This is a genomic window from Trueperella pyogenes, from assembly GCF_001070855.1.
GTDB classification, from domain to species: Bacteria; Actinomycetota; Actinomycetes; order Actinomycetales; family Actinomycetaceae; genus Pauljensenia; species Pauljensenia pyogenes_A.
Map to the genome: position 1 here is coordinate 173,014 of NZ_JVLH01000009.1, position 230,686 is coordinate 403,699.

A 230,686-nucleotide genomic window follows, 5' to 3' on the forward strand; every position below is an offset into this window, starting at 1 on the left:
CGAGAAGCCATACTTCTTCAGCACTGCCTGTCCCTTTTCGGAAAGAACAGCGTCAATGAACTTCTGCGCGGCTTCCTTGTTCTTCGCAGAAATGGTCGCAGCGATGGGGTACGAGTTTACAACCTCATTCGCACGGGGAATTTCAACGATCTCGACCTTATCTCCGGCAGCCTTGGCATCGGTTGTGTAGACCAGACCCGCATCTGCTTCGCCGCTCTCAACCTTGGCGCGTACGTCCGTTACCTTCTGTTCTTCAGAAACAGGGTTCAGGGTGATGCCTAGCTTTTCGGCCAATTGCCTGGTTGCATTGCCACAAGGGACGCCCTGCGCGCAGACAACGAGCTTCTTGCCATCAAGAGAAGAATCAAGACCGGTGATCTTGGCAGGATTTCCCTTGGGGACAATCAGTGTCAGGACATTAGATGCAAAGGGTTTCGGTGTATCGACAAGCTTCGCATCGGTTGCCTTAGTCATATTCTTCTGGTCCGCAGAGGCGAAGACATCGGCGGGTGCGCCTTCCTTCATCTGGTCAACCAGGGTGGATGAACCCTGGAAGTTGAAGGTCACCTTGATATTCGGATCACTTTCCTTGAGGACCGTATCAGCAATCTCGGGGAATGCTTTATTGAGCGAAGCAGCCGCGAAAACGTTGAGTTCGACCGGTGCTGCAGCTTCTGTCGAAGCAGATGCCGCGGCCGTTGCAGTTTTCTCTGCAGATGCGCCGTTTCCGCCTGAGCAAGCGGCAAGCGCAAGAAGGCTAGCCGCGGCTAGCGCGACGATTTCCTTGGAGTACTTCACAGGTTTCCTCCATTTGGCACCTGAAGAGAAACGTTTGTTGCCTTGATTTGAGCCATGGCGATAGAACCCACTTCGATTCCCAACTCGCGGACGCTTTCGGTCGAAACCAAAGAAACGACACGGTAGGGACCACACTGCAAATCGACTTGGCTCATCACCGGATCGGAGTGAACAGCAATAACCAATCCCTGGAGGTGGTTACGAACAGACTGAGTGCCCTGCCCAAGAGCAAGCTGATGAACATCAGGTTGGCTATTAATCAAAGCCGCGACCGATGCTCCATCGATACGAAGCGGTCCTGAGTTCTCAGCGCTTTCTGCACGAGTCACAAGTCCATCATCAAGCCAGCGACGAACGGTGTCATCACTGACGCCAAGGAGAGTCGCCAGAGTCGAAACTTTGTAATAAGGCATGAATTAATTTTAACGGATTTTGCCGTTTTTTGTAATTAATCGACAAAAATATGCAAATTTCTCCGCAGACGCGGCAAGTCATCGAATAGATTATTCGCCCGAGGCCTTTCGTACCGGGATATCCTCAAAGAAAACCTGGCAACCACAACTATTGCCGAAGGGCACCAGAGTCATACTCATGCCACCATCACTGAGCTCTTCAACAATCTGCCGAATCGCGGCACCGTGCATCCGACACACAATGCCTTGGATCTTATCGTTGCCAATATTGAGGTAGGGGCAGGATTGGATGGACAGACCGCCATCTTCTGCATTTAACGCACGGAAACCGCGCGTTGAAAGGAAAACTCGAAGAAGCGAAAGCAGGGCTTCCTCGTCATCACGGGCGGCATCAAGCGCACCGGAAGAGCGGATGAGATCAACGTACTGTTGCCCCCAATTCCGCCCCATGATGTCAGCGAGCTGTTCGCCGCCGTCCGAAGTTTGAGCCATTGCCGAGGCCGCGGCAAGAAGAAGTTCCGAAGACTGACGTTGAAGACGCGCTGCATCCCCGATGACCGCGATCTCGTAGTACATCGCGGGGCGGCCTCGCCCTTCGGGATTGCGAGTTCGACGCACAACTAAGCCCTGTTCGACCAAAGGAACAAGAGTCTCACGAACCGAGTTCTTATGGATTCCCAAACGATCTGCGATTTCAACAACGGTTGCTTCGCGACCAATATCGGTAAGGGTGTGCAGAACCTTACGCTGCGCCGGGGATGCGGTCGCCAACTGGGTAATCATGTATTCGATGCCGTTCAATCTCTACCCCTTTTCCATAAACAGTCATAAAGTTTGTCAGAATAAGCTTTGTAAGTGTATAAATTACATTTCTACAGAACTAAACTATTCCCCTGTTTAAAATAAATTGATTCATATTTTATAAAATCAATATGTATATATAGTTCCGAAAACAGAAGATATTGCATTGTTTTTACTTTAATTGAAAGCTATTCTTGTCAAACCAGGTTTTACGAAAAGTCTTATTTGTGCCACATTTGTACCAAATTGAACTTTAGTCTATTTGTATATGAAATCTAATTTAGTTAATTTAGATTTAAATTCGGTATATATATTGTTGAATATAGTTCGCCCGAACAAATAGAATGCTTGCAATCGGCAGAAATAACCGGCAACTATTTTATGAAGCTGCTGGTTTTGTTTATTTAATTTTTATAAAGAAGTAATAAAAGTTAAACCGCCTAATATCACTCCCGCTGCATTGGGAATGATGAGGATCCAGTCTTTTTTAGGTTCTTTTGTCCAACCATAGATTACCCAAATTAAACAAGAAAATGCTGCGAATAGTGGTTGGAATGGTTGAGCTTTTTCTCCTTGTAAGTTAGCGATAATTTGTGGAATATATGCAATAAAGACAATGATCCCAATAAAAGCTCCAATAGATCCGACAAAGCGATTAATTTTTTGTTTAGACATGTAATACCTCCTGGGGTTTTTATATCAGAAAGGAGAATCGACCGGTTTTCACCTCGCCGTTAGTCACAGCTACTCCTTGTCTTCAGGGACTTGGTTGACATTCTAGTGCACGGGCAACCACTAGCTGCCATACGTTTCAAATGCTGGGGCCTGTATGCGCGGGTCAGCACATACAGGCCCCAGATCACATCAGCACAGATCAAGCACCCTGATAGGGAGCATCATCTTCTGGGAAACTCTGAGCCTTGGGGCCTGCAGCACCACCTCGAACCGGCGTCCATCCTCGTGCGGGACGAGAAGTAGAAGTCGCTGATCGACGTGAGCGGTACACAACATAAGGACGCGTCGGATAGGCAATCGGAGCCGAAACGACGTGCACCAGACGGGTGAAAGGCCATGCGGCAAAAAGGATGAAGGCAGCAATAATGTGCAGCTTGAACTGGAGCGGGACATCCGTCATCAGAGAGACATCAGGCTGGAGCGTGAAAATCGAACGGAACCACACTGCGATCGTCTCACGGTAGTTGTATCCACCCGGCTTACCCAAGATCTGCGTCGTCAAAGTCGCCGCAGCTCCCAAGAGGATGGCGCAGGTCAAGAGAAGGTACATGAAGACGTCATTGCGGCTAGTTGCCAGACGCACCGACTTCTTGACAATACGTCGATACAAGAGTCCGAACAGACCAACCAGCGTCATCAGGCCGGCAATACCACCACCGATGATGGCCACCATGTGGTAGGCATGCTCGCTTACACCCATTGCCTCGGTCCAGGACTGAGGAATGACCAGACCCATGACGTGGCCGGCAGCAACACCCAGAATACCGAAGTGGAATAGGGGCGACGAGAGGCGCAGGATGCGGCCTTCATTAAGCTGAGATGAACGCGAGGTCCACCCGTACTGATCGGTGCGATAACGCCAAATCAACCCGCCGATAAGGAGGGTGAAAGAAATGTAGGGAAGCACTCCCCAGAGGAAAAGGTTCATGGCAATCCTTAGAGTTCGTTCTCACCCGCGGGCGAAACAAGGGAAGAAGGGGTTTGAATGGTGGGCCACGGCAGCTCGCTTCGATCAGCCATGCCGACCATCTCGGTCGGGGGACCCTGACGGACCAAAGTCTGCATGCGAGCGAATGTAGCGTCATCCACCTCGGGTAAAGCCATTCGCAAGGCAGCGACCACATGTGCCCAAGGAGAGGACAGGGAGAGCAATGCAGCATGAAGGATCTCAATTCCCTCGCGGTGCGAGGACAGCATAGCCTCAACCAGCTCGTGCTCTTCACCTTCGGTTCGCGCCGCCAACTCCAAAATATTGGGAAGGTAGTCAGGCAACTGATCGTTTTCTAACTGCCAGCCAACGGCGGCGTAGAGGTCGCGAACAATGGTCAGAGCGATACCGCGCTGGCGGGTATCACCCGTAGCGTAGTAGGTCAGCTCCAAGCAGCAGCGACGCTTCTGGTCAAAGGTCTCAACGTAGGCCTCTTCGACCTCACGACGCGACTTGCCTCGTGCCCACTCAAGGAACTGCGAAAACTCCGCAGCGGCCTCGGCACTGACTTGCCCCAAAGAGGAGTCAATCTGGGCGAGGATCTCATCCCATTCCTGTCCCGGGTAATCCAAAAGGGCAGCAGCGATCATGAAGGTTGCGGCGCGTGACTCCCGGCTCTGGTTCACAACTGGAACCGCGGGAGCCGGGTTACGCGTCGGAATGAAAGTCGCGGTCTTTTGACTCATTCGGGTCGCCGACCAATCGAGACAGGAACCTTACCGCCCTTGTGTGAACCGCAGCCGGACTCTGCACCTTCGCCCACAGGGCACAGGTACGGGGTCGGGGTACGCATTTCCTCGGGGTGCGAGGTCGGGATCACGTAGCGATCCTCGTACTTTGCGATCGAGAGCAGACGGTACATGGCCAGAACTTCTTCTTCGGTCATGCCCACGGACTCGGGGATCGAGGGATCCACGGGCTGACCCATGTTGACGTCACGCATGTAGGAACGCATGGCGGCAAGGCGGCGGAGCGACAGCTCAACCGGGCGGGTATCTCCAGCGCTGAACAGTCCTGCCAGGTATTCCAGCGGAATACGCATGGTGGACAGTGCGGTCAGCAGGATCTTGTGGTTTTCACCATCGGCACCCGACTTGGTCACCGCATCCACAACCGGGGAGAGCGGCGGGATGTACCACACCATGGGGAGGGTACGGAATTCGGGGTGCAGAGGAAGAGCCAGCTTGTAGTCGATAATCAGCTTGTAGGCGGGGGAATTCTGCGCGGCCTCGATGAAGGAACGCGGGATGCCAGAGGTCTGGGCTGCAGCGATGACCTCGGGATCGTTGGGATCCAGGATCAGATCGCGCTGAGCGTAGTAGAGCTCCTGCTCATCCTTCACGGAAGCAGCCTCAGTCACGCGATCAGCGTCGTAGAGGACAACACCCAGGTAGCGCAGACGGCCAACGCAGGTTTCCGAGCAGATCGTCGGCTCGCCAACCTCGATACGCGGGTAGCACAGCGTGCACTTCTCGGCCTTACCGGTTGAGTGGTTGAAGTAGACCTTCTTGTAGGGGCATCCGGAGACGCACATACGCCAACCGCGGCAGGCATCCTGATCAACCAGAACAATGCCATCTTCTTCACGCTTGTACATCGCGCCAGAGGGGCAGGCCGACACACAGGTGGGGTTCAAGCAGTGGTTGCAGATACGCGGCAGGTAGAACATGAAGGCTTCTTCAATGCTCGTTTGAACCAGAGACTGCATCTTGGACAGCGTCGGGTCCTCGTGCATGGTCTCAAGCGAACCACCCAAGTTATCGTCCCAGTTCGGGCCCCACTCGATGGTATCGATGGTCTTACCGGTCATCTGCGAGCGCGCACGGGCCGTCGGCATTGCCTTAGCGCCTGCGGGTGTCTGGAGCAGACGATCGTAGTCGTATGTCCAGGGCTCGTAGTAGTCATCAATTTCCGGCATATCGGGGTTTGCGAAGATCGTCGCGAGCTTCTTCAAACGCCCACCGCTGCGAGGAACGAGCTTGCCTGACTTGGTCAGGCGCCATCCGCCCTTCCAACGTTCCTGATCTTCCCAAGTGCGGGGATAGCCAACACCCGGGCGGGTCTCAACGTTGTTGAACCACATGTACTCGGTACCTTCGCGGTTCGTCCACGCTTGCTTACACGTCACCGAACAGGTGTGGCAGCCAATGCACTTGTCAAGGTTCATCACCATGACAACTTGACTCATGACCTTCATCGTTTCATTCCCTCTCTTCACGTCTGGGGGCGAACCCTCAGAACTCCACATCCTGGCTACGGCGACGAATCATGGTGACTTCATCGCGTTGGTTACCCGTCGGACCGACGTAGTTATAGGCGTAGGTGAACTGGCCATAACCACCGATCAGGTGCGAGGGCTTCAAGAAGATGCGCGTCAGGGAGTTGTGCGAACCACCACGACGCCCGGTCGATTCATTCAAAGGAGTGTTCGCAACACGCTCTTGAGCGTGGTGCATGTACACGGTTCCTTCAGGAATACGGTGCGAGACAACCGCGCGAGCCGAAACCACACCATTACGGTTGTGGGCTTCAATCCATTCGTTATCGCGCACGCCAATCTTCTCGGCGTCCTGCGGGCTCATCCACACGGTCTGGCCGCCTCGGCCAAGGGTGAGCATGTACAGGTTGTCGAAGTACTGCGAGTGAATTGCCCACTTGTTGTGGGGGGTCAGGTAACGGACGGCGACCTCGGCTTGGCCTCGGCCATCACGACTCATGGTGCCGGGGGCAGCCTCACCTAAGAGGTGGTGCAGGTCCAGCGGGGGACGGAAGGTCGGGAGCGACTCGCCCATCGCCTGCATCCAGTCGTGATCCAGGTAGTAGTGCATACGACCGGTAAGCGTGTGCCACGGCTTGTGGTACTCGATGTTTTGGCTAAACGCCGTGTAGCGACGACCACCGTGTTCCGAACCGGACCACTCGGGGCTGGTCACAACCGAAACCGGAGCAGCCTGAACGTCCTTGAAGGTGACGTGCTTTTCTTCGTCACCTTCAGCCATTTCAGCCATATTTCCGGTGCCAACACGCTCTTGCAGAGTCTTAAAACCACGGGTGGCCAAGGAGCCATTGGTGGTACCCGAGAAGCGAAGGATGAACTCGCATGCTCGCTTGTCGGTGTCCATTCGCGGACGCGGTCCCATAAAGGTATCCAGCGTTCCTTCCATCGCGACGAACTCGTCGATTTCCTTCTGAGCGTTGAAAGCGACGCCCTTCGTTGCCATTCCAGCCTTCTCGATGAGCGGGCCGACGGTGTTGTACTTGTCGGAAATCGTGCGGTAATCGCGAAGAACAGGGATGAGCTTGGGCATGTTCACACCGGGAACCCAGCCAATTTCTTCACGAGGCGCAACGCGACCGTGGGGGGTCAGCAGTTCGTCAGGCGTATCGTGAGTGAGCGGAGCTGCAATGACGTCCTGCATGGGCTCAGGCAGGTGAACCTCGGCCATCTTCGACACGTAGGCAGAGAGATCCTGGAAGAGTTCATAGTCGGTACGCGCATCCCACGGCGGGTTGATCGCAGCATTGAAGGTGTGCACGTAGGGGTGCATATCCGTGCTGGAGAGATCGTACTTCTCGTACCAGGTGGCCGCGGGAAGAATGACATCCGAGTGCAGGGTGGTCGTGGTGTTGCGGAAGTCCGCGGTGACCATGAGGTCGAGCTTGCCATCGGCAGGGGCGTCACGCCACACCATCGACTTGGGACGATCTCCAGCTTCCAGTTCGGCAGCCTGAACATCATCATCTGCGCCCAGCATGTGGCGCATGAAGAACTCAGCACCCTTAGCGGAGGAACCCAGCAGGTTCGTACGCCAGTTGAAGAGGATACGCGGGAAGTTCACCGGGTTATCGGGATCTTCGCACGCGAACTTCAAGGAGCCTTCGGTCAGCTGGCCCGAGATGTACTCGCCAACACTCACGCCCGCTTCTTCAGCTGCACGTCCCAGTTCTAGGGAAGAACGGTCGAAAGAGGGGAAGGTGGGCATCCAGCCGCGCTGGGAAGCCTCGACCAAGGTGTCGGCAACCGACTGGTCACCGAAAGTCTGGCCACCCAGAGGCGAAGCCAGACGCTGAGCGCCCAGACCGTCGTAACGCCACTGGTCGGTGGTGAGGTACCAGAAACCGGTCGCGATCATCTGGCGTGCGGGACGCTGCCAGTCAAGGGCGAAGGAGAACTGGGTCCAGCCGGTCAAAGGACGAACCTTTTCCTGGCCGACGTAGTGTGCCCATCCGCCGCCGTTAACACCCTGAGTTCCACAGAAGGTGGTCAGAGCCAGCATCGTGCGGTAGATCTGGTCAGCGTGGTAGTAGTGGTTGACACCCGCACCGAAGATGATCTGTGAGCGACCGTTTGAATCGATCGCGTTCTGCGCAAATTCGCGGCCAATACGGATTGCCGCGTTAGCGGAAACGCCGGTGAGTTCTTCCTGCCATGCGGGAGTTCCAGGGGTCGAGGCGTCGGTGTAGTCGGTCGGCCACACACCGGGAAGACCCTGGCGAGGAACACCATACTGAGCAAGCATGAGGTCATACACGGTGGTGACAAGCTTGCCACCGACGCGACGAACCGGGACGCCTCGGGTCACAACGCCAGCTCCAACCGCCGCGGTCGGAGCCTGGTCTGCGACCAAGTCGAATCGCGGAAGGTTGACCTCAACGGCCTCGCAACCTTCGTCGTAGAGGGACAGACGTGCGTCGACACCCTCCATGGTGAGGTTCCACTTGCCCTTGCCTTCATCGGTGTAGCGATCAGCCAAGGTACCGCGCGGGTCACGCACAGCGCCAGACTTATCCATGACAAGGAAGCGGAATTCGGGGTTCGGACGGTTACGGGTTTCCTCATCCACGGCCTCGGGAACGTCGGCGACGGAGAGGAACTTGCCGGGAACCAGGCCCTCGGGGGTCTCGTCCAATTCCAGAAGGAAGGGCGAGTCCGTGTAGCGGAGCATGTAGTCCTGGAAGCGCTCGGTCGGGTGCTCGACGTGGAATTCCTTGAGGATCACGTGGCCCATGGCCATTGCAAGAGCGCCGTCGGTACCGGGGTTCACGCGAAGCCACTCATCGGCAAACTTCGTGTTGTCCGAGTAGTCGGGGGCAACCGAAACGACCTTCTGGCCGTGGTAGCGAGCCTCGGTCATGAAGTGGGCATCGGGGGTACGGGTCAGCGGCAGGTTTGAACCCCACACGATGAGGTACTGCGAGTTGTACCAGTCGCCAGCCTCGGGAACGTCGGTCTGATCGCCGAAAACCTGAGGCGAGGCAACGGGAAGGTCTGCGTACCAGTCGTAGAAGGAGAGGTTCACGCCACCAATGAGCTGAAGGTAGCGGGCACCCGCGCCGAAGGAAACCATCGACATTGCGGGAAGCACCGAGAAGCCGGCGATGCGGTCCGGGCCCCAGTCGGCAATGGTCGCAACATTCGCTGCCGCAACAATTTCCATTGCTTCTTCCCAGGTCGTACGGACCAAGCCGCCCTTACCACGGGCACGCTTGTATGCGCGGGAAATTTCGGGGTCGGAAGTGACTGCGCGCCATGCTTCAACGGGATCACCCAGGCGAGCCTTGGCCTCGCGATAGGGCTCAAGCAGCGCTGAACGGACGTAGGGGTGGCGAATACGCGTCGGCGAGTACTCGTACCAAGAGAAGGCCGCACCACGCGGGCATCCACGAGGCTCGTAGTCGGGCATATCCGGGCCGGTCGAAGGGTAATCAACCTGCTGCGATTCCCAGGTGATGATTCCGTCCTTAACGTACACCTTCCAGGAGCAGGAACCCGTGCAGTTCACGCCGTGAGTAGAACGAACGACGCGATCGTGGCTAAAGCGCTGACGGTAAAAGGCATCGGCCTCGCGGCCGCCGACCAGGAACATCTGGCGGGCATCAGCACTGACCTGGCCGCGGCGAAGTCGGCCGCCCAGGGTCAGAAGTTTGTGGTCAATCATTGTGGTGCTTCCTCATCGGCAAGGCCTCGAGATTGTCCGAGGCTGTGTCACGGTTGGTATCCGAGCGGGACATTCCGCTCGATGCGGGTGCTAGCCGCGCGATGCGGCCAGCTCGTGAAGTTATGAAGTTCAGGGGTGGCGAACTCGGGGAGAGAAACGGGGTCCGCCACTCCCGAAGGATCGGTGAGCGATCAGCCCGGGAAGGGTGCGCCCTTGCGTGCGTACTGGCGCCAGCACAGTGCCGAGGCCAGGAGGCAGAAGATTGCGCATCCCAGGAAGAAGGTCCATGCACCCTTCGCGCCGACTGCCGAAAGGGCAACGCCGACCAAGAAGGGGCCAAGAGAAGCTATCGCGGAGGTGAAGCCAATGGCACCACCTGCTTGACGCGCGGGCATGATCATGGGCATCTGCTTGAAGGTACCTGCGTTACCGAAGCCGGAGAACAGGAACATGAGCAGCATGAGCGCTATGAAGATGTAGAAATCAGTCCAGCCCTTGGGGTTGTAGAGAACCCACGCAATACCGCCGAGGGTGATGGCCATACCAACGCCCGAGATGAAGGTCCAGATTGCACCACCCATGCGGTCGCAGAAGGGACCCCACGACATACGGATAAGCGAACCGATGAGCGGGCCGAGGAAGGCGAAGGTCGCGCCCAGGACGGGCAGGCCGATCGAGGAGGCACGACCGAACTGGTTGTTAATGAGCAGGCCGAAGACTGCAGAGAATCCGGAGAACAGACCGAAGGTCATGACGTAGAGAATGGTCATGTACCAGGTGTTCGGGTTCGAGAAGATATCCAGCTGCTGCTTGATGTTGGCCTTGACCGGAACATCACGCAGGTAGATGAAGGCAAGGATCGCGGCGATGACGCACCACGGGACGAAGAAGATTGCGGCGTTGTACACCCAGATCTGCTCGCCGGCGTGCTCGCCGACCTGAGTCTGGGGAGCCAGCCACGTCATACCGAAAAGACCAAATCCCATGAGAATCGGGCCGACCAGCTGGATGACGGACATACCGAGGTTACCGATGCCGCCCTGCAGGCCGAGGGCCGTGCCGGAGAGGCGCTTGGGGAAGAAGTAGCCGGTGGAGGGCATGTAGCCGGAGAACGCGCCGCTGCCGATGCCACACATGAAGGCCAGGGTCAGCAGGACCCAGTAGGGGGTGGTGTTGTCCTGGACAGCGTAGAACCAGCCCAACATGGGGATCAGGAAGAGCAGTGAGGTGATGCCCACCATCTTGCGTGTTCCGATCAGCGGAGGCAGGAACATGTAGACCAGACGCAGAAGGCCTGCAGCCAAACCGGGCAATGCGGTCAACCAGTAGAGCTGAGAAGCACTGAGGTTAAATCCAAGAAGCGTCAGCTTGGGTGCGATGGCACTTGGCAGGAACCACACACAGAAGCCCAGAATGAGCGAGTATGTGGTGATGGTCAGCGTCCTCCACGCAAGCTTCGAATCCCACTTTTCGGGGTTATTCGGCTCCCAATCCTGAAGGACATATTTACTGGCTTGTTTTTCCGCGGGCGCGGCTGATGATGCAGCATGTGAGGTAGTCATTGACACTCTCCCTTTCCTACCTAAACGCATACTTGTCGCTAATATATAAGGGACAACTCGTTCTAATTGAGAATTGCGCGAAATTTCGCGAAAACGCTTGCAAGAACGTCGATTCCTGTCAACTGAAAAAACGCCATTTAAGGTCCTATTTCGGGAGGTTTGTTTTGCGTAATACCTCTGACGCTCAGCCGGTACGTCCCGACCCCCATGCGAAAATTCAGCAGAAGGGTTTGCAAAAAATGGAAGGGACTGTCGCAGGTGCGGTAATTACCGCTTCGGATCGCTGCTTCCGCGGAGAAACTGAAGATAAATCAGGACCGCTAGCTGCTGCTCTTTTGGCTGATTGGGGCGTTATTGTCGAACAGGTTCGTGTTGTCCCCGATGGCATTGCTTCTGTACGAAATGCGATCCTTGATGCAATGGCTAAGGGCGCGCGCGTGATCGTGACCACCGGTGGAACCGGCGTTACGGATCGTGACCTTACTCCCGAAGCAACCGCTCCCCTTCTGGACGCACGTATGGACGCGATCGCCATGCAGATTGCGCAGGTCGGCCTGGCCAATACACCTCTTGCCTCCCTGTCTCGCGGTCTTGTCGGTGTCAGTCGCCAGGGTGAGACCCCATGCTTCATCGTGAACGCACCGGGTTCACGCGGAGGCGTGAAGGACACGATTAGCGTAATTGGCCCACTTGTCCCTCACATTCTTGAACAGCTTGACTTGGTTACTGACTGATTTGATGTACGAACCTCTTCTTCTGGACACCTTCGGTCGAACGGCCACAGATTTGCGGATCTCGGTCACCGATCGATGCAATCTTCGCTGCGTGTATTGCCTGCCCGAAAAGGTGACGGACTGGCTGAAGCGCAGCGACCTTTTGCGTCCTGAAGAGTTCCGCCGCTTGGCTAAAATCGCCGCAACCCTTGGCGTCACCCAGGCGCGCATCACCGGCGGCGAACCCTTATTGCGCCCCGATCTTCCCCAGATTGTCGAGGCCGTTCGCGAGGGCTTCGAAGACGCGGGGGTTGAGCCGGACTTGGCCTTGACAACGAATGGTATTGGCCTTGATCGCGTCATCGATTCCCTGGTAGACGCCGGTCTTCAACGCCTCAATGTATCCATCGACAGTTTGGATCCGGTCCGTTTTGCTGAGCTTTCGCGCCGCAAACGCTCAAGCGATGTCCTTCGCGGCCTCGATGCGGTCGATGCATCCGCACTTCCCGGAACCGTCAAACTCAACACTGTCGTCGTCGATCAGCAGTCCCTGGCGGAAATCCCCGCCTTAGTGACCTTCGCCTTAGAGCGCGGCTATCAGTGGCGCGCCATCGAATTCATGCCAATCGGCCCGTTGGCTGCCTCGTTCTCTTCCCGCCCAACTGCGCATGACATCCAGCGTGTTCTTCGCGAATCCTTCGAGCTCACCGATGTCATTACCGCTGCCTCAGAACCAGCGCGCCGTTGGTCAGTTGCTCCCAGCGACACCCATCCGGGAGGCATCATCGGCGTGATCGCCTCAATGACGTCTCCCTTCTGCGCCTCGTGCACCCGAACTCGCCTGAGTGCAGATGGAAAGATCTATTCCTGTCTGTTCAGTGTGGACAGTGTTGACCTACACACTCCCATGCGCGCGGGTGCAAGCGATGAAGAATTAGCCGAGCTGTGGAAGGATGCCATGTGGGCTAAACCCGCTGGCCACCAGCTTCTTGCTCCGGTCCCCCAGTCCTATTCCATGTCAAAAATTGGAGGTTGAAAGTCCCCATGAGGATCACGATCCGTTATTTCGCTGCCGCGAGCGCTGCAGTAGGCACAGAAAGCGCAGTGATCGAGGTTGCGGACGACTCAAATGAGACAGTCGTCGACCTTGTTCGTCGCTCAACTGACCGCGATATCGACGATCTTCTGGCGGCCTCGTCCTTCCTGGTGAACGAAGAACTTGTTGACGCTCAAGCAACTCTTGCCCAAGCCCTGGGCGCTTCATCCCTGAGCGACGAGGCCGTGACCTCTGTGGCCGATCGCAGTGGGATTCGCCTTGACGTCCTTCCGCCTTTTGCAGGTGGCTGAGACCCACAATCTGGTCACGGAGTATTGCTCCACTCATTGTGACCATCACTGAAATACTGATCTTTCCAGATCGGTACACTGGCTTTAATGTCGTCGACAATTTGACCGCACAGCGCGAAGGCTTCCTTTCGATGGGCACTATCGACGACAACAAGAAGTGCGACGTCCCCAATTTCTAGGTGTCCCACACGATGACGGACGTAAATGCCATCTACCTCAGGATTTCCAAGTACCTCTAGTGATTTCTCAACACTTGCGCGAAGGAACTTGGCGGCCGCAGGGTGAGCGGAGTATTCCAAGTAGTGAACGCCTTCACCACCGTCATGATCGCGAACAACACCCTCAAAGACGACGCGCGCACCGGAATGAGCTGGAATAAGGGGTACTTCCCCCGAGCACATCTCCGTTGGAACAGAGACAATATCGGTATCAATAATCACGGGACTCCCCTTATTTAAATGGTCGTGGAGGGACACAGACATGGTAGCGCAGCGAGACATTATGACCGCTCGTATCCCCGGAATCGGTGAGAGCGGCATCGAAAAGATCCGCGCTGCTAAGGTCCTTGTTGTCGGCGCCGGCGGCCTGGGATCACCCGTCTTGGCCTATCTGGCGGCAGCGGGGATTGGGACAATCGGTATCTCTGACCCAGACAATCTGGAGGAGTCTAACCTCCAGCGACAAGTCATTCACGGCGTCGCACGCTTGGGCATGAATAAGGCCGAATCTGCCAAGATGACCGTCCTTGCTCTCAACCCCGATATCCAGGTCAACATCGAACCAAAGATTATTGATAGTCAGAGCGATGAGACCGTTGCGGCCTACGACTTCATTGTCGACGCAACAGACAATTTCACCGCAAAATACGCGATTTCAGATACGTGCGCACGCGTTGGGCGCCCGCACATGTGGGGCACTTTGGTATCAATGTCCTTCCAGGCCTCGCTTTTCACCGATGGCCTGACTCTTCGCGATATCTATCCTGAACCCCCCACCGTCGAAACAATGAGTTCAAAAACCGTCGGCGTTCTGGGAGCCGTCTGCGGGCAGGGGGGATCGGTCCTCGCCACAGAATGTCTGAAGTGGGTCACCGGAGTTGGTGAGCCCTTAATCGGGCGCCTGCTCATTGTTGACACCGCCGCAGGTCGCTGGAACGTCGTCCCGTTCCGGCCTCGAACCACCCCCGCAAAAGTTCCCTCAGTGACTCCCGCCGAAGCCACCCCCGAACCGATCGAATAAGCCATAAACTGAGCCATGGCCCCATGTGGACCGCGCGAAGGAGACTACGATGCAACTTCTTGAAGACTATTTGAACTCCATCTTGGGACGCGTTCACCCCCTCTCCCCCGTTGAGCTTCCCATTGATCAGGCACTTGATCACGTCCTGGTCGATGATCTTGTCGCGCGCTTTGCAGTCCCACCTTTCTCAAATTCGGGAATGGATGGCTACGCACTTCACCTCGATCACGATCTCGAGGCCTCCCCTGAGAACCCCGTCACCATCGCGGTCGCTGGCGACATCGCGGCAGGAGATAACGAGTCCCACGTTCTTGAACCCGGAACCTCATGGCGAATCATGACGGGCGCTCGAATTCCCGAGGGCGCAAACACCATCGTTCCCGTGGAGCATACCTCCGAAGAACCCGGTCCCCATCCCCTCCCCGAAAGCATCAGCATCTACGCCCCTGCAAAGGTCGGCGCTCACGTGCGCCGTCAGGGCGAGGACTGCACGCCCGGAGACGTCATTTTGCATGCCGGTGACGTTCTCACGCCCGCAGCCATCGCCTCGGCAGTATCGGTTGGTTATGCAAGCGTGAAGGTCTACCCCACCCCCCGCATCGCCATCGTCTCAACGGGTGACGAGCTGCGTGCACCGGGCGAAGACCTCAAGGGCGCTCAGATTCCCGATTCAAACTCCGTGATGATCGCTGCGCTGGCTCGCCGTGCAGGTGCCCAAGTCACGGGAATTTTCCGCTCCAATGACGACCCAGCTCACTTTGCTGAAGTTTTGCGCCAGGCAGGTGAGGTCGCTGACCTCATCATCACCTCGGGAGGCGTCAGTGCCGGGGCCTACGACGTCGTTAAGGAAGTTGGCTTGGGCAAGGGAGTGGACTTCGTTCGCGTCGCAATGCAGCCCGGGAAGCCACAGGGCTTTGGCGTCCTTCAAGCAAGTGACGGTCGCGATGTCTACTTGGCGACTCTGCCGGGCAACCCGGTATCGGTCTTCGTCTCTTTCCATATGTTTGTTCGCCCAGTTCTGGCCGAATTCACCGGTCTCAACGGGCGCGAACTACTGCGTCCCATCGTCGTCACCACACCCAACGGCTGGATTTCCCCCGAAGGCAAGCGCCAGTTTGTACCGGTCATTCTTTCTGAACCCGATGGCCCAGAACAGACTCCGATTGTGGTTCCGACACACAGGTTGGGTTCGCGTTCTCACCTCGTTGCCTCTTTGCACTCGGTGAACGCGCTGGCAATCGTCCCCGAAGATGTCACTTCGGTTGAACCCTGGTCGATCCTGACTGCGGTTCGAGTCTGATCACTTTCCCATTCTCTTCCCGTCAAACGAGCGCCGAAAGGCTAGACATGAGCGAAACCAGTCCATTCACTCACCTCACCGAGCGCGGTGAAGCACACATGGTTGATATCACGGCGAAAACACCGACCGTGCGTCAGGCGCGAGCACGCGGCTTCGTCGAGTGCTCACCAAAAATCATGGCGGCCCTCCGCGATGACTCGGTCCCCAAGGGCGACGCTCTTGCAGTCGCACGAATTGCGGGAATTCAGGCCTCGAAGCGCACTCCCGAGTTGCTCCCCCTGGCACACCCGATCGCCGTTCATTACTGCGCGGTCGATTTGTCATTGGCCGAAGACGGGGTGGAGATCCGTTCGACCGTTCGAACCGCAGATCGAACGGGTATCGAAATGGAAGCTCTGACCGCCGTAACCGTCGCCGCACTGACCATCATCGACATGGTGAAGGGCATCGACAAATTGCTTGCGATTCGTGAGTGCTATGTCGAAGAGAAAAGCGGCGGTCGGAGCGGAACATGGACTCGCCCCAGCGCCTAGCACTCAGTGGATTAGTGATCCTCGGCGGGGGGACCGGACAGCGGCTGGGAGGGGCATCAAAGCCCGACCTCGTGGTCCGAGGCCGACGTGCGCTTGAGTGGGCACTCGCCTCTGAGCCCGGGATTCCTCACGTATGCGTGGTGCCTGAGACCGTCACAGTTCCACGCGACGTTATCCGCGTCATGGAGGAGCCGCCACGCTCTGGCCCCGCCGCCGGCTTTATTGCAGGCGTTCAGGCACTTCTTAAAGTTCTCCCCGAGGACACCCCGTCTCGCTGGATTGGCCTTGTTCCCGTTGACGCACCCTTGGCCACCCTGACTTTTCCCCTCCTTCTCGAGGCCGTGGAAGAGTCGATTTCTCAGGGACGTCGCGTAGATGGTGTGCTCGCATGCGCAGCGGGACACCGACAGAACTTGATCGGCGTATTTTCGTTGGATGCAGTCCGCAAGTTCACGGTTTCCCAGTGGGTAAATCGTTCGATGCGCGCCCTATTGGAAGACCTCGACACGATTGATGTCGAGGTCCCAGAATCGTGGGTCGCAGATATCGATACACCCGTTGATTTGCAGCGCGCGCAGACATACGCAATGGACGGGGAGCTTTGCATAGAAGGAGAAAGCTCACGTGAGTGAATCGATTGAAATTCCCGGTTCGGGGAGTTTAGAGACGCTTCCAGCTCTGGAGCACCTCAACCTTGTGGCTGAGCCAGTCGCGCGTGCGCTCACGGCGCTCGAAGCGGCCAACCCCGCGGTGGCCTCGTTAGCGCAAGTAAGTGAAATTGACCCGGAACTGGCTGATACGGAAGTTCTCACCCAGGCTTTCGGGATGGATCTTGCACTGTCTTCGAATTGTATTTTGGTTGCGGGCAAGCGCGCGGGTGAAGAAAGAATCGCAGCGTGTGTTGTGCGCGCAACGACCAACGCTGATGTGAATCACGTGGTGAAGAAACTTCTCGACGTACGAAAAGCCTCGTTTTGGCCGCAAGAACGCGCAGTCGAGGCCTCGGGGATGGAATACGGAGGGATCACTCCGCTTGGCATCCCCGAGGCCTGGCGACTGTTGATCGATTCGCGTTGCGTGCAGGGATGGTCCTGCATCGGCTCGGGACTGCGCCGCTCAAAGCTCTTTGTTCCCGGAGAGCTCCTTGCTGCGCTTCCCGGCGTCGAAATCGTGGAGGGCCTTGGGTTTTAGTCGATTTCAGGGAACCAAATCTGAATCTCACGAAGGGCAGACTCTGCGCAATCCGACCCGTGGATGATGTTCTCCATGTTCGGGGTGTCCCATGCGCGACCCAAGTCGCCGCGAATCGTACCGGCAGGCGCAGTTGTCGGATCCGTTGATCCCATCATGGTGCGCATGCCTTCGATGACGCGCTGGCCTTCAACAATGATGGCAACCAGCGGACCCGCACTCATGAAATCAAGAAGCCCTTCAAAGAAAGGCTTGCCCGCATGGTCACGGTAGTGCTCCGCAAGAAGTTCACGCGAGGCAACCATAAGCTTCAGGCCCTTGATGATGTAGCCCTTTGCTTCGATGCGACGAAGGATTTCACCGGTCAGACCACGGGCATAACCGTCTGGCTTCACCAAAATAAGGGTGTGTTCCAACGAGGGATCCAACAGGTGCTGACGTGTAATCAGAACGGAATTGGCGCTCACAAAATCTCCTTTGCTTGAGTGAGGATGCTTCAGCATAACCGGCGATGGGTCGAAAGTCATAGCCCTACATGACAAACGAAAAAGGACTGACCGCCGTGGTCAGTCCTTTTTCGTTATCCCATCAACACAGAGCAGTCTTCCCAGAAAGTCTTCCGGAGAGATACGAGCAACTCTCGTCACTCGTTGTCTGATGCAGATAGTTTATGAAGTCTTACTGCAAGAAAAACGCGCGTTTACTGGGACTTTTCTGAACGAATTTTACGAAGTGTCAACTTCGCTACCAGAGCATCTACATCCACTTATAAATTCGCGCCATTTTGCTGAGAAAAACGATCTTCTACAAATGCTGGGCCTTCATAACCATGACGACCAAGAGTTTGGAAAATATCATCCATAATCTGCGATGGTTCCAGCAATCCCGCGGAAAACTCAGGGTGCTTAATTTCGATCGCCGCGAATCCGGCAGGGTCGGAAACTGGCTGAGTATCGTACTTTTCTCCCAGAAGACGGTTGACTTCTTCCAGATCGGATGGGGAACCAAAAATCCAGGTCGTTGCGGCAGGCCCCTCGCTGGAACGCCCAAGGTAGAGGCGCATCAGCACAACCTTCTTGCCAGCACGCGGGAAACTCTCACCGACACGCGTGAAAAGATGAAGATCCAAGTCCCCCATTGAGCCATCGACAAGGCAATATGCGTAGGCACCAATGCCCCGGACACTCAAGGCATCAGCAAGAATCCCCAAGAATTCATCCGGGAAAGCATCCTCTTGGAAGTAGATTCCTTCACCGCGTTCGGGGGCATGCTCGCCCATGATTTTGATGGGCAGTCCCGCCTCTTGAAGCGCCTGCGCGACTAAAGAAATGTTGTATTCGGGGAAGGGATGAAGAATTGCGGCGTTCTTTCCCAGTCTTTCAACGAAAACGTAGGTCGAGAATCCCAACTCTTTTGTAATCTGCGTGCTCATTCTTCCTCCTCTAGCTTCCCTTCAAAAGGCATATCCGCCCAGACATACAAGAAAAATCGCCGAGGCCGGGAAAGACCCAAAGGCACGCCCGGCCTCGGCAATTCTCAATCAGTTCAGGCACAACCCCTGAGAGCGCAAAACCTCAAGGACCGGCGCGGTGTCGAAGGTATTTGGCAGGCCCATCTGCTCGCTAATCTGCTGAGTAAAGGCATTGGTCGCACCCAGGCCAGCCTTACGCAGTTCGTAGTATGCGCGCACGTCTTCGTCGTACTCGGCAAGCTCCTCGAGGTAGGAACCTTCGACCACCGGGTAGGTGTTCTCGGAAACAGCAAGGTTTTTGGGCAGACGAGGCCGGTACGGGGGATCTTGAAGCGGGCGGCCAACCAAGAGGCCCAGAATTGGGAAGGTCATGCGCGGAAGCTTCAAGAGCTCGATTGTGCGCTGGGGTCCTCTCAGAAGAGAACCGAGGTAGACCGTGCCCAAGCCCATCGATTCAGCGGCAACTTCCATGTTGTGTGCAGCAAGGACCGCGTCTTCCATTGCAGCAAGGAAGAGGTTGGTCCGCTGCAAGGGAGCGATATCCAGCCCGGCTTCTTCACGGATACGCGCATTGCGGTACAGGTCAACAACGAACATGAAAAGGTCGCCTTTGGAGGTGCCCACGTAGGGCTGCTGTGCAACCTCGGCCAGCTGGTCGCGCAAGGCTACATCCGTCACGTGAATGATCGAGAACTGCTGACGGAAGGGGGATGTGGGGGCGCGACGCGCAACGTCAATCAGTGCATCGCGGTCCTGCACGCTCAGCGGAGAGTCCTCAAACTTCCGGATTGTGCGGTGCGCACGCAGCACATCAATCGTTGGATTGGTCACTCCAACTTCGGGGACCTTGCGGTAGTCTTCGGCCTGCATTTTTGCTCCTTTGGTGACAACGGTCGCTCTTATTGTCCGTTTTTCGGCTATTTTTCGCCAGTGCATCCTACTTTTGCGTCAACCAAGAATCGCCCTCACCCTGGGACTTTGGCAGCATTGCTTCATCACAATTTGGTCGCAGTTTCGGTGCAGACTTCCGAAATGTGGAGTCTGAGATGGACGCTTTTTCAAGGATGGCTAGACTGAGACTCATGCGTAAATCTCTCATTGCAACAATGTGCATTGCTGTCATGGCAGCAACCGGCCTCGCTGCTTGCTCCAGCGGCCCCCAGTCAGCAACCAACGAAAAGATCATCACTAAGGATCCCGCAACGGTGACTCAGACGGGCGTCACTCTTCCCGAGAAGCGTGACCTTGAGTTCAAGCTCAACGGTGATGCGTCTAAGGCCAAGGTTGAGGTCGCTGACACCGAGGTCGCCGAGCAGGTCAAGGGCTCAAAGAACCTCCGCGTCCACCCCAAGAAGCCCGGTGAAACCACTCTGAAGGTCACCGATGCCAGCGGCACCGAATACACGATCCCGCTTGAGGTCGTTGAAGGCAGCAACTGAGTCTCACTTCGATTCACACTTTCTCCCGGGGAATAGGGCATACCTATTCCCCGGGATTTTTGTCATTTCCATCGATCTCGCAACAATCTGTACGGAGATGCGGAGAACGTCTATTGACCTTTAGAGTGTGAGTCACCTAACATGGGCGCCTGTCAGCAATGTGCAAAGGAGCAACAGGTGACCAGTATTTCTCCTCCGGTATACGAGCAGATCGCTCAGGCGATCCGGCGTCAGATTCTGGATGGCGATCTTCCACCCGGTTCCAGACTTCCGTCCGAAAGTATTCTCTGCGAGCGCTTCTCCGTCACGCGCGGCACCGTACGCCGCGCTTTGCAGGTCCTCACCCACGAAGGTCACTTACGCTCATATCAAGGCAAGGGGACTTTTGTTACTGCGCAGGATGACAAGAGAATTCTGTGGGGTTTCGGTTCACTGACAGACCGCCTTCAGGGAAGCAGTGACCAGGCACGTGCTCGTGTCATTGAGCACGGCGTAGTCACCCGGCAAAATCGCCCATTCCTACGACTCAAGCGACTTCGCTTGATCGAAAGCAACACGGGGATATTCCCCGTTAGCCTTGATCTGTCGTTCATTCCAATCGATCTGCTGCCTGGTATCCAAGATGTCGATTTCACAGATCTGTCCATCTATCACGTTCTACGTGACATCTATAAGAGCTCTCCAAAGTTCTCTGTTGTCTCACTGCGTGCCCAAAGCATCGACCAAGAAACCCGCACGATCCTTGGCGAACCAGCGGGTACCCGTTGTCTTCTTCACCTCACGGGCTCTACCTACGACCACAACGGGGCATGCATTGAGGAAAGCGAAGTCACCTACTCAACTCGGGTGCAAGCAACCTTGACCATCGACCAGGTCAGGGGCCACGCAGAACCGCTTACTCTCAATGAATCAGCATCCACCAGAGGTAAGTTCTAGCCTCTCCACTCATACAAAAATCCCGGGGCCACACCTGACCCCGGGACTTTTATGTAGACCTCAGAAATTCACCGTGCGCACCACGACCTAGGCGGGGATACCCTCCTTGGCCAGGAGCATCTCACTCATCTCCACGGCCTGCTGGTGATGGGGGGATCATCATCTGGGCAAACATGATGTCCGCGTCGTTGTAATCGGCGGAGATCTCCCCGTCCGCCTCAGTCGTCACCATCGTGGTCTCGGTCGTCTCAGCGGTAGTCGTCGCAGTGCTGGTGGCCGAGGTGGTGGATCAGTGGACGGTGGTGGATGCCGGAGTAGGCGTGGTGTGTTCCTCCTTCGGACTGGTGGGAGCCAGGTGGGCCGGGTCCAGATCAATCCGGCGCAGCAGCTGAGCGTTAAGCGCCACCACAATCGTCGACAGCGACATCAACACCGCAGCAGCAGCCGGGGGAAGCAGAAAGCCGCTAGAGGCGAGCACGCCGGCGGCCAGGGGCACGGACAAGATGTTGTAACCGGACGCCCAGATGAGGTTCTGGATCATCTTGCGGTAGCTGGCCTGCGAGAGCTCAATCATCGACAATATTGCCCGGGGATCGTCACTGGCCAGGACCACTCCGGCGGATTCCATCGCCACATCCGTGCCGGCCCCGATGGCGATGCCGACCTCGGCGCGGGCCAGGGCCGGGGCGTCGTTGACACCGTCGCCGACCATGGCCACGCTCAGGCCACGCTCCTGTAACTGGGTGACCTTGGTGTCCTTGTCCTGGGGCAGGACCTCGGCGAAGACCTCATCAATCCCCAGGTCCTGGCCAACCGCATGGGCCACCTGCTGCGCGTCACCGGTGATCATCGCGACCTTCACCCCGCGGTCCTGCAGGGCTTTCACAGCGGCGCGGGATTCGGGGCGGATCTTGTCCTCGACGGCCACCGCACCGATAATCTGACCGTCGCGGACAATATGGAGCACACCGGCCCCACGCCCGGTCCAGGCGCTGGTGGTGTCGGTGAGCTCGGCCGGGGTGGTGAGGTTGAACTCGCGCAGCATGTTCGGCCCGCCCACGAGGATCTCAGCGCCATCGACAGTGGCCCGGACCCCCCGGCCGGAGGCGGCGCTGAAACCAGTTGCACGGATTTGCCGACGAGAGGCCTCGGGATGGGCGGCCGCGGCCGCCACGATGGCGCGGGCCACGGGGTGCTCGCTGTCGGCCTCCGCGGCGGCGGCCAGGGCCAGCAGCTCGCCCTCGGTGACGCCGACAGTTGCCGCGACACCGGTGACCGCGTGCGCGCCCTCGGTCAGGGTGCCGGTTTTATCGAAGAGCACCACGTCGATGGTGCGCATCCGCTCGAGCGCCATCCGGTCCTTGATGAGCACCCCGGATTTCGCGGCCCGCTCGGTGGAGATCGCAATGACCAGCGGAATCGCCAGGCCCAAGGCGTGCGGGCAGGCGATGACCAGCACCGTGACCGTGCGCACCACGGCATCGTTCGGGCTGCCGATGATGGTCCACACCACCGCGGTGATCAGAGCAGAGATCAGCGCGAACCAGAACAACAGCGCCGCCGCCCGATCTGCCAGGGCCTGAGCCCGGGAGGAGGACTCCTGTGCGTCAGCAACCATGCGTTGGATTCCGGCCAGGGCGGTGTCCCCGCCGGTAGCCTCCACCCGGACGCGGACGGTGTTGTCGGTGGCCACGGTACCAGCGACCACCTTGTCACCGGTGTCGCGGAAGACGGGACGGGATTCGCCGGTGATCATCCCCTCATCGAATTCGGCGGCTCCCTCGATGATGGTTCCGTCGGCCGGCACCCGGGCACCGGCCCTCACCAGCACGACGTCGCCGACGACCAGCTCGGAGATGTCCACGGTGCGGGTGGTCCCATCGATGACTTTCTCGGCCTCATCCGGCAGCAGGGCAGCCAGCGCGTCAAGCGCGGAGGACGCACCCCCGAGAGCGCGCATCTCCAGCCAGTGGCCCAGCAGCATGATGGTCACCAGCAGGGCCAGCTCCCACCAGAAGTCCAGGTCAAAACCGCCCAGCCCCAGAGTGGTGACCCAGGAGGCGACAAACGCCACGGTGATGGCCATGGCAATCAGGAGCATCATCCCGGGTTGGCGGGATTTCACTTCCTTCCATCCGCCCTTGAGGAAAGGCGTTCCGCCGTAGACGAAGATGATCGTGTCCAGTACCGGGGGAACCCAGGTGGATCCGGGGAATGCCGGGAGGGGGTAGCCGAGCAGGTGGGCGACCATGGGGCTGAAAATAACGACGGGAATGGACAGAATCAGTGACCACCAGAAGCGTTCCCGAAACATTGCGGTGCTGTGCCCGGCGTGTTCGCCGTGACCATGAACCTGGTGGTCTTCGTCCAGGACGGAGTGCGGGTGACCGTGGTGCATTGCCCGGCCGTGGGTGTCGGCGTCTGCGTGGTGTTCGTGGCTGGCATGATCCGGGTGGTGGGTGTGGTCTGTTTCCGGAGCGGTGTGATCACCATGGTGATCGCCGGAATGGTGGGGAGTGTTCATGACGTTCCTTTCGCTCAACCCGGTCGGGGTCGAGATGATGGGTAAATCGATCAGGATAAGACGGTGTAGCCGGTCGCCTCGATAGCCCGGCGAACCATCTCCGGAGGTACGACACCGGTGACCGTGACGGTGGAAACACCACCAGCAGCGAGATCAACCTGGACGTCGTCGACCTGGGGGAGGGCCTGAAGGGCCTGGGTCACGCTTTTCGCGCAGTGCCCGCAGGTCAGGCCGGTGACCTGGTAGCTAGAGGAGGACCCTCCTGCTGACGAGTCGCTGGCGGCAGGGATGGAGGCGGTGTCGGCATGTGAGGCAGGTCCGCAACAGCTGCAACCGTGGGAGGCCATCGGCAAGAGGCGGGGCGGGGAGGTGATCATGGGAAAGCTCCTACGGGTCGGTGGGATGCGGCGATGTTGCTCTCCAGCATATACCCCCCGGGGGTATATGCTCAAGGGGTGGAGGGCACGGCCCTCACGCGGGGCAGGGCGTGGTCGCCGAGCAGCCTCCTCACTGTCGGGAGGGGACAGCGGGAGGCGGAGGGCAAACACCGCTCCGCGACCGGGTCCGGGGGAGGTGGCGGTGAGAGTGCCGCCGTGGGCCTCGATCAATGCCTTGGAGATGGTCAGACCGATACCGGCCCCGCCGTTGTCCCGACTGCGGGCGGCACTCCCGGTAGAAGCGTTCGAAGATGTGTCCGAGCTGGCCAGGTGGGATGCCCTCGCCGATAAGACGGTCTTGAAAATGATGCGTGAGATGGGGCTGCGCTGCGGCATACTCCGCAAGAGGGCCTACCACAGGTATAACTCCTACAAGGGCACGGTGGGGCAAAGCTTCAAGAACATCATCGGTCGCAACTTCAAGGCCGATGGCCCCTGGCAGAAATTGGGTACCGATGTCACCGAGTTCAAGCTCTCCTTCGGTAAGGCCTACCTCGCCACCTACATCACACACTGGAACACAACAAGAGCCACGTAAAGCTCAAGGGCCTGACCCGGCAGAATACCGGGATCAGGCCCTACGGGAAGCCGCATAACGGCTACCATTAAACGCGTCCAAGTTTCGGGGCGCAGTTCACACCTGACCCCGGGACTTTTATGCAGACCTCAGAAATTCACCTTACGCACCACGGCCTCGGACTCGGTCAAAACCCGACCAGCGCGGAAGTTCGCAAGCACGGGGGCACCGAAGCTCAGTGCGTGGAACCAATCCTCGGCGTCCAGCACAATGAAGTTCGCCGTGTTTCCAACCTCGATGCCGTAATCGGAGAGATTAAGCGTGCGCGCTGCATTGTGAGTGATGAAGTTGTAGGACCCGGTGATCTCACTGCGCGCCATCATCTGGGTGACGTACAGACCGTTGAGTACGACATCTCGCAAGTTTCCGGTGCCCATGGGATTCCACGGATCCTCAATATCATCCTGACCGAAGGAGACGTTGATTCCTGCCTCGGTTAGTTCCTTCACTCGGGTGACGCCTCGGCGCTTCGGGTAGGTATCGACGCGCCCCTGCAGGTGCGTATTGACCAGCGGATTCGACACGAAGTTGATGCCGCTCATCTTGAGCAGGCGCACCAGACGCAGGAAGTAGGCGTTGTTATACGAGTGCATCGCGGTCGTGTGCGAGGCGGTGACTCGCGGGCCAATCCCAGCCTCGAGCGCGCGCGTGGCCAGGGTTTCCAGCCCGCGCGAGGCCTCGTCGTCGATTTCGTCGCAGTGCACGTCCATGAGCAGTCCGTATTCCTGGGCGAGCTCGACTGCAAAGTTCAGTGAAGACACGGAGTACTCGCGGGTGAACTCAAAGTGCGGGATAGCACCGATTGCATCCACGCCCATTTCGGCCGCGCGACGCATGAGGTCGCGACCGTTGGGGAAGGACTCGATGCCTTCCTGCGGGAAGGCGACCAACTGCAGGGTCATGGAGTCCTTGAGTTCCTCACGCAGGTCAATGAGGGCACGCAAGGCTGTCAGGTCCGGGTCAGTAACGTCGACGTGCGAGCGCACGTATTGAATACCAAACTGCGCCTGCTGGCGAAGTGCCCGGCCGGCGCGATCCTTGACGTCCTCGTAGGTCAGGGTCTGCTTGCGCTCACTCCACACCTCAATGCCCTCAAAGAGGGTGCCGCTTTCGTTGTAGCGCGGTTGCCCCGAGGTGAGCGCAGTGTCCAGGTGCACGTGCGACTCGATATAGGGAGGCAGAACCAGCTTGCCCGTGTAGTCGCGAACCTCTTCTCCTTCACGAGGCGCCAGACCCGCGCCGATTTCGGCGAACTTTCCGTCCGTAATGCGGATGTCGACTCCGGCGGGGCCATCTTCAATGCGGACGCCCTTGATGAGAAGATTGGCGCCCTTTTCTCCCATTGCCGAGGCCTGGTTGTGAGGCGTGTTGTTTCCCTGAGTTTGCGCGCTCATCGACGGATTCCCTTCTCGATTGCGCTTCCGACGAAGTAGACAAGGATCGCGACGACCATGGCGTTGATCGAGACGATTCCGAAGCCGGGGGTCAGCCAGCCGGTCAGTGCACCTGCGATCAGTGCGACGATCGGTGCCCATTTGACCTCGGGGTCATCTGATCCCAGATCCATGTAGCTGCGGCGACGTGCGAAGTAATCGGCAACCAGAACTGCACCGATGGGGGGCAGGGTGGCATTGAGCAAGCTGAGCCAGCCGACAAAGTTGTCGTAGAGCCACAGGGCTCCAAGGGTTCCGATGATGCCTGCGACCAAAACCAGAGGCTTCTTGTTGATTCCGGTGATGTTCGCGTAGCCCAGGCCGGTGGTGTACAGGGCGTTGTTGTTTGTTGTCCAGATGTTTGCGCCCAAGACGATCAGCGCAGGAATCAGCAGGCCCTGAGCGATCATTACGTAGAAGATGTCGTCCTTACCGGTGAAGGCTCCACCAACCGCTCCGAAGGTGAACATCAGGGTGTTACCGATGAAGAATGCGATCACAGTGGTGATTACTGCCGAGGTTGCGGACTTTGCGAAGCGAGTGAAGTTGGGGGTTGCGCTACCGCCGGAGACGAAGCTTCCGATCACGAGGCCGATGGCTGCAACGGTGGTCATGCCTTGGTTTTGGCCGAAGACTGCGGCAATACCGCCGCCTGCGTTCACCGCACTGATCATGGAGTAGCTTCCGAGGATTGCGATCAGAGGTACTGAGACGAAGGAGACGATCTCAATGGCCTTGATTCCGAAGTAGGCCGAGGCGGTCATCAGGCCGCCCGCGATGATGACGACGGGCCACGCGTTGATGTGCAGGGTCTCAGCGGTGGGGATTGCGAACATCGCGACGCCCACGCCAAACCACCCCATCTGAGTGAAGGAGATCAGCGCTGAGGGCAGGAAGGAACCGATGCGGCCGAAGGTGCGGCGGGACATGAGGTCGAAGCTCAGACCGGTCTTTGCACCGATGTAGCCCAGCGCACCCGTGTACACCGCAAGGATTGCGCCACCGACGATGACTGCCCACACGTATTGGGTGTAGTTCAGGCCGTTTCCGAGCTTGGCACCGACGCTCATCGAGGCCGAGAAGAAAGTGAAGCCGAGCATAACAAAACCGACGGCCCAAAATGACCGTCGGTTCTTTGATGGAACTGCTTCAAATGAGAAGTCATCATCGTGTCGAATGACTTCTTCTTTGTGTCGTTCAGGTGCGATTGTGCTCATCGGTTATCCTTCCAGGTTCTGAGGTTTCGTAGCGCGTCGTTCGTTATCTGTCTTGTTTGGTCCGTCACCTCTGTCACCTAGGCACACCCGGTTTTCATGCATTTGCAGACTGGGTAATGGCGTGATGAACAGGATTGGATCTAGGCCAAATTGTCAATAGGTTACCGCGCACAGCGCATCCCACGCAAAGTCCAGCACTGTGACTCTGCACGCATTGGTTCCAAACCCTAAGATAACCTTCGGTTAACCTAAAAACTACCTGATAATAGGGCTGTGGCCCCATCTCTCCCTCCTAGAAGATGGGGCCACAACCTGATCGTGAAACTATGAGCGACTAGCGCCCAAAGCTCCATTTTTCAGTCTGCCCTGGGTGACAATCCCAGATATGAAGGACAGTCCCATTCTCCGAAGAGTCCTCGCGAACTGCCAGACATTTCCCAGTCTGAACATTCTGGAATTGTCCATCGGGCAGGTGCTTCCATTGCTGGGTCGGTGCCGGGACACAATCCCACAGGTGAACCGGAGTTCCGTTCGCATTGCGCTGCTGATAGACGTCCAGACACTTTCCTTCAATGCTGAGTTTGCCCTGATCAAAGGTGACCCTCTGCGCCTCAATAGGCTCTGACTGTCCATCTGCGCCGCTTGTACGGGTGCAATCCCACAACTGAACGCGGCGACCATTCAGGCTTGCGGCATCCCACAAATCCATGCACTTTCCATTGCCATTGACCAGCGAACCCTGCTGGGGTCCCGCCACGGGCACGTCACTTGCATCCTTTGCCTGATCAATGTTCGGCAGTGAAGTATTCGCATCGCGATTCTCAGCGTGCGGCTTCGGATCCTCCTTTTGGGTATAGAAGAAATCCCAAACCGACAAAACATCTGCCGTGAAGTTCACCGTTAATTGGCCTTGATCATTGGCCTTGACGGTAAATGGAATTTCACGTGCGCGACCACCATCAATTTCAGGGCTGACGGCATAGAGGTGCGCGGGAACCTCACCCTCACCAATCGTGTAGGAAACCGGCAAATTCACCAAAGTTTCGGGCACTGCCGTAGGATCACGCCACTTGTCATCGGTGTCCTTCTCGAGGTTAATCAGGTGAAGGATCTGGGTATCCCCATTGGTCATCGCATTAGCCCAGATGCTTCGCGGGCTTCCGTTCGAGCTGACATTGTGCCCCTGAATTGAAACCCCTCGACTGACGCGGTGCAAATCGGGACCATAGAGGACGTTCTCATAGGCGGTGACCACGTTGTAATAGTTGCGCAGCCACTCTTGAAGGTCGTAGCTCATGAACTTAATACGGTCAGGGAAGAAGGGGCCATTGAGCATATTGTTGTCTTGCCCAAGCTCCAGATGGTGTGCACCATTAGCCGCAAAGATCGCATCGGCCAGCTGAACCGAAGGCGTATCGAAGGAAGACACGGTCAGCGAGTCAATGTTGATATCACCGTGGTCACCTTGATCAAGCTGGTAGGTAATGGTGTGGGTTCCCTTGTCCAACCATGCACTTCGCGCCTCACCGGTACTCCAGCGGCTCCAGATATCTTCGTTGGGCAAGTTGGTCTCACTGGATCCCATGTACATGACGCCAATCTTCTGACCGTCAACATAGACGCTGCGCACAGCCATATCACCGGTCGCATTCGCCCAGCGCAAGACCAGACCATAGTTTCGACTTTCAGTCACATTGACGCGGAAACTGATGGCATTACCGCGCCACTGGGGCTGCTCGACGAAACCACGCCCCTGGTATCCGCCGTGATACGAGGCCGTCGGCAGTCCCGCGTGAGCTGCGTCTTCCGCCTCGTATCGGTCGCCCGTCACGGAATCGGAGTTCATGTAAGCAGCAACAACCGCGCTCTTCCCATTGGATTCCTTGCGTTGGCGCTCAAGGTAGTCTGCCAGGTTTCCATTCGAGGCCTGGCCTCCCCACAGTTCTGTGTAGAGGTAGTCGGCTTTGGACTGAGCAAGCTGCGTCGATCCAAAGCTATCGACGGCATTCAAGCCAACGGGCTGACGGGTCTGCTCAGATGTTTCGTTCACCAAGCTTGCGAACCCGGCCTCAAGATCAACGGAATTTCCGTTGACATCCCACGCCCCCTGAGGATTACCCAGCTGGTCGATATGCGTCCCCTCAAAGCCCAAGGCGATCTGCCTCTTGTACTGATCGATCATGTGCTGACGCCACTGAACATTCTGCGGGTTCATCATGTGCAGGGTCGTGTCCTGCTGGCCGGGAATCATGACACTTGTCCACGGAACGCGGGTATTACCCTCTCCACGAATCGAGATAGCCCAATCGCTACTGACACCGTGATCCTGATATCCCTCAAGGGCTGCGTAGCTCATCGAGTACGGAAGCGAGGCAACGCCAGCTTTATCCCCGGAGGTAATGAACTGCTTGATGACATCTGAGGAGAAGTTCCACTTTTTCCAGTCGCTCCACTGATCAGCAACCTGGTTATTCTCATAGCGCACGGGGTCTTCGTGGCGCCACATCCAGTCGTAGTACTGCAGTGAATTGATGTGATAGTCCTGAGCCAGCTGGTTGATGACCTCGTCGGTCTTTCCACTCAGATCGGCCGAGTAGTTACCCAGGTAGCCGAAGCGCGGGTAGCGGGTCCAGGTGCTGGAAACATCGATGGCTGTGTTCGCTTGAGAATCTTGTGTATCAACTTCGACGAGGTACCCCGTGAAGTCTGTCTGTGGCGGAGTGAACGTCCAGGTTGTCTTTCCATCTGCCGAGGCCTGGGTACTGAAGTGGTCAACTTCCTTCCCCAAGTGCTTGAGAGAGAAGTTCACTTCCCCATCTCCCTGGGTCTGCGCGGTAACTGTCACGGATTGACCCGGTGCATAACGCGCTCGATCAACGCTCACTTTCGTCACTCGAGGGGCAGCTTCTGCCTGATACTCGGCGCCAAGAACGGTGGCCGTCCCTGCAAGTACACCGGCGGTCAGAAGTGCACCGATTCTCTTTGCGGTTCCAGTCCGCATTCTCATGTTCCTCACTCTGTAGTTCTATGGAATTTCAGCGAAAACAGCTCCTTCGAGCTTCGGCGTCACGGTATAGAAATCACCTGAAGGCATTCAGTGCCGAAACTGTGTAAAGAATCAGGAGGATAGGCTCTTAAAACGGTTCATTTTCGTATCGAGAAATCGTTGAGAGCACACCAAAAATGCGCAGAGAATATGATCTGACCTGCACTAATAAATATCAGTGCAGGTCAGAGCGTTAAATAGGCGAATACGTATTCATCAATACTCAGGAAAACCGCGATTTCCCAAGGAATTCAAAGGTGAATGGTCTCACCAGTTGACACGATGTTTATCGAAGAAAGACTCGCACCCTCCACGGAGCAAGGGGCGCATCCATCTCTTCCCAAACATTTGCATTGGTCAGAACTGGGACAAACTCCGGCGCGGCCTCGGAAATGTCTGAAGGAAGTGCAGGCCGGGCATCATGCGAGGAAAGATTTGAAATAACTATCAGCTCGCGTTCACCTAGAAGTCGGCGATATGCGAAGATTTCACGGCTTCTCGCATCGATGCGCTCAAAACTTCCGTTGGCAACTACAGCCAAGCGGTGACGCAATTCGATCAGCGCCTTGAAGTAGGCAAAGACCGAGGTCGAATCACCCACCTGCTCGGAGGCATTAATCACCGGGTAATTCGGATTGAGCGCAATCCACGGCGTACCCGTAGTGAAACCAGCATGCGTAGAACCATCCCACTGGACGGGGGTTCGCGCATTATCACGCCCCATGGCACGCAGACCGGAAAGAACAGCCTGAGGATCTTCCCCGCCTTCCACGGCCAGGCGATAGTAATTCGTCGATTCAATGTCTTCGAAGTCCTCAATTCCTTCGAAAACAGTATTCGACATGCCAAGTTCTTCACCCTGATACACGTAGGGAGTCCCGCGAAGCAGGTGAAGCGCGGTTGCCAGCGCGGTTGCACTGTCATACCAGTACTTTTCATCTCCGAAACGGCTCACAGTCCTGGGCTGGTCATGGTTGCACAGGTACAGGCTGTTCCAACCCTTCTCGGCAAGGCCTTCTTGCCAGCGCGTCAGGCAATCGGCAAGATCTCCCTCTTCCAAGGTGCGGCGGCCAAACTTCCCTTCGGGAAGCCCCAAAATCACGTGCTCAAATTGGAAGATCATATTGACTTCACGCCGCGCGGGGTCGGAATACAGGTGCGCGTTTTCTAAAAGGACGCCGGGAGTCTCCCCGACGGTAAAAAGAGCGCCGCGACCATCGAAAACCTCGCGATGCATTTCTTGAAGGAATTCATGCAGGCGCGGGCCTTCCATATAGAAGGCGCTTCCATCGGCCAGAGCTCGACCGGGCGCAGGAGTTCCATCAGGCAATCCCGGAACCTTTGAGATCAGGTTAATAACATCCATACGGAAGCCGTCGACGCCGCGGTCAAGCCACCAGCGCATCATTTCGTAGACGGCCTGACGAACTTCTGGGTTCTCCCAGTTCAGGTCAGGTTGCTGCTCCGCAAATAGATGCAGGTAGTACTGCCCAGTTGCCGGGTCATACTTCCACACCGGACCGGAAAAGAAAGACTCCCAATTCGTTGGTTCCGCTCCGGGAGTTCCGCCTTCAAAACCTGGCCGCGGATCTCGCCAGTAGTACCAATCACGCTTGGGATTATCCAGTGATGAACGTGATTCAACGAACCACGGGTGTTCATCCGAGGTGTGGTTAACGACCAAGTCCATAACCAGCTTCATACCCAAGGCATGAACATCGGCAATGAGCTGGTCGAAATCCTTCATGGTTCCGAAAACCGGATCAATATCCTGGTAGTCACTGATGTCGTAACCGTTATCAGCCTGTGGCGATCGATAGATCGGCGAAAGCCACAGGACATCAACACCCAGCTCTTTCAGATATCCCAGTCGAGAGCGGATCCCCTGAAGGTCCCCAAAACCATCACCATTGGAGTCTTGGAATGAGCGCGGATAGATCTGATAGACAACCGCACTCTTCCACCACTCATCAGCTGAAAGCTCGCTTAGGGCATTGGTTTTGGGAAGTGAAGCCTCAGAGAATAACACGAAGAACCTGCCAAACTTGTAGCGGCGGAAGATCCACCTTTGCCTGCGCTCCCTCACAGTGAACACGAAGTTCTTCTAGGTGTCCACTACCATCTGGGTCCGCCACAAATACGCGGGGAGTACGCCCCGCGCAGCAGCGCAATGTCAGTCGTCCACCTTCGACAAGAATCCCTGAACGCTTAGGTCCATCCCACAGGGTGTCCTTTTGCCCGACAAGGTTGATGAGGTGAACAACCAATCCGTGGCGGGTCGTCGTTACTCGCCTCCACACTGCCCCTTCCGCAGGATCTTCCGTCACGCACAGGTTGTCGTAGGCAACCTCGACGTCCTCATTCAATGGGCCAGCAAATGAATCAGTTACTTCCGCAATGCATGGATCCATCAGGATCTCATCGTGCTCAACGAGGAAGTCGTACCAGCGCTTGAGCATCTCCAAGGTGCTGTCAGCGGCCTGGTGGTTATTGACGTAGTAGGGGTCGACGAGGACGTTTCCTCCTTCTCCCGCCAAAAGCTGGGTTGCTCCGTGAGAGAAGAGCGTCGCCATGGTGAGTTTGTTTGCCTGCTCTGATTCCTCTGCCGAGGCCTTGGAGTAGACGCTTTGGTACGCCGCAAGAACCACGGGCTTTCCTTGCGCAACGCTTCTGGCTCGAGAGGCAACACCCGCGAGCGCACCCAGCGTTGTGATGGGAGCCCAGGGTTCGATGTACACAGCATCTTGGGGAGTACCAGCAGTGGCCCAAGTTGGGAAGTCATTGACATTGTTGAAAACAAGGACAGTGTCTGAGAGACCATCGCGCGCAGCGTTGATCATGCGCGTAAAGCTCTGCGACAAGTCGATAAGTTCTCCGTCGGCGCGAGTTGCATACTTTGGGTATCCGTATTGATCTAGGTGGAATCCCTGGAACCCCACCTGCTCAACGCACTTTTGAAGGTCACTGATGAAGTGCGCAAGCCACGCCCTAGCGGCCGGGTCGACAATCTGAAGGAAACCACCCAGCTCATAGGGGGTCCCATCGCATTGCATGAGTGCAGCGTCTTTCCACTGGTCCCAGTCTTCATTTCCGACGCCATAGACAGCGGCGTATCCGAATGAGCGAGATCCAGCCTGCGCCAGCGCACGGATGAGGCGACGAACTGTTTCCAGTGAAATCGGTTGGTCAAGAGGATCAAGATAGTTCTCTCCCCCACCTACAAGATCCGCGTGGCGGTAGGCCCAGTCGTAGAACTGAATGCCGTTGAGGTGCAGCTTGCGCGCCAAACGGGCTACGACCTCGACATCCTTATCAGGGGCATAGCTGGCAACGAAACCGTAGCGAAGACGCTGACGAGTATCGCCAAGAACCTGAAGAGCGGTGGAGGCAAGGACCTCGTCCCCATCACACAGCAGAACGCCGTATCCACCCTCTTCCAAAGTGCCAAAGGACACTGATTCACCCAGCGGGGGCTCGGCCTCGGCAATAACGACTCCCATGTAGGTCAGACGCAAGGTGGCGGCGGGAGGAAGGGGTGAATCGGCGACAATGTCGATGCGTACATCGTCTTTGACCTCAAAGGCCGCGGACACTGGAAGAAGTTCGAACATGGGATTTAATCCTTTCATTGCACCAGCCCTCACCTTCGTTAGACTTCTCTGCTTCGTCGCTGTGTGTCTTTTCGTGAGGCGGTCATCATTGGCCACTGGAGGTTATTTCACCAAATAAAAATACTTGCGTCAAGTGTGTGATCTATAGTCTAATTACTCTGCTATTTATTTAATTTGGTAAAGAAAGGCGGTCATGATGGGGTGGCAGCCTCAGGATGAACTTGCGCAGAGCGTGGCACTCGAAGTCCTCCTTCACGGACCACTCGGCCGCTCCGAATTAGCCCGTCGTCTTTCACTGGCACCCGCGACGCTCACCCGCATCAGCACCGATCTGATCGCCTCGGGACTCCTGACCGAAGTACGCAGCACCCGCACCGGAACATCCGGCCGCCCTTCGATCCCCCTAGCCGTCGTTCCCGATAGCCATCATTTCCTGGGAATCAAAGTTGCCGACGACTGCCTCACCGCTGCGGTCATTAACCTGAAGGCACAGGTCTTAAGGTACGATCAGCTTCCTCTTCCCACGCACTCCCCCAAGGACGTTGTTGAGGGTATTGCCTCCTTGGCAAGCCAGGCCGAAAAGACTTTCCGCATCGACGCGATTGGCGTGGGCATCGGCGGTGTAGTCACAGATCAGGGCATCATCAGATCCGCGCCCTTCTTGGAATGGGAAGATGTCGATCTTGTCGGTCTTTTGCGCGAACACATCAAAATCCCTGTTTTCGTCGCAAATGACCTAACGGCCTACACACAGGCGCAGCACTGGTTTGATCTGGGTGCACAGCACCGGAATTTCGCGGTCCTGACCTTGGGCGTCGGCACCGGCTATGGCTGCGTGGCAAATGGACGGCCGCTGGAAAACCAGGATTCAGGGATCGGTTTGGTCGGGCACTGGCCCCTAGACCCGCTGGGCCCGCTATGTTCGCAAGGGCATCGCGGCTGCGCAGAATCAATGCTGACAACCCCCGCTATCACCCGCTCTATTTCAGAAGCTCTGGGCCGTGAGGTCAGCTGGAGCGAGGTGATCTCGTTGGCCGAGGCCGAAGACCCCGCGGTTTCCGCTGTCTTGCGAGCATCGGGATTGGCACTTGGGCGTCTCATTGGCGCAATCGCCAACCTCACGGCTCCGGAAGTCATCATTATCGGCGGCGAAGGCGTTGCCTTGGCATCGCTGAGCAATCGATGGATGCGCCAGGGCTTAGCGGAAACCCGCGACCCACGAGCCTCACTGGTCAAAATCGAGTTGGCCTCGCCAGCGAATGAAACCTGGTGCCGGGGAGCAGCGGTTATCGGGCTCCAGGGCTACGTGTCCAAGCGCCGCTCCTAAGAGCAACTCGGCCCAGCCTCGGCAACGCCCTCTTCCTGCCTTTCAGGCACAAACTTGGGGGCATCGGCCCACACACCGACGCCCCCAAGCAACTCACCACCCAACTTTTAGGGTCAGGGTTTCACCCCTTCGTCGCGCCGCCGGCAAGGCCGGCAACGATGTACTTCTGAAGGGCGACGAACAGGATCAAGACGGGGATCGCAATAACCGTTGCGACGGCCATCAGGTCATTCCAGTTCGTTGCGTACTGGCCAATGAGTCGGTTCAACGCAACCGTCAAAGGCTGCAGATCCGCCTTCGTGAGCAAGGTCAAGGCAAAGGTAAATTCACCCCATGTCATCAAGAAGGAGAAGGAACCGATCATAATGACACCGGGACGAATCGTCGGGATGACGACTCGGACAATGGTTCCAATGATGCCTAGTCCATCAAGTCGCGCGGCCTCTTCAACTTCCTTGGGGAACTGCTTGAAGAAGGGGCGCAGCATGATGATCGCAAAGGGTAGTGTTCCCGTCACATCCGCCAAGATGATCGAGGGAAGGGTGTTGACCATTCCAGCGTGACGGAAAAGCACGAACATCGGAATCGAGATTGCGATCGCGGGAAGCAGCTGGACAACACTGAGCAAGATCAACATGCCCGTTGTGATTGTGCTTCTCATTCGTGCAATTGCGTAGGCGGCAGGAATTGCAAAGAGCAGTGTCAGCACCAAACATCCGGCTGCGATGATTGCTGAATTTCCCAGCGCCTTCCAGATCCCGAAGTTGTCACTGAAAGCGACCCTAAACGAGGCCAGGGTTGGGTTTTGCGGAATCAGGTGCGGGGGCTGCGCAAAGGTTTCCATCTGCGTCTTGAAGGCCGTACACACCATCCAGTAGACGGGGAACAGGTAGAAAATTGCCATGACCCACGCGAATGCGGATTTCCCAATCCGGACACGCCCCTCGCGCTTTTCGCGCTTCGTCTTCGCTAAGCCCTTTATTCCCGAGGCGGCGGAAAGCGCCCCGCCTTTAGGTGAACTTTCGTCCGCCACGGTCTGGACTTTTTCTTGAACTTCAGCGGTCTTTTCAGACATCACTGGTCCTCCTTATCCAGCGAACGAACGTAGAACCACGACAGAGCCAGCGGTAAAACCATGGTCAGCATTGAAGCCGCAGCACCGTTACCAAAGTCGAAAACCTTGAAGGTTTGCAGGTAGGTGAAGATCGGCAGGGTTGTGGTCGCCTCGACAGGACCGCCCTTGGTCATGGTGTAGATCAGGTCGAAGACCTTGTAGGTATTGATGACGCCAAGCAAGAGCAGTGAAATCACCACGGGGCGCATGAGTGGTTCAGTGATGGAGAAGAAGGTACGAATTGGGCCAGCGCCGTCGACCTCTGCGGCCTCGTACAGGCCGTCATCGATGGTGTGAAGTCCTGAAAGGATCAGCAGCATATTGAAGGGCATACCAACCCACAGGTTCGCAACGACGATTGCAATCATTGCGGTTGTTGGACCGGTCAGCCACAACACCGGGTGATCAGTAATATGCAGGCTCATCAAGAAGTAGTTGATCACGCCGAAGTCAGAGTCGAACATCCAACGGAAGATCGTGCCCGTGACAACAGCGGGAAGGATCCACGCGACCAATAGGAGCGCGCGAATGATGCCATTACCCGGGAAAGGTTTGCGGAAGAACAAGGCCAGCGCATAACCAACAAGGAATTGCAGGGCAAGTGAGGCAACTGTCCAGATGATGGAGAGCTTCACGCCATTCCAGAAGCCTGGGCTCTTGACCATCGCTTCATAGTTCGCCAGGCCTGTGGGGTGATAGTCACCCGAAATGAGGTTTGCGCCGTTCGCGTCAGAGATGGACAGCCAGATGTTATAGATCAGTGGGACAACAAGAAAAATCGTTATGTAAATCAGTGCGGGTAACGCCAGAAGCAGTCCTAGACGCCGTGTTCGCGCCAAAGAACGTGATCCGTCGTCGTGGCCCGCTGTTTTCGTTCGCGCCATCGAAATTCACTCACAGATCCGAGGTTTGTGTGGGAATACTGTTGTGGCCTGGCGGACTCAGTGGCCTGCCAGCACCAAAACAGGGATGTTTCCCCACGCGAGCGGGAGATTCGCTGCGGCTTCAAGCCGTTGCTCATCGTTGCGTTCCCACTCGCGCGGGGAACTTTATGTGTGTGTTGGTTGCCTAGGCGCGATCGCCCCAAGCAAACCGGTTTCTTGCGCTACTCACTTCTTGGGCAGCAAGGGGTTGATTGAGTCCGCGGCCTTCTTTGCTGCGGCCTCGGGGGTCGATGCGCCCGTCAGAGCTTCCTGCATGGACAGCTGGATGGCCTCAGAAATCTTCGGGTAATCCTTGCCGTATGCACGTGCGTGTGCGTCAGCAAGCTGGCTTTCGAAGACCTTGAGCTTTGCATCGTTCGAGAGCTTGAGCTTGCCCTGCAGGTCGGGGCGAGAGGACAGCTGGCCGGAGCCATCGCAGTAGATCTTGGCGCCTTCTGCGCTGGTCAGAAACTTTGCGAGCTTGACTGCTGCATCAGACTGCTTGGCACCGTTCATAACGACAACGTTTTCGCCACCCATCGAGGTTGCTGCACGCTTGTCCTTGGGCAGAGGCGCAACATCCCAGTCAAACTGGGCGTCCTTGGTCAGGGTTGACAGCTCCCAGGGGCCATTGATCATCATGGCGGACTTGCCGGTGATGAACTGGGTACGTGCGTCTTCCTGGGTGTAGTTCGAAACGGCCTCGGACATGGAACCGTCGTCGATCAGGCCACGCAGGTAGGCCAGAGCGGTTGCGCCAGAGGTGGCGTAATCGTTCAGGTCACCGCCGGTCTGCCACACGAAGGGCAGAATCTGGAAGGTAGCGGACTCGGACTTCACGGCCGAGATCGCGAGGCCCTTCACGTCACCCTTGGTGGTCTTCTTTGCGACGTCCTTGAGGGATGCCCAGTCGGTCGGAACCTCAACGCCCGCGTCCTTAAGCATCTGCTTGTTGTAGTACAGAGCCAGGTTGTTGGAGTTCAGCGGAATGCCGTAGGTCTTGCCCTCGTAGACGACCGAGGACCAGGGGCCATCGAAGAAGTCAGACTTATTGATTCCGTCGTTGCTCAGATCCTTGAGCATTCCCAGGGATGCGAAGTTCTGGTTGTCGACAACGTCGACGACTGCGACATCGGGAACCTGACCGCCGACCGAGCCCTGAAGGATGGACTTGGACAGGTCTGCAAACGCAAAGGTGGTGCGCTTGACCTTGATGTCGGGGTTGGCCTTCTCGAACTCAGCGATCGATGCATTGATCGAGTCATTGGCGGTTTCACCGCTCAGGTAGTCCCACATCTCAACGGTTACTTGACCGCCGGATGCGCTGCCGGAGTCGGCCGAATCCGTCTTCGTCCCGGAGCATGCTGCCAATCCCAGTGCCATTACGCCGGCACCGAAGAAGGCAATCCCGCGCATTGCGCGCTTAGATGCGTATGCCATTCTTTCTCTCCTTTGAGTGTCGATAGTTGTCCGTCAACCAACTATCTAGATCCGTGTTTTCACGGATGAATAATGGGATGCACTCCAGTGGTGCATCTATGGTGAGTTCACTTCCGCCTTCGAAAGTCTCACCAAGCATGTACGAGGCCGTGGCCTCTTGATCCTCATCACCGCGGCTTGGGGCGATGAGAAGTTGGCGCCACCGCGCACCCTGGGGAAGGTAGACGCGGGCAGTGCGGGAGCCGGCCTCGGTAATCGGGGAAACCAAGAGGTCGGGACCCAAGAAGAACTCCCCGTCCCAGCTCCAACAGCGCTCGTCCTCGGGGAATTCCAGGAAGAGGGCGCGCATGGCGGGGATTCCGCGTTCGCTGGCCTCGTCCATCACGCGAGTGAGGTAAGGGCGAAGGGTTTCGCGTAGGAGGATGTAGCGGGAGCAGATATCCGCGACTTCCTCGCCATAGGACCAGATTTCGTTGGGGCCGCCGGGGTTTTCCGAGGCCACATCTTCGCGGGGTTCGCGGTGTCCGTGAACGCGCATGAGTGGGCAGAAGGTTCCGAATTCGAACCAGCGTGCGAAGAGTTCCTGATATGCGGGATCGCTGGCATCGCCTCCGTGGAAGCCTCCGATATCACTGGTCCACCAGGGGATTCCTGCGATTCCAATGGATTGTCCGGCTCGGACCTGCGTGTAGAGGGCCTCCCAGGTGGGGCCGATATCTCCACTCCACACGGCGGCGCCGTACTTTGCCTGGCCTGCCCAGGCGCTGCGGCACAGGGTCAGGAATTCATCTTCGCCCTCTTCACGCATACCTTCCCAGATCATGCGGGCATTCTCGCGTGGGTAAAGGTTCGAGACATTCAGGCCCTTTCCCGCATAAAAACGCAGGTTCGAGGGGTGACCGGGATTGAGCTCGGGCTCGCAGGCATCCAGCCAGAACACGCGCACGCCCAGATCGAAGTAGTTGTTCTTGAGCTTGTTCCACACGTAGTCGCGCGCCGTCGGATTCGTCGGGTCGTAGAAGGCGACGGGAAGCGGGCGATCCATTCCCTTATCACGGAAGGTTTGGTGGTATTCAACTCCTGCTTCGGTGCCGACCAATAAACCTTTTGCGCGGATTTCCGCATCTGTTTCGGCAAGGGGCGAGACCGTGGGCCACACGGAAACCATGAGCTTGGTGCCCATTTCGTCCAGTTCGGCCATCATCGCTTCGGGGTCGGGGTATTCGCTTGGGTCAAAGCGCCACTCCCCCATTGCCGGCCAGTGGATGAAGTCGGTAACGATGACAGAGAGGGGAAGGCCTCGGCGGTGGTATTCGCGGGCGACTTCCATAAGTTCGTTTTGGCTGGTGTAGCGCAGTTTGGATTGCCACAAGCCCAGTGCCCACTGAGGAATTCGGGGTGCGTGGCCCACCGCGTCGGCGTAGGACTGGAGGATTTCCTTAGGAGTGTCTCCTACGCACACCCAGTAGTCGATCCATTCGCTTGCCTGCGCGACCCAGCGGGTGGCTTCTTTGGCGAATTCCACACGGCCAACACTGGGGTTGTTCCACAGGAATCCATAGCCTTTGTCTGAGAGGACGAAGGGGATGGAGACTTCGCCGTTTCGCTGGACCAGATCGGAGACGACGCCCTTGTGATCAAGGAAGTCGTAGGAGTGCTGGCCCATTCCGTAGAAACGCTCAGCGGGGTCCGAGGCAAAGCATTGGTGCACTTCGTTTCCGCCGAAGCCCGGGTAGATTCCGTGGGCTCCCGGCCACCAGAAGTGTTCGGGGGCTTCGCGCAGGATGGATTCGCCATCCTTGTGGAAATCCAGAAGGAATCGGGCAATTCCGGTTCCACCGTCAAGGTTTGCAACCACGCTGATTCGTCCGTTGGAAAAGACTTCTTCGGGGCGATCGTAGCCGGGGATTTCGGTGACAGAGCATGGTTCATTCCCGGTAGTCCTTGCCGAAGCCTGGGTTTCAGCAAACGGGTCCGTGGGTGCTCCAGAGGTCGCGCCGAGGCCACTAAGGGGTGCGGCCTCGAGCGCGCCCAGTCCCTGGGGGAAGTTCGCATTGGGGCCTATGCGCACGCGAAGTGCATTGCGACCCCAGGCCTCAATGCGGATGAACTCGTGCGCATAGGAGAGTTCGACTGCGCCCGGGTACTCCTTCTTCGTATACACCTATGACTCCTTAGCGAAGAGTACGAATACGTATTCGCTCCATGCTTCTATGCAGGAGTTTTTCTGGTAATATCCATTACGCATACGTATTCGTTATGTAAAAATTTTTTGCGAGCATCGCTGCTCGCGTGTGATGTGAAACTCAAGATAAGTAGTAAAAGCGTTCCTGTCAAGAGAGCAGGAGGAACTGATGGCACGTCAGCCAACCAGTAGAGATGTCGCAAAACTGGCGGGAGTCTCACAAACCACGGTCTCCTACGTCATGAGCGGCAGACGGACAGTGTCTCCGGAGACGGAAAAACGTGTCCAAATTGCAATGAAAGAACTGGGCTACCAGCCTCATGCGGGCGCTCGTTCACTGCGCTCACGCAAGTCGCGCGTGCTTGGAGTTGTCATCCCCTACCACGAGGGTGCGGATGGGGCGGACCAGCACTACATGCTGATCTCACTGGCACAGCTCTTGCGTGAACATGATTTTGATCTGCTTTTGATCACCGCGAACGAGGGAGCGGCTGGGCTGCGTCGCGTCATGACAACCGCGCTGTGCGATGGTCTGTTCATCATGGAAGTTCGCTTCAATGATCCCCGCTTGGAGGTCGTGGCCGAGGGAAAGATTCCAACGGTTTTCGTTGGTACTCCCGGGCCCGGGCCCTTTAAGTCGCCGATCCAGTCCATTGACGTGGACTATTACGAGGCCGGCACCCAGGCCGTGCACCGTATTCGCGACGCGGGGGCACGCAATGTTGCTTTCGTGCACTCGGCCAGCACAGATGTGCAGTCCTTGAACTTCGTCGCACAGTTTAAGCAAGCGGTTGTGGATACTGCTGGTGAGCTTGGGATTCCTCTGCTCTCACGAACCTGCGGAACTGGGATTCAGGCAATTCGCCACTTGGTCGGCCAAATTGCCGGCGAGGGACGAGTTGATTCCTACATTCTGGGGCCGACGATTTCCGCTGATGACTGGTGCAATGCGCTAATGGATCTGGGAATTAGACCAGGACGCGATGTCTCACTGGTTGCCAGCGGATGGCATGCAGAGCGAGCCCACTGTCTTTTCAATGTCGACCATTTTGATACCCGGCCGGATGAGCTTTTGAGGCGAGCGGTTGAGATGCTAGTTGCCCAAATCGATGGGGAGCCTCGAAAGGAAGCGGACGTAGATACTGAGGGACATGAGTCGACGACATCGTCAGATTTCGAGGCCAAGATCCACCGCCCCGTGCACGGATTGACCCTGCTTGATCCAATCTTCGTGCCCGGAAATACGGTTATTGGGGCCGATCGGTCGTAGCCTAAAGCCGTGTATGGCCTTCAGTTTTTCTTTTGTAGACCCCAAATAGCCCACGGGGCCCTGAGCCAGAACAGCTCAAGACCCCGTGAGATCGGTATGAGAGCTCAACAGCCCTTACTTACGCCCACCGCGCGCAGCGTAGTTCTCTGCGTGACGCGCAAGTGCGGCACGAACCAGGCCCGCGAATAGCGGGTGAGCCTTCGTCGGACGCGACTTGAACTCGGGGTGCGCCTGAGTTGCCACGTAGTAGGGGTGCAAGGAACGATCCAGCTCAACAAACTCGACCAGGTTTCCATCGGGTGATGTACCCGAGATGTGCAGACCAACCGATTCCAGCTGATCGCGGTAATCATTGTTCACCTCGAAACGGTGACGGTGGCGCTCCGAAACCTTGGTCTTCCCATAGGCCTCGGCAACAATAGAACCTTCCTGAAGGACCGCGGGGTATGCGCCCAATCGCATGGTTCCGCCCAGATCGCCATCTCCCTCAACAATGTCGACCTGCGAATCCATGGTGTGAACAACCGGATCCGGGGTCTCGGGATCCATTTCCGTCGAGGAAGCTCCAGCCAAGCCAAGCAGGTCACGCGCGGCCTCGATCACCATGCACTGCAAGCCCAAGCACAATCCCAAGGTCGGGATCTTGTGCTCGCGTGCCCAACGCAGCGCACCCAACTTGCCTTCAATGCCTCGGATACCAAAACCGCCGGGGACGATGATCGCATCAACGCCACCCAGAGCCTTTTGCGCACCCTCGGGGGTTTCACAGGTGTCGGAGGCAACCCAACGCAGGTCAACGCGAGCGTTATTTGCAAAGCCACCGTGCTTCACGGCCTCGGAAACAGAAAGGTAAGCGTCGTGCAGGTCAATGTACTTACCAACCAACGCAACCTCAACGCGGTACTTCGGTGATTCAACGCGCTCAAGCAGCTCGTTCCACTCGCTCCAGTCCACGTCGCGGAAAGTCAGGCCAAGACGCTGAACAAGGAAGGCATCCAAGCCCTCGCGATGCAGCGTCGGGGGAACCTCATAGATCGAGGCCGCATCCTTACATTCGATGACAGCATCCCGGTCGACGTCGCACATGAGTGCAACCTTGCCCTTAATTCCCTCGGGCAGCGGACGGTCCGTACGCAGCACCAGCGCATCGGGCTGAATACCGATAGAGCGCAGCGCGGCCACAGAGTGCTGGGTCGGCTTGGTCTTGAGCTCACCGGCAGCGGGAAGGAAGGGGATCAGTGCGACGTGCACAAAGGCAACATTGTCGCGGCCCAGGTCGGCGCGCACCTGACGCGCAGCCTCCAAGAAGGGCTGTGATTCGATATCGCCAACCGTGCCACCGATTTCGGTGATGATGACATCAGGGGCATTGCCCTCGGCATCGGGGATGGCCTGCGCGCGCATGACGCGCTTGATTTCATCGGTGATGTGAGGGATGACCTGGACGGTATCGCCCAGGTATTCGCCGCGGCGTTCCTTTGCAATAACCGTGGAGTACACCTGGCCGGTCGTCGCGTTCGCCGCGCCGGAGAGGTTCACGTCCAAGAAGCGCTCGTAGTGGCCGATATCAAGGTCGGTTTCCGCGCCGTCTTCAGTGACGAAAACCTCACCGTGCTGGAAGGGGTTCATCGTCCCGGGATCGACGTTGATATAGGGGTCAAGCTTTTGCATGGCGACACTCAAACCGCGCGAACGCAGCAGACGCCCCAGCGAAGAGGCCGTCAAACCCTTACCTAAAGAAGAAACCACACCTCCGGTGACGAAGATGTGGCGAGTAACGTTTTCCTGCGTCTCTTGACGACGTCCATAGCTGTTTACCATGGAATCTCAGTTTACAACCACCCGTTTTCTGTTGCTACCTTGAGTGCCTCAGCTCTCGTTCGCGCGTGGGTCTTATCCATCGCCGAGCTCACGTAGTTGCGCACCGTCCCCGCCGACAACATGAGCTCCGAGGCCACATCCTCCACGGTCCCCCCGCTTTCAAAAGCGCGCAGAACTTCAACTTCGCGCGCGCTGAGCGGGCTTTGACCTTTGGTGAGCGCATCGACTGCGAGCGCAGGATCGACCGTGCGCAGTCCTTGGGAAGTTCGTCGGATTGCTTCTAGGAGCTGCTCGGCCGGTGCGTCTTTGACAATGAATCCAACGGCTCCCGCGTCCAATGCGCGCTGGACGTACCCGGGACGCCCGAAGGTCGTCACCATGAGAACTCGTGCATTCGCCCCGCGCTCTTTCAAGGCCGCGGCTGCACTAATTCCATCCATCACGGGCATTTCAACGTCCATAATGACGACCAGTGTCGAGGCGGCTTTCGAAGCCTGGTCACCACGGGAATTCTCGGCGGTATATGCCTCGACTGCGGCGATGGCCTCGCGACCATCAGCGGCCTGAGCGACGACGCGCATATCGTCTTCCAAGTCAATAAGCGCGCTCAAGGCACCACGAATCAAGGCCTGATCATCGGCCACAATCACGTGAATCATTGGCATTCCTTTTGCGCGCCAGTACTTGACCAGCCAATTCTATCTTCCGCTTAGGAGGATTCCCCGCGGAAGGTCAGGCGCAGTATCCACGTATTCCCCTGGCTCCCCCAGGTCATCTCCCCTTCCGAGGCCGCCCGCTCACGCAGTCCTTCCAATCCGGCTCCTCCCCCTGCCGAGGCCTCCGAATAGCTGCGTGAATACCCGTCGTTTTCCACCAGGACCTCATCAGGTGTCAGGCGGACACTGATTGTGGAGGGACGAGCGTGAGTAATCGCGTTGGCAGTCCCCTCTCGGATGACATGTGCAGCCAAAGTTGCCCTGGGACCGGGTGGGATTTCGCCCTGAATGTCAGCGATAAATTCGATTCCCGCTTGCTCGCATAGTTCACGGGCCGACTCGACCTCTTCCTCGGCGGACAGGCTTCGCGAAGCAGCGATGATTCCACGCAGATCTTCTTTTGCCTGGCGGGATAACTCCAGGGTCTGCGCAATCTGCTCACTGGCCTCGGCAATCTTTCCCACGGAAAGCAAGCGCTGGGCGAGCTCATTCTTCATGGTGATGACCGTCAGCGAGTGCCCCAAAATATCGTGAAGATCCCCGGCAAAACGCAGGCGCTCGCGCTCGCGAACCAGGCTGATTGCTTGGCGTTGACGTTGTTGCTCTGAGTGGCGATTATCGAAACTGCGGCGCACGGCCAGGGTTAATCCCAAAACCATCAGCAGCGCGATGATCGCATAGCTCAAGGCCACTGCGTCGATACTGCCAATGGGCAGCAAGATGGCAATGACTTCCCAGCCGACAAGTGCCACTAGGCCGGGAACCACATATCTCTTGGGAGCTTGAAGGTTCCAGCCTGCAATCGAGTAGGTGATGAAAAGGGCCGAGGTTACTCGCGATGCGCCGGCGACAACCAGGACGAGTCCCAGTGCAATCACCAGGGCCAGCAAGATCCCGTGCGAGATCCACATTTTCTTGGTGATGCGCGCTCCCCATTCAGGGGTTGGATTGACGATGTAAATTGCGATATCAGCAGCGGCAACACCAAAGACCAGGGTGAGGATCAGCGCGATCATCCTGGGAGATTCAACGGAAGGAATCATCCCCAAGGGAAAGGCCAAGAAAACCAGGTAGGGCAGCGCCCACAGCACCGCGGACAAGCGCGGGTGACGCTGTGACCACGAGGCATCTGTCCCCTGAGTTTTGGTGCTCATTCCGGTCCTTCCCCAGTCATTGGCAATGAAAGTAGTGCGAGAGCGCGCCCGACTGCGCCGGACTTCTTAGCGATCAGTGTCCCTGCGCTGTGCCCAGATCGCAAGCAGTGCCATGGGAACAAACCACGCGACCGTGGAAATCACCCATTTCCATTCGAAATTATCGAAACCGTAGAGGGGCAGCTGAGAGAGGTTGAAGAGTCCATAGAAGGGGCTATAGGGAGCGAGCGTCTTAAATATCGACCCCATGGAGCTAATCGGAATGAACATTCCCGCAAGGAAAGCACCCAAGACAACGACACCATTAATCACCGCGAAGGCAGTATCTGAGCGCATGAGGAAGGCCAGCGCCAGACCAAGGGCCGCGGAAATCACCGACGCAGCCAAGGTGATGAGCCCACTTTCAACCCAGGCCTCGGGTCTCATTCGTGCTCCGGTCGCGTATCCGAAGGTATAGGTAATGACAATAACCAGGGCGCTCATAGAGATCGCCGCGATCAAACGGGAAAAGATGAAGGCGCCCGAACCCACGGGGGACAGTGCAAAGAGCCTGGAGATTCCAGAGGTTCGCTCAAGTGCGACAACGGTTGCAGCCGATGCGGCAGCGATCATTACGCCGTACAGGGTCATTGACACCAAAACCGTTGCGCCAATATTTGCATTGATCGCCCACTCTTTCGAGTACTCCTGCCCTGCTCCAAACATCATGTACATGAAGATCGGAAGGATCAGCGCGAAGGCGAACATAGCGGGATTGAGAACCAGCTTCAGGAATGACTTCCAGGTGAGAAGCCCAAATCCCTGCCAGGAGCTCAGTGCCCGGCGGCTGATCCAGGGGTTTGTTGCTGCGTGAGTGTGAGTCGTCATTGTGAATCCTTAGAGAAGAGGTGCGAGGTGGCCAAAGTGAAAGACAGGACTTCGTGCCCTGCGTTCTACTGCGTGAGCTCGGCGAAAACATCCTCGAGGCTGGAGAAAACAACCTCGAATTCGCATGCTTGGGGAATAGCGACGATGTGTCGAGCGGCCTCGTCAGAGAAGGTCGTGTGGAACTCCACGCGTAGCCAATGATCGGCAGCCAAGTCCTCTTCGCCTAAGGAAGCGGGGGAGGAATCGGGGGAATCGACCTCGGCAATATCGGAAAGCTCCCACACTGTCCCAAGCTCAGCCGCACGCGCGGCCAGTCCTGCACGCACTCCCTCAAGAGAGGAAGCAGGGATAGAGAAGGCCAGGCGCGTCGACGAGTGCGCTCGGCGGATTTCTTCGGTGGGGGCGTCGGCGCTCACGCGGCCCGCATTGACGATGACCGTACGCTGAGCGTAGTCCTGCGCCTCGGCCAGGTAGTGAGTGGCGAAAAGGATCGTCTTACCTTTCGAGGCCTGGGTACTCATGAGATCCCAGAACTCCTTGCGCATGGTGACGTCCATTCCGGCGGTCGGTTCGTCGAGAATGATGAGTTCTGGGTCAGGAATGAGCGCCATTGCTAGGCGAACGCGTTGCTGCTCACCACCGGATAGCTTGCGGATTTTGCGGCCAAGAAGGTGTCGAAGGTGGGTTTCTTCGACAAGGGGGTCAATGGACTCGGTGCGCTTGTAGACGCGCGAGAAGAGTTTGAGGATTTCTGCGACGCTGTAGTCACCAGGAAGCGAACCCGATTGAAGAACGACACCGATCAGGCCGCGGCGGATTGCTTCTTTGGCGCTCATGCCAAAAACTTCAACGCTTCCGCTATCTGCCTGTTGAAGGCCAAGAATGATGTCAATTGTTGTGCTTTTTCCTGCGCCATTTCGGCCAAGGAAAGCAACGATTTCACCGGAATCAACGCGCAGGTTCATGCCCTTGAGCGCGTGCACATTCCCGTAGGTCTTCACCAGGTCTTTCGCGAGGATCACTGGGGTCGTGGTTTGAGTGTCCGTGTTCATGCTTTAAGTCAAGCCTGTGAGGGACATCGACAACAGTGTCGTTTTTACGAAGTTTCACATGACAATTGTCATGAGGCAGCCGATGCGGGTGAAATTTAGTATGGAAGGGTGAGTTCAAGCGAGTCATCTCTTATCACTTTGCCCATCCGCCGTCATTCCCACTTCTACCCGCAGGTTCGTCGCCTCCTTGCCGAGGCCTTTCCACCCGCCGAACTCATTCCTGAATGGGTGATGAATGCGCTTGCACTACGCCGTTCTATTGATTTCACGGCGTATTTTGATCCGGAAGAGCCCTCGGGCTTTTGCGGAGTGACTTTTACTATTCACTCAGATGATTTGCTTTTTGTCGTGTTTTTAGCAACGAATCCCGCGCTTCGCTCACGGGGATATGGAACACGAATTCTTGACCAGTTGAAGGAGCGTTTCCCCGGTTTTGCCATTGCTTTGGAAATCGAGCCAATGACTACCGATGCTTCTAATTTCCATCAGCGCGAAAGGCGACTGGCCTTCTATCAGCGCAATGGCTTCGTCGAAACCGGATTGTATACGGACTATGAAGGAGATCAGTACGAGGTTTTGCGCTATCTTCCCTCTCGTCTTCCGGGCGAAGCGCATCAGGGTATGCAGTATGCAGATCTAGGAGTTTTACGCAGTAGCCTTGAGGAGCTTCTTGCGTCACTGGCCATACCGGTCTACATTCCCACCATCCACGTCGGTATTAGGGGATAGCCGAGGCCGCGGTCGCTGCTACGCGAGAGGGTCTGGTAGGTCGCGGTGGTCGTTGGGAATCAACACCGTCGGGTCAGGCACAGAACCATCAGAAGAACGAATCCCACTTTCATAACTAAACTCCGTATTCTTCTCGCGAAGAATAACCGTCACAAGCCCACCATTCTTCTTATCTTCCCACGCAAGGTAATGACCGACCCCAGGTACCGAACTGGCATAGTCATACACCAACTCATAGCCCAGCGGATTCAAATGAGAATTTCCCATCTCAATAACCTGCCCCGCATCACGCGGACCACACTGAACACGCTGACTCTCAAACCAATACCGCTTAACAACATCCTTCGCATCCGCATCTATCTCACTAGGCGAAAGAGCTACGTAATACGGTGAATCACCAACAACTTCGTCTCTGAAACTCAAAATCCCCGGCTCAACCTCACGCTCAAACACCTCAACCGACTGACGATCACGCAACAACTCACTGCCAACAGTCTCTGGAAATTCAGGTGCATCCCGATCCAAATACCGAATACTGGGAAAACTAGAACTCACGTATCCAGCAATATCCCGAGAATCATTAGGAATCAACACCCGCGGATCAGGCACAGAACCATCAGAAGGACGATCTTGGGTGTCATATTGAAAAGTTATTGACTGATCTCTAATTAAGAGTTCAACATGTCCTCCATTCTTTTTGTCACGCCAAACCAGACGCTCCTGATCATGCACAATCGATACATACCCAAGGGGTTCGAGATACCGGCCGAGAATTTCTTCAACGCGGTCTGGGGATTGGGCACCCCCACGTACTCTCTGACTGGACAGCTCCCATCCATCGTAGAGACGACTAATTTCGCTCTTCTCAGTCTCAGGACGAAGAGACTGAGAACCACTAAAAATTTCATTTCGTGCGGCAAGAATGCGCGGCTCAACATCACGCTGAAAGGCCTCAATCGACACGCGCTTCTCCAAAGGAAGATCCCCACCCTCACGCGGGGGATCATCGATGTAAGGGAGCGAGATAATTCCAATAAACACCCATATCGCGAATAGGAATCCCACCACTGCACCTACAAAACGCAGCACGTACCGCAAATAGCGCTTTACGCGCCCTCGCTGCACTCCACGCGTGGACTGCGAATCAGACACCACCACACCTCCTCGCCGTCGTTGAGGTCAACCTCAGCCTAACGAAGAAAGCTGATTCAGCAAGTAATTACTCGACACTATTTCGATATTTGAGAAAACAACCCATCGTAGGCAATTCGCGGGCACTGGCCTCGTACCGAAATCATCCCGCACGGCTCAAAGCCATAAGCCTCCAGCGCTCGACGCATCGGTCCGTTATCAAGGTGCGTATCGCAGCGCAAATACGGGACTTGTCCCGCGCAAAAGTCCATGACCACGCGAGTGACCCCACGGCCTCGGACGCTGGCAAGGCGATGGATCACGCCATACTCATCATCGAAGTGCCACGCACCATCAATCTGGGAATACTCCTCTTCCGGCCCGCGAGCGAAACTAAACACTGCCAAAGGCCCCTGTTCATCACAAACAAGGAAGCACTCGCCTCGTTCAATGTCGTTGAGCGCATCACTGCGGTTGGGGTAATCGCTGGGCCACTGCGTCGGGTTACCGTTCGCCCGCATGAATTCCCGAGCATGATCAAAAGCAGACTCGATGAAATCCAGATCCTCGGAAGTGGCAGGGCGTATGAACATGCCATCAGGGTAGCCCACACAAAAATCGCACACACCACCGGGCACTTCCCTACCCAAACCGATACCCTGCATCTATGGCCAGCGAACATCCCACACGACACGAGCACTTCGGTAAGTACCTTGCACTAGGTATTGGTACCCATGTCTTATGGGGTTTCTTCCCGCTCTATTTCCACCTGCTTGATCCCGCAGGTTCTCTAGAGATCATCGTCCACCGCGCACTGTGGGCCTTCATTGCGTGCTTTATCGCCTTGGCCTTGACCCGCTCACTGCCGCGAGTGTGGCGCATTGTCCACGACCCCTCGATCACATGGCCTCTAGTCGCAGCGGGATTCCTTGTCGTTATCAACTGGACGACCTATATTTACGCGATCCTCATCGGACACACGACTGATGCCGCACTTGGCTATTACATCAACCCCCTACTGACCGTTGCTCTGGGCATGATCGTCTTGCGCGAAAAGATCTCACGTCTTCAGGGAGTCGCATTAGTTTTGGGTGTGATCGCTGTCGCGGTCATTATTGTCGGCCTTGGGCGCTTGCCGTGGATCTCGCTGGCCTTACCCGCATCATTTGGCCTGTATTCCCTTGTGAAGAAGCAGGTCGCGCTCAAGGTCCGTCCCCTTGATGGAATGACGATCGAAACTGCCGTGGTCATCCCAATTCTTCTGGGTTACTACATCTACCTTGCCGCGCACGAGGCAACTTCTTTCCATGCGCTTGCTCGCTTGGGAGACGGAGCCATGTCGTGGCAGCTTCACCTGGCTCTTCTGATTGGTTCGGGAATCCTCACCGTCATCCCGCTGCTCACTTTCGCCAAAGCCTCCCAGGGCCTGCCTCTTGGCCTTTTAGGCTTCTTGCAGTACATCTCGCCCAGCATTCAGCTGATCATCGGCGTCTGCATTTTCCACGAGCACATGGAGCCCACGCGCTGGATTGCAACCGGCATCGTCTGGGTTGCACTGGCTTTACTCAGCGTGGACGGTCTGCTTAAAGTACGCCGCTCCAAACAATAGCGATCACACCCGCACAGAGCGCTATAAAGGCCCCAATTGCCCACACAAGAGCGGACCCGCCCCTTCCCTGTCCGGGTTCGCGCACGCGCTTGCCATTCGCAAAGGCCTCGAGGTCTTGAAGTGGCCCGCTTTGGCGCGGTTGTGCCCAGCTCCAGTCCACCGCTTCCCCCACTACCGAGGCCGGTGCCTGATCCTGCGCCGAGGCGTACTGTCCTGGGACCGGTGCCTCACTCTGCGGCGAGACCTGAGTCTGCGGCGCAGGGCTGCTTTGGGGGATTGGGAAGTAGTCAGCTTGAGGCTGAGAGGGAAATGCTCCACTTGGTGCGGCAACTCCCGAACCGTAGACGAACTGGGGCTCGCGCTGAGCATTCGTATCGATAATCCACTGGCGCAGCTGCGGGTACATGCTGGGGTTTTCCAAGAGCACGGCATGCAGGTCAGGGCGTGCGGCGGCAAGTTGGGCGATCAGTTCGGCAGGTAAAGAGGGATCAGCCGCTTGTGCAGGCGTGAAAGCGTTTAAGTCGTACATATCCCTCCTGACTCTTCAAACTACACAGGTTCTTCGCGCGAAGTAAAGTTCGCAAAGCGTGCCATGTGCCCCTGGAAAAGCACACGAATAGTTCCCGTTTCACCGTTACGATGCTTGGCCAAAATAATATCGGCTTCACCCGGACGATCTTCAGAATTGTAGTATTCGGGACGATGCAAGAGCATGATGATATCCGCGTCCTGTTCCAGCGAACCGGATTCACGCAGGTCACTCATCATCGGCTTCTTGTCGGTTCGCGCTTCGGGACCACGGTTCAGCTGGGCGACTGCAACAACCGGAATATCCAGGTCCTTCGCAAGAAGCTTGAGGTTTCGCGACAGAACTGAAACTTCCTGCTGTCGAGATTCAACCTGCTTACCCGTTGTCATCAACTGCAGGTAGTCGACAACAACAAGGCCCAGATTGTGCTGCTGCTTGAGGCGGTGACACTTTGAACGAATTTCCGTCATGGTGACATTCGCCGAGTCATCAACAAAAATCGGAGCCTCGGAAATCTTGCCGGTTGTTTCAGAGACCTTGCGCCAGTCACGCTCGGTCATTTCGCCCTTCATCATCTTGCTCATAAAAACTGAAGACTCGGCGGAAAGCATGCGCATCGCAATATCGTTTTGCGACATTTCCAGCGAGAAGATAACCGAGGTAATTCCGTGTTTGATCGAGGCCGAACGGCAAAAGTCCAGAGCCAAAGTCGACTTACCCATTGCGGGACGGGCTGCGACGATGATCATCTGCCCACCTCGCAGGCCACCGGTCATTCGATCAAGGTCAACGAACCCCGTGGGCACACCGGCAAGCTTGCCCTGATTGAGTTCAATCTGCTCCAGTTCGCCCAAAATATTCTCTGACATCTCTGCCATCGACACGTAGTCAGTTTGCGACTGGCGTTCGGCGACTGCGAAGATCTCAGCCTGTGCCTGGTCAACGATCTCATCGACGTCACCACCGGCATCCGCGTAACCCAGCTGGACAACTCGCGTTCCTGCGGTTACCAGTCGACGCAAGATTGCGCGCTCCTTGACAATTCGCGCGTAGTAGCCGGCGTTTGCCGCGGTGGGAACTGCGGCAATAATCGAATGGATATACGAGGCCCCGCCAACCCTGGACAGGTCGCCCTGCCTTTGCAGTTCACCGACCACCGTCACGGCATCTGCGGGTTCTCCGCGCCCCATCAGATCAATGATCGTGTTGTGGATGATTTCGTGAGCGGGTTTGTAGTAATCCGACCCTCGAATTTCCTCGGTGACATCGGCAATAGCTTCCTTGGAGAGCATCATGGACCCCAAGACGGACATCTCAGCGTCGATGTCCTGAGGTGGGGTGCGATCAAAATCTTCCGATGCCATTAAGGGCTCTCCTAGGCGAATTTGTGCATGTGGACGGGATTAGCCTGCCGCGTCGATTCGAGCTACCGACGCAAAGCGCGTACACGCGAGAGTACTGCCAAGTGAGGAAGCGTGCCACCCTCAAGTTCAACACGAATGTGGATGACGTGTGGATATCTTGTGGATTTGGCCGCGTGTCATCCACATGTCCTGTGGAAAGGTGTGGATAACAGGTATTTCCCAAGCCCTCTCTCAGGCTATCCTCAGTTTTGAGATTCCCTAGAATCACGCCATTTTCCGAGTAAGATCTTTCCACAGATGTGTACACAGACTGTGGATAAAAAGTGGAGCGAGAATCAGTGGATAACGATGACCAGCGCAAACATAAGCCTCAAGCGGAGATTGAAGGTTTACGCGCGTCACATTTATCTATCCACGATGAATCGACATCAACTGAAAATGAGCACTCTGAACAGGGCCTATCCACAGATGAATCCACGTCAGTGGATAAACACACACCTACTGAAGCATCCGATCCCATTCCCAGCATCCTTTCAGAAAAGACAGGTGACAGCACCCCTGTGGTGACGAAAAAACCAAGCCTCACCAGACAAATCTTGGCGCTCGCCATCCCAACCCTTGGGGCAACGATCGCCCAACCGCTCTTCCTCACCATTGACTCCGCGATGGTCGGACACTTGGGTGCAGAGAAAATCGCCGGCATGTCCCTGGCCATGATCATCATCAACACCGTCTACGGAATGTCGATCTTCCTGGCCTACTCGACCACCGCCGAAACTGCCCAAGCAATGGGAGCCGGAAACGAACGCAGGGCACGCGAACTGGGAGTACACGCCATGTGGCTCGCAGCCATCATCGGTGTTTCCTTGGCTCTTCTCTTGGCACTCTGCGGAATTCCGCTGCTTCACGCATTGGGCGCAGCACCCGAAATCATGCCCTACGCCCAATCCTTCCTCTACGCATCCCTACCCGGACTTGCGGCCTCGCTGATCACCATGGCGGCCACGGGTGTCCTGCGCGGAATGAAGGACACCACAACTCCGCTCATCGCGGCTGGAGCGGGCGCAGCGCTGAACATTGGCCTCAACGCCTTCCTCATCTACGGGATCAACCTGGGGATTGTCGGTAGCGGCATTGGAACCTCGATCGTCTCAACAATCATGGCGATCAGCCTGGTCATAATCCTTGCCCGTCCGGCGCACACCCTGGGAGTCTCCCTGCGGCCCTCACTCACGGGAATCCGCCAATCCGCGCGCGTCGGAGGCCCCCTCTTGGCGCGTTCGGTCGCAATTCGCCTGGCCTTCCTCACCTCGATCTGGAGCGCGACGGCAATCAGCGTCAACGGCCTGGCCGCCTACCAAGTTGTCATGTCCGCCTGGCAAATCCCACTTTTCCTTCTCGATTCCCTTGCGATCGCCTCGCAAACCCTGGTCGGTTTCGCTATCGGTTCGGGCGATCGCTCACAGCTGCGCACTCTGCTTCGCACCCTCTCGTGGTGGGGAATTTTTGCGGGGATCATCATCGGCGCCCTGACCGCGGCCCTGTCCCCCTGGATCCCTTCCTTCTTCGTTTCCGAGGCCGTGGTGCGAAATATGGCAATCCCCGCGGTGATCGTCAACGCAGTCTTCTTCCCCGCTCAATCTCACGCCTTCCTGCTCGATGGGGTCCTAATTGGAGCCGGACGCGGAGCATCCCTGGCAAAGGCCGCATTCCTCAACCTGGCGATCCTGCTTCCGGCACTGTGGCTGTTCTCGGTTGCGCGCCCCGCCCTTACAGAAACTCAGGCAGTTGCAGTCCTCATCGGTTTGGTCACCGGTTTGTACATGCTCACGCGCGCGTTGACCAATTCGTGGATCACCTGGTTCTCGCCCAAACACGCGCTGATTCCTCGCCACGAGGCCGGTGCCCAAAGCGCCGAATAAATCACGCTTTGAACTAGGTGACAGGTAGTGACAGAAAACTGAAAAAACGCTAGACTTTGACGCTGGACTGTTTCTACCCACCCGGGCAAGAAATGAGTCCCATGGACACCCATGTGTCCATGTGCAAAAGCCGGTGAAACTCCGGTAATTGCAACGCATGACCCTCCTGTCACGGAAATACCGTGACCGCGAAGACCACAGGAGGTGGGTATCAACGTGCGTGAATACGAACTGATGGTGATCCTCGATCCTTCGATCGACGAGCGCACCGTCGCCCCGCAGATGGAGAAGTACCTCGAGCAGGTCACCGCTAACGGCGGCTCCGTCGAAAAGGTCGACATCTGGGGCAAGCGTCGTCTTGCCTACGACATTCTCAAGCGTTCCGAGGGCATCTACGTCGTCATCAACATGACGACCACCCCCGAAATTGCGCTGGAAATCAACCGCTTGATGACTCTGAACGAGTCCATCCTGCGCACGAAGCTCCTGCGTCCGGACGCCCACTGACCTTTGCTCACCTGAGCAATCACCTCATACAGCCCACCAAGGAGATCCAATGGCTGGAGAAACCGTCATTACGATCATTGGCAATTTGACCAATGATCCGGAACTGCGTTGGACGCAGAGCGGAGCACCCGTCGCCGACTTCACGGTGGCATCTACCCCGCGTTCCTTCGACCGTCAAAGCGGCGAATGGAAGGACGGGGAAACCCTGTTCATGCGCTGCTCTGTTTGGCGCGAAATGGCTGAAAATGTCGGCGAATCCCTGCGTAAGGGAATGCGCGTCATTGTCACCGGTCGCCTCGTGCAGCGCTCTTTCGAAACCCGCGAGGGCGAACGTCGTACCGTCGTCGAACTTCAAGTCGACGAGGTCGGCCCCTCACTGCGCCGCGCAAAGGCACAGGTCACCCGCACGGGCGGCCCGACCTCGCAAGGCGGAGCACCCCAGGGAGGATACTCCCAGGGTGGCGGCTACGGACAGCAGCAGGGCTACGGAAACCAAGGTGGTTACTCACAGGGCCAGGCCAGCTATGGCGCACCCGCCGGCGGCTCTCAAGACGATCCGTGGCGCACATCCGATTCCGGTGCTGCGACCTCTTTCGCTGAAGATCCGCCCTTCTAAATAGCGCTTCGTCAGCAACATGCTGACACACGCTGAACACATGCTTGGGAGCGTTCACTCGCTCAGATCATCAAGGAGAACATCATGGCGAAGCCTCAACTTCGCAATAAGCCCATTAAGAAGAAGGCCAACCCGCTGAAGTCGGCCAAGATCGAATCGATCGACTACAAGGACACCGCTCTGCTGCGTAAGTTCATCTCGGACCGTGGCAAGATCCGCGCTCGCCGCGTCACCGGTGTCTCCGTCCAGGAGCAGCGTCGCATTGCTCGCGCCATCAAGAATGCGCGAGAGATGGCTTTGCTGCCCTACACCTCTACCGGCCGCTGATTCGAAGGGAAGGACTGAAAAATGGCAACTACCAAGCTCATCCTCACCCACGATGTGGAACGTCTCGGTTCCGCAGGCGATGTCGTCGAGGTCAAGTCTGGATACGCCCGTAACTACCTGGTTCCCCGTGGCTTCGCCACCAAGTGGACCAAGGGTGCACAGGCACAGATCGATCAGATGGCAGCAGCTCGCCGCCGTCGTGAGATCGCTTCCGTCGACGATGCACGCCTCGTGCGCGACGCCCTGCAGGCCGCGGTTGTGACCGTGAACAGCAAGGTCGGTGCACACGGACGCCTCTTCGGTTCCGTCTCTGCCGCTCAGATCGCTGACGCAGTGAAGGAACAGCTGAACCAGACCATCGATCGTCGTCGCGTGATCATCACCGACCCGATCAAGACCACCGGTGACCACACCGTGACGGTCAACCTCCACGCCGATGTTCGCGCAAACCTTAAGGTTCGCGTTCTGGCCGTGAAGTGACAGTCTGACAAGGCTTATACAAAAGCCGGGGCGTCCCGAAAGGGATTGCCCCGGCTTTTGTTATACCCGAATAGGCTTTACTCCGGACCGCCACCGCCACCGGGGCGTCCGCCACCACCATTTGATGAGCCCCCGCCGTTAGAGCCGCCACCGTTGCCGCCATTGCCGCCGTTGTTTTGGGCAGAAGGAGTAACGGTTGGCTGAACCTCAGCTCCAGGGGTTTCTTGGGTCGCCTCGGGAGTTGGCGTTGGTGTTTCCTCAGTTGGAGTGGGGGTGGTCGTCGCGACCGGTGCGGGATTCACCGGAGTCGCGGTTTGACGCTTATACCAGTCGAAGTGGAGCTTCGTATCGTTTGCGCTGACTGCCTTCATGTAGCGCACCCACACGGTTACCGGCCAGTCACCGCCGTGGAATTGGCCCAAACCGCCAATATTTGTCAGCGACACGGGGCTACCATTCTCATCGAGCTGGTACATGCTAACGGCAGTGACCAAGCTCGGGGTAAACCCAACAAACTGCGCGGTCTTCTGTTCTTCCGAGGTACCCGTCTTTCCGCCGCTATCCTGTTTGAGAACTGCGGCGGCCTCGGCTGTACCACCCGAAGCGGTCACCGCCTGCAGTGCCGGAAGGACCGTTGACATGGTCTTCGTGTCGAAAACCTGCTTAGGATTCACGGTGGTCTGGAAAACCTTCGAACCATCAGAGTTTTGAACCTCGCGGACGATGTGCGGGTTGGTTCGCTGACCGCCAGAAGCGATGGTCGAATACGCGTGAGCCAGATCGATATTGTGAGGCGCCGCGAAGCCCAGAACATTCAGCAGGGAGTCATCCAAGCCATTGGTGTCTTCGGGGATACCCAGCTCAATGGCAACCTGCTTGGTCGTTGCGGATCCAACTTCCTGGTTGAGCCCAACGAAAACCGTGTTAATCGAATTCTTCGTTGCATTGACCAGGTTCTGTCGACCCCAGGACACACCCCAGTCATTACTCACCGGACGTGCCAATCCACTGAAGGTCTTCGGCGAGGAACCGTCGTAGGTGTCGTAGATCGACCCGCCCTGTTCGGCATGAGCAATCAAAGCGAAGGGCTTAAAGGTCGAACCAGCAGCCATGATGTCCTGCGTCGCACCATTTTGCTGGCGCTTGAGGTAGTCCTTGCCGCCGTATTCGGCAACGATTTCACCGGTAGCGGGATCCAATGATGTCAAAGCCACGTGCATGGAGTCTTCATTCCAGCCACGCACCGTGTACATGTACTCGGCAGCATCAACCGCCTGATCCTGCTTCTCCTTATCAATTGTGGAAATGATTCGGTATCCACCGGTTGCCAGCTGATCGGCTGTGAAACCGCCCTCTTGGGCAAGTTCCGTACGGATCTGCTCCATGAGATAACCGGTCGGACCTTCCATTGTCGGCCCGCCCAAAGTATCGGGGTCAATGGTCTTGGGGAATTCAGCCGCATTCGCATCGGCCTGGGAAATCCACCCGTCTTCGACCATCAGATTGATGACACGAGTCCACCGCGAGCGCGCTTTCTCTTCATCAACCGCCGGGTCCCACGCGGAAGGAGCGGGAATGATGCCGGCAATCATTGCGGCCTCGGAAAGGGTCAGGTCCTTTGCTTCATGACCGAAGTAAGCCTGAGATGCGGCCTCAATTCCGTAGGCTCCACGCCCGAAGTAAATGGTGTTGAGGTAGTTGCCGATGATCTGGTCTTTGGACTGTTCGCGGTTGATCTTGAGGGCAAGAATTGCTTCCTTGGCCTTACCCACATAGCCGGTCGTTTCCCCAACGTAGTAGCGCTCAACATATTGCTGAGTCAGGGTCGACGCACCCTGGCGCGCTCCGCCCCTAATATTGTTGACCAGTGCGCGTCCAATACCTTTAAGATCAACGCCGGAGTTCGTGTAGAAAGTCCGGTCTTCCGAGGCAACAACGGCATGCGCAACATAGTCCGGAAGAGTCGATGCATCGATGATCTTCCTATTGACCTGCGACATCCGGCCCATTTCGGTGGTGCCATCGGCGTAGTAGACAGTCGTGGTCTGCGCGAGCGCAACCTGATCAGCCTGGGGAACCGTCAACGCGGCATAGGCAACCAAGAAGGTCCCCAGCCCCGCGATGATCAGCCCAAGGAAAGTAAAGAGGATTCCGCGGCCGATACGTGCACCTAGGCTCCGCTTCTTCTTCCCCTTATTTGCCTTACCGCCCTTAGCTGGGCCCTTCTTTGCACGCGCGCGGCTTGCTGCTGCCGAGGCCTCGCGATCGCTTTGTGGGCGAGTGGGACGCTTACGCGCACTACTTGCCGACGAAGAGCTAGCGCCTTGGGTGCCTGTGCGTCGACCCTCGCTGCTGCTTCCTGTGCGCGCCGAGGCCCCGCCTGAGACCCGTGCAGCTGCGGAAGTCCGCTTGGGTGCAGAGGACGCCGAGGATGCGGAAGTCTTGGGAATCGTTCCCTCTCCATCGCGACGGGCCTGCTCTGCGAGCCGACGTCGAGTGGCCTCGGCCCGCGAGGGAAGAGGTCGACGTCCGCGGTCGTCGTTTGCGTTAGAAGGTGCCACGAAAAACCAGCCTTTCAGCATAGGTGATCGTGACTAGCCTACGCAGAAAGCATGCATATTGCCTAAAGCAAGCTCCGGATCGGCTTAGTTTTCGCTGGCAGAACGACGCTTGCGCGCCTTCTTTTCGGCGGCCTTTGCTTCCCAGCGTTCCTGCTGCGCTTGATACTCCGCGGCGATCTCTCGAACTTCATCCGATGCCCACCACGCAAGGAGTGCTTCGCGCGCCGCTTCTTCGCCCAAAGGCCCCTGTTCCATTCGAAGATCCAGAAGATAATCGCGGGCCATCTTCACGGCCTTCGAAGGACGCAGACCAAGAATTTCCATGATCTGATCACCATCGAGATCGGGGCGAATAGCGTCGAGTTCTTCTTGGGCGCGAAGAGCAGCAATACGCTCTTCCAGGTCGTCATAGGCAGCAGACAGGTAGGCAGCCTTGCGCTTATTACGCGTTGTGCAATCAGCGCGCGTCAGGCGATGCAGGCGCTCAAGAAGCTCTCCCGCATCGGCAACGTAGCGGCGGACGGCCGAATCCGTCCATTTCGCTTCCCCATAGCCATGGAAACGTAGGTGGAGGGCAACCAGTTCTGAAACGGCATCGATCGTTGCCTTATCAAAACGCAGGGCCTTCATCCGCTTACGAGTGAGCTTCGCTCCCACTAATTCATGGTGGTGGAATGACACCGTGCCATTGGATTCAAAGCGACGCGTGGCCGGCTTGCCCACATCGTGCATGAGTGCCGCGAAACGCAAAATGAAATCAGGACCGGGAACAGGGCCATCGGCATCCGTTTCCAAATCGATCGCTTGATCCAAAACGGTCAGCGTATGTTCGTAAACATCCTTGTGACGATGATGCTCATCAACGGTCGATACCAGAGCAGACAGTTCCGGCAGGACGATATCTGCAACCCCGGTATGGACCATCAATTCCAAACCGCGCCTGGGCCACGGCGAAATAACGAGTCGTTCAAGTTCAGCGCGGATACGTTCAGCTGAAACGATCTCAAGACGTCCGGCCATTGACTCCATGGCGTTCATGACGTCTTCATCAACATCAATACCCAGCTGGGCACTGAAGCGCGCCGCACGCATGATTCGCAGCGGATCGTCATCAAAGGACTGCAGAGCACTAACGGGGGTACGCAGACGGCCCGAAGCCAAATCGCCAAGGCCATCGTGGGGATCAACCAGAGCCATCTGAGGCAATCGCATGGCCATCGCATTGACGGTGAAATCACGCCGCGTTAGATCGCCTTCCAAGGTGTCGCCATACTCGACCTCAGGCTTGCGCGAACCGACCTCATACGAATCCGTGCGGTAGGTCGTGACTTCAACGACCAGCTTTCCGTGGCGACCACCAATGGTCCCGAACTCGCGGCCAATATCCCAGGTTGCATTCCCCCACTGCGCCAATAGCTTTTCAGTTTTCTCTGGACGCGCAGAAGTTGTGCAATCAAAATCGTGGGGAGTGAGTCCCAAGAAGGCATCGCGAACCGGTCCACCGACCAGGCTGATTTCCTCTCCAGCTTCGGCAAAAATTTCACCGAGCTCGAGGATTTCCTTGGGAAGGTGGGAAAAAGCCTGCTGTGCCTGAGCCATTAATAGACCCAGATCGCCCTCGCCTAGACCGCTGGGAAGGGGGGCGTGAGAGCGGGATTGACCCATCGTTCGCGAAAGTTGTGTACTCATCCCCTCCAGCATGCCATGATTTCCGCATCTTTGATGCATCCGCACCACGGCCTCGTCTTCGGTTGACATGCGCCGAAGGTCGCACCAATTGACCTTCTGACACACGAAAATTGCGGTAATTCCCACTTGACCGATGGTGCGACCTGACCAAGTGCCCCAATCCCGCCTAAAGTGGAGGTATGACTGTGCCTTCTGAAGCCTTACGACCCGGAGTGCCCCGGCCTCCGCGTCGCAATCCTTCTTTGCGCACGGTCCAGCCGACACCCCATTTCCTTCCCGTTTCTTCCGAAACCTCCGCGGGCGGCATCGTTGTCGATGTTCGTGATGGTCAGCCCTATGCGGCAATCATTGCTCGCCGTAATCGGTCGGGGAAGATCGAATGGTGCCTCCCTAAGGGACATCTTGAAGGCCGTGAATCTCCCGAGGAAGCCGCTCTGCGCGAAGTCGCCGAAGAGACCGGAATCCACGGGCGAATTATTCGTCACCTGGCCTCAATCGACTATTGGTTCTCAGGTGCAGATCGACGAATTCACAAGGTCGTTCACCACTACTTAATGGGCTATATTTCAGGCTCCATCACCGTCGAGGGCGACCCCGATCACGAGGCCGAAGACGCCGCGTGGGTTCCCTTACGCGACCTCACCCATGAGCTGGCCTATCCCAATGAAAGGCGCATTGTCGGTATCGCTTTGGACTTGCTCTACCGGGATGCATCATGATCAAGCCGCCAGCAGCTCGATACGCACTGACTCTTCTGCCTCTGAGCGCACTGCTCCTGGGGACCACCCCCGCGAGCGCTCAAGCGCTGCCCACGCACGCTCAGGGAACTCAGGGGGCACAGGCCTCGGCTTCTCTGCACTCCACCTCTCCTTCTGCACTCGCGCCCCAATCAACAACGCGACCGCAGATCTTGGGGGATGCGGGTCAGGCCTCGGGAATTGACGTACGAATCAATAGGCTGGAACCACGGGTCATTACCTCGCAGCACAACCTGCAGGTATCGGGGGTTGTTCGAAACCTGTCAGATAAGCCCGTCACGAACCCATCCCTGGATGCTTACGTCCAGACCTATTCACCCGTGACCGCACCGGAACTTTCCTCATACCTTTCAGGCCAGAGCTGGCAGGGTCGACGCGTTCACGCGGGAACCCTCGAGGCAACGATCGCTCCTCACACCGAGCAGACCTTCCACATCACGATTCCCTTTGAATCCCTTCCCTTCGGATCAGATTTTGAGTGGGGACCGCGTGGAATCACCATCGTCGTTGAAGGCGATGAAACTCGCGGCTCTGATCGCTCAATCCTCGTGTGGGATTCGGGTTATTCCCTTGAACCCACTCGCGCAAATGTCCTGCTCCCGTGGACCGAATCAACGCCGCAAACTCCTACCGACTCCTATTCGATCCTGTCCGCAGCATCGATGACCGGTGTTACCTTCGCGACCGATTCAGATACTTTGGTCCGTGAGCTCATGGTCCCCGAAGACCAAAGTTCAACTCGCGCTTTCCCCTCCGTATCCGCCTCGGCCGCTTCTCCTTCGACTTCCTCTTCTTCCGAGGCCACCGCCTCCGCTTCGCCCAGTGCGTCTTCCTCGCCCACTGCGCGTTCCGAGGCCGAGATCACGGCAGATCGCAGTACTCGTGCGGCCTTTCTCCAAACTTTCTTCGAGCGCACGAAAGAATTGGTTGCTCTGCCCAGCCACGATGCTGACCTCTCCTTGGCAACCACGCTCAACAATGACACGGTCATGGACTACCTGACCTCATCGCGCGCTTCGGTTCCAACCTCCGTCAGCAAGGTCAAGGCTCTCCTGCCTTCCTCGCGTTCAAATGCGTCTACTTCTCCCTCGAGCTCTGCCTCTTCGTCTTCAAACGCCACTCCCTCAAGCGAAAGTTCGCAATCACCCAGCGCCACCCCCTCGCCGGACTCAAGCTCGACCTCGTCAGATAACGACAACTCCGGGCCAACACTGATCTCAAATGTCTCCTGGCCTGCCTCGCAAAGCTGGGGTACCCAAGCGCTCAACAGCACATACGCCTCGACTGTGATTGCCCCTCCCGGGCAACTAGCACCAAGCTCAGAGCAGAACTTCACTTCGATGGCCAAGGTCAAGCTTTCGTCCGACGGCCAGACCCACACGGGTGACTCCGCTCAGTCTGGGGACACGGTCACTGCTCTTGCCTCAATCGACAACCTGAGTGAGCTTTTGTCGTGGGATGCGCAAAGCGTTGATGATGAGCTGGATACTCAGCAATTCCTGACAGCTTTGACCGCGATGATCACCCGCGAGCGCCCAAACTTCTCGCGCACCCTATTTGTTCCACTTCAGCGCGGGTCCTCGCTGGATGAGAATCGCATTGAGCGTGTTCGTGCGATCCTTGATAACCGCTGGGTTAAGGGCACCAGTTTCAGTGAACTGGCGGATTCCGAGGCCACCGACATTGAACGTAACCCCGTCGAGGACGCGCATTTTTCTGACTCACTGCGCTCGCAAACGGCAGGACTGAGCGCAGCATATTCAAACGCACTTCCCTTGGCCAATGCCACAGAGAATGTCGATGCCGCACGTCTTCAGTTGAATTCGACCGTAGCCGGCGCGCTCCAAGCGGATGCGGGTGACCAGCAAAGCCAGACGATCACTGCGAATACGCAGGCACTTGATGCATTCAGGTCCTCCGTTTCGGTTGAATCCTCGAATGCCGTCAATCTGATTAACAAGAGCGCGAATTTCCCCGTGCGCGTGCGTAACTCACTTCCATGGCCAGTCAATGTCGAAGTGACTTTGCTTCCCAGTGACCCCCGCCTGCGCGTAACCAGCACGGGAACAGCCACGATCCCCGCGAATTCCTCCTCGAATGTAGATGTGCCAGTCACGGCAATTGGTTCGGGTGATATTCGCGTGACCTATAAGGTGTCAACGCCAAGCGGAGCTGTTCTTGATGATTCCCAGAAAGTCCTGGTGCGAATGCGCGCGGGATGGGAAGACGCAGCCACTGCGGTCATGACCGTCATTGTAGGAATCGCTTTCCTTGGCGGCATCATTCGGACCATTCGACGTCGTTTGAAGTCCTCGCAAAGCGAAGAGTCTTCACATCTTCCCGGAATGGGCGGCGTCGAAAAGGGCACAGTGAACGTTCCACTTTCCAGCGGAGGTTTTGTTCATGCAGGACGTCCCCCGCGCCACCCGGATCATCCGGAAAGCTCGGATTCACCCAAACCAGATGTAGAGGATCAGAATGAGTGAAAGCCAGGCCCGCAACGGCTCACTTCTTCGAGCCAGCGTACTGATGGCCTCGGGAACAATGGTTTCCCGAGTCCTTGGCTTCATTAAAGCCGCTATGCTCTTGGCGGCCCTGGGTTCTGCCGGTGGCGCGGTCTCCGCGGCTTTCCAAACGGCTAATACTCTTCCCAACACAATCTTCAACCTGCTGGCATCGGGCGTTTTCGATGCGGTCCTGGTTCCCCAGATCGTGCGCGCACTCAAACGCGACGAGGGTCAGGTCTACATCAACCGACTGATTACTCTGGCCGGAACGATTCTGTTCCTGGTCGCCTTCATTTCAACGCTCTTGGCACCGGTGCTCATCGTCATCATGGCACCGGGATACAGCCAAGACATTCGCTCACTTGCCGTTGCTTTCGCATTCTTGTGTCTCCCGCAGATTTTCTTCTACGGCCTGTACAACCTCTTGGGCGAGCTGCTCAATGCCCGCGGTGTCTTCGGTCCCTACATGTGGGCGCCAGTGCTCAACAACATCATTGCCATCGCGGGTCTGGTAGCTTTCCTCATTCTGTGGGGTGCCCACGAAGATTTCGCAATTTCTGACTTCACATCCCCCCAGTTCTGGCTGCTGTCGATCACAACCACTTTGGGTGTGGTCTGCCAGGCTCTGGTGCTCTTCATTCCCATGCGTCGCGCGGGAGTCTCCTTTAAGCCTGACTTCCACTTCCGCGGAACGTCTTTTGGTTCTGCCTCAAAGGTTGCGGGTTGGACCTTTGCAACCTTGGGTGTGTCTCAGGTTGGTGTTCTTTCGACGAACGCGATCGCTTCAATTGCGGATAACTACCTGAACCAGAACCCCATGCCCATCGCGGGCCTGGCGGGATATTCGGCAGCCTTCTTAATCTTCATGTTGCCGCAGTCGGTCATCACTGTTTCTCTTGCAACCGCGATCTTTACGCGATTGAACTACGCGGTTGCCGACGACAATGACCAAGAAGTCGCCGAGCACTACCACACGGGCATTCGCCTGATTACCTCACTGACGGTTCTTGCCGCTGCGATCTTCATGGCGGGCGCTGCTCCCATGATGCAGTTGGTTGTCACGAACACCGCCCGTCCCGAACTCATTTCTTCCTACGCGCTGATCCTGGTCTCCCTCATGCCCGGTGTGGCTTCCACGGGCATTGTTCTAATGAGCCAGCGCGTCTTCTTCGCCTACGAGGACGCCAAGCCCGTCTTCCTCATGGGCATTGTTCCGACGATCTTGCAGATCATTGTCGGTTGGTCGATCTACTTCGCAACCGGCGTGCGCTGGTGGGTGATCGGCGCGGCTCTTGGCGAAACGGTCTGCCGAATCGTTCAGGGTTTGATTGCGATGCGCTGGGTCGGACAGCGCAACAGCTACGTAAATTCCTCAGAAATCACGCGCTCCTACCTCACCTATGTCGGGTGTGCGATCATCGCAGGCGGTATCGGTTTTGGGGTTCTTTGGCTCATGGGTATCTACACGACCCTGTCCTCGAAGATCCTGCGCTGGCTGCTTTCGGGCGTGAAGTTTGGTGTGGTGGCCATCATCGTCACCATCGTGTACATGGTCGCAATGCGTGTGATCAATCCCCAAGAATCTTCAACCAGTATTCGCCCCCTGCTCAAGCGTTTACACCTTCCGATCGCGGTATGTGACCTGCTTTCGGCCGCGCAGCCTACACCTGAACCACAAAGCGTTCATAATGGTGTGGCACCGTCCCCTCAGGAGGAAACCATGGCTACCGAGGATCAGCACACTCCCCGTGAAGGAACGCCACATTGGGTTCCCCTTTCTGTTGACCTTTCGGTGCCGACCTTCGATGATGTTGTTCATCCCGACGGCGAGGGCCACCCTGCGGCATCGTCTCATTCACCCCAGCAGGACACACCTGCGAATGTCCCAACCCTTCCTCACAGCAATCGCGGTTCCCAAGGGAGCGTCCAGATGAGCCAAGCAAAGCCCGAACACCCCATCGTCCCAACCTTGCCCGCAACCGCGCGCATGTACGACGTCGACGCAACCGCGCCCGCAGGTATTCCCTTGGGCGCCGCAGCTGCCGAGGCCTCGGCTGAGACAGCCGCCGCTAAGGCTCAGCATCAGGAATCAACTTCTCGTATCCCCGCACCGCTTCCCCACGGTTTCGCCGAGGGCGCGGTTGTCGGAGGGGCTGCAGCATCCGTCGCGGGCTCTGGCGCGGCTGCCACCCCGACTCGCTCCTCCGGTCACGGTCATTCCGAGGCCGGCGGAGGCAGTAACGGAGGCTCCGGCGGTGGCCGTGGAAACTCCGGCGACGCTCACGGCCACGATGAACACTCACGCTCTTCGGCCTCGGGAAATGGGGGCGAAAAGGGAATTGACCCCACGCGACCCACGATTATCTTTGCCGCAGTTCTGACTGTGATCGCTACGATCTGGGCGGGTGCAACCGCCCTCAGCCCGGTCAAGCACAGCGATATCAGCAGCTCGGTCACTAAGCCAAGCTCATCGGCGTCGGCATCCGCCTCAGCATCGGGGCAGCCCACCCAGGAAGCCACTCAGGCAGCGACGGAGAAGCCCGTCATTTCCAGCGTTTCCGTGTTGTCCTGGCAAAACGATAAGGGTGACCACGAAGAAATGGCTGTCAATATGATTGACGGCGACGCAAAGACGAATTGGCACTCGCGCTACTTCGATTACAACCAGTTCCTGGACCAGACCGCGGTCACCATCTTGGTGAAGCTCGAGAAGAAGGCAACGGTCTCTGAGATCACCTTGGATATGGATCCGTCGACAACTGGTGGCGAAGGCGTTGTACGTGCTGTAAATCCCAATACGCCTCGAGAGGGAACAGAAATCGCTACGACGACGTTCTCTCCCAAGACGGACATCAAGCTGGCACATCCCGTGGAAACTGAAGCGATCAGCATCACCTTCCGTAAGATGCCAACATCGCAAGATGGCCGCGCCTGGGCGTGGGTCAGCGAATTGTCAGTGAAGTAACCGTTACCTGCTCAAAAGGAGACATCATGTCTGAAACTATCCACGACGTCGTCATCGTCGGCTCCGGTCCTGCGGGATACACTGCGGCTATTTACACTGCGCGCGCTGGATTCAAGCCTGTTGTCGTTGCCGGTGCCCTGGCTGCCGGTGGCGCGCTGATGAACACGACTGAAGTTGAGAATTTCCCCGGTTTCCCCGAGGGTGTCCTTGGCCCGGAGCTGATGGACAATATGCGTCAGCAGGCCGAAAAGTTCGGTGCTGATATTCGCTACGAGGATGCCTACACGCTGGAGCTCGAAGGCGACATCAAGAAGATCACCCTTGAGGATGAGACCCTCCTGGCTCGCAGCGTCATCTTGGCGACCGGTTCGGAATACCGTCATATGAATGTTCCCGGAGAAGAAGAGTTCTCTGGTCGAGGCGTTTCTTTCTGCGCGACCTGCGATGGTTTCTTCTTCCGCGATAAGCACGTCATCGTTGTCGGTGGCGGTGACTCCGCAATGGAAGAGGCAACGTTCTTGACGAAGTTTGCTTCAAAGGTCACTGTCGTTCACCGCCGCGATCAGCTGCGTGCGTCTAAGGCCATGGCCGATCGCGCACTGGCCAATGAGAAGATCGAATTCGCATGGAACTGCGTTGTCGAAGAGGTTCTGGGCGATTCGGCTGTCACCGGTGTTCGCTTGCGTTCCACCGTTGATGATTCGACTCGCGTTCTTGATGCCGATGGCGTTTTCGTTGCCATCGGTCACCTTCCCCGCACCGCCGTACTTTCCGGTCAGGTTGCTTTGGACGAGGCCGGTTACATCCTGGTCAATGACCCGGGTACCGCAACGAACCTCCCGGGTGTCTTCGCCTGTGGCGACGCTGTTGATCACACCTATCGCCAGGCAATTACTGCTGCTGGCTCCGGATGCCGCGCTGCTCTGGATGCGCAGCACTGGCTCGAATCTCAAGAGTAAACAATGAAGGCCTTCGGTTTCCTGAGCTTTGGACATTATGCACGGGACGGAAGGCGCGGACTGAGCGGGCGCGATGCCCTTCATCAGGCAATCGAGTTATCTGTTGCTGCTGATGATCTGGGAGTGAATGGAGCCTAGTTCAGGGTTCATCACTTTGCGCCTCAGGGGGCTTCGCCTATGCCGCTTCTTTCTGCGGTTGCAGCACGGACGACACATATCGAAGTGGGTACCAGCGTCATCGATATGCGCTAGCACATGTCTGAGTTATGACGTCCGATGCCACCCCTATCGTTTGTGGGCACGCGCTGCGCGCAGCCCGTTGGCGATAACGACGACCTCGGCGACCTCGTGGACGAGGACGACCGCGGCCAGGCCGAGCACGCCGGTGATGGCCAGCGGCGGCAGCACGGCGATGATCGCCAGGGACAGCACGATGTTCTGGTTCATGATCACCCGGCCGCGGCGGGCATGCCGCAGCGCCTGCGGGATCAGGCCAAGGTCGCGCCCGGTGAAGGCGACGTCGGCAGACTCGATCGCGGCGTCGGAGCCGGTCGCGCCCATCGCGATGCCCACAGTCGCACCGGCCAGGGCGGGGGCGTCATTGATACCGTCGCCGATCATCGCAGTCGGTGAGGCCTCGGAGAGCTGGGCAACGATGCGGGCTTTGTCCTCGGGCCGCAGCTCGGCGTGCACGTCGCCGATCCCGGCGATCTGCCCGAGCGCGTGGGCGGTGCGGGAGTTGTCGCCGGTGAGCATGCTCACCTCGACGCCCTGGTCACGCAGGGTCCGCACGACCTCGGGGACCTCGGGGCGCAGCTCGTCGCGGACGCCGATCGCCCCGGCCAGGCGGCCGTCGACGGCCACGAGCACGCAGGTCTGGCCCTCGGCCTCCAAGTCCTTGACCCGGGCCTTGAGCGGTCCGGCGTCGATCCAGCGGGGGCTGCCCACCGTCACCCGTCGGCCGTCGACGGTGCCGCCGATGCCGTGCCCGGCCTCCTCCGTCACGTCCTGCGCGGCGAGGGCCCCCTGGCCCGCGGCGGCGATGGCGGCGGCGAGAGGGTGCGTCGAGTGCTGCTCGACGGACGCCGCCCAGGCGAGCACCTGCGCGTCGTCGAACCCGTCGGCGGCGACGACGGCGGTGACCTCGGGCCGGTTGCGGGTCAGGGTGCCGGTCTTGTCCACGGCGAGGTGGCGGATGCCGCCGAGGCGCTCGAACGCGGCACCGCTCTTGATGACGACGCCGAACTTCGTCGCCGCCCCGATCGCGGACACCACGGTGACCGGCACCGCGATCGCCATCGCGCACGGGCTGGCGGCGACGAGGACGACCAGGGCGCGGGTGATCCAGGTCTCGGGGTCACCAAGCAGCGATCCGAGCACGCCGACCAGGACGGCGAGGATCATCACGCCGGGCACCAGCGGGCGGGCGATCTTGTCGGCGATGCGCGCACGCTCGCCCTTCTCGGCCTGGGCCTGCTCTACCAGCTCCACGATCGTGGTCAGCGAGTTGTCGGTGCCCGGGGCGGTCGCCTCGACCTCCAGCACTCCGGCGGTATTGATCGCCCCCGCCGAGACCGCGTCATCGGGTGCGACCTCGACCGGGATCGACTCGCCGGTGATAGCGGAGGTGTCCAGGCTGGAGCGTCCGACGCGGACGATCCCGTCGGTGACGACCCGCTCGCCCGGACGGACCAGCAGCACGTCGCCGACGGCAATCTCCTTGGCCGGGACCTCCACCGAGGCACCGTCGCGCAGCACGGTCGCGGTCTCCGGCACGAGCTTGAGCAGCGCGCGCAGGCCGCCGCGGGCGCGGTCCATCGCCTTGTCCTCCAGGGCCTCGGCGATCGAGTACAGGAACGCCAGCGCGGCGGCCTCCTCCACGTAGCCGAGGATGACCGCGCCGACGGCACTGATCGTCATCAGCAGCGCGATCCCGAGCTTCCGCTTGGCGAACAGGTTCCGCAGCGCGCCGGGCACGAACGTGTACGCGCCCAGCAGCAGGCCCGCCGAGAACGCGACCAGCGCCGCGACGTGCAGCCCCGACCACTCCAGCACCAGGCCGGTGCCGAACGCGACCCCGGAGAGGATCGGCACCACCAGGCCCGGGTCGCGCCACCACGGGCGCTCGGTCTCCTCTGCCTCTTCAGCGGCGTTGGTGGTCGGCTCGTCGCAGCCGCATGCGGCGCTCACGAGGCGTCCTCGGAGTTGCTCGGACCGCAGCAGCCGGGCACCGAGCAGTGCGGATCGATGCACGGGGCGCTCTCGTCCACCGCCAGCGTCACGTCCATCAGCGCCGTCAGCGCCGCGGCCAGGTGCGGGTCGGCGATCTCGTAGCGGGTCTGCCGCCCCTCGGGCTCAGCGACCACGATGCCGCAGTCGCGCAGACAGGTCAGATGGTTGGACACGTTCGAGCGGGTCAGCCCCAGCTCGCGCGAGAGCACGGCAGGGTGGCTTGGACCGTCAAGCAGGGACATCAGGATCCGGGAGCGCGTCGGGTCGGCCATGGCCCGGCCGAGCCGGTTCATGACGTCGAGGCGCGAAGCAATAGTCAGCATGCACTGAACTATACAGTGATGGCTGACCAATAGTCCAGTTGGGATTCCAGGAAAATCTGTCGATCATCAGCAACTTCGCCAAATATGTGGCACCTGAGCTCGGTTGGGTTCCTGCTGATCAGGGTCTTCCAACGGGCTACCCAATTGATTAAGTCCGCGACACTTAGCTATCGCGGAGTCCCAGATAAGACATCTGCCTGCGAAAGCTGAGGTCTCCGGACGGCTGACTTGCCGGTGCTTTTGTAGGGGCAAAAGCACCGGCACGTCATTCCACCAGCGCCATTGCAAGTGGAAGCTCAGCCCGGTCGAAACCCTGACCTCCCAACCAGTGCCTTTATTTTAATCCCGACTAAACGATAAAACCTGGGAAAATGTGCATTGTACGATGCACATTTTCCCAGGTCAGAGGCTGTTTAAAGCTGATTAAGATGCAACCTTAAAGTGCTCTTTTTGTACCGTATTAATTCAGTTATTCCCCTCGTGAAGATCACTCAATAGTTTACGACGCAAGGGTCCTGTGGCCTCGGAAGCCAACATAATCAGCCCGATGCCCAGCACAGTCATACCCACCAAAATCAGCATCGGGGCGAGTCCAGCACTCAGAGCCATGATCGGAGACATAAAGACAATGCCCAAACTCATTGCTCCGCCGATCATGAGCAGTGCCGGAAGCAGAATTTCAATCCTGCGCGCACGATCCATAAAGTTTCGGGGTGAGCCCATGAATTCCAAGGCTTTCATCTGCTCAACGGAATCAATGACGCGAATGCCTTGATTGATCGCAGTCGAAATTGCACCCAAAGCCATAGTGATACCAAAGGTCAGAAGCATTCCCGTGCGAATATCCGACACGAGGATCTTCTCGACGTCCTGCATGTCCCCCGTACTGCCCACGATCGAGCTGAAGATTGGCATGAGCACACCGACAATGAAGGCGACCAGGGCAACCGCACCGAAAGACCTCCAAACGCTCTTTGGATCATCAGCGATACGACGACCCGCAAGAAGCATCTGAGGAGTGCGCGCAAGACTTGCCATGGCATTGCCCAGAAGGGATACCGAAAAAGCTCCCACGACATTAACCAGCGCAAAAATCACGCCAAGGAATCCCAAGAACAACCCGAAGGCAATCGCCGACCCCAGCTGCATCATAAACTGAGCAACAATCACCCAGCCTACGATCAGCACAAGCATCAAGGCCAGCCACAGTGGTGAAAGCTTCGCTCCCTCAGTTCGACGCGTAACACCCAAGGGCGTAATTGCCACTTTACGCATCGCAAGCATCGACGAAGCGGCGGCCAGCACAATCATCAGTACGGCCTCGGCAAGAAGGGCAAGGGGACCGACCCACATCTCGTGAACTCCTATGCGCTCACCCTGGAAAGAAATCAGCTGCCACACCGGCAAAAGTGCGCCGTATAGAGCGGTACCACACACAACACCAATGGCTGCATAGACCGCGGTCTCGATCAGACACGCAAGATGCGTTTTTGCAGGCCCTAATCCCATGAGGCGGAGAACCGCTAAATCCCGTGCGCGTCGACTCATTCCCAGACGCGCAGCGGCCGCGCCCATGCTCAGAGTCGGGACGATCATCAAAAGTCCCGCAAAGCACGCCAGCAAAACATAAAAGCCACCCATTCCCTCGAAACCAGCTGGCAGGTCATAGGTACGCGAGAAGAACATCAGAACCCCACCCGTGACGGAAAGAAGAATTGCGTGGGGAAGGGCGAAAGCCAAAACTGTCAGAATTGAGGTCGCGCGATCACGAGAACCCAGGACTGCGCGTGCCGCAGTGAGTATTGTGCTCATCGAGATACCTGCTGATCGATCAGGCCGTCTCGCATGTGGATTTCATGCGGAAGCCGCGCGGCCACCGAAGGATCATGGGTCACCAGAATCAAGCTCGCCCTGGTGCTTTGGCAGGCATAGGTCAGCACACCCATGACCTCCGCGCCGGTGCTTTGATCCAAAGCGCCCGTCGGTTCATCGGCAAAGACAACTTTTGGATTGGTAATCAGCGCGCGCCCAATCGCTACGCGCTGTGCCTGACCACCGGAGAGTTGGCCGGGCCGGTATGGACCTGCACCCTCCAGGCCCAGATTCACCAGGATCTGCTGTGCGCGGGCAATGGCCTCTTTACGCGCAACTCCCGCCAGCATCAGGGGCATTGCAATATTTTCCTGGCAGGGAAGTTCTGGAAGCAGCTGCCCATCTTGGAACACGAAACCAAAGTGCTTGAGGCGGAGTTCTGAAATTGCTCCCTCACTCAGTTGTGTGATTTCAGTGCCATCCAGGGTGATACTTCCCGTCGTCGGTCGCAGCACTCCCGCTAAGCAGTGCAAAAGCGTGGTCTTTCCGCAGCCCGAGGGTCCCATAATTGCCAGTTGGCTGCCCTGGGGGATCGATAGGCTGACTCCCGCGAGCGCCTGTACTGTATTTCCGCCGCGTTGATAGAGTTTCGTAAGCCCGTTGACAACCATTCCCGAGGCCGTGGATGCATAAGGAGCTTGTGGCGCGCCTGCGCCCTGCTGCAGTGGTGAAGTCATGGTTTAAGTCTGCGCTTTGCTGCTCTTTTGTACCATGAGGTAAGGCCCTGATTGGCCCCTGGTTTTCCCTAGGGGATGTACCCTTGTAAACAATCAATGACACACCATCACCGCGCCGCTGCCAAGGAGGGCCAGTGCTCACTCTGAGCCAACATATCGACCAGATCCTCGGGATCTTGCTTGCCCTATTCCTTTCCTCTCTGATCGGTTTGGAGCGTCAGGCCCGCGGAAAGAGCGCTGGTCTTCGTACTGATGCGATTGTCGGTATGACCTCAGCCCTTCTCATGGTCGTGTCGAAGTACGGTTTTAATGACGTGCTTGCGGCTGATCTTGTGCGCGTTGATCCCTCTCGCGTCGCCGCGCAGATCGTTTCCGGAATTGGCTTCCTTGGCGCGGGTATTATTCTGACCCGCTCGGGAGCAGTCCGAGGCCTGACCACAGCCGCTACCGTATGGGAGACAGCCGGGATTGGTATGGCATGTGGCGCAGGTTTGTGGATCGCGGGAACCGCTGTCACATTAATGCACTTCATTGTTGTTTTCGCACTCACACCCCTTTCACGCCACATCGGTCCTCATGCTCCCCGTCGTCCCAACACTATTGTTTTGGAGTTGGTTTTCGATCCCGGTCAAGGGGTCATGCGTCGCGTATTGAGCGTGATGACAGATTCAAAGTGGCGCGTTTCCGAAGTTCGATCTGACACCGAGGGTAAGCGCGGACATGCATTCATTGAGACGACGACCGCCGACCGTGTCGCGCTGCCCGCACTGATCGCCACAATCTCTGATCTTCCCGGCATCTATTCCGTTGAGGAAGCGGACCCTCACGGCGCGGACTAAGTGTCCACGGCCTCGGCGCTTATGTCACGACAGTCGTTTTAGTGGCACACTTAGATACGTGTGTCCTTCGACATACTTATATAGAAAGGTTCGCTAATGTCTCAGGATCCTCAGTCACAGGGAAATCGACTCGACCCGTGGTTTGATGCCTACGCAGATCGAGCTCATAACCTGCGAGCTTCTGAGATTCGCGCACTGTTTTCTGTTGTCTCTCGTCCCGAGGTTGTTTCCCTTGCCGGCGGTATGCCGAATTTGAAGGACCTTCCCCTTGAGAGCCTTGCAGAGACTGCGAAGAGCTTGATCTTAACCTCTGGTGCTCAGGCCCTGCAGTACGGTTCCGGTCAAGGCTGGGAACCTCTACGCGAGCAACTTGTGAGCGTGATGACCTATGACGGAATCATTGGCGCCGACCCCGACGACGTCGTGATCACTACCGGCTCACAGCAAGCCCTTGACCTCATGGCAGAGCTTTTCATCAACGCGGGCGATGTTGTTTTGGCTGAGTCTCCTTCGTATGTGGGCGCTCTGGGATGTTTCCGTGCTCGCCAGGCCGATGTTGTTCACGTTGATTTGGATGAAGATGGCCTGATTCCCGAGGCCTTGGAAGAGACGATCCGTCGCCTAAAGTCTGCCGGTCGCGCGATCAAATTCCTCTACACAATTCCGAATTTCCAAAACCCTGCTGGCGTGACCTTGACTCTTGAAAGGCGTCAACGCATTGCAGAGATTTGTATGCGTGAGCATGTGCTGATCTTGGAAGACAATCCCTACGGTTTGCTCGGCTTCCATTCAGATCCTCTGCCGGCTATTCATTCTTTCTCCCCCGAGGGTGTTGTCTACCTGGGCTCGGTTTCTAAGATGTTTGCTCCCGGTATGCGTATTGGATGGGCGCTCGCCCCCCACGCTATCCGCGCAAAGCTGATCTTGGCCTCGGAAGCAGCTATTTTGTCGCCCGGCATGTTCGGACAGATGTTCCTGTCCAGCTATCTGAACAATTACGACTGGTATGGCCAGGTAAAGGTCTACCGGGCAATGTATGCCGAGCGCTGCAAAGCGATGTTAGATGCTCTTGATGAGTACATGCCTGAGTGTTCGTGGACCAAGCCTGTCGGTGGCTTTTACACCTGGGTAACGCTGCCTGAGGGCTTGAATGCTCGCAGCATGCTTCCCCGCGCTGTGAAGGCGCAAGTTGCCTACGTTTCAGGTACTGCTTTCTACTACGACGGTCGCGGAACTGATCACATGCGTCTATCTTTCTGCTATCCGGAACCGGATCGCATTCGTGAGGGTGTCCGCCGCCTTGCTGGGGTCGTCAATGCCGAAAAACAATTGGTCGACATGTTCGGTGTTGCCCCTGAAGAAGATGCTGAATTTTTAACTAACCGTCATGACGGTTCTGTTCACACCGAAGACTGACAAGGAGAAACCCTCATGTCCGCTCAATCTTTGAAGGTGCTTATTGTCGCCGGAGGTCTGACCCACGAACGCGATGTTTCCGTGCGTTCGGGGCGACGTGTTGCAAATTCGCTGGTCAATCAGGGTTTTGCGGCCAAGGTTGTCGATTTTGATCAAAACCTTCCCTCGGCAATTTCGGATTTTCAGCCCGATGTTATTTGGCCGCTTGTGCATGGCTCCATCGGTGAAGATGGATCCTTGCAAACCCTTCTTGAAGGAATCGGAATTCCTTACGTGGGTTCAACTCCCGCCCAAGCGATGCTCGCATCGAATAAGCCCACTGCCAAGGCTTTGGTTGGCTCCGCAGGGCTTGATACCCCCGGGTGGATCGCTCTTCCCCAGCTTCTGTTCCGCCAGCTTGGCGCACAGAATGTTCTGAAGATGATTGAGGCCGGACTGAGCTTTCCTTTGGTTGTTAAGCCTTCCTCGGGTGGATCAGCCCTGGGGATGTCAAAGGCCTACGACGCCAGCGATCTTCGCTCAGCGATGGTTGATGCCTTCTCTTATGAGGAGCACGTCATGCTCGAGCGCTACGTTGCCGGACGTGATATCGCGGTTTCGGTCATCGATTTAGAAGATGGCCCTCTTGCGCTTCCTCCCGTCGAGGTAGCTACCGATGATGGGCACTACGACTACGAAGCTCGCTACACAACCGATGAGAGTGAATACTTCGTCCCCGCTCGGCTGAGCGACGACGAGATGACCGATGTCCAGTCTGCGGCAATTCAGATTCACGAGCTCTTGGGCCTGCGTGATCTTTCACGTATCGACTTCATCGCTGATGAAGACGGAAACTTCTGGTTTATCGATGCGAATGTTTCGCCCGGTATGACTGATACCTCGCTATTCCCTCAGGCCGCCGAAGCGACGGGCTCTTTCGACGAGATCTGTGCATCGATTGTCCAGTATGTCGCACAGCGTGCATAGCTGCCTCCACCAGAACATTTTCGCTCTATAGTTTCGGGCTACAAGTTTGGGGCTGCACCACCATGGTGTAGCCCCAAACTTTATTCTCATGCTTTTAAAGAATGCCCAGTTTCTTCAAGTCTTCTCTTACAGCATCGACGTTTTCCCAGGTCAGAGCATGTATATCAAGATACTCCGCAGCCTTGACGTACTCTGATCGATCGTCAATGTAGAGAAGTTTGTCTGGCTCTCGTTGGGCCGAAGCAAGCGCTTCTCGATAGATCCCTCGATTCGGTTTTGTGATACCGACATGCGAGGAGAAGATCATCGGACCGTTGATATACCTTTGAGCCCAAACGCTTTCCATCACTACCGATGCGTGCGTCGCGGGCATATTCGTAAGCAACCCTAAGTGATACCCCACACTTCTCAGGTCACTGAGAAGATGTGCCGCCGCTTCGTCGATAGCGTGCATACGCGAAGCATCCGCGGTCACCAGCTTATGGATTTGATCTTCTGATGGTTGGGGTAGGCCGCAATCTCCTGCAACTGAATCCCAGAACTCTAGATCCGACATTCCTTCGTCATATGTGTCGCGATGTGCCCACACGGCTTTATCGACCAGCGACACGCATTCTGCAGAGTCATCAAGGCCAATAATCGATGCAAATTCTCGCGGGTCCGGACGTTGGCTAACTAAGACTCCTCCGACATCGAAGAAAATTAGTTCAGTATTGAGCTCGTCAGCCATGTATGTCAACCTCCGCCTCTATTCTCTCGCATGACTGTCGATTCAAACAAATTGACCAGTGTGAATCTCACGTTCAATACTGTTGTAATTCCTCCGAACTAACTTCGAGTACTCGCGCGGCTTGTAACTGCTTTTGACCTTCGCCTCCCTTATTTCAACAGGGCTTCCATGCACCTGCTGTACCTATAACTACTCACGCTGATCTTCAGATCTTTATGCAAAGCATGATTCAGGGAAGCTATCACTCATGCTGATATCAAACACTGTGGGCGATGTTTCACGTGAAACATCGCCCACTAGCTGGTGATTGCATTGCTCAGTTATCTAAAAGCGATCACATCCAGCACAACTGAATTCAAGTTATGCTCTATTGCCTGTTCGCATGCGGAATGAGAAGATCAGCAAGACGTTGCAGATCATCCGAACCTGCAAACTCGATGATGATCTTCCCCTTTCTCTTTCCCTCAGAAACAGTTACGCGTGTATCCCAGGCATCCGCAAGCACCTGGCTCATATGCTCGCCAAGCGGCGATGAAACCTTGACTCGCTTCAGTGAAGGCTTCGAAGGGCGCTGTACAGATCCAAGACGAACTAGTTCTTCAGTGGTTCGAACAGATAAACCTTCAGCAATGATCCGATTAGCAAGGATCTCCATATCTTCTGGCGTAGATAGGCCAAGTAGTGCTCGCGCATGTCCTGCTGACAAGACCTGCGCTGAGACCTTCTTCTGCACCGAGGCGGGGAGCTTTAGCAGCCGGAGAGTATTTGCAATTTGCGGGCGCGAACGCGCAATTTTCTTTGATAGCTCTTCCTGTGTGGCCCCGAAATCAGCCATGAGCTGCTGATATGCAAAAGCCTCTTCCAAAGGATTCAGCTGCGCTCGATGCAGGTTTTCAAGCAGTGCATCGCGGAGCAAGTCTTCATCTTCAGTGTGTCGAACGATGGCAGGGATCGAATCAAGCCCAGCAAGTTCGCTTGCGCGCAACCGTCGTTCACCCATAATGAGCTCATACCGAGCCTCTGGCTTTTCCTCGAGGAAGCTCTTGAGCATCTCAGAAGGCTCCTCATTAAGGGGAATGCGCCGAACCACAATCGGCTGCAAGACACCGACTTCTCGAATCGAAGCCGCGAGTTCGTTCAGGTCGTCTTCGTCGAAAATTTGGCGAGGCTGACGCGTATTGGGAACAATTTGTTCAAGCGGAATCTCCGCAAATGTAGCACCAGGCACCTGCATCAAATCCGATGTTTCACGTGAAACATCATCAGTCAAAGGTGTTGCAGTGCTTATATTGTGCGCATGCGCTCTATCTTGCTTCGAACGCGAGGAAGACACACTTTGAGTCGAACCGGTAGTCTGCCCGGCCCCAGATGCAGACGCAACCTTCTCATCTGCTGAAGCGGTGCTACCTGCGGCTTTCGCACGTGCCTTACGCTGAGTTGATGACTTGGCCTTCTCCGATACCGACTGAGACGTTCGAGATTTCGGCTCAAGCAATTCACGGGCGGAACCTCCACGCACTGTCCCGGACGATTTACGCTCACCAGGGAAAAGAACATCGAGGGGTCGCTTGGCCACATCTTCGGGCTTTTCAGTTTGGGCTGGGGGGATGAGCGCACCTAAACCACGCCCTAAACCTGTACGTCGTTGGGGCTTATGAGTTGATTCTGATTGCACGGCCATGCACACTTACCAATCTCGCAAATACTGAATGTTAACTACATTGTTTCACGTGAAACAGCAAAATGTGTATCGAGCAAGCAAAAATGCGTTTTCACAGACGCGTTCTCCTGAGAAAAAGAATCAGGGCTCAACCGCCTATCAAAACGATCGAAACCCTGAAAAAGTGATTTAAATGAGCAAAAAGAGATATTACTTCGCCAAGCGATGACTCAACTCGTAGGCAGCCCTGCGATAGGCAAGTGAGCCGGCGCCATTCGGATCGTAGGTGATAACGCTCTGCCCATAGCTTGGCGCTTCGGAGACACGAACCGAACGAGGAATGACAGTCTGCAACGTTTGCTCAGGGAAGTGTGAACGTACCTCATTCTCAACTTCCTCAGATAAGCGCGTACGCTTGTCGGCCATCGTGAGGAGCATAGTTGAAACATGTAGTTTTGGATTGAGGTCTGCGCTGATGCGATCAATGGTCGACCACAGCTGACTCAAACCTTCAAGCGCGTAGTACTCAGTCTGAATCGGAATCAAAACCTCATCAGCTGCAACCATCACGTTCAAGGTCACCAGACCAAGCGAGGGCGGACAATCAATAAGGATCAGATCGATTTGCTGATACGCCTGAACGAAGTACTCAACGGCATCAGCAAGACGGAACTCCCTACGCTCAAGATCAACAAGCTCAATTTCCGCGCCTGAAAGATCGATAGTAGCCGGGCACACCCACAGGTTATCCATCTCGGGGCAGGCTTGAAGAACTTCACCGATCGTCAATTGACCGGTGATGACCTCATACGTCGAAGGCGTCCCAGGACCATGAGCAACGCCAAGAGCACTCGATGCGTTACCTTGAGCGTCAGCGTCGATGACAACGACCTTCAGACCTGCCAACGCAAAAGAAGCTGCAAGATTGACAACCGAAGTAGTCTTACCAACGCCACCCTTTTGATTCGCTACCGCAATGACACGTGTCGACGCGGGTACGCCAAACTCAGCCGTTTCAAGGAACTCTCGATCCTGAAAATTCCGCGTAATTTGGTCCGAAAGTGGGGTATCGCCGGCCATAAAACACAAGCCTTTCTCACACGTCAATGACACAAGTGTAGGCAGTCATGCCCGCGAGAGAAAACCGAGGACACACCCGTGGAAAAGAAATGAGGAATTAGGAACGAAGTCTCTTCGCAACAACGACGTAAGTCGAATCGTCTTCCATTACCGAGGGAACCTCATGGATCTGAGCACTCAGATGATGACGCTTCAACTCGACAGCAGCAGCCTCGACTTCTTCGCTCGCACGGCGCCCCTTGAGAGCGACAAGAGAACCACCGGGAGCAATGAGCTTTGAAGTCATACGCACGAGCTTCGTCATATTCGCCAATGCACGTGCTGTCACCACATCGGCCTTGCCCTTACCGCGCAGTTCCTCGGCACGAGCCTGATGAATGCTGACATTGTCCAAACCAAGAGTATCCACAACATCAGCAAGCCATTCGCAACGTCGCGCCATGGGCTCAGCAAGATGAACATCAAGATCTGGGCGGCAAATCGCAATAACGATCCCAGGGAAGCCTGCCCCGGAACCGACATCCAAAATCTGTCCCTTCTTGGGAAGAAAATCCAAGACGGCGGCAGAGTTCACCAGGTGCCTCGACCAGAGTCGGGGGAGCTCGCGCGGACCGATCAGCCCGCGGAGCTCACCTTCCTCAACAAGCATGTTCGCAAACTCGGCAATGTCTGGATACGCCAGACCAAAAAGCTCTCGAACCTCAGGTCCGGGAACCTCAAGTTCAAACTCATTTTCGGCCTCGCGAGGGGAATTACCGAGCGCGTCCACTCAGGCCTCCTCGGCCTCGTCGGCGGAGTCAGAATCGGCGTCAGCATCCTCAACAGGAAGGATCACAACGCGACGACGGGGCTCAACACCCTCGGACTCACTGCGAAGGCCCTCGGAAGCAACAACGTCGTGGCAGACCTTGCGCTCGAAGGGGTTCATGGGCTCAAGCTTCTGAGGCTCACCGGTCGCGCGAAGTCGCGCAATTGCCTCGTGAGTGAGGTCCTGAAGATCAGCCTTACGATCGGCACGGAAGCCCGCGATATCAAGCATCAGACGCGAACGCTCGCCGGTCTCGGTCTGAACAGCAAGGCGCGTGAGTTCCTGAAGGGCGTCAACAACTTCACCGTCTTCGCCAACAAGGTGATCCAGAGCAGAGGGATCTTCCGAAATGATCTCTACTGATGCGCGGCCATTCTCGACATCAATCTCAATGTCGCCGTCGAGGTCAGCGATATCCAGCAGTTCTTCCAAGTAATCGGCAGCGAGCTCGCCTTCTTCCTCAAGGCGCGAGAGCTCGTTTGTCGTTTCTTCGCTCATGTTTATCCTCCGTAGGGGTTTGATGCCTCAGGCATCGAATGGTCTATGGGCGCCTCAGCGCTTCTTCTTCTTTGCAGCGGCGCGGCGAGCCTTGCGGCGTTCCTGGCGCTTGCGCTCGAGCTCTGCGGCTACATCATCTGACGAGGCCTCGGAAGAAGCAGTCTGTCCGCCACGAGCGCGAACCTGACGCTGGGCCTCTTCACGCTTAGCGGCAGCCTCACGACGTTCTGCTGCGCGCTCAGTCGCAACCTTGACACCCTTCATCCAGACCTCATCAGGAAGGGTCGTCCACTCTTGCATGGACAGGTTGCGGTAAACAGAAACGATCTCTCCGGCACTCATGGCCTCCGGGAAATCAGAGGCGATCTTCTGACGCTTGGCGCGGCTGCGAACCTCGGTCAGCGTGGTCTCGTTAAGAACCTTGAGTTCATCAGATCCATCGGCCAGATCGCGACGCTTCTCGTCGTAGTCCGCGAAGAAGGGACGTGCCCACGACTGGTAGGCATCCTGACGCTTGGCCAAGAGTTCTTTGTAAGCAGCGGAGTTCGGATTCGGAATATTCTTAATCACCCACAGCATCTGCAGGTAGCCCCAAATGCCCGCGGTCGTCGTGTAGATCACGACACCCATCTGGAAGAACAGGCCCGAGAAGATGAACATGAAGGGCATGAAGTACATCATCATGCGCTGCGAACGAACCATGGGGTTGTTTGGATCCTGGTTCTGCGGCATGTTCTTCGTCATCGTCAGCCGGATGGTCAAGAACTGCGTTGCAACCATAACAATGATGAAAATGACGAAGACCAGAGTCGGCAGCGACATGAGCTGCGCGTCGCGAATGGTGTGCGACAGCGGGACACCGAAGACCTGGGAGGCATCAATTTCGCTGGCGACCGACTGAGTGATCGGACCCAGTGAATCAATGTGGCGCGAACCGACCGAGTAGGTGTTTTCAGCAAGTGCGTGGATTGCGTAGATCGCGCGGTACATCGCGAAAAGAACGGGCAGCTGAACAAGCATCGGCAAGCAGGACGCGAAGGGGTTCACTCCGTACTTCTTATTGAGTTCGGAGATTTCTTGCTGCATCCGCTGGCGCGAGGCGACGTCAGTCTTTCCCTTGTACTTCGCCTGAATCTTCTGCATTTGGGGCTGAACAATGGAGGTGCCCCTCATGCTCTTCAGCTGCTTGAGGTACAGCGGGATGATGAGCACGCGCACAAGAACGGTCAGCAGGATGATGGAGATAATCCATGCAAGTCCTGCACCTGAACTCATTCCAACAAGCAGAAGCAAGTCGTGAATTCGAATCCACAGCCATGCGACTGCGACAACGAAGGGATAGAGAATGGAATCCACAGGAGATCTCCTTATGATGCGCGGGGGACACCGCTCGTGTCCGCGTGGTGCTCGGCTCCTGCCGAGAAGTCTTGATTATTCATGCCCATCACGGGCCGTGCCCAAGGATCGTCGAATCCGGCCCAATCTGCCGGAGGGACCCAGGCCTCGCCAGTCCACTTGCCGCGAGCGGGAACTTCATCGACCCCGCCAAGGCTCCACGGATTACAACGAAGGATGCGCCACACGGCCAGGATTGTCCCTTTGACGAGGCCGTGGGTGTGCAATGCGCCCAAAGCGTAGCTTGAGCAGGTGGGGTAGTAGCGACAACGCGGGGCACACATGGGGGAGATGAAACGCTGGTAGAAACGCACCGGAAGAATGGCAATGTACGCAAAAGGAGAGCTCATGGGCGACCTCCCTCCCGATGATCCCATTTCTTCCATGCACGGCGAAGAACTTGGTCTAATTCTTCCCCAAGTTCGCACGAACTTGCACCCAAGGCGTCATGCTTAACGCGAACAACGACACGTGCTCCCTGAGGAAGTGCGCTCAAGCGTTCTTTCATGAGGTGACGCAATTGCCGTTTAACTCGGTTACGTCCAACCGCTCGTTTAATTTGGCTTTTAGGTACGACGAAACCGACGAGGCGTGAATCACTATCCTCGTCGGTTCGACAATGCACAATGAGCCTTTGCTGACCCGCGCGCGATCCGCTTCGGATTGCGAGGCGGAAGTCCGCTGGATTCACCATGCGGTTCGAGCGGGGCAACACCTCGCGAAAGCTCAGGCGGAGAGGCGGGCGCGGCCCTTGCGACGGCGTGCAGCCAAGATTGCGCGGCCAGCGCGGGTGCTCATACGCAGGCGGAAGCCGTGCGTCTTCGAACGACGACGGTTGTTCGGCTGATAAGTCCGCTTGGTGGTCACTGATATCTCCTCGAATTGGTCATGGACAGTGTGCGCCGCAATTAGGCACACATACGAACTGACAGCGTACGGGTTTTTGGCCGTTCCGTCAACGAAAGAGCGCCGTACCACACTGAGTCCACACCTGTGGAAGCAGGTGTGGATAAATTGGGGGTTAGTTATCCACATGCGAAGTTATCCACAGAGCTGTGGACAAAGGTCTTTTCTTTTTGGCACAAGGGTGAGGTGTTGTAACTACACAAATGTCATTTGGGGATTAAATATCCACAGGTCTATCCCCAGCTGTGGAAAACATGACATGCTTGTAAAGTTATCGGTGGATAATGATTCGCAACCGATATCATTTCTCGTGTCCTATCTCACGTCAGCTTTCGGAGGTTCCCGTGTCGATCGATGCCCTTACTCAGGCTTGGTCTGAGGCACTGTCGCAAAACTCAGATCTGCTGGGACCCGCAGCCATGTCTTACCTGCGTTCAGCAAAGCCGCTGGGCGATATTGACGGCACGATCCTCATCGCAGTTCCCAATGACTTCGCCAAGAAGTGGATTGAAAACAACGGTGCAAATGACCTCACGCAAGCACTTGCTGCAATTCTTGGTCGAAGTGTTCGACTGGCAGTGACCATCGACCCCACTTTGTATGCACAAGAAGAAGCGGTAGAGGAAAGTTCCTCCACGGCCTCGGAAATTGCGGAAAACAGCGCCTCTACTTCACAGGCTTCTGCACAGCTCAGCCAAACTTCCGGCAGCACGGGAAGCCCTCAACTAGCAATCGATACCGCCAGTACACATCTCAATCCCAAGCACACTTTTGACACCTTCGTCATTGGTCCTTCGAACCGCTTCGCACACGCTGCAGCTTTTGCGGTATCAGAAAGCCCGGGACGTGCATACAACCCCCTGTTCATTCACGGTGGTTCCGGACTGGGGAAGACCCACTTAATCCACGCAATCGGCCACTACACGCTGTCACTTTTCCCGCAGATGCGTGTGCGCTACGTGAACTCTGAGGAATTCACCAACGACTTCATCAACTCGGTGCGTGAAGAAAGCATTGAGGAATTCCAGAGGCGCTACCGCGAGGTCGACGTTCTGCTCATTGACGATATCCAATTCATTCAGGGCAAAGAGCGTACGGTGGAAGAGTTCTTCCACACCTTTAACTCTCTGTACAACGCGGGAAAGCAGATCGTTTTGACCTCAGACGTACCGCCTCGTGAACTCGATCTGGAAGATCGAATCCGTTCGCGCTTCGCGGCTGGCCTTTTGGTCGACGTCCTTCCTCCCGACTTGGAAACCCGTATCGCAATCTTGCAAAAGAAGGCCAGTGCGGAAAATATCGAAGTTGATCCCCGGGTTCTGGAATACATTGCCCAGCGAATTTCTTCGAATATCCGCGAACTGGAAGGCGCCCTGGTGCGAGTTGCAGCCTTCGAATCCCTGTCGAAAGAACCGGTCACCGTTTCGATGGCAGAGATGCTCTTGAAGGATTTTGCTTCCGACCCCCAGGACACCGAGGTCACACCAACGCTGATTATGAGTCAGACCGCGACGTATTTCGGCGTGACGATTGACCAATTGTCGTCCTCGGACCGTTCGCATGTCGTCGTCGAGGCGCGTCAGATTGCGATGTACCTGTGTCGTGAACTCACTGATCTTTCGCTTCCGAAGATTGGCGCTGCATTCGGCGGACGCGATCACACAACCGTGATGCACGCGAATAAGAAGATTGTGGGGTTGATGGCGGAAAAGAGGGAGACCTTCAACTACGTCACTGAATTGACCAACCGCATTAAGCAGGCCGCACGCCAGTCGGCGACTCTCAACTAAAAACTGGACGTTTCGGGGTGCAAACTTCCTTTCCACAGAAGCTGTGGAAACTGTGGTGAAACATCACCGATCGCTTGTGCATGGCGCAGAGCAATTTGTGGAGAAAAACAACAGAACAATTTTCGTCCACAAAAACGTGTAGTTCGTTCACACACAGATTCACATATTCATCCACGAAAGAAGTGCTGTCATTTCACGGTAAAAATGGGTTTTCCACACAATCCACATAGCCGATGATGATGACGAACTTTAGTTCAAGACAAATAACAAAAAATCGCCAACATCAGTTAGGCCTCGAGCTCAGACTCGTTAAGGTGTAATTCTCAGTTTCCTTGACGCCTACAGCCAGGTAAACTGACCACGGTATATCTACATTCAGTTCCAAGGAGAATCCATGAAGTTCACCGTCGCCCGCGACGTGCTTGCAGAAGCTGTTTCATGGACAGCGCGTGTACTTCCTACCCGTCCCGCAAGCCCCATCCTTGCTGGTATGCGAATCTCAGCTCAGGGTCAGGAACTGACTCTGTCCTCCTTTGACTACGAAGTTTCTGGAAACTCGCGTATTCCCGCTTCAGTAGATGAAGAAGGCGAAGTCCTGGTTTCGGGTCGACTTCTTGCAGATATTTCAAAGTCCCTGCCCAACAAGCCAGTCACCATCGAAGTTGATGGACAAAAAGTTTCTCTTTCCTGCGGTTCCTCGCACTTCACCTTGGCAGTCATGCCTATCGATGAATACCCGCTTCTTCCTGCACAGCCTCAGGTTGCGGGTTCTGTAGATTCGCAGGTTTTTCAGCAGGCCGTTGCTCAGGTATCGATCGCAGCTTCTCGCGATGAAACTCTTCCGCTTCTTACCGCCGTACGCGTCGAAATCGATGGCGATAACATCACGCTTTTGGCAACCGACCGCTACCGCTTGGCCATGCGCGAGCTCAAGTGGGATTCAGTTTCCGATATGTCCGAGGCCGCACTGGTCAAGGCACGCATTCTTCAGGACGTCGCAAAGTCCATGACTTCGGGTGCAAAGGTCGAAATCGGTCTGTCGCAGGAATCTCAGCCGGGCGCTTCTTCGCTGATTGGCTTCCAGGCCGGTGGACGCCGCACGACATCAACCCTGATGGATGGTGACTACCCGCCGGTTCGCCGTCTCTTCCCCGAAACGACCACCATACAAGCAATCGTCGAGCGTCACACTTTGCTCGAAGCAGTGAAGCGTGTTTCCTTGGTTGCCGAGCGCAAGACCAGTGTTCGCCTGTCCTTCTCTGATGGTCAGCTTGTTCTTGAGGCTGGCCAGGGTGATAACGCCCAGGCTTCTGAAGTTGTTCAGGCGCAACTTATGGGCGATGACATCGCGACCGCGTTTAACCCGCAGTACCTCAGTGAAGGTTTGTCGGTCATGGATACCGAGTATGTTCGCTTCGGTTTCACCCACCCGACGAAGCCCGCTGTCATCACCGGTCAAGAAAAGGCTGATGGTGGAGAGTCGACTGACTTCCGCTACCTGCTGATGCCAATCCGCTACGGAATCTGATCTGGAGTTTGTGTGCGAGTTTCGCACGTTGCGCTGGATGATTTTCGTTCATACCGTCATGCGGTAGTGGAGTTTGCGCCGGGAACGACAGTCCTTTTGGGCTCAAATGGTCAGGGAAAGACCAATCTTGTCGAGGCTGTTTCCTACCTTTCCGCATTCTCCTCCCACCGCGTGAGTGCCGAACAAGCCCTGGTGCGTTTACCGCTTTCCCCTGATGAAGCTCAGCCCGGTGGGGCAGTTGTTCGGGTCAGGCTGGTGACCGCAGGAGAGCGCGAAACAGTTATTGAGCTTGAAATTGTTCGTGGAAAAGCGAATAGGGCGAAGGTTAATCGCACCCAAGTTCGACCGCGCGAAGTTCTTGGCCTGCTTAAAAGCGTGGTGTTTTCGCCGGAAGATCTTCAAATTGTTCGCGGTGACCCGCAGGTTCGTCGCCAGTTCTTGGACGATCTCCTCATTCAGCAGCACCCGCTGATCGCGCAGGTAAAAAGCGATTTTGACAAGGTTGCACGTCAGCGTGCGGCCTTGATGAAGAGTGCTCAATCGCAGTTACGCCGGGGTTTTACTCCCGACTTTTCAACAGTAGAAGTTTGGGATGACACCTTCGCCCAGCTCTCTGCGCAGCTCAGTCTTGCGCGCGTGGGACTAGTTGAGGAACTTCGTGGTCCCGCGGCCCACGCCTATGAGGAAATCGGTGGATCGCCTCGGAAATTGGATATCGAATTCCTTGCTTCCCAGGGGAATTGCCCGGTCGGTGGGGACTTGGCCACGATTACGGGTGAACTCAAGGAAATTTTGGCCTCATCACGCATGAAGGAAGCCGAAAGGGGGGTGAATTTATTCGGTGCACACCGCGACGATTTAAAGCTCACCCTTGGTGGCATGCCCGTGAAAGGTTATGCAAGCCACGGTGAGACATGGTCGGTTGCTCTTTCACTACGTTTGGGCGCTTTCGAGCTTCTTTCTCGAGATGGGGATACCCCGATCCTTATTCTCGATGATGTATTTGCAGAGCTTGATTCGTCGCGCAGAGCGGGATTAACCCGTATGATTACCGAAGCGGAGCAAGTATTAATCACGGCAGCGGTCGCCGATGATGTTCCGCAAGAATTACATGCTCAGGTTCATGCAGTCCATTGGGATCCTGAGCTTGGAACGGTGGTCGGTGATGAGTGAATTTTCCGATTTCGAATACGCTTCTGCTGCACTACGACGTGTACAAGCCAGAGCGCAGGCCCAGGGCCACTACCGCGTTCCTCTGCGGTCACGACGCAGAAGCGTGAGTGGACAAAGTGAAGAATTTGCCGAGGAAATTTTGCTCGATGATGAGCAAGAAGCTTCGGAGGTCAACCTTGATCCTCAAGCTGATCCAGATGGTGAATTTAGCGCGCTGTCAACGGTCGTTTCTCGGGCTGGAAGTCGTTGGATCAAAATGCCTGGAATGGCTCCTATGCGGCGAAAATACCGCGAGCCGAAGAAGCTGGGCCTGACAATTGATTCTTTAATCGCCTCGCGCGGGTGGCAAGAACACACACGGGCGGGAGATCTGATGGCGCGATGGAGCGATATTGTCGGCGATGAAATCGCTGAGCACTGCTCCATTGAAACAATTGATGATCACCGCCTGATTGTTCAATGCGATTCCACTGCGTGGTTTAAGCAACTTCAGCTACTTCTGCCGCGCCTAGAACGTACGATTGCCGAGGCCGTGGGTGAGGGTGTCGTGCAGCAGGTGATCTTGCGTCCACCGGCCTCTCCTTCGTGGAAAAAGGGTCGTTTATCGGTGCCCGGACGAGGTCCTCGCGATACCTACGCCTAGTTTCTGAACGTGTGACTGGTCACAGCCTCAAAAACGGCTATATTTCGCGGATAATTCCTGTGAGTGATTCTTCCTCATAGAGGTGTCAATCAGGGCTTTCCCCCTGCCTTTTCGGTAGAATGGTAACGGTTGTTTTATTGCTACTGCGCCATTTTCGGGCAGTGCACACCCATGCGGGTGAAGAATGAGGGGAGCCATTAGGTGGCTGAATCGCAAGAACCAACAGTCGATGACGGATCCGACGGCTATGGCGCGTCAGATATTACCGTCCTCGAAGGTTTGGAGGCGGTGCGTAAGCGCCCCGGTATGTACATCGGGTCAACCGGTGAGCGCGGCCTACATCACCTGGTGTATGAGGTTGTAGATAACTCCGTTGACGAGGCCTTGGCTGGCTACGCGGACCACATTGAGGTCACGATCCTGGCCGATGGTGGCGTTCGCGTCGTCGATAACGGACGCGGTATTCCCGTTGACGAGCACCCGACCGAGCACAAGCCAACGGTTGAGGTCGTCATGACCATCCTGCACGCGGGCGGTAAGTTCGGCGGCGGCGGTTACGCAGTTTCCGGCGGTCTTCACGGTGTGGGTATTTCGGTTGTGAATGCCTTGTCCACGCGTGTCGACACGGAGATTCGCAGGCAGGGATACGTATGGCGGATGTCCTTTGCTAACGGCGGCCACCCCATTACCGAATTGGTTCGTGGTGAAGAAACCACTGAAACCGGAACGACGCAAACCTTCTACCCGGATCCCGAAATCTTTGAGACCACCGTCTTCGATTTCGAAACCCTGCGTCAGCGCTTCCAGCAGATGGCATTCCTCAACAAGGGACTGCGTATCACCCTGACCGATGAGCGCGAAACTGCCACGGATGAAGGCGACGAAATCGCCGGAGACGAGCAGGCCTCGGAAGAAAAGCACAAGGGATTCCGCCAGGTTTCCTACATGTACGAGCACGGTCTGCGTGACTACGTGGAATACCTGGATTCGGCAAAGAAGATCGAAACGATCAACGCTGACATCATTGACTTCGAAGCGGAAAACGACGAAGGCACCATGAGCGTGGAAATCGCCATGCAGTGGACCACCGCGTATTCCTCGTCGGTTCACACCTTCGCAAACACCATCAATACCACCGAAGGTGGCATGCACGAAGAAGGTTTCCGTACCGCGCTGACCTCCTTGGTGAACCGCTACGGCCGTGAAAAGGGCATCATCCGCGAGAAGGATGACAACCTGACCGGTGATGATGTTCGCGAAGGTCTGACGGCCGTTATTTCGATCAAGCTCACCGAGCCCCAGTTCGAAGGCCAGACCAAAACCAAGCTGGGCAACACCGAAGCGCGAACCTTCGTTCAGCAGCAGGTTTACTCCAAGCTCACCGACTGGTTCGATGCGCACCCGGCGGATGCCAAGGCCATTATCCAGAAGGGCCAGGCAGCTCAGGCAGCGCGCGTTGCCGCTCGAAAGGCGCGCGAAGCTACTCGCCGTAAGGGCGTGCTGGAGTCAGCCTCGATGCCCGGTAAGCTGCGCGACTGCTCTTCACGAGTTCCCGAAGAATGCGAAATCTTCATCGTCGAGGGTGACTCCGCAGGCGGCTCAGCCGTTGGCGGACGCGACCCCGAACACCAGGCAATTCTGCCGATCCGAGGCAAGATTTTGAACGTGGAAAAGGCTCGCCTGGACCGCGCACTGAGCTCGGATACGATTCGCTCCCTGATTACCGCATTCGGAACGGGAATCGGCGAAGACTTCGATCTGGCGAAACTGCGCTACGGCAAGATCGTCATCATGGCCGACGCCGACGTTGACGGTCAGCACATTGCAACCCTGTTGCTCACCCTGCTGTTCCGCTACATGCGTCCCCTGGTTGAACAGGGACACACCTTCATTGCTATGCCTCCGCTGTACCGCATCAAGTGGTCCAACGCAGAGCACGAATTTGCTTACTCAGACAAGGAACGCGACGAGATGCTTGCCGCGGGAGCCGCAGCAAATCGCAGGCTTCCCAAGGAAGGTGGCATCCAGCGCTACAAGGGTCTGGGTGAGATGAATGATCACGAGCTGTGGGAAACCACCATGGATCCCGAGCACCGCATCCTCAAGCAGGTCACTCTCGAAGATGCAGCAGATGCCGATGAAACCTTCACCATCTTGATGGGCGACGACGTCGAGAGGCGCCGCACGTTTATCCAGCGCAACGCCACCGACGTGCGCTTCCTCGACATCTAAAGCCCAGCGACGAGGCCACAACGCATGTGCGGCCTCGTCAGTAGAAAACGAAACGAAGGACCAAAGTGAGCGACGAACAAACAGTCGATGCCGGACACATCCGCGACGTCGAACGTATTCGCCAGGTCGACCTGCAGAAGGAAATGCAGCGCTCCTATCTCGACTACGCCATGAGCGTTATTGTCGGACGCGCGCTGCCCGATGTTCGTGACGGACTCAAGCCCGTCCACCGCCGCATCCTCTACGCGATGTACGACGGCGGTTACCGTCCCACCTCTTCATTCTCAAAGTCATCGCGCATCGTTGGTGACGTCATGGGTAACTACCACCCCCACGGCGACGCAGCGATCTACGATGCACTTGCGCGCCTGGTGCAGCCCTGGTCTTTGCGCTACCCCTTGGTCGCTGGTCAGGGTAACTTCGGTACCCCCGGTAACCTGGGCCCCGCAGCACCTCGTTACACCGAATGTAAGATGGCCCCTCTGGCCATGGAGATGGTCCGCGACATCGACGAAGAATGCGTTGATTTCCAGGACAACTACGATGGTCGCAACCAGGAACCGACCATTCTTCCCTCGCGTTTCCCCAACGTCTTGGTCAATGGTTCGGAAGGTATCGCCGTCGGTATGGCGACCCGTATTCCCCCGCACAACCTGCGTGAGGTTGCGCGCGGCGTGCAGTGGGCGCTTGAGCACCCCGAGGCCTCGCGAGAGGAACTTCTTGAGGCCCTCCTCAAGCTGATCCCCGGTCCCGACTTCCCAACGGGCGCAACCATTTTGGGACGTCGCGGAATTGAAGACGCATACCGTACCGGACGCGGTTCCATCACTCAGCGCGCGGTTGTCAACGTGGAGGAAATTCACGGACGCCAGTGCCTGGTGGTCACTGAGCTTCCCTATCAGGTCAACCCCGACAACTTGGCTGACAAGATTGCTCAGCTGGTTCGTGATGGTCAGATCCAAGGTATTGCGGATATTCGCGATGAAACTTCCGGCCGTACCGGTCAGCGACTGGTCATTGTCCTCAAGCGTGATGCAGTTGCCAAGGTTGTTCTGAACAACCTGTACAAGCGCACTTCGCTGCAGGAAAACTTCTCGGCGAACATGCTTGCGCTGGTCGACGGTGTTCCGCGAACCCTGTCGATTGACGGCTTTATCCGCCACTGGGTTGCCCACCAGATCGAAGTGATTGTGCGCCGCACGCAGTTCCGTCTGCGTAAGGCTCAAGAGCGTCTGCACATCTTGGACGGTTACCTCAAGGCCCTGGATGCATTGGACGAGGTCATTGCCCTGATCCGTCGTTCACCCACGGTCGATGAGGCACGTAGCGGCTTGATGGAGCTGCTGGATGTTGATGAGATCCAAGCCGACGCGATTCTGGCCCTGCAGCTGCGCCGACTGGCAGCTCTGGAACGTCAGAAGATCTTGAATGAGCACGCCGAACTGCGCGCCCGCGTTGAAGATCTGCAGGACATCTTGGCCAAGCCCGAGCGTCAACGTGCAATTATCTCCGAAGAACTTGGCGAAATCGTTGAGAAGTTCGGCGATGAGCGTCGCACCACCATCGTTCCCTTCGATGGGGAAATGTCGATGGAAGACCTCATCCCCGAAGAGGATGTTGTCGTCACCATCACCCGCGATGGTTTCGCAAAGCGCACTCGTACTGACAACTACCGCTCCCAGAAACGAGGCGGTAAGGGCGTTCGCGGCACCCAGTTGCGCGGCGATGACGTGGTTGAGCACTTCTTTGTCACGACCACGCACCACTGGCTGCTGTTCTTCACGAACCTCGGTCGCGTATACCGCGCGAAGGCCTACGAGATTCCCGAAGGCGGTCGCGATGCTAAGGGCCAGCACGTTGCAAATCTTCTGGCATTCCAGCCCGAAGAGCGCATTGCGCAGGTCCTGGCAATCCGCACCTACGAGGACGCACAGTACTTGGTGCTGGCAACGAAGTCCGGCCTCGTGAAGAAGACCCCGCTGGAGATGTACAACTCTCCGCGAAGCGGCGGCATTATTGCCGTTAACCTGCGTGAGGACGAAGAGGGCAAGCCGGATGAGCTGGTTTCGGCTCAGCTGGCTAATGCCGATGACGATCTGCTGCTGGTGTCTCGCGATGGTCAGGCCGTGCGCTTCGCCGCGACGGACGAGCAGTTGCGACCCATGGGTCGTTCGACCTCCGGCGTTCGCGGTATGAAGTTCCGCGGCGATGATGAGCTCTTGGCCATGGATGTTCCTCGCGAGGGAACGGACCTGCTGATCGTGACCGATTCCGGTTACGCCAAGCGCACTCCCATTGAGGAATACCCGACCAAGGGTCGTGGAACCATGGGTGTACGCGTGGGTCGTCTGGTTGAAGAGCGTGGCGGACTTGTTGGTGCGCTAGTTGTTGATCCTGAAGAAGACATCATGGTCATCACCGAGTCCGGCAAGCTGGTCCAGGTCAATGCCTCGGATGTGCGCCCGACTGCGCGTAACACCATGGGTGTCATCTTTGCTCGTCCCGATGGGGACGATCGCATCATTGCAGTGACTCGTAACCCCGAGCGCGACATTGATGAAGAAGAGTCTGAGGAGGCGCAAGCACAGGACAATTCTTCGCAAAGTAATGACGAAACCCCTGCTGAGGATGTAGCGTCAGAGCATGACGACTCACAGGAGGTCCAGGAATGAGTGATCACGCATCGAACGACCGCGATGACCTTCCCCGCCAGGTAGACCTCGCCATTGTGCGAGTGGACCCCTGGGGAGTCATGAAGGTTGCCTTCCTGCTCAGCGTGGCATTGGGTATCGCACTGGTTGTTGCAGTCATGATCCTGTGGCTCATGCTCAACGCCATGCATGTCTTCGCCTCGGCGGAAAGCTCCCTGCAGTCCATTGGCGCATCGCAGATGGTCTCGCTTCTGGATTACGTCAGGCTTCCGAAGGTCATGGCCTACACGACTCTCATTGCGGTCATGAACGTTGTTCTGCTGACTGCACTGTCGGCCTTGGGAACCTTCCTGTACAACTTGGTCGCCTCGCTGGTCGGTGGCATCAAGGTGACACTGATGGATGAGTGAGCTTTAAGTTCCACTGTGTGGGGGTTGGTGCGCGGCACCGACCCCCACACGTGTATTCAGGCCATTCTTCTGGTGGTTCAACACGGTGATCACTAATGAGTGGGCGACGTCACCAGAAAACAATTTTGCGTGAGTCACCATGCGCATGTACTATTTAACGCGTGCCTTTCGGCATGGCAATGGGCCTATAGCTCAGTAGGTTAGAGCGCAGTCCTGATAAGACTGAGGTCGGTGGTTCGAGCCCACCTAGGCCCACCATCCGCAGGAACAATTGAGCGGAGGCTCCCATGAAGAAGTTTGTGAAAACTCTTTCACTAGTGGCATGTGCTGCTGTCGTGGGGCTTGTGATCCGGCAGGTCTGCCAGGATCTTTCCGACAATGAGGAACTGTGGACATCCGTTACGGATGACATCTCGCAGGCGTAAGCTTGGGGGAACCCCTTTGGGGCTATGGCGCAATTGGTAGCGCACCTGCTTTGCAAGCAGGGGGTTACGGGTTCGAGTCCCGTTAGCTCCACAACCAAAGGTCCAGCTTCGGCTGGGCCTTTTTCTTGTGTACGGTGTCTAGTCTGGTATTCGGAAACCGCGCATGTAGTACCGCGTTTAACACCGCACGTGGATACGGCGCATAGCGCATAGCAGCGCATAGCTCGCAGCGAGATCACACGCACGTCAGACGGTTTTAGCGCGTCCATTCCTGGTTTAGCTCACTCACCTACCACCTTAAAACGGCAATAGGCCCGGAATGGGTGAGCTAAACCAGGAATGTGGGGAGAAAGAGGCGGGAAAGTGAGAAGGCGGTGTTTACCCGGCGGTGTTTAGCCCGCGATCAACAGCGCGCCCTGATCGATGCGCACAGCAACCTTCGCACTGCGGCCAATAGCATCCCCATCGACCTCAACAACGGCAGGTTGATCCAGTTCAAGCTCGCATTCGCGTACCTGCCTGATTGAGAGATCGGCAGGGGAGACAGGCGTATTAACCTGCGGAAGTCCAAGGCTTTGACTAAAGACCTTCAAGGACAGATCGGCCCAACCGACCAAGCCAACCTGCGTATCCACAGCGACGACATCAAGCAATCCGTCATGCAAGGAGGCCTCGGGAGCCAAGGTGATCACCGGTAAATCTCCGCAGTTTGCAAAGAGTACGCAACGGGCGGTGAACTCCGAAGAATCATCGCCACCGTGAGCGGCCTGTCCACGAAGACGGGCACCCATGCGAGGAACATCCAGTGAATTAATTGCCGAAAGTACGTAGGCAGCCCAGCCGATATTCTTCTTGAGCTCAGGATCTGTCTTCGACATGGTCTCACCATCGAAGCCCATCCCAGCCAAGGTCACAAAGGGGAATTCATCCTCTAAGGCCAGCGCGGCCTCGTCAGAGGAGGAAGGATGCGAGGAGGTCACGCCTGCCAGCAGCTTTCCTTCACAGGGAAGGTCAAAACGCTCCTCGGGATCAACCATGCGAAGCCAGGCGAGATCAACTCGGTGGGTTGACTCCCCAAGCGCAACCGCGAGTGCATCAAGGGGGGAATCCAGCGGAAGCCCAAGATTACGGGCCAAAACATTGCCAGTGCCCTCGGGAAGAATACCCATGCGCACTCCGGTGTGGGCCAAGCCCGCGGCAACAGCGCGAACTGTTCCGTCTCCGCCGGCGGCAATGACATGCGTTGCGCCAGCTCGCACAGCCTTGCGCGCCTGAGAAACACCTGGGTCGGCGATGCTTGTCTCAATGAAATGAATGTCACGCACGCCAAGCGCACGCGCATCCATTGTGAGGGAGTTGCGAAATTCCTGCGGATCATCATGTTTGGAAGGATTAAAAACCACCCAAGGGCGAATGTTTTCGGCAATGCTCGGAGGCAGTGAAATTGCCGAACGATGCGCACGACGTGACCGTGACTGAATGAAGTACTTTGCACCTGCTGTGACGCCTGCTCCGGCAATTCCTGCGAGGGCAATCAGGTACGGTGACGGTGCACGAAACTTTCGCATACTCAAAGTGTAAAGGGCACTGAGCTCACAGCACAGACATTTGTCGGCACTGACATGCTTCAGTGAACTAAGATGGCCCCATGATTGATGTGCGTTCACTGCGTGAAAACCCCGAGCCCGCACGCGCCTCACAGCGCGCTCGCGGAGCTGATCCCGCCCTTGTTGACCAGATTCTTGAAGCCGACGTTGCCCGTCGCGAGGCCCTCCAGAACTTTGAGGCCCTGCGCGCGACGCAAAAAGAGGTGTCCAAGTCCGTGGGTCGCGCATCCAAGGAAGAACGCCCCGCCATTCTTGCGCAGGCAAAGGAACTTGCTGAGGAAGTGAAGGCAGCCGAGGCCGCTGCAAACGCTGCCGATGCCGAGGCCGATCGCCTGGCCCGCCTGCTCCCGAACCTGGTCCTCGATGGAGTTCCCGTGGGCGGCGAGGATGACTATGTTGTCCTGCGCCACGCAGGCCCGGAGCGTCGTGACTTTGCCGCCGAAGGCTTTGAACCCCAGGACCACTTGGCACTGGGCGAAGGCCTTGATGCGATCGATACCAAGCGCGGAGCGAAGGTTTCTGGCGCACGCTTCTACTACCTCAAGGGAATTGGTGCCCGCCTCGAGCTGGCTCTGATGACCATGGCCATGGATCAGGCACTCGCCAACGGCTTCGTGCCCATGATGACCCCGACCCTGGTGACCCCGCAGGTCATGGGCGGTACCGGCTTCCTCAACGAGCACTCCGAAGAGATCTACTACCTGCCCGCCGATGACCTGTACCTGACAGGTACCTCCGAGGTTGCGCTCGCCGGCTACCACGCCGATGAGATCCTTGATCTGTCGGATGGCCCCAAGCGCTACATGGGTTGGTCGACCTGCTACCGTCGCGAAGCCGGTTCGGCCGGTAAGGATACTCGCGGCATCATCCGCGTCCACCAGTTCAACAAGGCTGAGATGTTCTCCTACTGCCGTCCCGAGGACGCAGAAGAAGAGCACGCACGCTTCCTGGCTTGGGAAGAAGAGATGCTGGCCAAGGTTGAGCTGCCCTACCGCGTGATTGATACGGCCGCCGGTGACCTCGGTACTTCTGCTGCTCGTAAGTTTGACTGCGAGGCCTGGCTGCCCACTCAGGAACGCTACATGGAGGTCACCTCGACCTCGAATTGCACGACCTTCCAGGCACGCCGACTGGGTATCCGTGAGCGTCGCGAAGATGGCATGACCGCTGTCGCAACCCTCAATGGCACCCTTGCTACGACCCGTTGGCTGGTTGCGATCCTTGAGAACCACCAGCGCTCTGATGGCTCAATCTACGTTCCCGAAGCAATGCGCCCCTACCTCGGTGGCCTCGAGGTTCTTGAGCCCGTCGCTGCAAAGTAACGAGGCTGCGTGACCAGCTACTTAACGGCACCGCTGAGCGGTGAAGCTCCCCGTCCTTTCGAGGAGCTGGTGGGGGAGGCGCTCAATGCGCTTCCTTCCACTTTCCCGCGTGATATCGCGCAGGTGATGGTCGCCCTGGACATCGATGGGACAATTTTGAGTCCCAGCGGTGCCAGCGCACAGGTCGTTGAATCGATTGCTGCATTGAATCGGGCCGGTGCGCAGGTCGTTATCGCGACAGGCCGCTCAATGGGTGCGGTCCTGCCCGTTCTCCCGCTGCTGGGCTTCCGCCGCGGGTGGATCGTCGCATCGAATGGTGCGATCCTTGCTCGCGTTCACGAGGCCGGGTATGAGATTGTGCATCGCCATGAGTTTTCGCCCGCCGAGGTCATTGACGAGGCATTGATGGCTCTTCCGCATGCGCGTTTCGGTGCTGAAGACCGTAACCTTCGCTTGATTTCAACAGGTTTTCCCGAAGGGGAGATCGTTGAAGACACCGAGTTGGTGAGCGTTGACGAACTTCGTTCGATGCGCACGCCCAAGCTTGTCATTCGTGAGCCCGCTTTGGACCGCGATGCTTTCGAAAGCATCTTGTGTGCCCTGCCCTTTGCAAAGACTCACGAGGTTTTCGTCGGCTGGACCTCCTGGGCTGATATCAGTTCACTCGGGGTGACGAAAGCCAGCGGACTTGATGAACTTCGACGGGATCTCTCGCTTCCCGTTGAAGGAAGTGTCGCTATTGGCGACGGCACGAACGACATTGCCATGATTCAGTGGGCAGCCTTTGGAGTTGCCATGGGTGGTGCCACAGACGAAGTTCGCATTCACAGTGATTTCGTTGCGGCAGCAGTCGAAAACGATGGTGCGGCCGCCGTCATGCAGGCAATTTTGCGCTGGTGCGCAGCCACGGCCTCGTGAAGGGGAAGAAAACCGCTACGATAGCCCCATGGGAAAAGCCTCACGTCGTAAAAAAGTAGCAGTCAGCGCAGATCGCCCGGCATACCGCCCCCCGATCCCCTTCGTGGAACGTCCTTTTGAAGGACTTCCCAACGAAGTCGAACTGGTCGCAATGCGCGAAATCATCCCCTGCGCAACGCTGAGCGGTCGCACCACTGAAGAACACGGCGGTGCAGACTTCGACATCGTTACCCTGCTGCCCGATGGCCATCCTGCAATGATTCGCCCCGATGGACGTATCCTTGTTGGCCTGCAGACTCGTTCGAACTCGGGCGATCTCTCACACGACGTTGCGGCAGCTCTTCTTGCTGCTCTTCAAGCACAGTCCGACGGTGTTGACGGCGTCATCGACATTGATGTGCGCGAACCCGCCCCTCGCCTTCAGGACATTGTTGATCCGAAGGCATTTGGCGATATGGAGATCGTTGCCGATTTCGGTTATTGGTTCGACCCGAATCAGGAACTCACCCCCGAAATGCGCGATGCTCTTGAGCAAAACCGCGCCGACGTTGTTCCTACCGCTGCAGTGCCCGGTACAGAAGGCATGTACTGGTGCGAAATGAACCGCAACTTTGTTCGTTACGTATCTGCCGCCCCTGAGCACAAGCTTTTTGATGCGCTTGCTCGCCTGCAGGCAGCTGGAAATGCCCGATTGGGAGAAGGCTCCCGTTTTGTCGGTGCATTCCGCGCATGCGGTCTGGCAATTCCGGTTTTCGAGCTCGCTGAAGGCGCTTCTGCAGAAGATGTTGCCGCAGATGCGAAGGCTCTTGCGGAAAACGTTGAGAAGGCGCTGAAGGAAACCACCCCGCTGAGTGCAGACGAACGTCGCGCGCGCCAGGGCCTCGTTTCCCGTCAGGTCACGATTCGCTAAGGAGAGGCGGCACTTGAGCGGGATAGACTAACAGAGTGACTCCCGTTCAATCCGTCGAACCCTCACCTTCCCAGAAGGTCGCTGCGATCATCTGTGCCCACAATGTGGGTCGGCAGATCGCCTCAACTGTTCGTGCATGCCGCGCAATCCCAGGCGTTGACCTGCTGATTGTCATTGATGACGGCTCGGATGACGAAACCGGGAAGTATGCGCGCGCCGCCGGTGCGGTTGTCGTTCGCCATTCCGTTCCCCGAGGCCGGGCCTCGGCACGCGAAACGGGAGTGAAAGTCGCAGCAATGCGCGATCCCGTGGACGCTCCCGGACGCCATATCCTCTTCCTCTCTGGAGACTTGGGGGAGAGTGCCGTTGATGCCGCATTCCTTGTCGAAGCGATCTCCAGTGGGCGCGCGGATCTGGCGTGTGGCGTGCCCGCGGACTTGAGCGTCTCCGATGGGAAGTCACGGAAGGGGACCTCCGCTCAGCGCCTAGCTCACAATACGATCCGTCGCCAGACCGGTTGGGATTGTCAGGCGCCGCTTTCCCCAGAAATGTGCCTGACTCGCGAGGCTTTGAATTGCATCATGCCTTTCGCAAATGGTTACGGCCTAGAGCTGGACCTGAAGGTACGACTGCTTTCTGAAGGAATGACAGCCATTGAACTGCCCTGCGCTTTCGAGCATACGGGCGATGATCACAGTCTGGTCGAGCTCAACCCCACGACAGGTTTCGCCGATGTGTCGTGGACGTCAGCAATGCTGGCCTTACGCAAAGTGCGCCTGCGCCGTCGCTTCCGAACCCCTGTCTCTCTTCAACGCTTGGGTGCCCCCTACCCTGATCCCGAGCACACTCCCGTATCCCAATCACCCGCAGGAGAAACCAGTTAATGTCTGAAAAAGGTACCCGTTTGCGTACATCCCGCGCGCTAGCGGCCTATCTTCCCGCTGCACTTTCCGTTGTCCTGGGCGCCTGTCTGTACATCACCTTCTCGGTGGGCCAGTGGCGTTCGCTGACCGTCCCCTCATGGGATCTGGCTATTTTCACCGAGGCAGCGAAGTCCTATTCCCACTTCTCCGCGCCGATCGTGCCCGTGAAGGGGCCGGGTTACAACCTTCTGGGTGATCACTTCCACCCCATCTTGATTCTTCTGGGGCTGGTCTATCGCTTCTTCCCCTCGGGACTAACCCTGCTGGTTGTTCAAGATCTGTTGATTGCGGTTTCTGCATGGCCGCTGGTTCGCCTTGCAAGCAAGCAGGCCGGGTGGCTTCTTGGGACATTCGTTGGGATTGGGTATGTCATCGCATGGGGTTTCCAGGGTGCTGTTGCCTCTCAGTTCCATGAGATTGCTTTTGCTGTTCCCCTTCTTGCGTGGGCCTCTGCCGCATTTGTTGAGGGTCGCTGGGTTGCCGTGATGGCATGGTCGGCGCCTTTGGTGTTGGTGAAGGAAGACCTTGGCCTCACCGTCATGATGATCGGCCTCGTGTTGGCCTGGCGAGGCCGAGAGAATGAAAAGTCCTTCACCTATCCCTTGTTTTTCGCGGTCTTTGGACTTCTTGCCTTCTTCGTGACTGTCAAGCTGCTTTTGCCCGCTTTCAACGCATCGGGCACATGGGCCTACAGCTTGGATGGAAGCAACAATCGCGGGGATGTCACTCTGATTGAGCGCGCGCTGTGGCCTGCCCAAAAGTATGGCGTGATTGCCATGGTGATTTTAGGGGCCGGCATCATTGGTATGGCATCCCCCTGGTTCTGGGTCATCATGCCAACAATTGCCTGGCGTTTTTTGGGATCCGTTGACTACTACTGGGATTGGAAGCACTGGCACTACAACGCGATTTTGATCCCCATCCTCTTGGGTGCCTTGCTGGATGTTCATCACCGGTGGTCTTCGCAGCAGGATTCTTCGATTTCCCGAGGCTGGGGCTGGGTAACCAGTACGCAGCGTCCCTTGGTGGCAACAATTGCATTGGCACTGCCCTGCGCCGCGGCTTTTGTGACCGCTCCACAGCTTCCGATGTGGCAGATGATGAATCCAGGTTTTGGAACGCTGAGTCCTCGAATGACCCAGGCTCAAGAGATCAATGAGCTCATCCCCGAGAATTCGAAGGTCGAAACTGATCTCACCCTGCTGGCCTACTTGGTTCCACGCCACGAGGTGTATTGGGTGGGATCCGCTAAGAATGTTGACGTCGACTATGTCGTTGTCGACCAACGAGGAGCCGCCTGGGGAGACAAGAAGAATGTCGATGCCGTGGCTTACGCGCAGGGTGCGCATCCGGGGCATAGCTTTGAATTGGTTTATAACCAGGGCGGTTTCCAGGTCGCTAAACGCATCAGCTAATGCGCTTTACTGGAATTGATTGAGCGTCATATCGGTCAAGACACACGGGTGCCCCCGCGAGAAATCGCGGGGGCACCACGTATGAGAGTGATACTTCAGTGCGCGCGGCGCAACCTCATGGAGTTGAGGACAACACATACCGAAGACATGGCCATCGCAGCCGAAGCGAGCATCGGGTTGAGAAGCCCGAAAACCGCGAGCGGAATCACGATGACGTTGTAGAAGAAGGCCCAGAATAGGTTCTCTTTGATGACCTTGAGGGTCGCACGCGAAATACGAATCGCAGCGGCAGCCATCGTCGGATCCGAGCTCACCAGCGTCATATCCGCAACAGCGATCGCACTATCCGCACCCGAACCCATGGCAATACCCAAGCCTTGAGTCGAGGCCTGTGCCAGAGCAGCCGCGTCATTAACGCCGTCACCCACCATGGCTACCTGGTGGCCTTCTTCTTGAAGGCGCATCACCGCATCGCGCTTATCTGCGGGAAGAACTCCTGCAATAACCGAGTCAATCCCGACCTGCGAAGCGACAAAACGTGCTGCAGATTCGTGATCACCAGTGAGCAAGGTCGGAGTGATACCCAAGGCCTTAAGCTGGGCAATCGCATCCTTCGATGACTCCTTCACCGTGTCACGCACAACGAATGCACCCAGAAGCACGCCATCAAGGTGCTCGGGAAGTTCGCGCGTTTGAGGTGTGAGTGTCGCTGTGGATGCTTGAACAGAGGCAAGTCGACGCGAACGTACCTGCGGCTCATATCCCGCTGCCTTCACGACCTCTTCAAGCTGAGCATCGCTGTAATCGTGCTTGAGGGTAATTCGAGCGCTCTCAGTTGCCAGGTTGACCTGCGCATGAACACCATCGAGCTTGCCCAACTTGCGCTCAACTCTGCGAACGCAGGAAGCACAGGTCATGCCGCCCACGGCCATATCGACGATGATCCCACCATCCTCGTCCTCTTGCGTGGGCTCCGAAGCCTGCGTCGGGTCCGTATCACCGGCGGAGGAAGTTTCCTGCCAGCCCTCAACGCGCGCGCTGGCCACAACGGTCGCTCCCGTGGCCTCGGCCTCGGAGATCGCGGAAAGCGCGGACTGAGGAAGGGAAATACCAAGCTCACCCAGCCAGCTCACGCGGCCGGCCAGAAGGAGTGCGCCGTCTTCGGCAAGCGCGGAAACCCCAAGTCCGGGGTGGTTGCGCAGCTCGCGAACCGGGTGCGAGGGAAGCTCGCGCTCGTGGGCAGCTGCAGTGAGCGCGCGGGCAATCGGGTGCTCCGAGGCCGACTCCAGCGAGGCGGTCACGCTGAGTGCATCCTCGCCGGCCTGGGCATCGGGAGAATTCGCGCTTCCATCGGGAAGGATCACGGACTCCAAAGACATGGCACCCTTCGTTAAGGTGCCGGTCTTATCAAGGAGGATCGTGTCGATGCTGCGCGTGCGCTCAAGGACCTCAGCGGAAGAAATGAGGATACCCATCTGCGCGGCCTTGCCCGAACCCACAAGGAGTGCGGTTGGCGTAGCCAGACCAAGAGCACAGGGGCAGGCAACAACCAGTACAGCGACGGCTGCGGTGATTGCGCTTTGAACGCCAGCTCCGGCAATGAGCCATCCCGTCAAAGTCAGTAGGGAAAGCACAATGATCGTTGGAACGAAGACCGAAGAAATACGGTCCGCAAGACGTTGGACCGGGGCCTTTGTTGCCTGGGCCTCGGTAATCATCTGGCCGATGTGAGCCAGCTGAGTTTCGGATCCAACGGCGGTTGCGCGGACGATCAATGCTCCCGAGGTGTTGAGGGTCCCTCCGGTGACCGTGCTACCAGGGGATACTTCGCGGGGAAGAGATTCACCCGTCATGAGCGAGGTATCCAAAGCGCTGGAGCCCTCTTCAACGATGCCATCGGTTGCAACCTTGTCTCCGGGGCGAACCTGGAAGAGGTCTCCGACGCGAAGTTCAGCTGCGGGGATGGTGCGGAACTGGCGATCCGCGCCACTTCCTTCAACGAGGATTGCGTCCTTCGCACCGAGCTCAAGAAGAGAACGCAAGGCATCACCGGAGTGGTAGCGCGTCCGTGCCTCCATCAGTCGGCCGGCTAGAAGGAAAGTAACGATTGCGCAGGCACCCTCGAAGTAGATTTCTGCGTGCGTTGCGTGGCTGCTCGCGGGGATGAGCGACATATGCATCCGCATGCCGATCATGCCTGCGCCGCCAAAGAGCAGGGCATACCACGACCACAGGCTCGAGGCGATGACGCCGAGGGAGACCAGGGTATCCATGGTCGAAGATCCATGGCGTCCCGCCTGGAGGGCAGCGCGATGGAAGGGGGCGGCACCCCAGATCACGACGGGTAGCGAGGCGAAAGCGGCGACCCACTGCCAGCCGGGGAACTGAAGTGGAGGAACCATGGACAGGCCCAGAACGATGATGGTGAAAGGGAGGGTCACAAGGAAGCGGTTGCGTAGATCCGCAGCGCGGCGCAGCAGGCCGTCTCCTAAATGTTCGCTCTCAGTATCAGTTGATGTGCGGTGAGTTTTGGTAGTCATTCTGAGCGATTCTGTCGTGTCTGGTTCATGGGATATCCGGGGGCACCTGATGGCGCCCCCGGATGAGGAGATCAGAAATCGCGAGCGATTCCGACCAGTTCGAAGCCGGCCTCGGAAACAGCGTCACGCAGAGCGTTGTCATCGAGTTCGGTGTTGGTGACAACGGTGGCCTTGGAGGTTGCGCCGGAGTTGAGGATGACCTCGACGTTCAGGACGCCGGGGACCTCGCTCAGTTCTTCGGTGACAGATGCGACGCAGTGTCCGCAGGTCATTCCGTTGATTGAGAGTTCGACGGTACGATCAATTTCCTGTGCCATGATGGCGCCTTTCTTTGGTGGTGGAAAAGTGGAGAGACGTATGCGCACGCTTAGGACTTCACCAGTCGCGCGATTGCCTTTGTAGCTTCTTGGATCTTTTCGCGTCCTTCTTCTTCGCTGTGTTGAGCGGCGTGAAGAACGCAGTGATTCATGTGGTCTTCAAGGAGTCCCAATGCGACGGAGTCCAGTGCGGACTGCACTGCAGAAATTTGAGTGAGGACATCAATGCAATAGGTGTCCTCTGCAACCATGCGTTGCAGCCCCCTTAGCTGGCCTTCAATTCTGCGAAGGCGCTTGAGGTACTGCTCGGTTTCTTCGGTATATCCGTGAGTCATTGTGTTCCTCCCTACGCTTCAAAATATACCCCCGGGGGGTATATGTGTCAATAGGAAATAAAGATGGGGAAACTCTCGTTGAATCAATCCGTACGCAGATGCACGTCAGGGGGCTTAGGCTTGCACCTAGGGAAGGAGAGGTAATGAGACGACAACACCACCGCTCGTATTACGCACGGCGTCGTGTGCCGGGCTCTTTTACTTCCCTCTACCTGCGTGCGAAAGTTATCCCGCTTGCACCCAAACTGCTCTCCGCGCTCGCGGTTGCGGGGGCCTCGACACTGGGATTTCTTCCATCGGATATTCGCTCGCGTCTGCGGATGGAATCAGATCGTCTGGGCGAACAGGTATCAGAACAATCCCAATCGATCTTTTTCCGGGACCCCGGATTGGACACACTTTTCGTACGTGTTCTCTGTGGCATCGCAGGCAGTGCCGGGAAGATCGTTCACGCAGCAGCGGCACTGGACTCTGTTATTGGATTGGATCGCACAGGCAAACTTCAACGCTTGGCGCAGGTGACGCCTCGTGATGGCTTTGAAGCTCTGATGGCGGGGATGCTCATTGTCGGTACTTCACTGGGGCAAATGACCGGTGGAACCGCACACGCAGATAAGTATTTTGATTCTGATCGTGGCCAGGATTTTATTGAGATTCCAGGGCGACCGCATTCCCAGGTCAAGCGTCTTTGGGCACCGCGCTCGCTCCAAGATTTGGCTGCGGATATCGATGACATGTATTGGGCTGGAACCTATGGGCAGTCCATCAAAATCACGCGCGTAGGCCAGGGGAAGACACGTCGTTGGCTCGTGTCAATTCCCGGAACACAGCACTTTGATACTCCATCAACCCCCAACCCGGCAGACATGGAGGCCAATATTCGAGAGGCATTGGGAATGCCCTCGTCTATGCGCGCAGGCATTATTCTGGCACTTCACCAAGCGATGAATGAAGAAGGAGTCGACCCTGAAGGCTTTGCTACGGAGCCAGTGATGCTTGCCGGTCATTCTCAGGGCGGTCTGATCGCGGTGAATTTAGGAAGCCTATCTGCGCAGGAAATAGGAATTGATGTTCGTGCGATTCTTGCCATGGGAGCTCCCGCCAGGAGAACACGAATTCGTCCAGAAATTGTCATGGTCGATATTGCCCATGATCAGGATGTTGTTCCATCCACTGATGGAACACCGGCTCGCGCCCCTGATCATCGGATCATGGTGGGACGAAAGCTCATTCAGCCACGACTGCGTGCCCTGTACTATGCGCATTCCTCATCGACGTACACCGAAACGGTGGGACACCTTGAGCGTCGCAGTGCCATCACTCAGTGGGATCGAGTCGGGCAGGCGGTTCGCACGCTCCAAGCGATGCTCCCACAGGGCGATGAGCCTACCCGCGTGCGCATCTATGACGTCTGGCAAGAGCTCGATGACCCAAATTCGGGGGTTTGGTCGCGGGTGAAAGGTATCCATTCTCGGCAACTCACCAGTAATGCACAAGAGACTGATGACAATCACGATGGGGTGACGCATGGACGCGAATAGATCACTCAAGCGGATCTTGGGGATGATGAATGGCTCTGCGCTCCAGCGCATCTCGGACGATATCCCACGGATTTCGAATCCCCTTGGCCTTGCAGCTATGGGAATCGCAACGCTCGGAGTGGGAGCTGCGCTTACGCGTCTGCGGCCAAGCGATAGGGAAGGACGTTCTCAGCGCTTCGCCCGCATGATCGAGGCAAGGCTTCGCGCAACCCTAGAAAAGCAGGTTGCGCGGGGTGAATACGGCAATGTGAATTCCGCTCCATGGGATGTCGACCGCTGCGAGGTTCAGGTTAACGAAGGCTTTGGGAAACCAACCATGGTTTGCTTCACTGTAGTGATGACGGCTGGCACCGAAGAGCTAGCGGAAGACCTTCGTACGCGAGCTGCGCAGGGTTTACTTGCTGCAGCTGTAGAAGCAGCCTGGCGTAATCCCGAAATTGCACCGATTGTCATTGAAGGCAAGCTGCAAAGCGGTGATCAGGAAATCGCTGACATGCGCGCTTTGGGCTACTCTTCCCTGCAAGTACGCCCCGAAGAGCTCTTTGAACGCTTGGGGGCACCCGCATTTGATAGTGGCTGGAGGCCCGTCTAAACCAGCATTATTCTGCGCTGATCCAATCGACCATATCGGGTGCATAACCCGTGTAGGTCTCAGGAGTGAGCTCCATGAGTCGTTGCTTCTGGTCTTCGGGTAAATCCAAAGAAGATACAAACTCACGTAGACGCTGGATATCAATATCGTGTCCGCGGGTCAGTTCCTTCATGCGCTCGTAGGGGTTCTCCATGCCGTCGCGCCCCTCAAGGGAGGCAAGACGCATGACCTGCTGGATGGCCTCGGAAAGAACTTCGGGATGCTGTGCCAATTCCTCAGCCATGACCCGTGAATTCAGTTCGATTCCCTCTAAACCGCGGGTCAAATTATCGATCGCAACAAGTGAGTGCCCCAAAGCCACCCCGATATTGCGCTGAGTTGAGGAATCCGTCAGATCGCGCTGAAGCCGTGATGTCACCAAAGTTTGGGCAAGGGTTTCCAACAGCGCGCAGGAAATCTCGAAATTAGCCTCGGCATTCTCAAAACGAATGGGGTTGACCTTATGCGGCATCGTCGAAGAGCCGGTCGACCCTTGTGCACCAAGCTTTTGGTGGAAATAACCCAAAGAAATGTAGGTCCAGCAATCCGTCGAAAGATTATGAGCAATGCGTCCGAAGCGCGAAATATCGCTGTAGAGCTCACTTTGCCAGTCATGAGACTCAATCTGAGTCGTCAGCGGGTTCCACGTCAGACCGAGGCGCTCCACAAAATCCTTCGTAAGAAGCGGCCAGGGAACCTGGGGTAGTGCAACGCGGTGAGCAGCCCAAGTTCCAGTGGCTCCGTTCATCTTGCCCAAGTATTCCGCGTCTTCAATTCGTGACAGCTGGCGAGAGAGGCGATAGGCGAAAACCGCCAATTCCTTACCCATAGTGACCGGAGTTGCCGGTTGACCGTGGGTGCGCGCGAGCATGGGAACATCCGCACCATTTTGAGCCAATTCAAGAAGTCGCGAATGCAGCGCCTGTGCACGAGGCAACCACACTTGGCGAACGGCAGCTTGAACATTGAGGGCATACGAGAGGTTATTGATGTCCTCCGAGGTTGCAAAAATATGGACCAGCGGACGAAGCGAGGGAAGTACAGTGTCAGGTCCGAGAACATCGCGAGCTGCCTCGAGGCGATGATCAATGTAGTACTCGACTGCCTTCACATCGTGGCGAGTTTCAGCTTCGATCTGAGCGAGTTCGGCAACGGAATCCGCGTTGAAATTCTGAGGAAGTGCACGCAGATAATCCAATTCCGCATCAGAGATTTTGGGTGCATGAGCGATGATGCCCCGTCGCAGCAACTCAATCATCCACTCAATCTCGACAAAAATTCGGGTTCGATTGAGTGCAGCTTCTGAAAGGTACTGAGTCAGTTCTTGGGTTTGAGGGCGGTAGCGACCGTCCAGTGGAGAAAGCGCCTGGCCAGTTGCTGCTAGGTCTGCGTATCCCATTTCGGGCGAAAACATGGATCCTTGCTGCGAAGTCATGTCTTAATCATCTCAGACCGAGGCCGTGCTGCCACGGGACCACGTTTTGAAACCTTGTATTCACGCACAGTCGTGACGGGTTATCGGTGTTTTCCACAGAAATTGTGATGCGTCTGAATCGAGAAAAGAGTCTTCATACTCTGACACGTATGTGGATGTTCACGGTATGTCAGTCGCTTCAGGTAATAGCAGACAATTGTGCGGATATCGCAGCGACGATGAATGAATTTTCTCTGTCGTCATGGACTGGGAACGGAAGTGAAGGTGCGCGCGCAGAAATTGATCAAATTGCGAAGGGATCGAATTCTTGGTCCGCACTGGCATCGCAGCTGAAAGAACTTGCGCAATTAGAAATGGCAAGTCTGGAGGGACAGTCATGAGCGATGAATCCGTGTCGTGGATGCTTGTCACTTCTTCACAGACGCGCATCGATACTGAAGCACTGGTGGATGATGTCCTCTCAATGAGGAAAATCAAAGATGCCTGTGATGAGCAGTTGAATATGCTCGCTGGGATGATCCAAGACTTGAGGATTCACAAGTGTGGAGAGCTGGCCGACCACTTTTACTCGCTTGGCGCGCACCTCAGTGAGCGGATGGATAGTTGCGCGAAAAAGCTTGCCTATGTTGCGCGGATCCACTCTGGTGCCGAGGCCGATGTCCGAGCATACCAGCGCACCTGCGCCCGCTTAGACAGCGGTTTGGGAGTAAATATCTGGGGCGGTGGCTTAGTACTCTCGCAAAAGATTGGACGTTTTGGAAAGTACCTGAATCCAAACCTTCCCTTTCTCATGGCACCTGTTGGATTGGTTCATGGAGGGGCGGTTGTTGCAGCCCACGGCTATTCCTTTGTCCATCAACCAAAAGATGCAGAGCTGGGTATCCGGACCCAGTATGACGTTGGCGAAGTGGCCAGAATGCTCAGTGGTACGAATTCGCACAAGAATGCAGAAGTGACGCGCGATGCCGCAGCCCAAGCATCAACCTTCTATGCGGCGATGGGCTGGTTAATGTTTGGCCGACACAGGGGAGTGAAGGTCTCAGCCCAGACACTTCCAGCGACTGCCGGCGAGGGAGCTGCATCGCGTACCCGGGTATTGGAAGGTGTTGCTGATGGCGGAAAAGTACGCACATACTGTGGGCCTTTCGGTGTTGCCCTCTATGCGGCTCATAGCGTTATTGCCTACCCCAAACACACGCCGACGGTCCAACAGGCAAACTCGGGAATCGTGCAAGGTGGGAATGGCGAAGCTCCCCCTCATGTGAACACGCCACTTCAGGCCTCGGCAGCCCTTGAGAGGATTGGGGAATTGCGCTCAAGCGCGGATGAAGGCCAGATCGAAATCCTTCAGCATGTCACTACAGATGAACAGGGTCAGGAACGCCGTTCGTGGTCCGTCATGATCCGAGGAACACAGAAATGGGGACCCGGTGAGGATAATCCTCAGGATATGCTGACGAACCTTCAGGCGGTTGGCCAATCTGACTCGGATCAGCTTCGTGCGGTGAAAACGGCCATGGATATGGCGGGAATTCGCAGTGATGAACCCGTTGAGTTCATAGGGCATTCACAAGGAGGAATCATCGCTGCTCAGCTGGCTTCCGAAAGCGATATTCGCGCACGCTACAGCGTGGCCTCGGTTCTAACAGCGGGATCTCCCGTCGCAGGTTTTCACCCAGATCCTGGTGTCCCCATGCTCAACATGGAAAATACACGCGATATCGTTCCCGCCCTTGATGGTGCGGCAAATACGAATCGGGAAAATGCGCTCACCTTGCATTTTGATAGCGAACACCTGGATGTGAAGCAGGGCAGTGACAATCCCATTGCAGCACACGACATCGGGACCTATACGCAGGCGATCCGTGAATGCGAGCAGGTGAATCCGCAACAGAACCCCAATATTGGGGAAGTAATGCGCTGGGAAGAACAAAGAAGAACTCGGCTAGGTATCACCGATACGACGCAAACGCGTTCCTATATCTTTGATACCCGCCGAGTGACGTGATGTGTGCGAGGAAGGATTAATCCTTCTTGGATGCTCCAGTCAGGCTTCCAAAAAGCGAAGAGACAACAGCGGTGATAATCGCGCCGATAATTGCCGCTCCAATCCCAGAGACAGAGAAAGGAAGACCCAAAGAGTGGGCAACTCCGCTTGCCACCATGAAACCGATGCCATTAGTCACCAGAGCAAAGAGTCCGAAAGTGAGGATGTACAGGGGGAAGGCAAGGATTGAAACCAGTGGGCGCACAATCGAATTCACAATGGTGAAGACCAAGGCGATTAGGCCCAGCATGATGACTGTTTCAGTCAGGGTTGTGCCCTGTGCAATGACGATTCCAGGAACAATTTTGGCTGAGACCCACAGTCCCAAGCCAGTTCCGATAAGACGCAGAATAAAGTTCATGCGCTTAATTATCACTTATCGCTGAGCAAAGAACTATGCGACGATCGCCATAACTGCGCTAAACATCAAAACGCAGGCCAGATATTCGCCGATCCCAATGACCGCGGGGCGAAGTTTGATCCGTGACGAATTTTGTAATGCGGGAACAATGATCGCTCGCGCAGAAAGCACAGTAAAAGCGATCAACGACCAGAGCGGAACCACGTGGGTCACAACGCCGACAAGGCCTGCCACGAGTGTCGCTAGGTGCCAGGCAATACAGACGACGAACATCCGTGTGTCCCCGGCGCCTCGGATTAACGATCTGACGTAGAGAGTGGCACCCAGCATGTATGCCGCAATCGCCGCCGCCGCACACCAGAGTTTGAGTGGTGAATAGTCCTCAGCAATAACCCACACTGACAGCGGATAGGTGCATGAACTGGCCAAAACGCTGGCAATGTGTGAGGGGAGTGAGCGGCGGCGCTTTCTCCAGGCCTCGAATGTTGCAATTGCGCAGAAGATGGTTACGGGGATTAGGATTCGCGCGACAGGACGCGGGTGAAGAATGATGACTGGGATCCCGCATACGGCCGCGATTGCTGCCCAGGTCGCCATCGCCGGTAGGTAGGTTTTGCGGCGTTGAGGTGCGGCGGCCATGTACAGGGTGAGTGCGTGATAGCTGCAGTAGGCCGCTGTCCACGCGGCAAGTAAAAGGAACTGAATGGGCTGAGGTTTCAGGGTGCAGATTCCGACAGCGATGGGGAGGGCAGTCATTACCCACGCGCCGTGCTCATTTGAGAGCCATCCTCGGCGAATAAGTGAGCGCATCCGTGATCCTCTTTGAGCCATGGGCAACAGTGTAGTGCCCCTATTCACTAAGGCAAACCTAAGAAAACCGCGAATTCTGTGCCGGCGCTCACCGACATCCCATTCACTGAGACGTACTTTTTCTGAAGTGGGGCAACAGCGCAATAGTTATAGGTATGTCAACAAACGATACACGCGAAGAACATGCTCCATCCTCGGTTGCTTCAAAGCCCGAGCTCTCTCAGGAAGACCGCTCTGCACGCATCGCGGTCACCGTATTCCCACTCATTATTATCGCAGCATTCGCTCTTGGTCTGATTTTCCCGACCCAGGCAGCAAAGCTCACCTCGGGTGTGAATATTGGCCTGGGCATCATCATGTTCGGCATGGGCCTGACCCTGACCCTTCCCGACTTTGCACTTGTCGTGAAGCGTCCCCTGCCCGTCATTGTCGGTGTTATCGCACAGTATGTGATCATGCCAGGAGTTGCTTTCCTCCTGGCCAAGCTGCTTCACCTTGATCCGGCAATCGCAGCCGGCGTCATCCTGGTCGGGTGCGCCCCGGGTGGAACCGCCTCGAATGTCATCTCTTACCTGGCAAAGGGCGACGTTGCGCTCTCGGTTACCATGACCTCGATCTCCACCCTTCTGGCACCCCTCATGACCCCCCTTCTCACCAAGTGGCTGGCCGGTCAGTACATGCCTGTTGATGCAAAGGCTATGGCTCTCGCGATCGTCCAGATCGTTCTGATCCCCGTCATCGCAGGCATCGTTGTCCGTATGCTTGCTGGCCGCTACGTTGAAAAGATCCTCCCGGCACTTCCCTGGATCTCTGTCCTTGGCATCTCCTACGTGCTGGCAGCAGTCGTTGGTAAGTCCGCCGACAAGATCATGGAATCCGCACTCATCGTCTTCGTCGTGGTCATCCTCCACAACCTGCTGGGCTACTTCTTCGGATACTTCGCAGGCCGTATCTCAGGCGGCGATTACCGTGCAGCTCGCACGACCGCAATTGAAGTTGGTATGCAGAACTCGGGTCTGGCAGCCGGCTTGGCAACGAAGTACTTCAGCCCCGAGGCGGCCCTTCCTGGCGCTGTCTTCTCGGTGTGGCACAACCTTTCCGGTGCACTATTGGCCATGTTCTTCCGCCGTTTCGGCAAGCAGGGCTGAACGAGCGCTGAGGAAGTACCCGCCAGCATCACAGTTCTACTTTCGCGTCGGAATGGTACCGGCCTGAAACTTGTGGGGCGACGCAGCGAAGATCGCATGCGTCGCCCCATTTGTATGTCTGGCACGCTGCAGTCGGGCTTTTACACCCACCATAATTTTCGGATGCCCAGCAGTGCCGGAACACCTAAGACGCTCCTAGTTGTGGTTCCCCGAACGAGGTGTGTGCGCACCTTCCGAAAATGCCTCGATAGTCACCCGAGGATCAAGCGGACGGCCGGCGCGAGTTTCGGCGCGCAGGTGCGAAACGACGGCCTCGAGACTGCCGCAGGCATCGGCAACCGCCTTCTGACGCTGATAACCCACACCAATGCTGCGCATCGTTGAAATGAAATCCAACTCTTCTGCGCAATCAAGGTCCTCAGCAACAGGGCGCAGTTTTTCAATCATTTCATCCAGCAGTTCGTCGATGTGACGCTCATTGCCGTGAATGTCTTCAATCAAAATCGCGTCCATCCCGTAACGCGCCGCACGCCACTTGTTTTCAGCCAAGAACCACGGCGAGATGGTTGGAAGTTCTTCGCCTCGATCAAGAGCTCGTGAACCGTATTCAACCAAGCAGTGAATAAGTGCGGCGATCGCTCCAATCTCTGCCGCGTTGCTGGAAGAATCGCAGACGCGCACTTCCAGTGTGCCAAGCCTGGGCGAGGGCCGAATATCCCAACGGATCTCATCGAAATTCGAAATGATGCCGGTGTGCATCATGTCGCGAGTGTAGTGTTCCAATTCCTCCCAGCGGGTAAACAGCTGAGGGACACCCGCAGTGGGAAGCTGCTGGAAAACCATCGCGCGATTGTCGCAGTAGCCCGTGTCCGTTCCCGCCCAATAGGGTGACGAGGCCGTCAGCGCTTGGATTCGCCCGAGCTGAGTGGAGAGGAAGGCAAGAAGAGGGAGGACCTTAGCGCGCTCCTCAATCCCGACGTGAACATGCGTGCCAAAAATCAGCATTTGGCGACCCCAGAACTGGGTGCGATTGACTAATTCGGCATAGCGTTTTGAGTCTGAAACTCGCTGATGAGCAGGGTTGGCAAATGGGTGAGAGCCAGCGCTTGTGAGGTCGACGCGAAGTGCCGATGTGATCGGCTCAAGCATCTCTAGGCCCTCATTGAGATCGGCAATGGCATCGCGGACACGAGTCTGTTTGCGAGAAACTAACTCCACTGTATTGCGCAGCATTTCACCGTGAACAAGCGTATTTCCCGGATATTGCGCGCAGACTTGAGTGATGATTGCCTGTGCGCATTGACGGAGGTCTTCAGAGTCGATATCGATGAGCTGGAGTTCCCACTCAACACCGAGTGTTGAACGTTCAGATTGTGCGAACGAGATGGCCATAGCTCCCCCTGCTCAGGCTTGTTGGTAGCGGTGGATAAAGGATGCCAATAGGTCGTGGGCGGGTTGAGTATTCGCAGCGTCGCAGCGCGCAACTACCGCGGGTTTCTCTTCTGCAGGATAGTAGGTGTCACCATAGGTCTCAATGCGTAGATGCATCCCTTCTCGCGTAATTTCCGGGTGAAATTGTGTGCCATAGATGTTCTTTCCCCAGCGGAGGATCTGGACGTGGCAGCGAGTTCCGGTCGCCAGAAGTTCGGCTCCCTGTGGAATAGATCCAATTGCATCGGCGTGGCCGGTGTAGGCGTGGAATTTTGGTGGAAGCGTGCCGGTCAGGGGGTCGGCAAGTCCGGCCTCGGTTAAAGAAATTTCGGGGGCCTGGAGATCCTCAGAGAAGCCCTCAACGATGGGTGCTCCCGAGGTTCGAGCCAGGGATTGCAAGCCAAAACAGATGCCGAAAGTCGGGAAATCGCGCTCCAGAAGGATGGATGTTAAGGCATCGATTCGTTCTTCAACGCGTAGGTGCTCGGGAGTCTTTTGCTCATGCGGGTGCTCGAAACCGAAAGGAGAGCCGGTAATGATGACACCCGAATACTGGTCTAAGTCGATATCGCTGGCCGGGTGCGGTGAAGCGGCATCAACTAATGGAAGTGGGTGAAGATCGCTGTCACTGAGCTGACCGATTGCCTTCATCGACGCCAGTTCGTCTCGCGCAAGAATGCCGTCTGGTCGGCACACGGCCACCAGGAAGGGTCGAGAATGAGCGGGTCGAGAAGCGTTCATAACGTCACGCTATCAGCCGTATCAAACTGATGCGCGCGACGATGCGGAAGATGGGATTGTGTAACGGGTAGAAAAAACCCGCAGCACCAAACGATGCTGCGGGAATCACGTCGGGGTGGCGGGATTTGAACCCACGGCCTCTTCGTCCCGAACGAAGCGCGCTACCAAGCTGCGCCACACCCCGTGACCGTTTGAGTATAGCCGTCCAAAGCCGGTGCGCAAAATTTTGTACGCCAAGGTCTGGGGTATTGTCCGTTTCCAGTGTTCAGTCGTGAATTGTCAAGATCGAGGCCTCGGGGCGGGTGGCGATACGCACTCGAGCGTAAGGGGATGTACCCAAGCCCGCGGAAACGTGCAGCCATGCATTCTCGCTGGCACTGGTCTCCCATACGTGCAATCCCTTGCCAAACTCGCGGGGAAGATCGCAATTGGTTACCAGGGAGGTCACACCAGGGAGCCCAATCTGACCACCGTGAGTGTGGCCTGCAAGGATCACTTCTGCACCCAAGTGGGTCATTGAGTCGAGCACGCGCGTGTAGGGTGCGTGGGTCACACCCATGCGAATAGCTCCAGAGGATAGCCAACTTTGCGATAGCCCAGTGATGGAGTCACGGTTAATGTGCGGATCATCGACACCCAGCAGAGCAAGAGGAGCAGGTGCGTAGCTGAACTCGTCGACGTCGGTCGTGGTCTCAGTCTGGTAAGGCTCCACAAGTGCCGAAGAATTCGACAAATCCGCCCAGCCCATCGCGCGCAGGTGTGCGGCAAGTTCGGTCCACGGCAGGTCCACCGCGCGCTCGATCTTTCCTGATTCGCGAGGCCGAAGGTAGCGAGTCCAGCTCTTGGGCTTTGGCGAGTAGTAGTCGTTTGAACCGAAAACGAAGGCTCCGGGGAAATCGGCGAAAATTTCGTGAGCTTGGATCACCATTTCCAGTGCATCGGGACTACCGAAGTTATCTCCGGTAGAGATCACGTAGTCGAATTGCTCGGTATCGCGAATCTCTTGCAGGAAATCGAGAAGAAATTCTTGGCCTGCGAAAAGGTGCAGATCGGAGAAATGAAGGACCTTCGCCATTCGGTGATGACTGCGCAGCATGGGCGTTGACAGTGTCGAAAGCGGGACGTCGTAGTGGCGAAGGACAGGTCGACGCCGCTCGACACTTCCCCAGGCAAGAGCCGCGGTACCACCCAGAGCAAGGGCGGCTGCGCCGCGGAATGCGTGCTTGACGAGTCGATGTGAAGTCATTTCTTACTCATCCCCATCGTCATCATCATCGTTGTCTCCGGGTTGTTGCTGGCCCTGCGGATTTTGTTGCGGGGCAGGAGCTGCACTGGGAGTAGGAGCTTGAGTTTGGCGAGGTGCGGCCTGAGGGGTTCCGATATTCGCATTGGGCATGGGCTGGTTGGGTGTCCCCTCCAGAGCTGTGCTCATATATGGCGCCCAAATGTTTTGACCAACGAAGGTTTCACCGAAGATTTGCGAGTAGTAGCGTCCGTTAATGCGAACGTTTTGAACCGGGGTCGTCGAGGCGTTGCCGTGACCAACCCACGTCGCGGTGGTGAGCTCGGCGGTCGATCCGGTCAGCCACGTGTTTGCTGAGTCGTCGGTTGTACCAGACTTAGCGGCGAATTGGCGACCGCCCGACAAGCGCGTAGCCGTGTAGTACTGGCTTGCCGACTTCGTCAGGGTTGTTGCGACCTTTTGGGCGATCTGCGAATCGATGACCTGCTTGCAGTTCGCAGAACCTTCCTTAAGAACGTTCTCTTGACGGTCGGTGACCTTCGCGATCGAGTAGGGTTGGCACATCTTGCCGTCGTTGACGAAGGTAGCGAAAGCGCGTGCCATGTTCAGCGGTGAAGCAGAACTGGAGCCCAAGATGTTACCGGGCACAGCCAAGATTGGTTCGCCGTTTCCGTCATCAATGCCCATATCGGCCGCGACTTGGAAGATATTGCAGAAGTTGAGCTTGGACGCCATGTTGACGAAGGAGTGGTTCACCGAAATACCGGTTGCGCCGATGACATTGAAAGCACCGTCTTTGCCCGCCAAGTCGACAACGTGCCAGCTTTCAGTGTGGACGGGCTCGCCATCACACTTGAAGGAGCCATTGGGGAAGTTCGTTCGCCCATCGATGGTTTCATAGCCCGAGCGACCTTCCTTATACCATTCGGCCAAGACAAAGACCTTGAAGGTTGATCCGACCTGGAATGAACCATCAGCCGAATAGTTCGACATCGTTTCGTCTTCACCCACGCCGTAGACAGTATTTTGGGCCATGGCGACAACTTCGCCTGTCTGGGGGACCAGAGAGACCAAGGCATCGTCCAAACCAGAAGCATCGTTGGGTGGAATGGTCTTCGTTAAGGCTTCATAGGCGGCATGCTGCTTCTTCGGATCAAGAGTCGTACGGATGGTCAGGCCACCGGTCTTAAGAAGACGCTCACGCTCAATAGAGGTCTTACCGAATGCGCTATCGGCAAGGAACTGGCGTACTGCATAGGAACAGAAGTAGGCATTTTCATCGCCAGCACCCGAACAACCCTCTCGAATCTGAGTGGGGTGAAGCATGTCGCTCACGTTCACGGCCTTTGCTTCGGCTTCTTCGGCCTCGGTAATGACGCCCTGGTCAGCCATGACGGAAAGGACGGTATTACGGCGCTCCTGCGCGGCCTCGGGGTGCTGAAGAGGGTTGTACTGAACGGGGGACTGGACGAGGCCGGCTAGGAGTGCGGCTTCGCCGATCGTCAGTTCGTTGGCGGACTTGGAGAAGTAGAGCCGAGAGGCAGCCTCAACGCCATAAGTGATGGGACCGAAAGGCGCGATATTCAAGTAGCCAGTGAGGATCTGGTCCTTATCCATTTGCTTTTCAACAGCAAGCGCGTACTTGATTTCGCGAAGCTTACGTTCGGTGGTTTGCTCGGTTGCGGCTTCGACCTGGTCAGCATCGCCTTCCATGTAGCCCTTTTCGGCCAATGCGTTACGAACGTATTGCTGGGTAATGGTCGATGCGCCCTGTTTCCCGCCGTCATCGCCGAGGTTGTTGACCATTGCGCGGGCAATGCCCGTGGGGTCGACTCCGTGGTGTTCAAAGAAGCGTCGGTCTTCGATGGCGACGATTGCCTTCTTCATGATGGGCGCGATTTTGTCCGAGGGGATGACAATGCGCTGCTTATCGTAGAAACGGGCAATCACTTGGCCGTTCGTATCGAGCATGGTGGACTCGGTTGCGGGAGAGACAACTTGGATGTCGGTGGGGATCTCGTCGAAGATCTCCATCCCCGCTTTCGCCGTGATTGCACCGGTTCCGACGGCTGGCACTAAGACACCAGCGCTGACCACACCAACCAGTGTTGATGCCGCCAAGAATGACAGCAAGAGCGCCACCAGCTGTGCGGGTCGAACAAAGCGTGTATGCGACTGAGCCATAGGTACAGGATACGTGTAGAGGCCTCGGAAAGTGAGAGGAAGAGGTGGATTAGGTCAACGTTCGGTCTCTTTGCCACATTATGGACCAAAGCCGTCCTAATTTCCCTTATGAAAATTTCATGTGTACTCTCTGAGGAAGAGGTCAATGTTGACCACATGGAGAGGGTGGAGTTTCACATGATTGATAACCACGATTGGGTTGAGTATGCCCTGTGTGCCGAAGATGAACCCGACTCCCTGTTTGTGCAGGGCGCAGCTCAGCGTCAAGTTCGTATGCGCTGCATGGAATGCCCCGTGCGCCTCGAATGCCTTGCAGATGCCTTGCAATCACAGATGTCCTACGGGGTGTGGGGAGGTCTTACCGAACGCGAACGCCGTGTGATTTTGCGCGTTTATCCAGAGAAGACTGACTGGAGTGAGTGGCTCATGCACTCTCGAGATCCTCTGGCGGTTGAGTTGCGCAAACCGCGAGTTCCCCAAAGCTTGTCGATGAAACATCTTCGTACAAACGCCAAGGCATTACGTGAGGCATCACTTTCTGTTGCTGCACGTGGCTAATTGCCGTGAGTGCCGTAGGATGGCGCTATGACTACATGGGAATATGCAACAATTCCGCTTTTGACCCACGCAACGAAGGCAATCCTCGATCAGTGGGGAGCCGATGGCTGGGAGCTCGTCCAAGTTGTTCCAGGACCGACTGGTTCAGATAGCTTGGTCGCATATCTGAAGCGTCCGAAGCAAGACTGATACTGCGGACAATTCTTCGCAATAAACTATCGGGGCCGAGCAGGTTTATCACCTGCTCGGCCCCGAAGGCATTGGGCTAAAGATTAGCGTGCGCGGCGTGCCAGACGATCGACGTCAAGCAGCGTAACCGCACGACCTTCCAGACGGATCCAACCGCGCGAAACGAAATCCGCCAAGGACTTGTTGACAGTTTCACGCGAAGCGCCGACCAGCTGGGCCAGTTCTTCCTGAGTGAGGTCGTGAGGAACGTGGATGCCCTTATCGGTTGCCGTACCAAAACGATCTGCAAGATCGAGCAGTGCTTTAGCAACGCGGCCGGGGACGTCGGAGAAGACCAGATCGGAAAGCGATTCGTTCGTACGACGCAGGCGCTGGGCCAGTGCGCGGAGCATGTGCTTGGCCAGAGTCGGGTTCGCTTCGACGATCTCCATGAGGTCGCTGTGCAGCAAGTGCAGCAGGGTTGCGGGAGATACGGCGGTTGCGGTGGTCGAGCGCGGGCCCGGATCAAAGAGCGTCAGTTCACCAAGGATTTCGCCGGGACCAAGGACTGCAAGCAGGGACTCGCGGCCGTCATTCGAGGTGTGGCCCAGCTTTACTTTGCCTTCGGTCACGATGTACAGACGGTCACCAAGATCGCCTTCTTCGAAGAGGGTTTCGCCGCGTCGCAGTGTTGTCTGACCCATCTTCTGCTGCAGCGATGCCTGTTGCGCCTCATCGAGTCCACTGAAGAGCGGGACTTGGTTGATGAAGTTTGCATCTCCATACATAAAGCCGGAACTCCGTTCTATTCGCGAGCGCCGCTAGCATGCGCCGCCGACTACTGAGCTGTCCTAATCATGTAAGACGGCAGCCCAGCACAAAAGAGCCACCGTGTGATAGTCGTAACTATTATGCATGGTGAACGGTCTAAATCACATATTTGCACACAGTTTGCGCAAATTCGTTTCTTTAGAGTTGACTCTCCGCTGCAAAGCGAGCGGATTCCTGAATGAAAGGAAGGATCGCGTGGATCAGAGCCTGAGGGTTTTCTTCCTGTGGGAAATGGCCGCATTCGCCGACTGCGCGCATGGTGAATTCGCCGCTGGTTGCCTGGACGTCATCAGCAAAGTCAACGTGCGACCATAAACCGTCATCGCGAGCCTGAATCGAAAGCACGGGCACCGTCACGCTCCGCGTTAGAACATTCTTTGAGCTAAATGAGGGCCTAAATGTTGCCCGCAGTGACTCCCATGCGGAGCGAACCGCGATGTGACGGGAAAGAGCCTCGCGGTAGACTTCCGCATTCTCTAGCATTTCCTCGCGGTTAAAAGGCGCAGCCCACTGAGAGATTGAACGGTCGATCCATGCTGAGCGCGACGTAAAGAAGGTAACGCGAGGACGGCGCGATAGCAGGGTTGAGAACCAGCGGCCTCGGCCTCGGGAAGAAAGACCACGCAGGAAGTGCAGGCCCAGCGGATGAGGGGCACACACCGGCACAATCGCCTGCAAGCCCGCGGGTTTAAGCGCACCGAGCATCCACGCGACCACGCCGCCCATTCCGTTGCCGACAACCGTGTAGGAAGAAATTCCCAGTGCCGAGGCCACGCCAGCGACGTCCGTCGCCAGCTGGGTGAGCTCGACTTCTCCCGGAGCAAGATCGGAGGTGCCAAAGCCGCGAAGATCCATTGCGATGGTGCGGATACCGGCCTGTGTGAAGGCGGGAATAACCTCCCGCCACGTCCACCAGGTCATTGGGAATGAGTGAAGGAGGATAACAGCAAAAGAGGCATCCTCGGGTCCCGCGTCGACGATATGGAAGGACGCTCCCGAGGCTGAGATCCTACGGTGAACCCAGGGCCCGGGAGCTTCCAATACCGCGCGAGAAACCTCGGGTTTCACCGCAGACCAGCTGCCTTTTCAGCGCGACGACGTGCGCGGGCGGTGAAGTGTGCACCCGCGGGATTGACGCGCTCTACTTGCTCGCGCATCGCCTCTTCATTGCGTCCGCGGCGACGAACCGAATGCGAAAGGGATGCGATGCCAAGCAGTGCAATTCCAAGGAAGAGGAGGCGGCCGGAGTATCCGGATGCTTGGAGGTGGTGTGCAAGGTTAGCGCCCAAGGCACCGGAATTCTGCAGGAAGTGCAGAACGGAAACCGTGTGTGCCGAGGTAAATCCGGGGGCGAAAACCCAGGGGAGGCCGGCTGCGAAGAAGCAGAGGCCGCCGATCCATGCACCCAGTGAGGAACGCTTGAATGCTTCAAATAGTGCAATAACTGCGACGAATGCGATGGCGACTTCGGTGATAGCAAGCCAGTTGATCACACCGGTTGCTGCCGGATTGCCCTCAGGAAGTGTCATCCGAGCACCGGCATCGGCAATGAGGTACCAGGTGATAGGCAGAGCAAAGATGCCTAGGGCCAATGAGCTCCAGTGAGCAGCCGCGCGAGAAGGCATTTCAGGAACGACGGTTGCGCCCTCGAAAAGGGCATCGTCGAGGCTCTCGGGAGTCTCTTGAGGAACGGTACGTTCACCGCTGTCTTCACGAGGCTTCCACGAAGCTTCGGTCGTTGCGCTTTCCGCTGCCGGAGCAATGAATGCACGCCTACGAACCTGGGTGCTTTCAACCTCGTCCTCGGGTTCCTCGGTGGTTTCGGGCTGAGTAGGTGTGCGGCGCGAGAGGGCGTCGGGAACCTCGGTCACCGAAGGAGAGTCCTCAGGCTCTTCTTCCGCGGCTTCGGAAGTAGCCGGGATCGTTGTGGTGTGTGCGGAGTCGGCAGCTTCCTCAGATTCTTCGGGGGATGCATCCTCGGGCTCTGCGTTGTCCTCAGTAGTTTCCTCAGTCTTTTCCGAGGCCGGCTCAGCATCGACGTCATCGTGGGAAGTGTGCTCAGACTCGGTCACGGTGTCCTCAGCGTGCGCGGAGTCGTGGCTATCGTCGTGCGAGGCTTCTTCGCTCGAGGGCTCGTCTGAAGAGGATTCCTCGCTCTGCGCATCCTCTTGTTCCTGGGCTGACTCGGGCTCGGCCTCGGAATGCTCAGACGTCGAACGCTGTGCAAGAGCATCGTCCACGGATGTTGGGGTGACACCCATGTGAACGGGTTCAACCTGACTGGTTTCGGTGACTGATGCGCCACCGACGATGTCTTCGGCTGCAGATACCTCACCGGGAAGGGTGACTTCTTCACCGGTCAGTGGTGTTTCCTCACCGGTAGGGGTGTGATCGGTATCTTCCGTCACCTTGTCAACGTCTTCCTTGTGTTCCTGATCAGACATGAGACCTCCTCTTCTCGTGCTGACGATAACGAGAAAACGAATAGTTTTGGGGATTACCCGCCGAGAAGCGCTGGATTATGCGACTTGGTCGGAGTTTGATGCGTCGTTGGGAGCGTAGCGACGAGCCCAGTAAATTCCCAAGGTCGAGGCCGCAAGGATCATTCCGTAGGCGGAAATAGTCGATGCGGACATCAAAATCTGGGTTCCCATCGATTTTCCGGGGGTCACGACGGCACCGGAGAGGCTTGTTCCAACGGGAATCAGAAGGAAGGCGGGGATGATGTACATCCATGCGACAACCTGAGGGCCGATCATTGACCAGCGCGAAACAAGCGTGATAAGTCCCAACATGACGGCAACTGCGATGCCCTCCGATGTGTGCATGGGAGTTTGTGCAATCACAGCGTGCAGTCCGCTGGCAGCCATTGGAAGCGAATCGGCAGGCGCACAGCGAACGAGAAGGACGACGGCAATAACTCCCAGTGGAAGTGAAGCCACCGCCACTGCGATTCGCTCACCCTGGTGGCGTTGAAAGGACACAAGCTGATCGGAATCCGGGCTGTTTTCGCGTGCGCGATGAGTCAGGGCCAAGGCAACGCCGCCGCCAAAAAGGATTGCAGCTACGCATATGGGGTAGAGATTCCAGGTTTGTGCGGCGGAAATATCGTTGGTTGAAAGGTTTGAGGCCACAAGGAAGTGGACCCGGAGGTAGCCAAAGGTCTGCAAGAAACCAATGGCAAGTGCCCATGCGGCAGCAATAAACATGCCAATGGAATTGCGCTCACAGTTGATAGAAATCATGGCCAGAAGAATGGCCGAAAAAGCCATGCCGATCATGCCCTCGACCGAGGCCAAAGGGACGCCAATCGCAGCTCGCGCCTGAAGATCTGCGAGCGACATTCCCATGAGGATCAGGGCAAGGGGCGCAAAGATGACAGCGAAGATCGCTGGACGCAAGATAGCGCCGACCGGGAGGGACAATCTGGACATATATCAAGTATGCCGGTACTAGCTGGGAATTGAGCGGCGTGCCCAATAGCCGATGCCTATTCCCCCTGCCAAAGCAATGGGGATCATTGCACGGGCAAGGCGGGCGCGCTTTCGACCCCGGATTCGCACTGTTCGCGTAAAGGACAGAGTCGGCCATTCGCGCTCGCGTGCAACCGCCGCAAGCGCTCGATCGGGATTCACTGCCCTTGGGTTTCCCACTAATTCGAGCATCGGCAGGTCAGAGATGGAATCGCTGTACGCAAAAGACTCATTCAAGTCCCAGCCGCGCTCGCTGGCTAGAGCTGCGCAGGCCTGGGCTTTTCCTTCCCCGTGGTTGAAATGGGTGATGGTTCCGTCGGCCAAGCCGTCCTGACCCTGCCCGACGATCGTGGATAAAGCATCGGGGATCGAAAGCAGGTGCGCAATGGGGCGAACGATCTCTAGTGGTGAGGCAGATGCGATGACAACGTGGTGACCCAGGAGTCGATGGTGATCGATCAGTGCCAATGCTTCCCTGTAACACAGAGGTGCAATCGTTGAATTTGTCACGTTATTGACGATTTTTTCAACGTGCTGTGGATCCCAGCCTCGAGTGAGCTCCCCCAAGGCATGCATCATCGAGCGCATTCGTTCATCATCAGCACCCGTGAAGAGGTAGGGAAGTTGGACAAGGGTTGCCCGTAGGGAATCCCAGCGGCTCATGACTCCCGCGTGAACCAGCGGGCTGCTCAGCGCCATTGCCGAGGCCGTGGCCAAGATGGTCTTGTCAAGATCGAAAAAGGCCGCGATACGGGTATCACCTTCTAGGTGTTGGTTGGCGCCGGGCAGGGTTGGCTTTGGAATTCCTGTGTTGTCATTGAGGATGCTCATCGTTGACACCTTGGCTTAATGCGGAAACAGCAGTGTTATCCACAGGGGTGGGATTGGCTCTAGTTTTCCACAGATTCCGCGGACGTGGTGGTATTGCGCGAAAAGAAAATTCACGCTTGCACCATGAAGAGCGAAGGTTACGTTGCATTTTGGGCACTTTCTCAAGGTGCTGAGCAATCATTGCGTGCGGTCTGTGCTCTGGTGGGGATTAATACTCGCGAGTGCCACCCAGAAGAATGTGAGCACACAGAATTCCGTGTTGAGGAAGTGATCTGCGCTGTCCTTGGTAGGAGCGAAGATCGAGCCCGGTGGGAGCACCGCGGAATCCACGTGTTGGTGATTGGAGATTCGCTGCGTCTTCCAGGTTGTGAGAAGGCGATCGGGCAGCTGATCCTTGCTGATCACGCGCGTCGGCAGGCTATGGTTCCGCCGTATTCTTCTCACCTTTGTGTGGGAATCGCAGGTTGGAGCGGGGGAGTAGGGGTCTCTGCTCTTGCCTGGGATCTGTGCGTGGACACGGGAAGTGTTTTGGTGAATTGCTCGGGACCTGGACCCGCACGAGGCCGTGGCGGACACATCCTTGTTCCCGAGGATGGGCAGGTGGCTTGGTCGCGCTTGAGTAGAGGCGAGCGTTATTTCCTTCCCTCGATCGCGAATAGTCTTCCCTGCGCTCAGGGGGTGTCTTTTATTGGCGGAGATTCACGCGGCTATGCCGATTCTGATGACTCGCGACTCCCGGGGCTTCTTGCCGCTTTGCGTGAAACTCGCAGTGTGGTGTGTGATCTGGGGAAATGGGGAGCGAAGTGTGAACAGACTGCGAGGAATTTTGATGCGCTCATTCTTATTGGTCTGGGAGATGCTGTTGGAGCTGCGCGTCTGTGTGCTCTCAGTGCGTCATTTCCATTTCCATGTCGAAGTTTTCTCTTAATCGCGCCACCTCCACGTCGTGGATTCTTTTCACGAACTCCACTTAGTGGACAAATCTCATCGACTCAAATCTCTCAAATTACCCACACCAAAGGAATGGGGGTGTATCCAGCGGGGATGAGGCCTCGGCAGGGGCGGAAAGGAAGACGTGCCCGCTTGCGACTGTGGGAGCAGATTGTGGAGCGCACGCAATGAGCCTGATCGACGATTGCCTTGTAGCAGCGCATTCGGGAAAGGAGGACAACCAAGCCGCGATACCTATCAAAGCTGTTGGGATGGGAATCGATGAGCTTGGTACGCATTTGGAAGAACTCGAAGCTCGCTTTAATGGCTTGGGAAAGATCTTGGCTCCCTTGATTCACCTTCCCGGAATTACAGATATTTTGGTGAATTCCAGACAGGTGTGGGCCGACTGCGGGCAGGGGGTTCAGCCGGCTGGATGCTCTTTTGACAGTGAAGAAGAAGTACGTGAACTAGCCGTCACAATGGCAGGAATCTGCGGAAAGCGTTTAGATGATGCGGCTCCGATCGTCGATGGAGTCTTACCCATGGGGATTCGTCTTCACGCGGTTATCCCACCACTTTCTGGTGGGGGAACTCTGATTTCCCTGAGGATTCCGGCAAGAAATGGGCTCAGCATTGAGCAGATGCGTGCGATGGGAAGTATAGACGACACCTCATATCAGGTGTTGATGCGTGCCCTTGATATGCGCTGCAACATCCTCATTTCTGGTGCGACAGGGAGTGGGAAAACCACTCTGCTTGCTGCACTTTTGGGCACTTTGCCCGACAGTCAAAGACTGATCTGCATCGAGGAAATGAGCGAGCTAAATCCTCAACATCCCCATGTTGTTCACCTTCAGGCCAGACAGGCTAATGCTCAGGGACGCGGGGAAGTGACTCTTTCGGAACTGGTTCGAGCTGCCATGCGAATGAGGCCGGATCGCATCGTTTTAGGGGAATGTAGAGGTATCGAAGTTCGCGACATTATGACGGCTTTGAATACCGGGCACCGCGGAAGTTTTGCCACGATTCACGCGAATACCCCCGCAGAAGTTCCCGCCCGACTTGCAGCGCTGGGAGCGCTCGCGGGAATGGATGCTCGGGCAACGGATCTGCAGGCAAAGGCGGCATTTCAGCTAGTTGTCCATATGGAGCGTGTTGCTCATGGTCCAAAGCGTGGCACCCGCCAGCTGACTCAGATTGGGATTTTTGGGATGGAAGATGGGGTACTTGCGTGTACCTGTGCCTATCGATGTGATTGCCGAGGCCGTGGGAAGCCCGGACCCGCGTGGGAAGGACTGCGCGCATTGCTCACTGAGGACCCCTGATGCAGGCCAGGACATTTCGTCGTGTTCTGATGTGGGATCCGCATCCATTGGCGCGTGGGCAGCAGCGATTCTGGTCGAATCTACAACGCGTGCAGACTCTTTCGTGGAGGGTAAGTACTTCATATTCCGGAATTAGTGAAGCGGCTCAATCTCTGCGAAAAGTCAGTGCTTTGGTTCGTGCTGGGTTGCCCGCGCGTGATGCATGGCTGCAAGTGGGAGAGGGAGAAGAAGGAGTGCCCTATGGGGTTGCTTCCATTGTTCTCAAACAGGCTGGAGAGCACGCGCGTATGGTTACTGCAGCCTGCGCCGTCTCCTACGAATTAGGTGCTCCTTTGTCAGCAGTTTTGGATGCTTTGGCGCAAAACTTCGATGATATTGAGAGCATTCAAAAGGCGCGGCGAGTTGCTGGGGCAGGCCCCGCCCTATCCGCAAAGATCCTCAACTTACTGCCACTGCTGGCACTGGTCGCGGTATTCATCATGGGGATTAACCCATTTCCTGTGCTTGTTGACGGGGGAGTGGGTTCGATGTGCGCACTCATCGGGCTGTCATTCTTGGGAGCGGGTCGATGGGTCTCACTACGTCTGATACGCCGATCGTCATATCAATGGGAGGAGAGCGCTCAGGAAGATATCGCAATCATCTCTGAGCTGGTAATTGCTGCATTGGATTCAGGAGTCTCCATTCCTCGAGCTTTGGAGTGCATTGGATGTTCAGCGCGAATTGAAGAGCTGGTGAGAGTCGCCAGTTGTTTGACTCTTGGTGTGAGATGGAATCGTGCCTGGGAGGGATGCAGTGAGGGGATAACAAGGATTGCCGAGGTGCTACGAGAAGCATGGGCGCGTGGAGCATCAGTTGATCATCAGTTGCATGCCTTAGCGGAAGCGAGCAGAGATCAAAGACTTAGTGATGCGCGTGCTGGAGCAGAGGAATTGGGAGTGAAATTGGTTGTGCCCTTGGGACTACTGATGTTGCCAGCCTTCATCTTCCTAGGGGTTGCACCGGTACTTCTGACAATGGCTCGAAATAGCTTCTAAGAATTCACCTGAATGCTATCCACAGTTTCTGTGTGTCGACGATTCATCCACAATTTTCGAGGCTGCGAAGATTTACGAGAGCTTCTTGGCGCACTCTCAAGACATGGGAACGAAGAGAAAGGAAAGGCCCATGTCGACGGAAGAAACACTTCACGACGATCGTGATCCCAAGAGTGAAATGATGACAGATCCAGAAGAAGGATCGACAACGGTCGAATATGCGATTGGGGCATTGGCAACAGCGGGTTTTGCCGGTTTGCTCTTAGTGGTTTTAAAGTCCGGTGTCGTTCAATCTGCCCTTGAACAGCTCATTAGCTCTGCATTGAGCATTTCATGAAACTAAGGTGCGGCCGCTCAATGCCGTCATCCGAAACGCATTCGGATGACGGCATGGTCAGCGTTGAAATTGCTCTGGGTACCTTTTCGATAGTCATCATGATTGCACTTGTCCTTTCAGTCTTTGCTGCTGCCATGACCACCCAGAATTTGTGTACTGCACTTTCGGCGGGCATTCGCGAAAGCGCTCGCGGAGGGAACGGGCAGGAAACTGCGCGCGTGATGTCTGCACCGATAGCTGGGGCCCACTTTGAGTTTTCCGCAGACGAAAAGTGGATCTACGGCAAAGCGCAAGCTCCCTATAGGGGCCCCGCGGGAATGATCGGCTTGAACTCGCAATGCAGATATCAGATGTTGCGCGAGAGCACTGTGGTTGGCGGTGATTGAGAATGGGTGAGAAGACTGATCCGGATGAAGGATCCGGGACAATCATGTTGGTTGGAGTTCTGGCTGCCCTAGCCGTTCTTACCTGCAGTGCGCTGGCCTACATTGCTCTTCTTGCGGCGGGGAATCGAGCCCAGAATATTGCGGATCTCAGTGCCTTGGCGGGAGCAGATATTTCCGCAACAGCTCAGTGGGAGTCGGTTGAGGAAAAAGCCTGTCGTGTAGCAAATGAGGTTGCTCAAGAAAACGGGGCAATGCTGAGCTCATGTCACTGTGAAAGCATCGACACGATCGTCACAGTGCGTGTGAGCAGTGGCTGGGGATGGAATGTCTTTCGCTCGGCTCGAGCGGGAGTTGATGATGAAAGTGCTGTAGATGCACTTGAGGGGCCTGCCCCCCGGCCGGCCCCTCAAGCATCCCATCAACACAGTGCGAGTTTCCCGAAAAGTCTTTCGGTGTGGCATCCCCACTTAAGCGGGGTCCAACTCTCGATGACTTAAATATAGGAAGTCATACTGTGTGGATACTATTTTGTATCTGAAAGTTTTCTGGGAATTTCTTCGAAAGGTGAATGTTCGACAAGGAAGCCTAAAAGGAGCTTTGCACCGACCTTTGAGAGCGGTTCATTCCCGTTTCCACACTTCGGAGACTGGATGCATCGGGGGCACCCGTCATGGCATTGGCACTCGGAAACAGCCTGATAGGTACGCTCCATCCATTCGCGTGCATGGGCGAAACCGTAATGCGCATAGCCCGCTCCACCCGGATAAGCATCGTGAACAAAGACAGTTGGTAAATCGGTATCCGTGTGGAGATTTGTCGAAAGCCCACCTAAATCCCAACGGTCGCAATTTGCTAGTAGGGGAAGAAGGGCGATCGAAGCATGCTCTGCTGCGTGGAGCGCCCCTAAGACATCGCCTTTATCGATTCCGATCGCTGCCATTGTCGCTGGACTCAAGGTGTACCAGCAGGCCTGGGTGCGTAAAGTGCGTTCGGGCATATCGAGTTGAGTATTTGAGATGTATTCCAGCCCCGGAAGTCGAAGGAGGTCAAAATCGGTGACCTGACGGGTGACATCAACAGTCCCTCGATACCAGTGAACAAGAGAATCTGGGCTGACCCATTCTTCACCAACACTGATAACCCGCAATGAGGTTGCGTCTTGGGCCCTAGTCCTGAGCGGTGTGCGAACTTCTTCGACATAGGCGATGCGTGTGGGGCCTTCTTCGAGAGAGAGGACGTGGAAGGTTCGTCCCTGGTGCACGTAGATCGCATCGGGAAACACCTGAGAATCTGCAGAATCTTGGGGAACAGAACCGATGATGCTTCCACTTCGAGTGTCGACAATTTGAACATCACCACCACTGCCGCGGATCTGGATTTCCTCCCATGGACCATCAGAAGAGCTGACATTCCATCTCCAGCCTCCACTTCGGTGGACTAGGAGCCCTTCCTGACCGAGCTCAGCTAAAAGAGCAGGAGCTCCACTTCCGAAAACAGATACCGCCTCGTCCTCAGGGAGAGGGAGTTCGGCCGCGGCTGCGCACAGGTGATCGCGCAAAACCCACGGGTTTTGAGGATCTAATACCGCTGCCTCGACAGGGGAAAAAATCTCATCGCTGTGATGAACAAGGAAAGAATCAAGGGGGTTGTCGCCGGCAATAAGAACAGAAATACCATCTGCCCCGGCACGTCCGGAGCGCCCAACCTGTTGCCAAAATGATGCGCGAGTCCCAGGCCAACCCGCGGTGATAGTGACATCAAGCCCAGAGATGTCGATACCCATTTCTAAGGCTGAAGTCGTTGCAAGTGCACGTAATCGACCCGAACGCAGTGCAGATTCTAGGGTTCGGCGTTCTTCGGGAAGGAAGCCTCCTCTATACGCAGCGACGGTCGAGGCTAATTCTGGAACGTCGCGGAGTTTGTCGCGGGTTTGGGCGGCGACGGCCTCGGCACCACCGCGTGAGCGAACAAAGGTCAGCAGGCGTGCATTGGCACGAATGAGTTCTGCACATAGAAGCGAAGCCTCGGTTTGGGCGGAAAGACGCTGAGTTGGAGCTTCAAGAACCGTTTCTTCGCCGGCCTCGGCGCTGCGAAGAGCAGAAAGGAAGGCATCAATTGATACATCCTCTTCACGCGGAACCTCGCGGCCCTCCCACATAAAGATGTGGTGAGTTCCGCGCCCGGAAGTATCGTCCGTGATCGCATCGACGTTCTCGCGGCCAATCATTGTCTGAGCAACGGATTGCGGATCGGCCAAAGTCGCGGACATCATAATGACCTGGACGTCTGCACCAAGGTGGCGTGCAATTCTTAGAAGTCGGCGTAAAACCAGAGAAATGTGGCTACCGCTGACTCCTCGCCACTGATGCATTTCGTCAACAATCACGTAGCGCAGCGATGCCAAAAAACGAGTCCAACGCTCATGTCGTGGGAGCATGACGTAGTGCAGGTAGTCAGGGTTCGTCAGGACGATATCGGCGTTTGCGCGAGCCCATTCCTTGGCTTCACGGGGAGTATCCCCATCGGCAAGTGCAAGGGCAGCGCCATGTTCGAGGCCGTCAACAAGACGGTTCAGTGAATGAAGCTGGTCTGCTGCAAGTGCTTTGGTTGGTGAGAGGTAAAGGCAACTTGGACGCCGGTGAATATCGGAGATTCTGTTTGACTCATCTGCTTGAACCAAGTCAGAAAGAATCGGTGTCCAGGCGACCAAAGACTTGCCCGAGCCTGTGCCGGTCGCAATGACAACATCGTGTCCAGAATGGATCGACTCAAGGGCTTGCACTTGGTGAAGCCACGGTTCATCGACTCCGCTTTGGCGCCACGCAGATACGACAGGGGTGGGAATCCACTCGGGCCACGCTGAAGTCAGGGCATCTTGCGCAGGAAGGCAGCGGTAATCGACAAACTGACCCTGTGTGCCTCGGGAACGAATGATCTCGAGCAGGTCCTCAGAGTGTGAATCCATCAGAGCCCGAAAGCGGCGCCACTATGAGCGGAGCGACCCTCGGCCTCGCTATCAGTGGAAGCAGAGCTACCCGGCTGGGGCTGCGCGAAGGACTCAGCGGGGGCCGAGGCCTCGGGCGAAGCAGAATAGGGAGCCGCCTCCGGAGCGACCCAACCCAAGGTCTGAGTTGCGGCCTCTTGCATGTAGCGGATTGCGTCAATTCCGGTTGAAATGCCAGCGCCCAAGTGGTCGGTGAGCTGCTGGTCCGATAGGCCGGCAGAAGTGTCAACGGCGAAATCGGCACATACCTGAAGAGAGCCGGCGGGATCTAGCATCCAATAAACCGTTGGGAAATACTTCTCGCGGTTCCATGAATCAGCTGCGGCGAAAAGTGGATGGCCGGCCTTTTCGGCGTCAAAGTCGGTATCCCAGACCGCGCGAATCGACAGGAATCGCTCGGAAGAATCCATGCTGAGTAGGAAAGGTACCCCGTCGAAAACGGCGCCAGCAGCGCGGTTTTCCGCCAAAACATCAGCTTGGAACTGCAGCTCAGAAAGCGTGCGCATTAAGCGATCGAAAGTCACTTTGTACGGCGTGATCGAATCCTTGGGTACGGGATAGGGTCCCGGAAGCGTGCTCATGATCGATCTCCCTGGTGGAGCGAGATGGTGTTCGCCTCGCTAGATGACTCTTGATCCGAATCTTGATCACTCCACGTGACGAATTCGGGAAGGGTTTCTTCAAGATCAGAGAAGAATCCCATAATCATCGACATTGAAGTTTCGAAGAAGGTATCGAGCTGGGCTTCCGAAAGACCGTTTGTCGCAACGATGTCGCATTCGGCGATCAGCCCGTAGCGTCGGCCATCTTCGAAAGGAGCCAAGTACGCCTTCGGGCCTGTACGCGTTGCATTACAGCGCCGAACTTCTTCAGTGAGCGACGCAAATTCGGCATCATCGTTGGCAATTCCACGCCAGTGCGCACGCAATTGCAGGATGTGGGGGTTCGATGTGTTCCAGAAATAGATCGCATTTCGTGTCGGAACAGCGAGCTCTTCGTCTGAAGATTCACCAAAATTCAGATCGTGACCGTGCAAGACAGCGCGAATGCGGTCGGTATTGACCGGAGAAATCGACACGTAGCACCCCTGATCCGAGTCGGTAGTGGCAGTGAGTCGCAGTGACTCACGCCTGTTGACTCCTCCACTCTAACCGAATGACCGGAGCGCGGCTCGAGATAGAAGCTTGAGAATGCGACAAAATGTTACCTCAATCAACCGAGGAAAAACCAAGTGTTCCAATAGAAAATGCCCCAGATGGGTGACTAAAATAAGACCTTCGAAGTACGCGAAACGAAACAGTTGCCACCCAAATTGGTTGTCGCACGAGGGAAGGGGGAGACAATGAGCGACCGCATTCCCGGTTATCCTGATCCTTCCTTTAATTCCGAAGAATCCGAGGCCTACGCACCCTCAGAGGATGCTGCAGAGGTTCCGGAAGCCCTCGCGGCCTCGACCTCTTCAAGGCGATTCTCTGGCCCCCAGGGCTCGGGGAGTACTACTTCTGAAACCCCCTCTTCTGGTGCTGGACGGCGACCGAACATTCGCCAATCAAGCCCGCGTGGTGGTAGTGCGCGTACCGGTGTGGGTGCTGCTCGGAGCGCCCCAAGGACTGTGGCTCCCGGCTATCGCCCTCGCCTCGTGCGTCGACTTTTTGCTGCGGGAGGGTGTGTGCTCTTCAGCATCCTTGTCGCTTGGGTTGCCGTCTTCACTGTTACAGGCCAGGCGATTGACACCTTGTCGATGGAAGCTGCCATGCGCTGGGCGGAGCCCTTAGGCGCTGTGGGAAGCACCGTAACGCACATTATTTCGGTTCCTGCGATGGTCGCTGTTGGTGGCCTGATTGTCTTGATTGCGTGGTTGCGCCGTCGTCCAACACTGGCTGGTCGCGCTCTGGGCATGATTGTTGCGGCTAATACGACGACTCAGGTTGCGAAGCTGCTCATTGATCGCCCGGATTTCCACGTGTCGGCAGCCATTTTGAATTCGCTTCCTTCGGGGCATACGACAGTTGCAATGTCCCTTGCTCTGGCATTGGTGATGATTGCTCCCGAATGGTTCCGAGGCCCCGCAGCATGGATCGGGTATATCTGGACATCCTTGGTGGGTATCTCCGTCATGGTTTTTGGCTGGCACCGCCCCGCCGATGTTCTTGTCGCTATGGCAATCTGTGGTTTTTGGGCACTGATCTTGTGTCCGCTGGAGACCCGCGTTCGCCACGGCGTGCCCGTCCAAAAAGCTATGGCTGTCATTGCAATGGCCAGCGCACTCATCACAGTTTTGGGAGTTGTCTATTCTGTGTGGGCACTTACTCCCAATGATCTGGCACAAATGGGTTCGGGCGGAATCACCTACGCAGAATTTTTGGATGCTCTTCCGCGTCGTGCGCATATTCTTGCCGGGATTTCATCTTTTGCCGTTGTCGCTGTTGCAGGTTTTGTTATTCACGAGGTTGACCGACTCTCGGCGAAATAGTCCCGTTTTTGAGTCAAAAGCGCGCTCGCTTTGGTTTCATTTAACTTATTCGCAAGCTATTCAGATACTCGCGCAATGCGTTCACCCACTTTCGTAATTTGCGCATTTTTGTCGAATGACAACACGCCGCATGTCGTAGCTATACCTTCTCCGCAACCACTAGATATTGTGGGACGCGTTCGTCTCGCGCACTAGATATTGTGCCCCCACCACGATGTCTGTGTTGAAGCTCGGAAAGGAAAACCGTGACTACATCTCCCACAACACGCTATGACATCGATGCGATCTCGACCGTCGAGGAATACCTTGACCGCTCCGATTGGCGCGTTAATGCAAACGCCAATCAGGGCTACTCGCTGGGTGGCTTGATCTTGAACTCTGCCGGCAAGATGATCGCCAACTACTGGCTGGAGCGCGTCTATTCCCCCGAAGCGGGAGCAGCGCACCGCAGCGGTGATATCCACATCCACGATCTCGATATGTTCGCGGGTTACTGTGCGGGATGGTCGCTCAAGCGACTGATCCAAGAAGGTTTCAACGGGGTCAGCGGTGCCATCGCCTCGGCACCCCCGAAGCACTTCTCTTCGGCGTGCGGACAGATCGTGAACTTCCTTGGAACTTTGCAAAACGAATGGGCGGGAGCGCAGGCCTTCTCCTCCTTTGATACATACATGGCCCCCTTCGTTCGCCTGGACAACATGACCTACGAGCAGATCGTCCAGAGCATGCAGGAATTGATCTACAACCTCAACGTTCCTTCGCGCTGGGGCAGCCAGTGCCCCTTCACGAATCTCACCTTCGATTGGACCTGTCCGGATGATCTGGCCAATGAGCACCCCCTCATTGGCGACGAAGTTGTGGACTTTACTTATGGCGAGCTCCAAGAGGAAATGAACCTCATTAACCGCGCCTTCATTGAGGTCATGACGGGGGGAGACGCAGATGGCCGTGTCTTCACTTTCCCGATTCCGACCTACAACATGACTCCCGATTTTGATTGGGAGGGCGAAAATGTTGACGCGCTTTTCGAAATGACCGCAAAGTACGGCCTTCCCTACTTCCAGAACTTCATTAATTCCGACTTGGATCCCCACATGATCCGCTCGATGTGCTGCCGCCTGCAGCTAGACCTGCGCGAATTGCTCAAGCGCGGCAATGGTCTCTTCGGTTCCGCAGAGCTGACGGGCTCCATCGGTGTCGTCACAATCAATATGGCGCGCCTGGGCTACCGTTTCGCGGGCGACATGGACGGCCTTGTCAAGGAATTGGATCACTTGATTGACCTGGGTTCGCAGACCCTGGAAGCCAAGCGTGAAACCATTCAGTTCCACATGGACCGCGGCTTGTTCCCCTACTCGAAGCGCTACTTGGGACACCTGAACAACCACTTCTCAACCATTGGCGTGAACGGCATGAACGAGATGGTTCGAAACTTCACGGGAGACCAGTACGACATCACCGATAAACTCGGTTTTGAGATGTGCTGCTCGGTTCTCGATCACATCCGTGAGCGCATGGTTGAACTCCAAGAGGCAACCGGCCACATGTACAACCTCGAGGCGACCCCGGCCGAAGGTACAACCTACCGCTTCGCGAAGGCCGACCGCCTCCACTACCCGGGCATCCTTCAGGCCGGCACCGATGAGCAGCCCTACTACACGAACTCCTCGCAGCTTCCAGTTGGCTATACCGACGATCCCTTCCAAGCATTGGAAGATCAGGAAGTTTTGCAGGGCAAGTACACGGGCGGCACTGTTTTGCACCTCTACATGGGCGAGCGTATGAGCTCGGGTGCGGCCTGCAAGGAGATGGTGCGTCGTTCGCTGACCGCATTCAAGGTCCCTTACATCACCATCACCCCGACCTTCTCGATCTGCCCTGTGCACGGCTACCTTGTGGGCGAGCACTGGACCTGCGAGAAGTGCGCCGAGGCCCACCCCGACCGTGAACCACAAGAGTGTGAGGTCTGGACTCGAGTCATGGGCTACTTCCGCCCCGTGAAATCCTTCAATATCGGAAAGAAGGGGGAGTACAACGAGCGCACCATGTTCTCTGAGGCTGCGGCTTCGGATCATGGTGAACTGGTCAGTGCTTTCCCGCCGGTAGATCAGCGATGAGCCTTGCGACTTTGAGGGCCTCGGACCTGCAAATCGCGGGTCTGAGCCCCATGTCCAGCGTCGATTGGCCGGGAAAATTCGTGGCGACGGTATTCGCCCAGGGATGCCCCTGGGCATGCCCGTATTGCCACAATCAGGCGATCATCGATCCGAAAATTCCCGGGGTAGTGTCCTGGGAGAAAGTTGAGGACCTGCTGGGCCGTCGAGTTGGTCTGCTGGACGGGGTGGTCTTCTCCGGTGGCGAGGCCACGCGCCAGTTGGCCCTTCTGCCGGCCATGCGGCGCGTGCGCGATTTGGGCTTCGAGGTTGGTTTGCACACCGCGGGTCCTTATCCTTCGCGTCTGCGTGAGATTTTGCGTTCCGACCTGGTTGATTGGGTGGGCATTGACATTAAAGCGATGTCGGGTCCTGCGTACGAGGCCGTGGCCGGGCGCCCCAATGCGGGGCCGAAGGCGTGGGAGAGCCTGGGAGAGGTGCTGGATTCGGGTGTTGCCTATGAGGTTCGCCTGACGGTGTATCCGGATGGTCCTTCCGATGCACGCGAGGTTGCCTTGTGCGTCAAGGACTTGGGTGCAACGCATTTTGCACTTCAGCAGGCGCGTGCCATGGGCACTGCAGAAGGTTTCAATGCGGGGGATCGCGCGTGGGACATGGAAGTCGAGGCGATGGCTGAAGACATCAAGAAACTTGGGTTTGAATCCTTTGAATTCAGGCCTGCATAAAACAACGTGCTCGGCGACTCTGTGTTTGGGGGAGCGTCGAGTGTGTGAGCGGCCGCTATGCGCGCTGAAGTGGGGTTGAGCGTGCGGTGCCGCAGCGTTGCCGGGAGTGCTTTAAGCTGCACTCCCGGCAACTGCTATCTTCTGGTTTCCAGATAAACGAAGCGCAGCTATCAAGCAGGGAGCACTTCCATTGATTGCTGTTATCACCCTGATTCTGACAATGGTGCTCTACTGAAATTCGGCGTAATTCATGCGCAAAGTGCCATTCGTGAAGTAGGTTAGTCCTGTGAGTGCACCACAACCCCAACTGTCCCGCCGCGAACTCTATCGCCGCGAACGCCAGCTTAAGCAGAATTCGGTCTTCTCGATCGTTCTTTCGGTGATGGCTGGACTCAGTGTCCTCAGCCTTTTGGTGCTCTCGGGAATTCTTCCTATCCCCTTCCTTAACGGCTTTTCCGCAAAAGTTAAGTACGCCTCGACAGGGGATATTCCCTGCCCTAGCGAGGAAACTCAGCCTCTGGCTACGTCCTCGATCAAGGTACAGGTTTTCAATACGACATCGCGCTCGGGTGTTGCACGCGATGCGTCAGACATGCTCAAGAGCGTGGGCTTCCAGGTGGCAGATCCTTCGAATTCCTCACCTGAATACGCGGGTTCTGCTCAGATTCAAGCAGGTCCCCAATCTGTTGATGCCGCATACACCGTCGCGCGTTTCTTCCCCTCATCGCGAGTGACCTTGACCGATAACACCGAACCGGGAGTGACCGTCCTTCTGGGCTCGCTCTACAACGGTGCCCTGACCGCCGAGGATCTGCAGCGCGTTCAGGAAAATCACGATGACCTTAAAGGTCCCAGCACCTGCTTGGCGCTGCGGAAATAGCTGAGATCCACCCGCGCGGGTGAGATTTAGAAATGTGCCTGCGAAACGTCGGGTAGCGAATCCAAATACGCCAACGCAGCCGTGATCAGTGCACGGCGTTCCTGTGTGGTCAGATCGTAGGAATTGATGTGGTCGTGCACCCACAGGCCGTCGGCAATGATGTACAGCAGGTAGATATCTGGATCGGCCAAAATTTCTTCGCGAGGAAGCAACCAGGGGCCTAAGATCTCATCCCACACCTCGGCGCCCTCTTCGCGCGTATGGGTATCGAGCGCCAAAAGAAGGTCTGCGCGGGTCGCGCTTTGCGAGAGTACTTCCACGACGGCGCGTAGGCGTTCGCGGGCCGATAGCTCCTCGGGAGGGGCACCCGCGGCCTCGAGAAGGCTTGCCCTCCATGACGAGGCCAAGTGCTCGTTGAGCGCCAAAAGTAGCGCAGTGCGGGAGGGGAAGTGGTAGAGAAGTCCGGATTTAGACATTCCCGAGGCCTTCGCGAGGGAGTCGTAGGTCAGTGCGTCCAGGCTCTTCTTATCGATGATCTCCAAGGCGGCCTGGATGAGCTGCGATTTTTTACTCGTGCGCATACTTGGTCTCCTTCGGATTGTCTTTGAGAAGTACGGCTGTTGCGATTGCAGCGCTCAGGGCAACTGCGATCGCAATGGATAGTGTCCATGTATAGGCGGTATCGATGGCGCTTGCAGCCATGGGTGCAAGAACTGGGTCATGGGCAGAAACGTCCATGTTGTGGGCGACTTCGGGGGCCGCATTGAGAGTGTAAAACAGCGACATCAGTGAACCCAAGACCGCCACCGAAAGCATCGTTCCAAACTCGTAGGAAACCGATTCGATTGCCGAGGCCATGCCGGTCCGGCGGGCTGGGGCTGAACCGATGATTGCAGTTGAGGTGACGCTCATAGCCAGGCCAGTTCCCGTACCTAGGAGTGCGAGCGCGATCATGAAGATGAGGAAGAGGTTTTCCTTGATAGCGATGATCGCAATGATTCCGGCGATGCTTGCAATGACATAGCCGCCTGAGATGACAGTTCTAAATCCCAAGCGATCGACGTAGCGGCCGCCCAAGATAGCGCCCGGGAATGCTGCTACAGCAACGACGCCTGTGACAAGGCCAGCTTGGAGCGGAGTAAAACCTGCTGACAGTTGAAAACGCTGGGTTGTCAGGATTTCCATTCCAGAGACCACAAACATGCCAAGGAATGCGCCGAGGAACCCCGCTGTGAAGAGGCGGCTGCGAAAGACATCAAGGGTCAGAAGAGGAACGTCTAGGTAACGCTGGCGATGGATGAAGAGCAGCATGCCGATGATGAATAGGACGATGCCGGTCGCGACAAGGGTCGTGTCAATAGGTGTGTGAGCAAGATTTTCAATTGTGAGAACCAGGCCGACCATGGTGATCATTGCGTAGAGAGAGGACATGAAGTCCCAGCTGCGTTTGGGGTTGGGGTAATTGTCAGGTGCAAGAAGGTATGTGCTGACCAAGGCGATGATGACGATGGGAATGTTGATTAGGAACACTGCTCCCCACCACGTGTGAGTGAGAAGGAAGCCGCCCAAGAGTGGGCCGACGGCCGATCCGACGGTGGCTACGGATCCCCAGATACCAATGGCGGTGTTACGCTCGCGGGGTTCAAGGAAGGTCTGGCGGATGAGCGCAAGGGTTGAAGGCATGAGGACCGCAGCCCCTGCGCCAAGGAATCCTCGTGCAGCGATGAGGATCGCGACATTTGGCGCGAATGCTGCAGCACTGGATGCAAGGCCGAAGATGACGAGCCCGACTTCGAACATGCGTCGGTGTCCGATCTTGTCTCCCAGGGTTCCGGTTCCCAATAGAAGGCCGGCCAGAACCAGAGGGTAGGCGTTGATGATCCACAAGCCTTGCTGATGGGTCGTGTGGAGTTCAGATCGAAGCGTGGGAAGAGCGACGTAGAGGATGGAGTTATCGGCTGCAACGATGAACAGCCCCAGCGAAATCACAAGAAGAAATGCCCATCGAGTCCGTGTCGATTCAGAGCGCATGAGCAGATGTTAGCACATAACTATAACGGACGTCCGGTTTAGTAAGTGAGCTGCGCTCAGTAGGAAATGGTTGGTATTAAGCGGAAATCAGGTAAATGCCAAGGCCGGGGTGTCCTTTCGGACACCCCGGCCATAGCGATCAGAAATGATCAGGCTTGAGTGGAGCGATGCCGTGAAGCGTAGGGTTCGCTCTCGAGTTCGGATCCTGCCGGAGCCGAAGCGGGCGAAGCCTGCTCAAGGTTGGTGCCACGCAGCTTCGAAATACCGCGCATGCCGTGGTAGACGATGATCGCAGCGGCGGTGCCCAGGGCGATGCCACCGAAGGTCATGCCGCTGATGTTCCAGGTGAAGTCGGCAATTGCGACAATCAGAGCGATAGCAGCAGTGTTGAGGTTGACCGGGTTGGCGAAATCAACGCGGTTCTGGACCCAGATTCGAACGCCGAGCATGCCGATCATGCCGTAGAGGACGGTACCAGCGCCACCGAGGACACCGGAGGGAATCGTTGCGATGAGCGCACCGAACTTCGGCATGAGCGAGAGCAGGAAGGCACAGCAGGCCGCGACCAGGTAGGCAGCCGTCGAGTAGACGCGGGTTGCTGCCATAACGCCGATGTTTTCGGCGTAGGTCGTCGTACCAGAACCGCCGCCCGCACCTGCGAGCATGGTGGAAAGGCCATCAGCGAAGAGCGCGCGACCCGTCAGGTCATCGAGGTTTTCACCGGTCATTGCGGAAACCGACTTCACGTGGCCGACGTTTTCTGCGATGAGGACGAAGACCACGGGGATAAAGAGGCCCAGGGTGGAGACGGAGAAGGAGGGAGTCTGGAATTGCGGGAGACCGAACCAAGCGGCCTCGCGAACGGTCTCGAAGTTCACCTCGTGCTGGATGACAGCAGCAATGTAACCGATGAGCACGCCGAAGAGGATCGAGAGGCGGCCGATGATTCCCTTGAACAGAACCGTGATCAAGCAGATGGAGAGGATTGTGATGACTGCGGTGATGGGGCCGGTCTTCACCCAGTTCCATGCGGCGGGTGCAAGGTTCAGGCCGATGAGGGCAACGATTGCGCCTGTAACGGTCGGGGGCATGATCGCGTCGATCCAGCGAACACCTGCGAAGTGAACGATGATGCCGACAAGAGCCAGGGTTGCACCGGTGGCGATGATGCCGCCCAGTGCGAAGCTCGGGCCAAGTTCCTTAGTTCCGGAGACTGCCAAGATCGGCGAAATTAAAGCGAAGGACGACCCCAAATAACTTGGGAGTCGTCCTGCAGTGATAAGGAAGAAGAGGAGCGTTCCAATTGCCGAGAAGAACAATGTCGTTGACGGTGGGAAACCGGTGAGCAAAGGAACCAAAAAAGTTGCCCCGAACATTGCAACGACGTGTTGTGCGCCAATTCCAATTGTTCGAGGCCAAGAAAGACGTTCGCCGGGAAGAACTACGTCACCGGGAGCAATACTGGTGCCATCGCCATGAAGTTTCCAGCGGAAGAATCCTGATTGTGCAACAGACATGCTGCTAAATCTCCGATCAGTTGAAGGGTCTGGGCCGAAACCGGTCGGAACACCAGCATAGACCGAAATCTGAGTATTGTGTAAAAGTGCTCGCTATGTGGCGCCTCACAGGACGGCCTTACTTCGTTCGGTTGCGGCCTAGTGCGGCAGTATTGACCTTGAAGGCATGAGATATGGCATGCTTGAGGAAGGAATCAATGTGTGTGTAGGTCGTAGGAGTATCGGAGGGTATTCATGGCACTCAATCCCTATGCTCCCGGCGGCAGTGGGACAAGCGCAACCAATGCTGCCAATCCAGCAATGGCCTCGACCGTCCTAGACCCCTATGGACCAACTCCACACTTAGGGCAGCCAAAGTCCGAACAGCCGCAGAGCATGGTGTTCCCGGGCAGTGACGACACCTCTTTGCTTGATGTGTTTGCAAGCCCCGGTTACACCTCTCCCAAACCGCAGGTCAATACGATTGCAAATATTGCGGCGTGGGTAAGCACGCTCTCACTATTCTTCTTTCCCGCGATTGCAGCCGTGATTCTAGGAATCATTGGACTTGTCGGTTCGACGAGTATGAACGGTGTGGGACGCAGGGCGTCGATTGCGGCAATTATCGCCGGAGTTGTAGGGATTCTGATCTGGTTCCTGGTCTGGATGGCACTATTCTGGCGCTCTTCGTGAGGGATTCCACGCCGAAAGCTGGCGTGAAAATTTCGTGATTTCGACGAATTCCGCTAGCATTACGGGGTGCGTGTTTCACGCTCCGGAGGATTCGCCTAGTGGCCTATGGCGCACGCTTGGAAAGCGTGTTGGGTGCAAGCCCTCGGGGGTTCGAATCCCCCATCCTCCGCTGATAGCCTCGGAACTTTGTTGAAGTTCCGGGGTTTTTCATTGTGAGAATAAGGAAAAGTCGCGGTTCGTGGCGACGAAGCCTGCTCGTCTTTTCGTTTCTTTTTCAGCTATCCGTGTCATTAAGGGCAACAAAAGGGCAAGAAAAACCCAACAGCTTCAGCTAGTGCGGGGCATGACAACGTAACCTACAGGTTCACAACGTAGTGGACGCGGGGCTACGCTACCGGTTTTTCTTGAGCGCGAGGCCTTCGCGAAGCTCAGCGAGTTCTTCGTCGTAAAGTCCCGATGCGTTGCGATTGACTTCTTGCAGCCGCTCTACCCAGTCTGGGGAGACGATGTCGTAATCGATGAGTGACGTCACGGCCCCGTCGACATCAGGGCCATCACAATCGAGCATCATACGTAAAAACGCGACCGCTTCTTGCGCGTCAACCGCGTCAAGTGCCTCGATTGTGTCGAGCACGAACTGTGTTGTCGTATCTGCCGCCATGTGTGTAGCCTACCTACTCTTTGAACCGCGGTGCTTTCGTGCTGTGAAAGTGGCTGCGCCAGCGGTTGCGACTAAGGTCGCTGCAATGAGTACTTCTGATCCAAAACCGGTCTTAGCCAACTCTGAGCGCTTTGGTGAATGAATCGTCGGCTCTGTGGAGTTAGGAGTGGTGGGGCCCGCGATTTCAGTAGCCTGCGTCAACTGCTGAGCAAGGATGGGCGTTGCTGCTACAAAAAGTAGTGCGATCGCTGCACGAGTCAGTTTGATTCGCATTGAAGCTCTCCAGCTTTCTACCAAAATGTTCAGGCGTAGTGCCTAAGGTAATTAACTGGATTCAATTTTATATCGAGCCTGATGAGCGTCCAAATGTGGGGGTCAGAGGGCTAGGGGAAGCGGAAGGAAAACTTCGATAAATAACACGGGTCGCAGGTTGTGGCCCGTGCCGTGTAGACTATTCTCGGATCCTCCGCGTGACGGTATCATCCGAACCTCCCCAGGGCAGGAATGCAGCAAGGATAAGGGTGCGCTGCCGGGTACGCGGGGGATTCTTTTATATCTGCATTACTACCGCTGGCCTGGCGACAACGAAGTGACTCAGACAGTGTTCAGTGGGAAACTGCTTGGGCCTCCACTTTTATGATTTTCGCTGTGTTCTTGCGGCTTGTGGTGAAAACAGGACGCAAATGAGCGCGCGGGGCCGTAAAGTTCAAGTGTGACGACAGCTCTTTATCGCCGGTACAGGCCCGATACCTTTGAACAGGTCATCGGCCAGGAACACGTGACCAAACCCCTCCAGGCAGCTTTGCGTGCCCACAGGGTCAATCACGCGTACTTATTCTCTGGTCCGCGCGGGTGCGGAAAGACGACCTCTGCGCGTATTTTGGCGCGTTGCCTGAACTGCGCTGAAGGTCCAACGGATACGCCTTGCGGTCAATGTGAGTCCTGTCGTGAACTGGCAACCGGTGGTCCGGGTTCCCTCGACGTTGTTGAAATCGACGCCGCCTCGCACGGTGGTGTGGATGATGCGCGTGACCTACGTGAGCGCGCTACTTTTGCGCCGGTGCGTGACCGCTACAAGGTCTTCATCATCGACGAAGCCCACATGGTCAGCCCCCAGGGCTTCAATGCCCTGCTCAAGCTCGTGGAAGAGCCGCCCGAGCACGTGAAGTTCATCTTTGCGACAACGGAACCTGAGCGCGTCATTGGAACCATTCGTTCCCGTACGCATCACTATCCTTTCCGCTTGGTTCCGCCGGATATTTTGGAACCCTACCTGCAGACTCTGTGCGATGAGGAGCATATTCGCGTCGGTGAAGGTGTCCTTCCCCTGGTCATCCGCGCCGGTGGCGGTTCTGTGCGTGACTCTCTGTCGGTCTTGGACCAGTTGATGGCCGGCGCAATCGATGGAGAGATTGCATATAAGACCGCTGTTGCTCTTTTGGGCTACACGGATACTGCGCTTTTGGATGAGACTGTCGATGCCCTTGCAGGGGGCGACGGCTCTGCTGCGTATCGCGTGATCGAAAAAATGGTGTCTTCAGGTCATGACCCGCGTCGTTTTGTCGAAGATTTCTTGCAGCGCTTACGCGATCTGTTGATTATTGCTGTCGCGGGTGATGGCGCCAACGATGTCTTGGTGGGAACGCCTCACGATCAGTTTGAACGCATGAGCGTCCAGGCAAAGAACTGGGGCACGCAGGCCTTGTCGCGCGCTGCCGACCTCACTGACGAGGCCCTTCGCTCCATGACTGGTGCGACCTCACCCAGGTTGCAGCTTGAGTTGCTCATCGGCCGAATCTTGGTGCCCGGTGCAGGCGTTGATGCTACTGCTGGTGCCTATGGAGTAGCACCTGCGGCGGTCACTGGTGGGATGGCGGGTACCCCGGGACCGCTCTCTGGTGGAGTCGGCTTGGTTGGGGGCGGTGCCCCTGCCGAGGCCCCGGCTGGCTCGGGTTCATTTGGTGCTCGTCAGGCACGCGAAGCTCTTGCACGCAAGAAAGCCCAAAAGAGCGGAGACCAGGACACCTCGGTGGCGCCAGAAGCTTTTGTCGATGGCCGTATTGATTCGCCTCGACAGGCAGAACGCGCTCCTCAGCCTCAGCCCTCATCCGGCGGCTGGGAGGTTGCTCGCCCTGCTGCTCATAGTGATGCACCTGCGCAGCACAGCGCTCCTGTTGATGCTCCTGCTGCTCAGACACCTCGTGACGCTGTCCATGAAGTGTCTGAAAAGGCTTCGGAGCAAGTTCCTGCGCCTTCTCATTCGTCCGCTCCCGCGCCAGCACCTGCGCAGGTTTCAAGCTCCGCTGCTGCACCCAATGCGGATCTTGTACGGCAGCGCTGGGGAGATGTTGTTGAGCGCTTGGCCACGCACAGCAGGGTTGTGTGGAGCTTGCTGTCTCAAAACGGGCAATTGGGAGCCGTTGACGGAGACCAATTGGTCATCCTCTTCCCCAGTCAAGGGATGGTCGCAAGCTTTACAAACGGGGGACGAGCGCAGATCGTGGAAGACACGATCTATGACGTCTTGGGTGTTCGATTGCACGTGAGCGCACAGGTGGGGCAATCCGGTGGTGGGCCAGCAGTTTCAACGCCTTCTGCCAATGCACATTCCGTTGCGGCTCCTGTGCAGAGCACGCCAGCCCAGGCCGCACCCGTTCAGTCCGCAGCCGCTCAGGCTTCAGCTGCTCAAGAATCGGTCCCCTCCGGACCAGGCAACACAGACGCTTCAGCGCACGAAGCAGCACCAACACCGGAATTCCATGTTCCGGCGGAACCGATCGATTCTTCGAAACCCTATGATCCGCAGGCACCGGAATCTTACGATTGGCATACTCAGGCGCCGCCCCCTTTTGATCCGGGGGATCAGGTTGAAGAGGTAGAGCAGGATTTACAGGAAGTACCTGCTCCATCACCTGAACCTGATGATGAACCAGAGGATGAGCCTGCCGCGACCTCCGGTTGGAGCGAAACTGTTGTACAGCCTCCAAGCTTTGACCCGCTTGAAGAAGAGTCTGCCCCTGAAGTTCCGAACTTTGCTGAGGTGACGCCACTTCCTTCACAGCGTTTTGCGCGCATAGAAGAAGATGACGACGCGCCTTCTAGCGAGGACACACATTCAACTGACAATGCGCGTTCGGATGAGGAGCCGGAAGTCTCAGCAGAGGCCTCGGCAGAGGAAGACTCGCAGGAAATTCCCGCAACCCCCAGCGTTTCTGCGGCAGAGGACGACAGCGCCAGCATCGATGATCAGGACATGTCCGAATCGAATCTCTTTGGAATCCCAGCAGTTTTGGATATTTTGGGCGGAACCATCATCGAGCAAAAGACTGACGACCAGGGTGGGTGGTGACGCATGTACGAAGGAGCTCTTCAAGACCTCATTGATGAATTGGGACAACTTCCCGGAGTGGGGCCAAAGAGTGCGCAGCGTATGGCTTTGCACCTTCTCGAGGCCGAGCCCGAGGATGTCGAGCGCCTCACCACTGCGATCAATGCGGTCCGCCATCAGGTCAAGCACTGTGTCGTCTGTGGAAACCTCACTGAAGACGATGAATGCTCGATCTGTCGGGATCCGCGGCGTGACCCCAGCGTGATCTGTGTCGTCCAAGAACCAAAGGACATTCAGGCCATCGAGAATTCACGGGTATTCCGCGGACGCTATCACGTGCTTGGCGGCGCCATTGATCCTATCCACGGGATTGGCCCCGATCAGCTCAGTATTCGCCAGCTTTTGGGACGCCTGTCAGATGGCGTTGTTCAAGAGGTCATCATCGCGACAAACCCGAATATTGAAGGTGAGGCAACCGCCTCGTACCTAGCGCGCACTCTCTCGACAATCGGTGTGACAACAACGCGACTTGCCATGGGCCTTCCCGTGGGTGGCGATTTGGAATATGCGGATTCCATTACCCTGGGACGGGCGATGGAAGGCCGACGCAATATGTCCTGAATTTCCACGGAAATTATGAAAGGATCGCGACGTGAGTACAACAGAGTCCAGCTTTATTCGCCCCGATGGGACACCAGCGCGCGTCCTTGTTGTGGATGATGAATCGGTCTTGGCCGAGCTACTTGGATCAGCACTGCGTCACCAAGGCTGGGAAACCCAAACGGCAGCAAACGGTTGGGAAGCACTGGATAAAGCCGATACCTTCGATCCCGATGTCGTGGTCTTGGATATCCAGATGCCCGGACTGGATGGAATGGAAACCTTGGAACGCCTGCGTAAGCGCAAGCCACACCTTCCCGTTCTGTTCTTGACGGCGCGTGACGCCGTTGCCGATCGCGTTGCCGGACTGCGTGCAGGTGCAGATGACTACGTCACTAAGCCTTTCGATCTCGATGAAGTGACAGCGCGTATCGATGCCCTGCTTCGCCGCTATGGAATGGCTTCGGTTACCGCTGAACGTGTTCTGACCGTTGGTGACCTGACCTTGGACGAGGACTCCCACGACGTTGCGCGCGGCGGTGAAGCGATTACGCTCACCAACACGGAATTTGAGCTTCTGCGTTACTTCATGGAAAACCCCAATGTTGTCCTCTCGAAGTCGCAGATCCTCGACCGCGTGTGGTCCTACGATTTCGGCGGTCAGGCAAACATCGTCGAACTGTATATCTCCTACCTGCGTAAGAAGATTGACGCTGGGCGCGAACCCATGATTCATACGGTCAGGGGAGCCGGTTATATCCTCAGGCCAGCCTCCTAGGAGCGCCAATGACAAGCTCTTCCCCCCAAGCTTCGAATTCTGAACCACAGGCGACCACCCCCAAGCACAGCACTCCTCGACCAAAGCGCAAGCGATCGCGTCTTCTCACTGTTCGTCTGAGTCGTTTCCTTGCTGCAGCCGTCGCTCTTGCGCTGGTGACCATGCTTGCCGCCTCGGCGCTCGCAATGCATTCGTGGATGTCCTCCAAGCTCGATAGTTCGCTTGAATCCATGCTCAGCAGGCTTGAAAAGAACGCAGAGCTCAGCTTGCAGCAACCTGTTCCTCCGCCCCCTCCTCCGACGGCTGGCTCGCAGAACGACCAGGATGATCATGACGATGACCATGGACCATCACAGTCGAATTCCCCAAGTTCCTCTGCTCCGCCAAGTGAACACGGTCCGCGTGGTTTGCGAGGCCCAGGTTCTGCAGAAGGCCAGTTGCAGCTCATCAAACATGATGATGAGGTGGTTTCCGGTGTCGTCAAGCAATTTGATGTGGTGGAACTCGATAGTGCCGCTCAGCAGCAGATTCTCTCCTTGCGCTGTGATAGACATGGGCACAATGTCAGCTTGCCGAATTTAGGCTCTTTCAGGGTTATGTGCGGTCAATCAGAGTCGGCAACACTGGTCGTCGGCCTGTCTTTGGCAGCCAATAACTCGACGCTGATTATGTTGGTGGCTCTTGAAGGCGTCATCGCTCTTGTCGTGATCGCAGGCGCGACTTTCATCGGTCGCAAGTGGATTCGCAAAGAAATGCTCCCCTTGGGTGAGGTAGCGGCGACTGCGCGAAACATCGGCTCCAAGGACCTGATTGCCACACCAACGGTTGAGGATTTCCAACGCGTTGATTACTCCATCGCCCAGCCTGGTGATGAGGTCGGCGATGTTGGTTACGCCCTCAATACGATGATCGACAACGTTGAAACGGCACTTCAGGCCCGCGCTGAATCCGAGCAGCGCCTGCGCCAGTTCGTTGCCGATGCCTCGCACGAGCTTCGCACTCCCTTGGCATCGATTCAGGGTTACACGCAGCTTCTTCAGCGCGGGGCAACGGACCAAGAGCTTGCGCTTTCCCGAATTGCCTCTGAGTCTGCGCGTATGTCCGGTCTGGTTGAGGATCTTCTACTTTTAGCTCGCCTTGATGCGGGACGCGAACTAGCCAGCGATCCGGTAGACGTGATCCCTCTGGCCATCGACGCAGTGTCAGACGCCCACGCGGCAGGTCCGGATCACCAGTGGAGCCTGGACCTTCCCGAAATTGATGACGAGGCTGATTTCTGCACTTCCTGCACCGTGCTGGGTGACGAGTCTGCGCTTCGCCAGGTCTTCGCAAACCTAGTCAATAACGCGAGGATCCACACTCCCGCTGGCACTCACGTCAAAGTTGGGGTGCAAACGATCGCCGGTACCGCATCGACGCCGGGATTTGTGCGCCTGAGCGTTGCTGATGATGGGCCGGGTATTGCGCCCGAGCTGCGCGCGACCGTCTTTGATCGCTTCGTCCGAGGCGACACTTCGCGCTCACGTCAGGGGAAAGGATCCTCGGGGCTTGGACTATCGATCGTTTCGTCGATTGCCGAGGCCTTGGGTGGCCGAGTGGATGTCGATACCTTATGCGAAGGCGAGGGTGCACCCGGCGAACACGGAACGACCTTCTCGGTCATCTTGCCGGCGGCAGAAAACTAGACCTAATGCGAATAGGGGCGCTCTCACATCGATGAGGGCGCCCCTACGGTTATCGCTAGCGGTTTCTTTGTTGAAGAGCCGCGACGATGAGGGCGCAGGCCTCGGCATCCGAGGTTGCATCGTGGTGATTCAGACGGAAACCCGGAACAAGTGCACGTGTGACGGTCGGCAGTTTGTAGTCACTCAATCCGGGTACTAGATCCTTTGCCGTCCGATAGGAACAGAAGAAGTCGCTTGGCAAGGTTCGGGTTTGGAAGAACTCGTCCAGCTCCTGCCAGACCCTCTTATCGAAGGTTGCGTTGTGCGCATACATGGGAAGTCCAGCGGAAAAACGCAGCGCATAGGGTGCGACATCTGTCCATGATGGAGAGTTGTGGACGTCGCGCGCAGTAATTCCGTGGATGTGCGTGAATTCAAAGTGATCGTAACCTGAAGGAGGTTTGATCAGCGTCGACATGCGGTCGATGACCTGGCCCTGATGGACCTTTACAAGTGCGATCTGGCACGCAGAGACGCCACCCATGCGATTTGCGGTCTCGAAATCGACAGCGACGAAGGTTGGCGCCGCAAGGATTTTTGATGGAGCGGACCATGCAGAACTGCGTGGCTGCTCGCGTCTTGACGAGGCCGCTCGTGCGGGCGCAGATGAGCGTACCTGCGCGTAGGGGCGGAGGTTCGGATTGTATTGCTCTGTGATGCGTGGGGTTGAGTGCTCTTCAGCAGGGATTGATGTGTAACCGGTTGTCGGCGCGTCAAAATACGTTGTGCTTTTGACGTGTTTTTCAAGCTCGACGAGGCGTTTCCATTCGGCGTTATATGCAGAGGCGTCCTCACCGCGTTGTTTAGCAAGCATTTCCTGTGCTTTGGCGCGACGCTTCTGAAGGTCGATGCGGTAATCTTCGCGAGGCGCGGGCAGGCCCAGCGAGAACCATCTATCCAAGGTTGCGAGCTCGCCAGAGTAGTCCTTCATCTTGTGCTGAATGATGGTTACCTGGGCGACGTAGTACTCCATGACGCACTTAGGGTTTTGAAGCGCAGCTTTGACCATTTCTGTTAGGCAAGCTTGGGCTAGCGCCAGCGCCTGGTCGAGGTCTCCTGAGCGCTTGAAAGCTTTGATGTCATCGATCCATTCGAAGATGTAGCGTCCGTTGTAGCGGGGGACTAGGCACTCGGTGGTGTTTGCAGTGGGGGGAGTTGTAGCGACTAGAGCCGTCGGGAAAGAACCTGTGGGAGTAGGAACAACTGGAGTACCGGAGCCATTGAACGGCTGCAGAAAGGACTCCACGCGAGACTGAACTGCACCGACGCGCGACTGTACTGCCTCTACGTGGGACTGAACTGCGCGATCAATGTTTCCGGGTACGGTTAAGTTCGAAATATCGCGAATGATGTCACGCAGACCCACTGTAACTCTCCTGATAACGACGTCGTCATCGTTGATAGTACAGCATTTCTTCGGCTAAATTGCAGGATTTTTGGACCTATTCTCGCGAGGCCTAAAACTCCACCTGGAGCGCTTCGCGCGCACGGTAGCGGGCCTCGCCGGGATCAGAGGCCTCGACAACGGAAGCGGCAGCTAAGCGACACTGTGCCAGGCTGACCTGCGCAAGTTGCGCGCCCACCGAGGGAATTGCCAAGCGCGGCATCGACAGCGCGGGGATCCCCATACCAACGAAAACGCAAGCGAGCAGCGGGTCTGCCGCGGCCTCGCCACACACGCTCACGCTTACCCCGTGCTCAAGGCCAGCGCGCGCAACCTGTGCAATCAGGCGCAAAGGTGCGGGTTGCCAGGGATCGGAGTACTCAGCCAAGTCAGGTGACATGCGATCTGCGGCCATCGTGTACTGCGTCAGATCATTCGTCCCAATCGATACGAAATCGACGTATTTCATCATGGAATCAATCAAAATTGCCGCCGCGGGGACCTCGATCATGATTCCCGCGCGCAGTTCGACCTCGAAGCGTTCGGTAAGTTGACGGACGGTCGAAGCAAACCACTGGGCTTCGGCAATCGTTGAAATCATGGGAGCCATGATTGATACCGAAGTTTCTCGGTGTTGGATGGCTGCCAGAGCGATCGCTTCCAGTTGGTTATGAAGGATCTGCGGGTGGGGACCAGAGGTTCGGATTCCTCGGACGCCCAGCGCAGGATTGTCTTCCCCAGGGATCGTTGCGTAGGCCAGGGGTTTATCTGAACCCGCATCCAAGGTGCGCACGCACACTGAATGCCCTCGGAATTGTTCAAAAACCCCCGAGTAAAAGTTCACCTGCTCTTCAATTGTTGGCTCGCTGTGTGCGTTCAAGAAGGCCAGTTCTGAACGCAAAAGGCCGATTGATTCAAGGTGGGGAGATTGAGCTGCGGCCTGCGCGCTTGCGAAGTCGTGGACGTTGGCCAAAAGCTGTAAGGGGTGCTCATCGTTGGTCTGAGCGGGCGCATTCCAATTGGCTACTGCCTGTGCGCGCTTTTGATCTCGTTGAACAGCAGCTTGTGCGTCTTCGGCAGAAACCTCGGTTGCCAGAGATCCCACAAAGGCATCCATCAATACAAGATCCCCCTGGCGCAGTTCGCTCAAGTTGCGTACTGCAACGATGCAGGGGATCCCCAATTGGCGCGCGATGATCGATGTGTGCGAGGTCGGACCGCCCAGTTCCGTTGCAATTCCAACGCAATATCTGGGATCAAGGTTCGCGGCATCCGAAGGGGATAGGTCACGTGCACACACGATATAAGGAGCGAAAGGAGCCGCTTTCTGAGAAGCACTGACGGACGTCCCCGCGCCTGATGCCAAGACCCCAGAGTCGGCCTCGGCAAGGTGAGCAAGGACTAGGTCACGGACGTCGTAGAGGTCGGCGATGCGCTCCAGCATGAGTCCACCAGAGGAACGGAAAACCTCGACGAATTTATCGGTCGCGCGAACAACTGATTGCGGTGCCGGAACACCGGAGAAGATCCAAGACTGAGCTTCGCGAATCCACGTTGGGTCTGTTGCTAAAGACGCGGTCATGACGAGGACGTCTGAGACATCTCCGAGTGCATGCACTGAGCGTTCGAAGAGCTCCTCGCCGACTTTCTTGCAGATCTCCTCAAGGGAGACGGCAATGGCTGGGCGGTCCTCGGGAGGTAGGGGAGTGAAATCGTCGGAAGGAAGGGCCGGGTGAGATGTCCAAACAATTGGCGCATAGGAGACACCGTGAACTACCGGGGTCCCATAAATCGTGTGCGGCATCGAGGACTCCTTCCGTGGATGTAACTCAACCATATTCGTTGGTCCTAGGAATATGCCAAGTGTGCCGAAAGTTACGCTCATAAATCGACACAAACGTTCACGTGTTGGTCAGTACTCGTCATGTGCGCGAGTTTTCAGGGACGATAAGAACAGATAACCCAAACGCAGACAGTTAGGACCACCCGTGGCGCTCATCGTGCAAAAGTACGGAGGCTCATCCGTGTCCGACGTTGAAGCGATTAAACGCGTTGCAAAGCGCATCGTTGAGACTCGGAACGCGGGACACAAGCTTGTTGTTGTCGTTTCAGCAATGGGCGACACAACCGACGAGCTCCTGGACACCGCCGCGCAGATTACCGACAACGCACCCGAACGCGAGATGGACATCCTTCTCACCGCCGGCGAGCGTATTTCAATGTCCCTTCTGTCCATGGCAATTAACGAGTTGGGTGTTCCCGCACAGGCCTTTACCGGCGCGCAGGCCGGAATCCACACGACCTCCGCGTATGGTCGCGCCCAGATCACCGGAATGGTCCCCGAACGTGTCGCCCGTTCAATCTCTGAAGGCCAGGTCGCAATTGTCGCCGGTTTCCAAGGAATTTCTGATGATGATGATGTGACGACTTTGGGCCGAGGCGGTTCCGATACCACCGCGGTTGCGCTCGCGGCTGCCTTGCACGCCGATGTGTGCGAGATCTACACCGACGTCGACGGCCTGTTCTCTGCTGATCCGCGAATCGTCCCCAAGGCACACCGCCTGCGCTCGATCTCAACGGAAGAAACCCTGGAACTTGCGGCGCATGGCGCAAAGATTCTTCACCTGCGCGCGGTCGAATTCGCCCGCCGCTACAAGGTTCCCCTACACGTTCGTTCCTCCTTCTCCGAGAAGGAAGGAACCTGGATTTCAGACCGCCCGGCCTCGCCGGCGCTCAAGGGATTGGTCCCTGACGCCGCATTCCTCGACCCGAAAGAAGGAAAGATGGAACAGCCCATCATCTCTGGAATTGCTCACGACCGCGGCCAGGACAAGATCACGGTCGCCGGTGTCCCGAACCACCCCGGCCGCGCCGCGATGGTTTTCCAGACGATCGCCGCTGCGGGTGCGAACATCGACATGATTGTTCAGAACATTCCCGTTGCAGATCCAACCCGCGCGAACATCACCTTCACCATTCCCGAGGCCGATGCCCAGGTTGCGCTCGATGCGCTGGAGTCCGCGAAGGATGAGATTGGCTTTAAGGAGGTGCGCTACAACCCGAATATCGGCAAGCTTTCGCTGGTCGGAACGGGTATGCGTACGAATCCCGGTGTGGCCGCACGGCTCTTCGCTGCTCTGTCAGAAGCGGGAATCAATATTGATCTGATTTCCTCTTCCGAGATCCGTCTGTCGATTGTGACGAAGCTGGATGATCTGGATCGCGCAGTTGCCGTTGTTCACTCCGCTTTCGGCCTGGACGCAGAGGTTTCCGAGGCCGTCGTGTACGCGGGTACTGGCCGCTGAGTCGGTCTGTCGCTAATAAGAGAGGCTTGAAAATGTCAGGTTTGACTGTTGCTGTTGTTGGTGCGACCGGCCAGGTTGGTCGCGTCATGCGCACGATCTTGGAAGAGCGGGGTTTCCCGGTTGAAACGATTCGTTTCTTTGCGTCCGCTCGTTCGGCTGGTTCGACTCTGCCGTGGAAGGGCGCAGAGGTTATCGTCGAGGACGTCGCAACTGCTGACTTCTCGGGGATCGATATTGCGATCTTCTCTGCGGGAGCTACGGCCTCGCGCGAATATGCACCCAAGTTCGCGGCCGCCGGCGCGGTCGTCGTCGACAACTCCTCCGCATGGCGTAAGGACCCCGAGGTCCCGCTGGTTGTCTCCGAGGTAAACGGTGAAGACGTTGCGAAGCGCCCCAAGGGAATCATCGCGAACCCGAATTGCACGACCATGGCCGTCATGCCCGCAATTAAGCCACTTGCCGACGCCGCAGGCGGTATCGATCGTCTGACGGTCTCCTCCTATCAGGCGGTTTCTGGCTCAGGCCTCAAGGGTGTTCGCGAGCTTATTGACCAGGTCCGTGGAGCTGCTGATCAAAATCTTGAGGGGCTCACGACCGACGGTCGTGCCGTTGATTTCGGCACCCCTGAGGTCTACGTCGCGCCTATCGCTTTCGATGTTGTGCCTTTGGCAGGTTCGATTGTCGACGATGGCAGCTTTGAGACCGACGAAGAGCAGAAGCTTCGCAATGAGTCGCGTCGTATCCTGCACGTCCCGAATCTTCTGGTTAGCGGGACTTGCGTGCGTGTGCCGGTCCTGACCGCTCACACCATGACCGTCCACGCTGAGTTCCCCTCTTCGATTTCTCGTGACGAGGCCGTGGCTGCGCTTAGCAGTGCTCCCGGAGTTCGCGTTGTCGACGTTCCGACCCCGCTCGAGGCCGCGGGTGAAGACGATGTTTTCGTCGGCCGTATTCGCCAGGATCAAGCGGTTCCGGATAACCGTGGAATCGTGTTTGTCGTCAGCGGCGATAACCTGCGCAAGGGAGCGGCTTTGAACGCCATTCAGCTGGCAGAGTTGGTTGCTCAAGAACTGCTTGGCTGAACGCTTAAAGCTGCGTTTAATTAGACAGAAAAAGGGGTTGGAGACGGTCAAGCCGTCTCCAACCCCTTTTGAGTTTTGGTGGTGTGCGCACCTATCACACACCGTGTTTAAGCATCAGTCGTTGTGAGATTCCTGGTGCTTCTTAGCTTCTGCGTGAACCTCTTCCATGTTCAGGGCTTCTGCCTGAGAGATCAGGTCCTCAAGAGCAGCTGCCGGAAGAGCACCGGAGTTACGGAAGATCAGGACACCTTCGCGGAAGATCATCAGGGTCGGGATCGACGAAATCTGAGCGGAAGCAGCAAGTTCCTGCTGCGCATCGGTGTCGACCTTGCCGAAAACGATGTCGGGGTGCTTCTCCGAGACGGACTCGAAGATGGGGCCGAACTGACGGCACGGGCCGCACCAGGTCGCCCAGAAGTCAACCAGGACGATCTTGTCGGAATTAACGGTCTCGTTGAAGTTTTCAGTGGTGAGCTCGATGGTACTCATTGAAGGGCACTCCTTTGATTCGTGTTGGGGCACGTGCCCCGCTTGATGTCCAGCTCAACGGTTCGTGCCGGTCACTTATTCCCCGATCCTATCGGAGTTAGCTGATTCACACGATGTCAGGCGCTGACGGGACAACGCATATACGAATTATCGCGAGCGTCCCCTTCTGGCGTTGCTGCAGTCGAAACTTCCTGAACTGCGGTGTCAGATCCTGGGCGTTCAGCTGAAGAAGGAACCTCAACATCAGCGCCTATGCCTCGCAAGATGAAGGCTTGGACTGTGCGGATTGTTGCTTCGCGGGTCTGAGGGTTGGCCGGAAGACGATTCCCAGCAAGGCATGAATGAATAAGCGGAATCAATACGTGGGGGTTTTGCCGCGGAATTGCACCTGTTTCCATGCAACGCGCGAGGATTTCCAAGAGCCGCGTCGAAATAATCGCCGCGTGGTCGTGCAGGTGCACAGAGTTTTCACGTGAAACTTGAGTGCGCAGATTAAAGGTCGAGTTCAGGTGATAACGAGTGGTCATTTCCAAGTGCGCACGAATGTAGATGCGCAGTTGGGCAAGTGGATCATTGACCTGATCAAGCGCTTCTTGGAGTTTTTGGGAGAACTGCACCGTGACCCGGCGCATGAATTCCAGCAGTAGGACTTCCTTGTCGGGGAAGTGGTTGTAGACCGCGGTGCGTCCAACCTTTGCCCGCGAAGCGATCTGCGACATGGAGATTGAATCGAATGGCTGCTCAGCAAGAAGACTTGCAAGTGCATCAAAAAGACGGTTGCGCGTGAGCTCGCGATGGTCGGCCAGCGAATCTCCAATAATTTTCGGCATAAAGCTATTCTGACAGAAATTCTGGATCTGTCTTGATCATCCGCCGATTCACATGGATTTCCCAGATGAGAACTGATTGATTGCCGCCTGGACGATGGGGAAATCGGCAGGGATCCACGGTAAATCCATCACTTCATTAAGAGGAGCCCACCGTAACTCGAGATGTGAGGCTCCCGGAGTCAAAGTTTGGGTGGGGTCGGCAAGGGTGCACCCCCACACAGCCATCACCCGACCGTTCAGGATTGGCCACCACTTCCCCTCGGGGGTGAGGATCGGTTCAGCAATCCTCAGTGCACACCCCAGCTCTTCATCGATTTCGCGGACGAGGCCGTGCAGGGGGTCTTCCCCTTCCTCAACCTTTCCGCCGGGGAGCTCGAAGAGGCCTCGCAAATCTTCAGGGTAGGAGCGGGAGGCGCACAAAAGCGCGCTTGGGTGGGGGAGGCGGTCGAAGATTGCAGCGGCAACGACGGGGCGTGGATTCGGTGAAGTCACGCCTTTAAGTCTAGAGGTCATGCTTTGGACTGCAGGCGGGGGAGCCGCTATGATGAACGAGTTGTGCCGGTCATACTGATTGGTATCAGGCGCCTCGCGGGCGTAGTTCAATGGTAGAACTTCAGCTTCCCAAGCTGACAGCGCGGGTTCGATTCCCGTCGCCCGCTCCAATTTGAGCTTGGATATAATAGGTCTGAACCCGTTAGATATCATGCTTCCGTGGTTCGGAAGTGCTTAATTTGTAGGACGACGGTTCAAGATAGAACCTAATGTGCTTGTGTCCTGAATGTGCTCGGCGAGGCTAGGGAAAATCATTTTGGCTAGGTCAACAATCTGTTTGCCAGCTTCACCTTCTCGCCAAACTCCTTGAAACCTCGCCACACATCAAGTGGTGGCACAGGTTGCACAGCCACGATAAGGCGGTCATCGCTTAGACTGCGAAAGACCGCTACTTCCCTGACTTTGTTGCGCTCGACGACCAAGGCATCTATTGGATCATCGAAGGAAAGAACGAGGGCGGTCGTGCCGACGACACGGTGCAAGCCAAGCGTCACGCAGCAGAGGAAATTGTCAACCGCCTCCTCGGAATCGAGGAATTCGCAGATCAGTACTGGGGATATATCATCGCATATGAAGACGACATTGCTTCTTCCGATTCGTGGGACGACCTCAAGTCGAAATCCGATCCCATCACGAATGCCTGAGAAAGGCCGTCGGATAGAGTCGGGCAGGTCACATCTCCGACTCATTGCAACTACGAGAGGAACACGATGTTTGAAAAGAAACCAGAATACCCATGCGCCATCTCTGATTTCAGTGAAGAAGGCTGCATTGCTGCATTCCGTTGGTGCTGTTCTCACCTTCAAGGTAACCAATTTCTAACCCTATGGACGCCACAAAAGCGGACTCTGCGAAGCAATCTCTTTCTTGAATCCGTCGCTAGTGATCGCCGCGTCAAGTCGACAACTCCGAGGGATGGAATATATCGGGCCGATGGTCCTGTACTCGCTATGTATCCCCACCCCGATGATCTCGGCTCAGTTGTCGATGGAACCGGAATTACCGCACTTGCTGTGGTGACGTGGGCGTATCCACTGGATACATGGGCGAGGGAAACTAAGTCAGAAGTTTTGGTGCCCCCGTCATTCGACGACGAAACTCGCGCTGCACATCGGTTAACGGTTGAAGAACCGATGGATAGCGAAGTAGTTGACGGGCTAGAGCAAATTACAAAGGTAATAAACCACAACAATACCATCGCTGCACGTGGCTTTGAGAAGAGCAGAGTCATCGAGGTCTTGCTCCGTTTGCACGATGCTGGCCTCAACTTACCTCCGACACAGATGATGGAGTGGGCGGCAGCCAACGGCTGGCGAGGCGACAATGTGAAGGAACTTGGGCGTTATGCACAAGCCATTAATGGAGGGAAGCGCCCGCGAAAATGACCTGGTACGTTTCTGCTTTTGCAGGTAGAACATCGCGAGTGTTTTCACGCTGAACGAGAGATCGATCCAGCAGCTGGTGGTCGTAAATCGCTTGTGTCGCTGTCGCTTCATCAACTCGCCAAGGCTTTGTCCTGAAGTCATACCCTTGCACACCCTCCTGACACGTCCCAGGACATCCCACCAGCCCGACAATGCATTTTGTTACTCGAAAGACGCAGCAAATGGGGTCCTCATGAAGGCCGATCTAGATGATGAGCAGCTTTGGAAGAGCGTTGTTGACGCTGCACTCGAATTGCCCGCAAGCGAGCTTTATCCCTTTAACGAAGAATGCGATGCCGCGCGAGTATGCGGTAAATGGTTCATGATCTCAACCGTCCGCGGGAAGCGGATGGTGAATCTCAAGGCTGATCCGCAGGACGCGCGGGCACTCTGTGAAAGCTTTGAATCAATCACTCCGGGTTACCACATGAATAAGAAACACTGGATCACCGTCATGCCGGGCCCGGGGATTAACGACGAACTCATCCGCGAGCTTGTCATGGAGTCGTACCTGCTGGTAGTTGACGGGCTGCCGAAGTATCAACAGCCCGTCAACCCCGCAAGCTATGGGTGCCGTGAAGACTGAGGCATCTGCTTTCAGCTAGGTGCTGCCTTTCGTCGATTCGTCATCCAACGTAGAAGCGAGGACGTGCGACGTCCAGTGGGCAAGACTATCCCTGAGAAATCCCTGAAGGGGTGAAGCATTGTGTGAGAATAAGGCGCACCTTACAATTGGGCAACGCCGTTCATCGAAGGAGACGCACGTGGCACAAAAGACCCGCACCGCCCAGGTGCTCGATGTTGTCAAGGTTCTTGCCTGGGTAGTAATCGCCGTGGCCTTGGTGAAGTTTGCGTTCTTCCCGGCCGCGCAGGAGAAGCAGACGAGCGGCGACGTGGATCCGGGCGGGGCCTTCGGGCAGATGACAATCTCCGTTGGGCGCGCAGATATCACCAATACGGTGATTCTGACGGGCACGATTCAGCCCGATGAGCCGGTCGTGGCCCGTGCGACCCTGGACGGCAACGTCGTGCGCACCTTCGTCAATGACGGTGACAAGGTTTCCAAGGGTGATGCGCTCCTCCAGATCCGCAAGGAGATTCCCGGCGACACCCGGCAGGTCACCGACGAAGAAGGCAACGTGAGCGTCGAGACCTCCGAGCCGACCTACAAGTACGAGACCGTCGTGTCCCCCGGCGATGGCACGGTGTCGACGGGGGTACTCGTCGGCCAGCAGTTCGCGATTGGCGACACGGTTGCGACGATTGCTCCTCCGACCTTCTCCGCGGTCGCCTCCCTGAGTGCGGACCAGATGTACCGCATGCAGGACGCTCCTTCGACGGCGACCGTTACCATTAAGAACGGCCCCGCGCCCTTCGAGTGCTCAGGTGTGAAGGTGGTGAGTTCGGCCGGCAAGGCGCAGGACTCGAAATCAAACGCCGGGTCCGATAACGGGGTCTCGGCCTCGATGGACCTGAAGGCCCGCTGCGCGATCCCCTCCAACCAGAAGGTGTTCGCCGGCCTGCAGGTCACCCTCGAAATGACGGCCGGATCGGCGATGGGCGTCCTCGCGGTGCCGATCTCCGCGGTCGAGGGCCGCTACCAGTCCGGCTCCGTCTACCTGCCGACCTCCGACCCGACTAAGCCCGAGAAGCGCCCCGTCACCCTGGGCATCACGGACGGCAAGATGGTCGAGATCAAGAAGGGGCTGACGGAGGGCGAGGAGATCCTCGAGTTCACCCCGACCTCGAACAAGGACAACCAGGACGGCCAGACCGGCCCCTACGGCGGCATGGCCGGGGGTTCGGGCGACGCAGCGGGCACACAATGAGTCTCGTGTGCTTGCGGGACGTGACCCGCACGGTGACCTTGCCTGACGGGGATGACTTGCACATTCTGCGCGGCGTCAACTTGGACGTCGCCCAGGGCGAGCACGTTTCCATCGTGGGCCGCTCGGGTACGGGCAAGTCCACGATGCTCAATATCATCGGCCTGCTGGATACCCCCACCTCGGGCGCATACGAGCTGGACGGCGTGGATACCACGCGCCTGGGCGAGGGGCGCCGCGCGCGCATGCGCGGAGAAGACTTTGGCTTCGTGTTCCAGCAATTCAATATCTTCTCGGCGCGCACGGCCGCCGAAAACGTCGAGGTTCCCCTCCTTTACGCCCCCGGCCCCCAGCTGCTGCGTCGGCGCTCGATCGCCGTGGACATGCTCGAGCGCGTGGGCCTGGGTGAGCGCGTGGACTCCTACCCGGGCGAGATGAGTGGCGGCGAGCAGCAGCGCATCGCGATCGCGCGCGCCCTCGTGCGCCGCCCGCGCGTCATCCTCGCCGACGAGCCGACGGGCGCCCTCGACCCGGACACGGGCCGCGTCGTCATGGCCCTCCTCGAGGAGGTCGCCCGCGAGTCCAACGCCGCGCTCATCGTCATCACGCACGACATGGCTGTGGCCGCGCGGGCGCAGCGCGCCTACGAACTCTACGACGGCACGCTGCACGAGGTCGAGGACCCTGCCGCTCTCGTGCACCGTGCGGAGGCCGGGCATGCCAGCGACGAGGCCGGGGCCGAGCAGGAGGGTGAGCAGTGAAAGCCGTTAGTCAGATCCTGGGCGCGCTCATCGAGGCCTGGGGCGAGGTCAAGGTTCAGAAGGCGCGCGTCGTCCTCTCCCTCGTGGGCGTGGTTGCAGCCGTTGCCGCCATGACGATCGTCATCGCGCTCGGCGACCTGCTCCTGCAGTCCTCGCGCGAGTTGGCGGAACTCTACGAGGGGCGCTCCGTCACCCTGCGCCTGACCCCCGAAAGCTCCTCGGCCTCCTCGGATGGTTCGGCGGCCGGCGGCCCCTATCAGGATGCGTCCGATCCCGCCTCGGCAACCGGCGCGCAGACCGCGAAGCGACCCGACGAAAAGGACACCATCGGCGAGGCCATGGGCACCCTGGCCGAACGCACGGACATCCGCTACTGGTCGCGCTTTTCCAGCGGGGGTGGTGAGATCGTCGAAACTCGACAGGCCCGCTCTAGCGGGCAATTCCGCGGCTATCCCCTGACGAAGATCGGCGACATGGTTGACGGGATCGCGTTCCAAGGCGTGGATCCCTCCTATGCGGTAATCTACCGCACCCGCATGCTCGCGGGACGCTGGGTCGAGAGCAGTGATGCCGACCAGCGCCTGATCCCCGTCGTCATCTCTGAAAGCCTGTGGAACCAGCTGGGGCGCGCCCCCATTGACCAGGTTCCGATCGTCCTGCACACGAGCGATGGAACGGCCATGCGCGTCGTCGGCGTCACCAAGTCGAAGAGCTCCTTCGACATGCCGACCGTGTTCGCGCATTACGACGCGGCGCGCGTCTCCTTCCCGCAGATGAGTGCGCCGTCCATGATCGCGTGGGTGGGTACCGAGAACGCCGACCTGGCGCGCGACACCCTGCCGCGCGCCCTGGCCTCGATCCTCGGCGAGGGCTGGAAGGTCTCCGTCTCCGGCGGCGAACACGAGGACATCGGCGAGGAGCAGCTGGGTACCATCTCCAACGTCATCATGGTGATCGGCGGCATCATTGTGTTCCTGGGAGCCCTGGGCCTGCTGAACGTCGCCATCGTGACCGTGCGTCAGCGCGTGCGCGAGATCGGCATCCGCCGAGCCGTCGGCGCTTCCGCCACGCGTGTCTTCTTCGCGGTCTTCATGGAGTCCGTCGTCGCGACCTTCGTCGCCGGCGTCATCGGTGTGGGAATCGCGGTCGTCGTCGTCCGATTCCTGCCCCTGGAGGCGCTCAATATCACCCTGAGCGACACCCCGGCCTTCCCCGCTGGCGCCGCCATCGCCGGCGTCGCCATCTCCACGAGCATCGGCGCCCTGTGCGGCATCATCCCGGCGCTCGCGGCCGTGCGCATCAAGCCGATCGACGCGATCCGCTATTGATTGATCGGCGAGGTCCTGCCCCTCCTACGTGCCGCCCTCGTCAGAACTCATGAGAAAACCATCCTGTTTACTCTTTTATAGCTTCGAGTGCTCAGCTAGCATCATCGATCGTGTTGGAATGTCGCGGCGGTCGCTCTGCTCTGAGGACCATGCGCATTGGTGACTGACGCTTCGCGTTCTGCCAATATTGTATGCTGCGTAACATCGTATCGACAGGCTGTTTTCTCGCCGAGGAGGATTCATGACGCCGGCAAAACTTGCTATCAATACCAGTGGAACTCCCACCAAGGGACGTATCTATGCGCTTCATGGGGTGACAGATAATGCTGCCGCGCTATGCGATGTCAGCGAGCGTTGGTCCGGTGAGTTCGAGGTCGTCTGCGTCGACGCGCTGGGACACGGGTGCTCCCCTCGTTTTACACCCGAGCAGCTTGAGGACCCTTTCGAGGCGTTGGTGCAGAGTGCGGCCGCAGTAATTAACCGTATTGAAGCTGATGATCCTGCCCCCTTTGTCCTGTTGATGGGGCACTCGATGGGTGGTGCCACCAGCGCCGATATTGTTTCACGAGGCCTGGCCCACGTTGATGCTTTGGTGCTGGAGGACCCGGCTCTATTCACTGCCGATAATCGGCGAGATTCCAAGACTTTTGGTGAACACCTGGTGAAGTGGTGCAATCACGTGACCGACAATCTAGGACACGAGGTTGAACAGATTCTGAAGGGCTATCCGCTGTGGAGTCGCGCGGAAGCAACCGGGTGGGCACAGGCAAAGGTGCAGGTGGATCGCAATTTCCTATCGAATATTGCCGTCAGTAGTGCGCGCACGCGAAATGAAATTCTGGAATCTCTTCAGACCCCGACTTTGCTGATTACAGGGGATGGAGACGATGTTGTCATTGGCCCAGCCGGTGTCGCTGACATCGATAAGTTGGGCTTAGAGAAGGTCACTACTCTTCTGATGCCCACTGCTCGGCACTGCGTGCGCCGCTCAACTCCCGAGCCCTTCTACGCTGCGGTTGAGTCCTTTATTGCAGAGCTCGGCCCGAAGGGCTGAAAAGGGATGGCTGAATCTCCGTTCTTTCTACGCCCTGAGCTGCTGCCGGTAATCGAAGCGACACCCGAACAAACAACCTGGAACCTGCCCGCTATGCGCGCTGGGGGAGATGCTCTTCTGGAGAATCCCCACGAAGCAATCAATAGGCTCGAAGTGACCGCGCGTGGGCGCAGCTTCATCCCCGATGGTCTGCGGGATAACGCACCGATTCTGGTGTCAATCCACGGTGGGGGATACGTCGCTGGGCGAGCGGCATTCGACGATGCGAAGAATGACGAGCTTGCAACACGCTTCGGTGCGATCGTCTTCTCTCCGGAGTATCGCCTCGCACCCGAATTTCCCTTCCCGATTCCCGTCGACGACTGTATTTCCGCCCTTGTCGAGGCCCTTGACCGTTTTGGTTATGAACGTCCAATTTTCGTTTTAGGGGATTCCGCGGGAGCTGGGCTGGCCTATTCCATGGTGTGCCGTCTCTACGGACTGGTTTCACCAGTGCTGCAAGATGAAGAAACTATGGCTCGATATGAGCAGATTTCTTCCATGATCAGAGGCGTTGTCTTACTGGAGCCTTGCATTGACCCGACCTTGTCAACGCACTCAAGCTCACTCTTCGCAGATGGTCCGATCTGGACACGCCGCGCGGCAGCCGGTGCGTGGCGACACTTCTTTGGGCTTGCGCTGGCTACGGGGGAAGAGGGAAAGGAATCCGAAATCCCTGACGCGCTCCTCGAATCTGCTTTCCCCAAGCCGCGAGAACACATGAGGGAAATTGGCTTCCCTCCGGCATTAGTTGTTGTGAATCCTGTCGATCCTCTTCGAGATGAGGGGATCGCGCTGGCAACTGGCCTGGTTGATAGCGGGTGTATTGCTGAGTTGCATATGTTCGCGGGTACTTTCCATGGTTCGCTTTCAGTGCCTGACTCTGTTGCTTGGAACGAAATTCGTTCATTGATCAGTCGCTTTATGACTGAGAACAGCTGAAAGAACGGGGACTATCCAAAAGATCGAGAGGGGTACAACGCTCGCATGCAGCTGGCGTCGCACCCTTCTCTATATGCCCCGTGATCTGCAAATATTCACTCACCAAATATTCAGGGAACTTTGTCAAGATCGTGACCGAAGTGTAACCATTGGGGCTAGAAAGCCATTTCTACGTAGTAATACAATTCACAGCAAGGACTTCCGTGTCATAGGGGCGCGGGGAAGCCGGGCGACAGTGAAGCCGCAGGTAAACCGAAGGAAGTCACCGAACTATCAAAGGAGAGTTCAATGGCACGTCGTGCACTCGCCGCCGTTGCAGTTCTGGGCATTGCCGCCGTGGGACTGACAGCGTGCTCTGGATCCAAGGACAAGGCTGCTTCTGGAAGCTCAGAAGGAAAGTCGCTTGTCGTCACCTACTACAAGACCTCGTCTTTCCCACAGGTTGAAGACTTCATGAAGCGTGCGAAGGAAGAATTCGAGTCGACCCACAAGGGTGTCACCATCGATCTTCAGCCCGTTGAAGCCGAGGCTGACCAGTACTTCACCAAGCTCGCACTGATGAATAAGTCGAAGTCCAAGGCTCCCGACATCATCTATGAAGACACATTCCAGGTCATGAGCGATGCTGCAGCTGGATACCTACTGCCCATCGATCAGTACGTGAAGGACTGGGATGAGTGGAGCCAGTACTCCGAAAGCTCGACTCAGGGCGCAAAGGGCATGGATGGCAAGCTCTACGGTGTTCCCTTCGGTACCGATACCCGCGGTATCTACTTCAACAAGAAGATCTTCGAGCAGGCGGGTCTACCGACCGATTGGCAGCCCAAGAACTGGGACGAGATTCTTTCCGCAGCACGCACCATCAAGGAAAAGGTGCCCGGCGTTATCCCCATGAACATCTACGCAGGCCGCGCCGGTGGCGAACAGACCACCATGCAGGGCTTCGAAATGCTGCTCTACGGAACTCAGGACACCCTGTACAACACCGATACCAACAAGTGGGTCAGTGGCTCCCAGGGCTTTAAGGACGCTCTGACCTTCTACCAGACCGCATACTCCGAAGGCCTGACCCCCTCCAACGATGTTGCTCTGGACAAGGCAGTCGGTACTCGCGTTTCCACTGAGCTCCTCCCCAAGGGCAAGCTCGCCATCGATATCGATGGTTCCTGGCTTCCCTACGTGTGGATGCAGGATTCCACCAAGTGGGCCGAATGGCAAGACACCATCGGTCTGGCAAAGATGCCGACTCAGAAGGGGCAAGCACCCGGATTCACCACGCTCTCAGGTGGATGGGTGCTCTCCGTTGGATCCCAGACCAAGGATCCCGAGCTGGCAGCCGACTTCGTCAAGACCGCTCTGAATAAGAAGGGCTCCCTGCAGTACTCCATCGCGACCTCCGCGATTGCCGTCCGTAAGGATATCGTCTCCGATCCCGAGTACCTCAAGGCCAACCCCTCCTTCGAGTTCTTCGCTGGAATCGTCCAGTACACGCACTTCCGCCCTGCAACTCCCGACTACCCGCAGATCTCCACGAATATCCAGACGGCCACCGAATCTGTGGTCACCAAGGAACAGACCCCCGAACAGGCCGCAAAGGCCTATGACGAGGGCCTGGTGAAGATCGTCGGCGAGAAGAACATCGAAGCGGCGAAGTAACATGTCCACCTCGGTTCGTGTGGGGACCGAGAGCACTGCGACCCTTGGCGGGCGACGCGAGACACTGATCTCTCGCATCGCCCGCCAAACGGGCCGAATGGGCCTGCTGTTTCCAGCAGTTGCTCTTATGGCGGTGTTCCTCATCGGTCCCATTGCATACTCGGTATATGGGTCTTTGACCAATGCCGCCCTTTCGGGCTACAAAGCGGCAAACCCCGAATTTGTCGGCCTCGAAAACTATGTGGAACTGCTGACCAGTAATGGTTTCTGGAAAGCAGTCCTGCTCACAGTGATCTTTGTGTTTGCATCAGCGGTTGTTGGCCAGAACATCTTGGGTCTGGCCTTGGCAATGCTCATGCGCAAGGCGCCGAAGATCCTTTCCACACTTGTCGGTGGCGTCGTTGTGATCGCTTGGGTTATGCCTGAAATCGTCGCCGCCTTCGCGCTCTATGCTTTCTTCTCTACAGACGGAACGCTCAACGCCCTGCTCAGTTACATCGGCCTCGGCGGAACAACGTGGCTCCTGACTTTCCCCATGTTCTCGGTCATCATGGCCAATATTTGGCGTGGTACGGCCTTCTCAATGATGGTGTACTCGGCGGCTCTAGCTGAGGTTCCACCGGAAATTCAAGAAGCGGCAAAAGTCGATGGAGCACGCGGATCGCAGCGTTTCTTCTTCGTCACCCTTCCCATGATCAAGGGCTCCATCTCCACCAACCTGCTCCTCACCACCCTTCAAACCCTTGGTGTCTTTACGCTCCTGTGGGTGATGACGGGCGGTGGTCCGGGAACTCAGTCAACGACACTCCCGGTCATGGCCTACCAAGAAGCCTTTAAGAACTCTCTGATTGGCTACGGCACGGCGATTGCCACAGTAACCATTGTGCTGGGTGCGCTTTTTGCTATGGTTTACATTCGCGCCTTGAAGCCGGAGGTGGACTGATGGCTACGCAAGCTAAGGAAATCCCCTCCGTCGCTAATCCGCGTGAGAAAACGGTTCGCTTAATCTCAAGCATCGTCTTGGCATTGATCGGAATTTCATTCCTGATTCCATTGGCGTGGGTGCTCTTTGCCTCCTTCAACCCAACGGCAACCGTCTCCCTGAGTGTTCCTGAGCATTTCACGACCGAGAATTACTCGGATATCGCGACATTTGATCGAACCTGGCTTCCTCTGTGGAATTCTGCGATTCTCTCCTTCGGAACGGCAATCTTGACCGTTGTTGTCGGTGCGCTCGCGGCCTACCCGCTTTCTCGCTATAAGAGTCGTTTCGCTCGCGGATTTATGTACACGATTCTTTTTGGAACCTGCTTGCCGATTACGGCACTGATGGTTCCCGTGTACTCACTCTTCGTCAGCCTCGATCTGATCGATTCGATGCCCGGCATCATCTGCTTCATGACTGCGACCTCACTGCCCATGGCCGTGTGGATGCTCAAGAACTTTATGGACTCTGTCCCTGTGTCTCTTGAAGAAGCAGCCTGGGTCGATGGCGCCAGCGCACTCAAAGCGCTGCGAACCATTGTTCTTCCCCTGATGAAACCCGGTCTGTTGGTCGTCTTTATCTTCATATTCACCGCGACCTGGGGGAACTTCTTCGTTCCCTTCATCTTGACGACTGATCCGGATATTCAGCCAGCTGCCGTCGCTATTTACCAGTTCTTCGGAACTCACGGAGCCGTTGTTTATGGAAAGCTTGCCGCATTCGCGGTGATTTATTCCAGCCCGGCTTTGGTTCTGTACGCAATCATGCAGAAGGTTTCCGGAGGAAGTTTCGCAATGGCAGGAGCAGTCAAGGGCTAGGCTCACCCCTCCAGGGTCCAGCCCCTTCCTCACTCCCGAGGAAGAGTGATGTGCCTGGTTGCCACCTCTTCGGCAACCAGGCCATCGCGTATCAGAGCCTCAATGACGCGAGGAGCCTGCTGCGGATCCGCGCCCTCTAAGCGTGCCGCGGCGATGGCCTCGTCAATAGAAATTCCTAAGGGAGAAGCCCGCAAAGCTGCCATCACCCGTCCCCGAGCCTGCCGGTCAGTTCCCTTCCACGCCTGACCACGAGGCCTCACCTCGGCGGGTGGGAAACCAGCGCTCGCCCAGGCGCAGTTTGTGCGCAGCGGGCACCCCGCACACTTGGGGGAGCGCTGGGTGCAGACCAGTGCGCCAAACTCCATAATCGCCACATTCCACACCGCGCATTCTGCGCCTTCCTCGGGAAGCCACTGCATCGCAGCTGCGAACTCGGAGCGCGAAGGTGTGGAACGTCGCGCAAACTCGACCCCGTCGCAGATGCGTGCGAATACTCGACGAATATTCGTATCAAGAACAGGAATGCGCTGGTGAAACTGGAAGGATGCAATTGCGCTGGCGGTGTACGGGCCAATTCCTGGCAGGCCCAGCAAGGCCTCGTACGTGGAGGGGAGAACGCCCCTGAAATCGCGCGTGATGCTGAGTGCGCAGTCGCGAAGGCGTAGGGCCCGCGATGGGTAGCCCAGGTGACTCCACTCAACAAGGACCTCGGCCGGTGACGCTTTCGCAAGATCCGCCGGAGTTGGCCACAGACTCATCCAGCGCTCCCAAATCGGCTGAACGCGCGGGATGGGGGTTTGCTGGCTCATGACCTCAAAAACAAGAGTGCCCCACGCGGAAACATCATCGGCGCGCATGGGAAGATCGCGTCGATGAAGGCGGTACCACTCCATGATGGCGCTTCGGGTAGTTTCTCTTTCGGTCACAGGCACACAGGTAGCTTAGCCGTCACCCAACGCGCCCGCTGAGGCGAGTAGGCTCACCCCAAACTGTGCGAGAATGGCAGCATGCTGCTCAGTGATCGCGATATTTCAGCAAGCCTTGATAGCGGACGTATTCAATTGGATCCGCTTGATCGCTCTCTGATTCAACCCGCAAGCATCGACGTGCGTTTGGATCGACTCTTCCGCCTCTTCGATAATCACCGTTATCCGGTGATCGATCCCGCTGCCGATCAATCTGACCTGACCCACAGTGTGGACGTGGGACCGGATGATCCCTTCGTGCTGCACCCCGGTGAGTTTGTGCTGGGTGCCACCTATGAGCTGGTGACCCTGGGTGACGACATCGCAGCGCGCCTTGAGGGAAAGTCTTCGCTGGGTCGCTTGGGCCTGCTCACGCACTCCACCGCTGGCTTCATTGACCCAGGCTTCTCTGGCCACGTCACCTTGGAACTGTCGAATACTGCGACCATGCCGATCCTGCTCTACCCGGGCATGAAGATTGGTCAGCTGTGCTTCTTTGACCTGTCCTCGCCCGCCGAGCACCCTTACGGCAGTGAAGGCTTGGGTTCGCACTACCAGGGGCAGCGCGGGCCGACGCCCTCGCGCACGCACCTTCGTTTTAGTCGCACCCGTATCGAGCGTTGATCGTGGGCCAAGAAGCATCGCTGCCTCCCAAACGCAGGTCGTTTCGCGAGCGTTTGGAAGCTGCTCCTGCTGGGCAGGCTCACGATTCTGCGCGAGGTGTTCAGTCCTCGCTGAGCCAGACGGCTTCGCACCCTTTGACTGAAACCTCGATGACTTCGGTCGGCGGGATGCGTGCTTTCGACACCGCACTGCGAGTGAACGGCACCGGCGAGATTCGCCTTGATGACCATGTTGCGCGCGTGTCTATGGGCACCAGCTCCGCTGTGCGTGAAGTGTTGCCTCTTCCCGTTGAGTTGGGGCTGGCAAACCACCTCTTCTGCGTGGGCGCTTCCGTTGAAGATGATGAGCTTGAGGCCTTGGCTGTTTCCGCGTGGGACGAGGCCCATTGGGTTGCTCCCGGTCGTCTGCACCTTCGCGGGGGAGTAGAGCTTTCTGGCCCTTGGGCGCTTCCCGTAAATGTCCGAGGTCCACTTGGCTTGGGTGCAGACCTCACTCACGCGTGGGTTGTGGAGTGTGAGCCGATGCGCGGGGAGCCTGCACCGCCTGAGCTTGCCGCGAGTGACCGCTGGGCTTCGGCTTTCCCCGAGGGCTTGCCCGTTGGGCTCGAATATCAGGTCTTGCTGGTGCTGGAGCGGATGGCTCGGCGCTTGGCTGGGGCTGTGCGCATTGCGGGAAGTGGCGTTGTTATGCAGCCCGATCCTGATTCCGCAGTGTCTTTGGCCGTGTATTCGCCGCGCTGGGTGGGGCCCGCTGAACTTGCCGAGGCCTTGGCTGAGGTTTTCCCAGAGACGATTGATTCGCGCGAGTTGGTTGCTGATGCGCAGGGAGAGCCTTCCCGTCAGAATCGTCGCGATGCCGAGGCTGAACGAGAGCTGCGTTCAGTGGTGCATGAGTTGAGTGATGAGTTGCGCGAAGCCTTAGCGCGGGATCGTGAACATGCACTAAGCGCTGAACAAGTTGTTGATGGTTTTGCTTTGCTCAGTCCTATTGGGAATCAGTCGATCATGATGGTTGAAGTGCATCAGGTCGAGCAGGTTCCTCATGTCTTGCGCTGGGAGGAATGGGCGCAGGGGGCGGTCATTGAGTATCGACTACGCTGGCTTCCTAAGGGAAATGTCGAGGTTCCTGAGAGTATCGTCACTCGTTCCGAGCGTTTGGAGCGTATGCGTTCGACTCGTGATATTGAGTCTGCAGCAACAATTATCCTTGGAATTGCGGGCGGAGCTGTGGTTGACGAGGATGACTTCCTGGTTTCTTTATGAAATGTTTATGAATGAAATCTGAATAAATTTAGCTGAGAAAACACTAGGAATTTCAGCCTGATTACCTGTAATATATTTTTGAATCTGTCAATCTTCGGATTTTTGGAGTTTTTCCTATGACAACCCTCCGCACTAAGCGCGCGGTTTCTGCGCTCGCAGCGCTGACGCTTGCGGTTGGTGGTATCGGTGCCGTTGAGATCTTCTCTGACGCTGCCGCTCCCGCCGCCCACGCCGCAACTTGTCCCGCACCCACCACGGATATCACCTCGAAAATGACTGTTGGCCAGCCTGAACTGGTTGACGACAATGGAAATGCAACGACGAACCTCACTGTTGGTCAGACCCTTGGTTACAAGGTCAAGTGGTCGACCAGCTCGAAGGTGACCGCAGGTCAGTACTTCCAGTACAAGCTTTCAACCAAGTCCGCAAACCCGATCGCTCCCTTCACCTTCGATGTGAAGTCCGCATCGGGCACCGTGATTGGCTGCGCTACTTGGGGATCGGATGGCACTGTCAAGGTCGTCTTCAATGAAGCAGCTGAGGGTGCGGCATCTTGGGATGGCTGGGTGATCACTCGCTCGCGCTTGACCCTGGAGGCCAATGAGATCGGAGGCACGCAGCCTTTCCATCTGACCGAGACCAAGTCCGTTGACGTTAACGTCAAGAAGGGCGTCGGTGTTGGCGAAGGTTTCCGTAAGGATGGCTTCTGGACCTACCCCGGCACCGTTTGGAACAAGAGCCGCACCATCTCTTGGCGCGTGACCATTCCCGGTGGCTCCGCTGGTCTGAAGAACGTGACCTTTACCGACAACTCCGAAGACACCAAGTGGGACTTCGACTGCACCGATCTGACGAACCAGTTGAAGACCAATGCCACTAACTTCAAGCTTCTTGCAGCTGTTGGCGGCGCAAACTACGCAGGTGCGGACCTCTCTAACGGTTCTCTCCGTGAAAACGCGACCATCACCTGTGATGCAAACGCGCTCAAGATTCAGATTCCTGAGATTCCTGCAAACCAGTTCGCAGTCTTCACCCTCTACGGTCGCGTTGAGAACCTGGTGAACGGACGCTACTGGAATACTGCAAACATCGAAGCTCCGGGCACTCCGGGTGCATCAGTTGCAAGTGAAAAGCTCGTCTACGGTGCTGATGCTGGTGCAGAAGCAAAGCAGGTCTTCTCCATCGCCAAGAAGGTTGATGACTCCGCAGCTGCTCTGACCGATGATCCGGACTTCTCCTTCGAAGTGACCCTGAAGGGCCCCGGCGTTGACAAGACTGAAACTGTCACCGTTAAGAAGGGACAGACCTACACTTACCCGGACAAGCTGCCTGTCGGCACGAAGGTCACCATCAAGGAAAAGAACCTTCCCGATGCAAGTGTCCTGTGGGATAACGCAACTTCCGGTGTCTTCAGTGAAGCTGATGGCGTCACCTTGGGTGCGGACAAGAAGACCGCAACTCTGACGGTTAACCCCGAAAAGGACTACACCGCAACAGTCACCAACGTGACCAAGCCGAAGCCGACTCCGACCCCGTCGACCACGACTCCGACCCCGGAGCCCACGCCGTCCACGACGACTCCTGCGCCGTCACCGACTCCGTCGACGACCACTCCGGCTCCGAAGCCGACTCCGAGCACCACCACGCCCGAGCCGACTCCGTCGACCACAACTCCGGCTCCGAAGCCCACGCCGTCCACGACGACTCCGGCTCCGAAGCCCACCCCGTCGACCACGACTCCCGAGCCGAGCCCCTCGACCACCACCTCGGTGCCTCCCGCACCGACCGAGTCGACTCCTCCCTCGACGCCCTCTGAGCAGCCCAAGAAGCCGAAGAACCCCAAGTCTTCCCTGGCAAAGACCGGTGCAAACAGCGGAATTCTGCTGGGCCTTGGAATGGCAGCATTGATCGCCGGTGGCGCTGCAGTTGCAACGCGTCGCAAGATGGGCTGAACCATCTAGCGCACTGACGCTATAACGCTGGTCCCGGTGGTGAGAAATCGCCACCGGGACTGTGTTTTATCCGGGTAAAGAGTGATGCCGTTCTTCAAGCCTTCAGGCAGCTTCTCGCCCTACGTGGCTTCCTTCCTAGCAGATACAAAAACACCGTCAGATGGGTGTAACAAACCCGTCTGACGGTGTTTCCTTATGTCTTAAAGCGGAAGAGCTCAGCTACTTTCGCGATTGCGAGGAAGAAGAGGTCCAGTAGTCCTCGTCATCCCAGTGGTCATCCTGGGAATCCTGGTCATCTTCGGCGTAATCAGCGTAGCGTGCGTACAGATCATCTTCGTCTGGCTGCTCTTCGCTATGCGTCTCATGCCCGGCTGCAAGCTCCCTTTGGAGTGCATCCAGGTCGGTGTCAGGGCTGAAATACTTCAGCTTGCGTGCGACTTTCGTCTGCTTGGCCTTTTGACGGCCGCGCCCCATGGCGTCGACCCCCTCTACTTCGGTCGGGTCCGCACAAGCGGTGCCCTAGGTGTTCAAAATGTTTCGTGGGAACATCATACCTAAAAACGATGCCCGATCCCCACCCGAAGTGTTGGATGGGGCCAAATTATGCCTTCAGCGGGAGTACTTAGAACCCGAACGCCTCACGCGGGAAGTAATACGCCACGCAACAAGACCGACAACTGCCACGACAGAGCATGCGGCAATTCCCAGAGTGCGCATCGCGTCAGTATCACCTTCGCGTGCCAGCTCCCAAGTCGAGCGAGCACGTTCCTTGAGCTCCTCAACCTTTGCCTGAGCATTCTGCTTTGCCTGCTCAATTTGGTACGAAGGGTGAAGCTGTGTCACAAGCTGATCAACCGTATTGGTGAGCTCAATACGCGTCATGCGTAGCTGGGCTTCAATCTCATCTGCGCTCAGGTCTGCTTGAGTCTGCTCGTTGCTCACTTTTGAGCCCCTTTCTTCACGGCGTCCACATCTTCCTTCAAGCCCTGCTGGGGTGCGGGAACGTTCTGGCTAGACTTCTTCAGCTTCGAGATGCCAACCAGAGCGAAGATGATGACGATCAAGAAAATCACGCCACACACGATGAGTGACGCTGCCCAAGCGGGAAGAACCAAAGCCAGTGCAAGCTCCGCACTGTGCAGAAGCCATCCCAGGCCGTAGAGGGCGAAAACACCCGCAATAACCAGTGCGATGATCCCCGCTTTTGCGAAGTTGAGGAAGGTCATCGCCTTGGTCTTTGTCAGTTCGATTTCTCCGCGGATGAGCGTGGAGATTTGTGCCGTCATACGGCCGAAAAGCTCGCCAATACTGGGGGGTTTGGGCTCAGACGGAACCTGCCCCAAAGAGGGACGGTAATTACTCATACCTTCATCGCTTCCTACGAAGATGGGCACCGAAGTGCAGTCACTCTTTAATTTTGACACGAATACGTGTCACTTAGCATCCGACTCGGGTACCGAATCCTCATCCGGCATTACCGAACCGGGGAGCTCGCCCAGGATTTTTTGTGCGTGTTCGATCAGCGCAAGCTCCTCAGGGCTTGCCTCAGAACCGGAAGGCAGATCTTCATTGAGTTGTTCTTTGAGTTCATCACCCAGTGAAGCGCGCGCCTGATCAATGCGATGGAAACGCTGTGCCTGGGCAATCGCAGCAAGAGCAATTTCAGCGGTCTCAGGATTGTCATCCCACTGCGAAGACACTGGCTCGGGGAGCGGAGAGTCCGCTGTGCGCACAACCCGAGTAGTCAGCGGGTGCCAATTGGGCGTGATTGCGGGCTCCTCATCCTCTGCCTCGATCTCCGAGGCGGCGGTGGAATCCTCGCCACGGCTCTCCTTTGCGGGCGGGGCTTCCTCTTCTGAGGCCTCGTCATCTTCGTGGGGGAGGTTGGGGGCAATGGTCGCCGAGTCGGTGTGAGCTGCAGAGGTGGTGTCGGCGGGGGAGTCGGCCTCGTCACCGGGGGAGGAAGGGGGAAGAATCGGATCGCCCGCGCGTGGAATTGGCCCAAGGTAGGAGGTGGGATCTTCGTTGATGGCCTCGTAGGCCATGGAGATGAATTGCGCGTCAACCTTTCCGGTGTCTGCTGCGACCGTGCTATTCGCGATGATGAGAAGGCGGTCGGCATGCTCGGCAGCTTGGGCAAGATCGGTAAAGAAAACGACGCACGCGCCGCTGGAACGCAGGGGAGTGAGGGCCTCGAAGAACTCGTCAAGGAATTCACCCTGGTCGACCTCGGCGGGAAGGTCGCTGATAATCACTAGGTTTGCGCGATACACGATCGCACGTAACACCTGGAAATCCAACAATTCAGAGGCTGAAAGATCACTGGCGGAACGCGTGAGATCGATGTTCAGGCGAGAGGCCGTTGAGTCGATGACCTCGGGATCAAGGGTTTGCCCCATCGTTGCACACGGAATCACCAAGTTTTGGAGGAGCGTGAGGGAGGGGTTCAGAACTTCGTCGGGGCTGATCAGGGTAGTCCTGCTGCCCGTGGGCATCCACACCGAACCTTCATCAAGTGGGCTGATGCCAGAAAGGACGCATGCGACATGATGGCGGCGCGCAGCTTGGGGGTCGAAAACAGCGACCGTTGAATCGGCGCGGAAAGCAAGATCTGAGCGGTCTAGGTAGTGAGCCTGGGTTGAGGGATCAATAATGGTTGCACTTCGAGCGAAATAGACGACTTTGCCCCCAGCCGTGCCGGCTGCGGTGCCCTTACGCGTTTGCCACCAGTGACGCTTGGGTCGGGGGGCGACAAATGCTGCGCGTTCTTCAGCAGTGGGAGCGTGAGTTGTCATGCTCCAATTGTGCCAACAGCCTTGCGAATTGATGCCGCGCGCGCGCCGAAAGTGGCGTTTTATTGCGGAAGAAGTGAGGTGAATATGTGATCGATGCGCTGTTGCAATAGAGGGGTCAGGCTTTTGTGGATGTGCTGACGAGGCATGGTTGCCAGGGGCTCCAGAGCAATGATGTAGCGCATGGTAACTACGCCGTACAGCATGGAAAGGACGATCTCGAGTTCTTCGCCAAGGAGTCGAGCCCGATCGGGGTCTGCGGCAAGGAACTGACTGATCTGCTCTAAGACATCGCTTCGGATATAGGTGCGAAAGCGCTGGGAGGTTGAGGTATCGGTGATCAGTGCACGCATGAGTGCCAAGAGGGTGTCTGATGTCAGCGTGTGCTCATAGAGGTCCAGGATGTAGTCGACTAGGCGTGTGGCCGCTCCCTGTGGGCCTGGGGTGAGAAGCGCGATGATTTCCGAGGCCGGGTCGAGGGGAAGATCCATGCAGGCGCGGAAAAGTTTCTGCTTAGTTCCGAAATAGTAGGTGATGAGCGCGGGGTCGCATCCTGCTCCCCGGGCGACTGAACGCAGGGTTGTGTGGTCGTAGCCCTGAGTGACGAATTCACTTCTGGCGGCAGCGATGATGTGCTGTTTGACTTCGCCTCGGCAGGCGCTGGGGCCACGGTGGATTTTAGATACAGACGATGTTGCGTTATTTGAATCAGAAATTTCAACACCTGATGAAACTTCGGGGGCATTTGTCAGGGATTCTGAAGGCGCTTTTCGCTGTTTCTCCGCCCTTAGTTGATGCATCGTCGCCATGAGCTCAGTCTAATTTCAACAGTTTGGAAATTAGAAATCGGGGACATAGCGTGCACAACATGGATACGCAGATCATTGAAGGCTCGCGTTTACACGCCGAAAGCACACCCGAACACCCGTGCCAGCTCGGTATTGATGTGGGCTCAACGACGGTCAAAGCCGTTGTTTTAGACGGCAACCGCATCCTCTTCTCAGACTATCGCCGCCACAACGCAGATGTTCGCGCCGAACTCGGACACCTTCTCGAGGACATCGAGGACATCTACCCCGGATTGGTCGTCCAGGCTGCGATCACCGGTTCGGGCGGATTGACGACAGCCCGAGCAATGGGCATCCCCTTCGTTCAGGAAGTTATCGCGGGAACGGAATCCACTCAGCGACTCCACCCAGAAGTGGATGTCGTTATTGAGTTGGGCGGTGAAGACGCCAAGCTCACCTACCTGCACCCCACACCTGAGCAACGAATGAACGGAACCTGTGCGGGTGGAACCGGTGCCTTCATTGACCAAATGGCCACGCTGCTCCACACCGACGCCTCGGGGCTGAACGCGCTGGCCGAAGCGCACACTCAGCTCTACCCGATCGCCTCGCGCTGCGGTGTATTCGCGAAATCGGATATCCAGCCACTGATCAACCAGGGCGCCGCGCACGAGGACCTTGCGGCCTCGATCTTCAGCGCGGTCGCAACCCAAACCATTGCAGGTCTTGCCTGCGGTCGCCCCATCCGCGGAAACGTCATGTTCCTGGGCGGCCCGCTGCACTTCCTCCCTCAACTACGCGAGGCCTACAAGACTCTGCTCCCCAAGGCTGACTCCTTCATCACCCCGGAAAATGCGCAACTGTACGTCGCTATCGGAGCTGCACTCTTGGCCTCGAAAGAAGCAAAGAAACGAGGCGAAGAAGAAGGAAACGCGCTCGAGCAACTGATCGACCGCCTCGCCACCGCACACGTCGAAGCCGAATCCGCTCGCATGCGGCCCCTTTTCGCGACCCCGGAAGAGAAGGAAGAATTCGTCCAGCGTCACGCAGAAGAAGTCATCCCCAAGGCTGATCTCTCTCAGGCTCGCGGGCGCTGCTGGCTCGGAATTGATGCGGGTTCAACCACTATCAAGGCAGTTCTGATCGACGAAGATGACCGGATTGTCTTCACCCACTATGCCTCCAACGAAGGTGACCCCGTCGCTGCAGCGGTAGAAATTGTTCGAAGGGTCCGCAGTGAACTGCCTGAAGGCACCGTGATTGGTCGATCCTGCGCAACCGGATACGGCGAAGGTCTGGTCACCGCGGCCCTGACCATGGACGAGGGCGAAATCGAAACAATGGCGCACTACCGCGCCGCGGAATTCATCCAGCCCGGCGTCACCTCGGTCATCGATATCGGCGGCCAAGACATGAAATACCTGCGGATCAAGGATCACGCAGTCGATTCAATTTCCGTCAACGAGGCCTGCTCCTCGGGTTGCGGGTCCTTCCTGCAAACCTTCGCGCAGACCATGGGAACCGACGTGCGAAACTTCGCGCAGATGGCAATGGAATCGAGCAGCCCCGTCGACTTGGGAACGCGCTGCACGGTCTTCATGAACTCATCGGTCAAGCAGGCGCAAAAAGAAGGCGCGGATGTGCGCGATATCAGCGCTGGTTTGTCCTACTCGGTCGTGCGTAATGCCCTGTACAAGGTCATCAAGCTCAAGGACCCCTCGGACCTGGGCGAACGCGTCGTTGTCCAGGGTGGAACCTTCCTCAACGACTCGGTTCTTCGCGCATTCGAGCTGCTCACTGGCCGCGAGGTTGTTCGCCCGGATATCGCCGGACTTATGGGTGCTTACGGCGCGGCGCTCACTGCCCGTATGCACGACAGCGGTGAAGGTGAGTCGACGCTGGCTCGCGTGGAAGACCTCGAGGACTTCCAAGTCGAGACCACGCGCAAGACCTGCCGCCTGTGCCAAAACCACTGTCAGATGACGATCTCGACCTTCTCCAACGGAGAAAGGCACGTATCGGGGAACCGTTGCGAACGCGGAGCAAGCCTTGAAAAGGTCCCACGCAAGTCGGACCTACCCAACCTCTATGACTGGAAGTACAAGAGGATCTTCGGATACCGACGCCTCACCGAAGCCAAAGCCTTCCGCGGAGACATTGGCATTCCCCGTGTTCTGGGCATGTACGAGAACTATCCCTTCTGGTTCACGATGCTCACCGAGCTCGGTTTCCGCGTGATGATCTCCGGACGAAGTAATCACGAGCTATTCGAGCAGGGAATGGAATCGATCCCTTCTGAAAACGTGTGCTATCCGGCCAAGCTCGTCCACGGACACATCGAATCCCTGTTGGATAAGGGGATTACAACGATCTGGTACCCCTGCGTTGACTTCGAACAAAAGCTCACCGACGCGGATAACAACTTCAACTGCCCGGTCGTTGCAACCTACCCCGAAGTCATCCGCAACAATATGGAGCGCCTGAATGAGCCGGGCGTGAAGTTCATCAGCCCCTTCATCAACTTCGGCAACCGCGACTACCTGCCCGCACACCTCGTGCGCACCTTCGCGCAGTATGGCTACGACATCAGCGTTGAAGAAATGACCCGCGCACTGGATAAGGCGTGGGAAGAAGACGCAGCAGTCAAGGCTGAAATCAAGGAAAAGGGCCGCGAAGCACTCGAGTGGATGCGCGAACACGGAGTGCGTGGAATTGTCTTGGCGGGCCGCCCCTACCACCTCGATCCCGAAATCAACCACGGCATCCCCGAGGTCATTGTCGGACTGGGAATGGCCGTCCTCACCGAGGACTCCATCATTGACCAGCGCCTTGAACGCCCTCTTCGCGTGCGCGATCAGTGGTCCTACCATTCGCGCCTATACGAGGCCGCTGCCCGCGTGGGCGATGAACCTGACCTCGAGATGGTCCAGCTCAACTCCTTCGGCTGCGGCGTTGACGCAATCACCGCCGACCAGGTTCAAGAAATCCTCGAGGGCCGAGGCGACGTGCACACGGTCCTCAAGATCGACGAAGTTTCGAACCTGGGTGCCGCAAAGATCCGCCTGCGTTCCCTAGAAGCGGCGGTTGCGGAGCGAGGAACCATGGCCTCGGGAACGATCGATACCGCGGTGCACGAGGACCCCGCATCCGTTGCCGCGCGCGAAGAATCCGAGCAGGTCAAGGCTGGACACATCGAAGCGCGAGCCGTCTTCACCGAGGAAATGCGCGATGCGGGATACGAAATCCTTGCCCCGCAGATGTCGCCCATTCACTTCCGCTTCTTGGAGCCCTTGTTCAGGCGCGCGGGATTGAACGTGCGAGTGCTTGAGCACACGAGTCGCCAGACCATGGAAACGGGCCTGAAGTACGTCAACAACGACTCCTGCTACCCGGCGATCGTTGTCATCGGTCAGTTGATCGACGAATTCGTATCGGGTCGAGCGGATCCCGATAAGACCGCAGTCGGCATCACGCAGACCGGCGGAATGTGCCGCGCAACGAACTACGCCGCGCTGTTGCGTAAGGGTCTGCGCGACGCGGGATATCCGCAGGTCCCGGTCATTGCGCTTTCCGTTCAGGGGCTGGAAGACAACCCCGGCTTCAAGATCGGAATTCGCCACATCCACAAGGCGATCCAAGCCTTCGTGATCGGTGACGCGATCCAGTCCATGCTGCTTCGCGTGCGTCCTTACGAGGCCGTGCCCGGAAGCGCGATGGAACTGTACCGCCGCTGGGATCAGATCGTGCGCGAGTGGGTCGTCAGTGATCGCTCTGAGACTTTGGGACGTGTCGGTCCGACGGGTCTCCTGACGGGGCGCTTGCGCTATTCGACGCTGATCAAGCGCTGCGTTGCTGAGTTTGACGCCCTGGAATTGCGTGATATTCCGCGTAAGCCTCGCGTTGGTTTGGTGGGAGAGATCCTTGTGAAGTTCCACCCCGATGCGAATAATCATGCGGTTGACGTCATCGAGGCCGAAGGTTGTGAAGCCGAGCTTCCCGGACTCATGCAGTTCTTCCACAATTCGGTTGCGACCGCGGAGTGGGATTACGAGAATCTGGGTATCGACGGCAAACAACGCAAGATCATGCCCATGGCTCTGTGGCTGCTCAAGAAGTATGAGGTTCCGGTCCATCGCGCCTTCGAAGAGACGAATGGGAAGTTTGAAGCCCATCGCGATATCGAAGAGATGATCTCGCGTTCGGAGGACATCGCGCGCCTTGGTAACCAAGCCGGTGAAGGCTGGTACCTGACGGCTGAGATGGTCGACATGATCGAACACGGATGCCCGAACATCATCTGCGCGCAGCCTTTCGCATGCTTGCCCAACCACATCGTTGGAAAGGGCATGTTCCGCGCGCTGCGCAACCGTTACCCGCAAGCGAACATTGTCGCGGTCGACTACGACCCGGGCGCCTCGGAAGTCAATCAGCTCAACCGAATCAAGCTGATGCTGGCAACCGCTGTTCAACAGCACAATGCCGCCGAGCGCGATGGTGAAGACGATGGCGTGCTGCAGTTGGTCGGGATTGATTTCGATTCCGAAGACCTGGGCGGCGAGGCCGTTGCTGGTGCGTCCTGCGGTGGTTGCGGGTGCGGATCCGGTGGCGCTTCCTCTGATGGCGAGGGACGCCGCGTGGTCGGCTTGGGCATGCCTGCGATGCCGCCGAGGCGTGGTGCTGCTTTCCGCTGAGGCGAGTGTTGGGGTGTTGGCTGCGCTGACGCTTGTGCGGACAAGTGCTTGGCCGGCTCGCTCTTCTCTAGGGGAATATCCTCAGGAATAACCGTGTTTATATAGCGGATATTTTGTGAAACGGAAGGGTAACAATGCGCCTCTCAGCACTGGAACAGGTTCCGCTTTTTGACGGATCGACTCCGCATCAGGCACTGGAAGACATGGTGTCTTTGGCTCGCGGATTAGAAGAGATGGATTTCCATCGCTTTTGGATCGCTGAGCACCACAACACACCGGTCTTTATGTCCTCTGCTCCCGAGTTGGTGATGGCTCACCTTCTGGATCGGACCTCGCGTATTCGCATTGGTTCGGGCGGCGTGATGGCCATGCACCAGGGCAGCTTGCAGATGGCAGAAAAGTTCTTCACTCTTGCCACCTTGTTCCCCGGACGCGTCGACATGGGATTGGGGCGTGCCCCCGGCGGTGACATGATTTCCGCCCGCGCGCTCAATCAGGGAGCAACGATTGATCCGGGGTCGATCAATGCTCTGATCGATGAAACTCTGGCTTTCATGCGAGGAACCCTGCCCGAGGGACATCCCTACGCCTCTGTTGGTGTCTACCCGCGCCCCGATGAGCTTCCCGAAGTGTGGTTGCTGGGTTCTTCAGGCCAGAGCGCGGCGTGGGCGGGGACTCGAAACATGAACTATGCCTATGCACAGTTCTTTAGCGGTCAGCAGCAGCCAGAAGTTATGGATCACTATCGCGCGCACCTGCCCGAAAACCTGAGTGAAGGTCAGGGACAGACGCTTTCCGCGCTCGCGGTGAGCGCTGCAGAAACTGAAGCGGAAGCCCTAGAACAGGCCCTTCCCGCATTGAGCTTCCGCATGTGTTTGCGACTGGGACGTCCCGTGCGGTTCCAGCGACCCGAGCAGATGAGCGCCGAAGACCGAGAAGATGCACTGCGATGGGCACAACGCGATCGTTCGATCATCATTGGCACCTACGACCAGGTTGCTCAAACGATTGCGAACTTTGCGCGTAACCACCACGTTGATGAAGTCATGCTGATCAGCTACATCGCTGATTTTCAGCAAAAGCTTGCCCAGTACCAAGAACTCCAAAGGCGTCTTGGATAACGCCTGCCTATAGGTTGTAGATAGCGCCCGTGGATAAGCTTGTGGCCCCCGCCAAAAGGTGGGGGCCACAAGCTTTGAAGCTAACGAGCAGCGATCACAGGGCTGCTGCGAAACGCTGTGCGACGTTCTCCCAGTTCACAACGTTCCACCAGGCCTTGACGTAGTCGGCCTTGACGTTGAGGTAATCCAGGTAGAAAGCGTGCTCCCACATATCCAGCATGAGCAGCGGAACGGTTGCAACGGGGATGTTGCCCTGCTGATCGGTCAGCTGGTAGGTCACGAGGCGCTTGCCCAGGGTGTCCCATGCGAGAACGGCCCAGCCGGAGCCCTGAAGACCGAGGGCTGCAGCGGCGAACTGTCCCTGGAACTTCTCGAAGGAGCCGAAGAACTCGTTGATAGCGTCGGCCAGATTGCCTTCGGGACGAGAAGCGCCGTCACCGGTCATATTCGTCCAGAAGATCGAGTGGTTGGTGTGGCCACCCAGGTTGAAGGCCAGGTTCTTTTCCCACAGGTTGATTGCGGCAAAATCGCCAGCTTCGCGAGCTGCTTCCAGCTTCTCCAGTGCGGTGTTTGCGCCGGCCACGTAGTTAGCGTGGTGCTTGTCGTGGTGCAGCTCCATGATCTTTGCAGAGATGTGGGGCTCCAGTGCCGCGTAATCGTAGGGAAGTTCGGGAAGGGTGTAAATGCTCATCGGGCTCTCCTTACACTTAGGGGTCTATACCCCAAGACTAGTACTTAAGTCCCTATGTGTGAGTGCATAGGTGGGCGAGTTCACTCAGCGCTCAACGCACCACGCAAAAGGGGAGAGGAGAAAGGCTTAGTGGCCTCGGCCTCGGCGGAAAAGATGGGACACCCCAACAACAACTCCTGTGATCAGCGAGCCAAGCACAATGCCAAACACTGCAGCGCATGCGGTCTCAACAAGCCAGCCAAGGAAACCACCGCCCGAAGCGAGCGCGTGTTCGATGGTCGACACGACGTTGTGGATGAAGCCGACGCCCACCTTCGCGAGGTTCTCGATGACCAGGTGGCCGCCCACCCACAGCATCGCAACCGTTCCAACAACGCCGATTGCGTTGAAAATCTTCGGCATCACGCGCACAATCCCGCGGCCGATATTATCTGCGGGACCGGGGCGGTTATCGTCCGGATGTGTCGCACCCTTGGCTAAGCGAAGTCCGAAATCGTCCATTCGTACTAGGACTGCAACGATCCCGTAGACGAAGAAGGTCATGAAGAAAGCGACTGCGATCAGAACCGTGACCCGCATCGACATGGACTCGGCGTTCAGTCCGTCCATGGAGACCAGCATGATTTCCGCCGAAAGAATAAGGTCAGTACGCGAGGCAGAAGAAACGATGCTTTTTTCGAGGTCTTCCGAGCTTTGAGGGGCCGTATCTTCGGCTGAGTCTTCGTGTTCGGGAAGCCAGTGCAGGGCCTCGAGAACCTTCTCTCCGCCTTCAAAACACAGGTAAGCGCCGCCCGCAATGAGGAGGAAAGGCAGGACTTGCGGCGCAAACCACGTGAGCAGCAGCGCGACGGGCAGAATAACGACCAGTTTGTTGATCAACGAGGCCTTGGCGATTTTCCCGATAATCGGCAGCTCGCGCTTGGGGGAAAGTCCGGAGACGTACTGCGGAGTGACGGCAGTGTCGTCGATGACGACGCCAACCGCTTTGGCCGATACCTTCACTGCGCTCGATGCAACGTCATCAATAGATGAAGCCGTGGCTTTTGCGAGGGTCGCAATATCGTCCAATAACGCTACCAGTCCGCCAGACATCCACTCATCCTTTTCCTTGGGGACACAGGCATTCTAATGGGCGAGTGGGACGGCCTGCGCGGTGGGGGAGCTCGTGGGAATATGTGCCTGAGAACTTGCGTGAATAAGTCGACGCAGATGCAGGTCAGGCGTGAGAAAGTAATGCTATGACGGAATCACTGATTGACACTCTTCCCAGTCCGACACCGGGATTGGAACCCGGATTGATCGCCCGCTTGGCCGCAGACCTGGGTAGCGCCGGGTGGAGCGTTGACGCGATGGAAACCATGATCAGCCCGATGGCGCGCGCTGCACTCATGCGTAATCAAAGGGTTCCGGCGCTTCGCGAACTTCAGCGGAAAGATTCCCCAGCTGCGGTATTGACGCGCTTTTTTGTCTTGGGCTGCGCGGAAAGTGGGGATGTTCTTGCGCAGGCTCTGCCCACTCTTGGGGTCCACGGTGCGGTCGACTTGGGATTGATTTTTCCTGCACTCGATGCGGAATCGCCTTCCGGCCAGCAACTTTTCAAAGCAAATTACGACCTGCGTCCTCACGCGGCACAGCTTCACGGCGGCCTCAAAAACTGGTGGATCCTATCGGACCTGGGTGAAGACGTGACGGGTGAACCCATTCGCCCAGACCACGTTCTGGGAATCGGCGGCGCAACGACCTCGCTCTTGAAGGCAACACTTCGAACTCCTGTCGAATCCGCCTTGGACCTGGGGTGTGGATGCGGAATCCAAGCCTTGTATTTGGCCACACACGCTACTCGCGTTGTTGCGACCGACCTGTCGGTGCGAGCCTGTGAGATCACGCGCTTCAATGCCGCACTCAATGGTGTCGAATTGGATGTTCGCAAAGGCTCTCTGTTTGAACCGGTCGAAGGCGAAGAATTTGATCTGATCGCTTCGAACCCGCCCTTTGTTATCACCCCTGACTCGCTTCGAAGCTCAGGGGTCTTGGAATACCGCGACGGCGGAATGAGCCGTGATCATCTGGTGAGCACAGTGATCCGGGAAAGCCCGAAGTACCTCAAGCCCGGCGGTGTTGTGCAACTCCTTGCGAATTGGGAGATTCCCGGACACTTGGGGCACTCTGATGACTGGGGACGTGTCGTGCGCTCATGGGTTGAAGACCTTCCCGTTGACGCATGGATCGTGCAGCGCGACCGGCTTGATCCCGCGCACTATGTTGAAATGTGGCTTCGTGACTCCGGTCAGCAATTGCACCAGCGTGAAGACTACGAACGCGAATACGTCCAGTGGCTTGAAGACTTCGTCCAGGCAGGAGTCGTCGAAATTGGTATGGGCATGGTCGCCCTGCGAAAGCTCGATACGCCGCGCCCGGGCGTGTGCGAATGCGATGAGCTTGAAGGAGGAGAATCCCCATCTGGCGAAGATGTCCAGCGTGCGCTTGCATCCTTGCGGCTTCCCGATGATCTCAGTGATCTTCACCTGTTCTTTGCTTCCGACGTGACGGAAGAACGGCATTTCCTACCCGGAGCACAAGATCCTTCCGCCTTGGTTCTTCACCAAGGCGGAGGGCTTGGACAATCGGTTGCCTCGACCACTGCTCTAAGTGCTCTAGTCGGCGCATCAGATGGAGAGCTCAGCGTGGGGCAGATCTGCGGGGCGCTTGCAGCCCTTCTGGAATGCGACTCTGCGCAGCTTCAGGACGAACTGTTCCCGCAGGTACGCACCTTAATTCGCTGGGGATTCCTTCGAGTCGAATCGGATCAGGAGTAACTGCGATGCCCCTCCCCGCGCCTCTGACCCATCAGCCGCCCCTGTGGCTGTGGCTCCTTCTCGGAGCTATTGACCTAGCGATTCGATTGATTGCCTTGGGTATTGTCCCAAAGAGGCGCAGGGCATCAACCTCGACGGCATGGCTGTTACTGATCTTTCTGTGGCCAGTAGTCGGTGTCCCGCTGTACCTATTTTTTGGTTCATGGTGGGCAATGGGCAAAGCTCTACGATCGGATCCGGCGGCGCACCAACTGGTCAAGGGAATCTTGCGCGGTAGCAAGGGAGGCGAAAGTGGCCCCGTTAATGACGGAATGGATGAGCGCACAGCCTCACTGATGCGGCTCAACCAAAAACAAACCTCTTTCCCGCCCAGTCATGGGCGTGTTCTGCAGCTTCTCGGTGACACTGACCAGGCTTTTGAAGCGATGGCACGCGAGGTTGATCAAGCGACTCATCACGTAAATGTCCTGTACTTCCAGACCTCGTGGGATCATTCCACTGATCCGCTCTACAAATCCTTGGTTCGTGCCTGCGCTCGCGGGGTAAAAGTTCGATTGCTGATAGACCATCACGGGCTTCGCACTATTCCCGGATGGCATGGTTTTACTCGAATGCTTGACGAGTCTGGGATCGAATGGCATCTAATGCTGCCCATGAGCATCTTTAAAGGTCACATTCGGCGTCCTGATCTGCGCAACCACCGCAAGCTGCTCATCATTGATGGGCAGAAAGCCTTTATCGGTTCACATAATTTGGTGGCTGCAGACTATGACACTCCTGCCTACCAAAAGGCGGGAATTGAATACCACGATACTTCCGTCGAAGTAAGCGGTGTGGTGGTCCGTCAGGTTCAAGCTGTTTTCGCTTCAGATTGGTACTACGCCACCAAACAGGAGCTTTCGTTTGAAGAACTTAACCTTTCCGAGGATGACGAAGCGAATGAAAACACCATGGGACAACCGATGCAGATCATTCCATCCGGGCCTTCGTATCCCTCAGAACCGAATCTTCGGATGTTTATTTCGATGGTGTCGCAGGCTCGGCACCATGTCTCTATTGCCAGCCCATACTTCATCCCGGATGAACCACTGCTTGCCGCGCTCACCGGAGCGGCAATGTCAGGAATTCGCGTTGACCTCTATGTTTCAGAGCAATTCGACCAATTCTTGGTAGGACATGCTCAGCGTGCATACTACGAGCCTCTCTTAGTATCCGGAGTCAATATCCACCTGTATGCGCCGCCTCATATGCTCCACTCGAAGTATGTGGTGATCGATGGGGAGCTGGCCGCTATCGGCTCATCGAATATGGATTACCGATCCTTCGGTTTGAATTACGAAGTAATGCTTTTGGCTCAGGATCCTCATCTTGTCCAACTTCTGGAGGGGAATAACAGGCGAATCGAAGCATCTTCGCGACTGCTCAGCCTTGAGGAATGGAACGCGCTTCCCTGGTACAAGCACTACATCGATAACATCTGCCGTCTGGGCAGTGCGCTGCTCTAGAACCTTGGGAGCTACTGGCCGTAGTGGTAGCGGCAGGAGATAATCCAGAGGGTTTTACCGTCGTCGCTGATCTGGTAGATCAGGCGGTGACGTGAGTCGATCCTGCGCGACCAATACCCCGAAAACTCGTAGCGGAGGGGTTCAGGTTTGCCAATACCCTCGTTTCCGTTGCGCTGGATGTCTTTGATAAGTGCGTTGATGCGCTTGAGGGTCTTGCGGTCCTCGAACTGCCACCAGACATAGTCGTTCCAGGCTTCCTCGTCCCATGTGATGTGCATGGTCAGTTTTCGTCTAAGTCAACGAGGTCGTGGACGACACCCTCACCAGCGCGGTGGCGGGCGATCGATTCACGCAGGTGGCGGGCGTTCGCGGGGGACTGCATGAGGTAGACGGTTTCCATGAGGGACTCGTACTCGTCAAGCGCCATGATGACGGCGCTCTCGTGCCCCTGGCGGGTGATGATGATTTCCTCGCGGTCGTTGACGACCTGGTCGAGGACCTCGGCGTAGCGTGCGCGCGACTCGCTGTAGGTCATGGTCTTCATGGAGGCTCCTCACTTCGTCACGTATGTACAGAACATTGTACATATCCTGTTACTGTGTTCCCAGTCAGTGAGTGACGCGCGAGGGGACAGTGACTCCGTGCGATGTGGGACTGTTCGATGTGGGGGTCCTTGCTTCCCTCACGTCCCGCCGAGTTGATGGATTCTGCCCCACCAGCGGGTGATCAGCCACTCGTCGTGCGTTGAGATAACCAGGGTTCCCTCCCACTTGCGCATTGTCTCTTCGAGGGACTCCAGGGCGTTCAAGTCCAGGTAGTTCGTGGGCTCGTCGATCACGAGGATCTGAGCGTCGGCCCGCGCCGCGAACGCCAGCTGAGCCCTCCGTTGGTTTCCCGCGGAGAGCTCACCGAGCGGCCGGTTCCACGCCGCTGGGGGAACGAATCCCTTCCCGGCCTCCCCGATGCCCAGGTACCACGCATCCTCGGGGATGAGGGGGTCGCCGGGCCGCGGGAGCACCTGGGGCACGAGGACGACCCCGGAGGCGGCGTCGACGCATCCGTGCGCCCCGCTGGGGGCCCCGCGTGCGATCCACTCCAGCAGGGTGGTCTTGCCCGACCCGTTGGGCCCCGCGACGAGGAGGTGCTCGCCGTAGCGCACCTCGAATGAGGTCGGCGCGAGGCGTCCCTCCACCGACGCGCCGCGGACGGCCAGGGCGATACCCATTGCGTGTGGGTGCGGTGACCTCCCGCCCGTGGTGGTCCTCATGGCGCGGGAGAAAGAGAACGCACCCTCGTCATAGCGGGGCTTGGGGACTTCGTGTGCCGCGAGAACCGACAGCTTCTGGGAGTCGTCGTTGATGCGCCTCGTCGAGGCGGCCTGGCTGCGGTCGGCGTAGTACTTCTGTGCGATCCTCGTCTCGGTGCGGGGTTTGAAGCGCGCATGCCCCACCACCGTCGAATCTCGCTGGTGAGATACGAGTCGGCGTTTCTCGGCCTGCTGATCCGCATGGATCGCGGTGTGCCGCGAGCGTGCGGCGAGCTTGTTGCGCAGGTAGTCCGAGTAGGATCCTCCTACCCTGTACGCCCCGAAGTCCGCGGGCTCTCCCTTGGAGATTGCCACCGCCCGCCACGGTATCGGATCCAGGTCGAGCAGCGCTGTCGCAGTGCGCTCAATGAAGGCCCGGTCGTGGCTGGTCATGAGCACCGGCCCCTGCCAATCGTCGATTGTGTGTGCTAGGTGCTCGCGCCCGTCAGTGTCCAGGTGGTTCGTCGGTTCGTCCAGGACGAGGGCCTCTGGTCGATCGACGAGGGTGAGGGCCAGGCGCAGGCGGGCATGCTGCCCTGGGGAGAGGGAGGCGAGGGGGCGGGAGCGGTCGAGGCCTCCTAGGTCGAGGGCCTCCAGGGTCTGTTCGAGGCGCGTGTCGATGGTCCACGCGTCACGCGCGATCATCTCCGCTAGGACGCGGTCGTACTCCGCTTCGTCGCGCGGAGAGGGGTCCCGGGCGAGGTGCTCGGTGAGGAAGTCGAAGCGCGCCGCCAGCCCGCGGATGCCTGACGTGGCGGCATCGATGAGCTGTGCGACGGTGCGGGACTCCCTGTCCCCCGCGAGCGGAGGGCGGGACGCCAGAGGGACTCCCGGTGCTGACCGCGTGGCCGCGGGCCGATGAATTGGGGGAACTAGCTGGGTCGCGGAGAGTGTTGGACCGGCGATCGTTCCGGAGTCCGGCTGGAGTCGGCCCGCTGCGAGGGCCAGCAGCGTTGACTTGCCGATCCCGTTCGGGCCGACAACGACGAGGCGGTCGGCGGGCCCACACGTGAAGGAGACGTTTGTGAGGACGGGCAGCGTGCCGTAGGAAAAGAAGACGTGGGAAAAGACAATCGTGGACATAATGCACCTAGGGGAGGAGGGGCAGGGAGGCATTATGTCAGGAGTCCATGGGGACATTATACCGGCAACGGCGCGAAGGCACGGCAGTTCTGCACAGAAATGGGGGCGTCCTCCCGGGACTGTCTGTCAAAACTAACGGCTTGCCAACGGACGACATAAGCATGCGGGAGCACACCCGGACAAAATACTCCCCCGCGAGCCCTTGTTGGGGCCTGCGGGGGAGGAAACGGCGACTACTGAGAAATCCTCAGAACAGCAGCGGCGCGAAAGTGGCCACCGGGGCGAGGAATGCAGCGCCGCACACGCGCAGGTCATGGGGTTTACGTGCGTACCGAGGGGATAATGCGCAGTCGTTAGTGGCCGCGGTGACGAGCTTTGGCTTTCAGGCGGGCGAGTTGGCGTTTCTCTTCAGCTTTCTCTCGTTTCTCCTTTCTGGTTGCGGAAGCTCGTTCTTGCGCCGTGCGTTCTCGTTCTGCTTGAATCGCTGCCTGCGACGCAGTGGAAGGAAGCGCGCGGCGAGCGAGATGGGACGCTTGGCGCTGTGAGCGCTTGGGGTTGTGATGCGTCGCCTGGCGTTGACCGATATCGGAAGCCCAACTGGACGACCGGCTTGCCGCCGATGGACATGGAGGCGCGGGTGCGCGCGTGGGGGTCGCCACGGCCTCGAAATTATCCACAAAAGACGCGCGGAAAAGCACATCGGTTCCCGGAAAGCCCCGTAACGCGGTAAGGTCCTACCCAGTGGCACTCCGGCGGCGCTCGCCATCGGAGGACCAGCAAAGAGTGCTACAAATACGAGGTAGCAACGGAAGGGACAGACAATGGCAGCGACCAAGCTGGTGATCGTGGAGTCTCCCGCCAAGGCGGCGACGATCGAAGGATACTTGGGACCCGACTACCATGTGACCGCCTCGATCGGTCACATTCGCGACCTGCCACAGCCCTCGGAACTGCCCGCCGACATGAAGAAGGGTCCCTACGGGCGCTTCGCCGTCGACGTCGAGGATGGCTTTACCCCTTATTACGTTGTCAATCCCGACAAGAAGAAAAAGGTCACCGAGCTCAAGAAGCTCCTGAAAGAGTCCGACGAACTCTTCCTGGCAACTGATGAGGACCGCGAAGGTGAGGCTATCGCTTGGCACCTTCTCCAAGTCCTCAAGCCCAAGGTTCCCGTGCGCCGCATGGTCTTCCATGAAATTACGAAGGAAGCGATCCAACGCGCTCTGGACAATACTCGCGAGCTCGACACCGATCTTGTCGATGCCCAAGAAACTCGCCGAATTCTTGACCGCCTTTACGGCTACGAAGTTTCGCCGCTGCTCTGGCGCAAGATTCGCCCCTCCCTGTCCGCGGGCCGCGTTCAGTCGGTTGCAACGCGCTTGGTTGTGGATCGCGAGCGCGACCGCATGTCGCATGTGAGTGCAGAGTACTGGTCGATCGATACCCAGTTTGCCGCTTCGGGTCAGTCTTTTGGCGCAAAGGTTTCGCACATTGACGGTTCCCCCGTTGCAACCGGTTCCGATTTCGATGAAAACGGTCGCCTTTCCGCGAAGGCCACAAAGAACGCGGCCTTCCACCTGGATGCCCATTCCGCGCCGCTCTTCGCCGCAGCGCTCGAGGCCGCGCGTGATTCCGCAATCGATTCTGTCCAGCAGAAGCCCTACCGTCGCCGCCCGGCAGCGCCCTTCACGACGTCGACGCTTCAGCAGGAAGCTTCCCGCAAGCTTCACTGGAATGCTTCCTCGACGATGCGGACCGCTCAGTCCCTGTACGAGTCGGGCTTTATCACCTACATGCGTACCGACTCTACGGCCCTGTCCTCGCAGGCCATTAAGGCTGCCCGCCAGCAGGCTAAGGAACTTTATGGGGCCGAGGCCGTGGCTGAGAAGCCGCGCATCTATGGCACTACCTCCAAGGGTGCGCAAGAAGCTCACGAGGCCATCCGCCCCGCCGGGGATCACTTCCGCACGCCCGCGCAAGTTGCCTCGGTTTTGAATCGTCAGCAGCTTGCACTTTATGACTTGATCTGGAAGCGAACCGTCGCTTCGCAGATGGCGGATGCCCTTGGCTTTACCGCAACCATCCGAGTGCGGACCGACGTTGAGGTCGAAGGTCAGCCTCACGCAGTGCTCTCCAGCGCCTCGGGGACTGTTATTACTTCACCCGGCTTCAGGTTGGCCTACCAAGAAGGTCAGGACAAGGGACGCTACGACGCGGAAACGACCGATGCTGAGAAGACCCTCCCACAGGTGAGCGAAGGGGAAGTTGCGCTGCTTGAAGAAGCGCAGGCGCAGGGACACCAGACTCAGCCCCCGGGTCGCTACACCGAAGCGACCTTGGTGAAGACCATGGAAGAGCTTGGAATTGGTCGCCCCTCGACCTATGCGGCAACGATTCAAACCATCGGTGATCGCGGCTACGTCACCCACCGAGGCCAGTACTTGGTTCCGACTTGGCTGGCCTTCTCGGTCACGCGACTGATGGAAGAGAATCTGTCGAACCTGGTCGACTACGACTTCACGGCATCGATGGAAAACGATCTGGACCAGATCGCTGCGGGAAGCGAGGATCGCCACGAGTTCTTGAGCACCTTCTACTTCGGTGCAGACGGTAAGGGCGATGCTGACGGCCTGAAGTTCCAGGTTGAATCCCTGGGAGACGATATTGATGCCCGTGCGGTGAACTCCATTGATATGGGAAATGGCGTCACCTTGCGAGTGGGTCGGTACGGACCCTACATGGAGAAGGCTGATGGGACGCGTGCAAATGTGCCGCCCGAGGTCGCACCCGATGAACTGACCGAAGAGAAGATCACGGAACTCTTCGCGCTTGCTGCAGATGATGGACGCGAGCTGGGAATCGATCCCGCAAGCGGACACATGCTGGTTGCAAAGAACGGCCGTTACGGTCCCTACGTGACGGAAATTCTGCCCGAAGAAACCGAGGAAGCGGAAGCTTCTGAAGATGGGAAGCCGGCGAAGAAGACGCGAAAGAAGGCTGCGGCAAAACCGCGCACGGCCTCGTTGTTCAAGTCGATGGATCTGGCGACCATCACGCTGGAGGATGCACTTGCGCTGCTCTCGCTTCCGCGCGAGGTTGGTGTTGATCCCTCCGACGGTGAAGTCATCACTGCGCAAAACGGTCGCTACGGCCCGTACCTGAAGAAGGGCAGCGATTCGCGGACCCTTCCCAGTGAGGATCAGCTTCTGACGATCACCTTGGACGAGGCGCTGGAGATCTACTCTCAGCCCAAGCAACGAGGCCGCGGGGCAGCAAAGCCCCCGCTGCGTGAGTTTGGTGAAGATCCGGTGTCGGGTAAGAAGGTCACCGTCAAGGATGGCCGTTTCGGCCCCTACATCACCGATGGCGAAACCAATGTGACCGTTCCGCGCGCCGAAACAGTCGAGGATCTGACCGCTGAACGTGCGTATGAACTTCTGGCCGATAAGCGCGCGAAGGGCCCAGCTCCGAAGCGCACCCGTAAGACGACTGCGAAGAAGACAACAACTCGACGCGCGACGAAGAAGGCTTCGACAAAGAAGTAACGAGAAGGAATTTTCTTTCGCCCACCCGCTGCCAAAATGGACGCAAATGCGGGTGGGCACTGTCAAGATAGAGACATGAGATCAATGGGTAGTGGTGCACAGGCGGGGCGCGGACTCTTCATCACCTTTGAAGGTGGTGATGGGACCGGTAAAAGTACCCAAATTCAGCGGGTTCGCCAGTGGTTTGAAGAACGCGGACAACAGGTGGTTGTCACGCGAGAACCCGGTGGAACAGGGCTGGGGACGACTCTGCGTCAATTGGTTCAGAATGGACCGGAAGATGTTGACCCTCGCACCGAAGCACTGCTGTATGCCGCTGATCGCGCCTACCATGTTGCAACCCTGATCAGGCCGGCCCTTGAACGTGGGGAAATCGTTCTGGCCGACCGCTACATTGATTCGTCTCTGGCATACCAGGGTGCCGCGCGAAGCTTGGGTGTGGATGAAATCCGTAGCCTATCTATGTGGGCAACGGAAAGTTTGCTCCCCGATCTCACTCTGCTGATTGACGTTCCGCCGGAAGTTGCCGCCAGGCGTCGCGGTGGTGAACCGGACCGAATGGAACGCGAATCTATGGAATTCCATGAGCGCGTTCGCCACCAGTACTTGGCGCTTGCGGATTCTGAAGCAGATCGTATCGTCGTCATCGATGGCGTGGGTACCGAAGATCAGGTCTTCAGTGAAATTCGCGGAGTTCTGGAAGAACGTGTTGATGCGGCATTCCAGGGATTGCCCGAAGAAGCTGCAGAAGATACTAAGCCCGTTGAATCTCAGGCAACGCTCTGGGCTCTTCTGGAAGAGGATGGCATTCTTCTGTGAGCGTTTGGGATGAATTGGTCGGTCAGGAACATGCCCTGGCGGTATTGCAACAGGCGGCTCAAGGCGCCCGAGCAATTGTCGACCATGCCCAAGAGGCCCATCCAGCTGCGGAAACGTCCGGCTCCGTGCGCGCCGCTTCGTCCGTGACTGTGCCCGCAGATGACCCGTCTCGCTCAATGACCCATGCATGGCTCATCACCGGGCCTCCCGGTTCTGGGCGTTCGGTTGCGGCAATCGCTTTTGCAGCGGCCCTTCAGTGCACCGGAGAGTTCCCAGGATGCGGACAATGTCCAGGATGCCGCACCACAATGGCTCGGACGAATGGCGATGTCTCGATCCTCACCACGGAATCCACGCAAATTCGTATCGATGAGGTTCGTCAGATCGTCTTGCGTGCCCAGACCGCACCTTCGCAGGGACGTTGGCGGGTCATCGTCATTGAAGATGCTGACCGGATGATGGAACGCACGGCGAATGTTCTTCTTAAGGCAATTGAAGAACCACCAGAGCGCACCGTCTGGCTGCTCTGTGCGCCCAGTGCAGAAGACATGATCACCACCATCCGTTCGCGCTGTCGGCATCTGGGACTGCGAATTCCAGATCCGCACGCCGTCGCAGACCTTCTTGTTCGTCGTGACGGTGTTGAGCCTGCGGATGCGCTATCCGCAGCCCGTGCAGCGCAATCGCATATCGGCTTGGCTCGAGCCCTCGCCAAAGACCCCAAGATGCGTCAGCGTCGCCGGCAGATCATCACTGCCCCCGCACAGGTGCGTTCTGTTGGCGAAGCGGTCTTTGCCGCAGAGGACCTCCTCTCCATCGCGAAAACTCAAGCAGAATCCCAATCTGAAGAACGCAATGCCCGCGAAAAGGCTGAACTTATGCGCCAATTGGGAATGGAAGAAGGTCAGAGCCCTGCCTCGCATCAGCGTGCACGTATCCGTGAACTCGAAGAAGACCAGAAGCGGCGTTCAAAGCGAGCCATTCAAGATTCTCTTGATCGAGCCCTCGTTGACCTCTTGGGAATCTATAGGGACGTTCTCATGCGTCAATTGGGAACGGATCAAGAACCGATCAATGATGACTGCCTAGATCTCATCGACCAGCTTTGTGCTCAATCCACTCCGCAGCAGACCATGAAGAGAGTCCAAGCGATTGAGGAAGCTCGAAAGCGGCTGACAACAAACATGTCAGTCCCTCTGATTTTGGAATCGATGGCACTCTCACTTCGACCGCAGGTCTAGACATCGAATAGGGTAGAGGCATGAATTCACGCTCCCGCCTGATCGTCTCCGTGTTGATCGTACTTGCGCTTGCCACAAACTTTGGCATCGCATACTACGCGAAGAATGCCATTGATCAGGCTGCCACCAGCGCCGCCGCGGGCTCCTCGAGCAGCCAGAACAAGGTGACGGTCGCGCATGCGGCAGACCCGCTTCCCGGCAAGCCCACGAAAGAGCAGTTCTACTCTCAGCCACTCAATTGGCGACAGTGTGATGCCTCGGAAATCACAAGCACCGGGGTTTCTGCACCGCGCGATATCGACAAGTACCAGTGTGCGTCACTGACCGCGCCGCTGGACTGGGAGAACCTCGACGGGAACCAAATCACCCTTGCCTTGGCGGTCCACCGCGGGGATCAGAGTGAAGGCAAGGCTCTGTTCTACAACCTTGGTGGTCCCGGTGGAGCATCGGTGTCCTCAATTACCTCGCAGGTCACCAGCTCTTTGGGTACGGGGCTTGTCTCGGCTTTCGACATCGTTGCTCTGGATCCGCGAGGCGTCGGAGCATCAACCCCTGTCCGTTGCCGAACTGATGAAGAGCGTGACGGCGACGCAGCTGGAACGCGAAACCCGATCGATCCGAACGCAAGTCCCGCAGAAATGATCAAGCTCGCAGAAGATACTTCTCGAGATCTCGCCAAGGGCTGTCAAGACCTCAGCGGTGACATCTTCAAGCACATCGACACCGTGAATGCATCGAAAGACTTCGATATGGTTCGCGCGCTGCTTGGGCAAGAGAAGTTCAACTACCTGGGCTACTCCTACGGAACTTTCCTGGGCGCCACCTACGCTGAGCAATTCCCCGGAAATGTCGGCCACATGGTCCTCGATGGTGCACTTGACCCCTCGGTCAGCGGCGATGAGCTCTCCGCCATGCAGATGCGAGGCTTCGAGGCCTCCTTGCGTCACTGGGTGGAGGATTGCCAGGCAGCACGTAACTGCCCGCTCAAGGGCGATGCAGATGCCGGCATGAAGCAGATGAAGAACTTCTTCGATCGCCTGTACAACACCCCGCTTCAAACCTCAGATCCGAACCGCCCGCTCACCCACGATCTTGCGATGAGCGCTGTCGTTGGGCTGCTGTACTCGACGCAGACGTATTCAATCCTCACGCAGGGAATGCAGCAAGCACTGAACTCCGAGGACGGCTCGACGCTGCTCTACGTTGCAGACTTGCTGAGCGAACGCAACAAGGACGGAAGTTACTCTTCGAATTCGATGGATGCGATCGTTGCTATTAACTCCCTGGACTTCGAGCCTGTTGGTGATGCAGCCCAGTGGGAGAAGGACGCGACAGCACTTAAGCAAGAGCTGATGATCTTTGGCGATCTTGCCGGCTACACCTCCGCCGGACTTGAAGGCTGGCCGACCAAGCACGCGAAGCGCCACGCAATCAAGGCTGAGGGTGCAGCCCCGATCGTGGTCGTTGGTACGACGCATGATCCTGCAACGCCCTACGTGATGTCCCAGAATCTGGCGAAACAGCTGTCGTCGGGCGTGTTGGTGACTTGGGATGGTTGGAACCACACCGCGTACTCGAAGAACGGAAGCAAGTGTGTGGCGACAGCTGTCGAAGGCTACTTCCTGCGGAATGTTGTTCCCACCGCCGATCTTCATTGCGGGGCTGATTCCTAGAATCGCTGGTTCTTCAAAGATTGCGTCGAAATGACTGGGACCAACTAGGTCCGTAGAGGCCTGCTCTGTCGCCAATTTCCCCACTGGCCTTGGCAGCTGGGCCTTGGCTCGCTAACGTTGAGCTATGGACTTCTTCGGTGATGACGAAACAGAAACCCCCGGTCAGAACACGGATAGTGTTGAAGCCGACGTGCTCATTGACACCACCATCGAGAATGCCTGGGCCTTGGTCTCTGAGCCCGGTTGGTGGATCAATGACGGACCGCTGGGTGACCATGATGTTGAGCACGGTGATGACGGGCTGTATCACGTTACCGATCCGGAAGCGGGAACATGGCTTGTTGAAAAACTCGATGAAGATCCCATGGATGTTGTGCGCTTCCGCTGGTACCCCGTGGCCAGTGATGAGTTCCCCGAAGAAACACTGACGACTATCGAAGTCTCACTCTCAGAAGAAAAAGGTAAGATCGCACTTCACGTTGAAGAATCGGGAATTGCTGCCCTTAGCGATGATGAGGATGAGGCCTACCAGCTTTGGGAAGACGAAGCCGGTTTGTGGGATCAGGCCGTTGATAGCGCGAAGGACTACTTAGAGCGTCGGTGACGCTCGATATCCTCTGCTGTTAAGGGACCCTGCGTGGTTCCAGGAGTTTCCACACCATCGATCGGATTCTTCCTCATCCACGCAACCTCAAGCCCGTCGCGGTACCCGAAGCGAGCCAGGTGAATTCCGACGACAAACTCAAGGTGTTCCACGGCCTCGGGTGAAGTCTTCAGCTCAAGACGCAAGTACTGGTCTGTACACGAGATTGCGCACTCACCGCCGGGCATCCCCTCACGAGTGAAGATCAGCGTTCCGCGAGCTGATTCATCATCCCACTGTGCGTCGATTTTCCGTCCCATATGTGAGGCAAGCTGATGCCCATATCGACGTGCACGCTCGGTGGAAACATTGGCGACGGAAATCATCACTTCACTCATACAAGCCATTTTCCCTCATCTATCCCGGTTGGGCATGCTAGCGTGGAAAACTCAACTGAGAGAACGGATCACAATGAGCACCAGCGAACACGATGAGCAGAGCTTCGGCGACGCCTCGGGCCGCGAGCTTCAGCGCAATCTAACGAACCGCCATATTCAGCTCATCGCTATTGGCGGCGCAATTGGCACCGGTCTTTTTATGGGTTCCGGAAAGACCATCGCAACGGCTGGTCCCTCGATTCTTCTGGTTTATCTGATTATTGGCAGCGCGCTTTTCCTGTTCATGCGTGCGATGGGTGAGATCCTCCTTTCTGACAATAGATACGGCACTTTTGCCGATATCATTCGGCATTTCCTTGGCCCAACCCTGGGGTTTGTCATGGGATGGACCTACTGGCTGTGTTGGGTAGTTACAGGTATTGCTGACGTCGTTGCCATCACCGGTTACGTGCGTTTTTGGTTCCTGAACCTCCCCGCATGGATTCCCGTTCTTGCTACTGCGCTTCTTCTCTTCACTCTTAATGCGATGACCGTCAAAGCTTTTGGAGAGACTGAATTCTGGTTCGCGATGATTAAAATCGTTGCAATTATTGCGCTGATTGTGGTCGGCGTAGTGATGATCGCCATCGGTATGCGCGACAGTAACGGCACAACTGCGGCGGTTTCGAACCTGTGGAGTCACGGAGGCCTATTCCCAACGGGACTTACCGGCTTCTTGGGTGGCTTCCAGATTGCAGTTTTTGCCTTCGTTGGCATTGAGCTAGTCGGAACGACTGTTGCCGAGACTTCGAACCCCACGCAAACTCTTCCCAAGGCAATCAACTCGATTCCCGTTCGTGTTGTTCTGTTCTACATCTGCTCTCTTGCGGTCATCATGATGGTGACGCCTTGGGATCAGATTGATAAGACCCAGTCGCCTTTTGTCACGATGTTTTCGATGACGGGGCTGGGTGCGGCAGCTTCACTGGTGAACTTGGTGGTGCTGACTTCTGCGGCCTCGTCGGCCAACTCGGGGATCTACTCAACTTCGAGGATGCTCTTCTCCCTATCACTTCAGGGTGATGCAGCCCCCTTCTTTGGCCGTCTATCCAAGCATCACGTCCCCCAGAATGCGCTTTTCCTGTCGTGTGTGTTCTTGCTTTCCGCCGCTGTTCTTCTGGCTTTTGGCGATTCAATCCTGAGCGTTTTCACCGTGGTGACCGCAATGTCGGCAACCCTCTTCATGGTTGTATGGGTTTTGATTGTGATCGCCTACCTGTTCTACGTGCGCAAGTACCCGAACAAACATCGCAGCTCGACCTTCCCGCTTCCTGGCGGTGTATTCTCGGCCTGGCTCTTCATTGCCTTCATTGCTGCAATGGTCGTCGTGCTGTCTTTGGATATGGAAAGCCTTCAGGGACTGCTGATGTCGGCTGCGTGGATGGTTGGCATCACTGTCGTCGGTGTGATTCGTCGCCACCGTTCTCTGGGGCGCCGAGGCCGTACATTCCTCTCTGCTTGATGCGCTATGCTTGCTGAGTAAGACAGGGGAGCCCACCGTGGGCTGAGAGTGCGAATGCAGACCCTTACACCTGATCCGGATTATGCCGGCGTAGGAAGTCGCAATCTCCAGACTGCCTCCCCCGAGGCCGTCCAGCCCTCCACCAATAGCGGAGGATGAAAATGTCTACTTTTTCGACGCACCGTCGCGTCCGTTTAATTGCGTCAACCGCAACATTTTTGGTTGCAGCAAGCTCTCTTGCAGCTTGCGCGGGAAACACTAATGATGGTGCCGCAACACAGGCTGGCACGGCCTCGGCACAGGGTGACCAAAGCGTCACTATTCTTGCCTACGATTCATTCGATTTCCCCCAGGACCTTCTGGACAAGTTCCATGAGCAGACCGGAATCACCGCAAAAATTCAGGCGATCGGCAACGGAGGGGAGCTGGCCAACCAACTGGTTCTCACCAAGGATGCGCCCTTGGGGGACGCCGTTTTCGGCCTAGATAATACGGTTTCAACCCGTATTGGCGGTCAGGGAATCATCGAAGATGCACATATCACCTCGCCAAATGCAGATGACAATTTCCAGGGCGAACCCGGTCTGGTTCCCATCGATCGCGGCGATGTCTGCGTGAACTACGACAAGAAGTGGTTTGCCGACCACCAGCTTGCTGTGCCGACGAGCTTCGAAGACCTGACGAAGCCTCAATACAAGGACATGCTTGTCGCCATGAATCCGGCATCATCAACTCCGGGAATGGCATTCATGTTGGCAACGATCGCAAAGTTTGGCCCCGATGGGTATGCCCAGTACTGGAAGTCGCTCAAGGACAACGGCGTGAAGATCACCGAGGGCTGGTCACAGGCATTTAACGTTGACTACAGCGCCGGTGAAGGTAAGGGCAGCTACCCCATGATGGTGTCCTACGGTTCTTCTCCCGCCTATGCGGTCAATGATGCAGGAACCGAAAGTTCGACCGGTGTCATCACCGACACTTGCTTCCGCCAGGTTGAATATGCCGGCGTGCTCAAGGGTGCAAAGAACCCCGAAGGGGCAAAGAAGTTCATCGAATTCCTGCTCTCTGACGAAGTTCAGAGCGCAATTTCGAAGGCAACCTACATGCACCCCTACAAAGGTCAGGAACCCGAGGCCCTGCAAAAGTTTGGCCCTCTGGCCGATAAGCCCATGCGTGTTGACCCTCAGGACATTGAGAAGAACTCGACTGCTTGGCTCAAGACCTGGCAAGAAACGGTTCTTGGGTGACAGATTTTCGGCAGCGTGCGCTTAGGGTGGGCGCCGGGGCAGTGGCTCTCGGCGTCCCCCTGGCGTTTCTTACGCTGTTTTTTGCGTGGCCAGCAGCAACTCTCATCGCTAAGGGATTTAGTGCTGAGGGCGGTGGGAGTGACCTCTCAGGTTTAGGTGAGCTTTTGGGGGCTTCTAGAACGTGGAAAGTCATTGGCCGCACCTTGTGGATGGCCCTTCTGGGCACGACCTTTTCGTTGATTCTGGGGATTCCGGGTGCCTATGCCCTGTATTGCTGTCGTTTCCCCGGACGTCGATTCCTCCGCGCTGTCATTTCGGTCCCCTTCGTTCTTCCCACAGTCGTTGTGGGTGTTGCTTTTCGCTCTCTCCTTGCGCCTCAGGGGTGGCTAGGTTTCTTGGGGCTCGATGGCACGATGACCGCAGTCGTCGCGGCGATGGTGTTCTTTAATTACTCGCTGGTCGTGCGCAATGTTGGAAGCTTTTGGGCGCAATTGGACGAGCGTCCCGCTCAGGTTGCCTCATGTCTAGGGGCTCCTCCACGCCGAGTTTTCTTGAGCGTCACCCTTCCTGCGCTCCTTCCCGCGATCGCCTCAGCAGCCTCGTTGGTCTTCTTGTATTGCGCAACTTCCTTCGGGATCGTGCTGATTTTGGGTGGCTCCAAACTGACGACCGTCGAGTCCGAGATCTACATGCTCACCACGCAGTTCTTGGATCTGCGCAGCGCCTCTGTGCTCTCCATTGTTCAGTTGGTCGTCATCGCCCTGTCCTTGATCATTGCCGAGGCCGCGCGCAGGCGTGGGAAGAACGCGGCAACTTTGGGTGCGCCTCGGGCAGAGAGGTCCGTGAGCGCGGGGGATCTATGGGCACTGATTTTCAGTGGTTTCGTTATTTGTGTGCTTGTCCTTCTGCCGCTGGCCGCACTGGTGTGGCGTTCCCTTCACCGACGAGGCCGTTTGACCTTTGAGCACTACGTGAAGTTGGCGGATTCTTCCTTCAGCCCCGCTCTTCGTGTCTCGCCCCTGCAGGCTTTGGGACATTCGCTTCTTGTCGCCCTTGTCGCAATGGTTATTGCTTTAAGTGTGGGTGTTTGCGTGGTTCTTCTTGTCACGCGTCATCCCCGTTCACGAGTGGGACGAAGTGCAATAGCTGTGGTGGAAAGCGTCTTCATGCTTCCTTTGGGTGTTTCTGCCGTCACGGTGGGCTTTGGATTCCTCATCACCATGAATCGTCCACCTCTAGATCTGCGCAGTTCCTGGATCCTGGTGCCCTGTGCGCAGGCCGTCGTTGCTCTTCCTCTGGTTGTTCGCCTGATCGCTCCCTCTTTGCGAGCAATTAACCCTAGACTCCGCGAAGCTGCGGCAAGTTTGGGGGCCAGTGATTCTCGAGTTTTGGTAACAATCGATGGACCGGTCCTTGCACGTTCAGTGGGTATTGCTGCGGGTTTTGCGATTGCGACGTCATTGGGTGAATTTGGCGCGACCTCTTTCCTTGCCAAGGGGGATGCAGTCACTCTTCCCGTGGTCATCTACCGTTTGATTTCACGCCCTGATGCCCTAGATCAAGGTGTGGCGATGGCTTCTTGCGTTCTTCTTGCAGCGGTGTGCGCACTTCTGATTACCTGTATGGAATGGCTGCGTCCAGCGGAGATTGGAGACAAGCTATGACCGATTCGACGGCTTTAGAGTGCATCGATGTGAGCGTTGATTACGGTTCTTTCCGCGCGGTAGATGGTGTCTCTTTTTCTCTCAAGTCCGGCCAAATCACTGCGCTTCTAGGCCCCAGTGGATGTGGAAAGTCGACGTTGTTGCGCTCAATCGCGGGCCTTGAACGTCCTCAGCAGGGCGATATTCAGTGGAATGGACAGTCGATTCTTCGCATTCCTACGTATAGGCGTGGTTTTGGCTTGATGTTCCAGGACGGGCAGCTCTTCCCGCATCGCAGTGTCGAAGGAAATGTCGCCTACGGCTTGCGTGGCCTTCCCGCTGCTGAGCGTTCTGCGCGCGTTGCAGAGGTTTTAGAGATTGTCGGTTTGGAAGGTTTTGGCCCACGGAGCATCGACTCCCTCTCAGGTGGTCAAGCGCAGCGAGTGGCGCTGGCCCGCGCTTTGGCTCCACGGCCTCGTCTCCTTCTGTTGGATGAACCGCTTTCGGCGCTGGATCGCTCGATGCGTGAAAGTTTGTCGATCGAATTGCGTGAAATCATCACGGGTGAAGGAATCACAAGCATCTACGTCACCCATGACCAGGATGAGGCTTTTACCGTTGCCGATCAGATTGGCGTGATGATCTCTGGCCATCTTCGTCGCCTTGATAGTCCCGAGGCCGTGTGGGACGACCCGGGAGACACGGAAGTTGCGCGCTTTTTGGGAGTCGAGAAGGAAGAACTAGAGCTTGCTGGCAAAGAAAGTGAGCTCTGGGCAGTTGTGTGCGGAACTGTGCTGAGCCGCGGACGAGGATTCTCTGTGCTTCCCGTTCGGCTGGAATCATCTTCGAATGCCGAGCCAGAGTTGATGCGAGTTCCTTTCGGTCATCCGATCCCCTCTCTTGGTCAGAGAGTTCAGGTCCGGGCATCTCGGGGGACAATCCACTAGGCTTCACTCGTGACCAATCCCTTTCAACACGCGACAGAGTCCTATGGTGCTGTTCGCCCAAGCTACCCGTGTGAGGCGATCGATACGATTCTTGCGGGGGAAAAGGCCTCGGAAACCACCATTGCGGATGTGGGTGCGGGTACGGGAAAACTGACCGCGGAGCTTCTTGAGCGCGGGGCGAAGGTGATCGCAGTTGAGCCAGCTCAGGCGATGCGTGAACAATTGGTTAAGCTCCTGGGGCACGATCGGAACCTGCAGGTCGTTGATGCCTGCGCTGAAGCAACTGGGCTGGAGGACGCGAGTGTCGATCGAGCCGTATTCGCGCAATCGTGGCATTGGGTAGAGCCGCAGGTGGCGGGGCAGGAAATGTACAGAATTGTGCGTCCCGGTGGGCAGTTGATGATTGTGTGGAATCAATTGGATGTGACAATCCCGTGGGTTCACAGACTTACAAGAATTATGCGTTCGGGCGACGTTCACCGTCCTGATCGTCCGCCGACCGTGGGGGAGCACTGGTCCCAACCGGTATTGAATCGCTTCGATTGGGATGATTCCATGACTCCCGAAGACATTCTGGAACTGGGAACAACGCGATCGTCCTATTTGCGCTCTAGCGCTGCGGGGCGCAAGAAAATGCAAGAGAATCTGCGCTGGTATCTCTATGAACACTTGGGCTTTGAGCCTCACTCCACTGTGAAACTGCCCTATTTCACGCTCGTCTGGGTTGCGGATCGGGCAGAATAAGACATACCCAGAGGAGGTGGCATGTGGATATTTCACTAATTGGCGTCGTCGGCGCGCTGGTGATGTACGGGGTATCCGTTTCGCCTTCTCTTCTTGCTCGTTCGTGGCAGTGGCACGCGGTCGCCTCGGGTGTTCTCTCGACTGTTGGCTACATTGTTGGACTGACAATCCAGCGCTTCTATGCCCTGGTTGTGCCCAGGCTCGGTGTTGAAATTACTGCTCCGAAGGCTGTATCGATCGCCTTTAGGGCTGTGCTACTACTGGGGTTCTTTTTATGGTTCCTCCGCTGGCTGCTCCAGTCCTATCGCGAGCGTAAGCGTGCCAATCGTCTGGTCGGAATGCGCGGTGAGACCTTAGGGGAATACCTCCTGGGTACTGTCTGTGCTTTTATTCTGATGCTGGCTTTGCTTGGTGTTGCCTGGGGGCTTCAATGGATTGGCCGGGCAATTGTTAGTGTTCTGAGCCAGTGGATGCATATGGTCTTCGCGCTTGCTCTTTCCCTGCTCATTCTTGTTGTCATTGTGTATGCATTGACCTCGCAGGTCCTGCTGAAGCTGGGTATTAATTTCTTCACCCGTCACGCCCGAAAAATGAATAACCGCACGGCGAAGGGGATTGTCCAGCCCCAGGTGCCTGAGCGTTCGGGGTCGCCGCACTCGTGCTCCTCCTGGCGTGCCGTGGGCGGGCAGGGTCGGGTTTTTCTTGGTCGAGGTCCTAGCCGCGCCGACATCGAGGCCGTTACGGGTTGCTCGGCTATGGAGCCCATTCGCGTGTATGCGGGGATGCCCGAAGAAGGGCAGAGCCTGCAAAATGCCGCTGACCTTGTTGTCGAGGAATTGCATCGGACGGGTGCTTTTGATCGCGCTGTCATCTTGATTGCCACTTCGACGGGATCTGGGTGGGTCGACGAATGGCAGGTTCAGCCTCTGGAGTACTTGACTCGTGGAAATTGCGCGACGGCTTCGATGCAGTATTCCTTCGTTCCTTCCTCGATTAACTTCCTGACGGACCTGGATGTTTCTGAAGAAGCAGCGGTTATTCTCTTTGAAACGATTCGTTGCGCAGTGGATGAGATTCCAGAAGACCGTAGGCCAGCACTTTTCGTCTGCGGAGAATCTTTAGGGGCCTACGCCTCGCAACATGTCTTCTCGGGAATTGTCGATGTTTTAAGTCGGACTGATGGTGCGCTCTGGGTGGGAACTCCTGCGTTTACGCCGATGCACGCGGAACTAACCGCCATCCGTCACCGAGGCAGTCCCGAGGTTGCTCCCGTTGTTGCAAATGGCCGCCACGTACGTTTCGTTAATGTTCCAGAGAATCTGTGGGCAGATGTGTACGGTCGCGAACTTGGCGATTGGAACTATCCCAGGATTGTCTATGCTCAGCACCCCTCGGATCCGGTGGTTTGGTGGAATTCGGAGTTAGTGTGGCACAAGCCCGACTGGATTTCAGAAAAGGTTGACGGGGATGTCAGTCCCCATATGCAATACACGCGAGGTGCCACCTACATTCAGGTCCTCGTCGATATGCCGGTTGCGGGTACGGCTCCGGGTGGTCATGGGCACACCTATCACGAAGAACTCATTCCGCTGTGGGAAGCGATCTTAGGACTTCGTGAGGATGAGAAAAGCCCGGGATTACACTTTGGCTTGGATTCACGGTGGGTTCAGGATGATACCCATGAAATGATCGGCCGAGCAATTCGCGAAAATCTCTCGCGTTCGGAGCGCCAGTAGAAAAACTTAAGCTTTCCGACCGTAGATTCCTTGTTCAGCCAGCCACTGCATTTCCGCGCGGATGCGCTCACGAAGCTCGACCTCGTCAAAGGCGCACAAACCGTGCCAAGCGACTTCAGCGACGGCTAACAAACGCGGGAAAAGTTGGTAGTACAACTGCTCGCGCGTGGGAACAAATTCGCACCACAGTGCACTTTGGATGCCAATCGGCGCCGAGGCAGCTTGTGTGATCTCCTCCATGACCTCGATGAGGATTCGTTCTGGAGTAATCACTCCGAACATTGCCGCAGGTTCATCCGAGGCCTCTCCAGCCAGGCGATTGAGATAGAGCTGGTCGCAGCATCCGTACACCCAGGGTTGCCCAGAGAGTGCTGCACGTCTGGGCCCTTCGCCGAATCCTCGCCACGCGATGATGAGAGTGTCATCAAGAACATCCGCCGGAGCAATTTCGGTGAGTTCATCCCAACCGGCAGCGCGCTTACCCAGAGAATGAAGGATTTCGAGTGCGCGTCGAGTCATGGATTCTTGGAGCTGACGTCCGCTGCGAATTCCTTGGGATGCTAGAGAATCCATCAAGGCGTGATCGTTTTCCCAGGCCTCGAAACGACATTCATCCCCGCCGATATGAATGATCGGAGATGGGAAGAGAAGAGCGACGTGGGTGAGTGCGGCGTCGATCAAAGCCCAGGATTGATCTGTGGGCCAAAGAAGGTCATTACGATGGCTCCAATGCTCGGGAGGGAGCTTTGCCAATGCTGGATCTCCCAGCTCGGGGTAGGAGCGAATTGCTGCATGCATATGACCGGGAAGGTCAATTTCAGGGATGACCTCAATTCCTTCTGTGGCAGCATGGGTAATAATTTCCCGGATCTCATCATCCGTGTAATAGCCCCACGTGGAGTCTTGGGGAGCGCTCGCGATCATGACGGCGCGTTTATCCGCGTCGACATTGTCGTACCAGTCGAAGGCTTCGCGCGGTAAATGCGCACCCGTTTGGGTGAGTTTAGGGAATTCGGGGATCTGGATACGCCAGCCCGCGTCATCGGTGAGATGAAGGTGAAGGCGGTTGAAGCCATAGCGTCCCAGCAGAGTGATGATCTCGTGGATAAGCTCGGGCGGCCAGAATGTTCGTGCGCAATCGAGCATAAATCCACGCCATGCGAAGGCTGGTGTGCATTCGCGATCATGTGGGATCATTGAGGGTGACACGTTAATCCTCTTTAATTAGGTCAACCGACTTTAGTGTTACGAATCGTAACATCAGATTCTGTGTGTGCCAAGGTCTGAATGGAGTACAAGTGCTGAGTACAAATAAAGAGCGTGCAATTGCAGCTCTTGTGATGCAGGGACCGCAGCATCGTGCTGCCTTGGCTCGCAGTCTTTCGGTTTCTCGCACAACCGTCACCAATCTGGTCCAGGATCTCATTGCCGAGGGATATATGGCCGATGACGGTGAATCTCCATTGAAATCCACCGTCAAACTCACGGAAAAAGTGGGTGTTCTGGTGTCGGTTGTCTTCTGGATTGATCGGACGTTAATTTCGATCGCAAGTGTTGACGGCCGTCTTCTCAATTCTCGCGAAATCGCAGAAAATCCTCACGAAAGCGGAAAAGTTCGCCTCTCGCATGTCGAGGCACCACTGTCTGTCATGCGTGCTCAACTTGGCGACCCTACGGTGCGTGCGGGTCATGTTGCGGTCAATACTCAGATCAATGTTCGCACGGGTGAAGTGGTCGGGAGTGCGGCCTCGTCGATGTGGAAGGGCACCAATCCACTGAAGGCGATGGGCGCACTGCTGGACGCTCCAATCTGTGTCGAGAACACGGTGCGGCTGGCCGCATTTGTTGAGTATGAACGAATGGGTGAGCCGGCATCTTCCATGGCCTACGTCCATCTTTCTCATGGCATCACCATGGGATATGTGCTGGATGGGGCGCTGGTTCGCGGTGGTCATGGGGGAGCGGGTGAACTGGGGCATATCAGTATTGATCCCATGGGAATCCCTTGTGAATGCTCGAATAGGGGCTGCCTGCAGCAGTATGTGTCGACCCCTGCAATCCTCGCTCGTCTTCGGCCAATTCTGGGCGAAAAGGCGGGGGTATCCGATTTTGTCGATGCTGTGAATAACGGTGATCATGCCTGCGTGAGCCTGGTTGAAGAAATTGGTGAGCAGCTGGGCGTTGCGATGGTCACCGTGACGAATCTTCTTGATCCTGAAGAAATCATCCTTGGGGGAGAGCTCGCTAAGGTGGGTGCTCACCTTCTCGAGCCGCTTCGTCGCGTCGTCCGTCGCCGAGGTCTTCCTCTGTCTGCGCACAACGTTCGTTTTTCCTGTGCGGGGGAGCCAGCCTCGGCACTGGAGATGGCTGCTGCAGCCTTCCGGGTGATTGTTCACGATGAGGAAATCGTCGAATTGATTGTCCGCTCTGTCGCATAACGAAAGTGTTACGCTTCTTGACAAACGTTTTGTCGACGGTGATACTAAAACTCATCTACGCATAGGCGCGTAGCGTTTGAGAGGAAATAAAGATGTCTCAGCACACAACCAGAAGGCGTGTGATCGCTCTGGCCACAGCATGTGTCCTTAGCCTCGGCCTCGCCGCATGCGGAAAGTCTTCGACCCCCGATGCAAGCGCATCTTCTGACACCTCTGCGGTGACCGGAAAGACCGTGCGCGTATGGTTCATGGAAGGCTCGATTTCGGACGACGCCATTGCATACCTGGAAAAGACCTTCGCAGAACAGAACCCCGGAAACACCCTCAAGGTTGAAATCCAGCCTTGGGACGGAATCGTCTCCAAGCTGCAAACCTCGCTGGCCTCTAAGTCAGAAAGCCCCGATCTGGTCGAAACCGGTAATACCCAGACCGCGGTCTTCGCATCGGTCGGCGCATTCGCACCCGTCGATGACCTCTACAACAAGGTCGGTGGTGACAAGCTTATTCAGTCCTTCATCGATGCAGGACGCTGGGATAACAAGCTTTACGCGCTTCCGCTGTATGCGGGCGCTCGCGGAATTATCTACCGTAAGGATCTTTTCGAAAAGGCCAATATCGCTGTCCCGAAGACCATCGATGAGCTGGCAGATGCAGCAATCAAGCTGGGCAAGGCCAACCCCGATAACGTTGAAGGATTCTCCGGCATGTACCTGTCGGCAGTGGATATCCACGGTGTCGAATCCCTGATGTTTGCCGGCGGCGGCGACTACGCAACCTTGAGCAATGGGAAGTGGCAAGAAAAGCTCACCGATCCGGCCACCGTCGCCTCGCTCGAGCGTATTCAGAAGATCTTCAAGGACGGCACCGCATACGCGATGGATTCCTCCGCTTCGCAGAAGAGCTTCCAGAAGTACTTCAATGAGAACAAGGTCGGTATTCTGGTCGGCACTGGCTCGGTCGCCAAGAAGATCGATAAGGAACTGTGGGATGCAGGAAAGGTTGGCGTCATGCCGATCCCCGGAGTCAAGGAAGGAAGCGTCGGACAGACCTTCGCAGGTGGCTCCTCCATTTCGCTGGCATCAAACGCGCAGAACCCTGAACTGGCCAAGAAGGCCCTTGAAGTGATCTTCTCTGAGAAGTTCCAGACCATGGTTGCCAAGGCCGGATGGACTCCCGGTAATACCCAGTACGGTTCGGCCTCGGAAGGCGCATTTGCGGACATCTCCACCACTGTTATCGAGAACTCCAAGCTCACGCCGAACACACCTCAGTGGGGCGTCGTTGCAGGCGATAACGTCATCCGTGACTTCTTCACCGAAATTGCCCAGGGCAAGGACGTGAAGACAGTTGCAAAGGATGCGGGCGCGAAGCTCGATACCACGCTGAACAAGCAGTAGGAGTGACACTCCTTCATATCTCGCGCCAATCTGAAGGATAGACAGAAAGGCGCATCCGAATCGGGGAGTCGCCCGGCCTTTCACGGGCGACTCCCCGAACCTACCTAACAGTCGGAGAGAGCAACGATGACCTCCTCGCAAATCCCAGTGCGCGCGGGCAGCCCACGCAAGAAACTTACGCGCACACTGGCACCCTTCCTCCTTCTCAGCCCAGCCGTTGTTTTGGTCCTAGTTGTTCTGGGATACCCCATGGTTCGCCAGTTCCTTATGTCGTTCCAAAAATTCGGATTGGAACAGCAATTTGGGAAGCCGCCGACATGGGTGGGGCTGGATAACTACATTGCGATTCTCTCCGACTCCTATTTCTGGTCTGTCCTGGCAAAGTCCCTTGCGTTTTGCGCGTGGACTGCGGGACTGACCATGGTTGGTGCAATCTCCCTGGCCCTCATGATGCGCGCGGCCTCTCCCGCTGCCAGAACCTTCATGAACTCCACCCTGATTGTTGTCTGGGCAATGCCGCTACTTGCCTCTTTGACTGTGTGGCAATGGTTGGTTGACCCGAACTTTGGTTTGATCAACTTCCTTTTGGCATCGATTGGCCTTCCCTTCAAGGGATTCGCGTGGCTCTCGGCTTCGTATTGGACCTTCTTCTTAGTGGCCTCGGCAATCATCATCTGGGCATCCATGCCCCTGGCGGCGATCTCCATTTACGCAGCTGTCACGCAGATCGATGACTCTTTGCTTGAAGCCGCACAGATTGATGGGGCCGGCTACATTTCACGTCTTCGTTACGTGATCTTCCCGTCGATTTCTCCGGTGATCGCGCTCATTGGTGTCCTTCAGGTGATTTGGGACCTGCGTGTCTTCACGCATATCTACGTTCTTCAGCAGTCGGGTTCGATTTCGACTGAAACAAACCTTCTGGGTACCTACGTCTACCGACTCGGTATCTCTCAGGGTAACTACGGGATGGCCTCGGCCCTTGCAACGGTCATCTTGCTGATCACCGTGGTGATTACAGCGAAATACATTCACATGCTCTTCACGAAGGGGGACGCGCGATGAGCGCCGCACAGGTTCGGGAACATGCACACCAGGCTGCGCCTCGTCCCCTCAATCGCAAGAAAATCCATGCCGGCAAGATTGCAATCAACACAATTTTGGTCATCACTTCGCTCGTGTGGCTACTACCCGTGTATTGGATGGTGAACTCAGCATTCCAAACCGAGAAAAACCTTCTGTCGAGCCCGCCTAAGTTGATCCCCGCGCCGCTGACCACTGAACACTTCGCCAAAGTGCTCTCATCTCCGGCATTTCACTCCGCGTTGCTTATGTCCTTGAGCGCGGCAGTCATCACCGTTGTGGCAACAACCTTGTGCTCACTTCTTGCAGCTCTGGCCTTGGCACGTTTTAATTTCCGAGGCCGTCGGACTTTGATCGTTGCAATCCTTGTGATTCAGATGATCCCCGCTGAAGCGCTCTTTATTTCCCAGTACAGGATGTTGGACTCGTGGGCGCTATTGAACTCGGTTGCTGGCCTGTCATTGCTGTACGTGGGTGGCGTGCTGCCCTTCGTCACGTGGATGATGCGCGGTTATGTCGAGGCTGTTCCCGAGGAGCTCGAGCAGGCCGCAATGATTGACGGATGCACCCGTATCCAAGCGTTCATGCGTGTGACCTTGCCGCTTCTTGCCCCAGGCTTGGTATCGACCTCGGTATTTGCCTTCCTTCACTCCTGGAATGAATACACGCTGGCCCTGATCGTGCTCTCTCGCGATTCGGCAGTGACTTTGCCGCTGTGGCTGCAATCCTTCCAGCAGGGCCTGCAAGGTTCGGACTGGGGCGGTGTGATGGCAGGCTCGACACTCATCACAATCCCCGTGCTGATCCTGTTCATTTTCGTTCAGAACCGGATGTCGACCGGTATGGTGTCGGGGGCTGTGAAGGGCTAAAACTCTTCACCGGCACACGCCGCATGGCTATGCGGCAAGGCCGGTAGGGATCAGATCAGGTTACGCTTCTGCATGATCTTCAGGGCCACCCAACCGAAGGGAGCGCGGCCGTAGAAGGTCACCAGACGGTAGATGATCGCGGTTGGAAGAGCCATGGACACGGCGATTCCGGCAACTTGAAGGCCACCGGTGAGTGCGGCCTCGACCGGGCCGATGCCACCGGGGGAGGGGACGACAGACCCCAGCGAGTTCGAGGCCAAGTAAGTGATGGAGAGGGTCACCAAGTTCAATGACCCGCCCATTGCAGTCAAGGAAGCCCAGAACGCCCCAACGAAACCGATATTCATGAGCAGGTTTCCGCCGAGCACCGCAAGAAGGCGCTGAGGCTGACCAGCAACCCACAGAAGACGCGGATACACCTGCTTCCATGTTGGCTCGATCTTCGACCAGATGAACTTCCGGATCTTCGGAATCGAAATGCACACGATGACAATCACGGCCACGACTGCAGTTCCGGCAATAATAGCGACATAGGGGAGCGAAACCGAAAGCGATGAACCCGAGAAGAACAGGACGATGACTAACAAAGAGACGGTTACCAGGAACTGAGAAATCTGCTGCAGAGTAACTGTGGTGACGGCAGCTGCCGTCGACATCTTCTGCTTTGTAAGGAAACGCAGGTTGAGCGCTGCCGGACCAATTCCAGCGGGAGCGACCAGGGTGATGATCGATGCTGCGATCTGAGCCAAGATGGCGTCGCCAAATTTGACCTTTTCTTGGCTGAAAGCAACCAGGGGAACGGCTCCTCCAACCCAGGTTGTTGCTGCGAAGGCGAAAGCAACAGCGATCCAAATGGGGCTTGCCTGCTTTACTGCAGCGACAATATCGGAGAAGTTGAGCGAACCCATCAACACGACAACCGCAACTGCCAGAACGCCGAAGGTAATCATTGTCCTGGGTGCGAAGCGCTGAAGGTTCGCGGGCTGAACGGATTCTTGCGGGGTGTCGGCGACGATCGCCTCGCGCAGGCGATCCAGAAGATCGCTGCGTCGAAGAGTGGAGGAAACCTCGGAAGGAAGGACCGGCTTTTGAAGAACCGGTGCGCAGGCAACCAATTCAGCTTCGCTCAGGTTTCGCCGGGCCGAGGCCAGCGCTCGCTCGGGCCCAGCATAGATAGCAAGCAGGGTGAGAAGCTGAGCGATATCAATGCGTTGGTTGAGCTCAGTCGTTGCAACCTCACCTTCATCCCAGTGGATCAGCCAAACCTCTGAGGACTGGTCGAGTACGAGGGACGAAGGGGCGATGCGACGGTGGCTGATCGCGTGAGAATGCGCCAAGAGGAGCTGCTTCCACGCCTGATCAAGAATGTCATCGCTCAGTGCGTCGGTGTCGGCCAGGTCCTTGAGTGAAGCTGTCGGAGGAAGGGCTCGCATCGCCGTCATGATCGAGTCTCCAGCTTGAGCAATACCCATGGGCTCAGGCAAGTGAACACCGGAACGTTTAGCTGAAATGGCTGTTAGCATGGAACGCTCTGCAGCAGCCTTCACCGAGGGGGAAACCCAGCGAGAAATCCCGCGCAGGCGGACGTTGTTCCATACTTCCAAGAGTGTGCCGGCCATACCGCGGCCCGGATCCAAGATGGTGATTTCGTAGGGAACACCGTAGGTATCCCAGACCTGGTAGTGACGGTTTCCATCGACCGGTGGTCGGCGGGCAATCGTGTATTCCGCTGAATCAGCCTCGGCGGTCTCCATGCGGAAGTGACCGTGCGGTGTTTCCGAAACAGTCCATGTATCCAGCGTGACTCCGGTGGGAAGAAGGTCTGTACGGATGACGCGTGAGGGAATAATCCGGATCGAGAGCAGCGCCTTCACAATCTGGCCGCCCGAGGCACTGCGGTCTTGGAAGCCCAAGAAGAAACGTGATGAAACGCCAAAAGTGCGACCAAGAAGAACGGAGATTAATGCAGATGGAAGGGTGAGCTGCCCGCGAAGTACCCAGATGACGATGATGATGCCCAGAGCCCAGTAGGACAAGCGGACTGAACGAAGTGCTTCTGCTTCACCCGCAGCTGTGAAGAGGGCAATGAGAGCGATTGCGACCAGGTTGATCGCGATGTGCGAGGCCGTCTGTCCGTTTTCCACGTTCATGACCCTGAGCGGGCCGGTGATGGTTTCAGGAAGTTGGCGAAGTCCCAGCAAGATCACATACGAGGCCACGCCAGCGATCATGGAGGTGGCGAGAGCTTCGATGGCGGTGGAGACCTGTCGGCGGAATAGCAACATTCCGATGACGGCGATGGGAGTGACCAAAATGGTCAGACCTTCTAAGAGCGACAGGGGCATCAGGAGAAGATCGCGGATTACGGTGACTCGTAGAACGTCTTGCGCGACGCCTTCTGTGGTTGAAGAGGCGACGAATCCCAGGCCCCACACAAGGACAATACCCACCAGGCACATGATGGCCTCGTAGAGATCAGCCCGGCGCCGGCGACGGGAGAGCAGGCGATCGGCGAAGAAAACGGGTTCGGGAAGCCGAGAGCGTGAGGAAGTGGGTGCAGTCGATTCGGGTGCATCCTCAAACTCGGTTTCAGTGGGGTCCACCGGTGGTTCCCCAGAGGTTGCGGGGGCCTCGGTTATGTCAGACGTGACCAGTTCCTCGGAATTCTCCATGGATGACATCCTATCTGTTGTGTAAAGACCGGTAGGGTTGACTTAAGTAACATGCCGTGCACTTTGTCATTCGTTGAACCCAATTGAAGGAATTCTGCATGCTGAACGCCATCCTGGTGAACGCCTCAGGGCTTGACACCTTCATCAACTGGTTTAAAGACCCCGAAAGCCTGCTGATCGCAATGGGACCGTGGGTCCTGTGGGGGACGATGCTCATCGTCCTCATTGAGTCGGGTGTCCTTTTCCCGGTTCTTCCCGGAGAATCTTTGCTCTTCACAGCAGGTTTGCTGCACGATCGACTGGGCTTGCACCTTCCAACCCTGATCATCATGGTTGTTGTCGCAGCCTTCATTGGCGCGCAAATTGGTTACTTCCTGGGTGCAAAGTGGGGACGCAGGTTCTTCAAGCCGGATGCTCGAATCTTGAAGACCGAGCACTTGGAGAAGGCCGAACGATACTTCCGTGACTACGGCGGGCGTTCGCTGGTCATTGGTCGTTTCATCCCTTTCGTTCGTACCTTCATTCCGATCGCGGCGGGAATGGCGCGCTACCCCTACGCCAAGTTCCTGATCTTCAACACTCTGGGTGCCTTGATCTGGGGTGCGGGATTCATCCTCGTTGGCTCACTTCTGGGTAATGTTCCCTTCGTGCATGACAACCTCACGCTGATCTTGGGCGTCATCATTCTGGTTTCGGTTCTGCCCGTGATCATTGAGATCGTCGGAAAGAAGCATGCAGGCGAGCATACTGAGGCCGGTGAAGCCGAGGCCCTCTCGCAGCAGGAGCACTCCGAGTGAGCACCTTGCGAATCGCGTTCCTAGGGCCCTTCGGGACTTTCACCGAGCAGGCTCTGCGCCAGGTTGCTCCGGAGAACGCCGAGCTTATTCCCCTGACTTCCCCGCCTTTGGCGATGAAGGCCGTGCGTGAGGGAAGGGCAGACTGGGCAGTCGTACCCATTGAGAACTCCATCGAAGGTGGTGTCAATGCAACGCTCGATGCGCTGGCAGACTACCCGCAGCTCGTGATCCGTGCCGAAATGCTGGTGCCGATTACCTTCCACCTGGCTGTTCGCCCCGGGACGCGCGCGGAAGATATCCGCAAGATCGGGACGCACCCGCACGCGTGGGCGCAGTGCCGAAACTGGGCTGAGGGAACCTTCCCCGGAGTTGGTCACGTCCCTACGACCTCGACTGCTGCAGCGGCCGAGACCTTGGGTTCGGGCGAAAGCGCATTCGACGCGGTTCTGTGTAATGCGACTTCGGTGGACCGCTACGGTTTGGAATCGCTCTTCACGGATGTTGCGGATAACCCGGGTGCCATCACGCGTTTTGTGTGCGTGAGAAGGCCGATTGAAGGGTCCTTGACTGCGCCGACTGGACACGATAAGACGACGATTCAAGTCGCGCTGCCGGTGAACCAAGCGGGTTCGCTCATGCGTTTGCTTGAACAGTTCTCGGTGCATGACGTTGACCTGTCACGAATCGAATCGCGTCCCAGTGGTGATGGTTTGGGTGCCTATACCTTCTCGATCGATATGGTTGGACACATCGCTCAGGAACATATTCAGGCGGCACTGCGCGGGTTGTATCGCGTGTCTCCGGATGTGCGATTCATGGGTTCTTACCCCAGCTCGACTGTCAATAGCGCGGATGTTCCCCAAGATGACGAGGACTATCGACGCGCACGAACTTGGGTGCGCGAGCTCCTTGCGGGTGTCGAGCAGGACTGAACTGCTGATTTTTACGAGGCCGGTTGGCGCTTGAGGGCGTCAGCTGGCCTCGCAGTTTAGTTAGGCAAGGTACGCAATGCGCCTGCTTTGCGCATGAGGCGGGCCAAGCCTCGGCAGGTAAAACAAAAGGACCCAGCTTTCGCTGGGTCCTTACTACGTGCGCGAGGGGGGAGTTGAACCCCCACGCCCTCACGGGCACACGGACCTGAACCGTGCGCGTCTGCCTATTCCGCCACTCGCGCGTACGTGGAAACTTTAGGGAATGAGAAACGATAAGTCAAACTGAATGATGAAAGGCGGCGCGCATCACCTTGAGACACGTAAAGACACCCATCCCATAGCTGACCACCGCCTGCGCGCAGCCGGCCTCCGTTCGTCTTTTACTTCGCGAGGAAGCGTTGGACGAAGCTTTCGGGTAGGTACAGGTACTTTTCTACAAGTCCCATAAAGGTCTCAAAGTCGATCTTTGGATTGCTGAAAAGCTCGTGAAGTTCGGGATTATCACCCTGGGTAATCGGGCCGAATTCTCCAGTGGGTAGGCAGTAGAAGATATCGCGACTGATCGCGAAACCGTTGTTATTACCGAATTCTTCCATGACCGCGAAGCGCATGTAGTCGGCCATCTGGAGTATCTGTCGTGATATGTCTTCCGGATCGATGGGTGCATAGAGCAGGACGGATCGTTGCGGAATAGCGAAGAACAAACCGTGGGGAGCGTTAATTTGGAGATTGCTTACCAAGGCACTGATGTTTGCTGCCTTGCCGGCAATGAATGGTGATTCTCCCAGAAGCTCGGTGAATGGACCCACCTCTTGCTTGGTGTCGATTGGCTCATTATCGGTGTTGATCTGACCGTAGTAGAAGAGCTCGTCGACGGAAAGCGGGTATTGAGCAAGACTTTGATCCGTCACCAATGACACGCTGTTCGGGAAATCCAGATAGAGCGCTTTGGCTAATCCGGCAGTGAATGGGCGAATGTAGGTGATGGGCAGATCTGAGCTCTGTCCGCCCCGGATGATGCGGGTGCGAATTCGTCGGCGAAGCTCGTCGGGATCATTAAGCGAGTACTCGGGCATCCGCAGGGTCTCAATCATGAAGGCAACCCAGCGTTCGATTCGCTCCTGATGCTGGGCCTGGTCGCAGCGCGATAGATCCGACAGAAGGTTTTCAACGTTGAAGCGCATGGTGTCGACGGTCAGAATGTAGCCGTTTGTTTGAGGGTCGACTTGGGGAGTCGCGTTGATGCCAGCATCTTCCAGGCGCTTCAAAAGATAGGGGAACGTGCGTTGAATCAGTTCATTGCGGTCCATGGACTGAGTTTATCGTTTTTCATATTTGAAAGAGCTGGATTGAGGATGGATGAGGAGTTTGATGCAGGTCTTTTCTGAGGGTAAATTTGTCTGATAAATATGCTGCGTTTTGCAGCTCGACCTGTCAGACTTATCAGTGCGTGTCCCAACGACGGCGACATCACCACAGAAGGATGATCACAATGACAATCCCATTCATTATCGGAGCCTACGCCTCGCATCCGGCGCCGGAGCTACAAGAGGAGTACTACAAACTTCTCGCGCAGCAGCCGTGGATCAACGGCCTCGAAATGCCCTATCCCGGACAGATCGCCACCGACAACGAACTTCTCGCCGGCCTGCTTGCCGCGAACTGGGATTTCAACGCCGTCACCGCCATCCCCGGCACCATGCAAAACGTCGGCAAAGACGCGAACTTCGGCTTGGCCTCGCCAGATCGGGACGGTCGCGAGGCCGCGCTGGCTTTCACCCGCCAGCTGCGTGAGGACGTGGGCAAGTTGAGCGAGCATGCTGATCGCAATGTGGTGACGCGCATCGAGGTGCACTCGGCACCTACGCGGACCGCGGAAGGGGACGCGTTCAGGCGCTCGTTGGAAGTTCTGCGCGAATGGGATTGGTACGGCGCGAAGCTCGTGATTGAGCATTGCGATCGCTTTATCTCCGAGCAAAAGCCGGAAAAGGGATTCCTCTCGGTCGAAGAAGAAATCGAGATCGCTGCGGAATTTGAGGTCGGTGTCTTGATTAACTGGGGACGCTCCGTTCTAGAAGAGCGCAGTGCCGATGCTGCCTACGATCACATCATTGCGGCTGGAAAGCGCGGGGTTCTGGATGGTGTCGTCTTCTCTGGTGCAGGTCCCGAGGAAACTCAGTACGGCTATTCGTGGGTTGATGGGCACCTGCCCAGCCAGAGCGATGAACCGGCATCGCTCATGAGTGACGCGGAAATTAAGCGCTGCGCACAGGCCGCGATCGAAGCTGGATGCAACTATCTGGGCGCGAAGATGTGCGTGCCTAAGGATGCGACCTTGGAGGAGCGCCTTGCAATGCTGACCCACGTCTACAAGGCGTGTGATCTTAAGTAAGTGCGTGCCTTGGCACTCATTGAAGATGTGTCGTGGGGGTGGAGCCGGGGAGCGGCTCCACCCCCACTCTTTGTGTAAACATGTATAAAGATCACATGCATGAAAAATGGGAGCGGACAATGGAGTGGCCGCTCATGGTTGTTGCCGTCGTTTTCTTGGTTGCCTATTCTGCGCAAATTGTGACGGATGCGAGTGGGGTCGACTACGAGCGTTATGAACTTGTCTTGAATATCTGTTGGGCCGTATTTGGTATCGACTATCTTGTCAGGCTCGTTACTGCGCCTGAAAAATGGCGGTGGTTTAAGGCGAATCTGGTTGATTTCTTTTCTGTCGCCTTGCCTTTCCTTCGGCCACTACGTCTTGTGCGTTTGGTAGCACTACTGCGCATCTTTCAGCGTTCTGCAGATGCGGAACTGCGAAATAAAATTTCTCTCTATACGGGAGCGATATCTGCCTTGCTCATTTGGGTTGGGGCACTCACTGTCCTTGAGGCCGAGCGCCACGCCGAGGGAGCGACACTGACCGACCTTGGACGAGCACTGTGGTGGTCTCTAGTTACTGTGACGACGGTTGGATACGGCGACATCGCACCTGTAACAGTTACAGGGCGTGTGGTTGCGGCGATCTACATGCTCTTTGGGATTGCGCTCATTGGAATCGTGACCGGTATTTTCTCATCTTGGTTCCTTGAAAGGATTAAACAAGAAGAGGGAATGAAGGCTGAAGAGCCAGCAGTTGCCACTGCCGCTGCAGTGCAACAGCCGGAGGCTCATGCTCAATTAGAAAAGCAGATCGCAGAGCTGACTCAAGAAGTTCGATTACTCCGTGCAGAAGTTGCGGCGGCTCAGGCGAAATCCCATGTTTGACCTACTCCACGGTGACGGACTTGGCCAGGTTTCGTGGTTGGTCAACATCCAGCCCCTTAACCGCAGCGAGCTTACACGCAAAAATCTGCAGCGGAACAATTGTCAGTAGCGGTGCATAGAGCGTCGGAACCGGTGGAACGCGGAAGACGACTTCAGCGAACTCATCAACCGATGCATCGCCTTCCTCTGCAATGACAATGGTTCGGGCCCCGCGCGCACGAACTTCTTGGATATTCGCCAAGACCTTCGCGTGCAGTTCGGGGCGGCGCGGAGTCGGCACAATGACCACAACCGGCTGGCCTTCATCCACCAGAGCGATCGGCCCGTGCTTGAGTTCGCCGGCCGCAAAACCCTCTGCGTGGATGTAGCAGATTTCCTTGAGCTTGAGCGCACCCTCAAGTGCGACGGGGTAGCCCACGTGACGACCCAAGTAGATCACGGAGGTTGCGTCCTTCATGGTGCGGGCGAACTGGCGAACGGTCTCTCCGCTATCCAAAACCTTCTGGATCGCCTCGGGCACGTGGGCGAGCTTCTCCATGTAGTCGGCGATTTCGTCGGCGTACTTGTTTCCGCGAACCTGTGCCAAATACAGACCAAGGATGAAGCAGGCAGTGACCTGTGATGTGAAGGCCTTCGTTGATGCAACTGCGATTTCAGGCCCCGCATGGGTCAAAATCACGGCATCCGATTCGCGTGAAATTGTCGAACCGGGAGTATTGACAATCGCGACGACCTTCGCGCCCTGTTCGCGCGCGTGGCGAATCGCCTGGATCGTATCCATGGTTTCGCCGCTCTGAGAAATTGCGACAACTAAAGTCTTTTCGCCAACGACCGGATCGCGGTAGCGAAATTCGCTGGAGAGCTCGACTTCGACGGGAATTCGGCACCAGTGTTCGATCGCGTAACGAGCGACCTGTCCCGCATAAGAAGCCGTCCCGCAACCAATCATGATGATCTTGTCGATTCCGCGAAGCACGTGTTCTGGGATTCGAACTTCATCCAATGCCAGGTGCTCGTGGGAATCCAGGCGATCAGCCAAAGTATCCGCAACCCCTCGAGGCTGCTCGTGAATTTCCTTCTCCATGAAGGTTGGCCATCCACCCTTGGTCGCGCGGTCCGCCGAAAAATCGACTTCATATTCCTTCAGGGGAACCGGGTGTCCATCCGCACCGATGACCGTTACAGCGGAAGCGCTCACGACAACCAGCTGGTCTTGCCCAATTTCTACCGCGCGATTTGTGTGCTCGATAAATGCCAGTACATCCGAGCCAAGGAAGTTCTCTCCCTCGCCCAAGCCAATAACCAGCGGCGATGATCTGCGGGCGGCAACAATAACCTTGGGAGATTCAGTAGATAGTGCGAGCAGTGTGAAGGTTCCTTCAAGCTTCGCGGTCACTTCGCGCATAGCGACGATCAGTCGGCGTGCGACGGCCTCGTCAGTGCCGCTGAGTCCCGCTACTTCACCCGTGTACGAGGCCGGACCCGCCTGGTCGTAGGCGTGTGCAAGCAGGTGCACGACTACTTCCGTATCGGTTTCCGAGGCGAATACCGCGCCTTGTGCGCGCAACTGCGCGCGCAGGTTATCGGCATTTTCGATAATCCCGTTGTGGACCAATGCGAAACGTCCGTCGGGACTCACATGTGGGTGTGCATTCGCAACGGTTGGGCGACCGTGAGTTGCCCAACGGGTGTGTCCGATCCCAGCGAAAGCGTCGGCGGGCGCATCCTGATCAACGGCCTCGCGCAGGTTAACCAGCTTTCCGACAGCCTTGATGACATTTAATTTCCCCGGGTTTGCTAAGGCAATTCCCGCGGAGTCGTATCCGCGATATTCCAGGCGTGAAAGTCCATCAAGAACGACCTGGCGGCTTCGCTGAGAGGCTTCGCATGCGACTTGTCCAACAATTCCGCACATGTTCTCATTGCAACACAGGAGCCTTGCTATCGCTTGCCGGATAGCTATGTGGGGCCTGTGAAAATTGCTTAGAGAAGGGTGATCGCTTGATCCTTCCAGTGGATTGGATCGTCCACAGTCAGCTCGAGGACTCGATGTGCACCACCTCGCAGTGATAGATCCTCTGAGTGGAGGAGGATATCGATCTGCGGTGTTTGCCAGGGCGCTTGAAGGACTCGCGTCGCAAGTTCTTCGTGAAGACTTGGCAGCAGGTAAGGTGCGATTTCGGCAACCAAGCCACCTAAGTAGACCTGAGAGATATCGACAGTGTTGACGACTGCGGACAGCGCTTGGCCCAAGGCGCGACCGGCATGGGTCATGGCATCTTGAGCGCGTGAGCTGTGGCCCGCGTGCTGCAGAATCTCGCGTGTGCTTGCATTGTCGCCCAGTCCAGCCGCATGGCCAAGAGCTTTCAATCCTGCGACAGTTTCCAAGCAGCCGCGCGCGCCACACGAACAGATTGCACCTTCGGGTTCCACACAAATATGCCCGATTTCGCCTGACCAGCCGTGCGCGCCACTCAGCGGTTGATGGTTGACGATCAACCCGCCGCCGATGCCGACTTCTCCCGAGACGTAGATAAATGAGTCCGGCCCTTCGGGGACCCCGGGGCGAGGGTAGGCGACAGCGTAGGCTGCCAAGTCGGCCTCGTTCGCAACCAGGGTGACGTCAAGGTCGTGGAGGGGGCGAAGGAGTTCCTTGCGGGGGATGTTTCGCCAGCCAAGGTTGGGTGCGATGGTCAGGGTGTCGGCAGAAAAGAGGCCTGGGAGGGCAAGTGAACTTCCAAGGAAAAGCGCGCCTGCACTGCTTCCCTCGCGCAAGACACGTCTGGCGATTCGTGCGAGTTTACGCAGGGTTGAGGTCGGGTCTGCTCCTGAGAAGTCGCCGCTCACGCATTCGTGGGCCAAGACCGTCCCGCTCAAGTCAACAAGGTAAGCGCCGAGCACTGAGACGTTGACCTGTAGACCCAGCGCAATAACCTTTCCCGAGGTTGGGGAGAGCACGCTGGTGGGGCGTCCCCTTTGTCCGGTTGAGAGTTTGTCTTCGCTTTCCTCGACGAGGCTGGAGGCGATGAGTTCGTCGACAAGCCGCGACATCGTTGCGCGTGAAATTCCGGTTTGGGCAGCGATGCCCGCGCGGTTGATTGCGCCGGGATTGGCCAGAATATGGCGCAATGCCAAGGAAAGGTTGTGGGCACGCAGGGATTGATTGGTTGCCCCGGAATCGGGGTTCGATGTGCGTGCGGCGGTAGACATATCTTGACTCTATCGCATCTGGAGGATTATGTTATGAGTCACAACAAAACGTGACGCAGTAGTCATTTAATCTATGGAAGGCCATGCTATGGCGTATGTACCTCGCCCCGAAGATCATTTCTCTTTCGGCCTGTGGACCGTGGGATGGAATGCAGTTGATCCCTTTGGAACCGGAACGCGTCCGGTGCTTGATCCGTGGGAATATGCTTCAAAGCTCGCAGAAATAGGCGCATGGGGAATTACCTTCCATGACAATGACGTCTTTGATTTCGATGCGTCAGATTCGGAGCGTCATCAGCGGGTCATGCAGCTGAAAGATGCTGTCGAAGACGCCGGCCTTGTTATTGAGATGGTCACGACGAACACCTTCACGCACCCGGTCTTCAAAGACGGTGGCCTGACCAATAATGACCGAGAGATCCGCCGCTTTGGCCTGCGTAAAATTTTGCGTAACGTCGACCTTGCCGCAGAACTTGGCGCAACAACCTTCGTCATGTGGGGCGGGCGCGAAGGCGCCGAATACGACTCGTCAAAGGATCTAAACGCTGCCTTTAATCGCTACTGCGAAGGCCTCGATACCGTTGCGGGATACATCAAGTCCCGCGGATACAACCTCCGTATCGGTCTTGAGCCCAAGCCCAACGAACCTCGCGGTGATATCTTCCTGCCGACCGTCGGTCATGCTCTGGCACTCATCGCGCAGCTCGATAATGGCGACGTTGTTGGCCTCAATCCTGAAACCGGACACGAACAAATGGCCGGCCTGAACTACACGCACGCCTTGGCGCAGGCGCTGAACGCCGGCAAGCTCTTCCACATTGACCTCAATGGGCAGTCGGGAATCAAGTACGACCAGGACAAGGCTTTTGGTCACGGGGATCTAGCCAGTGCGTTCTTCACGGTCGACCTCCTTGAGAACGGCTTCCCCGGGGGTGGGCCTCGCTACGAAGGGCCTCGCCACTTCGACTACAAGCCCAGCCGAACCGAGGGTATGGAAGGCGTTTGGGAGTCAGCTCGGGCCAATATGGACATGTACCTGCGTTTGGCTGAGAAGGCGCGCGAATTCCGCGCTGATCCCATCACTCAGGAGCTCATGGAAGAGGCCTCTGTTTACGAACTCGCCCAGCCCACCTTGGATCCGGGCGAGACGATCGATGACTTCCTTGCTGACCGCAGTGCCTACGAGGATTTCGATGCTGATGCGAAGGGAGCGCGCGAATACCACTACGTCGAGCTCTACCATCACGCAATGCGACACCTGATTGGCTAAGACCGTGAGCGAAAGCAGACCTTTTGTTGCGGGAGTAGATTCCTCAACCCAATCATGCAAGGTCGTTATCTGCGACCCCGCTAGTGGAAGGATCATTCGAGAGGGCCGGGCATCGCACCCCGAGGGAAGCGAAGTCGCCCCTCAGGCATGGTGGGATGCCTTCCTCGAGGCCGTGCGCGCGGCAGGCGGATTCGATGACGTGCGGGCGCTGAGCGTGGGCGGCCAGCAACACGGAATGGTCTGCTTGGACTCACAAGGTGAGGTGATCCGCCCGGCGCTTTTGTGGAACGATACGCGAAGTGCCGGCGCGGCCGAGGAACTCACCTGCGAACGAGGCGATGGCGACCGTGAGCGCGGCGCTCGTTGGTGGGCGCAGGCCACTGGCCTCGTTCCTGTTGCCTCTTTTACGGTCACGAAACTGCGCTGGCTTGCAGACAATGAGCCGGAGAACGCAAGGAAGATCGCGGCAGTATGCCTGCCTCATGACTGGCTGAGTTGGAAAATCCGCGGTGGCTTTGAGGCTGTTGGGTTGGAAGGCCTGTGCACCGACCGCTCCGACGCCTCGGGAACGGGCTACATGGACCGGGCTGATGCAGTCTACAGGCGCGAAATCTTGGCTCAGGCCCTGCGAATTTCGCTGGAAGAAGCCGAGGGAATCATCCTTCCGAAGATCTGCGAGCCCATGGAGGCCATGGGATGTGGAGACCTGGCGCAAGGATGGGGAGAAATCGCAATCGGCCCAGGATGTGGGGACAATGCCGGTGCGGCTCTGGGAGTTGGCCTCGGTGTCGGACAGGCCTTGCTCTCGCTGGGAACCTCCGGGGTTGTTGCCGTTGTTAGCGAAACTCCCGTCGAAGACCCCAGTGGTCAAGTCGCCGGCTTTGCTGACGCAAGTGGACATTGGCTTCCCCTCGCGTGCACGCTCAACGCCTCGCGAATCCTCGACGCGGTCGGGGCGATGAGTGGCCTCAGCTATGAGGAACTGGACGAAGCGGCACTGTCGGTTCCCGACGCCGGAGGGCTGCGCTTGGTTCCCTATTTCGAAGGCGAACGCACGCCGAACCTGCCTGACGCCACCGCCCGATTGGAGGGAATGACGCTCAAGAACTCGACGCGCGCACACCTTGCCCGCGCCGGTGTCGAAGGCCTGCTTGCCCACATGCGTTTCGCGCTCGAGTGCGTGCGTGAGCTGGGCGTTCCGATCGAGAAAGTGCTCGTTGTCGGTGGCGGAGCGCGCTCGCGGGCAGTGCAGAGCTTGGCAGCCGAATTCTTAGGAGTGCCCGTTGAATTTCCCGAGGCGGCAGAGTACGTCGCCCTGGGTGCCGCAAGGCAGGCGGGGATGTTACATTCGCCCACGATGTGAACAAGTCGCGCGTGGCCCACGTCTGGGCCATAGCATGAGGCTATGTTCCAGCGAATGCGTAGCTGACCTTCGCGTCAGCTTTTGACCAGACCTACTGATGGCTAGAGATTACTCGCCCGGGTCGTACGTCTTTGCGTTGGAAACTGCCGCAATCGCCAAATCGTGAGCGTAGCGGCTCGACCCCTCAGCCATCGCCTCTCCTCACGTCACAAGAATCAAAAACGTGAACACTAGGAGAAGTAACAATGGGCGCAATTGAGGCAACGGACACCGACTACCAGAACTCTTGGGCATTTGAGACCAAGCAAATTCACGCGGGCTGGGACCGCGATCCCCAAACCGGTGCAACTTCCATCCCGATTCTTCAAACCACTTCATTTGCCTTTGACTCTGCGGAACGCGCTGCAGCTCGCTTCGCACTTCAAGAACTTGGCCCCATCTACACTCGCTTGGGCAACCCGACAAATGATTACGTCGAGGCCCGAATCGCAGCCCTCGAAGGTGGCGTTGGTGCGCTTCTGACTTCCTCTGGCCAATCTGCAATTACTCTTGCAATCCTGAACCTGGCATCTGCCGGAAATAACATCGTTGCTTCGCCTTCGCTTTACGGCGGTTCAACTTCGCTGCTCAACAACACCCTGCGTCGCCTCGGAATCGATGCCCGCTTCGTGAGCGACCCCTACGATGTGGACGAATGGTTGTCTCTTGCCGATGAAAACACCGTTGCCTTCTACGGCGAAACCATCCCCAACCCCAAGGGCGACATCTTTGACATTGAGAAGATCGCACAGGCCGCACACTCCGTTGGTGTTCCGCTGATCGTCGACAACACTGTCGCCACCCCCTACCTGACCAGGCCAATCGAATGGGGCGCCGACATTGTTGTTCACTCGGCCACGAAGTATCTGGGCGGCCACGGAACCGCAATTTCGGGTGCAATCGTCGATGCCGGTAACTTCGACTACACGAAGGACCCCAAGCGTTTCCCCGGTTTCAACGAACCCGAACCTTCTTACGCGGGCCTCGTCTTCGGACATGACTTGAGCGCCGAGAAGCTTGGAGCAAACCTCTCCTACATCATTCGCGCACGTGCAATTGGCCTGCGAGATGTCGGCTGTGCTCCCTCGCCCTTCAACTCCTTCCTCATCGAGCAGGGCATCCAAACCCTGTCGCTGCGCGTTGAGCGCCACGTTGACAATGCGCTGAAGGTCGCGAAGTTCCTCGAGGCCCACCCGCAGGTCGAGTCCGTCAACTACGCGGGCCTCGAGTCCTCGCCCTACTACGAGCTCCACCAGAAGTACAACCCGCGCGGTGCCGGCGGTCTGCTCTCCTTCGTCATCAAGGGTGGCCTCGAAGCCGGAACCTCATTTGCGACCTCGCTCAAGCTTCTCCCGACGGTTGCAAATATCGGCGATGCGAAGTCCCTGGTCATTCACCCCGCATCCACCACTCACTCTCAGCTCAATGAGGAACAGCTGCGCGCTGCGGGAATCGAACCCGGAACCGTTCGCCTGTCTATTGGTATTGAGAACGTCAACGACATCATTGCTGATTTGACCCAGGGCTTCGAGGCCGTGGCACACTTGGCATAAGGCTGCTCGCGCAACGGTCGCTCGGACAGTAAGGAGATCACCATGAATCGACGCACACTGGGGCCCATCCCCGTAAGCGGCGCATGGACGCCCCAAGACCCCATCGCATTCCGTAAGTTTGCACAGTTGGGGCCGCTACGCCTCGAAAATGGCTCCTTCCTGCCCGAAGTGACCCTTGCCTACGAAACCCTCGGGACACTCAACGAGGACCGCTCCAATGCAATCCTCGTTCTGCACGCACTGACTGGCGATGCACATATTTCCGGCCCCACGGCTCCCGGCCAGTCAACCGCCGGTTGGTGGGAAGAAGCCGTTGGACCGGGTAAACCATTGGATCCCGAGCGCTATTTCATTGTCGTCCCCAACGTCCTTGGTGGCTGCCAGGGGAGTACCGGTCCGTCCTCGGCCGCGCCTGACGGGCAGCCGTGGGGATCGCGATTCCCCATTATTTCCACCAGGGATCAGGTTCTTGCCGAGGCCAGACTGGCCGATTACCTCGGCATTCCGACGTGGAATGCGGTCGTGGGTGCCTCCCTGGGAGGGCACCGCGCTCTGGAGTGGGCCGTCACCTACCCGCTGCGCTGCGAGCGATTGATCGTTGTCGCCTCGGGAGCGTGCACGAATGCCGAGCGGGCTGCGTGGGCGCACACGCAGGTTCGTGCAGTTGAATTGGATCCAAACTGGAATGGCGGCGACTACTACGACCAAGAGGAAGGGCCTCATGCTGGCCTGTCTCTTGCCCGTCAGATTGCGCACACGACCTATCGCTGTCCTCACGAGCTGGATGCGCGTTTTGGCCGCGCACCTCAAGATGGTGAGGATGTACTCAGCGGTGGGCGTCTGGCCGTCGAGTCCTACTTGGACTACCACGGTGCGAAGCTTGTTCGTCGATTTGATGCCGGGTCCTATGTATCCCTGTGCCGCACCATGCTCAGCTACGACATCGGTCGCGATCGTGGAGGAATTACCGAGGCCTTGCGGCAAATTACCGCACAGAGCCTGATTGTTTCAGTAGATTCGGATCGCTTGTTCTTTGCAAAAGAGGGATTTGCGATCGCTGAAGGAATCACGGGCGCAAAGTTTGAATGTATTTCCTCTCCTCATGGGCACGACGGCTTCCTGATCGAGTACGAACAGCTCAACCGGATGCTCTCAGAGTTCTTGGAAAACCAGTCATCTTTCATCGATTCTGCGGCGCTGTAAGGGTATTGAAGGATATAAATTTCTTTCTTATGTGAGGCCTGAGCTAGGCACAGCTCATTCATAGAGTTGGCTGGCTCAATTGGATCATCACGATCCACGAAAGGACCTCACATGAAAACGCCAGCATCGACTCTTGTACGGTTATCCGCCGTAGCCGCGGTCGGCGCGCTCGCACTGAGCGCTTGCTCATCGACTTCCGGCACCGCTTCTTCGGCCTCGTCGGCCGTCACTGCGAAGGCCGCCTCAAGCTCATCGGTTTCCGCGGAATCCGGAACTGTTATTGCTCCCCCGAGTGCTGCCGAGGCCTTGGCTGCCAACGCGAAAGCCTCTCACGTTGAGGACAGCGAATGGGATGCTTCTTCGGCTCAGACCATTACTTTGAATGGCAGTAGCGCGAGAACCTCAGCATCCGGAGTGAAGGTCGATGGCTCCACGGTGACGATCACCGAGGCTGGCGTCTACAAGCTCTCGGGCACCTTGAATGGACAGGTCAAGGTTGAGGCCGCGAAAGATGCACGCGTTGTGTTGATCCTTGATGGAGCGACAATCACGAACTCTTCCGGGAGCGCGATCAATGTGGTTTCCGCTGATGATGTTGTCCTGTCATTGATTGGTTCAAACACCGTCACTGACGGCACTCCTTCGGATACAAATGCTGAAGATAACGCGGCGATCTATTCCGATGCCGACCTCACCATTACGGGTAGCGGTTCACTGACAGTTAATGCCAACTACAACGACGGCATTACCAGCAAGGATGACCTCTACATTCTGTCGGGTAACATCACGGTCACGTCGAAGGACGATGCGCTACGTGGCAAGGACTCGCTGACCGTTGCCGGCGGAACTATCAAGGTCACTTCAGGAGGGGACGGCCTGAAGTCTGACCAAGATAGCGATACCACCAAGGGCTACGTCAATATCACCGGCGGCACCATCGAAATCACCTCAACGGGTGACGGCATCCAGGGTGAAACTGACGTCATCATCACCGGTGGCGATACGACAATCATTGCCGGTGGAGGCGCTTCATCTGGGAAGGACTCCAACAATTCCACCAAGGGAATTAAGGCCGGTGTCTTCCTGATTGAAGACGGTGGCGAGGTCACGATCGACTCCGGTGACGATGGTTTGCACTCCGATGGTGCAATCCGACTAACTTCGGGAACGATCGTTGCTTCGACAGCTGATGATGGTATCCATGCTGAAGGTGCGGCTGTTCTTGACGGCGCGAAGGTTACGGTTGAACAGTCCAATGAAGCCCTTGAGGGCGGATTGATCACCATCTCCAATGGTGAGGTCAATCTGACCTCCAGTGATGACGGTATCAACGGCTCCGGTTCGACCACCGTTGCGGCAGTTGAAGCGGCGAAGACCGCGACCAAGACGACCACGACCAACAACGGACCCGGTGGTGGTGGCTCCATGCAGGACACCGGTGAAAAGATCCTGATCTCGGGCGGCACCATCACGGTGAACGCCGGCGGTGACGGCATCGACTCCAATGGCTCGGTGGAGATCTCCGGCGGTAACACGATCGTCTACGGCCCCACGGATGGTGGGAACGGCGCACTGGATTCGAACGGTGAATTCTTGGTCAGTGGTGGAACGCTTCTTGCCATTGGTTCTTCCGGAATGGCCGAATCGCCTTCGACCAACTCTTCACAGGGATGGCTACAGGCTTCGGCTTCCGGTAACGCGAACTCGACCGTGACCATTAAGGATTCCAGTGGAAAGGTCTTGGCCAACATTAAGGCCGCAAAGACCTTCCAGAACGTGGTCTTCTCCTCTGCGGATGTGTCGAATGGCCAGAGCTACACGGTGAGTGTGGATTCGAATTCGACCTCTGTCACTGCTGGTCAGTCGACCGGCGGCCAGGGCGGTCCCGGTGGGGGAGCGCCCGGTGGTCAGGGAGGTGCTCCTGGCGGACAAGGCGGAAACCGTCAGGGCGGCCGCTGAGTGAAGTAGTGGGGGATGCAACTACGGTTGCATCCCCCACTACGTGATTTTCAGGTAGCCGTCGCCAAAAGCTCACTGACGGGCGTGGAGTTCTGTGTCAGGACTGTCCAGTTGATCCGAGGCATGCCCCTCCTCGCTCAGCATCTTTCTCGATGCTCGCTAGCCGGCGCGCATACAGGCTCTCGATGACGACCATGATCCATGTCGAGAAAAGGACAGGCTGGAGAATCAAGTTAATGTTCTCAGGCGAAAGCACGATTTTGAACATATAACTGGCTTCGTTCTGACTCCATATTGAGGTTACGAGATCGCGAAGGCCGTTGAAGAAGAACTGGTAGGCGGCAAGGAAGATGGTTGTCCACTGAATGATGTACTCAGCGATCTGATAGGTCTTGCTACTGACGGTCAAAAAGGTGAAGTGCTTTGAAAGAAAACGGTGAATGTATATCTGAATGAGCGCAGCAGCCATCATCAGTGTCAAGGTCATGAGCAAGAAAGTCCCTGCACGGAACTTTCCAAGACCGGTAGAGAAAGTCGAGGCCGTATCGTCAAGGAGATTCTCACTTCCCCACAGCGATGAGGGGAGAAGCAAGATGAGGCTCCCAAATAGAGAGACCAGTATCAGCATGAGAATCGCATTAACAATTGCGCTCCCCGTCAGGTAGCCGATCGCCCGAACGAAGATCAAGCATTGGGAGTTGCGTCCATAGATCGCAAAACCAAGACCAATCAAGAGGCAAACGGTTGTCGCCAAGAAGAAAAAAGGAAGCATCCGGTCTCTTTCCAATACGCATTGCTAGAACAAGTCTCCCACATAGCTCATTCATAGACTCCACTGGCTCAATAGTTACGTCACGCACGAAACAACCTTGAGGAGCATCAAATGACTGCACTCACCACAGCCATGGTTCTGCCGATCGTCATCGACCTTCTCGCAATGTTGATCCTGGTTGGAGCCCTCTACTACCCCCGCCACCGACGCGCTGATCTTGTCGTCGCATTCTTTGTTGTGAACATCGGCGTCCTTGCGGTCGCAAGCGTCATGGCAAACTCAACGATCTCCGCAGGCCTAGGACTTGGCCTCTTCGGTGTCTTGTCGATCATTCGACTTCGTTCCGACGAAATCAGCCAGCGAGAAATCGCCTACTACTTTGCTTCCCTCGCCATTGGCCTGCTCCTTGGTATGAGCACAGCGATCTACTCCTACGCAATGGTCGCATTGGT

Annotated in this window: 203 protein-coding genes, 6 tRNA genes, 1 other RNA gene, 2 pseudogenes and 1 riboswitch (2 of these 213 running past the window's edge); of the genes and pseudogenes, 113 read left to right on the plus strand and 99 right to left on the minus strand. The window is 56.9% G+C overall.

All coding sequences use genetic code 11. The annotated features are described in order from the left end of the window. From modA to ADG72_RS04220, 9 genes are all read right to left on the minus strand, one after another. A protein-coding gene (gene modA, locus ADG72_RS04180) for a molybdate ABC transporter substrate-binding protein (RefSeq protein WP_048712474.1) crosses the window boundary here: on the minus strand, positions 1-798 show its 5' portion. Its footprint begins 27 nt before the window's first position; only the first 798 of its 825 coding nucleotides appear in the window; its start codon is at positions 796-798; its stop codon lies beyond the left edge, outside the window. After that, positions 795-1,211, minus strand: a complete 417-nt coding sequence (locus ADG72_RS04185; RefSeq protein ID WP_048712484.1) for a TOBE domain-containing protein — start codon at positions 1,209-1,211, stop codon at positions 795-797. The genes modA and ADG72_RS04185 overlap by 4 nt, the downstream gene beginning before the upstream one ends. Before the next feature lie 90 nt (positions 1,212-1,301). Further along, the gene (locus ADG72_RS04190) at positions 1,302-2,012 is read right to left on the minus strand and encodes a helix-turn-helix transcriptional regulator (RefSeq protein WP_239667655.1); all 711 of its coding nucleotides are present in this window, start codon (positions 2,010-2,012) and stop codon (positions 1,302-1,304) included. Positions 2,013-2,423: 411 nt separating this feature from the next. Beyond that, positions 2,424-2,687 (minus strand): SemiSWEET family transporter, encoded by a 264-nt coding sequence (locus ADG72_RS04195; protein ID WP_048712487.1) that lies wholly within the window; start codon positions 2,685-2,687, stop codon positions 2,424-2,426. A 199-nt stretch (positions 2,688-2,886) separates the two neighbouring features. After that, a complete protein-coding gene (narI, locus tag ADG72_RS04200) occupies positions 2,887-3,675 on the minus strand; it encodes a respiratory nitrate reductase subunit gamma (RefSeq protein WP_048712488.1) in 789 nt (262 codons plus the stop codon). Between the two features lie 8 nt (positions 3,676-3,683). Further along, positions 3,684-4,421: a nitrate reductase molybdenum cofactor assembly chaperone gene (gene narJ / locus ADG72_RS04205; RefSeq protein ID WP_048712489.1), complete on the minus strand. Its 738-nt coding sequence runs from the start codon at positions 4,419-4,421 to the stop codon at positions 3,684-3,686. Next, on the minus strand, positions 4,418-5,932 hold the full coding sequence (narH, locus tag ADG72_RS04210) for a nitrate reductase subunit beta (RefSeq protein WP_048712492.1): 1,515 nt from the start codon (positions 5,930-5,932) through the stop codon (positions 4,418-4,420). The genes narJ and narH overlap by 4 nt, the downstream gene beginning before the upstream one ends. Before the next feature lie 37 nt (positions 5,933-5,969). After that, positions 5,970-9,674 (minus strand): nitrate reductase subunit alpha, encoded by a 3,705-nt coding sequence (locus ADG72_RS04215; RefSeq protein WP_048712494.1) that lies wholly within the window; start codon positions 9,672-9,674, stop codon positions 5,970-5,972. Between the two features lie 191 nt (positions 9,675-9,865). Continuing rightward, positions 9,866-11,236 (minus strand): nitrate/nitrite transporter, encoded by a 1,371-nt coding sequence (locus tag ADG72_RS04220; protein WP_048713037.1) that lies wholly within the window; start codon positions 11,234-11,236, stop codon positions 9,866-9,868. A gap of 164 nt (positions 11,237-11,400) precedes the next feature. Here ADG72_RS04220 and ADG72_RS04225 point away from each other — a divergent pair, with 164 nt between their 5' ends. Genes ADG72_RS04225 through ADG72_RS04235 form a run of 3 tightly spaced genes read left to right on the plus strand, consistent with a single transcriptional unit; the run spans position 11,401 to position 13,296 of the window. Then, positions 11,401-11,970, plus strand: a complete 570-nt coding sequence (locus ADG72_RS04225; protein ID WP_048712495.1) for a MogA/MoaB family molybdenum cofactor biosynthesis protein — start codon at positions 11,401-11,403, stop codon at positions 11,968-11,970. Positions 11,971-11,974: 4 nt separating this feature from the next. Continuing rightward, on the plus strand, positions 11,975-12,985 hold the full coding sequence (gene moaA / locus ADG72_RS04230) for a GTP 3',8-cyclase MoaA (protein ID WP_048712498.1): 1,011 nt from the start codon (positions 11,975-11,977) through the stop codon (positions 12,983-12,985). Between the two features lie 8 nt (positions 12,986-12,993). Next, the gene (locus ADG72_RS04235; RefSeq protein WP_048712499.1) at positions 12,994-13,296 is read left to right on the plus strand and encodes a MoaD/ThiS family protein; all 303 of its coding nucleotides are present in this window, start codon (positions 12,994-12,996) and stop codon (positions 13,294-13,296) included. Positions 13,297-13,310: 14 nt separating this feature from the next. On the opposite strand, the gene ADG72_RS04240 is transcribed toward ADG72_RS04235, so the two are convergent. After that, positions 13,311-13,736, minus strand: a complete 426-nt coding sequence (locus ADG72_RS04240) for a molybdenum cofactor biosynthesis protein MoaE (protein ID WP_239667656.1) — start codon at positions 13,734-13,736, stop codon at positions 13,311-13,313. A gap of 40 nt (positions 13,737-13,776) precedes the next feature. Here ADG72_RS04240 and ADG72_RS04245 point away from each other — a divergent pair, with 40 nt between their 5' ends. The 5 genes from ADG72_RS04245 to ADG72_RS04265 are packed head-to-tail and all read left to right on the plus strand — an operon-like array spanning position 13,777 to position 17,559. Next, the gene (locus ADG72_RS04245) at positions 13,777-14,535 is read left to right on the plus strand and encodes a HesA/MoeB/ThiF family protein (RefSeq protein ID WP_048712502.1); all 759 of its coding nucleotides are present in this window, start codon (positions 13,777-13,779) and stop codon (positions 14,533-14,535) included. A 49-nt stretch (positions 14,536-14,584) separates the two neighbouring features. Next, the gene (gene glp / locus ADG72_RS04250; protein WP_048712503.1) at positions 14,585-15,835 is read left to right on the plus strand and encodes a gephyrin-like molybdotransferase Glp; all 1,251 of its coding nucleotides are present in this window, start codon (positions 14,585-14,587) and stop codon (positions 15,833-15,835) included. A gap of 47 nt (positions 15,836-15,882) precedes the next feature. Next, entirely contained in the window at positions 15,883-16,368 is a 486-nt protein-coding gene (gene moaC / locus ADG72_RS04255) for a cyclic pyranopterin monophosphate synthase MoaC (protein WP_048712505.1), read from the plus strand. Then, the gene (mobA, locus tag ADG72_RS04260; protein WP_048712514.1) at positions 16,347-17,000 is read left to right on the plus strand and encodes a molybdenum cofactor guanylyltransferase; all 654 of its coding nucleotides are present in this window, start codon (positions 16,347-16,349) and stop codon (positions 16,998-17,000) included. The genes moaC and mobA overlap by 22 nt, the downstream gene beginning before the upstream one ends. After that, positions 16,993-17,559, plus strand: a complete 567-nt coding sequence (locus ADG72_RS04265) for a YbaK/EbsC family protein (protein WP_048712517.1) — start codon at positions 16,993-16,995, stop codon at positions 17,557-17,559. The genes mobA and ADG72_RS04265 overlap by 8 nt, the downstream gene beginning before the upstream one ends. On the opposite strand, the gene ndk is transcribed toward ADG72_RS04265, so the two are convergent. From ndk to ADG72_RS04280, 3 genes are all read right to left on the minus strand, one after another. After that, on the minus strand, positions 17,556-18,026 hold the full coding sequence (gene ndk, locus ADG72_RS04270; RefSeq protein ID WP_048712518.1) for a nucleoside-diphosphate kinase: 471 nt from the start codon (positions 18,024-18,026) through the stop codon (positions 17,556-17,558). The genes ADG72_RS04265 and ndk overlap by 4 nt on opposite strands. A 299-nt stretch (positions 18,027-18,325) precedes the next feature. Further along, positions 18,326-18,991, minus strand: a complete 666-nt coding sequence (locus tag ADG72_RS04275; protein WP_048712520.1) for a hypothetical protein — start codon at positions 18,989-18,991, stop codon at positions 18,326-18,328. A gap of 108 nt (positions 18,992-19,099) precedes the next feature. Further along, positions 19,100-19,900, minus strand: coding sequence for a nitroreductase family protein (locus ADG72_RS04280; RefSeq protein WP_048712523.1), 801 nt, complete (start codon positions 19,898-19,900; stop codon positions 19,100-19,102). A 212-nt stretch (positions 19,901-20,112) separates the two neighbouring features. Between ADG72_RS04280 and ADG72_RS04285 the strand changes: the two genes are divergently transcribed. Together ADG72_RS04285 and ADG72_RS04290 are read left to right on the plus strand one after the other, a co-directional pair. Next, positions 20,113-20,469 carry a pilus assembly protein N-terminal domain-containing protein gene (locus ADG72_RS04285; protein ID WP_019126672.1) on the plus strand — a complete coding sequence of 119 codons (357 nt, stop codon included), beginning with the start codon at positions 20,113-20,115 and terminating at the stop codon, positions 20,467-20,469. Positions 20,470-20,646: 177 nt separating this feature from the next. After that, on the plus strand, positions 20,647-21,405 hold the full coding sequence (locus ADG72_RS04290; RefSeq protein ID WP_048712528.1) for a GntR family transcriptional regulator: 759 nt from the start codon (positions 20,647-20,649) through the stop codon (positions 21,403-21,405). Positions 21,406-21,694: 289 nt separating this feature from the next. Here the strand turns inward: ADG72_RS04290 and ADG72_RS04300 are convergent, their stop codons facing one another. The 3 genes and pseudogenes from ADG72_RS04300 to ADG72_RS08870 all read right to left on the minus strand — a co-directional run. Continuing rightward, the gene (locus ADG72_RS04300; protein ID WP_048713040.1) at positions 21,695-23,719 is read right to left on the minus strand and encodes a copper-translocating P-type ATPase; all 2,025 of its coding nucleotides are present in this window, start codon (positions 23,717-23,719) and stop codon (positions 21,695-21,697) included. Positions 23,720-23,979: 260 nt separating this feature from the next. Next, positions 23,980-24,306, minus strand: coding sequence for a heavy-metal-associated domain-containing protein (locus tag ADG72_RS04305; RefSeq protein WP_048712531.1), 327 nt, complete (start codon positions 24,304-24,306; stop codon positions 23,980-23,982). A 204-nt stretch (positions 24,307-24,510) separates the two neighbouring features. Further along, a pseudogene (locus ADG72_RS08870) lies at positions 24,511-24,702 on the minus strand (hypothetical protein); the annotation flags it as partial. A 46-nt stretch (positions 24,703-24,748) separates the two neighbouring features. Here ADG72_RS08870 and ADG72_RS08805 point away from each other — a divergent pair. Beyond that, a complete protein-coding gene (locus ADG72_RS08805) occupies positions 24,749-24,904 on the plus strand; it encodes a hypothetical protein (RefSeq protein WP_239667657.1) in 156 nt (51 codons plus the stop codon). Positions 24,905-25,032: 128 nt separating this feature from the next. Here ADG72_RS08805 and codA read toward each other — a convergent pair whose 3' ends face one another. From codA to ADG72_RS04335, 5 genes are all read right to left on the minus strand, one after another. Further along, positions 25,033-26,337, minus strand: coding sequence for a cytosine deaminase (gene codA / locus ADG72_RS04315; RefSeq protein ID WP_204372712.1), 1,305 nt, complete (start codon positions 26,335-26,337; stop codon positions 25,033-25,035). Further along, positions 26,334-27,593 (minus strand): cytosine permease, encoded by a 1,260-nt coding sequence (codB, locus tag ADG72_RS04320; protein WP_048712536.1) that lies wholly within the window; start codon positions 27,591-27,593, stop codon positions 26,334-26,336. Before codB ends, codA begins: the two co-directional genes overlap by 4 nt. A 334-nt stretch (positions 27,594-27,927) precedes the next feature. Next, positions 27,928-30,600: a glycoside hydrolase family 66 protein gene (locus ADG72_RS04325; protein WP_065427148.1), complete on the minus strand. Its 2,673-nt coding sequence runs from the start codon at positions 30,598-30,600 to the stop codon at positions 27,928-27,930. Between the two features lie 325 nt (positions 30,601-30,925). After that, entirely contained in the window at positions 30,926-32,668 is a 1,743-nt protein-coding gene (locus ADG72_RS04330) for a glycoside hydrolase family 13 protein (protein ID WP_048712542.1), read from the minus strand. After that, on the minus strand, positions 32,655-34,250 hold the full coding sequence (locus tag ADG72_RS04335) for a glycoside hydrolase family 66 protein (RefSeq protein WP_048712546.1): 1,596 nt from the start codon (positions 34,248-34,250) through the stop codon (positions 32,655-32,657). Before ADG72_RS04335 ends, ADG72_RS04330 begins: the two co-directional genes overlap by 14 nt. Before the next feature lie 193 nt (positions 34,251-34,443). On the opposite strand from ADG72_RS04335, the gene ADG72_RS04340 reads away from it, so the two are divergent. Further along, on the plus strand, positions 34,444-35,577 hold the full coding sequence (locus ADG72_RS04340; protein ID WP_048712549.1) for an ROK family protein: 1,134 nt from the start codon (positions 34,444-34,446) through the stop codon (positions 35,575-35,577). A gap of 121 nt (positions 35,578-35,698) precedes the next feature. On the opposite strand, the gene ADG72_RS04345 is transcribed toward ADG72_RS04340, so the two are convergent. The 4 genes from ADG72_RS04345 to ADG72_RS04360 all read right to left on the minus strand — a co-directional run bounded on the left by ADG72_RS04345 (position 35,699) and on the right by ADG72_RS04360 (position 41,218). Beyond that, a complete protein-coding gene (locus ADG72_RS04345) occupies positions 35,699-36,652 on the minus strand; it encodes a carbohydrate ABC transporter permease (protein ID WP_048712555.1) in 954 nt (317 codons plus the stop codon). Next, a complete protein-coding gene (locus ADG72_RS04350) occupies positions 36,652-37,575 on the minus strand; it encodes a carbohydrate ABC transporter permease (protein ID WP_048712558.1) in 924 nt (307 codons plus the stop codon). The genes ADG72_RS04345 and ADG72_RS04350 overlap by 1 nt, the downstream gene beginning before the upstream one ends. Before the next feature lie 225 nt (positions 37,576-37,800). Beyond that, positions 37,801-39,054: a sugar ABC transporter substrate-binding protein gene (locus ADG72_RS04355; RefSeq protein ID WP_048712565.1), complete on the minus strand. Its 1,254-nt coding sequence runs from the start codon at positions 39,052-39,054 to the stop codon at positions 37,801-37,803. Beyond that, positions 39,038-41,218 (minus strand): TIM-barrel domain-containing protein, encoded by a 2,181-nt coding sequence (locus tag ADG72_RS04360; protein ID WP_048712567.1) that lies wholly within the window; start codon positions 41,216-41,218, stop codon positions 39,038-39,040. Before ADG72_RS04360 ends, ADG72_RS04355 begins: the two co-directional genes overlap by 17 nt. Before the next feature lie 190 nt (positions 41,219-41,408). Between ADG72_RS04360 and ADG72_RS04365 the strand changes: the two genes are divergently transcribed. Continuing rightward, positions 41,409-42,509, plus strand: a complete 1,101-nt coding sequence (locus ADG72_RS04365; RefSeq protein WP_048712571.1) for a LacI family DNA-binding transcriptional regulator — start codon at positions 41,409-41,411, stop codon at positions 42,507-42,509. A gap of 114 nt (positions 42,510-42,623) precedes the next feature. Here the strand turns inward: ADG72_RS04365 and ADG72_RS04370 are convergent, their stop codons facing one another. The 5 genes from ADG72_RS04370 to ADG72_RS04390 form a co-directional block, all read right to left on the minus strand. Next, positions 42,624-44,330 carry a CTP synthase gene (locus ADG72_RS04370; RefSeq protein WP_048712574.1) on the minus strand — a complete coding sequence of 569 codons (1,707 nt, stop codon included), beginning with the start codon at positions 44,328-44,330 and terminating at the stop codon, positions 42,624-42,626. An 11-nt stretch (positions 44,331-44,341) separates the two neighbouring features. Beyond that, positions 44,342-44,989 (minus strand): response regulator transcription factor, encoded by a 648-nt coding sequence (locus tag ADG72_RS04375; protein ID WP_048712577.1) that lies wholly within the window; start codon positions 44,987-44,989, stop codon positions 44,342-44,344. Between the two features lie 50 nt (positions 44,990-45,039). Beyond that, positions 45,040-46,200, minus strand: coding sequence for a sensor histidine kinase (locus ADG72_RS04380; protein ID WP_048712579.1), 1,161 nt, complete (start codon positions 46,198-46,200; stop codon positions 45,040-45,042). 66 nt (positions 46,201-46,266) lie between these two features. Further along, complete coding sequence (locus ADG72_RS04385) at positions 46,267-47,067, minus strand: ABC transporter permease (protein WP_019126687.1); 801 nt, start codon at positions 47,065-47,067, stop codon at positions 46,267-46,269. 65 nt (positions 47,068-47,132) lie between these two features. Beyond that, positions 47,133-48,119, minus strand: coding sequence for an ABC transporter ATP-binding protein (locus ADG72_RS04390; protein WP_048712583.1), 987 nt, complete (start codon positions 48,117-48,119; stop codon positions 47,133-47,135). A 108-nt stretch (positions 48,120-48,227) separates the two neighbouring features. Between ADG72_RS04390 and ADG72_RS04395 the strand changes: the two genes are divergently transcribed. Then, entirely contained in the window at positions 48,228-48,848 is a 621-nt protein-coding gene (locus tag ADG72_RS04395) for a GNAT family N-acetyltransferase (protein ID WP_065427149.1), read from the plus strand. A gap of 18 nt (positions 48,849-48,866) precedes the next feature. Here the strand turns inward: ADG72_RS04395 and ADG72_RS04400 are convergent, their stop codons facing one another. Both ADG72_RS04400 and ADG72_RS04405 read right to left on the minus strand, forming a co-directional pair. Further along, on the minus strand, positions 48,867-49,811 hold the full coding sequence (locus tag ADG72_RS04400) for a DUF4853 domain-containing protein (RefSeq protein WP_239667658.1): 945 nt from the start codon (positions 49,809-49,811) through the stop codon (positions 48,867-48,869). 266 nt (positions 49,812-50,077) lie between these two features. After that, positions 50,078-50,572, minus strand: coding sequence for a GNAT family N-acetyltransferase (locus ADG72_RS04405; protein WP_048713051.1), 495 nt, complete (start codon positions 50,570-50,572; stop codon positions 50,078-50,080). Between the two features lie 74 nt (positions 50,573-50,646). On the opposite strand from ADG72_RS04405, the gene rarD reads away from it, so the two are divergent. Then, on the plus strand, positions 50,647-51,588 hold the full coding sequence (rarD, locus tag ADG72_RS04410; protein ID WP_019126692.1) for an EamA family transporter RarD: 942 nt from the start codon (positions 50,647-50,649) through the stop codon (positions 51,586-51,588). Here the strand turns inward: rarD and ADG72_RS04415 are convergent. Together ADG72_RS04415 and dnaB are read right to left on the minus strand one after the other, a co-directional pair. Continuing rightward, on the minus strand, positions 51,563-52,117 hold the full coding sequence (locus tag ADG72_RS04415) for a hypothetical protein (protein ID WP_048712586.1): 555 nt from the start codon (positions 52,115-52,117) through the stop codon (positions 51,563-51,565). The two genes, rarD and ADG72_RS04415, sit on opposite strands and share 26 nt — an antisense overlap. A gap of 20 nt (positions 52,118-52,137) precedes the next feature. Next, a complete protein-coding gene (gene dnaB / locus ADG72_RS04420) occupies positions 52,138-53,481 on the minus strand; it encodes a replicative DNA helicase (RefSeq protein ID WP_048712590.1) in 1,344 nt (447 codons plus the stop codon). A 323-nt stretch (positions 53,482-53,804) separates the two neighbouring features. On the opposite strand from dnaB, the gene ADG72_RS04425 reads away from it, so the two are divergent. The 5 genes from ADG72_RS04425 to rplI all read left to right on the plus strand — a co-directional run bounded on the left by ADG72_RS04425 (position 53,805) and on the right by rplI (position 57,333). Next, a complete protein-coding gene (locus ADG72_RS04425) occupies positions 53,805-55,403 on the plus strand; it encodes an MATE family efflux transporter (RefSeq protein ID WP_239667659.1) in 1,599 nt (532 codons plus the stop codon). A gap of 216 nt (positions 55,404-55,619) precedes the next feature. Beyond that, entirely contained in the window at positions 55,620-55,910 is a 291-nt protein-coding gene (gene rpsF / locus ADG72_RS04430) for a 30S ribosomal protein S6 (RefSeq protein WP_026066645.1), read from the plus strand. 49 nt (positions 55,911-55,959) lie between these two features. Further along, a complete protein-coding gene (locus ADG72_RS04435; protein ID WP_048712592.1) occupies positions 55,960-56,526 on the plus strand; it encodes a single-stranded DNA-binding protein in 567 nt (188 codons plus the stop codon). A gap of 84 nt (positions 56,527-56,610) precedes the next feature. Further along, on the plus strand, positions 56,611-56,853 hold the full coding sequence (gene rpsR / locus ADG72_RS04440; RefSeq protein WP_009748154.1) for a 30S ribosomal protein S18: 243 nt from the start codon (positions 56,611-56,613) through the stop codon (positions 56,851-56,853). Positions 56,854-56,874: 21 nt separating this feature from the next. Beyond that, complete coding sequence (rplI, locus tag ADG72_RS04445; RefSeq protein WP_009748155.1) at positions 56,875-57,333, plus strand: 50S ribosomal protein L9; 459 nt, start codon at positions 56,875-56,877, stop codon at positions 57,331-57,333. Between the two features lie 77 nt (positions 57,334-57,410). Here the strand turns inward: rplI and ADG72_RS04450 are convergent, their stop codons facing one another. Beyond that, positions 57,411-59,915, minus strand: a complete 2,505-nt coding sequence (locus ADG72_RS04450) for a transglycosylase domain-containing protein (protein WP_048712597.1) — start codon at positions 59,913-59,915, stop codon at positions 57,411-57,413. 63 nt (positions 59,916-59,978) lie between these two features. Beyond that, on the minus strand, positions 59,979-61,493 hold the full coding sequence (locus ADG72_RS04455) for a CCA tRNA nucleotidyltransferase (RefSeq protein ID WP_048713054.1): 1,515 nt from the start codon (positions 61,491-61,493) through the stop codon (positions 59,979-59,981). 269 nt (positions 61,494-61,762) lie between these two features. Between ADG72_RS04455 and ADG72_RS04460 the strand changes: the two genes are divergently transcribed. The 5 genes and pseudogenes from ADG72_RS04460 to ADG72_RS08810 all read left to right on the plus strand — a co-directional run. Further along, positions 61,763-62,302, plus strand: a complete 540-nt coding sequence (locus tag ADG72_RS04460) for an NUDIX hydrolase (protein ID WP_019126698.1) — start codon at positions 61,763-61,765, stop codon at positions 62,300-62,302. Beyond that, complete coding sequence (locus tag ADG72_RS08665; RefSeq protein WP_048712600.1) at positions 62,299-64,827, plus strand: DUF6049 family protein; 2,529 nt, start codon at positions 62,299-62,301, stop codon at positions 64,825-64,827. Before ADG72_RS04460 ends, ADG72_RS08665 begins: the two co-directional genes overlap by 4 nt. Beyond that, complete coding sequence (gene murJ / locus ADG72_RS04470) at positions 64,820-67,813, plus strand: murein biosynthesis integral membrane protein MurJ (protein WP_048712601.1); 2,994 nt, start codon at positions 64,820-64,822, stop codon at positions 67,811-67,813. Before ADG72_RS08665 ends, murJ begins: the two co-directional genes overlap by 8 nt. 26 nt (positions 67,814-67,839) lie before the next feature. Beyond that, the gene (gene trxB / locus ADG72_RS04475; RefSeq protein WP_107070843.1) at positions 67,840-68,772 is read left to right on the plus strand and encodes a thioredoxin-disulfide reductase; all 933 of its coding nucleotides are present in this window, start codon (positions 67,840-67,842) and stop codon (positions 68,770-68,772) included. Positions 68,773-68,775: 3 nt separating this feature from the next. After that, positions 68,776-69,021 (plus strand): annotated as a pseudogene (locus ADG72_RS08810) (LLM class flavin-dependent oxidoreductase); the annotation flags it as partial. Between the two features lie 36 nt (positions 69,022-69,057). Here the strand turns inward: ADG72_RS08810 and ADG72_RS04485 are convergent. The 4 genes from ADG72_RS04485 to ADG72_RS04500 form a co-directional block, all read right to left on the minus strand. Next, the gene (locus ADG72_RS04485; RefSeq protein WP_048712604.1) at positions 69,058-70,962 is read right to left on the minus strand and encodes a heavy metal translocating P-type ATPase; all 1,905 of its coding nucleotides are present in this window, start codon (positions 70,960-70,962) and stop codon (positions 69,058-69,060) included. Further along, positions 70,959-71,327 carry a Cd(II)/Pb(II)-sensing metalloregulatory transcriptional regulator CmtR gene (cmtR, locus tag ADG72_RS04490; RefSeq protein ID WP_009748167.1) on the minus strand — a complete coding sequence of 123 codons (369 nt, stop codon included), beginning with the start codon at positions 71,325-71,327 and terminating at the stop codon, positions 70,959-70,961. The genes ADG72_RS04485 and cmtR overlap by 4 nt, the downstream gene beginning before the upstream one ends. Before the next feature lie 465 nt (positions 71,328-71,792). After that, positions 71,793-73,139: an FtsX-like permease family protein gene (locus tag ADG72_RS04495; protein WP_048712608.1), complete on the minus strand. Its 1,347-nt coding sequence runs from the start codon at positions 73,137-73,139 to the stop codon at positions 71,793-71,795. Beyond that, complete coding sequence (locus ADG72_RS04500) at positions 73,136-73,810, minus strand: ABC transporter ATP-binding protein (protein WP_048713062.1); 675 nt, start codon at positions 73,808-73,810, stop codon at positions 73,136-73,138. The genes ADG72_RS04495 and ADG72_RS04500 overlap by 4 nt, the downstream gene beginning before the upstream one ends. 200 nt (positions 73,811-74,010) lie before the next feature. Between ADG72_RS04500 and ADG72_RS04505 the strand changes: the two genes are divergently transcribed. The 3 genes from ADG72_RS04505 to ADG72_RS04515 all read left to right on the plus strand — a co-directional run bounded on the left by ADG72_RS04505 (position 74,011) and on the right by ADG72_RS04515 (position 77,097). Continuing rightward, the gene (locus tag ADG72_RS04505; RefSeq protein ID WP_009748170.1) at positions 74,011-74,715 is read left to right on the plus strand and encodes an MgtC/SapB family protein; all 705 of its coding nucleotides are present in this window, start codon (positions 74,011-74,013) and stop codon (positions 74,713-74,715) included. Positions 74,716-74,811: 96 nt separating this feature from the next. Next, the gene (locus ADG72_RS04510) at positions 74,812-76,131 is read left to right on the plus strand and encodes a PLP-dependent aminotransferase family protein (RefSeq protein ID WP_048712611.1); all 1,320 of its coding nucleotides are present in this window, start codon (positions 74,812-74,814) and stop codon (positions 76,129-76,131) included. Positions 76,132-76,146: 15 nt separating this feature from the next. Beyond that, complete coding sequence (locus ADG72_RS04515) at positions 76,147-77,097, plus strand: D-alanine--D-alanine ligase family protein (RefSeq protein WP_048712613.1); 951 nt, start codon at positions 76,147-76,149, stop codon at positions 77,095-77,097. A 94-nt stretch (positions 77,098-77,191) separates the two neighbouring features. Here ADG72_RS04515 and ADG72_RS04520 read toward each other — a convergent pair whose 3' ends face one another. The 9 genes from ADG72_RS04520 to rpmH form a co-directional block, all read right to left on the minus strand. Continuing rightward, positions 77,192-77,827, minus strand: a complete 636-nt coding sequence (locus ADG72_RS04520) for an HAD family hydrolase (RefSeq protein ID WP_048712616.1) — start codon at positions 77,825-77,827, stop codon at positions 77,192-77,194. Positions 77,828-78,194: 367 nt separating this feature from the next. Further along, a complete protein-coding gene (locus ADG72_RS04525; RefSeq protein ID WP_048712618.1) occupies positions 78,195-79,508 on the minus strand; it encodes a ParB/RepB/Spo0J family partition protein in 1,314 nt (437 codons plus the stop codon). 189 nt (positions 79,509-79,697) lie between these two features. Beyond that, positions 79,698-80,567: a ParA family protein gene (locus tag ADG72_RS04530; protein ID WP_048712621.1), complete on the minus strand. Its 870-nt coding sequence runs from the start codon at positions 80,565-80,567 to the stop codon at positions 79,698-79,700. A gap of 97 nt (positions 80,568-80,664) precedes the next feature. Then, positions 80,665-81,336 carry a 16S rRNA (guanine(527)-N(7))-methyltransferase RsmG gene (rsmG, locus tag ADG72_RS04535; protein WP_048712623.1) on the minus strand — a complete coding sequence of 224 codons (672 nt, stop codon included), beginning with the start codon at positions 81,334-81,336 and terminating at the stop codon, positions 80,665-80,667. Beyond that, entirely contained in the window at positions 81,337-81,873 is a 537-nt protein-coding gene (locus ADG72_RS04540; protein WP_009748177.1) for a protein jag, read from the minus strand. A 54-nt stretch (positions 81,874-81,927) separates the two neighbouring features. Then, on the minus strand, positions 81,928-83,229 hold the full coding sequence (gene yidC / locus ADG72_RS04545) for a membrane protein insertase YidC (protein ID WP_048712626.1): 1,302 nt from the start codon (positions 83,227-83,229) through the stop codon (positions 81,928-81,930). An 11-nt stretch (positions 83,230-83,240) separates the two neighbouring features. After that, on the minus strand, positions 83,241-83,618 hold the full coding sequence (gene yidD, locus ADG72_RS04550; protein ID WP_048712628.1) for a membrane protein insertion efficiency factor YidD: 378 nt from the start codon (positions 83,616-83,618) through the stop codon (positions 83,241-83,243). Next, positions 83,615-83,983 (minus strand): ribonuclease P protein component, encoded by a 369-nt coding sequence (gene rnpA / locus ADG72_RS08550; protein ID WP_080978655.1) that lies wholly within the window; start codon positions 83,981-83,983, stop codon positions 83,615-83,617. The genes yidD and rnpA overlap by 4 nt, the downstream gene beginning before the upstream one ends. A gap of 11 nt (positions 83,984-83,994) precedes the next feature. Further along, positions 83,995-84,135: a 50S ribosomal protein L34 gene (gene rpmH / locus ADG72_RS04555; RefSeq protein ID WP_009748181.1), complete on the minus strand. Its 141-nt coding sequence runs from the start codon at positions 84,133-84,135 to the stop codon at positions 83,995-83,997. Positions 84,136-84,518: 383 nt separating this feature from the next. Between rpmH and dnaA the strand changes: the two genes are divergently transcribed. From dnaA to ADG72_RS04600, 10 genes are all read left to right on the plus strand, one after another. Further along, positions 84,519-85,964, plus strand: coding sequence for a chromosomal replication initiator protein DnaA (gene dnaA / locus ADG72_RS04560; RefSeq protein WP_048712632.1), 1,446 nt, complete (start codon positions 84,519-84,521; stop codon positions 85,962-85,964). A gap of 394 nt (positions 85,965-86,358) precedes the next feature. Beyond that, entirely contained in the window at positions 86,359-87,492 is a 1,134-nt protein-coding gene (dnaN, locus tag ADG72_RS04565) for a DNA polymerase III subunit beta (protein ID WP_009748184.1), read from the plus strand. A 12-nt stretch (positions 87,493-87,504) separates the two neighbouring features. Next, positions 87,505-88,665 (plus strand): DNA replication/repair protein RecF, encoded by a 1,161-nt coding sequence (gene recF / locus ADG72_RS04570; RefSeq protein WP_048712634.1) that lies wholly within the window; start codon positions 87,505-87,507, stop codon positions 88,663-88,665. Continuing rightward, positions 88,658-89,308 (plus strand): DUF721 domain-containing protein, encoded by a 651-nt coding sequence (locus ADG72_RS04575; protein ID WP_048713065.1) that lies wholly within the window; start codon positions 88,658-88,660, stop codon positions 89,306-89,308. The genes recF and ADG72_RS04575 overlap by 8 nt, the downstream gene beginning before the upstream one ends. Positions 89,309-89,509: 201 nt before the next feature. Continuing rightward, positions 89,510-91,540, plus strand: coding sequence for a DNA topoisomerase (ATP-hydrolyzing) subunit B (gene gyrB / locus ADG72_RS04580; RefSeq protein ID WP_048712637.1), 2,031 nt, complete (start codon positions 89,510-89,512; stop codon positions 91,538-91,540). A 65-nt stretch (positions 91,541-91,605) separates the two neighbouring features. Further along, positions 91,606-94,212: a DNA gyrase subunit A gene (gyrA, locus tag ADG72_RS04585; protein ID WP_048712639.1), complete on the plus strand. Its 2,607-nt coding sequence runs from the start codon at positions 91,606-91,608 to the stop codon at positions 94,210-94,212. Beyond that, positions 94,209-94,601, plus strand: a complete 393-nt coding sequence (locus ADG72_RS04590; RefSeq protein WP_048712641.1) for a DUF3566 domain-containing protein — start codon at positions 94,209-94,211, stop codon at positions 94,599-94,601. Before gyrA ends, ADG72_RS04590 begins: the two co-directional genes overlap by 4 nt. 181 nt (positions 94,602-94,782) lie before the next feature. Next, positions 94,783-94,859: transfer RNA gene (locus ADG72_RS04595), tRNA-Ile, on the plus strand. 29 nt (positions 94,860-94,888) lie between these two features. After that, complete coding sequence (locus tag ADG72_RS08705; protein WP_009748190.1) at positions 94,889-95,026, plus strand: DLW-39 family protein; 138 nt, start codon at positions 94,889-94,891, stop codon at positions 95,024-95,026. Positions 95,027-95,044: 18 nt separating this feature from the next. After that, positions 95,045-95,117 (plus strand) — tRNA-Ala (locus ADG72_RS04600). 301 nt (positions 95,118-95,418) lie between these two features. Here the strand turns inward: ADG72_RS04600 and ADG72_RS04605 are convergent. Then, positions 95,419-96,594: a diacylglycerol/lipid kinase family protein gene (locus ADG72_RS04605; protein WP_048712643.1), complete on the minus strand. Its 1,176-nt coding sequence runs from the start codon at positions 96,592-96,594 to the stop codon at positions 95,419-95,421. An 80-nt stretch (positions 96,595-96,674) separates the two neighbouring features. On the opposite strand from ADG72_RS04605, the gene serS reads away from it, so the two are divergent. The 5 genes from serS to ADG72_RS04630 are packed head-to-tail and all read left to right on the plus strand — an operon-like array spanning position 96,675 to position 102,121. After that, a complete protein-coding gene (gene serS, locus ADG72_RS04610; protein WP_009748192.1) occupies positions 96,675-97,955 on the plus strand; it encodes a serine--tRNA ligase in 1,281 nt (426 codons plus the stop codon). A gap of 9 nt (positions 97,956-97,964) precedes the next feature. Beyond that, positions 97,965-98,873, plus strand: coding sequence for an HAD-IIB family hydrolase (locus ADG72_RS04615; RefSeq protein ID WP_048712646.1), 909 nt, complete (start codon positions 97,965-97,967; stop codon positions 98,871-98,873). Between the two features lie 28 nt (positions 98,874-98,901). After that, positions 98,902-99,783, plus strand: coding sequence for a DUF5926 family protein (locus tag ADG72_RS04620; RefSeq protein WP_048712649.1), 882 nt, complete (start codon positions 98,902-98,904; stop codon positions 99,781-99,783). Positions 99,784-99,818: 35 nt separating this feature from the next. After that, positions 99,819-100,667, plus strand: a complete 849-nt coding sequence (locus ADG72_RS04625) for a glycosyltransferase family 2 protein (RefSeq protein WP_048712651.1) — start codon at positions 99,819-99,821, stop codon at positions 100,665-100,667. Continuing rightward, positions 100,667-102,121, plus strand: coding sequence for a DUF2079 domain-containing protein (locus ADG72_RS04630; RefSeq protein WP_048712654.1), 1,455 nt, complete (start codon positions 100,667-100,669; stop codon positions 102,119-102,121). Before ADG72_RS04625 ends, ADG72_RS04630 begins: the two co-directional genes overlap by 1 nt. A 95-nt stretch (positions 102,122-102,216) precedes the next feature. Here ADG72_RS04630 and ADG72_RS04635 read toward each other — a convergent pair whose 3' ends face one another. From ADG72_RS04635 to ADG72_RS04645, 3 genes are all read right to left on the minus strand, one after another. Beyond that, on the minus strand, positions 102,217-104,661 hold the full coding sequence (locus ADG72_RS04635) for an HAD-IC family P-type ATPase (RefSeq protein WP_048712658.1): 2,445 nt from the start codon (positions 104,659-104,661) through the stop codon (positions 102,217-102,219). 71 nt (positions 104,662-104,732) lie between these two features. Continuing rightward, positions 104,733-104,978 (minus strand): heavy-metal-associated domain-containing protein, encoded by a 246-nt coding sequence (locus ADG72_RS04640; protein ID WP_009748199.1) that lies wholly within the window; start codon positions 104,976-104,978, stop codon positions 104,733-104,735. A 50-nt stretch (positions 104,979-105,028) separates the two neighbouring features. Continuing rightward, positions 105,029-105,313, minus strand: coding sequence for a metal-sensitive transcriptional regulator (locus tag ADG72_RS04645; RefSeq protein WP_048712661.1), 285 nt, complete (start codon positions 105,311-105,313; stop codon positions 105,029-105,031). A 143-nt stretch (positions 105,314-105,456) separates the two neighbouring features. On the opposite strand from ADG72_RS04645, the gene ADG72_RS04650 reads away from it, so the two are divergent. Further along, a complete protein-coding gene (locus ADG72_RS04650; RefSeq protein ID WP_048712664.1) occupies positions 105,457-106,854 on the plus strand; it encodes a hypothetical protein in 1,398 nt (465 codons plus the stop codon). Next, positions 106,841-107,446: a hypothetical protein gene (locus tag ADG72_RS04655; RefSeq protein WP_048712667.1), complete on the plus strand. Its 606-nt coding sequence runs from the start codon at positions 106,841-106,843 to the stop codon at positions 107,444-107,446. The genes ADG72_RS04650 and ADG72_RS04655 overlap by 14 nt, the downstream gene beginning before the upstream one ends. Positions 107,447-107,453: 7 nt before the next feature. Here the strand turns inward: ADG72_RS04655 and purB are convergent, their stop codons facing one another. After that, positions 107,454-108,920: an adenylosuccinate lyase gene (gene purB, locus ADG72_RS04660; RefSeq protein ID WP_048712669.1), complete on the minus strand. Its 1,467-nt coding sequence runs from the start codon at positions 108,918-108,920 to the stop codon at positions 107,454-107,456. Positions 108,921-109,027: 107 nt separating this feature from the next. On the opposite strand from purB, the gene ADG72_RS04665 reads away from it, so the two are divergent. Next, entirely contained in the window at positions 109,028-109,300 is a 273-nt protein-coding gene (locus ADG72_RS04665) for a hypothetical protein (protein ID WP_048712671.1), read from the plus strand. Further along, positions 109,297-110,928: a hypothetical protein gene (locus tag ADG72_RS04670; protein WP_048712672.1), complete on the plus strand. Its 1,632-nt coding sequence runs from the start codon at positions 109,297-109,299 to the stop codon at positions 110,926-110,928. The genes ADG72_RS04665 and ADG72_RS04670 overlap by 4 nt, the downstream gene beginning before the upstream one ends. 16 nt (positions 110,929-110,944) lie before the next feature. Here the strand turns inward: ADG72_RS04670 and ADG72_RS04675 are convergent, their stop codons facing one another. Together ADG72_RS04675 and ADG72_RS04680 are read right to left on the minus strand one after the other, a co-directional pair. Continuing rightward, the gene (locus ADG72_RS04675) at positions 110,945-111,328 is read right to left on the minus strand and encodes a phage holin family protein (protein WP_048712675.1); all 384 of its coding nucleotides are present in this window, start codon (positions 111,326-111,328) and stop codon (positions 110,945-110,947) included. A 33-nt stretch (positions 111,329-111,361) separates the two neighbouring features. Further along, a complete protein-coding gene (locus ADG72_RS04680) occupies positions 111,362-112,159 on the minus strand; it encodes a YwiC-like family protein (RefSeq protein ID WP_239667660.1) in 798 nt (265 codons plus the stop codon). Positions 112,160-112,293: 134 nt separating this feature from the next. On the opposite strand from ADG72_RS04680, the gene ADG72_RS04685 reads away from it, so the two are divergent. Next, positions 112,294-113,286 carry a bile acid:sodium symporter family protein gene (locus tag ADG72_RS04685; RefSeq protein ID WP_048712682.1) on the plus strand — a complete coding sequence of 331 codons (993 nt, stop codon included), beginning with the start codon at positions 112,294-112,296 and terminating at the stop codon, positions 113,284-113,286. 195 nt (positions 113,287-113,481) lie between these two features. Here the strand turns inward: ADG72_RS04685 and ADG72_RS04690 are convergent, their stop codons facing one another. The 5 genes from ADG72_RS04690 to ADG72_RS04710 form a co-directional block, all read right to left on the minus strand. Further along, complete coding sequence (locus ADG72_RS04690; RefSeq protein ID WP_048712686.1) at positions 113,482-114,678, minus strand: glutamate--cysteine ligase; 1,197 nt, start codon at positions 114,676-114,678, stop codon at positions 113,482-113,484. Positions 114,679-114,690: 12 nt separating this feature from the next. Next, on the minus strand, positions 114,691-115,458 hold the full coding sequence (locus ADG72_RS04695; protein WP_048712688.1) for a glutamine amidotransferase-related protein: 768 nt from the start codon (positions 115,456-115,458) through the stop codon (positions 114,691-114,693). Positions 115,459-115,568: 110 nt separating this feature from the next. Further along, positions 115,569-115,642: transfer RNA gene (locus ADG72_RS04700), tRNA-Pro, on the minus strand. A gap of 81 nt (positions 115,643-115,723) precedes the next feature. Continuing rightward, positions 115,724-116,704, minus strand: coding sequence for a metallophosphoesterase (locus tag ADG72_RS04705; protein WP_048712690.1), 981 nt, complete (start codon positions 116,702-116,704; stop codon positions 115,724-115,726). Positions 116,705-116,707: 3 nt separating this feature from the next. Further along, positions 116,708-118,885 carry a transglycosylase domain-containing protein gene (locus tag ADG72_RS04710; RefSeq protein ID WP_048712692.1) on the minus strand — a complete coding sequence of 726 codons (2,178 nt, stop codon included), beginning with the start codon at positions 118,883-118,885 and terminating at the stop codon, positions 116,708-116,710. A 177-nt stretch (positions 118,886-119,062) separates the two neighbouring features. Between ADG72_RS04710 and ADG72_RS04715 the strand changes: the two genes are divergently transcribed. Then, positions 119,063-119,443: a WhiB family transcriptional regulator gene (locus tag ADG72_RS04715; RefSeq protein WP_019126742.1), complete on the plus strand. Its 381-nt coding sequence runs from the start codon at positions 119,063-119,065 to the stop codon at positions 119,441-119,443. 27 nt (positions 119,444-119,470) lie between these two features. Beyond that, positions 119,471-119,632, plus strand: a complete 162-nt coding sequence (locus ADG72_RS08630; protein WP_009748214.1) for a DUF4177 domain-containing protein — start codon at positions 119,471-119,473, stop codon at positions 119,630-119,632. A gap of 83 nt (positions 119,633-119,715) precedes the next feature. Here the strand turns inward: ADG72_RS08630 and ADG72_RS04720 are convergent, their stop codons facing one another. The 5 genes from ADG72_RS04720 to ADG72_RS04740 all read right to left on the minus strand — a co-directional run bounded on the left by ADG72_RS04720 (position 119,716) and on the right by ADG72_RS04740 (position 124,746). Continuing rightward, positions 119,716-120,399: a Crp/Fnr family transcriptional regulator gene (locus ADG72_RS04720; RefSeq protein WP_009748215.1), complete on the minus strand. Its 684-nt coding sequence runs from the start codon at positions 120,397-120,399 to the stop codon at positions 119,716-119,718. A gap of 181 nt (positions 120,400-120,580) precedes the next feature. Beyond that, a complete protein-coding gene (locus tag ADG72_RS04725; protein ID WP_048712695.1) occupies positions 120,581-121,510 on the minus strand; it encodes an alpha/beta fold hydrolase in 930 nt (309 codons plus the stop codon). Then, the gene (locus ADG72_RS04730; RefSeq protein ID WP_048712698.1) at positions 121,507-122,886 is read right to left on the minus strand and encodes a hypothetical protein; all 1,380 of its coding nucleotides are present in this window, start codon (positions 122,884-122,886) and stop codon (positions 121,507-121,509) included. Before ADG72_RS04730 ends, ADG72_RS04725 begins: the two co-directional genes overlap by 4 nt. Positions 122,887-122,961: 75 nt before the next feature. Next, entirely contained in the window at positions 122,962-123,876 is a 915-nt protein-coding gene (locus tag ADG72_RS04735; protein ID WP_048712700.1) for a hypothetical protein, read from the minus strand. A gap of 18 nt (positions 123,877-123,894) precedes the next feature. Next, positions 123,895-124,746 (minus strand): HAD family hydrolase, encoded by an 852-nt coding sequence (locus tag ADG72_RS04740; RefSeq protein ID WP_080978656.1) that lies wholly within the window; start codon positions 124,744-124,746, stop codon positions 123,895-123,897. 123 nt (positions 124,747-124,869) lie between these two features. On the opposite strand from ADG72_RS04740, the gene ADG72_RS04745 reads away from it, so the two are divergent. The 6 genes from ADG72_RS04745 (at position 124,870) to ADG72_RS04770 (ending at position 129,261) form a co-directional block, all read left to right on the plus strand. After that, positions 124,870-125,868, plus strand: coding sequence for a hypothetical protein (locus ADG72_RS04745; protein WP_048712703.1), 999 nt, complete (start codon positions 124,870-124,872; stop codon positions 125,866-125,868). Then, positions 125,865-127,004: a TadA family conjugal transfer-associated ATPase gene (locus ADG72_RS04750; protein WP_048712706.1), complete on the plus strand. Its 1,140-nt coding sequence runs from the start codon at positions 125,865-125,867 to the stop codon at positions 127,002-127,004. Before ADG72_RS04745 ends, ADG72_RS04750 begins: the two co-directional genes overlap by 4 nt. 89 nt (positions 127,005-127,093) lie before the next feature. Continuing rightward, positions 127,094-128,041 (plus strand): type II secretion system F family protein, encoded by a 948-nt coding sequence (locus ADG72_RS04755; RefSeq protein WP_239667661.1) that lies wholly within the window; start codon positions 127,094-127,096, stop codon positions 128,039-128,041. A gap of 130 nt (positions 128,042-128,171) precedes the next feature. Then, positions 128,172-128,378 (plus strand): DUF4244 domain-containing protein, encoded by a 207-nt coding sequence (locus ADG72_RS04760; protein ID WP_048712710.1) that lies wholly within the window; start codon positions 128,172-128,174, stop codon positions 128,376-128,378. 20 nt (positions 128,379-128,398) lie between these two features. After that, positions 128,399-128,764 carry a hypothetical protein gene (locus ADG72_RS04765; RefSeq protein WP_239667662.1) on the plus strand — a complete coding sequence of 122 codons (366 nt, stop codon included), beginning with the start codon at positions 128,399-128,401 and terminating at the stop codon, positions 128,762-128,764. 2 nt (positions 128,765-128,766) lie between these two features. Further along, positions 128,767-129,261: an Rv3654c family TadE-like protein gene (locus ADG72_RS04770; RefSeq protein ID WP_048712717.1), complete on the plus strand. Its 495-nt coding sequence runs from the start codon at positions 128,767-128,769 to the stop codon at positions 129,259-129,261. A gap of 26 nt (positions 129,262-129,287) precedes the next feature. Here the strand turns inward: ADG72_RS04770 and ADG72_RS04775 are convergent, their stop codons facing one another. From ADG72_RS04775 to ADG72_RS04785, 3 genes are read right to left on the minus strand one after another with little or no spacing between them, the layout of a single operon-like run. Further along, positions 129,288-131,729 (minus strand): DEAD/DEAH box helicase, encoded by a 2,442-nt coding sequence (locus tag ADG72_RS04775; protein ID WP_048712720.1) that lies wholly within the window; start codon positions 131,727-131,729, stop codon positions 129,288-129,290. Continuing rightward, positions 131,729-132,349 carry a YbjN domain-containing protein gene (locus tag ADG72_RS04780; RefSeq protein WP_048712723.1) on the minus strand — a complete coding sequence of 207 codons (621 nt, stop codon included), beginning with the start codon at positions 132,347-132,349 and terminating at the stop codon, positions 131,729-131,731. The genes ADG72_RS04775 and ADG72_RS04780 overlap by 1 nt, the downstream gene beginning before the upstream one ends. Next, a complete protein-coding gene (locus ADG72_RS04785) occupies positions 132,346-132,846 on the minus strand; it encodes a YbjN domain-containing protein (RefSeq protein WP_048712726.1) in 501 nt (166 codons plus the stop codon). The genes ADG72_RS04780 and ADG72_RS04785 overlap by 4 nt, the downstream gene beginning before the upstream one ends. Positions 132,847-133,110: 264 nt before the next feature. Between ADG72_RS04785 and ADG72_RS04790 the strand changes: the two genes are divergently transcribed. The 4 genes from ADG72_RS04790 to ADG72_RS04805 all read left to right on the plus strand — a co-directional run bounded on the left by ADG72_RS04790 (position 133,111) and on the right by ADG72_RS04805 (position 137,960). Continuing rightward, positions 133,111-134,241 (plus strand): phosphatase PAP2 family protein, encoded by a 1,131-nt coding sequence (locus ADG72_RS04790; protein ID WP_048712729.1) that lies wholly within the window; start codon positions 133,111-133,113, stop codon positions 134,239-134,241. A gap of 245 nt (positions 134,242-134,486) precedes the next feature. Then, positions 134,487-136,358, plus strand: a complete 1,872-nt coding sequence (locus ADG72_RS04795) for a ribonucleoside triphosphate reductase (RefSeq protein WP_048712732.1) — start codon at positions 134,487-134,489, stop codon at positions 136,356-136,358. Next, positions 136,355-137,080: an anaerobic ribonucleoside-triphosphate reductase activating protein gene (locus ADG72_RS04800; RefSeq protein WP_048712735.1), complete on the plus strand. Its 726-nt coding sequence runs from the start codon at positions 136,355-136,357 to the stop codon at positions 137,078-137,080. Before ADG72_RS04795 ends, ADG72_RS04800 begins: the two co-directional genes overlap by 4 nt. Before the next feature lie 286 nt (positions 137,081-137,366). Next, entirely contained in the window at positions 137,367-137,960 is a 594-nt protein-coding gene (locus tag ADG72_RS04805) for a LytR C-terminal domain-containing protein (protein ID WP_048712737.1), read from the plus strand. A 26-nt stretch (positions 137,961-137,986) separates the two neighbouring features. Here the strand turns inward: ADG72_RS04805 and ADG72_RS04810 are convergent, their stop codons facing one another. From ADG72_RS04810 to ADG72_RS04820, 3 genes are all read right to left on the minus strand, one after another. After that, positions 137,987-138,541 carry a TetR/AcrR family transcriptional regulator gene (locus tag ADG72_RS04810; protein WP_048712740.1) on the minus strand — a complete coding sequence of 185 codons (555 nt, stop codon included), beginning with the start codon at positions 138,539-138,541 and terminating at the stop codon, positions 137,987-137,989. Continuing rightward, on the minus strand, positions 138,528-139,991 hold the full coding sequence (locus ADG72_RS04815) for an MFS transporter (RefSeq protein WP_048712743.1): 1,464 nt from the start codon (positions 139,989-139,991) through the stop codon (positions 138,528-138,530). The genes ADG72_RS04810 and ADG72_RS04815 overlap by 14 nt, the downstream gene beginning before the upstream one ends. Before the next feature lie 149 nt (positions 139,992-140,140). Beyond that, positions 140,141-141,508 (minus strand): uracil-xanthine permease family protein, encoded by a 1,368-nt coding sequence (locus ADG72_RS04820; protein WP_048712746.1) that lies wholly within the window; start codon positions 141,506-141,508, stop codon positions 140,141-140,143. A 234-nt stretch (positions 141,509-141,742) separates the two neighbouring features. Here ADG72_RS04820 and ADG72_RS04825 point away from each other — a divergent pair, with 234 nt between their 5' ends. Next, positions 141,743-142,180, plus strand: a complete 438-nt coding sequence (locus tag ADG72_RS04825) for a DUF4190 domain-containing protein (protein ID WP_048712747.1) — start codon at positions 141,743-141,745, stop codon at positions 142,178-142,180. Positions 142,181-142,264: 84 nt separating this feature from the next. Next, positions 142,265-142,349: transfer RNA gene (locus ADG72_RS04830), tRNA-Ser, on the plus strand. 222 nt (positions 142,350-142,571) lie between these two features. On the opposite strand, the gene ADG72_RS04835 is transcribed toward ADG72_RS04830, so the two are convergent. Beyond that, positions 142,572-142,841, minus strand: coding sequence for a hypothetical protein (locus tag ADG72_RS04835; protein WP_048712750.1), 270 nt, complete (start codon positions 142,839-142,841; stop codon positions 142,572-142,574). A 9-nt stretch (positions 142,842-142,850) separates the two neighbouring features. Continuing rightward, positions 142,851-143,114 (minus strand): hypothetical protein, encoded by a 264-nt coding sequence (locus ADG72_RS04840; protein WP_048712752.1) that lies wholly within the window; start codon positions 143,112-143,114, stop codon positions 142,851-142,853. 184 nt (positions 143,115-143,298) lie between these two features. Here ADG72_RS04840 and ffs point away from each other — a divergent pair. The 5 genes from ffs to ADG72_RS04860 all read left to right on the plus strand — a co-directional run bounded on the left by ffs (position 143,299) and on the right by ADG72_RS04860 (position 149,232). Beyond that, positions 143,299-143,394, plus strand: an RNA gene (ffs, locus tag ADG72_RS08445) — signal recognition particle sRNA small type. Positions 143,395-143,553: 159 nt separating this feature from the next. Further along, positions 143,554-146,190 carry a DNA polymerase III subunit gamma and tau gene (locus ADG72_RS04845; protein ID WP_048712755.1) on the plus strand — a complete coding sequence of 879 codons (2,637 nt, stop codon included), beginning with the start codon at positions 143,554-143,556 and terminating at the stop codon, positions 146,188-146,190. 3 nt (positions 146,191-146,193) lie between these two features. Then, positions 146,194-146,790 carry a recombination mediator RecR gene (gene recR / locus ADG72_RS04850; protein WP_019126766.1) on the plus strand — a complete coding sequence of 199 codons (597 nt, stop codon included), beginning with the start codon at positions 146,194-146,196 and terminating at the stop codon, positions 146,788-146,790. Between the two features lie 31 nt (positions 146,791-146,821). Further along, a complete protein-coding gene (locus tag ADG72_RS04855) occupies positions 146,822-147,547 on the plus strand; it encodes a response regulator transcription factor (protein ID WP_048712758.1) in 726 nt (241 codons plus the stop codon). Positions 147,548-147,555: 8 nt separating this feature from the next. After that, positions 147,556-149,232 carry a sensor histidine kinase gene (locus tag ADG72_RS04860; RefSeq protein WP_048712760.1) on the plus strand — a complete coding sequence of 559 codons (1,677 nt, stop codon included), beginning with the start codon at positions 147,556-147,558 and terminating at the stop codon, positions 149,230-149,232. 55 nt (positions 149,233-149,287) lie between these two features. On the opposite strand, the gene ADG72_RS08815 is transcribed toward ADG72_RS04860, so the two are convergent. After that, positions 149,288-150,637, minus strand: coding sequence for a 3'-5' exonuclease (locus ADG72_RS08815; protein WP_239667663.1), 1,350 nt, complete (start codon positions 150,635-150,637; stop codon positions 149,288-149,290). A gap of 91 nt (positions 150,638-150,728) precedes the next feature. Continuing rightward, entirely contained in the window at positions 150,729-152,459 is a 1,731-nt protein-coding gene (locus ADG72_RS04870; RefSeq protein WP_048712763.1) for a phosphoenolpyruvate--protein phosphotransferase, read from the minus strand. 184 nt (positions 152,460-152,643) lie between these two features. Between ADG72_RS04870 and ADG72_RS04875 the strand changes: the two genes are divergently transcribed. Beyond that, on the plus strand, positions 152,644-153,960 hold the full coding sequence (locus ADG72_RS04875; protein ID WP_048712765.1) for an aspartate kinase: 1,317 nt from the start codon (positions 152,644-152,646) through the stop codon (positions 153,958-153,960). Between the two features lie 32 nt (positions 153,961-153,992). Then, complete coding sequence (locus tag ADG72_RS04880; protein ID WP_048712769.1) at positions 153,993-155,042, plus strand: aspartate-semialdehyde dehydrogenase; 1,050 nt, start codon at positions 153,993-153,995, stop codon at positions 155,040-155,042. A gap of 114 nt (positions 155,043-155,156) precedes the next feature. Here the strand turns inward: ADG72_RS04880 and trxA are convergent, their stop codons facing one another. The 3 genes from trxA to ADG72_RS04895 all read right to left on the minus strand — a co-directional run bounded on the left by trxA (position 155,157) and on the right by ADG72_RS04895 (position 156,853). Further along, entirely contained in the window at positions 155,157-155,531 is a 375-nt protein-coding gene (trxA, locus tag ADG72_RS04885) for a thioredoxin (RefSeq protein ID WP_048712771.1), read from the minus strand. Positions 155,532-155,647: 116 nt separating this feature from the next. Further along, positions 155,648-156,361: a TetR/AcrR family transcriptional regulator gene (locus ADG72_RS04890; RefSeq protein WP_048712774.1), complete on the minus strand. Its 714-nt coding sequence runs from the start codon at positions 156,359-156,361 to the stop codon at positions 155,648-155,650. A 48-nt stretch (positions 156,362-156,409) separates the two neighbouring features. Continuing rightward, the gene (locus ADG72_RS04895; RefSeq protein ID WP_157857680.1) at positions 156,410-156,853 is read right to left on the minus strand and encodes a (deoxy)nucleoside triphosphate pyrophosphohydrolase; all 444 of its coding nucleotides are present in this window, start codon (positions 156,851-156,853) and stop codon (positions 156,410-156,412) included. 96 nt (positions 156,854-156,949) lie between these two features. Between ADG72_RS04895 and ADG72_RS04900 the strand changes: the two genes are divergently transcribed. The 12 genes from ADG72_RS04900 (at position 156,950) to ADG72_RS04960 (ending at position 167,746) form a co-directional block, all read left to right on the plus strand. Further along, positions 156,950-157,023, plus strand: a tRNA-Gly gene (locus tag ADG72_RS04900). Positions 157,024-157,389: 366 nt separating this feature from the next. Continuing rightward, positions 157,390-157,557, plus strand: a complete 168-nt coding sequence (locus ADG72_RS08670; RefSeq protein ID WP_157857681.1) for a hypothetical protein — start codon at positions 157,390-157,392, stop codon at positions 157,555-157,557. A gap of 306 nt (positions 157,558-157,863) precedes the next feature. Beyond that, positions 157,864-158,298 carry a hypothetical protein gene (locus ADG72_RS04910; RefSeq protein WP_048712778.1) on the plus strand — a complete coding sequence of 145 codons (435 nt, stop codon included), beginning with the start codon at positions 157,864-157,866 and terminating at the stop codon, positions 158,296-158,298. A gap of 232 nt (positions 158,299-158,530) precedes the next feature. Then, positions 158,531-158,923, plus strand: coding sequence for an MmcQ/YjbR family DNA-binding protein (locus ADG72_RS04920; protein WP_048712783.1), 393 nt, complete (start codon positions 158,531-158,533; stop codon positions 158,921-158,923). A gap of 178 nt (positions 158,924-159,101) precedes the next feature. Then, positions 159,102-160,166, plus strand: a complete 1,065-nt coding sequence (locus ADG72_RS04925; RefSeq protein WP_048712786.1) for an efflux RND transporter periplasmic adaptor subunit — start codon at positions 159,102-159,104, stop codon at positions 160,164-160,166. Further along, entirely contained in the window at positions 160,163-160,924 is a 762-nt protein-coding gene (locus ADG72_RS04930; RefSeq protein ID WP_048712788.1) for an ABC transporter ATP-binding protein, read from the plus strand. Before ADG72_RS04925 ends, ADG72_RS04930 begins: the two co-directional genes overlap by 4 nt. Beyond that, positions 160,921-162,252 (plus strand): ABC transporter permease, encoded by a 1,332-nt coding sequence (locus ADG72_RS04935; protein WP_048712790.1) that lies wholly within the window; start codon positions 160,921-160,923, stop codon positions 162,250-162,252. Before ADG72_RS04930 ends, ADG72_RS04935 begins: the two co-directional genes overlap by 4 nt. Before the next feature lie 241 nt (positions 162,253-162,493). Then, positions 162,494-163,306, plus strand: a complete 813-nt coding sequence (locus ADG72_RS04940) for an alpha/beta hydrolase (RefSeq protein ID WP_048712793.1) — start codon at positions 162,494-162,496, stop codon at positions 163,304-163,306. A 6-nt stretch (positions 163,307-163,312) separates the two neighbouring features. Next, positions 163,313-164,287 (plus strand): alpha/beta hydrolase fold domain-containing protein, encoded by a 975-nt coding sequence (locus ADG72_RS04945; protein WP_048712796.1) that lies wholly within the window; start codon positions 163,313-163,315, stop codon positions 164,285-164,287. 288 nt (positions 164,288-164,575) lie between these two features. Further along, entirely contained in the window at positions 164,576-165,943 is a 1,368-nt protein-coding gene (locus tag ADG72_RS04950) for an extracellular solute-binding protein (protein WP_048712799.1), read from the plus strand. A gap of 1 nt (position 165,944) precedes the next feature. Beyond that, a complete protein-coding gene (locus ADG72_RS04955; RefSeq protein WP_048712801.1) occupies positions 165,945-166,886 on the plus strand; it encodes a carbohydrate ABC transporter permease in 942 nt (313 codons plus the stop codon). Beyond that, complete coding sequence (locus ADG72_RS04960) at positions 166,886-167,746, plus strand: carbohydrate ABC transporter permease (protein ID WP_048712803.1); 861 nt, start codon at positions 166,886-166,888, stop codon at positions 167,744-167,746. The genes ADG72_RS04955 and ADG72_RS04960 overlap by 1 nt, the downstream gene beginning before the upstream one ends. 29 nt (positions 167,747-167,775) lie before the next feature. Here ADG72_RS04960 and ADG72_RS04965 read toward each other — a convergent pair whose 3' ends face one another. Continuing rightward, the gene (locus ADG72_RS04965) at positions 167,776-168,639 is read right to left on the minus strand and encodes an A/G-specific adenine glycosylase (protein WP_048712806.1); all 864 of its coding nucleotides are present in this window, start codon (positions 168,637-168,639) and stop codon (positions 167,776-167,778) included. Positions 168,640-168,753: 114 nt separating this feature from the next. Between ADG72_RS04965 and dcd the strand changes: the two genes are divergently transcribed. From dcd to ADG72_RS04980, 3 genes are all read left to right on the plus strand, one after another. Beyond that, complete coding sequence (gene dcd, locus ADG72_RS04970) at positions 168,754-169,335, plus strand: dCTP deaminase (RefSeq protein ID WP_009408384.1); 582 nt, start codon at positions 168,754-168,756, stop codon at positions 169,333-169,335. Between the two features lie 2 nt (positions 169,336-169,337). Further along, on the plus strand, positions 169,338-170,597 hold the full coding sequence (locus tag ADG72_RS04975; protein ID WP_048712809.1) for a hypothetical protein: 1,260 nt from the start codon (positions 169,338-169,340) through the stop codon (positions 170,595-170,597). Positions 170,598-170,713: 116 nt separating this feature from the next. Continuing rightward, positions 170,714-172,549: a DUF5979 domain-containing protein gene (locus ADG72_RS04980; RefSeq protein WP_048712812.1), complete on the plus strand. Its 1,836-nt coding sequence runs from the start codon at positions 170,714-170,716 to the stop codon at positions 172,547-172,549. Positions 172,550-172,768: 219 nt separating this feature from the next. Here ADG72_RS04980 and ADG72_RS04985 read toward each other — a convergent pair whose 3' ends face one another. The 5 genes from ADG72_RS04985 to ADG72_RS05005 all read right to left on the minus strand — a co-directional run bounded on the left by ADG72_RS04985 (position 172,769) and on the right by ADG72_RS05005 (position 176,150). After that, on the minus strand, positions 172,769-173,023 hold the full coding sequence (locus ADG72_RS04985; protein WP_009408387.1) for a DUF3073 domain-containing protein: 255 nt from the start codon (positions 173,021-173,023) through the stop codon (positions 172,769-172,771). A 135-nt stretch (positions 173,024-173,158) separates the two neighbouring features. Continuing rightward, positions 173,159-173,491 carry a DUF3618 domain-containing protein gene (locus ADG72_RS04990; protein WP_019126790.1) on the minus strand — a complete coding sequence of 111 codons (333 nt, stop codon included), beginning with the start codon at positions 173,489-173,491 and terminating at the stop codon, positions 173,159-173,161. Continuing rightward, positions 173,488-173,913 (minus strand): phage holin family protein, encoded by a 426-nt coding sequence (locus ADG72_RS04995; protein ID WP_009408389.1) that lies wholly within the window; start codon positions 173,911-173,913, stop codon positions 173,488-173,490. Before ADG72_RS04995 ends, ADG72_RS04990 begins: the two co-directional genes overlap by 4 nt. A gap of 69 nt (positions 173,914-173,982) precedes the next feature. After that, complete coding sequence (locus tag ADG72_RS05000; RefSeq protein WP_048712817.1) at positions 173,983-175,344, minus strand: hypothetical protein; 1,362 nt, start codon at positions 175,342-175,344, stop codon at positions 173,983-173,985. 59 nt (positions 175,345-175,403) lie between these two features. Further along, positions 175,404-176,150 carry a TetR/AcrR family transcriptional regulator gene (locus tag ADG72_RS05005; protein ID WP_048712820.1) on the minus strand — a complete coding sequence of 249 codons (747 nt, stop codon included), beginning with the start codon at positions 176,148-176,150 and terminating at the stop codon, positions 175,404-175,406. Positions 176,151-176,209: 59 nt separating this feature from the next. On the opposite strand from ADG72_RS05005, the gene ADG72_RS05010 reads away from it, so the two are divergent. Beyond that, positions 176,210-180,820, plus strand: a complete 4,611-nt coding sequence (locus ADG72_RS05010; protein WP_048712824.1) for an acyl-CoA dehydratase activase-related protein — start codon at positions 176,210-176,212, stop codon at positions 180,818-180,820. 134 nt (positions 180,821-180,954) lie between these two features. After that, positions 180,955-181,941, plus strand: coding sequence for an MsnO8 family LLM class oxidoreductase (locus ADG72_RS05015; protein WP_048712827.1), 987 nt, complete (start codon positions 180,955-180,957; stop codon positions 181,939-181,941). A gap of 94 nt (positions 181,942-182,035) precedes the next feature. Here ADG72_RS05015 and ADG72_RS05020 read toward each other — a convergent pair whose 3' ends face one another. Together ADG72_RS05020 and ADG72_RS05025 are read right to left on the minus strand one after the other, a co-directional pair. Next, complete coding sequence (locus tag ADG72_RS05020; protein ID WP_048712830.1) at positions 182,036-182,632, minus strand: superoxide dismutase; 597 nt, start codon at positions 182,630-182,632, stop codon at positions 182,036-182,038. Between the two features lie 126 nt (positions 182,633-182,758). Further along, positions 182,759-183,724 carry a DUF808 domain-containing protein gene (locus tag ADG72_RS05025; RefSeq protein WP_048712832.1) on the minus strand — a complete coding sequence of 322 codons (966 nt, stop codon included), beginning with the start codon at positions 183,722-183,724 and terminating at the stop codon, positions 182,759-182,761. A gap of 146 nt (positions 183,725-183,870) precedes the next feature. Here ADG72_RS05025 and ADG72_RS05030 point away from each other — a divergent pair, with 146 nt between their 5' ends. Both ADG72_RS05030 and ADG72_RS05035 read left to right on the plus strand, forming a co-directional pair. Beyond that, positions 183,871-185,448, plus strand: coding sequence for a DUF7059 domain-containing protein (locus ADG72_RS05030; RefSeq protein ID WP_048712834.1), 1,578 nt, complete (start codon positions 183,871-183,873; stop codon positions 185,446-185,448). A gap of 5 nt (positions 185,449-185,453) precedes the next feature. Next, positions 185,454-186,953: a phospholipase D-like domain-containing protein gene (locus tag ADG72_RS05035; protein ID WP_048712837.1), complete on the plus strand. Its 1,500-nt coding sequence runs from the start codon at positions 185,454-185,456 to the stop codon at positions 186,951-186,953. A gap of 11 nt (positions 186,954-186,964) precedes the next feature. Here the strand turns inward: ADG72_RS05035 and ADG72_RS05040 are convergent, their stop codons facing one another. From ADG72_RS05040 to ADG72_RS05055, 4 genes are all read right to left on the minus strand, one after another. Continuing rightward, on the minus strand, positions 186,965-187,231 hold the full coding sequence (locus tag ADG72_RS05040; RefSeq protein WP_009408398.1) for a Txe/YoeB family addiction module toxin: 267 nt from the start codon (positions 187,229-187,231) through the stop codon (positions 186,965-186,967). Positions 187,232-187,233: 2 nt separating this feature from the next. Then, positions 187,234-187,497, minus strand: a complete 264-nt coding sequence (locus ADG72_RS05045; RefSeq protein ID WP_034500492.1) for a type II toxin-antitoxin system Phd/YefM family antitoxin — start codon at positions 187,495-187,497, stop codon at positions 187,234-187,236. Between the two features lie 138 nt (positions 187,498-187,635). Next, complete coding sequence (locus ADG72_RS05050) at positions 187,636-189,342, minus strand: ATP-binding cassette domain-containing protein (protein ID WP_048712842.1); 1,707 nt, start codon at positions 189,340-189,342, stop codon at positions 187,636-187,638. 353 nt (positions 189,343-189,695) lie between these two features. Beyond that, positions 189,696-190,040: a DUF2992 family protein gene (locus ADG72_RS05055; protein ID WP_342612650.1), complete on the minus strand. Its 345-nt coding sequence runs from the start codon at positions 190,038-190,040 to the stop codon at positions 189,696-189,698. Positions 190,041-190,163: 123 nt separating this feature from the next. Between ADG72_RS05055 and topA the strand changes: the two genes are divergently transcribed. The 5 genes from topA (at position 190,164) to ADG72_RS05080 (ending at position 197,224) form a co-directional block, all read left to right on the plus strand. Next, positions 190,164-192,887 carry a type I DNA topoisomerase gene (gene topA, locus ADG72_RS05060; protein ID WP_048712846.1) on the plus strand — a complete coding sequence of 908 codons (2,724 nt, stop codon included), beginning with the start codon at positions 190,164-190,166 and terminating at the stop codon, positions 192,885-192,887. Between the two features lie 84 nt (positions 192,888-192,971). Beyond that, positions 192,972-193,706 carry a dTMP kinase gene (tmk, locus tag ADG72_RS05065; protein WP_048712849.1) on the plus strand — a complete coding sequence of 245 codons (735 nt, stop codon included), beginning with the start codon at positions 192,972-192,974 and terminating at the stop codon, positions 193,704-193,706. Next, on the plus strand, positions 193,703-194,947 hold the full coding sequence (locus tag ADG72_RS05070) for a DNA polymerase III subunit delta' (RefSeq protein ID WP_048712852.1): 1,245 nt from the start codon (positions 193,703-193,705) through the stop codon (positions 194,945-194,947). Before tmk ends, ADG72_RS05070 begins: the two co-directional genes overlap by 4 nt. 20 nt (positions 194,948-194,967) lie before the next feature. Beyond that, entirely contained in the window at positions 194,968-196,620 is a 1,653-nt protein-coding gene (locus ADG72_RS05075; protein ID WP_048712855.1) for an alpha/beta hydrolase, read from the plus strand. A 124-nt stretch (positions 196,621-196,744) separates the two neighbouring features. After that, positions 196,745-197,224 (plus strand): hypothetical protein, encoded by a 480-nt coding sequence (locus ADG72_RS05080; RefSeq protein WP_009408404.1) that lies wholly within the window; start codon positions 196,745-196,747, stop codon positions 197,222-197,224. On the opposite strand, the gene ADG72_RS05085 is transcribed toward ADG72_RS05080, so the two are convergent. Further along, complete coding sequence (locus tag ADG72_RS05085; RefSeq protein ID WP_048713079.1) at positions 197,206-197,601, minus strand: DUF2218 domain-containing protein; 396 nt, start codon at positions 197,599-197,601, stop codon at positions 197,206-197,208. The two genes, ADG72_RS05080 and ADG72_RS05085, sit on opposite strands and share 19 nt — an antisense overlap. Before the next feature lie 73 nt (positions 197,602-197,674). On the opposite strand from ADG72_RS05085, the gene ADG72_RS05090 reads away from it, so the two are divergent. The 6 genes from ADG72_RS05090 (at position 197,675) to ADG72_RS05115 (ending at position 205,419) form a co-directional block, all read left to right on the plus strand. Continuing rightward, on the plus strand, positions 197,675-199,102 hold the full coding sequence (locus tag ADG72_RS05090) for an amino acid permease (RefSeq protein WP_048712858.1): 1,428 nt from the start codon (positions 197,675-197,677) through the stop codon (positions 199,100-199,102). A 14-nt stretch (positions 199,103-199,116) separates the two neighbouring features. After that, a riboswitch (TPP riboswitch) is annotated at positions 199,117-199,216 on the plus strand. 47 nt (positions 199,217-199,263) lie between these two features. Next, positions 199,264-200,349: a thiamine ABC transporter substrate-binding protein gene (locus tag ADG72_RS05095; RefSeq protein WP_065427150.1), complete on the plus strand. Its 1,086-nt coding sequence runs from the start codon at positions 199,264-199,266 to the stop codon at positions 200,347-200,349. Positions 200,350-200,390: 41 nt separating this feature from the next. Then, positions 200,391-202,013, plus strand: coding sequence for an ABC transporter permease (locus ADG72_RS05100; RefSeq protein WP_239667664.1), 1,623 nt, complete (start codon positions 200,391-200,393; stop codon positions 202,011-202,013). Then, entirely contained in the window at positions 202,010-202,939 is a 930-nt protein-coding gene (locus tag ADG72_RS05105; RefSeq protein ID WP_048712863.1) for an ABC transporter ATP-binding protein, read from the plus strand. Before ADG72_RS05100 ends, ADG72_RS05105 begins: the two co-directional genes overlap by 4 nt. A gap of 9 nt (positions 202,940-202,948) precedes the next feature. Then, on the plus strand, positions 202,949-203,683 hold the full coding sequence (locus tag ADG72_RS05110) for a class I SAM-dependent methyltransferase (RefSeq protein ID WP_048712866.1): 735 nt from the start codon (positions 202,949-202,951) through the stop codon (positions 203,681-203,683). 23 nt (positions 203,684-203,706) lie between these two features. Next, entirely contained in the window at positions 203,707-205,419 is a 1,713-nt protein-coding gene (locus ADG72_RS05115) for an alpha/beta hydrolase (RefSeq protein WP_048712868.1), read from the plus strand. A 6-nt stretch (positions 205,420-205,425) separates the two neighbouring features. On the opposite strand, the gene ADG72_RS05120 is transcribed toward ADG72_RS05115, so the two are convergent. Continuing rightward, positions 205,426-206,616 carry a family 20 glycosylhydrolase gene (locus tag ADG72_RS05120; RefSeq protein WP_157857682.1) on the minus strand — a complete coding sequence of 397 codons (1,191 nt, stop codon included), beginning with the start codon at positions 206,614-206,616 and terminating at the stop codon, positions 205,426-205,428. Between the two features lie 101 nt (positions 206,617-206,717). Here ADG72_RS05120 and ADG72_RS05125 point away from each other — a divergent pair, with 101 nt between their 5' ends. The 4 genes from ADG72_RS05125 (at position 206,718) to ADG72_RS05140 (ending at position 211,206) form a co-directional block, all read left to right on the plus strand. After that, positions 206,718-207,857, plus strand: coding sequence for an ROK family protein (locus tag ADG72_RS05125; protein ID WP_048712873.1), 1,140 nt, complete (start codon positions 206,718-206,720; stop codon positions 207,855-207,857). Between the two features lie 92 nt (positions 207,858-207,949). Continuing rightward, a complete protein-coding gene (locus ADG72_RS05130; protein ID WP_239667665.1) occupies positions 207,950-209,254 on the plus strand; it encodes an extracellular solute-binding protein in 1,305 nt (434 codons plus the stop codon). A 126-nt stretch (positions 209,255-209,380) separates the two neighbouring features. After that, positions 209,381-210,319: a carbohydrate ABC transporter permease gene (locus ADG72_RS05135; protein WP_048712877.1), complete on the plus strand. Its 939-nt coding sequence runs from the start codon at positions 209,381-209,383 to the stop codon at positions 210,317-210,319. Then, positions 210,316-211,206 (plus strand): carbohydrate ABC transporter permease, encoded by an 891-nt coding sequence (locus tag ADG72_RS05140; RefSeq protein ID WP_048712878.1) that lies wholly within the window; start codon positions 210,316-210,318, stop codon positions 211,204-211,206. Before ADG72_RS05135 ends, ADG72_RS05140 begins: the two co-directional genes overlap by 4 nt. 50 nt (positions 211,207-211,256) lie before the next feature. Here ADG72_RS05140 and ADG72_RS05145 read toward each other — a convergent pair whose 3' ends face one another. Then, positions 211,257-213,878, minus strand: a complete 2,622-nt coding sequence (locus ADG72_RS05145; RefSeq protein ID WP_048712880.1) for a lysylphosphatidylglycerol synthase transmembrane domain-containing protein — start codon at positions 213,876-213,878, stop codon at positions 211,257-211,259. 98 nt (positions 213,879-213,976) lie between these two features. On the opposite strand from ADG72_RS05145, the gene ADG72_RS05150 reads away from it, so the two are divergent. Next, entirely contained in the window at positions 213,977-214,675 is a 699-nt protein-coding gene (locus ADG72_RS05150) for a DedA family protein (RefSeq protein WP_048712883.1), read from the plus strand. Further along, the gene (gene pheA, locus ADG72_RS05155; RefSeq protein ID WP_048712884.1) at positions 214,672-215,607 is read left to right on the plus strand and encodes a prephenate dehydratase; all 936 of its coding nucleotides are present in this window, start codon (positions 214,672-214,674) and stop codon (positions 215,605-215,607) included. The genes ADG72_RS05150 and pheA overlap by 4 nt, the downstream gene beginning before the upstream one ends. A gap of 158 nt (positions 215,608-215,765) precedes the next feature. On the opposite strand, the gene ADG72_RS05160 is transcribed toward pheA, so the two are convergent. Both ADG72_RS05160 and ADG72_RS05165 read right to left on the minus strand, forming a co-directional pair. Beyond that, positions 215,766-215,849, minus strand: a tRNA-Leu gene (locus tag ADG72_RS05160). Positions 215,850-215,987: 138 nt separating this feature from the next. Next, complete coding sequence (locus ADG72_RS05165; RefSeq protein WP_048712888.1) at positions 215,988-216,917, minus strand: hypothetical protein; 930 nt, start codon at positions 216,915-216,917, stop codon at positions 215,988-215,990. Positions 216,918-217,099: 182 nt separating this feature from the next. Between ADG72_RS05165 and ADG72_RS05170 the strand changes: the two genes are divergently transcribed. Both ADG72_RS05170 and ADG72_RS05175 read left to right on the plus strand, forming a co-directional pair. Then, on the plus strand, positions 217,100-217,999 hold the full coding sequence (locus tag ADG72_RS05170) for a DUF4862 family protein (RefSeq protein ID WP_048712889.1): 900 nt from the start codon (positions 217,100-217,102) through the stop codon (positions 217,997-217,999). Positions 218,000-218,094: 95 nt separating this feature from the next. Next, a complete protein-coding gene (locus ADG72_RS05175; RefSeq protein WP_239667666.1) occupies positions 218,095-218,865 on the plus strand; it encodes a potassium channel family protein in 771 nt (256 codons plus the stop codon). A 1-nt stretch (position 218,866) separates the two neighbouring features. On the opposite strand, the gene glmS is transcribed toward ADG72_RS05175, so the two are convergent. Next, positions 218,867-220,780 (minus strand): glutamine--fructose-6-phosphate transaminase (isomerizing), encoded by a 1,914-nt coding sequence (gene glmS, locus ADG72_RS05180; protein WP_048712893.1) that lies wholly within the window; start codon positions 220,778-220,780, stop codon positions 218,867-218,869. 68 nt (positions 220,781-220,848) lie between these two features. Further along, on the minus strand, positions 220,849-222,075 hold the full coding sequence (locus ADG72_RS05185; protein ID WP_048712895.1) for an ROK family transcriptional regulator: 1,227 nt from the start codon (positions 222,073-222,075) through the stop codon (positions 220,849-220,851). A gap of 88 nt (positions 222,076-222,163) precedes the next feature. Here ADG72_RS05185 and xylA point away from each other — a divergent pair, with 88 nt between their 5' ends. From xylA to ADG72_RS05210, 5 genes are all read left to right on the plus strand, one after another. After that, the gene (xylA, locus tag ADG72_RS05190; protein WP_048712898.1) at positions 222,164-223,345 is read left to right on the plus strand and encodes a xylose isomerase; all 1,182 of its coding nucleotides are present in this window, start codon (positions 222,164-222,166) and stop codon (positions 223,343-223,345) included. 4 nt (positions 223,346-223,349) lie between these two features. Then, a complete protein-coding gene (locus ADG72_RS05195) occupies positions 223,350-224,708 on the plus strand; it encodes a xylulokinase (RefSeq protein WP_048712901.1) in 1,359 nt (452 codons plus the stop codon). A 245-nt stretch (positions 224,709-224,953) separates the two neighbouring features. After that, positions 224,954-226,300 (plus strand): O-acetylhomoserine aminocarboxypropyltransferase/cysteine synthase family protein, encoded by a 1,347-nt coding sequence (locus tag ADG72_RS05200; RefSeq protein WP_048712904.1) that lies wholly within the window; start codon positions 224,954-224,956, stop codon positions 226,298-226,300. A 42-nt stretch (positions 226,301-226,342) separates the two neighbouring features. Then, positions 226,343-227,503, plus strand: a complete 1,161-nt coding sequence (gene metX / locus ADG72_RS05205) for a homoserine O-acetyltransferase MetX (RefSeq protein ID WP_048712907.1) — start codon at positions 226,343-226,345, stop codon at positions 227,501-227,503. Between the two features lie 111 nt (positions 227,504-227,614). Next, positions 227,615-229,462, plus strand: coding sequence for a carbohydrate-binding domain-containing protein (locus tag ADG72_RS05210; RefSeq protein ID WP_048712910.1), 1,848 nt, complete (start codon positions 227,615-227,617; stop codon positions 229,460-229,462). Between the two features lie 97 nt (positions 229,463-229,559). Here the strand turns inward: ADG72_RS05210 and ADG72_RS05215 are convergent, their stop codons facing one another. Beyond that, the gene (locus ADG72_RS05215) at positions 229,560-230,234 is read right to left on the minus strand and encodes an SA1002 family membrane protein (protein ID WP_053090554.1); all 675 of its coding nucleotides are present in this window, start codon (positions 230,232-230,234) and stop codon (positions 229,560-229,562) included. A gap of 111 nt (positions 230,235-230,345) precedes the next feature. Here ADG72_RS05215 and ADG72_RS05220 point away from each other — a divergent pair, with 111 nt between their 5' ends. Then, positions 230,346-230,686 carry the 5' portion of a DUF4956 domain-containing protein gene (locus ADG72_RS05220; RefSeq protein ID WP_048712913.1) on the plus strand. 220 nt of this gene lie beyond the right edge of the window, so only the first 341 of its 561 coding nucleotides appear in the window; the start codon lies at positions 230,346-230,348; its stop codon lies beyond the right edge, outside the window.

Excerpts from the sequence above, each read along its gene's own strand:
- ADG72_RS04185 (WP_048712484.1), bottom strand. The coding sequence starts at position 1,211 with ATGCCTTATTACAAAGTTTCGACTCTGGCGACTCTCCTTGGCGTCAGT.
- ADG72_RS04195 (WP_048712487.1), bottom strand. The coding sequence starts at position 2,687 with ATGTCTAAACAAAAAATTAATCGCTTTGTCGGATCTATTGGAGCTTTT.
- narI (WP_048712488.1), bottom strand. The coding sequence starts at position 3,675 with ATGAACCTTTTCCTCTGGGGAGTGCTTCCCTACATTTCTTTCACCCTC.
- narJ (WP_048712489.1), bottom strand. The coding sequence starts at position 4,421 with ATGAGTCAAAAGACCGCGACTTTCATTCCGACGCGTAACCCGGCTCCC.
- narH (WP_048712492.1), bottom strand. The coding sequence starts at position 5,932 with ATGAAGGTCATGAGTCAAGTTGTCATGGTGATGAACCTTGACAAGTGC.
- ADG72_RS04215 (WP_048712494.1), bottom strand. The coding sequence starts at position 9,674 with ATGATTGACCACAAACTTCTGACCCTGGGCGGCCGACTTCGCCGCGGC.
- ADG72_RS04220 (WP_048713037.1), bottom strand. The coding sequence starts at position 11,236 with ATGACTACCTCACATGCTGCATCATCAGCCGCGCCCGCGGAAAAACAA.
- moaA (WP_048712498.1), top strand. The coding sequence starts at position 11,975 with ATGTACGAACCTCTTCTTCTGGACACCTTCGGTCGAACGGCCACAGAT.
- ADG72_RS04235 (WP_048712499.1), top strand. The coding sequence starts at position 12,994 with ATGAGGATCACGATCCGTTATTTCGCTGCCGCGAGCGCTGCAGTAGGC.
- ADG72_RS04245 (WP_048712502.1), top strand. The coding sequence starts at position 13,777 with ATGGTAGCGCAGCGAGACATTATGACCGCTCGTATCCCCGGAATCGGT.
- glp (WP_048712503.1), top strand. The coding sequence starts at position 14,585 with ATGCAACTTCTTGAAGACTATTTGAACTCCATCTTGGGACGCGTTCAC.
- moaC (WP_048712505.1), top strand. The coding sequence starts at position 15,883 with ATGAGCGAAACCAGTCCATTCACTCACCTCACCGAGCGCGGTGAAGCA.
- mobA (WP_048712514.1), top strand. The coding sequence starts at position 16,347 with ATGGACTCGCCCCAGCGCCTAGCACTCAGTGGATTAGTGATCCTCGGC.
- ADG72_RS04275 (WP_048712520.1), bottom strand. The coding sequence starts at position 18,991 with ATGAGCACGCAGATTACAAAAGAGTTGGGATTCTCGACCTACGTTTTC.
- ADG72_RS04280 (WP_048712523.1), bottom strand. The coding sequence starts at position 19,900 with ATGCAGGCCGAAGACTACCGCAAGGTCCCCGAAGTTGGAGTGACCAAT.
- ADG72_RS04285 (WP_019126672.1), top strand. The coding sequence starts at position 20,113 with ATGCGTAAATCTCTCATTGCAACAATGTGCATTGCTGTCATGGCAGCA.
- ADG72_RS04300 (WP_048713040.1), bottom strand. The coding sequence starts at position 23,719 with ATGTTTCGGGAACGCTTCTGGTGGTCACTGATTCTGTCCATTCCCGTC.
- ADG72_RS04305 (WP_048712531.1), bottom strand. The coding sequence starts at position 24,306 with ATGATCACCTCCCCGCCCCGCCTCTTGCCGATGGCCTCCCACGGTTGC.
- codA (WP_204372712.1), bottom strand. The coding sequence starts at position 26,337 with ATGAGCGCGCAAACTCAGGGAAACAACACGCCTCACAACCAGGCCTCG.
- codB (WP_048712536.1), bottom strand. The coding sequence starts at position 27,593 with ATGAGCACAATCGCACCTGAACGACACAAAGAAGAAGTCATTCGACAC.
- ADG72_RS04325 (WP_065427148.1), bottom strand. The coding sequence starts at position 30,600 with ATGAGAATGCGGACTGGAACCGCAAAGAGAATCGGTGCACTTCTGACC.
- ADG72_RS04335 (WP_048712546.1), bottom strand. The coding sequence starts at position 34,250 with ATGTTCGAACTTCTTCCAGTGTCCGCGGCCTTTGAGGTCAAAGACGAT.
- ADG72_RS04340 (WP_048712549.1), top strand. The coding sequence starts at position 34,444 with ATGATGGGGTGGCAGCCTCAGGATGAACTTGCGCAGAGCGTGGCACTC.
- ADG72_RS04345 (WP_048712555.1), bottom strand. The coding sequence starts at position 36,652 with ATGTCTGAAAAGACCGCTGAAGTTCAAGAAAAAGTCCAGACCGTGGCG.
- ADG72_RS04350 (WP_048712558.1), bottom strand. The coding sequence starts at position 37,575 with ATGGCGCGAACGAAAACAGCGGGCCACGACGACGGATCACGTTCTTTG.
- ADG72_RS04355 (WP_048712565.1), bottom strand. The coding sequence starts at position 39,054 with ATGGCATACGCATCTAAGCGCGCAATGCGCGGGATTGCCTTCTTCGGT.
- ADG72_RS04365 (WP_048712571.1), top strand. The coding sequence starts at position 41,409 with ATGGCACGTCAGCCAACCAGTAGAGATGTCGCAAAACTGGCGGGAGTC.
- ADG72_RS04370 (WP_048712574.1), bottom strand. The coding sequence starts at position 44,330 with ATGGTAAACAGCTATGGACGTCGTCAAGAGACGCAGGAAAACGTTACT.
- ADG72_RS04375 (WP_048712577.1), bottom strand. The coding sequence starts at position 44,989 with ATGATTCACGTGATTGTGGCCGATGATCAGGCCTTGATTCGTGGTGCC.
- ADG72_RS04380 (WP_048712579.1), bottom strand. The coding sequence starts at position 46,200 with ATGAGCACCAAAACTCAGGGGACAGATGCCTCGTGGTCACAGCGTCAC.
- ADG72_RS04385 (WP_019126687.1), bottom strand. The coding sequence starts at position 47,067 with ATGACGACTCACACTCACGCAGCAACAAACCCCTGGATCAGCCGCCGG.
- ADG72_RS04390 (WP_048712583.1), bottom strand. The coding sequence starts at position 48,119 with ATGAACACGGACACTCAAACCACGACCCCAGTGATCCTCGCGAAAGAC.
- ADG72_RS04405 (WP_048713051.1), bottom strand. The coding sequence starts at position 50,572 with ATGTTCATACGCCCTGCCACTTCCGAGGATCTGGATTTCATCGAGTCT.
- rarD (WP_019126692.1), top strand. The coding sequence starts at position 50,647 with ATGGCCAGCGAACATCCCACACGACACGAGCACTTCGGTAAGTACCTT.
- ADG72_RS04415 (WP_048712586.1), bottom strand. The coding sequence starts at position 52,117 with ATGTACGACTTAAACGCTTTCACGCCTGCACAAGCGGCTGATCCCTCT.
- dnaB (WP_048712590.1), bottom strand. The coding sequence starts at position 53,481 with ATGGCATCGGAAGATTTTGATCGCACCCCACCTCAGGACATCGACGCT.
- ADG72_RS04435 (WP_048712592.1), top strand. The coding sequence starts at position 55,960 with ATGGCTGGAGAAACCGTCATTACGATCATTGGCAATTTGACCAATGAT.
- rpsR (WP_009748154.1), top strand. The coding sequence starts at position 56,611 with ATGGCGAAGCCTCAACTTCGCAATAAGCCCATTAAGAAGAAGGCCAAC.
- rplI (WP_009748155.1), top strand. The coding sequence starts at position 56,875 with ATGGCAACTACCAAGCTCATCCTCACCCACGATGTGGAACGTCTCGGT.
- ADG72_RS04450 (WP_048712597.1), bottom strand. The coding sequence starts at position 59,915 with ATGCTGAAAGGCTGGTTTTTCGTGGCACCTTCTAACGCAAACGACGAC.
- ADG72_RS04455 (WP_048713054.1), bottom strand. The coding sequence starts at position 61,493 with ATGGCTCAGGCACAGCAGGCTTTTTCCCACCTTCCCAAGGAAATCCTC.
- ADG72_RS04460 (WP_019126698.1), top strand. The coding sequence starts at position 61,763 with ATGACTGTGCCTTCTGAAGCCTTACGACCCGGAGTGCCCCGGCCTCCG.
- ADG72_RS08665 (WP_048712600.1), top strand. The coding sequence starts at position 62,299 with ATGATCAAGCCGCCAGCAGCTCGATACGCACTGACTCTTCTGCCTCTG.
- murJ (WP_048712601.1), top strand. The coding sequence starts at position 64,820 with ATGAGTGAAAGCCAGGCCCGCAACGGCTCACTTCTTCGAGCCAGCGTA.
- trxB (WP_107070843.1), top strand. The coding sequence starts at position 67,840 with ATGTCTGAAACTATCCACGACGTCGTCATCGTCGGCTCCGGTCCTGCG.
- cmtR (WP_009748167.1), bottom strand. The coding sequence starts at position 71,327 with ATGCTGACTATTGCTTCGCGCCTCGACGTCATGAACCGGCTCGGCCGG.
- ADG72_RS04495 (WP_048712608.1), bottom strand. The coding sequence starts at position 73,139 with ATGAGCACAATACTCACTGCGGCACGCGCAGTCCTGGGTTCTCGTGAT.
- ADG72_RS04500 (WP_048713062.1), bottom strand. The coding sequence starts at position 73,810 with ATGGTTGTCAACGGGCTTACGAAACTCTATCAACGCGGCGGAAATACA.
- ADG72_RS04510 (WP_048712611.1), top strand. The coding sequence starts at position 74,812 with ATGTCTCAGGATCCTCAGTCACAGGGAAATCGACTCGACCCGTGGTTT.
- ADG72_RS04515 (WP_048712613.1), top strand. The coding sequence starts at position 76,147 with ATGTCCGCTCAATCTTTGAAGGTGCTTATTGTCGCCGGAGGTCTGACC.
- ADG72_RS04520 (WP_048712616.1), bottom strand. The coding sequence starts at position 77,827 with ATGGCTGACGAGCTCAATACTGAACTAATTTTCTTCGATGTCGGAGGA.
- ADG72_RS04525 (WP_048712618.1), bottom strand. The coding sequence starts at position 79,508 with ATGGCCGTGCAATCAGAATCAACTCATAAGCCCCAACGACGTACAGGT.
- ADG72_RS04530 (WP_048712621.1), bottom strand. The coding sequence starts at position 80,567 with ATGGCCGGCGATACCCCACTTTCGGACCAAATTACGCGGAATTTTCAG.
- ADG72_RS04540 (WP_009748177.1), bottom strand. The coding sequence starts at position 81,873 with ATGAGCGAAGAAACGACAAACGAGCTCTCGCGCCTTGAGGAAGAAGGC.
- yidD (WP_048712628.1), bottom strand. The coding sequence starts at position 83,618 with ATGAGCTCTCCTTTTGCGTACATTGCCATTCTTCCGGTGCGTTTCTAC.
- dnaN (WP_009748184.1), top strand. The coding sequence starts at position 86,359 with ATGAAGTTCACCGTCGCCCGCGACGTGCTTGCAGAAGCTGTTTCATGG.
- ADG72_RS04575 (WP_048713065.1), top strand. The coding sequence starts at position 88,658 with ATGAGTGAATTTTCCGATTTCGAATACGCTTCTGCTGCACTACGACGT.
- ADG72_RS04590 (WP_048712641.1), top strand. The coding sequence starts at position 94,209 with ATGAGTGATCACGCATCGAACGACCGCGATGACCTTCCCCGCCAGGTA.
- ADG72_RS08705 (WP_009748190.1), top strand. The coding sequence starts at position 94,889 with ATGAAGAAGTTTGTGAAAACTCTTTCACTAGTGGCATGTGCTGCTGTC.
- ADG72_RS04605 (WP_048712643.1), bottom strand. The coding sequence starts at position 96,594 with ATGCGAAAGTTTCGTGCACCGTCACCGTACCTGATTGCCCTCGCAGGA.
- serS (WP_009748192.1), top strand. The coding sequence starts at position 96,675 with ATGATTGATGTGCGTTCACTGCGTGAAAACCCCGAGCCCGCACGCGCC.
- ADG72_RS04620 (WP_048712649.1), top strand. The coding sequence starts at position 98,902 with ATGGGAAAAGCCTCACGTCGTAAAAAAGTAGCAGTCAGCGCAGATCGC.
- ADG72_RS04630 (WP_048712654.1), top strand. The coding sequence starts at position 100,667 with ATGTCTGAAAAAGGTACCCGTTTGCGTACATCCCGCGCGCTAGCGGCC.
- ADG72_RS04635 (WP_048712658.1), bottom strand. The coding sequence starts at position 104,661 with ATGACTACCAAAACTCACCGCACATCAACTGATACTGAGAGCGAACAT.
- ADG72_RS04640 (WP_009748199.1), bottom strand. The coding sequence starts at position 104,978 with ATGGCACAGGAAATTGATCGTACCGTCGAACTCTCAATCAACGGAATG.
- ADG72_RS04645 (WP_048712661.1), bottom strand. The coding sequence starts at position 105,313 with ATGACTCACGGATATACCGAAGAAACCGAGCAGTACCTCAAGCGCCTT.
- ADG72_RS04650 (WP_048712664.1), top strand. The coding sequence starts at position 105,457 with ATGAGACGACAACACCACCGCTCGTATTACGCACGGCGTCGTGTGCCG.
- ADG72_RS04655 (WP_048712667.1), top strand. The coding sequence starts at position 106,841 with ATGGACGCGAATAGATCACTCAAGCGGATCTTGGGGATGATGAATGGC.
- purB (WP_048712669.1), bottom strand. The coding sequence starts at position 108,920 with ATGACTTCGCAGCAAGGATCCATGTTTTCGCCCGAAATGGGATACGCA.
- ADG72_RS04665 (WP_048712671.1), top strand. The coding sequence starts at position 109,028 with ATGCGTCTGAATCGAGAAAAGAGTCTTCATACTCTGACACGTATGTGG.
- ADG72_RS04670 (WP_048712672.1), top strand. The coding sequence starts at position 109,297 with ATGAGCGATGAATCCGTGTCGTGGATGCTTGTCACTTCTTCACAGACG.
- ADG72_RS04675 (WP_048712675.1), bottom strand. The coding sequence starts at position 111,328 with ATGAACTTTATTCTGCGTCTTATCGGAACTGGCTTGGGACTGTGGGTC.
- ADG72_RS04680 (WP_239667660.1), bottom strand. The coding sequence starts at position 112,159 with ATGGCTCAAAGAGGATCACGGATGCGCTCACTTATTCGCCGAGGATGG.
- ADG72_RS04685 (WP_048712682.1), top strand. The coding sequence starts at position 112,294 with ATGTCAACAAACGATACACGCGAAGAACATGCTCCATCCTCGGTTGCT.
- ADG72_RS04690 (WP_048712686.1), bottom strand. The coding sequence starts at position 114,678 with ATGGCCATCTCGTTCGCACAATCTGAACGTTCAACACTCGGTGTTGAG.
- ADG72_RS04695 (WP_048712688.1), bottom strand. The coding sequence starts at position 115,458 with ATGAACGCTTCTCGACCCGCTCATTCTCGACCCTTCCTGGTGGCCGTG.
- ADG72_RS04705 (WP_048712690.1), bottom strand. The coding sequence starts at position 116,704 with ATGACTTCACATCGACTCGTCAAGCACGCATTCCGCGGCGCAGCCGCC.
- ADG72_RS04710 (WP_048712692.1), bottom strand. The coding sequence starts at position 118,885 with ATGGCTCAGTCGCATACACGCTTTGTTCGACCCGCACAGCTGGTGGCG.
- ADG72_RS04715 (WP_019126742.1), top strand. The coding sequence starts at position 119,063 with ATGATTGATAACCACGATTGGGTTGAGTATGCCCTGTGTGCCGAAGAT.
- ADG72_RS08630 (WP_009748214.1), top strand. The coding sequence starts at position 119,471 with ATGACTACATGGGAATATGCAACAATTCCGCTTTTGACCCACGCAACG.
- ADG72_RS04720 (WP_009748215.1), bottom strand. The coding sequence starts at position 120,399 with ATGTATGGAGATGCAAACTTCATCAACCAAGTCCCGCTCTTCAGTGGA.
- ADG72_RS04730 (WP_048712698.1), bottom strand. The coding sequence starts at position 122,886 with ATGTCTGATCAGGAACACAAGGAAGACGTTGACAAGGTGACGGAAGAT.
- ADG72_RS04735 (WP_048712700.1), bottom strand. The coding sequence starts at position 123,876 with ATGTCCAGATTGTCCCTCCCGGTCGGCGCTATCTTGCGTCCAGCGATC.
- ADG72_RS04740 (WP_080978656.1), bottom strand. The coding sequence starts at position 124,746 with ATGAGCATCCTCAATGACAACACAGGAATTCCAAAGCCAACCCTGCCC.
- ADG72_RS04745 (WP_048712703.1), top strand. The coding sequence starts at position 124,870 with ATGAAGAGCGAAGGTTACGTTGCATTTTGGGCACTTTCTCAAGGTGCT.
- ADG72_RS04750 (WP_048712706.1), top strand. The coding sequence starts at position 125,865 with ATGAGCCTGATCGACGATTGCCTTGTAGCAGCGCATTCGGGAAAGGAG.
- ADG72_RS04760 (WP_048712710.1), top strand. The coding sequence starts at position 128,172 with ATGTCGACGGAAGAAACACTTCACGACGATCGTGATCCCAAGAGTGAA.
- ADG72_RS04765 (WP_239667662.1), top strand. The coding sequence starts at position 128,399 with ATGCCGTCATCCGAAACGCATTCGGATGACGGCATGGTCAGCGTTGAA.
- ADG72_RS04770 (WP_048712717.1), top strand. The coding sequence starts at position 128,767 with ATGGGTGAGAAGACTGATCCGGATGAAGGATCCGGGACAATCATGTTG.
- ADG72_RS04775 (WP_048712720.1), bottom strand. The coding sequence starts at position 131,729 with ATGGATTCACACTCTGAGGACCTGCTCGAGATCATTCGTTCCCGAGGC.
- ADG72_RS04780 (WP_048712723.1), bottom strand. The coding sequence starts at position 132,349 with ATGAGCACGCTTCCGGGACCCTATCCCGTACCCAAGGATTCGATCACG.
- ADG72_RS04790 (WP_048712729.1), top strand. The coding sequence starts at position 133,111 with ATGAGCGACCGCATTCCCGGTTATCCTGATCCTTCCTTTAATTCCGAA.
- ADG72_RS04800 (WP_048712735.1), top strand. The coding sequence starts at position 136,355 with ATGAGCCTTGCGACTTTGAGGGCCTCGGACCTGCAAATCGCGGGTCTG.
- ADG72_RS04810 (WP_048712740.1), bottom strand. The coding sequence starts at position 138,541 with ATGCGCACGAGTAAAAAATCGCAGCTCATCCAGGCCGCCTTGGAGATC.
- ADG72_RS04815 (WP_048712743.1), bottom strand. The coding sequence starts at position 139,991 with ATGCGCTCTGAATCGACACGGACTCGATGGGCATTTCTTCTTGTGATT.
- ADG72_RS04820 (WP_048712746.1), bottom strand. The coding sequence starts at position 141,508 with ATGTCTGTTGCACAATCAGGATTCTTCCGCTGGAAACTTCATGGCGAT.
- ADG72_RS04825 (WP_048712747.1), top strand. The coding sequence starts at position 141,743 with ATGGCACTCAATCCCTATGCTCCCGGCGGCAGTGGGACAAGCGCAACC.
- ADG72_RS04835 (WP_048712750.1), bottom strand. The coding sequence starts at position 142,841 with ATGGCGGCAGATACGACAACACAGTTCGTGCTCGACACAATCGAGGCA.
- ADG72_RS04840 (WP_048712752.1), bottom strand. The coding sequence starts at position 143,114 with ATGCGAATCAAACTGACTCGTGCAGCGATCGCACTACTTTTTGTAGCA.
- recR (WP_019126766.1), top strand. The coding sequence starts at position 146,194 with ATGTACGAAGGAGCTCTTCAAGACCTCATTGATGAATTGGGACAACTT.
- ADG72_RS04860 (WP_048712760.1), top strand. The coding sequence starts at position 147,556 with ATGACAAGCTCTTCCCCCCAAGCTTCGAATTCTGAACCACAGGCGACC.
- ADG72_RS04870 (WP_048712763.1), bottom strand. The coding sequence starts at position 152,459 with ATGCCGCACACGATTTATGGGACCCCGGTAGTTCACGGTGTCTCCTAT.
- ADG72_RS04880 (WP_048712769.1), top strand. The coding sequence starts at position 153,993 with ATGTCAGGTTTGACTGTTGCTGTTGTTGGTGCGACCGGCCAGGTTGGT.
- trxA (WP_048712771.1), bottom strand. The coding sequence starts at position 155,531 with ATGAGTACCATCGAGCTCACCACTGAAAACTTCAACGAGACCGTTAAT.
- ADG72_RS04890 (WP_048712774.1), bottom strand. The coding sequence starts at position 156,361 with ATGCCGAAAATTATTGGAGATTCGCTGGCCGACCATCGCGAGCTCACG.
- ADG72_RS04910 (WP_048712778.1), top strand. The coding sequence starts at position 157,864 with ATGTATCCCCACCCCGATGATCTCGGCTCAGTTGTCGATGGAACCGGA.
- ADG72_RS04920 (WP_048712783.1), top strand. The coding sequence starts at position 158,531 with ATGAAGGCCGATCTAGATGATGAGCAGCTTTGGAAGAGCGTTGTTGAC.
- ADG72_RS04930 (WP_048712788.1), top strand. The coding sequence starts at position 160,163 with ATGAGTCTCGTGTGCTTGCGGGACGTGACCCGCACGGTGACCTTGCCT.
- ADG72_RS04940 (WP_048712793.1), top strand. The coding sequence starts at position 162,494 with ATGACGCCGGCAAAACTTGCTATCAATACCAGTGGAACTCCCACCAAG.
- ADG72_RS04945 (WP_048712796.1), top strand. The coding sequence starts at position 163,313 with ATGGCTGAATCTCCGTTCTTTCTACGCCCTGAGCTGCTGCCGGTAATC.
- ADG72_RS04950 (WP_048712799.1), top strand. The coding sequence starts at position 164,576 with ATGGCACGTCGTGCACTCGCCGCCGTTGCAGTTCTGGGCATTGCCGCC.
- ADG72_RS04955 (WP_048712801.1), top strand. The coding sequence starts at position 165,945 with ATGTCCACCTCGGTTCGTGTGGGGACCGAGAGCACTGCGACCCTTGGC.
- ADG72_RS04960 (WP_048712803.1), top strand. The coding sequence starts at position 166,886 with ATGGCTACGCAAGCTAAGGAAATCCCCTCCGTCGCTAATCCGCGTGAG.
- ADG72_RS04965 (WP_048712806.1), bottom strand. The coding sequence starts at position 168,639 with ATGGAGTGGTACCGCCTTCATCGACGCGATCTTCCCATGCGCGCCGAT.
- dcd (WP_009408384.1), top strand. The coding sequence starts at position 168,754 with ATGCTGCTCAGTGATCGCGATATTTCAGCAAGCCTTGATAGCGGACGT.
- ADG72_RS04980 (WP_048712812.1), top strand. The coding sequence starts at position 170,714 with ATGACAACCCTCCGCACTAAGCGCGCGGTTTCTGCGCTCGCAGCGCTG.
- ADG72_RS04985 (WP_009408387.1), bottom strand. The coding sequence starts at position 173,023 with ATGGGGCGCGGCCGTCAAAAGGCCAAGCAGACGAAAGTCGCACGCAAG.
- ADG72_RS04995 (WP_009408389.1), bottom strand. The coding sequence starts at position 173,913 with ATGAGTAATTACCGTCCCTCTTTGGGGCAGGTTCCGTCTGAGCCCAAA.
- ADG72_RS05000 (WP_048712817.1), bottom strand. The coding sequence starts at position 175,344 with ATGACAACTCACGCTCCCACTGCTGAAGAACGCGCAGCATTTGTCGCC.
- ADG72_RS05005 (WP_048712820.1), bottom strand. The coding sequence starts at position 176,150 with ATGGCGACGATGCATCAACTAAGGGCGGAGAAACAGCGAAAAGCGCCT.
- ADG72_RS05010 (WP_048712824.1), top strand. The coding sequence starts at position 176,210 with ATGGATACGCAGATCATTGAAGGCTCGCGTTTACACGCCGAAAGCACA.
- ADG72_RS05015 (WP_048712827.1), top strand. The coding sequence starts at position 180,955 with ATGCGCCTCTCAGCACTGGAACAGGTTCCGCTTTTTGACGGATCGACT.
- ADG72_RS05020 (WP_048712830.1), bottom strand. The coding sequence starts at position 182,632 with ATGAGCATTTACACCCTTCCCGAACTTCCCTACGATTACGCGGCACTG.
- ADG72_RS05025 (WP_048712832.1), bottom strand. The coding sequence starts at position 183,724 with ATGTCTGGCGGACTGGTAGCGTTATTGGACGATATTGCGACCCTCGCA.
- ADG72_RS05030 (WP_048712834.1), top strand. The coding sequence starts at position 183,871 with ATGACGGAATCACTGATTGACACTCTTCCCAGTCCGACACCGGGATTG.
- ADG72_RS05035 (WP_048712837.1), top strand. The coding sequence starts at position 185,454 with ATGCCCCTCCCCGCGCCTCTGACCCATCAGCCGCCCCTGTGGCTGTGG.
- ADG72_RS05040 (WP_009408398.1), bottom strand. The coding sequence starts at position 187,231 with ATGCACATCACATGGGACGAGGAAGCCTGGAACGACTATGTCTGGTGG.
- ADG72_RS05045 (WP_034500492.1), bottom strand. The coding sequence starts at position 187,497 with ATGAAGACCATGACCTACAGCGAGTCGCGCGCACGCTACGCCGAGGTC.
- ADG72_RS05050 (WP_048712842.1), bottom strand. The coding sequence starts at position 189,342 with ATGTCCACGATTGTCTTTTCCCACGTCTTCTTTTCCTACGGCACGCTG.
- topA (WP_048712846.1), top strand. The coding sequence starts at position 190,164 with ATGGCAGCGACCAAGCTGGTGATCGTGGAGTCTCCCGCCAAGGCGGCG.
- tmk (WP_048712849.1), top strand. The coding sequence starts at position 192,972 with ATGGGTAGTGGTGCACAGGCGGGGCGCGGACTCTTCATCACCTTTGAA.
- ADG72_RS05075 (WP_048712855.1), top strand. The coding sequence starts at position 194,968 with ATGAATTCACGCTCCCGCCTGATCGTCTCCGTGTTGATCGTACTTGCG.
- ADG72_RS05080 (WP_009408404.1), top strand. The coding sequence starts at position 196,745 with ATGGACTTCTTCGGTGATGACGAAACAGAAACCCCCGGTCAGAACACG.
- ADG72_RS05085 (WP_048713079.1), bottom strand. The coding sequence starts at position 197,601 with ATGAGTGAAGTGATGATTTCCGTCGCCAATGTTTCCACCGAGCGTGCA.
- ADG72_RS05090 (WP_048712858.1), top strand. The coding sequence starts at position 197,675 with ATGAGCACCAGCGAACACGATGAGCAGAGCTTCGGCGACGCCTCGGGC.
- ADG72_RS05095 (WP_065427150.1), top strand. The coding sequence starts at position 199,264 with ATGTCTACTTTTTCGACGCACCGTCGCGTCCGTTTAATTGCGTCAACC.
- ADG72_RS05105 (WP_048712863.1), top strand. The coding sequence starts at position 202,010 with ATGACCGATTCGACGGCTTTAGAGTGCATCGATGTGAGCGTTGATTAC.
- ADG72_RS05120 (WP_157857682.1), bottom strand. The coding sequence starts at position 206,616 with ATGATCCCACATGATCGCGAATGCACACCAGCCTTCGCATGGCGTGGA.
- ADG72_RS05130 (WP_239667665.1), top strand. The coding sequence starts at position 207,950 with ATGTCTCAGCACACAACCAGAAGGCGTGTGATCGCTCTGGCCACAGCA.
- ADG72_RS05135 (WP_048712877.1), top strand. The coding sequence starts at position 209,381 with ATGACCTCCTCGCAAATCCCAGTGCGCGCGGGCAGCCCACGCAAGAAA.
- ADG72_RS05140 (WP_048712878.1), top strand. The coding sequence starts at position 210,316 with ATGAGCGCCGCACAGGTTCGGGAACATGCACACCAGGCTGCGCCTCGT.
- ADG72_RS05145 (WP_048712880.1), bottom strand. The coding sequence starts at position 213,878 with ATGGAGAATTCCGAGGAACTGGTCACGTCTGACATAACCGAGGCCCCC.
- ADG72_RS05150 (WP_048712883.1), top strand. The coding sequence starts at position 213,977 with ATGCTGAACGCCATCCTGGTGAACGCCTCAGGGCTTGACACCTTCATC.
- ADG72_RS05165 (WP_048712888.1), bottom strand. The coding sequence starts at position 216,917 with ATGGACCGCAATGAACTGATTCAACGCACGTTCCCCTATCTTTTGAAG.
- ADG72_RS05170 (WP_048712889.1), top strand. The coding sequence starts at position 217,100 with ATGACAATCCCATTCATTATCGGAGCCTACGCCTCGCATCCGGCGCCG.
- ADG72_RS05175 (WP_239667666.1), top strand. The coding sequence starts at position 218,095 with ATGCATGAAAAATGGGAGCGGACAATGGAGTGGCCGCTCATGGTTGTT.
- glmS (WP_048712893.1), bottom strand. The coding sequence starts at position 220,780 with ATGTGCGGAATTGTTGGACAAGTCGCATGCGAAGCCTCTCAGCGAAGC.
- ADG72_RS05185 (WP_048712895.1), bottom strand. The coding sequence starts at position 222,075 with ATGTCTACCGCCGCACGCACATCGAACCCCGATTCCGGGGCAACCAAT.
- xylA (WP_048712898.1), top strand. The coding sequence starts at position 222,164 with ATGGCGTATGTACCTCGCCCCGAAGATCATTTCTCTTTCGGCCTGTGG.
- ADG72_RS05200 (WP_048712904.1), top strand. The coding sequence starts at position 224,954 with ATGGGCGCAATTGAGGCAACGGACACCGACTACCAGAACTCTTGGGCA.
- metX (WP_048712907.1), top strand. The coding sequence starts at position 226,343 with ATGAATCGACGCACACTGGGGCCCATCCCCGTAAGCGGCGCATGGACG.
- ADG72_RS05210 (WP_048712910.1), top strand. The coding sequence starts at position 227,615 with ATGAAAACGCCAGCATCGACTCTTGTACGGTTATCCGCCGTAGCCGCG.
- ADG72_RS05215 (WP_053090554.1), bottom strand. The coding sequence starts at position 230,234 with ATGCTTCCTTTTTTCTTCTTGGCGACAACCGTTTGCCTCTTGATTGGT.